Here is a 230,686-nt window from a genome sequence, read left to right on the forward strand (position 1 = left end):
GGCCAGACCGTCGACGCCGGACACGCCTCATCCAACCCGGGGGCAGAATCATGATCCACGTCAGCCTCGGCATCGCCCTGGTCCTGATCGTCATCGCGATGGGGCTTGCGACCTACCGCCTGTTCAAGGGCCCCGACCAGACCGATCGGGTACTGGCCCTGGACACGATGTCGATCAACGCCATCGCCCTGCTGATCGCCCTGGGCATCTGGTTCGAAACCTCGATCAACTTCGAGGCCGCATTGCTGATCGCCGTCCTGGGCTTCATCACCACGGTGGCGTTGAGCAAATACCTGATTCGCGGCGACATCGTCGAATAGCCCGGAGGCCATCATGCTTTTCGAACTCATCGTCAGTTTCCTGATCCTGTTCGGCGCTGCCTTCGTGCTGCTGGGCTCGCTGGGTCTGGCCAAGCTGCCGAGCTTCTTCATGCGCCTGCATGGCCCGACCAAGGCCTCCACCTTGGGCGTGGGCAGCATCCTGCTCGCCTCGGCGGTGTACTTCTCCAGCCGCGGCAGCCTCTCGGTCCACGAGATCCTGATCCTGGTCTTCCTGTTCCTGACCGCCCCGATCAGCGCCCTGCTGATGGCACGCGCCGGCATCCACCGCGAACTCTCCGGCGACAACCCCCGCCATGAATCGGCCGGCACGGTACCGAAAGACAACGAGCCGCCAAGCTCGTAGCGCCTGGCAACACTCGCCCCGAACGGCGAACGCCCCGTGCCGATCCAAATCGACACGGGGCGTTTTCCTTCTAGGGTGATGGCCCCGGGGGAGCCACGGACCGGATCAGTCGATCGCCGTGCAGACCTGGTGGAGTCGCTCGATCGCCTTGAACAGGCCGGGCGTAATCTCCCACCGGTCCTGGCTGATGTAGAGACGCACGGCGACCACGCCCGCCTCGCCGACCGGTTCGGGCAGCATCACCACGCTGTGCCCGACGGCGTTGATGATCGCGGCATTGCCGGCACCGACGACCTCGCCGCGCTCACCGGGATCACCGGGATCACCGGGATCGCCGGCGTCACTGTGCACCCAGCGCCCCTCGCCACTGACCAGGGCCCGACCCAGTTCGTCGGCCAGCGGGCGCAGCAACGCCTGGTGATGGCGCAGGCCCTCGGGGAGGTTGGCCTCCAGGTAGGCGATCAGCGCGGCGCGATCATGGATCTCGGCGGTTGCCAGGGAAATCGTGCGGACATCGAGGAACGGACTGGTTCGCTGCTCGGCCAGCGCCGCTCCCAGCACCTCGCGCTCGGTAGCGGGCAGGACCGCGCAACGGGCCGTCAGGTGATCGATCTGCGCCCGCAGCGCGGAGTCATCGGTCGCCCGTGCCGGGCGCAACATGCCGATCATCCGCTGCGGCTGCCCCTCGCCGTCACGCAGCACACGCAACTCCAGCCACATCGGCCCCACCGCCCCCTGTCCCGGCACCCGACCTTCGAGGGCAACCCGATCGACCGCGCCACGGGCGAAATACGCCGGCAGGGCGGTCTCCGGGTCGCCGGCCAGCGGCGAGCCGGGGTCGGTGGGTTGGAACAGCTCGAACAGCGGTGCACCCACCAGGGTCTCGCGGGCGCGACCGAACCAATCGGCGGCCTGCCGATTGGCGACGATTACCTGGAATCGGCGGGGATCGACTTCGATCAGGCCTAGCGCCGGCATGTCCAACCAGGCGTGGTGCCAGAAGTCACGCTCGCGCACGATGTGCGCGCTCCGGGCGCCGTAGCGCCCGCGCAGATAGCGCCACAGGAACAGCAGCGCGGCAAACAGGCCGAGCGTCGACAGCATGGCCGTCAGGCTCAGCCATTTTTCCAGCTGATCGACCGGCGCGAGCACCTTGCGACGGTCCTGCAACACGAGCAGACGGGAGGAAAGACGATCGAGGGCGACGGTCGCGTAGACACGATCGGCGCCCTCGATCCGGGTCACGCCCTCCCCGGTATCGCCCCCGGTATCGCCCCCGGTATCGTCCCCACCATCGCCCCCGGCATCCGAGGACACACCCGCTTCCGACAGGCCGACCCTGAGGCGGTCGACGATCGCCGCCGGTGTCTCGCTGACCGTCGAGGACTCGTCCCTGGGATCGAGCACCAGCATGGGCCAGAAACTCGAGCCGGTGGCGGGGTCGGCCGGGGCGTTGATCAGCAGGGTCCGCAGGCCCTCGCCGGCACGCACCTGCAACCCGTCATCCTCGGCGTCCGACAACAGGCTCTCGGTGTTGAGTCGGGTCCAGAACATCAGATACCACGGCCCGCGACTGACGGCCGTGCGGTCGTCGTAGACCGGGAGTATCCAGAACAGGTCGGCACCACCCCGGCCACGGGTGAATCGCGTCACGGTGTGGACTTCGCCCGTGACCGCCGCCTGGTCGAAATGGCGCATGTCCGGTGGCACGACGTTGGTGGCCCCCGTCTGCAGTTGCGGGGTGCGATCCGGATCCAGGAGGGTGATCGAGCGGAACCGGCTGACCAGGCTTCCCCGCCGCAGGTCATCCGGGAAGCCATCGGTCTCGCCCTCGTCGAGGCGGGCGACCCACCCCTTGAGCCAGTCGTGACGCTGCGCCACGGCATCGACCTGCTGGTCGCGCTCGTCGATCCAGTTATCCAGTTCGATGGCGCGAATGGCCGCCAGATTGGCGACTTCCCGCTGGGCCTTGTCCAGCAGCAGGGGCGCGTACTGCCGGGCCGCCACCGCGGCAATGAAGATCTGCATCACCGCGATCAGCACCAGCGCAACCAGCATGGCAACCAGCCAGCCCTGACGGGCGCGCGGCCGGCCCGGCCCGAAATCGACACCGCCCTGGCGGGCCGCGGTCAGGCGGTCGACCAGTACGTAGAGCACCGCGCCGGTCACCAGCACGAAGATCTCGCCGAAGACCAGCCCCGCCGTGGAGATCTCCCAATGGGCCCCGCCCAGCCGCCCGAGGAGCCATTGGGTAACCCAGATCCACAGGGAGGCGAGCAGCAGGTATGCGACCGTGATCGGCAACGCCGGTCGCATGGCCCCGAATTTCATATCAGGCGCCGATCCGGTCCCGGAAGGCGTTGAGCCGCTGATGGCTGCGCACGCGGCCCATCAACTCCAGAATCACGCCGAAGCTCGGTGACGAGGTATGCCCCAGCAGGGCCAGGCGCAACACCGGACCGACCTTGCCGAGCTTGAGGTCGAGCGTCTTGGCTACCCCCTTGACCGTCGATTCGAGCGTCTCGCTGCTCTCCCAGACCGACTCGTCCTCCAGCGCGACGATCAGCGCATCGACCACCATCGCCGCCGAGGCATCGAGCTTTTCCATCGCCTTGGGGTCGGGCTCGACGACATCCTGGTAGAACGGCTGGGCCTCTTCGGCCATCTCGACCAGCGTGTGTACGCGATCCACGTAGGCCGGCACGATCGCCGCCGGTTTCGGACCATCCTCGTCCGGGTCGATACCCAGATGACCCAGATGCCAGCGCAGTTCGGCGGCCACGTCGGCTACCGGCAGCTCGCGCATGTAGTGCTGATTGAGCCAGCGCAGCTTTTCCGGGTTGATACTCGAGGCCGAGTGATTGACGTCGACCAGATCGAACAACTGGACCAGCTCGGCCCGCGAGAAGATCTCCTCGTCGCCATGCGACCAGCCCAGCCGGACCAGGTAGTTGAGCAGCGCCTCGGGGAGGAAGCCATCATTGCGGTACTGCACGACGCTGACCGCGCCGTGGCGCTTGGAGAGCTTCGCCCCGTCCGGGCCGTGGATCATCGGCAGGTGCGCGAACGACGGGGGCTCGACACCCAGCGCGCGATAGAGATTGATCTGGCGCGGCGTGTTGTTGAGATGATCGTCACCACGCACGACATGCGTGATCTGCATGTCCATGTCGTCGACCACGACGGTGAGGTTGTAGGTGGGCGTGCCGTCGCCGCGCGCGATGATCAGGTCGTCGAGCTCGTCGTTGCGGAAGGTCACGCGACCGCGGATCGCGTCCTCGACCACCACCAGTCCATCCAGCGGGTTCTTGAAACGCACCACCGGCTTGATGCCCTCCGGCGGCGTGCCGGTGAAATCGCGATAGCGGCGGTCGTAGCGCGGCTTCTCGCCACGCTTCATCTGTGCCTCGCGCAGCGCGTCGAGCTCCTCGCGGGTGGCGTAGCAGTAATAGGCCTTGTCCTCGGCCAGCAACCGATCGATCACCTCGCGGTACCGATCCATCCGTTCGGTCTGGTAGAACGGCCCCTCGTCGTAGTCCAGCCCCAGCCAGGTCATGCCCTCGAGGATGGCGTTGACCGATTCGGGATTGGACCGTTCGCGGTCGGTGTCTTCCACGCGCAGCACGAACTCGCCGCCGTGACGGCGAGCGAACAGGTAACTGAACAGGGCCGTACGGGCGCCGCCGATGTGCAGGTAGCCGGTGGGCGACGGGGCGAAACGGGTGCGAACGGTCATCGATACCTCGGGAACAGCGGAAACGTGGTCGCGGATGGCGGGGCGCGGCTCGCCCCGGCCGGGACAAAGCGGACATTATAGAGGTTAAGGGGCTTGTTTCGCAGGCGCGAGAGCCGAACACGGCAGGGCCACGTCATGCTTGCTGCGAAACGGGGTCGAGACCAGCGCCTCGATCGGCACCGCCCCCCGCAGGCGTCGCACCACGATACCGTCGGGCGAGCCGGCGCAGAAACCCGTCACGGCCACCTCGCTGCCCAGCTCGACGATAGGTTGCCGCAGCCGACCGTAAAAGTTGTATTCGTCGCGATACTTGCCCACAAACGCGATCGGATGACCGTCGTGCTGCAGCTCGCCGACCCGCGTCGCGAACGACTTGAAGTCGAAGGCCGGACGCAAGGGCAGTAACGCCAGGTGAAGCAGGACCATCCCGACACCGGTGGCCAGCGCCACCGCCACCACCTGCCGCGGTCCACGTCGAGCGAGCCACAGCCAGGCGCCACCCAAGAGCAACGCCACGCCCACGGCACTCACCCAGCCCGGCAGCATGTCGATCAGCCCGTGACCCGTCGACCAGGGCAGCACGATCAGCACCACCCCCATCGCGAACCAGAAGACGGCCGCCGCCCGGCTGCGCAAGGCCTGCGGCGATTCGACCGGGCCGGCGAGCAAGGCGGCCGTGGCGAGTGACAGCGCCGGGATCATCGGCAGCAGATAGTGCGGCAACTTGCCCGAGGCGAGCGACAACAGACCGAACGGCACCAGTACCCAGGCCAGCATCAGTCGGCCAAACCGCGGGTCGGGCCAGACCGATTGCCCCGCCGCCCACTCCTTCCACGCCCGCCGCAGCAGCCCGGGCAGGAGCAGTGTCCACGGCAGAAACAGCAGCGGCAGCACCCACAGGTAGTAGTAGATGGGCTGGGCATGGTCGAAGGCGTCCACCGCCCGCCCGGCCATCTGCCCCCAGAGGATGGCCTCGGCGTAGGCGGGCCCACCCAGTTGCGCCGCCCAGAGCGCCCAACCGAGCGCCACGCAGGAGCCGAGAAACCCGACCGCGCCGGCCTGGACGAACCAGCGCCAGGATGGCCGCATGCCGGCCCACCACGGAGCAGCGACCGTCAGTGGCACCAGGTAGATCAGGGCAAACGGCCCCTTGGCAAGCACGCCCAGGGCCGTGCCCAGAAACAACCACAACCAGCCGCGACGGCGCCCCTGTCCCAGTTCAAGCAGGCCGAAAATGCCGAGCAGGACGAAGAACACCACCAGCTGGTCGAACATCGTCATGGTGGCGAAACCCAGCCAGTAGATCGTCCCGGCGAGAATCCAGGGCGCCAGGCCGGCAATGATCGGCCGAGCCGGGAACAACCGACGCGCAACCGCGCGGATCAGCAACAGGCTGCCCAGGGCGAAGGCCGGGCCAACCAGCCGCGGCGTGATCTCGTTGACGCCGAACAGCGCCCAACCCACGTGGATCAGCCAGAACAACAGCGGCGGCTTGTGACTGTAGGGCTCGCCGTTGAGCAACGGCACGATCCACGAGCCCGACTGCCACATCTCCCAGGCGACGCCGAGGTAGCGCGTCTCGTCGACCGGCATCAGCGGTCGCGTCAGCAGCGCGACGCTCACTACCAGCAGGAACAGTGGCAACCAGCCCCATTCGAAAACGCGATTCCAGACGCCATTCCCCGACATACCACCCTCCCGACTCGAGTCACCCCAACGGTACCCTGGGTATAGCCCGGGTATTGATCGCAGGCATTTCCCCGTCCTCTTCGTCCCCGATCAACTCAGGCAGCCAATCGACCGATTGCCCGACTGACCGGGACCGGGAAACGCGCAGATGGCACATCTCGTGCTTCGAGAGATACGCTGGACCGCCACGACCACTCAATACCATGCTCCCAATGCCGAGACCACCCATGACCGGATACCCCGTCACGCGCCGCACGACCTGGTTGGCAATCGCTGCCCTACTCCTGCCGATCCCGACAGTCGCCGCACCGGCAACCGACTCCGAACACTGCCAAGCCAATCACCGGCTGGTCATGACCGAGGCCCGGCTCACCCACGAGCCCGGCGACGTCAGGGGGCTCCCGGCCGCACTTGCCGATCGGCTAGCGAGTCGACTGGAAGCGGCCGGACAGCAGGTGGTCGACATCACCCGGCCGACCCGAAGCGAGGGGCTGGAGCCTGCGATGGACGCGTTCTCCCGGCATGGCGCGCCCTACTTCCTGCGACTGGTGGCGAGCGATCTTGGCACCGAGGGCCGCCCCTCGGGCATCGTTCTGCTGCCCGATCGTTACGAGCCTCGCGGCGGACAGCTTACCGCCACCCTCGACGATGGCGCCCGGGGCGCGCGACTGGATACCTGGCGGATCGATCTGTCCACCGCCGACGGCAAACCATTCTCGCCCGAGATCGCCGCGGACTCGACCCGTTTCTGGGAGAGCGATTGGGGTGAGTCGCTGGATGCCGCGATCGAGACGATGGCAAAAAGCGTGCTCGACACACTGGAATGCCGGCCGCTGGTCGGGCGGGTGCTGTCCACCGAAAGTCGCGGCGGCGGCACCGATCTGCGGATCGATCTTGGACGAGCCGACGGACTGGCCGCCGACGATCGCTTGATCGTCGTCGAACCGGGCGTACCGACCGACTCGCTTGGCGTCAATCTCTTGACTCGCCCTGTCATGGAAATCACCGCCGGCCCGGTACGCGAACCGATGAACCTGGGCGAGGCCCGGGTCACGTTCCTGGGCGAAAACGACGCCACGGTTCGCTATCAGGGAAATCGCGCGGTCGAACGCGGCGACCTGGTGCAGGTGAGGTAGAACCCGGGCCAGCACCCAGGCCAAAACTAGGGCCAAAACTAGAGCCATAACTCGGGCTCAACGTGGCCCCGGGATATCCCCTATCCCCCTATCCTCCTATCCCCGGGTCAATCGACGGCTTCGCCCAGCCCACGGGCCAGGTCGGCAATGATGTCCTGTGGGTCCTCGAGACCGACCGACAACCGCACCATCCCCTCGTCGATGCCCGCCTCGGCGCGCGCCTCCGGCGACAGTCGGCCATGGGTGGTGCTGGCCGGGTGGGTGATGGTGGTCTTGGTATCGCCGAGATTGGCGGTGATCGAGAGCATCCGCGTGCGGTTGATCACCTGCCACGCCGCCTCGCGCCCGCCCTCGACCACGAACGAGACGATCGCGCCCGGGCCGGTCTGCTGCGCGGCGATGATGGCCGCCTGCGGGTGGTCGGCAAGCCCCGGGAAATGGACCTTGGCGACCCGCTCGTGGGCCACCAGCCAATCGGCCACCTCGCGGGCGTGGCGACTGTGGGCCTCCATGCGCAGGTTCAGGGTCTCCAGTCCCTTGGCGAAGATCCAGGCATTGAACGGTGCCATGGTCGGCCCGCAGGTGCGCAGAAAGCCGCGCACTTCCTTGCCGACCCGCTCGGCATCCCCCACCACGGCCCCGCCGACGGCGCGACCCTGGCCGTCGAGGAACTTGGTCGCCGAGTGGATCACGATGTCCGCCCCGAGGCTCAAGGGCCGCTGCAACGCGGGGGTGCAGAAACAGTTGTCCACCACCAGCGCCGCATCATGGGCATGGGCCAGGTCCGCCAGTTGGCGGATGTCGGCGACCTCGGTCAGCGGATTCGACGGCGTCTCGATGAACAGCAGGCGCGTGCGCGCGTTGATGGCGGCCTCCCACTGCGACCAGTCGGTCAGGTCCACCCAGTGCACCACTAGGCCGAACTTGGCCAGGTACTTGTCGAACAGCACCTTGGTGGTGCCGAAGACCTGGCGCGCGATCACCACCTCGTCACCGGCCTCGCACAGCGCCATGAAGGTGGTCAGGATCGCGGCCATGCCCGAGGCGGTGGCGACACAGTCCTCACCGCCCTCCATCGCTGCCAGGCGTTCCTCGAAAATGCGCGTGGTGGGGTTGGTAAAGCGGGCGTAGATATTGCCCGGTTCGTCGCCGGCGAAGCGCGCGGCGGCCTGCTCGGCCGACTCGAAGGTAAAACTCGACGTGGTGAAGATCGGCTCGCCGTGCTCGCGCTCCGGTGTCGGATGGTGACCGACGCGGATGGCCTGGGTCGCGAGCGACCAGTCGGGATCGGGGCGGTGCGAATCGGTCATGGGATATCCGGTCTTGTCGATCGTGCCCGCCATCAGCGGGCGTTGAAGAAATGCCAGGCCAGGTTGTCGAACTCGGCGATCGCCGCCAGCAGGCGGTCGGTGTCTTCCTCGAGTTCGGCGAACTGGTGCTCGGCCAGCGGCGCCATCGAGCAGTTTTCCGGTGGCGTACCGAATCGGTCCAGCAGCTCGGCCATCTGCGGCAGGAACACCCACTGCAGCCACTCCTCGAACGCCAGGGTGTCAAAGCAGAACGGGTTGGGACTGGCCAGCGCCTGTTCGCTGGGTCGCTGATCCGACCAGAGCCCGGCCTGTTGCAGCTCGTGGGCAATCTGGTCAAGTTGGCGCAGCATCATATCGGTGCTGGGGCGAACGTGTTCCATCGGCTCCTCGCGACTTCTCGGCTGGTCTCAGTGCACCCGCGATGAGCCGGGTGGTTCGTCGTTCATGTCAACCCCACCCTCATCATCGGCCCAGAACAGCCGGTGGGGGATCAGCTGGCCGCGACCGATGGCCGCGGCGTGCATCAGGGTCTGGTGGGTGTATTCAAGCCCTTCATGGACGGCATTGACCGGGTCACTGCCCTGGGCGATCAGACCGGCAATCGCCGAGGACAGGGTGCAGCCCGAGCCATGGAACTGGCCGGCCAGTCGCTCGTAGACAAAGCGCCGTGGCGGCTCGACGCCATAGAGCCAGTTCTCCACTTTCTCGCCCGGCTCGTCACCGCCCTTGAGCAGGACATATTCCGCCCCCAGCGCCGAGAGCATCTGACCGCGCTGATCGAGGGTGCTCGCATCCGGCGCCAGCACACGGGCCTCGTGGGCATTGGGCGTCACGATGGTCGCTCGCGGGAACAGGTGCTCGACGATCGCCGCGGCAACGGCATTCTCGGCGAGCGATCCGCCGCCGCCGGCGACCAGCACCGGGTCGAGCACCACCGGAATGTCCGGGTAGCGCGCCAACACCGAGGCGACCGCCTCGACCAGTTCGACGGTGCCGAGCATGCCGATCTTGATCGCGCCGACCGGCATGTCCTTGAGCACCGCCAGGGACTGGTCGATCACCAGTTTCGGATCGCTGGCAACGAAACCGTGCACGTTGACCGTGTCCTGCACGGTCAGCGCGGTGATTGCCGTGGCCGGATGCACGCCCTGGCTGACAATCGCCTCGATGTCGGCATGGATGCCGGCCCCGCCACTGGGGTCATGTCCGGCAATGGCCAGGACAACGGGGACTTCGGGGGCATCGGTAAGCGTCGGTGTGGTTTCCATCTGGTGCTAAGCTCCCTCGCAGAAAAGGCCGTAGCGGCAACGGCGTCACGATGGCGCCGGGTCGAGCATGATAACGCAGCCAGTGCCACAAGCATTGATCCGGCACGCTCTGCCGCCACACGCACATGGCCCATGCCGTTGACGCGACCACCCGTCGCTCCACCAAGCCACGACAAGGACCCGGCTGATCGATGATCCCCTTCACGCCCCGCCAATGGCTCAACTCGGCCAAACGCTGGATCTGGCATCACCGACCGACCAGCCGCGTCGGCCGGACCGCGCAGCGCCTGACCCGCGCCATATTGAGCGTGCTGTCCTCGGCGTCGCGCGGGGACCTGCAGCTCAACGCGATGAGCCTGTCCTACACCACGCTGCTGTCGATGGTGCCACTGTTGGCGGTGGCGTTCTCGGTGCTCAAGGCCTTCGGCTCGGCCTCGGTGATCGAGCCGTTCCTGCTCTCGGTGATGGCGCCGCTGGGCGAGGCCGCGGACGAACTGACGCTGCGGTTGCTCGACTTCGTCGACAACATCCGGGTCGGCGTCCTGGGGGCGGTCGGTATCGCCCTGCTCTTCTTCACGGTCATCGCCCTGATGCAGAAGATCGAACGGGTCTTCAACCACATCTGGAACGTGCACCAACTGCGATCGATGTCGGCACGGTTCGCCAACTACCTGTCGGTACTGATGGTCGGCCCGGTGCTGGTGATCGCTGCCGGCAGCCTGACCGCCACCCTGCTTGCCGCCCCCGGCGTTCGCGAGTTTGCCGACCTGTCGGTGCTGGCCACCCTGCTCAAGTGGCTCGGGTATCTCGTCCCGCTGGCGATCTGGACCGGCGCGTTCGCCTTTCTCTACCTGTTCATCCCCAACACGCGGGTGCGGCCTGGCTCGGCGTTGGTCGGCGGGTTGGTGGCCGCGATTCTCTGGAATCTGTTGGGACTGTTGTTCGGCGGACTGGTCGCCGGATCGACCAGCTATACCGCCGTGTATTCGGCGTTCGCCTCACTGGTGCTGTTCCTGATCTGGCTGCAGATCGCCTGGATGATCGTGCTGGTGGGCGCAGGCATCAGCTATGCCTGGCAGCACAGCGACCGACTGACGTTGGGCAAGCCCGCACCGGTACACCCGGGGACGCGCCTGGCGGCGGCCATCGTGCTGCTCGACGAGATCGAGGGTCGCTTCGAGGCCGGCAAACTGCCGCCGGACCGTGACCAACTGGCCGAGCGAGTAGAGCACTACCGGGAACTGGCCCCGGTCTGGATCGATCCGCTGTTGGAAAAGCTGGTGGAGGCCGATCTGTTGCGCATCACCGAACCGGCCGACACCACCTGCTTTCTACCGGCCCGCCCGGGCGAGCGCATCACGCTGGCGGCGGTGGAGCAGGCGATCGAGGGCAGCGCACCCCACTTCCCCGGGCCGCTGGTGAAGGCCATCCCGGCCCTGGCACGCTTTGCCGAACACCGCCGGCAGTGGGAGGAGGACATGGGCGAGACGACGCTGGGCGCCACCCAGCCGGCATCCGACCGGGCGGACGATTCAACTCAACCCGAGACGTCCGTACCGCGCCAATAGACCGTGTACTGGCCGTCGCGATCGAGCAGCCGGGCGAACACGAACCAGGCATCTGACAGCCGGTTCAGGTAGGCGGCCAGTGCGCGGCGTTCGTCGGCCTGATCACCTTCCTGGTTACCCTCCTGGTTACCTTCTTGGCACCAGGACCAGGCCAGCCGTTCGGCACGACGGGTCGCGGTCCTTACCAGGTGTGCGCGCGCCATGGCCTCGGTACCGCCCGGCAGGATGAATTCCTTGAGCGGCGGCAGGTCGCGATTGCCGGCCTCGATCCAGGCGTCCAGGCGCTCGAGTGACGGCAACTGGCTCGCCGCGGCCATGTCCCCCATCGCGACGAACCCGCCCAGATCGAAGACCGCCTGCTGCTGCTCGCGGACGAATCCCAGCCCGTCGGGCTCGGCCGTCAGCGAAACGCTCAGGCTTCCCAGGCGGGCATTGAGCTCGTCGAGCTCGCCCAGCAGTTCGATCGTGAGCGCATCCTTGGCCAGACGCCGCCCGTCGGCCAGCCCGGTCTCGCCGCGGTCGCCCGTGCGGGTCACTACCCGCGAGAGTCGATTGCGCTCGTTGTCCGATCTCGCCATGCCGCTCGCCCTAGCCCGCCTGGGGCTCGCTCCCCGGAACGTCGGTGGGCCAGTCGAGCGGCCGGCCGACGAGCACCTTGAGGGCAAAGGCGAGAATCGCGATCACCCCGTAGGCAAGCCCGGCGACCACACCCAGATCCACGATGCCGTGCCAGGGCTGGGGCAGCAGGCCGACCACGAGCACGAGCACGACCACGCCGGCGGTCACCGACAGGGCCACGATGCGGCGTTTCTTCGTCGCGTGGATGTAGCCCATGCAGTACAGCGGCGCGAGCAGCACATGCCAGGCGACCGGGTGACGCGACAGGTGGACCGCCCGGGCGACCACCCGCGGCGAGAACCCCTTCTGAAATCCCTTGTAGCCCTCGCTGTACAGCATGAACACCATCCAGCCGGCAAAGAACGCCCAGTGCCACCAGGCCCAGGGCTCGGCCCAGGCCTCGATGGCATAGAAGGACAGGCGGTAGATCGCCCAGAGCAGCAGCGCGCACAGACCCAGCACGCCCCAAACGGCCCCGACGGTTCCCAATGGGCCGACTCCCGATGACTTCTCCACGTTTTCGACTCTCCCGGACGCCGATGCGTCTGACGGTTCATTGACGAGGGCGCGGAGTTTATCATGCAGCGCACCACCCGATTCCCGAGTGACCCGGACCGCATGAACCCCCGCACCCGACGCGAGATGTTCGCGCGCTTTAAGCGCCAACGTCCCGAGCCGACCACCGAGCTCGAGTACAACTCAGCCTTCGAACTGCTGGTCGCCGTGGTGTTGTCCGCCCAGGCGACCGATGCGGGCGTGAACAAGGCGACCCGGCCGCTATTCCAACGCGCCGACACGCCACAGGCGATTATCGACCTGGGGCTCGACCAATTGACCGAAGCGATTCGCACCATCGGCCTGTACAAGACCAAGGCCAGGAACGTCTACGCCCTTTGCCAACAACTGATCGACAAGCACGGCGGCGAGGTGCCCGCCGATCGCGATGCACTCGAGGCCCTGCCCGGCGTGGGCCGCAAGACGGCCAACGTCGTGCTCAACACCGTCTTTCGCCAGCCGACCATGGCCGTCGACACGCACATCTTTCGCGTCGCCAACCGCACCGGGCTGGCGAAGGGCAAGACCGTGCGCGCGGTCGAGGACCGGCTCTTGAAGGTGATCCCCCGGGAATACCGCCTCGATGCCCACCACTGGCTGATCCTGCATGGCCGCTACGTCTGCAAGGCCCGCAAGCCCGACTGCGGCGCCTGTATCGTCTGCGACCTGTGCGACTTCCGCGACAAGACCGAGGACTGCAGCCCCGAGCTGATCGCCCGCTACGCCACCGAAGAGATTTGAGCATGTATTCCAGCGACCGCCGCAAGATGCGCCAGCCCTTCATCGATGCCTGGAGCAAGGGCAAACAGAAAAAGCCGCTGGCGCCAATCGAGCAGATGATTTTCGAGGTGATCCGCGACCACCCCGAATACCACTCGCTGCTCGACCAGCCCGAGTTCGCCCTGGAGGCCGACTGGCCGCCGGAGATGGGCGTGACCAACCCGTTCCTGCACATGAGCATGCACCTGTCCCTGCGCGAGATGGTGCAGACCGACCGCCCGGCCGGCATCCGCTCGGTGCATTCGGAACTGGCCCTGAAGAAGGCCGATCCGCTCGAGGCCGAACACGAGATGATCGACTGCCTGGGCGAGGCCCTCTGGCAGGCCCAGCAGAATGGCGGGCCGCCGGACGAGGCCAAGCTCATGGAATGCCTCAGAGACAAGCTCAAGCGCTGAGACGGGCCGGTCGACGCGCCGGCCCGACACCGGCGCCGGCCGGGGTCTAGGCTCGATCGAGACAGCCGTCTCACATCCATTCGAGGTAGGCCCCGATGAGCGAGCAGCAAGACGAGCGCCGCGAATACGTCACCGACCCGGTCTGTGGCATGCAGGTCGATCCGGCGACCAGCGAACATCGCAGCGAGTACGACGGCGAGACGTACCACTTCTGCTCGGCCCACTGCCAGACCCGCTTCGACGACGATCCCGAACGCTACCTCTCCGACGATGACCCGTCGGACGATTCGGCGGCCGCCGAGGACCCGGAGGTCAGCGCAGGGGCGATCTATACCTGCCCGATGCACCCGGAGATCCGCCAGCAGGGCCCGGGGAGTTGTCCAATCTGCGGCATGGCACTGGAGCCGGAAACCGTCAGTCGCGATGACGGCCCCGACCCGGAGTTGCTCGACATGACCCGGCGTTTCTGGATCGGCGCGCTGTTGACCCTGCCGCTGTTCCTCCTGGCCATGGGCGGCCATTTCCTCGGCATCGATCGCTGGATCACCCCCCAGGCGAACCACTGGATCCAGCTGCTGCTGGCGACCCCGGTGGTCCTGTGGGCCGGCAAGCCGTTCTTCGTGCGGGGCTGGCGCTCCGTGGTCGACCGCCAGCTCAACATGTTCACCCTGATCGCGCTGGGTACCGGCGTGGCCTGGGCCTACAGCCTGATCGCCACCGCCGCGCCCGGCATCTTTCCGGCGGCGTTCCGGCAGGCCGACGGCTCGGTGGCCGTCTATTTCGAGGCCGCGGCGATGATCACGGTGCTGGTCCTGCTGGGCCAGGTCCTCGAATTGCGCGCCCGCGAGAAGACCTCCGGGGCCATCCGCGCCCTGCTCGACCTGGCCCCGACCACCGCCCGGCGAATCACCGACAGCGGCGAGCAGGACGTCTCGCTCGACGAGGTCGAGATTGGCGACCACCTGCGGGTGCGTCCCGGCGATCGTGTTCCGCTGGACGGCGAAATCCTCGAGGGGCGTTCCAATATCGACGAGTCGATGATCACCGGCGAGCCGATGGCGGTCACCCGCCAGACGGGCGACACGGTCATCGGCGGCAGCATCAACGGCCAGGGCAGCTTCGTGATGCGCGCCGACAAGGTCGGCCGCGACACCATGCTCTCGCGCATCGTGCAGATGGTCGCCAAGGCCCAACGCAGCCGCGCGCCCATCCAGGGGCTGGCCGACCGCGTGGCCGCCTGGTTCGTGCCCAGCGTCATCGCCGCGGCGGTGATTGCCTTCATCATCTGGTCGGCCGTCGGCCCCGAGCCGCCCATGGCCTACGCCCTGATCGCCGCGGTCAGCGTGTTGATCATCGCCTGCCCCTGCGCCCTGGGCCTGGCAACCCCGATGTCGATCATGGTCGGGGTGGGCCGCGGCGCGCGCGCCGGGGTACTGATTCGTGATGCCGAATCCCTGCAACGGCTCGAGCAGGTCGACACGGTGGTGATCGACAAGACCGGCACCCTGACCGAGGGCCGGCCACGCGTGACCCGCATTCAAGCGGCCGAGTCGACCGGGGAAGACGACCTGCTGCGCCTGGTGGCCGGGCTCGAGCAAGGCAGCGAGCACCCATTGGCCGAGGCGATCGTGACCGAGGCCCACAAACGGCAACTCGATCTGCCCGACGCCGAGGAGTTCGATGCCGAGAACGGCAAGGGCGTGACCGGCCAGATCGACGGTCGAACCGTGCTGGTGGGCAATCAGCACCTGATGAACGACCACGACGTGAGCATCGAGTCATTGGCGGACACGGCAGAGTCGTGGCGCAAGGAGGGAGCGACGGTGATCTTCGTGGGCATCGACGGCAAGGCCGCCGGCCTGCTGGCGATCGCCGACCCGATTCGCGAATCGAGCGCCGATGCCATTCACCGCCTGCAACAGGCCGGGCTCGAGGTGGTCATGCTCACCGGCGATTCGGAAGAGACCGCCCGCGCCGTCGCCCGGCAGCTCGACATCGACCAGGTGCGGGCCAATCTCCTGCCGGAGGGCAAGAGCGAGGTGATCGCGCAGATGCGCTCAGAAGGGCGCGTGGTCGCCATGGCCGGCGACGGGGTCAACGATGCCCCGGCACTGGCCGCCGCCGACGTCGGCATCGCGATGGGCAGCGGCACGGACGTGGCCATCGAGAGTGCCGGGATCACCCTGCTGCGCGGCGATCTCGACGGACTGGTTCAGGCCCATCGCCTGTCGAGGGCGACCATGCGCAACATTCGCCAGAACCTGTTCTTCGCCTTCGCCTACAACACGGCGGGCATTCCGATCGCCGCCGGCCTGCTCTACCCGTTCTTCGGCGTGCTGCTCTCACCGATCATCGCCGCGGCCGCGATGTCGTTTTCCTCGGTAAGCGTCATCGGCAACGCCCTGCGCCTGCGGGTGGTTCGCCTCGATTGAACCGGGCGAGGGAAACTCGGCACGAATCGGATATCGCTCTGCGCGGCTTGGCGAGCCGTCCGTGACCGGTATTGCGTCGCCTTGATCCCGAACGGCTCGTCAAGCCAGCGTGCTATCGGAGTCGCGCAGCGTTTGCCTAGTCACTCTCCTCGAGCGGCCAGTCGACCACGTGTGCCTCCCAGTCGATCGAGTCACGCTCGTCGTTCTCGGCGATCACCGCGCGACCGGCCACCGAGTAGCCGCTGGTCATGGTGCTGGCCGGATCCCCGGTGAGCAGCGGGTGCCACGGTGGCAGGTCTCGCCCCTCGGCAATACGCCGGTAGGCGCAGGTGGGCGGCAGCCAGTCGAATTCCTCGACGTCCTCGGGGCGCAGCCAGACGCAGCCGGGCACCCGGATCTGGCGGTTGAGGTAGTCGCTGCACTGGCAGGTGCCGGCGTCCAGCAGGTGACAGGCGACATCCGTGTAGTAGACATCGCCCTCCTCGTCCTCCACCTTCTCCAGACAGCACTTGGCACAACCATCGCAAAGCGATTCCCATTCGGTCGGGCTCATCTCGGTGAGGCGCTTGTGGCGCCAGAATGGCTGGTCTTCGCTCATGGACGGATCGGTTTCGTGCTGATAGACAAAGGGACCGCGGCAGCCTAACACGCCGGGAATCGGGGCCTGCGGATATGGCGGGCGGTATGCGATGATTCGCACATTACGGAAACTCTGCACGAATGCCATACCACTCTGGTCTGGTATTCGTGCTGAGCTTCCTTACGTAACGAGGACAAACGATGACGGAAACGGCCCAGGCCATGCCGGTAATGCGCATCGGCAGCGAGACGGACATCAACGAGGCACTGCATTCGGCGCGCAACGCGCGGGTCCAGCGCCTGGGCGAGGTCCTGGTGCAGCGCGGCGCGCTGAGTCGCGAGGCGCTGGAGAGCGCACTGGAGTCGTTGCGCCATCACCCGGCCACCCACCTGGGCGACTGGCTGGTCGAGCGCAAGATCATCTCACCCGAGCAGCTCGAACAGGCGCTCTGTTCGCAACTCGGCATCCCGCAGGTCAATCTCGGCGCCTTCGTGCCGCCACCGGAGGTCGCCGCGCAGATTCCCTACGAGATGGCATTGCGTCTCAATGCGCTGCCGCTGGCGCGCCGGAATTCCGTGCTGGTGGTGGCATCGGCCCGACCGACCGACCAGGAACTGCTGTCGATCCTGAGATTCTACACCGGGCTGGGCATCGAGCCGGTGCTGGCCACGGCCCACCAGATCGCCAGTGCGATCAACCGTGCCTACCGCGTGGAGTCGGTCGGGGCCGATCACGAGTCGTTCCTTCGCCACGACGACGAGAACGCAGCACCGACGCCGAACCCGGAACCGGAGATCGAGAACCAGGCGACCAGTGCGCCCGTGGTCAAGATGGTCAACACGCTGTTGATGCAGGCGATCAGCCGCGGCGCCTCGGACATCCATTTCCTGCCGCGGCGCGACAATGTGCTGGTGCGCTTTCGCCTCGACGGGGCCCTGCAGACGATCCGCTCGATCGAGAAGGCCCAACTGTTGGCCGTGGTGGCGCGCATCAAGATCCTCGGCCGCATGAACATCGCCGAGCACCGCCTGCCCCAGGATGGCCACGCCCGCGTGCACATGGGCAAGCAGGAAGTGGATCTGCGCATCTCGGTGATGCCCGCGTTCAACGGCGAGAGCGTGGTCATCCGCATCCTGAACAAGAACATGGGCCTCAAGCCGCTGGACGCGCTGGGCTTTTCCAAGAGCGACGAGCGCATCATCCGCAACCTGATCGCCCGCGCCCAGGGCATGATCCTGGTCACCGGACCGACCGGCTCGGGCAAGACCACCACGCTCTATTCGCTGCTCCAGGAAGTGAAGGCCGCCGATCCGCACATCATCACGGTCGAGGACCCGGTCGAGTACGACATGGACGGCATCGATCAGGTCCAGGTGCACAGCGGCATCGGGTATACCTTCGGCCGGGCGCTGCGCAACATCCTCCGTCATGATCCGGACGTGATCATGATCGGCGAGATGCGCGACCTGGAAACCGCCGAAAGCGGCGTCAAGGCCGCCCTCACCGGCCACTTGGTGTTCTCGACCCTGCATACCAACGATGCGCCCAGCGCGGTGACCCGCCTGGTCGACATGGGCGTCGCCCCGTACCTGGTCAGCTCGACAGTCATGGCCGTGCTGGCCCAGCGCCTGGTGCGCATCCTCTGCTCGCACTGCAAGAAGAAGCACCAGCCGGAGGCGCTTGTGTGCGAGACCATGGGCTGCGATTCCAACGAGACCTTCTGGCACTCGACCGGCTGCGATCATTGCGATCAGACCGGCTACGTCGGTCGCACCATGGCCTACGAGCTGATCGTGGTCGACCGGGACATGGGCAATCGCATCGCCCACGGCATCACCACCGAGGAGCTTCGTCAGCTGGCCGTGGACAAGGGCATGCGCACGCTGACGCGTCATGGTCTCGAGATGGCGCGTGCCGGGATTACCTCACTGGAAGAAGCCTACCGGGTGCGCCTCGAGGACCTCGGTGGCCCGGAAAACGGCAACGGGTCGTAGGCGGACATCATGGACCTTTTGCTGATCGTCCTGGTGGCTGTCGTCATGCTCCTGCTCGCGCTGCGTCGCCGGCGCAAACGCCCCGACGAGCGGCCGCCCTCGCCTCGACCGGCGACGCTGCCCCCGCGCCGGCAAGGCTGGTCGTTTTCCCGCCACCCGCGCGAGGACTGGCGTTACTGGCGCGACCTGGCGTTCGTCATCGGCCTGGTGTTGGCGCTGCTGGTCGCCATGGTGGTGATCGGCGCGCGCAATGGCTGAGGCCGCCGGGGCTACCCGGGCTACCCGGGCTACCCGGGCGAGGCTCACACCGGGCGGCGATAGCCGCCGCGGGCGCCGGTCGGCGACAGGACGAACTGCCACAACTGGATCTGGCGGGCGCGAAAGCCGCCGGCACAGGATTGCAGGTAGTATTTCCACATCCGACCGAACGTCTCGCCATACGCCTCGCGCCACTTGGGCCAGGCTTGCTCGAAGTTCTCGTACCACGCCATGAGGGTGTGATCGTAATCGGCGCCGAAATTGTGCATGTCCTCGACCACGAAGCGCCCCTCGCAGGCATCGATAACCTGCTGCATGGCCGGCAACTCGCCGTTGGGGAAGATGTACTTGCCGACCCAGGGGTCCGGCGGCGAGCCTTCGCGGTTCGTGCCGATCGTGTGCAGCAAAAAAAGCCCGTCGGGCTTGAGGCAGCGACGGGCGACTTGCATGTATTCGTCGTAGTTGTGACGGCCGACATGTTCGAACATGCCCACCGACACGACATGATCAAAGGGCTCGTCGACGTCGCGATAGTCCATTAGCCGGAATTCCACCGGCAGATCGCCCGCCAGATCCCGGCCCAGGGCGGCCTGTTCCTTCGAGATGGTCAGGCCCACGCACTCCACGCCGTAATGCTCGGCGGCGTAGATCATGAAACTGCCCCAGCCGCAGCCGATGTCGAGCAACCGCTGGCCGGGCTTGAGCTCGAGCTTGCGACAGATGATGTCGAGCTTGTGCTCCTGGGCCTCGGCCAGCGTCTCGGCCCCGTCGCCCCAGAACCCGCAGGTGTAGGTCATGCGGGGGTCGAGCATGTCGCGGTAAAAGTCGTTGCCGAGATCGTAGTGATACTCGCCCACTTCCCAGCAACGCGATCGTGTCTGGCAATTGAGCAGGCGCGCCTTGAGCGCGGGCCACCACAGGCGCGGGGATCGGCCGACCTCGCGGGTCAATTCGGCCCGCAATACGCGATCGACGAATTCGTCCACCCGGTCGATCTCCGCCCAGCCGGCCATGAACGCCTCGCCCAGACCGAGATTGCCCCAGCCCAGGATGCGTTCGACCGCCCGTGGATCACGGATACGAATGTCCCAGGGACGATCGCCGTCGATACGGATATCGGCCCGCGCCAACAGTTGCGCAAACCGGGAATCGGTCGCGACCGCGTGGTCTTCGGCCGGCTCCACCTCCATGGTCATTCGCCTGTTCATCGAGGACCTCCGTGACTGCCTGTCTGCACGCGACTTGCAAACGAGCATAGACGTTCCCGCCGCAAATCAACAAGCTAGCCTGCCGACCGGCGATTCTCAATACGCGCGACAAGTCCCCGAGGGAGCGCTGCACGGATCGTGCTGTTCGTGCAGAGTTTCCTTAACTGGCGTCGCCCCGGCGGCATGACCGGGGAGAGGATGGGTGCCGATCAGGCGGTGACCACGGGGATGTCCTTGAGCATCTGCAGCCCCTTGGTGGCCTCCTCCTGGTACTCCTCGATCTCGTTGAAATTGAGGTAGCGATAGATCTCGGCCGACATCGTCGCCAGGTGGGCGACGTGTTCCTGGTACTCCTCGACCGACGGCAGCTTGCCGAGAATCGCGGTCACCGCGGACAGCTCGGCCGAGCCCAGGTAGACGCGCGCGTCTTTGCCCATGCGGTTGGGGAAGTTGCGCGTCGAGGTCGACATCACCGTCGCCCCGTCGGCCACGCGCGCCTGGTTGCCCATGCACAGCGAGCACCCGGCCATCTCGATGCGGGCACCCGCGCGACCGAAGATGTTGTAGTAACCCTCCTCGGAAAGCTGGTGCTGGTCCATGCGGGTGGGCGGGGCAATCCACAGCCGGGTCGGCACCGACGCACCACTCGACTCGAGCACCTTGCCCGCGGCCCGGTAGTGGCCGATGTTGGTCATGCACGAGCCGATGAACACCTCCTGGACCGGATCGCCGGCGACCTCGGAAAGCGGCTTGATATCGTCCGGGTCGTTCGGGCAGGCGAGCAACGGTTCGGTGATCTCGTTGAGATCGATCTCGATGATCTCGGCGTACTCGGCATCGGCATCCGGCTCGAGCAGTTCCGGGTTATCGAGCCATCCCTGCATGGCCTCGATGCGACGGCCCAGGGTGCGCTTGTCCTCGTAGCCCTGGCTGATCATCCACTCGAGCAGCGTGATGTTGCTCTTGAGGAACTCTTGGATCGGCTCGCGACCGAGGCGCACGGTGCAGCCGTTGGCCGAGCGCTCGGCCGAGGCATCGGCGAACTCGAACGCCTGCTCGACCTTGAGGTCCGGCAGGCCCTCGATCTCGAGCACGCGGCCGTTGAAGACGTTCTGCTTGCCCTTCTTCTCGACGGTCAGCTGACCGCTCTGGATGGCCTTGTAGGGAATCGCGTTGACCAGATCACGCAGCGTGATACCCGGCTGCATCTCGCCCTTGAAGCGCACCAGCACGGATTCGGGCATGTCGAGCGGCATCACGCCCAGCGCGGCGGCGAAGGCCACCAGGCCGGAGCCGGCCGGGAAGGAGATCCCCAGCGGGAAACGGGTGTGCGAGTCGCCGCCGGTACCGACGGTATCCGGCAAGATCATGCGGTTGAGCCAGGAGTGAATCACGCCGTCACCGGCGCGCAGCGAGACACCGCCGCGGGTGGAGATGAACTCCGGCAGCTCGTGCTGCAGGGCGACGTCGACCGGCCGCGGGTAAGCCGCGGTGTGGCAGAACGACTGCATGACCAGATCGGCGGAGAAGCCCAGGCAGGCCAGTTCCTTCAATTCGTCGCGGGTCATCGCGCCGGTGGTGTCCTGACTGCCGACGGTGGTCATCTTCGGCTCGCAGTAGGTGCCCGGGCGCACGCCCTCGACACCGCAGGCGCGGCCGACCATCTTCTGCGCGAGCGTGAAGCCCTTGCCGGTGTCTTCCGGCTGCTCGGCGCGCAGGAATTCGTCGGACGGTTCCATCTTGAGCGACTCGCGCGCCTTGCCGGTCAGGCCCCGGCCGACGATCAGCGGGATACGGCCGCCGGCACGCACCTCGTCGGGCAGCGTGCTCGGACGCATATTGAAGGTGGTGATCACCTCGCCGTTCTTGAGGATCTCGCCCTTGAACGGACGGATGGTGAGCACGTCGCCGGTCTCCATCGCATCGACATCGCACTCGATCGGGAAGGCGCCGGAATCCTCGGCCGTGTTGAAGAAGATCGGCGCGATCTTGCCGCCGAGCACCACCCCGCCGGTGCGCTTGTTGGGCACATTCGGGATGTCGCGGCCGATGTGCCACTGCACCGAGTTGATCGCTGACTTGCGCGAGGAGCCGGTGCCGACCACGTCGCCCACGTAGGCGATCTTGTGGCCCGACTCTTTCAGCTCCTTGATGGTGTCGAGCGCCTCGGGCATCTTCGACTGGAGCATCGAGCAGGCATGCAGCGGGATGTCCGGGCGGCTCCAGGCCTCCTGGGCCGGGGAGAGGTCATCGGTGTTGGTCTCGCCCGGCACCTTGAGGACGATCACCTGGATCTCCTCCTCGAGCTTGGGCTTGGCCTTGAACCAGTCGGCGTTGGCCCAGGACTCGAGCACGCGACCGGCATTCTTGCTGCCCTCGCGGTACTTGTCCTCGACGTCGCGGAAGGCGTCGTAGACCATCACCAGCCGAGAGAGTGCCTTGACGGCATCGTCACCCACGACCTCGTCGTCGAGCACATCGATTAGCGGGTCGACGTTGTAGCCACCCATCATGGTGCCCAGGAGTTCCACCGCTTCGTGGCGGTCGATCAGCGGGGATTCGGCCTCGCCCTTGGCAAGATCTGCGAGGAAGGCCGCCTTGACGTAGGCGGCCTTGTCCACGCCCGGCGGCACGCGCTGGGAGAGCAGGTACTTGAGCTCGTCGTTGTCGACGTCGGCCGGCGGGTTCTTGATCAGCTCGATCAAGTCGGCGGTCTGCTCGGCAGTCAGTGCCAGCGGCGGAATGTCCTGTTCGGCACGTTCGGCCTTGTGTTCGCGATAGGCTTCAAGCATGGGTGACCCTCAACGGCTTGTGATCATGAATTCTGGGTAATGATGGTGTTCGCGCCGGCCCGGCCGGCCGATCGCAATAAATTCGAAAGAGGCGGGATTCTATCAAATCCGGCGCGCAGGGCCGCCGCTTACCGTCAAAGCTTGGCCTGCAGACGCAATCGGTCGAGCCACAACAGAGCGATGACCGGCGCGGCGGCCACGATGCGCCCGCCCTCGACATCGGCGAGTGCCTGCTCGATCGGCACCACGCGTACCCGGATGTCCTCGTGCTCGTGGTCGAGGCCGAACCGGCCATCGACCAGGCCATCACCGTCGCGGTCAATCTCTGCGGTATTCACGCGGGCGAGGAACAGGTAGATGCTTTCGGTCGTCCCGCCCGGGCTGACCCAGTAGCGGGTCAGCGGATAGAGCTCGTCGATGGCCAGCCCCGCCTCCTCGTCCGACTCGCGCCGGGCGACGTCCTCGGCCGACTCGCCCGGCTCGACCATCCCGGCAACAATCTCGGCCAGCCACGGGCCGGTCGGGGCATCCAGTGCGCCGGGACGAAACTGCTCGATCAGCACCACCTCGCCGCGCTCGGGGTCATAAGGCAGTACCGCCACGGCGTGGCCTCGCTCGAAGATCTCGCGCTCGATCGGCTCGGACCAGCTGCCGTCGAAATACTCGAAGCGCAGTCGATATCGCTGCAGGGAGAAAAACCCGCGATAGAGGGTCTCATTGGCCAAAAGGTCGAAACGCATTGGTGGTCGCTCCTGCTACCATCCCATGTTTGGTTGGACTCGGATTGATCAGCCGGCCGTGTCGAAAACCGGCCCGACCGACCTTTCAGAGTAGCCTACATTTTGGCGAGCACGCTTGCCCGGCCGACGGATGCCATGAACACGATTCTTACCCTGCTAGAGCCTCTGATCGGGCGCGAAATCCAGATCGGCGACCAGCGCGGCACGGTAATCGAGATCCACGACGAGCCGCCTGCCCTGATCATGCGCGCCGAGGGCGGCGCCGATGCCTTTCAGGTGGATTATCTCGGCCGGCCGCGCTCGATGACGCAGCCAACCTGGACCCAGCCGATCACCGGTGAATCCGGGCGCGGGCTGCACCCCGATCTGCAACGCCAATTGCCCCGGGAAACGGCCGTCGCCCTGGACGATTTCATCAGGTCGCAACAGAACTGATACGCAACCACTGATACGCAACCACTTACCCCTCGACAAGGAGTCACGTCTCATGGGAAGCCTTTTTCCTGCTCGCGGCGCTCGCGCCCTCGCCTTCGGCCTGGTCGCCGGTCTGCTCGTCCCGGCGGCGCAGGCCGCCCCCACCCCGCCGACCGACACGCATTGGCGACTGGCGAACGTCGCCGGTCTCGAAAGCATCGACCCGTCAATCACCGACCTGGTGGTCGACTCCGAGGGCAATCTCAGCGGGGTTGCCGGCTGCAACCAGTACCGGCGCCCGCTAGGCGATGACGGCTATGGCGAGATCGCCCTCACGCGCAAGAGCTGCGGGGAGTCGGCAATGGCCCAGGAGGCCGCCTTTGTCCAGGCTCTCGAGCACACCCGGGCGTGGGACACCGACGGCGAGCGTCTGTTGCTGCGCGACGCGCAGGGGCGCACCCTGGCCATGATGCTCGAGCCGATCACGCGAACCTACCATTTCGACTGCCAGGGCCAGTCGGTGGTCTTCGACGTCATTCGTCGTGACCAGATCCGGTTCAGCGTGGACGGCGAGACGGTCCTGATGCAGCGCCAACAGAGCGCGTCGGGCTCGCGCTACCAAGACGAAAACGGCGAGATGACGTTCTGGGGCAAGGGCACCGAGGGGCGCCTCACGCGTGATGGCGAGACCCGGGAATGCCAGCAGGTTCCGCCGCCCGACGCCTACTCGATCAACGACTGATCAGGCTCAGTCCAAGGCCTCGAAGGCCTTCCAGGCCTTGGGCAAGTCAATCGCCTGCTCGAACATCCGCGCCCAGGGATCGCCTTTCTGCCCCAGCCGGCGGAAGAGGTTCTCGAGGGTGTACCCGTCCGGCCGCAAGTCACCCTTGTCGAGCTCGACCCAGTCCAGTGGGGTGGCCACGGGCGCGCCCGGCCGGGCCCGAAGGGAATACGGCGCCACGGCGGTCTGGCCGAAGGCATTGCGCATCACATCGAGATACAAGCGCCCGTCGCGGGCCTCGATACGCTGCTCGGTGGTGAGCTCATCGGGATACTCGACCACCAGGCGTTCGGCCATGCGCGTGGCGAGACCGCGTACCGCGTCGAAATCCGAGCGGGGCTGCAACGGTGCGACCACGTGCAGACCGGCGGAACCGGTGGTCATCACGAACGGCGACAGCTGGCAGTCACGCATGAGGGCAGCGACCCGGCGCGCGGCACGTTTCAGCAACCCCATGTCGCCGTCGGGCGGGTCGAGATCGAAGATCATCAGATCCGGCCGGTCGATCGCCCCGCGTCGGGCCGCCCAGCGGTGGAAGGTCAGTGTCCCCTGGTCGACGAGAAAGGCCAGGCAGTCGACATCCTCGCAAAGCATGTGCTCGACCGATCCGGTCGGCTGGTCGTGACGAATTCGCAGGCTGCCGACCCGATCGGCGAAATGCCCGGCTCGTGCCTGCTGGAAGAATCCCTCGTGCTCGATGCCGTCGGGAAAACGGTGCAATGTCAGCGGTCGTCCCTCGAGGTGCGGCAGCATGTACTCGGCTACCCGACGGTAATAGCCCACGACGTCCGCCTTAGTCCATCCCGCATCGGGATACAGGATCTTGTCGGGGCGGGAGACGTCGCTCGGCGCGGTCATGCCGACGTCTCTTGCTGCCGGATCTCGTCCAGCGTCCGATCGCTCTTGACCGAGTGCGTCTCGGTGGACACCGGGTTGCGGCGCGCATCCGCCGCCTTGTCCCGCATCTTGATGAGCAGCCACTGTGGCTTGTCACCGCCCTGGATGCGCTTGAACGCGTAACCGCCACGGATCTTCTCGCCGTCGAGCCACACCTCGACCAGGCCCTGCTCCAGCCCGTCGGCTACCGACTGGTCGTCGTCGAGGTTTCGGTACGTGCCGCGATCCCAGACCATCACCGTCCCCGCACCGTATTCGCCCTCCGGGATCACGCCCTCGAAATCGGCGTAGTCGAGCGCGTGATCCTCGACCTCGATGGCCAGGCGCTTCTCGGACGGATCGGTCGAGGGCCCCTTGGGCACGGCCCAGGACTTGAGCACCCCGTCGACCTCCAGGCGCACATCGAAATGGCGCTGACTCGCGTCATGCCAATGGATGACGAAGTCGCGCGGCTTGTCTTCGGTTCGTGTGCCCATGGCATGGCACTCCTCTCGATGATGGACATTCGCATAGGCCGCATGGAGTAAAGCAGTCCTCATCGCCGGCTGCCGAGTCCATTTCACGCCCCGGCCATGAGCTGTACTTATGGAACGATTTATATTTCTATGAGTCGGAACACGCAGTCCGTTCGAGCACGGGCAGAAAACGACATCCAGACCGACGAGGTTTACCCATGCGATCCACCCTCCTTTTCACCCTGCTGGGCACTGTCCTGGTGACCGGCGCCGCCCATGCCGGCCATGCCAACCCCTGGGCCACCCCGGAAGACGACCTGTTGATGCAGTACCACGACGAGAACCTGGAACAGAGCGTGGACACGCCGGGCGAGGACGAAATGCTGGGCGTGATGGAACAAGGCGCCTATGGCAAGCTCGGTGGCTCGCCGACCACCGGTGGCCTGAGCGCCGGCACGGGCGGCGCCGGCATGAATGGCGGCCCCGGTGCCGGAATGGGTGCTGGTCCGCGCTAAGGCGGCACGCCCGACCGGGCGGGAGACATTCCCCACGCCCAAAAAGACGGCCCGCCAACGGGAAAGTTCGGCGGGCCGTTTTCGGTCTGGTTAATCGGTCTGGATAACCGGATCAGAAATCCCAGGGGAAGCCAGAGGCATTGGCTATTCGCCCAGACGGCCCCTACGGAAATACCGCCTGCAGAGAGACATCGCCGGCAGCCACCGGACGGCTGAACAGGTAACCCTGGGCCACCTCGCAGCCGAGCGACTGCAAGAAATGGCGTTGGGATTCGGTTTCCACCCCTTCGGCCAGCACATCCAGCCCCATGCTCCCTCCGAGTGCCACGATCGCCCGAACGATCGCCTGATCATCCCCCTCCTCGGACAGGCCGCGGACGAACGACTGGTCGATCTTGAGCTTGTCCACCGGCAGGTCCTTGAGTCGGGCCAGCGAGGAATGCCCGGTGCCGAAATCATCAATCGAAAGACGCACACCCAGGGCCTTGAGGTCGCTGAGGATCGGCACAATCGCGAGATCCTCCACCAGGAAGGTCTCGGTAATCTCGAGCTCCAGGGACTCCGGCGGCATGCCGGTCTCCTCGAGCACCGCCTTCACCAGCGCGACCAACGAGCCCGATCGCAGCTGCCGCCCCGAGACGTTCACGGCCATCCGCCCCGGGTTCGCCCCCTGGTCAAACCAGCGCATGTATTGACGACAGGCCTCCCGCAGCACATGTGCGCCCAGCGCAACGATCAGGCCGCTGGTCTCGGCTACCGGGATAAAGCGCCCCGGCGAGACCAATCCCATCTCGGGGGATTGCCAGCGCACCAGTGCCTCCAACCCCAGAATCCGTCCCGTGCTCAAACTCACCTGGGGCTGGTAATGACAAACCAGCTCGCCATTGTCGAGCGCCCGCTTGAGCGCGCCCTCGAGGATCAATTCATCGCGTCGCGACTCGGCCATGCCGGGCTCGAAAACCGTCACGGTACCGCGCCCCTCGCCCTTGGCATGATCAACCGCGGCATGCGCCTGACGGATAAGCTCAGACGCTTCAGCGCCAACGCGGGACGAGACCGCGATGCCGATCGAGGCCGTCAGGACCATTTCTATTTTGCCGACATCCACCGGGCTGGCTAGCCACGTCAGCAGCGACCGAGCAAACGCCTCGGCGGCCGCGCGGTCGGCCCCTGTCAGCAGGACCACGAACTCGTCGGCACTGAAACGGGCGACCAGGTTGGGAGGCTGTACCCGCTCGTCGAGCATCCCCGCAACGCGCATCAGCACCTGATCGCCCGTGGCATGGCCAAAGGTGTCATTAATCGACTTGAATCGATTCAGGTCCAGGTGCACGACTGCCGCCTCCCCTTCGTCGTGCAGCACCTCGCCCAACCGACGGGTGAAGTGCGACCAGTTGGGCAGATGGGTAAGGGGATCGAAATCGGTGAGAAAACGGATCGCCTCCTCCGACTGCCTTGCGCGCGTGATGTCGGAGAAAACGCTGATGTAGTTCACGATCCGGCCATTGGCGTCGCGCACCGCATTGATCGTCTGCCACTCCAGGAACAGCTCGCCATCCTTGCGGCGATTCCACACCTCGCCCTGCCAGCGCCCGCGAGTCAGCAGCGCATCCCACATGTCGTGGTAGAAGCTCGGGTCATGTCGTCCGGAAGACAGCAACTTCGGATTCCTGCCCATCACCTCGTCACGGCGGTATCCCGTGACCCGTTCGAAGGCGGGATTGACCGAGATGATCCGCGAGCGGGCATCCGTGACCACGATGCCTTCATCCGAACTGTCGAACACCACGGTGGATCGCAGCAGATCGGCCTCCCAGCGATGCCGGTCAGACACGTCCCGGGCGATCGCCAGGATCATGGCCTCACCGTCATAGTCGAGAAGCCGCAGGCTCACCTCGTAGGGCACATGGCGACCGTCGGCCAGCTCCAGGGTCGTCTCGATCCGATCGTGACCTCGTCACCGGAAACCCTCCCGCCAGGCCTCCTGATCGAAACGCCGCAACGTGTGCCGCGTAACCAGGTCACCCGGGCCTCGACGCAGCAATTCGTCGCGGCCGTAGCCAAGTTGCCGACAGGCCTCCTGGTTCACCTCGACGAACCCGCCGAACCCCGCTGCCTCGAACGGGAACACCACGGCGACATCGTTCATGGCATCAAACAGGGCGCGGTATTTGCGCTGACTGTCCAGACGCGCCTGTTCGCTGTGCTTGATCGCGGAGACATCCAGGTGCGTGCCGGCAAAGCGCAACGGTTTGCCGGCCATATCCCGGGCGCTTATCTTGCCCCGCGCCAGCAGCCAGACCCAGTGGCCCTGGGCATGCCGAATGCGAAACTCGACCTCGTAATAACGATCCTGACCGTCCAGGTAGCGCTGGATCTGGCGCTCGACCAGCGGCCAATCCTCGGGATGGACTCGCTCGCGCCAGTCCTTGCCGCACAACGTTTCGCTATCGGCGCGCTCAAGCCCCAGCAACTGGAGCCAGATGTCGTTGACCGTCAACGCGTCGCTTTCGAGGTCCCACTCCCAGGTGCCGGCGTTGGCACCCACGATCACGCTTTCCAGGCGCTCGTTGCGCTCCTGCAGCGCCCTGCGGGTCGCCAGACGTTCACTGATGTCGCGAAACACCCCCACCACGCCATCCAGGCGGCGGTCGAGTGTCTGGATCGGCGTGGCGTATACCTCGACTGGCACCGGCGTGCCGTCGGCGCGGAAATAGGTATCTTCCTGGGCGTCGAGCCGCTGGCCAGTGCGAAGAACGCGGTGGACCAGGCAATCCTCGATGGGATGCGCATGGCGGCCGGAGGGATCGGTGTGGATCAACTCATGACTCGGCCGCCCCAGCAGTTGGTCCTGGCTGGCATAGCCCAGCGTGGCCAGGGCCTGGGGATTGAGGAACGTGAAGCGACCTTCGCTATCGATGCCGAACACGCCCTCGCCGAGGCTCTTGAGCAGCGTGTCGGCAAAACTCTCCGCTCGGATCAGGTGCGTCAGGTCCTTCTGCACCGAAACGAAATAGCGGGGCTGTCCCGTGTCATCGGGAACCGGCACGGTCTTCCATTGCACCAGGTACGGGCTGCCATCGCGCCGATAATTGATGGTCGAGCCCTCGAACGGACGACCCTGCTCGAGACAGGCCCGTAGCTCGTCGAGTACGGATCGATCGGTCTCCGCCCCCTGGAATATCCTCGGGGTCCGACCGATCAAGTCCTCTGGCCGGTAGCCGGCCATCTGGCACAGAGATTCGTTGACGTAGACGATCCGCGGCCCGGGAAAAGCGACCTCCGCGTCGGTGATCAGCACCGCGTCGTAGGTGGCATCAGCCAAGCATCCAAAGACGTCGAGCTTATCGCCGGGGAGCGAGGCAATATCTGGGTTTCTCGACGGCGATGCATCCCGGGTCGGAGCATTGTCCGGCATTCGTTTAACAACCTGCTAACCCGTTCCCTGGGATGAAATGGTGAGGGCAGAAAAAGACCGCCGCGGCGCCCATGATGACACGGGCAACGCCTATATCCGATCACGCGCATAAAAAGCATGTCGCAGCAACGCACTGAGAAATGGCGAGGCCATACGAAGAAACCCTGCCAGCAAGCGTGCTGGCAGGGTTTCAGGCGTGGCAGCGGACTTTCCGCCGGCCGGACAAGTATGGCGTCCCCAAGGGGATTCGAACCCCTGTTACCGCCGTGAAAGGGCGGTGTCCTAGGCCTCTAGACGATGGGGACCTAGTTGAAAGGCCGGGAGCGACCCCGGCCGGGCCGGCCACGTTTCCACGTGACCAACAAGTAAGGCAGCACGCGTGACACGCACTGCCCGACTATATGGCGTCCCCAAGGGGATTCGAACCCCTGTTACCGCCGTGAAAGGGCGGTGTCCTAGGCCTCTAGACGATGGGGACTAAGATGGTGCGCCCGGGAGGATTCGAACCCCCGACCTCGCGGTTCGTAGCCGCACGCTCTATCCAACTGAGCTACGGGCGCTTTGGCTCCCCGAGCTGGACTCGAACCAGCGACCCAGTGATTAACAGTCACTTGCTCTACCAACTGAGCTATCGGGGAATACGTCTCTCGACGTGGGGCGGCATATTAATGATCCACCCGGGGTGCGTCAACACCCGGGACCATAAAAATGCGGTCATGAGCGCCCTGCCGGGCTAAGCCATTGAAACACGGCTTGGCCAGCGCCGACGCCACGGCCATGAAACTCTCACCGCCGACCGTCACGCCACTCGCCCCACAGGCCAAACGCAAAAGGCCCGGCGATGCCGGGCCAGCAGGACGCCACATCCACCCGATGGTGGCCTGGCCATCAACAACGTGGATCAGAGGAACTCGAGATCCATGGCGACGGCTTCGGCGCCCTTGCGCGCGCACATCTCGTCGGTCTCGCCGGACGGCGCACCCGAGACGCCGATCGCGCCATAGGTCTTGCCGCCGGCCTCGATGGTCACGCCACCGGCACCGAACATCAGGCCCGGCACGTGGCCCAAGGCACCGGCACCGCGATCCTCGATCGCCGAGGTGGCCGAGTTGAACGACATGGCGGTGTAGGCCTTGAGCTTGGAAATGCGCAGCGTCAGGTCCGGGGCAAGCACGTCACGCAGCACGACCTGCTCGTTACCGCCACGGTCGACCACGGTCACGCCCACCTGGATGCCCTCCTCACGGCAGGCCTCCATGGTGGCCTGCGCGGCCTTTAACGCCATCTCCATCGACAGGCGGTCGATGCTCACGGTCATGGGCTGATCGGACTGGGCCATGGCGGCATTGCCAGACAGGGCAAGACCGGCGGCGAGAACCGTATTGCGAATCGCGTTCTTGGTGAATTGCATGGAGCTTTCCTCTGGGGTTGGTTGGGTGGTTGTCGTCATCGTCGGGTTCTGTCGACCCGTTTCGGTACGGAGCCGGCTTACGCCGGGTCCAATGCGGGGTAATCGATGTACCCCTTCTCCCCTCCACCGTAGAAGGTCGAGGTATCGGGTTCATTGAGCGGCGCATCACGGCGGAAACGCTCGACGAGATCCGGGCTGGCGATAAACGGCACGCCGAACGCCACGGCCGTGGCGTGGCCCTGCTCGACGTCGCGCTCGGCGCGTGTCTGGTCGTACTGGAAGTTGCGGATCACCGCGCCGTCGAACAGGGGGACGAGATCGGTAAGATCGAAGGCGGGCCCCGCCTCACCCGGCGCGCCCTCGCCCATCCCGGCGATGTGGAGGTAGGCCAACCCGAAGGCATTGAGCTCGCGCACCACGTAGGAGAAGGTGCCCCAGGGATCGCTGTCGTACATGCCGTTGAACGGCTGCAGCGGCGAGATGCGCACGCCGGTCCGTTCGGCGCCAGCCACACGGATCACGGCCGCGAGCACCTCGCGCAACAGGCGCATGCGATTTTCCAGCGTGCCCCCGTAGCGGTCGGTCCGCTTGTTGGTGCCATCGCGCAGGAACTCGTCGATCAGGTACCCGTTGGCCGCGTGGACCTCCACCCCGTCGAAGCCGGCCGCCAGCGCACGCTCGGTGGCCCGCGCGTAGGCCTCGACCAGGTCGGGGATTTCCTCGGTTTCCAGCGCACGCGGCGTCTCGAAGGGTTTCTTCTCACCCGACGGCACGTAGCCCTCGCCGTCAATGGCGATCGCCGACGGCGCCACCGGCAGCTTGTTGCCGGGCTGGAAGTCCGAGTGCGAGACCCGCCCGACATGCCAGAGCTGCAGGACGATGCGCCCGCCGGCGTCATGCACCGCCCGGGTAATCATCTGCCAGCCGGCCTGCTGCTCGTCGCTGTGGATGCCGGGCGTGGCCGGATACCCCTGACCCTCCGGCACCACCTGGGTGGCCTCGCTGATGATCAGTCCGGCACCGGCGCGCTGCCGGTAGTAGGTGCGCATCATCTCGTTGGGCACGTTGCCCGGCACCGTGGCACGACAGCGGGTCAGGGGCGCCATGATGATGCGATTGGGCAGGGAGAGATCACCGAGGGTGACCGGGGTGAGCAACACGGAATCCTGACTCATGGAACCTCAAGCACGGTTGTTGACGACACCGGCTGGCGATCGGGTCTGGGCCGGCTAGGGAAACGCTGCGCGATTCGATGGCGCCTCTGGCTCTTGGGTTTGTTCGCCAACAAACCGGCAGCCGACGCCGAGCCCAGAGTGATCTCTCGGGCCGAGCCTGGCACGGCAACGCCGCCAATGGGCCCTTGGCGAACCGCCGCGGCGTGATCGAATCGGGTAGGGTTTCCCCGGAAAGTTTGGTTAGCCGGCTAACTTGTAGTCCACATGGCCGTCAAATGCCAATCCGCGCACGCCGGCGTGAGGGTCAGTGGCGGACGGGCGCCTCGTCCGACTCCTGAACCAGGATCCACGGCGGCGTGACCACCGCCCACAGGGTCGCCTCGCCGGCTGCCCAACGGCGCGCGGTATCGGTGTCCAACGCATCGATCTGACCGGCCTCCTGCCAGGCATTCACCGATTCGGCACGATCACGCACCACCGCCATCGCGACGTCGACCAGGTCCAGGGTTGGCGCGATCTTGAGGATCTGTCCCTTGGCGAAGAAGCGTTCGAGCTCCGCCCATTCGATCCGGGCCGTCTGTCCGACCAGTTCGGCGAAGAGGGTGTCGTCGTCGAGAGAGTCCGGCCCCGTCTCGGGAAGATTGGAGGAGATTTCTGTCATGATCTGCCCTTGTTCAATGTATTCGGAAAGGAGAGCCTGCAATGGCAAAACGCCGGCGTTCGGGGCCTGACCGCTCGAGCTACCTCAACCACCGCAGCGTCGTCGAGCCGATCACGGCCCCCGATGGCTCGGCCGTGCGCGAACTGTTGCATCCGTCCCGTCACGCCATCGACCGCCTGAGCGTGGCGGAGGCGACCGTGGAACCGGGGCGGTCGACCCGCCTGCACCGCCACCCCATCGCCGAGGAGGTCTATCAGATCCTCGACGGCGCCGGTGTGCTGGAGCTGGGCGACGAGCGTCTGGCTGTGGTGCCGGGTGATATCATCCGGATCGCCCCCGGTCAGCCGCACCGGCTCGAGACCAGAAGCGACGTCCCGCTGCGGCTGTTGTGTATTTGCCAACCGGCCTATTCCGACGAGGATACCGAATTCCTCGACACCCCCGACTCAAGCGACTGCACCACCTGAACGACATGGTCATCCAGCGCAGCACCCTCGAATTCCTGATTATCACCCTGGTCCTGGGCAGCATCATGGCCGCCACCCTCTGGCTGGGTCACGGCGCCGGCGTACTGTTCCTGATCGGCTGGGGCGTGGCCGGCTTCATCTATCTCAAGCGCAAGGGCAAACGCGACACCCCGCGGGACTAGCGCCCCGCTCTACTCAGTCGGCCGCCTCCTCGGCCAACAGCCGGCGCACCCGTTCCAGGTCTGCCTGGGTATCCACGCCCGGCGGTGGCGTGATCTCGGCGATCTCGATGGCGATGATCTCCCCCATCGACAGGGCGCGCAGCTGCTCGAGCTTTTCGAGTCGCTCGATCTCCGGGCTACCCGAGGCGACGAAGCGGCGCAGGAAGCCGGCGCGATAGGCGTACAAGCCCAGGTGACGGAAACCGAACAGGCCCGCCTTGCCCGATTCGGGCACCCCATCCCGGTGAAACGGGATCGGCGCACGCGAGAAGTACATCGCCTCGGCGCGCTCATTGGCGACCACCTTGACCGCATCGGAGGAGAGGAATTCGTCGCGCCCGGTGATCGGTACCATCAGGGTCGCCATCGCCGCCTCGGGCTTGGCGCGCAGCAAGTTGGCTACCTGGGCGAGCAGCACGGGAGGCATCATCGGTTCGTCACCCTGCAGGTTGACCACGACCGTGTCATCGGGGAGCTCGAGGAAGTCGATCACCTCGGCCAGCCGGTCGGTCCCGGACTCATGCCCCTCGCTGGTCAGTATCGCGCGCGCACCGATCTCGGCCGCCGCCTCCTGGATGCGTTCGTCATCGGTGGCGATGACCACGTGTTCCCCGCCGGCCGCCACGGCCCGCTCGTAGACCCAGTGGATCATCGGTCGACCACCAATGTCGGCCAGCGGCTTGCCCGGCAGGCGGCTGGAATCGTGCCGCGCCGGGATAATGATCCAGTCGTTCTCGGCCATCATGAGCCCGTCTCTCCATTGGCCGGATGTTTCTTGCGCCAGGCCTGGTATTCCTCATCGGACAGCCGGCGGGCCTCGTCCTCCAGCATCACGGGGATGCCGTCACGGACCGGATAGGCCAGATGGGCCGACAGCGAGATCAGCTCGCCGTTCGACTTGTCGTAGATCAGCGGCCCCTTGGTCACGGGACACACCAGGATATCGAGCAGCTTCTTGTCCATCGACGGTTTCACCTTGTGGAGTGGTCGGGGCGGGGCCGGCGTGCAGCCGGTCGCACCGAGGACATCATGATTGCAGCGTTTTCAGGGTGGTCTCGAGCAGCGCCGGCGGCAGGTCGACGCCACCCCTCACCACCAGCACCTGGCCGGCCTGCGTCGGCTTCTCGGGCCATTTGACCGCATCCTTCTCGGTCATGACAACCGGGCGGCCGTCGGCCAGCCACGCGCGGGCCTGGGACCGTGTCGGCGCGGCGTGATCGTCGAGCGGGTGGGCTTCGATCACCGCACCCTCGGCCTCGAGCATGCGGAAGAAACGCGCCGGGTTGCCGATGCCGGCCAGGGCAATGACCTTTTGTTCGGCCAGGTCTGTGATCGGCCGTTCCGTTCGATCGAACAGGTCGACCAGTCCCTGCGGGCGGAAATCGATCCGCCAGGCCGGCACCCCGCGTGCGCCCGCCCCGTGACGGGACGGCTCGTCCCCGTTGACCAGTACCGCGTCGACCTCGTCGAGCACCGCGGGCGATTCGCGCAACGGACCGGCCGGCAGGCACCAGCCGTTGCCGAGTCCGCGCTGGCCGTCGACCACGACCCACTCGATCGAGCGGGCGAGCCGATGGTGTTGCAGCCCATCATCGCTGACGATCACGTCGACCTCGGGGTAACGGGCCTTGAGCTGTCGGGCAGCCTCGCGCCGGTACGGGTGAACCACCACCGGCGCGCGGGTACGTCGATGAATCAGCCAGGGCTCGTCACCGCAACTCGACGGGTCGACCGCCTCGGCGAGATCGACCGGCTCGATGCCCACCGTCACCCCAAAGCCGCGGCTGATCACCCCGGGGGTATGACCCGCCGCCCGCAACGCCTCGACCAGCGCGATCACCACCGGCGTCTTGCCGGTGCCACCGACGGTGAGATTGCCCACCACGATCACCGGGCATTCCGGCTCGCGCCCGGCCGCCCGGCGCCGACGTCGGGCGGCCTCGGCGCAGACCAGCCGACCCAGGGGCCAGAGCGCCCGCGCCAGCAGGCCGCGTCGTTGCCAGAAGTCGGGGTAGCGCATCAGTCGGCCTGGTCGGCGAATTGCAGCCGGTACAGGCCGGCATAGGCACCATCGGCGGCCAGCAACTGCTGGTGACGACCCTGCTCGACGATACGACCGCCTTCCATGACCACGATGCGATCGGCGTGCTCGATGGTCGACAGGCGGTGGGCAATCACCAGCGTGGTCCGCCCGCGCGTGAGGTTCTCCAGCGCCCGCTGGATGAAGCCTTCCGACCGGGTATCCAGCGCCGAGGTGGCCTCGTCGAGCAACAGGATGGGGGCATCGCGGTACAGGGCCCGGGCGATCGCGATCCGTTGCCGCTGGCCGCCGGAGAGCAGCACGCCGTTCTCGCCGATGTTGGTCTCGAAACCCTCGGCCAGCTGGTCGATGAACTCCTCGGCGAACGCGGCCTTCGCCGCCTCGCGCACCCGGTCCATGTCGAACTCCGCCCCGTCGGCATAACCGATGTTCGCGGCGATGGTGGTGTTGAACAGCACGGTCTCCTGCGAGACATAGGCGAACTGGCGACGCAGGTCCGCCAGCGGTAGCTCGTCGTGACGGTAATCGTCCAGGCGGATCGCCCCCTGCTGGATCTCGACGAAGCGCGGCAAGGCACCCATCAGGCTCGACTTGCCCGCACCGGACTGGCCGACAAAGGCCACGGTCTCGCCCGCGGCGATCTCCAGCGACACGCCGCGCAGCACCCAGTCGGGGTCCTGCCGATCGGTCGGCGCCGGCTCCCGGTAACTCAACCAGACGTCCTCCATCGCGATCCGCCCCGTCACCCGGTCGACCGACCGCGTGCCCGACTCGGATTCCCGCGGCTCGTCCAGCAGGGCAAACAGGCTCTCGCCGGCGGCGATGCCCTTCTGGATGATGGCGTTGAGGTTGATCAGGCGCTTGGCCGGCGCCAGGGTCATGGCCAGCGCGGTGATGAACGAGACGAACGTGCCGACCGTGATGTCGTCCATGCGCTCGCCGCTGGTGGCGAACCAGACCACGCCGGCCACGCCGATGGCGAGCACGAACTGGGTCAGCGGCGAGGAGGCCGCCTGCACGGCCTGCATCTTCATGAAGGCGCGGAAGTTGTACTGGTTCTGGCGATCGAAGCGGGCGCTCTCGTAGTCCTCGCCGCCGTAGAGCTTGACCACGCGGTGGCCGCTGATGGTCTCCTCGGCGACATGCGAGACCTTGCCCATCGACTCCTGAATGCGTCGGGCGTAGCGCCGGAAGGCCCGCGAGATACCGGCCACCATGCCCACCAGGATGGGCAGCAGCACCAGGATGAACAAGGTGAGCTGCCAGGAGAGATACAGCATCCACACCAGCAGCCCGATCACGGTCACGCTGTCGCGGATCAGGATGGTGAGCGCCTTGGAGGCGGCCTCGGACACCTGCTCGCTCTGGTAGTTCAGCCGGGTGAGCACCTCGGTCGACGGCACCCGGTCGAAGTAGCGCGGCGGCAGGTGCAAAACCTGGGCGAAGGTATCGTGGCGCAGGTCGCGGATTACCGAGCGCCCTACCCAGGCCATGCCGTAATTCGAGGCGAACTCGCCGATTACCCGGAAGACGAACACGCCCAGCAGGGCCAGCGGCATCCAGGTGACCAGGGTCGGATCGCGCTCGACGAAGCTGCCATCGAGCAATGGCTTCATCAGGGCGGCGAAACCCACCTCGGAGAGCCCCGCGACCACCATGCCGATGATCGCGATCACCAGCACCCGCATGTAACGCCAGGTGTAGTTGAGCAGGCGCTGGTAGGTCTCCCAGCCGGCCGCGGCGTGAGCGCGTTGCTTGAGCGAATCGGGATTCATCGTGGCGGTGTCGTCCCCATGCCGATCCTCTCGATACCGGCGCGACGGGCCTGGTCGAGCACCGTCACCACCCGCTGATTGACCACCTGCGCATCCGCCCAGAGGACCACCGGGCGACCGTCATCGGCAATCTCGGCCAACACGCGCGGCAACTCCTGCTCGGAGACGCGTGTGCCGTCGACGGCGATCTCGCCGCGGGCATCGAGTTCGATGACGTGATTCTTCAGTTCGGCGCGCTCGCTGCTGCCCGATTCGGACACCGGCAGATCCACCTTGAGCGCACGGTCATGGACGAACGTCGTGGTCAGCATGAAGAAGATCAGCAGCATGAAGACCACGTCGATCAACGGAATCAGGTTGAGCTCGAGCGGCTCGCGCGGTCGCTGGCGGAAATTCATGCCGCCTGCCTCCGGCCCAGCCCCACCGGGTGAATCATGTCGACCAGGCGGATCGCCTCGGCCTCCATGTCGATGACCAACTCATCGATCAGGCCACGGAAGTAGCGGTGAAAGATGAACGCGGGCACCGCGACCATGATGCCGGCCGCGGTGGTGATCAGGGCCTTGGCGATCCCGCCGGCCAGCAACTCGGGGGCGACCGCCCCGGCCCCGCTGTGGGCGGTGATCGCCTGGAAGACGTCGATGATGCCGATCACCGTCCCCAGCAGGCCGAGCAGCGGGGCGATCAAGGCGATCGTGCCCAGCGTGTTGAGGTAACGCTCCATCTGGTGCGCCACGTGGCGGCCGGCATCCTCGATGCGCACCCGCATGCCCTCGGCCGAATGGCTTCCCGCCAGGCCCTCGGCGAGGATGCGCCCCAGCGGCGAGACCCGACCCAGCTCGTCGAGCCGCGCGGCCGTGATGCCGCCGTGGCCCTGCCAGGAACGCACCATCCCGACCGGGTCGCCGCCCATGATGCGCCCGCGACGTAGGGTGTAGAGACGCTCGAAGATGATCGCCAGGGCGATCACCGAGGCAATGATGATGGGCAGCATCATGCCGCCACCGGCCAGAACGAGATCAAGCATGTTCGTGGTGGGTCCTTGTCCGTGGATGGAGGTTTAGTCGGTAATGGCGCCCCGACCCGCTGTTGGGTCGGGTCGCGCCGGTCAGGCCGGGCACATCAGAACGGCGAGATCTGCTTGCCCTCGGGCCAACGCACCCGGTAGCCGAAGTCGATTTGCCAGGATTCGTCGGGCGCCATCTTGCGCTCATAGGCCCAGACACCCTTCTGGCCATCGAACTGGCGTTCGGCCGGTGTGTCGGTTTCCGCGAGCGCCTCGACCACGATATCGGCATCCAGCGGCGTCGGCATCCGCATCAGCACGACCACCGGCACGTCCGTCTGATGACGACTGGTCACGGTGACCTGGCGGCGGCGTTCGATCTGGTGGAACTTGCCGATCAGGCCATGACCCGCTCGCTCGTCCGGCGGGGCCTGGTAGTCGACGACCAGTCGGGGGTCGACCCCGAAGCTCAACTCGACCGGCTCGTCGGGCTGGAGCGCGGGTCGGGAGAGACCCGCCTGTTGCTGTCCGTCCCGATGGATTTCCCACCGTCCGGCCGGCAGCGGATTGACGATACTGGGGACAAAACGACCAACCACCACCGCATCGCGATCGGATTGCGGGGCGATCCGCAACGAGATCTCGGCGTCGAGCGGCTGTTCCAGCACCACCAGGTTCACCCCGCCCTCGCCGCTGGGAATCGCTGCCGGCTTGTTCACGGCGATGCGCGTGGCAAAACCGGTCTGATCCTCAACGCGCCCCGCCTCGGCAAGGCCGGCGGCATCGGCGCGCATCAGCGTGCTCTGGGCCATGGGGCGAACCGGTGCGCCCTTGTCCGGGTCGATAAAGCCGATGGTCAATGGCGAGAACTCCGGCACCGGGTAGAAACGGCGCTGATCGCTGGTGACCAGGGTCATCGGCACCGCGGGCCAATCCTCGCCGGTCTGCTGGTGCACCCGCGCGGTCATGCGCCAGTCGACCTGTCGTTCGGTGGTATCGAGCCGCGCCCGGTAGATCGGCTCCCAGCCGGCGTTCTCGACGCGATATTCCAGCCGCAGGGCCTCGGCGCCGGGCTCGAGATCGGCTTGGTTGAGCGCCACACCGACCCGCCAGCCGGGCGCCTGCCCGGCCAACTCGTCGAGCGCGGCGCGCAACGCGTCGATATCCTCATCCATTGACGTCTGGCGATCGAGCAGCGCGCGACGCTCGTCGGTCAATCGCGACATCAACTCGTCCACCGGGCCGTTGTCACGCCACAGCGAGGCAAGATCCTCGCCGGTGGGCGACAAGGCAGCCAGTTGATCGCGGGCAATTCGGCGACGCAACGTGTTCTCTTCCAATGCCACGGCCAATGCCCGGGCCTCGGCCTGCACTTCTGTCAGGCGATTGGACAGGCGCTGGTAGGCCGGGGTCTCACGGATGACCTCACGCTCGAGCCGCACGCCGGCCTCGCCATCGACCATCGCTCCAGCCACACGCAGGGAGTCGCCATCGAGGGTCGCCGGCAAGCCGCCTATCCAGAGCCGCCCGCCCGCTTCGGGCGCCGCTCGACGCAGGCGCGAGGAGTCGGACTGTTCGAGCTGAGTGAGCGATTCGACCGTCAGTGATCGGACCACCCAGGCCCCGGCAGGCGCCACGGTCAGTTGCTCGATGGCCATGGTCTGGTCGTCGACCGACTCGATCAGTGCCTCGATCTCGGGCGAGACGGCCGCCGGCGAGACGGTCGTCCAACCCAGCAACGGCAAGGCGCAACCCAGCACCACGCCGGCGCGTCGCCAGGTGCATCGCCAGGCGCGAACGGCGAGGCGAGGACTGATCGCCCGATCAGCCATGTTCCGGCAACTCGTCGAGCACCCCACCGCCGGCGCGACGGATCCGCACCGCCTCGGCGAGCCGGTGGATAACGGCCCGGCTGTCGTCCCAGCCGATGCAGGCATCCGTGATGCTCTGGCCGTAGGTCATCGGCTTGCCGGCGGCCACGTCCTGACGACCGGCAATCAGGTGGCTTTCGATCATCGCGCCGACGATGCCGGCATTCCCACCGGCGATCTGGCCGGCGACGTCCTCGGCCACCTGGATCTGCCGGGCATGCTGTTTCTGGCTGTTGGCGTGCGAGAAGTCGATCATCAACCGCTCGGGCATCTCGGTCTGGCGAAGCTGCTCGAGGGCCTCGCTGACACTGGCGGCGTCGTAGTTGGTGCTGCGTCCACCACGCAGGATGATGTGGCAGTCGGGGTTGCCGCTGGTGGCGAAGATCGCCGAGCGCCCGGCCTTGGTCACCGAGAGGAAGTGGTGCGGCCGGGCCGAGGCGCGGATGGCGTCGAGCGCCACACGCAGGCCGCCGTCGGTGCCGTTCTTGAAGCCGACCGGACAGGAAAGGCCCGAGGCCAGTTCGCGGTGGACCTGCGATTCGGTGGTCCGCGCGCCGATCGCGCCCCAGGAGATGGAATCGGAAATGTACTGCGGGCTGATCAGGTCGAGGTATTCGGTGGCCGTCGGCACGCCCATCTCGGCCAGGTCGACCAGCAGATGGCGGGCCACGCCCAACCCCTTGTTGATGTTGAAACTGCCGTCGAGATCCGGATCGTTGATCAACCCCTTCCAGCCCACGGTGGTGCGCGGCTTTTCGAAATAGACCCGCATCACCAGGAACACGTCGTCCTTGACCTCGTCGGCCAGCTCGCGCAGCCGAGCGGCGTACTCCCGCGCGGCGTCGACGTCGTGGATGGAGCATGGCCCCATGACCACCATCAGCCGATCGTCACGACGATCGAGAATGTTCTGGATGGTCCGGCGCGCATGGTCGACCGTCTCCGCCCCCTGTTCCGAGAGCACGTACTCGGCCCGGAAGACCTCGGGCGGGGTCAACTGGTGGATCTCCTCGATGCGCAGGTCGTCGGTCTGTACGGTCATCTTCACTCAACTATCCGGTTTGGGCGCCCGGGCGGCACGGCCGACCGGGCGGGGATTCAGTGGGACATGGTAAAGGCCAAGCGTGATTTGCGCCATGGGCGCAGGAGCAAGTCAGCCGCCGCTGGCAAAGAGGTCCGGTCGGTGCAATCGTCGCACGGGAAAACGTTCCCGCAGCCCGCTGAGCCAGGGGTAGTCCAGCCGGGCGCATCGAACGCAATCGACAGCGTCGCCGGCATCTTCCAGCACCCGCCCCCACGGGTCGACGATCAGGCTGTGGCCGTAGGTTTCGCGACCGTCGGCGTGGTGGCCGATCTGCGCGGGGGCGACCACCCAGGCGCTGTTCTCGATGGCTCGCGCCCTCAGCAGCACGTGCCAGTGCGCCTCGCCGGTCGGACGGGTGAATGCCGAGGGAAGGCAGAACCAGTCCGCACCCGCCTGGGCCAGATGAGCGAACAGCTCCGGGAAGCGCAGATCGAAGCAGGTCGCCAGGCCTAGCCGCCCGGCCGGCGTGTCGACGACCACCGACCGATCCCCGGCGACAAAGGTGTTCGATTCGCGATAGCTCTCGCCATTGGGCAGCACCACGTCGAACAGGTGAATCTTGTCGTAGTGCTCGACCACCTCGCCCTGGGCATCGATCACCAGGGTTCGCGCCGCGACCCGATCGCTGTCCGCCGGGTCGTCGGGGACAAACGGCAGGGTGCCGGCCACCAGCCAGACACGCCCCTGGGCTGCCCATGCCGACAGATCCCGCACCGCCCGCGGCGTGTCGGTCGCGGCCATCGCGATCAGCTCGCGCGGGTCGGACGGCATCGCGAGCAGGTTTTCCGGCAAGACCACCACGCTGGCGCCATCGTCCGCCGCCTGCGCGATCAATCGCCCGACGACGGGCCGATTGTCGTTCCAGTTGGCTCGGCCATTGATTTGCACGACGGCGACGGCCGGCTGCGGTTCGCTCATGGTGTGCCCCCTCGCGTGACCTCGGGCTGTTCGAACGTTCCCCCGATATGGTAGGTGACCGATGGCTCCGGGGCCTCGTCCAGCTGCCGGAAGGTTTCCTGCAGGGCCAGCACGGCCCCGCCGACCAGCGGACCACCGGCAACCGTGCCGATCAGCGGCAGGAGCATGCCGAAATCGGCATAGATCCGTGCCGTCAGGTCGAGGCGTCGATCGACCAGCTGCAGCTCGCCGTCGATCAGGGCGTTCAACGACGGGTTGGTCAATTCGAGCGGATCGACGATCAAGCGTCCCCGGTCCATGCGCCACTGCCCGGCCAGCGAGTCGAAATAAAGGCCTTCGCGGGTGACGTCGCGAAAATCCAGGCGCAAGCGGTCGGCGAGCGCCCCGAGACTCATCAAGCCGACCAATCGACCCGCACCCGGGTCGATACCCTTGAGCTGCCCCTCGGTGATGAGAAAGCGGCCATTGCCGGCCGCCCGCCCGGCATCGAAGCTGGTCGGGCTGCCCGGCCAGGCGATGGTGAGCTGCCCCTCGTCGACGTCACCACCCTGGATGGGTGATTCGCCGCTGATGGCCGCGATCGCCGCGCCCAGATCATCACCGTCCATGGCCAACGAAAGTCGGGTGCGCTGCCCCTGCGGGGCCTCACTGACCCCATCCTCGATCCGACCACTTCCCGAGACGCTCAGGCTCGGCGCCGGCTGCCAGGCGACCCGGTCGATCCGGTAATGGTTGTCCTCCGGCAGCGCCTCCACACTCAAGCGGCCCAGTTTCAGCTCGTTGACCGTCAACGCATCGACGGCCAGGCTGGTCACCGGCAGCGCAGCCAGGTCCCAGGCCTGCGGCGCGGGCCGCTGGGCGTCGTCGGAGTTCGGCTCGCGGTGCAGCCACAGCCGATCAAAACGCCCTTCCAGCCGGTCAGCGGCCGCGCCGGCACCGGCCGTGAACCGCAATTCACCGCGGTTCTCCTCGCCGGAGACACCCAGCCACCAGCCGTCGTCCCGGCTCGACCAGCCGGCCGTGACTCCATTGAGCCAGCCGTCTCCCAGGCTCAACCGGTCGATACGGGCATCCACCCACCATTGATCCCCCCGGTCGGCTCCCCCGCCCTGGGCAGCGGCACGGGGGGCGACGGCCGTCCACCAGTCCAGCCAGGGATCGAGCGCCAGCTCCGCAAGCGTCAGGCCCACTCGATGATCCGCCGAGCCCCCCTCGCCGGCGGGATCCGTGTCCAGTGAACGATTGCCCAACCGCGTGCGCGTGAGCGCACCATTCGGGTCAAAGCCCAGCTCGGCACGCCAGGTCTGCGTCCCCTCCAGACGAGCGCTCAGGGCGCGCAGCCCCCCGCTGCGCACGTCGAGGTCGATCGTCAGCGGCCAGCTGATAGGCGCGGGCTTTTCCAGCGGTGCCGGGAGTCGGCTGCGCCAGCCGATCAGGCCACTTTCCACCCGGATCCCCACCCCGCCCTCACCATGAGGGATGTCGACGCGCACGCCGACGTCCGTCTCGCCCTCGAGGCTGTCGATCAGCGCCCCCGCGACCGGCGTCTGGCCGGTCGGACCCAGCACCGTCGAGAGCCCCGCCGGCGTGAAGCGGGTATTGGCCTGGATCCGGGTGGCGGCCCGATCGGCAAGCGGATCGACCCGTGCACGGAACGACTCGCCCAGGAAACGTCCCGACAGCGCCTCGGCGCTAAAGCGCGTGTCCGTGAAGCGCAGCGGACCGGAGACGTCCTCGAATACGAAACGACCGTCGGCAACCGACAGCCGATGACCGGCAAACCGGTAGCCGCCGGATACCGACGGCGGCGGCGACCCCGACGTCAGGCCGATCAGCACATCCAGCGTGAACGGCCCCTCGCCACGCCCCGAGAAGCCGGCCAGCGCCCCGGCGTCGATCAGCGGGGTCTGCCCGAGCCCATCGAGGAGCGCGTCGATCGCCACCGGCCGGTCGACCGCGATCTGCAGCTTGGGTTGATCGAGGTCGAAGATGCTCACACGCGAATCGCCGACCGGCACCGGCCCGACCCGACCCTGCTCGACATCGACGTGGTACTGCTTGTTGACGAAGGCCATGCTGCCGCTGGCGTCGCTCAACGCCGGCCAGCCCGGTTGATAGGGCAAGGTCACGTCGTGGTAGTCGAACACGATCGAGAAGTAGCCGCCGCCGTCCGTGAACGGCGCGCGAGCCGGATCGCCATGGAAGATGAAGTGCCCCTCGTCGATGCGTCCCTGGGCGCCTTCACCCTCGAGCGCGGCATCCAACCAGTCAAGCGTCCGCGGACCGATCACGTGGCGCGGCAGATAGCCCGGCCCGCGGCGCGTGTCAGCAACGGCAAAACCGCTGTCGATCCCGAGGTACCCCGACTGGTCACCCGACTGATCACTCCGGCCTTGCCGGTAGAAGAAACGCCCGGCCACGTCGAGCCCGGGCGAGGCCAACACCAGATTGGGGCTGTAAAGCGAGAGCCCCGCGGATTGATCCTCCGCCTCGGCCGCACCGACCTGATCGAACCAGTAGAGGTCGCCGCGCACCCGGTCGATGCTCACCGGCTCGCGGAACATGCCCGGAACGGCAAGAACGAGATCCTGCTGGTCGATACGCGCGAGCCAGCCGCCAGGCTGACGGTAGAGGATCAGATCCGCGCCGCCCCGCCCCGCGCGGGTGCCGATGACCGGCCGCAGCGGCACGCCGGTGGTGTTGCCAAAGCCGCGCAGATCGAGAAAGCCCTCGACCAGTTCGCCCTGGGTGAAGTGCAAGCGCACGTCGCGTGCCTGACCGCGCGGGACATTCTGGTCGAGCAACTCGAGAAAATCGGTCGGCAGGGGCGCCGCGGCCAGCCACACGGCAAGGTGGCCAAGATCGGCATGATCGGTGGAAAAAAAGAGCTCATCGCCGATCGCGCGCATGCGCACGAACTCGGTGGGCAACGGCTCCTCGCGCGCCGGGCGGACCTTCACGTCCTCGGCATCGAGATGCCATCCCTCGGCATCGCGCCCCCAGGCGAGCGTCGCCGACACCCGATCCAGTGCGGCCTGACTGGCATCATCCTCGCCTAGCAAGTGCTCGCGGGTGACGGCGAGATTGCGCACGTCCGCCTGCACCGTGAGCTCGGTCAGCCGCGTCTGCTCCCAGTCAAGCCATAACTGGCCGTCGAGGCGACCGGAGTCGATGCGCGGCATGCCGACCTCACAGCGGGCGGGATTGCCGTCCCCGGGACAGCCGCCCAGCGTGCGCCGCACGGTCGGGCCGCCGTAGCGGTCCAGACGCCGCTGCACCTGGGGCAGGTTCCACTCGCTCACCTGCAGGAAGAGCGACACCCGGCTCTCCTCGCCGAAGCGCCCCTCGCCGGCAAACCGCATGGGCTCGTCACTGATGCCGGCAAGACGGGCATCCCCCGACCCTCGCCACTGATCGCGATCAAGCTCGGCGGCCAGGCTGAAGGTCAACCGATCGCCACGACCACTCGGATCGCGGAATTCAACCACCGCGTCCCGCACCGACAGGTGCCCCAGGCGCGCCAACTGATCTTCCACCTCGGCCCAGGAGACCCGCTGGGCGGTCACGCCGGCACGCCCCTCGAGGGAAAGATCGGCCACCGACCAGCCCTCGTGATCGCGGATCAGGGTAAAGCGGGGGGCATCGAGCGTGATCTTGTCCGCGACCAGTCGCCATTCGACCAGGCTGCGCCACCAGGAGAGCCCCAGGCTCAAGGCGTCGGCGCGCGGACCGGCATCGATGCGCACGTCGCGGAAGACCACCTGTGGCTGGTAGCCCCGCCAGCGCAGGTCCAGGCTGCCGAAACGCACCGGCACGTCGAGCGTCTCGCTGACGACGGCCTCGAAGTCGGGCTGGTAGCGCTCCACCCAGGGCAGGAGCGCGCGGGAGACGGCACTCAGGGCGGCAACCAGCACCAGCAGCACGGCAGCCGTCATCAGCAGGCGACGAAAGGCCTGCCGGAGACGTCGTTCGCGTTTTGCGCTGCTCTCAGTGTTCACCGGCCTCTCCCGCGTGCCCGATCACATCAGAACGATATCGTACTGCTCCGGCAGGTAATGCAGGTCAATCTGGAGCTTGAGGGGCACGCCGATGAACTCCTGCAATTCGGCCAGCGAGGTGGAATCCTCCTCGCGCAAGCGGTCGATCACCGAGGCGCTGGCGATCACCAGCATCGACTTGGGTTGGTACTGGCGGGCATCCCGGGTGACTTCGCGGAAGATCTCGTAGCAGACCGTCTCGGCGGTCTTGACCGAGCCGCGCCCGGCGCAGACCGGGCAGGTCTCGCAAAGCACGTGCTCGAGCGATTCGCGGGTGCGCTTTCTGGTCATCTCCACCAGGCCCAGCGTGGAGACATCGCAGACCTTGGTGCGGGCGTGGTCGCGCTCGAGCGCACGGTTGAGCGCCTGGTGCACCTGGACGCGGTGCTCGGGCTCGGCCATGTCGATGAAGTCGATGATGATGATCCCGCCGAGGTTGCGCAGGCGCAGCTGGCGCGCGATCGACGCGGCCGCCTCGAGGTTGGTCTTGAAGATGGTCTCCTCGAGCGTCTTGTGGCCGACGAAGGCGCCGGTGTTGACGTCGATGGTGGTCATCGCCTCGGTCTGGTCGATGACGATGTAGCCGCCGGACTTGAGCGCCACGCGCTTCTCCAGCGCGCGCTGGATCTCTTCCTCGATGTTGTGCAGCTCGAAGATCGGACGCTCGCCCGGGTAGTGCTCGACGATCGGCAGGATGTCCGGGACCATCTCCTCGGCGAAGGCGATGGCGCGGTGGTAGGTCTCGCGCGAGTCGATACGGATCTTCTCGACAAACTGGCCCAGCGTGTCGCGCAGCGTGCGCAGCGCCAGCGGCAGGTCCTCGTAGACCAGCCCCGGGTCGGTCATCTGTTGCCGACGCTCGGCGAGATTGCTCCACAACCGGCGCAGGAAACGGTAGTCGTGGCGGAGCTGCTCTTCCTCGACCCCCTCGGCGGCCGTGCGCAGGATCAGCCCGCCAACGCCCTCGAGCGCCCCCTCCTCCTCGACGATCAGCTCGGCCAGGCCGGTCTTGAGACGATCGCGTTCGGTCTTGTCCTCGATGCGGCTGGAAACACCGATATTGCGGCCGTTGGGCACGTAGACGAGGTAACGCGACGGTATTGTGATCTCGGTGGTCAGCCGCGCGCCCTTGGTGCCGATCGGGTCCTTGATCACCTGCACCAGGAGGTTCTGGCCGGTACGCAGCAGCGTCTCGATCGACGGCGTCGCCGATTCGAGTTCGGTTGCGGTCTCGGCCGCCAGGCTCAGCTCCACATCCGAGACATGCAGAAACGCGGCGCGCTCCTCGCCGATGTCGATGAAGGCCGCCTCCATGCCCGGCAGCACGCGGGTCACACGACCACGGTAGATGTTGCCCACCATCCCGCGCGAGCGTGAGCGCTCGATGTTGATCTCCTGGAGCACCCCGTTCTCGACCATCGCGATGCGGGTCTCCTGCGGGGTGATGTTGATCAGGACTTCTTCGCTCATGACTCAATTCTCGTTGTTATTCCGTGTCGCTCGGGTCCATGTCGCCGCGATCCATGTCGCCCCGTTCCATGTCACCGCGACCCATCCAGGCCGGCCGGATGCCAAACATCGCCAGCAGGCGGCACGTGGCCGACAAGGGCAACCCGATGACCGCACTGCAATCGCCGTCGATCGCCTCGACGAAGCCGCCGGCCCGACCCTGCAGACCATAGCCGCCCGCCTTGTCCAGCGGCTCCCCGGTCGCTACGTAGGCCCGGATCGTCTCGGGCGACAGCCGGGCGAATCGCAGCCGGGATTCGACCACGGCCTCGCGCTGGACCTGACCAGTCCCGACGGCCACCGCGGTGATCACCCGATGCCACTGTCCACTCAAGGTGGCGAGCATGGCCTCGGCGTCGGCCGCGTCAACGGGCTTGCCCATCGGTCGTCCGTCCGGCCCCGCGACCAGGGTATCGGCGGCCAGCAACACGGCGCCGGCCGGTAGCGATGAGGCTGCCAGCGCGGCCTCGAGCTTCGCCTGCGCAAGCCGAAGGACGGCCCAATCGGGCCTTTCGCCCGGCAGCAGCGACTCGTCCACCTCGCCGGACGGACGTGCCCGACCGGCAATGAGGAAACCGGCCTGTTCGAGCAGTTCCCGCCGGCGCGGCGAGCCGCTGGCCAGCCACAAGGCGGGACGCGAGTCGGAATCAGGTGTCATCGTTTCATTCTAACGATTCGACCCGATCCGTGGGGATCGCGTTCCCGCTCGTCACTCGCGGTGATAGGGGTGATTCTGGTGCAGTGACCAGGCACGGTAGAGCTGTTCGGCCACCAGCACGCGCACCAGCGGGTGCGGCAAGGTCAGTGCCGAGAGCCGCCAGGTCTCGTCGGCGCGCTGCCGCAGGGATTTCGCCACGCCGTCCGGCCCGCCGATGACCAGGGCAACGTCGCGCCCCTCGACCAGCCAATCGCCCAACGAGGCCGCCCATTGGCGAGTGTCGTGGTCGCGGCCGCGCTCGTCGAACAGGATGACGCGCGCGCCGCTCGGAATGGCGCGCTCGATGCGCTCCGCCTCCATCGTCTTGACGCGATCGATGTCGGCATTCTTGCCACGCGGAGCGGACGGGATTTCGGTCAGGCGTACCGGACAGCCCGCGGGCAATCGCTTGAGGTAGGTCCGCGTGCCCTCTTGGGCCCAGTCGGGCAACTTGTGCCCGACACTGATCAGCTCGATCCGCACCCCGACTTAGGAATTGGGGGCGGACGTATCGGCGGCCGGCGCCGACCAGAGCTTTTCCAGCTGATACAGCGCGCGGGTCTCGGGCATCATCAGGTGGACGATCACGTCGATGAAGTCGACCAGTACCCACTCGGTCTGCGGCGTGTCATCGCCCTCGACGTTCATCGGGCGCATGCCCTTCTCCTTGAGGGCCTTGACCACTTCCTGCGCCATCGCCTTGAGGTGGCGATCGGAGGTGCCGGAGGCAAACACCATGTAATCGGTGAAATTGCAGCGCTCGCGCACGTCGAGTGTCACGAGGTCGACGGCCTTGATGCCCTCGAGCGCCTCGACGGCATGCTTGAGGATCTCGTCGGCCGGCATCGCCGCGGTCTGGTCGACGGGCTCGGTGCGGGTGGATGGCGGTTGATTCGCGCTCATGAAGGAAACCTGTTGCATGGCGGCACCGGGCCACCAATGGAGTTGAAACGAAATGAAATCGGGGTGAAATCAGCGTTAAAAACGGGGCAATGGTCGACCCAACCGGGGATGCGGTCAACCACGGCTGAAATGACGGACCACCGGCTCGGGCACCAGGTAGCGCAGTGATCGGCCCTGATCGATGAACCCGCGCAAGGTGGTCGCCGAGATATCCAGGCGGGTAATGGCCACCGGCACGATCCGCCCGACCGGCGCATCGGCCGACGCATGGGCCAGCATGGCCGGATCGACTCGGCGCTCGGCCAGCCACTCGGCGGCCTTTCCCTCGGCCTGTGAACCCGGCCGGGTCGCGACCGCGATGTGCGCGAGATCAAGAATGCGTTCGACCTCGTGCCAGCCCGGCAGACCATTGAAGGCATCCATGCCCATCATCAGCACCAGCGGCTCGCCCGGAAACTCGGCGGCGAATTCGGCCAGCGTGTCGGCGGTGTAGGACGGCCCGACCCGTCGATGCTCGCGGTCATCGAGCACGAACCGCGGTTCATCGGCAATCGAACGGGCCACCAGGTCCAGTCGCGTGGTCGGGTCGAGCAGTGGCTCGCCCCGATGGGGCGGGATCGCCGCCGGCACCAGGTGAACCCGGGACAGACCCAGCGTCTCGGCCACCTCGGTCGCCAGACGCAGGTGACCGATGTGGACCGGGTCAAAGGTGCCGCCGAAGATGCCAATCATGATCCGCTCCTCAGACCTGCTGCGCGGCTCGATTGCGGCGTCGCGTGCTCGTTCGCTTCTCGCCTATCGACCGGATATGTCTCATCGCTCACTCCGCGGCTCCTTGCACTCAAGCCGCTCGCGACGGCCTGAGAAGCGGATCCATTACCAGTCTGATCAGTGACGCGTCTCGCCGTTGCCCAGCACGATGAACTTCTGCGAGGTCAGCCCCTCGAGCCCGACCGGGCCGCGGGCGTGGATCTTGTCGGTGGAGATGCCGATCTCCGCCCCCAGGCCGTATTCCATGCCGTCGGCAAAGCGGGTCGAGGCATTGACCATCACCGAGGCCGAGTCGACCTCGCGCAAAAAGCGCCGCGCACGGGTGTAGTTCTCGGTCACGATGCTGTCGGTGTGGTGCGACCCAAAGGTCTCGATGTGCTCGATCGCGGCATCCAGCCCGTCGACCACGGCCACGGCGAGGATCGGGCCGAGGTACTCCTCGCCCCAGTCCGCCTCGGTTGCCACGGTCATCGAGGGCACGATGGAACGGGCGCGCTCGCAACCGCGCAGCTCCACATCCAGCTCGTCGAAGCGCTTGGCCAGATCCGGCAGCACGGCCTCGGCCACCGCCTGGTCGACCAGCAGCGTCTCCATCGCGTTGCAGACGCCGTAGCGATGGGTCTTGGCGTTGACCGCGATCGCCTTGGCCTTGTCCAGATCCGCATCCGGATCGATGTAGACGTGGCAGACGCCATCGAGGTGCTTGATCACCGGCATGCGCGCCTCGCGGGAAACCAGTGCCACCAGGCCCTTGCCGCCACGCGGGATGATGACGTCGATCGCCTCGGGGCTGTGCAGCATGGCCGTGACCGCCTCGCGGTCAGTGGTCCCGACGATCTGCACGGTCTCGGTCGGCAGGCCGGCGGCCTCGAGCCCATCGCGGATGCAGGCGGCCAGCGCCTGGTTGCTGTGGATCGCCTCCGAACCGCCGCGCAGGATGGTGGCGTTACCCGACTTGAGGCACAGGGCGGCGGCATCGATGGTCACGTTGGGACGCGACTCGTAGATGATGCCGATCACGCCCAGCGGCACGCGCATGCGCCCGACCTGGATGCCCGAGGGACGGAATACCGTGTCGGTGATCTCGCCGACCGGGTCCGGCAGCGCGGCGATCTGGCGCACGCCCTCGGCCATCTTCTGGATGCCGGCGGCATCGAAGGCCAGCCGGTCGATCATCGCCTCGTCCAGCCCATTGGCACGCCCCGCCTCGAGGTCCTTTTTATTGGCCTCGATCAGCGTGCCGGTGTGCTCGACCAGCTGATCGGCGATCGCGAGCAGCGCCGAGTTCTTCGCGTTGGTGTCGACACGGGAGAGCGCCCGCGCCGCCCGCCGGGCCGCCTGGCCCATCGCCTGGATGGTTTCGGTGACGTTGTTCTCGTTGGCCATCGTCAAGAGTCTCCTGATCATTGCCGGGGCCGGCAGTGCCCGCCCGTCATCGTTGTCTGTCGTGTGGAGTGGCCGGGTCGTCGGGGTCAGCGCCCCGGCCGGCTGGCATGCAGCATCACCTGGTCGAGCAGCGCCCAGACGCGGGCGCCGCCGTCGGCGGCATTGCAGCCCTCGCCCAGCCCCTTGATGCAGCGATCGACCTCCGCGCAACCGGCCAGCAGGCGCTGCCAGTTACCCGGCGGCAACATGCGGGCGCGGGCCTGGTAGCGCCGGGCGAGAAAGGCCGGGATCCGGGTCTTCTTGAACCCGGCCTGGTCGTTGCCCGCCAGCGCCACCAGTGCCCGCAGGTCACGGGCGATCACCCAGAGGATCAGCAGCGGCTCGGTGCCCTCGGCGCGCAGGCGCGAGAGCAGGTACAGGCCACGCTCACGGTCGGCATCAAGCACCGCATCGCTCAATGCGAAGGTATCGACTCGTGACTGGTTGGCCAAGCCCTGGGCGACGCGGGCGGCATCCACCGGCCCCTCGAGGTCCATCAAGGCCAGTTTCTCGATCTCCTGGGCGGCGGCAAGCAGGTTTCCCTCCACGCGCCCGGCGATCAGCTCGGCCGCGTCCCGCTCGAGGCGCACGCCCTGCGCCGCGGCCCGCCGGGTGATCCAGACCGGCAGCTGCGCCAGCGGCACGTCGTTGAACCGCACCGCGAGCCCCGCGCCGGCCAGCGCCTTGAACCAGGCGCTTTTCTGCAACTGGTTGTCCAGGCGCGGCAGGCTCACGATCCAGACATCCGACTCACCGCCACCCTTGACCCGCTCGGCCAGCGTGCTCAGCGCCTTCGAGCCGACCCGTCCCGGCTTGCCACCCGGGATGCGCAAGTCGATGATCCGCTGGCTGGCGAACAGCGACAGGCTCGCGCCCTGGCTTTCCAGCGCGCCCCAGTCAAACTTGCCATCCACCTCGAAGCGCAGTCGCTCCTCGCAACCGGCCTCGCGGGCCTTGGCGACGATCGCATCCCGCGCCTCCTGGACCAGCAACGGCTGATCGCCGCCGATGACATAGAGGGATTCCAGGCCCCGGGCGAGACGCTGCTCGAATTCCTGCGGCTTGGCGAGCACGAGGGCTCAGCGACCGTCGCCGGGCGCGATCAGGGTGTCCGGGTCGATCGGCGCGAGCAGGCGGTAGAACAGCAGTTGCCCCACCAGTTCGCCCAGCTCGCGACGAATCTGCCCCTCGTTGCTCGACGAGGCGATCACACCCCTCGGATCGTAGTTGTAGTTGCGCGCCTGGCTGATCTTGCGACTGGGCGTACGCGCGCCATCGGGCAGCTCGATGTGATAACGCAGTTCGTGCAGCAACTCGTACTGGCGCACATTGGCGCTCGGATCGACCACCGAGGCACGCTCCTCGACCGAATCGCTCTCGACCACCAGTCGGGCCGTGGCGTCACGCCGGTCGTCGACCAGCACCGCCTTCGACTTGTCGATCTCGGCCGCCAGCGTGCGATAGACCGGGCTGGATTTCGACAGCCCCGAGACATGCACCCGCTCGAAGGTCGGGTCGACCTCGGCCACGCCACGCAACTGGTAGCCGCAGCCCGAGGTGACCAGCGTGGTCGCCGCCAACGCCATGGCCAGCCCCATGAAAAAGGCACGGGAAACGGCACGCATGCCGATGTGCGAGCGGGTCATCCTAGCCCGGGTCGTATCCATTACTTCGCCACCACGATATTGACCAGTTTGTTGGGGACCACGATCACACGCTTGATCTCGCCCTCATTGGTAAAGCGCTGCACGTCCTCGTTCTCCAGCGCCTGCGCCTCGATGGCCGCCTTGTCGGCGCTAGCCGGCACGTTGATCTTCGCGCGCAGCTTGCCATTGACCTGCACGACCATCTCGATCTCGTCGCGCACCAGGGCCGCCTCGTCCTGGGTCGGCCAGGCCGCATCGGCAATGGTGCCCTGCCCGCCGACTTCATGCCAGAGCGCATGGGTGATGTGCGGCACGATCGGCGCGAGCATGCGCAGCATGTCCTGGATGGTAGCCGCGACGACGGCCTGACCCACCGCATCGCTCGCCTCGAAACGGGCCAGCTCGTTGAACAGCTCCATGTTCGCCGCGATTACGGTGTTGAAGGTCTGGCGCTTGTCGATGTCGTCGGTGACCCGGCCGATGGTCTCGTGGAGCTTGCGGTACAGGTCCTTGGCCGCGCCATCGGCATCGGCCAGTTCGTCGGCCGATTCGATGCGACGGGTCAGGTCGATGCCGGCGCTCTTGCGCTCGGCCACCTGCCGCCACAGCCGCTTGAGGAAGCGGTGCGCGCCCTCGACGCCCGAGTCCGACCACTCCAGGCCCTGATCGGGCGGTGCGGCGAACATCATGAACAGGCGCACGGTGTCGGCGCCGTATTCCTCGATCAACTCTTGCGGGTCGACCGTGTTGCCCTTGGACTTGCTCATCTTCGCGCCGTCCTTGTTCACCATGCCCTGGGTGAGCAGGCGGGTGAACGGCTCGGCGCAGTCGGCCGGGATCAGGCCCTCGTCGCGCATCAGCTTGTGGAAGAAGCGCGCGTACAAGAGATGCAGCACGGCATGCTCGATGCCGCCCACGTACTGGTCGACCGGCAGCCAGTAGCCCGCCCGGTCGTCGAGCATCGCCTCATCCGAATCGGCACTGGCGAAACGCGCGTAGTACCAGCTCGACTCGAAGAAGGTGTCGAAGGTATCGGTCTCGCGCTCGGCCGCTCGGCCGCACTCGGGACAGGTGGTATCGATGAAGTCACGATCCGACTTGATCGGCGAGCCCGGACCATCCATCACCACGTCGGTGGGCAGCACCACCGGCAGATCCGTGTCGGGCACCGGCACCGGCCCGCAGTGCTCGCAGTTGATGATCGGGATCGGGCAACCCCAGTAGCGCTGGCGCGAGACGCCCCAGTCGCGCAGGCGGTAGTTGATGGTCTCCTGGCCCTGCCCGACCTCGGACAGTTTCGCGACGATCTTGTCGAAGGCCGCCTCGCTGGAAAGCCCGGTGAAATCGCCGGAGTCGATCAGAGTGCCCTTTTCCGTCATCGCCCCTGCGGCGTAGTCGTGATCAGGCTCACTGCCTTCGATCACCGGCTTGATGGCGAGATCGTGTTTGTGGGCAAACTCCCAGTCGCGTTCGTCGTGGGCGGGCACGGACATCACCGCGCCGGTGCCGTATTCCATCAGGACGAAGTTCGCCACCCAGACCGGCACCGACTCGCCGGTCAGCGGGTGCGTGGCGGTCACGCCTAGCGACAGGCCCTTCTTTTCCATGGTCGCCATGTCGGCCTCGGCGACCTTGGTATGACGGCACTCCTCGCGGAACGCAGCGACTTTTTCATCCTTCTCGGCGGCAGCCACAGCCAGCGGGTGATCGGCGGCCACGGCCAGGTAGGTCACGCCGAACAGGGTATCCGGGCGGGTGGTGAACACGGTTAGCGGTTCGCCGCCCTCGACGGCAAAGTCGAGCTGCACCCCGCGCGAGCGGCCGATCCAGTTGGCCTGCATGGTGCGCACCTGCTCGGGCCACTGCTCGAGCTTGTCCAGATCCTCGAGCAGCTGGTCGGCGTAGTCGGTGATGCGGATGAACCACTGCGGGATCTCGCGGCGCTCGACCGACGCGCCGGAGCGCCAGCCGCAGCCGTCGATCACCTGCTCGTTGGCGAGCACGGTCTGATCGACCGGATCCCAGTTGACCACCGCGGTCTTCTTGTAGGCCAGGCCCTTCTTCACCAGGCGGGTGAACAGCCACTGCTCCCAGCGGTAGTAGTCCGGGTCGCAGGTCGCCAGCTCGCGGTTCCAGTCGTAGGAAAAGCCCAGGCGCTGGAGCTGGCCACGCATGTAGTCGATGTTCTCGAAGGTCCAGCGCGCCGGGGCCGCCTTGTTCTTCAGCGCGGCGTTCTCCGCCGGCAGGCCGAAGGCGTCCCAGCCCATCGGCTGGAGGACGTTCTTGCCCAGCATGCGCTGGTAGCGGCTGATCACATCCCCGATGGTGTAGTTGCGCACGTGCCCCATGTGCAGGCGACCGGAAGGGTACGGGAACATCGACAGGCAGTAGAACTTCTCGCGGGTGGGATCTTCGCGGACGTGAAACGCCTGCGTCTTTTCCCAGAAGCGTTGCGCCTCGTCCTCGATCTTCGCGGGGTTGTATTGCTCGTGCATGTGGGACTGTTTCTACCTTGGTTTTGAGCGTCTGCCCGGGCGACGGGACCGCGATCCCCGGGAACACGTTGCGTTCGTGACCGAACTTCGGCCACGATGAAGTGAACGAATTCAATGGCAGCGCCCCCGGCGCGGCGTCGGGGCTCTCCACGACAGCGCTACCGGGGGCTGAATAGGGAAGATCTGCTCGAATCCGATGCCACTCTGGCTTGGCGAGTCGTTCGTGATCAAGACGCGGTGTCGCCGGCGTGCCGGTGGCCACGTCAAGACATCGCAACGCGGAGCACGGGCGACTCGCCAAGCCCCGCAGGGCGAGCCTTGAGCAGGGCATCTGCTGCGTTGTCGTCCTTGGAAAGGGAATCGCCCTTCCACGGCGGACGAGCGCCTTGCATCTGCCCGGCTCAAGGCACGCAGAGCGGTATCGGATTCGTGCAGACCTTCCCTAGCGCACTAGAATACCGAAAGGAGCCCCCCCCTGCACGACTCGGCAAGCATGACGCCGACCCGGGCGTGGCCCATCCAGCCGGCAAGACGGAGACCAGAGCGAATGACCCACAACCAGCACGAGCACAGCGAGACCTTTGATGCCCTGCGACACGGCTACTACCAGTTGCTCGAAAGGATCTATGCCCGCCTGCTCGACGAACCCGAGAACCGCCCCGCCGACCGGGCTCGCATCGCTCAGCTGGCCGAGGAGGAAGCGGCCGGGCTCGACACGCCCGATTTCCGCCACGAGATCGTCGAGGCGGTAAAAGACGACCTGGAACACACCCGCGAAAGCCTCGCCTCCGAGGGGGAGAGCATCCGTGACACCCTGCGTGACTGGGCCGGCGACATCGGCGCCAAACTGCTGTCGATTGCCGATCACACCGACGTGACCCTCGAGCAGATCCGCAACGAGGCGGAGCGCACCCGCCCGCGCGAGTGGGTGGCCGGCCACGCCACCAGCCCGAAGCGGCTCAAGTGCACCAGCTGCGGCGAGATCCTGCACCACGAGACCTTCGGCCCGGTGCCGAGCTGCCCCAACTGTGGCGGCAAGTCCTTCCGTCGCGCCTGACCACTACCCCGCCTGGGCCCCGCAATGGGGCTCAGCGTCGGCTGAACAACCGCGGGTTGGCGTCAAGAAACGCCGCGATCCACTGCTCGAGAAACGATTTCCCCGCCGCCACCCTGAGATAGCCGTAACCCAGCACGGTAATCACCGCGGCCCCGACCGTATCGACCACCAGATCCATCATCGTGTCCGTCAACCCCGACGGGTCGTCGAGCATCGCTTTCTGCATGTTGGTGCCCACGATCTGGTCCATGGCGAACTCGAATATTTCCCAGAGCGCCCCCACCCCGACGGCGAACATGAAAGCGAAAAACGCCACGAACCCGGGGGTCATGTGAAACCGAAGGTTCTTCTTCTCGTTCAGGATGTAGACCAGCAGGAAACCGAAGATCCCGAGCAGGAACCCGGAAGCCGTGTGCAGCACCAGATCCCACCACCAGAAACGGGTGTAGTAACCCTGCACTTCGCCCAGAAACAACGAGGCGAAGATGAACCCCGTGGCCAGCAGCTTGAACTCCGAGGGGATGAACACCTCGAAGCGCTTGAACATCAGCACCGGCGCCACGGTCAGCAGCAGGATGAGGACCGTCATGGCAGCGATCAGCCAAAGGCCTTCCCAGAGGGCAAAGGCCAGTTCGGCCAGCATGATCACCTGGATGATCAACGTGACGCGTTGGTGGATTCGTCGTCGCTGCATACGCTCCTTGGGACGTTATGACCGATCAGGCCGACGGAGCGATTCGATCCACCGATCCCGCACACCAGGCACCGTCACGATTGGAATCAAAGCCGTTTTCGGGCACGCAGGGGCGCCAATCGAACACACCCCGACGGTGGGGAGCGGCGAGGCGGCACCCGGATAAACCCCGCCTCACGCCGCCTGGATCGAGGCAATCTCGAGCCAAAACGGCCCGGCGCGACGATCCGCCAGCAGGAAGCCCAACCGATCGATCCGCTCGGGCGACAAGCGTGGCGCCTCGGGCACCGCATGTCCTCGTCGTACTGCCTCGAACGCCCGCCAAGCCAGGCGGACATCCAGCCATTGACCGGCAATCGTGTCGAACCCTGCCGCATAGGAAACCCCGGGTGCCGTCTCGTCCATACCGACCCGGCATTGATAGCGCCGGCCGTCGCCACGAACCCGAATGGCCATCCCGCCGCTGTCCGCCAGCACGCCCGGAGATACCGCTCGCCGCACGGAGGCAAACCCGCCACCATGCTCGAGCGACAGCTCGCCGCTGAACACGCCGTTCCCGGCGTCGAAATGAAACGCACCGGCAGACACGCCGCCCATCACCCCATCGTTGACGGCATGCCAGTGAGCCGATTCGGCAGGATCGAGGAAACTTGTCGTGGATGTCATTGGACTAACCTAGATCACCGATGGAACAGCCGCACACCGATCCGAACGGAAAAACGAGGAGGTGCACCATGCCGAGAACAACCGTTGCCTTGAGTCTCGCCCTGGCACTGCCACTGATCACACAGACCGCCTGGGCGGTCGATGACGAGCCGTGGAAGAAGCCCGGCTGGGAACCGATCACCGAACAGGAACGCCAACCGGCCAGCCCCGACGAGGTAGCAAGCAGCGCCGTCGACGTCCGTGAGCATGAGGGGATCCGTTACCTCACCGGTGGCCTGGGTGCCGGTGAGCGCGCCTGGCTCGAGCAGCACGGATCGTCCTATCCGGTGGCCCTGCAGTTCTCGAAGGGCGATCGTGGCGCGTTCGTCTCGTCGGTGGACGTGACCATCCGGGCCACCGACAGCGAGGCACGATTCGAGGCCACGACGGACGGGCCGATGATCTACATCGACCTGCCGCCGGGCCGTTACAATGCCTCGGCCAACTATCAGGGACACGACCGCGATTTCAGCCTGCAGGTTCCCGCCAGTGGTCAGACCCGCCACTCGGTCAATTTCCCCTGAGATTCCCGCCCCATGGCCGGCCCATGGGCGGCAAGTCAAGCCAAACGAAAAAATCCCGGGCCGCTGCCGCGAACCCGGGATTTTTCTGATATTTGGTGGAGCCAGGCGGGATCGAACCGCCGACCTCCTGCGTGCCACGCAGGCGCTCTCCCAGCTGAGCTATGGCCCCTCGTACCTGAGGAATGCGCGCATTGTACCGGCACAACGGAGCCTGTCAACACCCTGTCACCCGGATTTGCGCGGATCACGACAAGCCCCTGAATCCTCGTCGAGGCGAACGCAGAGGATCAGGGAAATGCCGCCCACGCCGAGCAAGGCGTCGGGATTTTGGTTACATTACGGCCAATCGATCGGGCAGCCCATTTCACCTGCCCGCCCCACCCCTTCTAACCGACGAGGTATCACATGACGTCGAGCAACACCCCGAGCGTCTTGTTCGTTTGCATGGGCAATATCTGCCGCTCGCCTACTGCCCACGCCGTGTTCGAGCGACTGGTCGAGCAGGCCGAGCTGGCCGAGCGCATCCGGATCGATTCGGCGGGCACCCACGCGTTCCACGTCGGCAACCCGCCAGACGAGCGCGCCATGCGTGCCGCGATCGCTCGCCAATATCGCATGGACCACCTGACCGCCCGTCAGGTCACTGCCGAGGACATCGCCGAACACGACTACGTGCTCGCCATGGATCTGGCCAACCTCGAGATCCTGCAGTCCCTCGCTGACGAGGCACTGCGTGAAAAGCCGCAGCTGTTCATGAGCTACGCCCCGGACTACGGCCTCGATGAGGTGCCGGATCCGTATTACGGCGGAGGCAACGGCTTCGAGCAGGTGCTCGACATGGTCGAGGCGGCCGCGGGCAACCTGCTCGAGGACGTCCGCCGCCGTCACCTGAATCAGACCTGACACGCCCCTCGCCGCGCCGCACGCGCTCCTCCCACTCGAGCAGGAGGGCGCCGCAAAAGAAAACGCCCCGCATCAAGCGGGGCGTTCTTGTTTCCGAGGCGACGACGAGTCGATCAGCGCTCGCGCTTTTCCTCGTCGCTCGACGAGGCGCCATCGGTCGGCTGCTCGGCCATCCCGGCCTCTTGGGCCTCTTGGGCCTTGGGCGTCTTGGCCTCGGCCACCGAGCTTTCCTCGCCTTGATCGGGCGCGGATTCCGCCTGCGTGGCCTCGGCGCCCTGGGACGGCTCGGCCGGCTTGGGCTCGGCCTTTGCCTCCGCAACGTCTGCCGATGAGGCCGGCTCGGCAGCCGCAGTCGGCTTGGCTTCGGCTTCAACCGACTCCTCGCGAGAGGGAGTCGACTCGGCGGCCTTCGGTGCCTCGACCGGGGTATCCGCTTGTGCCGGCGGCGTTTCCGAAACCGTTTCGTTGGCCATTTCCGGGGCCTTCGCTTCCGGCTGGCTCGCGGTGCCCGCGTCGGTCACGTTCTCGGCAGCCACGGCGGAGCCTGCATTGCTGGGCTCGGACTTGGATGCAGCGGCCTTGGCGGTCGCAGCGTCACTCGCCTTGACCAACCGATCGCTGGCCTCCAGTCGAACGGCGGCGTTGGGCGGCAATTCCTCGGCCACGCCCTTCTTCTTCGCGACGTCCAGCGGCAGGCTCTTGCCTTCGCTGATCGGGGCGGCCAGTTGCTGCTCGACCATCTGCCGTTCGCGCTCGCCCAGCGGCGGCGGGGTCCGCGGCTCGCTCTTCGGGCCACGGTCACCGCGACCCTTGTTACCGGAGCCACCCGAGCCACCCGGGCCACCCGGGCCACCCGGGCCACCACGGCCGGACTGGCCACCGTCCTTCTTGCGCTGGCCGTCGGTCGGCGGCTTGCCGCGGGTCGGCTCGGCCTTGGCCTCGGCCGGCTGCTGCTCGTTCTTCTGCTCGTTCTTCTGGCCAGTGTCCTGCGGCGCCGCGTTGCCACCGTTGCCGCGACGACCGCGACCGCGACGACGTCGGTTACCCGACTTGCCCTTGCCCTGACCCTTGTCCTTGTCCTGGGAGTCGTCACGGGCGGCAGACTTGGGCTTCTCGCCCCCTTGATCGCCGGACTGGCGGCGACCGCCGCCCTTGCGACCGGAGCGATCACCGGCTTTCTCGCTGCCCTTGCCAGCGCCCTTGCCCTTGTCCTTGTCCTTCCGTGAACCGGCCTCGGCTCCTTCGTCCTCGTCGGCACGGCTGCCGAAGAGCTGACCCACGACGCGACGCAGCAGGGAAACCGCCCCGTTCGCGATCGGGCGCGGCGGTGCACTTTCAGCAGCCGGGGTGGCCGCGGCAGCCGGCGCGGGCTCGGCCGCCTTTGCCGGCTTTTCCGCGGCCGGCTGGGCCGCCCGTGGAATGGTCTGGACCGCGGCCTTCTCGGCCTGGCGATGACGCGGCTCCGGCGACGGGGTCTCGACGGTCAGCGGCTCGATCATCTGCTGCACGTCGCGAGCGCGCGCCTCGTTGTCGTCGGCACGCACACGCTCGATTTCGTAGTGCGGCGTCTCGAGGTTGATGTTCGGGATCAGCAGCAGGTCGACGTTGTTCGACTGCTCGATCTCGTTGATCTGGTCACGCTTCTCGTTGAGGAGATAGGTGGCTACATCGATCGGCACCTGCGCGATCACGCGACCGGTGTTGTCCTTCATCGCCTCGTCGACCAGCAGGCGCAGGATGGCGAGCGACAGCGACTCGACCGAGCGGATCACGCCCTGGCCGTTGCAGCGCGGGCACATGTGCTGGCTGGATTCCTCCAGCGAGGCACGCAGGCGCTGGCGCGACATCTCCAGCAGGCCGAAGCGCGAAATGCGGCTGGTCTGCACGCGGGCGCGGTCGTACTTGAGCGAATCGCGCAGGCGGTTTTCCACCTCGCGCTGGTGCTTGGAAGAGCCCATGTCGATGAAATCGATCACGATCAAGCCGCCCAGATCCCGCAGCCGCAGCTGACGTGCGATCTCCTCGGCCGCCTCCAGGTTGGTGTTGAAGGCGGTGTCCTCGATGTCCTGGCCCTTGGTGTTGCGCCCGGAGTTGATGTCGACCGCGGTCATCGCCTCGGCGACGTCGAACACCAGCTCGCCACCCGAGGGCAGCGTGACGTTGCGCTGGTAGGCAGACTCGATCTGCGCCTCGATCTGATAGCGCGAGAACAGCGGGGTCGGGTCGTCGTAGAGCTTGATCTTCTCGGCGACCTTGGGCGTGACCATCTGGACGAAATCCATCGCCTGCTGGTAGATGGTCGGCTCGTCGATCAGGATCTCGCCGATGTCGTTGCGCATGTAGTCGCGCAGCGCCCGGATGATGAGATTGCTTTCCTGGTAGATCAGGAAGGGGGCCTGCCGGCTCTCGGCCGCCTCGTGGATCGCGCTCCAGACCTGGACGAGATAGTCGAGGTCCCACTGGAGTTCCTCGACGTCGCGACCGACACCGGCGGTGCGCACGATCAGGCCCATGCCCGCCGGCACGTTCAGCTGTGCCAGCGCGGCCTTGATCTCGGCGCGGTCATCGCCTTCGATGCGGCGCGAGACACCGCCGGCCTTGGGGTTGTTGGGCATGACCACCAGGTAGCGCCCGGCCAGGCTGACCAGCGTGGTCAGGGCCGCGCCCTTGTTGCCACGCTCTTCCTTTTCAACCTGGACGATCAGTTCCTGACCTTCCTTGAGCGCGTCCTTGATGATCGGACGACCCTTGTCGTCGACCGCCTTGGGGTCGAAATACTCGGGCGAGATCTCCTTGAAGGGCAGAAACCCGTGGCGATTGGCGCCGTAATTGACGAACACGGCCTCGAGGCTGGGCTCGATGCGCGTGATGGTGGCCTTGTAGATGTTGGCCTTCTTTTGCTCCCGGGACGGGGTCTCTATGTCAATGTCATAGAGGCGTTGCCCGTCTACGAGCGCAACGCGGATCTCCTCGGAGTGCGTTGCGTTGATCAGCATTCGTTTCATGGAAAAAATCTCGACGTTTCTGCACGAGTCGCGGCAGGCAACGGGCCGCGCGCGACAGGTGACTTGACTTCAGAGGGACGTCCCGACGCGCGCCCAAAGCCATTCCCACCAGACGTCGTGGCGCGCGACAACGCGACCACGACGTCTGCCGTCCGATCGCCACCAGGCGATACAGGACGGAGAGCGGCAGGAAGAGGAACCGGGAAAGGCGCATTGAGTACAGGACGTAAAACCGTTGATCGTTCTGGAAAACTGTGTGCGGGCGGCAACCCGAGGCGGGTCGTGCCCGTCGAGACCAGGCCAAGGATGTTGGCAGGGCCACGACGTCGGCAAGCGGGGTGGTCTGGCGCATGGCGCCGGCTTAACAAAAAAACCCGAGCGCTCGCTGGCTGCCGCGGGTGGTCGGCACATGCCGCACCACCTGACTTTCGCCACAGTGCGCTGATACTATCACAACCCCGCCAGCGCACGGTCTCAATTGCGCCGCCAGCAAACCCGAGCCGATGACAGCCCAGAATCACCAAGATCACCCGACTGCCTCCGCCCCGACGGCCACCGATCGCCCGCGTGTCCGACACGAGACCGTCGACGCGCGCAGCGACGGTCAGCGCCTCGACAACTTCCTGTTGCGCGAGCTGGGCGCCCAACACGACAAGCAGCCGCGGGCGCTGGTCTACCGCTTGATCCGCAAGGGCCAGGTGCGGGTGAACAAGAAGCGCGCCAAGCCGATGCAGCGCCTCCGCGACGGCGACATCGTGCGCATCCCGCCGGTCCGCGACCTGCGTGGAGACCCCGACACGGCACGCCCCGCCGCCCGGATTCCCGCCGGCTGGCTCGAGCGAGTCGACACCCTGGTTCGCCACGAGGACGAGGCGCTACTGGTGATCGACAAGCCGGCCGGGCTCGCCGCGCACGCCGGCAGTGGCTTCGATTTCGGCCTGATCGAACTGTTGCGCGCCGCGCGCCCGACCAACGACATGCTGGAACTGGCCCACCGCATCGACCGGGAAACCAGCGGTCTGATCGTGGTGGCCAAGTCACGCGCGACGCTGCTCGACCTCCAGGAGCAATTCCGCCCCGAGGGCGTGGCAAAAAAACGCTACCTGGCCCTTTGTCACGGTCACTGGCGTGACGCGCACCAGACCATCACCGCCCCGCTGCGCAAGGACCAGGGCGATGGCCGGGCCCACCGGGTGGTGGTCGATCCTCGGGCGGGCAAGTCCGCCCGCACCGATTTCGAACGCCTTGGCATCAGCCATCGCGGACCGGCGCTCAGCCTGATGGCGGCCACCCTGCATACCGGGCGCACGCATCAGATTCGCGTGCACTGCCGGCACGCGGGCCACCCCATCGTCGGTGACAGCAAGTACGGCGACCGCACCCTGGACCGGCCCCTCTCCCTTAACCAGGCACGCCGCCGGCCCGAGCTGATGCTGCATGCCTATCGACTCACCCTGACCCACCCGACCCACGGCGGCCGGCTGACCATCACCAGCAACCCGCCGGATACCTGGCAGCCACTGCTGGACGCGGCCGGGCTAACCTTGAAAAACCACCAACCACCCCGATAACCGCCGTCATGACCGACATCAGCAGACTCCTCAACCGCCCGGAACACCTGGCCATCCCGCCACGACTGGTCGTGTTCGACTGGGACGGCACGCTGGCCGACTCCACCGGGCGGATCGTCACCGCCTTCCAGGAGGCGCTGACCTCGGTGGACCACCCGCCGCTACCCGACGAGTCGATTCGCGGCATCATCGGACTCTCGCTGGCCAATGCGATTGCCGAACTTTTCCCCGAGGGGGAAGGGCACTTCCGCGAGGCGCTGGCCCAGGCCTACCACCGCTGCTACTTCGCCAACGAGGAGCCGGTGGCGCTCTACCCCGAAGCCGAAGCATTGCTCAAGGCGCTGGCGGAAACCGGCTGCCTGATCGCCGTGGCCACCGGCAAGTCGCGCCGTGGACTGGATCGCGCCCTTGCGCAGACGGGAACAGCGGACTACTTTCACCACACGCTCACCGCGGAAGAGACCCGTTCGAAGCCGCACCCGGAAATGCTCGAGGGTATTCTCGATTTCACCGGCAGCCAGCCGACCGAAACCTGGATGGTGGGCGATACCGACTTCGACCTCCTGATGGCGCGCAATGCCGGCACCCACGCGATCGGCATTACCCATGGCGCGCACCCACGCGAGCGACTCGCCGCGGCCCGTCCGGACTGGCTGATCGAACGGCTCGCCCAGCTGCACGACGGGGCATGGCAGCCGACGGAACCCAACCAGCGCGCGGCCGTCTGACAGGTCGTTCGTCGAACACGCCGCCGCACGCCGGAGGCCGCACCACACCGGACCGAGATCACCATGAGCCAGAACACCCCGCCAGACGACGTGCGCATTGAACCGCCCGGTGGCCCCGACTATCACCCCGGCGAACCCACCGGCGAGGAAAAACGACCACGGCGCGAGAAGACCGAGGCCTCCCCCGACTGGGCCCGCGACGCCCTGCTCGACATGGCGCGCCACGGGTTGGTCGAGCAACGTCGGACGCGACGCTGGAAGGTATTCTTCCGCTTTGTCTCCGTCGCGCTGGTGGTCTGGTCGCTGACCCTGATCACCCTGCTGTTCACCGCCGGCGATCGTAGCGCCCCGGGCCTTGCCAAGCCCGCCGCCGCGGTAATCGACATCAGCGGCCTGATTGCCGCGGGCGAGACCACCGAGGCCCGGCGCGTGATCCCGCAGCTGGAAAAGGCGTTCAAGCAAGAGAATGTCAAAGGCATCGTGCTGCGCCTGAACACGCCCGGTGGCAGCCCGGTCCAGTCCAGCGCGATCTTCAATGCCATCCGCGAGCTCAAGCAGGAATACCCGGACAAGCCGGTGTACGCGGTGGCCGAGGACATGGCGGCCTCGGGCGGCTACTTCATCGCCGCGGCGGCCGACGAGATCTATGCCAACCCCTCCTCGATCGTCGGATCGATCGGCGTGCGCATGGACAGCTTCGGTTTCGTCGATGCGATGGAGAAGCTCGGCATCGAGCGGCGCCTGCTCACCGCCGGCGAGAACAAGGCGATCGGCGACCCGTTCAGCCCCACGGATCCCCAGGAAACCGAATACCTCAAGGGCGTGCTCGGCGAGATCCACGAACAGTTCATCGCGGCGGTGAAGACCGGCCGCGGCGACCGACTGGACGACGACGAGGCAATCTTTTCCGGGCTCTTCTACACCGGCGAGACCGCGTTGGAGAAAGGCTTGATCGACGGCCTCGACAGCGTCCGCGGCGTGATCCGCGACCGCATCGGCGTCGAGCACCAGATCGACCTCACCCCGCGCAGCAATCGGCTCGAGAAACTGCTGGGTGCGACGGCCGAGGAATTCGGCTCGGCCCTGACCGGCATCAAGAGCGAGCCGGCGCGACCGATGATGCTGCCCTGAGCTCGGGTTAGACTGTGGGCATGACTGAGACTCGCCAGACCCGCATACCGTTTACTGCCGGCATCACCGCCGGCCCGCAGACCACCTACCGCCCACTCGAGACCGAGGAAGCCTCGGAGCAGGCGGTCAGTGACGAGCCCCCGATGTACCGGGTGCTCTTGTTGAACGACGACTTCACCCCCATGGATTTCGTGGTGCAGATCCTGATGCAACTGTTCGGCCTGACCTTCGATCAGGCCAACGCCGTCATGCTGGAAGTGCACCATTATGGGCGCGGGGTCTGCGGCGAATTCACCCGCGAGATCGCCGAGACGCGCGTCAGTCAGGTGAACCAGATTGCGCGTGAACACGAATACCCGTTGATGTGCGTGATGGAACGCGCCGAATAAGGTCGTCGAAACTGGAAATTCCTCACCCCGTTGGCAAGGCCGCAATCCGGCGTATCATCGGGACATGGGCAACGGCGCGGCTGTCAGCCGACGCCGGGCCATCTAAGGGAACCGCTGACCGGTTCCCTCACCAGACCGGAGGAGAGGATCGGTGCTGAGCAAATCCCTCGAAACCACCCTGAGCCGCGTGTTCGATCGCGCCCGGCGCCAGAACTACGAATTCGTTACCCTCGAGAGCCTGCTCCACACGCTGCTCGAGGACCCCGACGCGCGCATGGTGCTGGAGGGCTGCAACGCCAATATCTCGCAGCTCGCCATGGACCTCGAGGCGCACATCCGACGCACCACGCCGCGCATCCCGGAGAATGATCCGCGCGAGACCCAGCCGACGCTGGGCTTTCAGCGCGTCCTCCAGCGCGCCGTGATGCAGGTCCAGGCCGCCCAGCGCAGCGAGGTCTCCGGCGCCCACGTGCTCGCCGCGATCTTTGGCGAGCAGGACGCCCATGCCGTGCACCTGCTGCACAAGGCCGGCGTCACGCGCCTGGACGTGATCAACTTCATCTCGCACGGCCCCGAGGCCGATGACGAGGGCGTCGATGACGAGGAGCCGGAGATCAATCAGGCCGACGTCGAGGCCGCCGAGGAGCAGCCGGCCGACGAGAACGCCTTCGAGAACTTCGCGATCAACCTCAACAAGCAGGCGGCCGAGGGCAAGATCGACCCGTTGATCGGCCGTACCGCGGAGCTCGAACGCGTTCAGCAGGTGCTCTCCCGTCGGCGCAAGAACAACCCGCTGCTGGTGGGCGAGGCCGGCGTGGGCAAGACGGCCATCGCCGAGGGCCTGGCGCGCAAGATCGTCGACGGCGAGGTGCCCGAGGCCTTGTCCGAGGCGACCATCTACGCGCTCGACCTCGGCGCCCTGGTCGCCGGCACCAAGTACCGCGGCGACTTCGAGAAGCGCCTGAAGATCGTCTTGAAGAAGGTGCGCTCGGTACCCGACGCGATCCTGTTCATCGACGAGATCCACACCCTGATCGGCGCCGGCTCGGCCTCCGGCGGCTCGATGGATGCCTCGAACCTGATCAAGCCGGCACTGGCCTCGGGCGAACTGCGTTGCATCGGGTCGACCACGCACCAGGAATACCGCAGCATCTTCGAGAAGGATGCCGCGCTGACCCGTCGCTTCCAGAAGATCGACGTCCCCGAGCCGACCGAGGACGAGACGGTCGACATCATTCGCGGCCTGCGCGAGGGCTACGAGAAGCACCACCACGTCGTCTACACCGACGAGGCGATCGAGGCGGCGGTCAAGCTCTCCACCCGCCACATCAATGATCGTCACCTGCCGGACAAGGCGATCGACGTGATCGATGAGGTGGGCGCGCAGTATCGCCTGCTCCACCCGCGCCCCGAGGACAACCGCATCACCGCCAGCGACATCGAGCGCGTGGTGGCACGCATGGCGCGCATCCCGGAGCGCAGTGTCTCCACCTCCGACCGCGAGGTGCTGCGCCACCTCGACCGCAATCTCAAGATGGTGGTCTTCGGCCAGGACGAGGCGATCGCGCAGATCACCACCGCAATCCGCCTGGCCCGTTCCGGCCTGCGGCCGGACAACAAGCCGATCGGCTCGTACCTGTTCGCCGGTCCGACCGGCGTGGGCAAGACCGAGGTCTCCAAGCAGCTCGCCCGTCTGCTGGGTATCGAGCTGGTGCGCTTCGACATGTCCGAGTACATGGAACGCCACAGCGTCTCGCGCCTGATCGGCGCGCCGCCGGGCTACGTGGGCTTCGACGAGGGCGGCCTGCTGACCGAGAAGATCCACAAGAACCCGCACTGCGTGCTGCTGCTCGACGAGATCGAGAAGGCGCACCCGGACGTGTTCAACGTGCTGCTGCAGGTGATGGACAACGGCTCGCTGACCGATACCAACGGCCGCAGCATCGATTTCCGCCACGTCATCCTGATCATGACCTCGAACATGGGTGCCGAGGAGATGGCGAAGAACAGCATGGGCTTCGTCGCGCAGGACATCGGCTCGTCCGGTATGGAGGCGATCAAGCGTGGCTTCACGCCGGAGTTCCGCAACCGGCTGGACGCGATCATCCAGTTCCGCTCGCTGGGCTCGCGCCAGATCGCGAACGTGGTCGACAAGCTGTTGCTGGAGCTCGAGCAGCAACTCGAGGCCAACCACGTCACCCTGCAGGTCGACGACGAGGTGCGCCACTGGCTGGGCGAGAACGGCTACGACGTGGTGCTTGGCGCCCGGCCGATGGCCCGCCTGATCCAGGACAAGCTCAAGCGTCCGCTGGCCGAGCAGATGCTGTTCGGCGACCTGACCGACGGCGGCAAGGCACGCTTCACCATGGACGAGGACGAGCCCGCCCTGATCGCCACGCCCGCCGCCGAGTCGGTGGCGGAAGAATCCTCCACGGCCTGACCAGCCCGGGAAATGAACGGCATGCAAAACGGCGCCCTCTCAGGGGCGCCGTTTTTCTTGGCGGAATGTTTTCGACGGGCGCAGAAACGCGCTCGCCCGGCTCACGTGAGACGTGGCCGGGTGGACTCGTCCGTCGGGATCGATGGCGGCCGGCTCGTTAGAGCCGTCGCGGGATCAGCGGGAGCGGAAGGAGATGCGACCCTTAGTCAGGTCGTAGGGAGTCAGCTGCACCGTGACCTTGTCGCCGGTCAGGATGCGGATGTAGTTCTTGCGCATGCGCCCGGAAATGTGGGCGGTCACCACGTGGCCGTTTTCCAGCTCGACCCGGAACATGGTGTTCGGCAGGGTGTCGATCACCACGCCCTGCATCTCGATGTAATCTTCTTTTGCCATAAATCCTCTAGCAGGTTGAAATGGGGCGTGATTATCGACGAAAACCGAGCTCGCGCCAAGAAAACGCCCCCTTCGGGCCAAACGCTGTTACGAATAGTTCAACAGGCGCGGCCCATTCGATGACCAATCAGGTTGGTCGCAAGCCCGCCATTATGAACGAAAATCGTCCAACCTTATATCGAGACCAGCCGACATGACCGAACGCCAGGACCTGGTGGATGCCCTGATCCACCGCCACTCCACTCCAGCGACCAGCCTGACCGGACCCGCGCCGGACGACGTGACGCTACAGCGCATCCTGCAGGCCGCCGAAAGCGCCCCCGATCATGGCGGGCTTCACCCGTGGCGTTTCCTGGTGATCGACGGCCCCGCCCTCGATCGGCTCGGCGAGATCTTCGTCGAGGCGATGCGCCAGAAGGACCCCGACGCGACGGAGGAAACCCTCGAGCGTGAACGACTCCGTGCGCAGCGCGCGCCGATGATCATCGCCGCTATCGCCCGCGAGGAACCGGAGCACGCCAAGATACCCGAGATCGAACAGTTGCTATCCGCCGGCATTGCCACCCACCAGATGCTGCTTGCTGCGAGGGCGTTGGGTTTCGGTGCCATCTGGCTGACCGGTCTGCGGGTCTACGACGACAACGTCATGCGTCCGCTGGGCCTGGCCGATAACGAGCGACTGATCGGCCTGATCAATATCGGCACCGTCAAGGACGGCGCACCGACACGCGGCAAGCGCCGACGCGAGGCGGCGATCGAACGCTGGACTGGCTGAGTAGCGACCATCGCTGGCCCTGCCCCCGACCCGGATTCCAACACGCCCCCAGGCAATCGTGACTACGGGGGCAGCGAGCCTGCCGAATTTTCGTACAATGGCCGCTTCGCCATTGAACCCAACCACTCCGTCGAGGCCCATCGAGCAAGCATGTCCGAATCCAACGAGCCGATCAGTCACTTTATCCGCAACCGCATCGACGCCGACCAGGAGAAGGGCACCTACGGCGGCAAGGTGACCACGCGTTTCCCGCCGGAGCCCAACGGGTTCCTGCACTTCGGGCATGCCAAGAGCATCTTCCTCAACTTCGGCCTGGCGCGCGACTACGACGGCATCTGCCACCTGCGTTTCGATGACACCAACCCGGTCAAGGAAGAGCAGGCCTATGTCGACGCCATCCGCGAGGACATCGAGTGGCTGGGCTTTCGTGACCCGGCGCACGAACATTTCGCCTCGGACTACTTCGAGACGCTCTACCTGGGCGCGGTCGCCCTGGTGAAGGCGGGGCTGGCCTACGTCGATTCGCAGTCGGCCGAGGAAATGCGCGCCAACCGTGGCACGCTCAAGGAGCCCGGCACCAACAGCCCCTATCGCGACCGGAGCATCGAGGAGAACGTCGAGCTGTTCAGCCGCATGCGCAACGGCGAGTTCAAGGATGGCGAGCACATCCTGCGGGCGAAGATCGACATGGCCTCGCCGAACCTCAACATGCGCGACCCGGCCATCTACCGGATTCGCCACGCGCATCACCACCGCACCGGCGACGACTGGCCAATCTACCCGATGTACGACTACGCCCACTGCGTGTCGGATGCCATCGAGGGGGTCACCCACTCGCTGTGCACGCTGGAGTTCGAGGACCACCGGCCGCTGTACGACTGGTTCATCGACAAGCTCGCGGATCTCGGCTTCTTCGAACGTCCGCTGCCGCAGCAGATCGAGTTCTCGCGGCTGAATCTCACCTACATGCCGCTGTCCAAGCGCAAACTGATCCAGCTGGTCGAGGGCGGTCACGTGGACGGCTGGGACGACCCGCGCATGCCGACGCTCAAGGGCGCCCGCCGGCGCGGCTTCACCCCGGCCGGGTTCAAGCTGTTCACGGACCGCATCGGCGTGTCCAAGTCCGACAGCCTGATCGACTTCGGCGTGCTCGAGGACTGCATGCGCGAGACCTTGAACGAGTCGGCCGAGCGCCGCATCGGCGTGCTCGACCCGCTCAAATTGGTACTGGTGAACTTCCCCGAGGACCACGAGGAGACCTGCCATGCCCCGAACCATCCGCAAAAGCCGGACTGGGGCAAGCGCGAGGTGACACTCACCCGGGAGTTGTGGATCGAGCGCGGCGACTTTGCCCTCGACCCGCCCAAGAAGTACTTCCGCCTCAAGCCCGACGGCGAGGTGCGTCTACGCTACGGCTTTATCATCAAGCACGTCGGTCACGACCTGGACGAGGACGGCAACGTCACCTGCGTCTATGCCGAGTACGACCCGGACACCAAGTCCGGCACCCCGGGCGCGGACGCGCGCAAGGTCAAGGGCAACATCCACTGGCTGTCGGCGCGTGATGCCGTCGAGACCGAGATCCGCCAGTACGACCGCCTGTTCAACGTGCCTGCCCCGGGCGGGCGCCGCGAGGGTGACGAGCCGGAGGTGGAGCGCGACTTCCTCGACGATCTCAACCCCGACTCGATCCACACGTTGTCGGTCTATCTCGAGGCGCGCGCGGCAAACGCCGAACCCGAATCGATCTACCAGTTCGAGCGCCACGGCTACTTCGTCGCCGACCAGAAGGAACACGCGCCCGGTCAGCGTCCGGTGTTCAACCGCGCCGTGACCCTGCGCGACTCCTGGGGCAAGGCCACGTAGGCCGAAACAAACCGTAGGAGTGCCTTTAGGCGCGAAAGGCTGAACGGTAATGGCGGGGTTTTCGCGGCTAAAGCCGCTCCTACGAACTGTATCGGGACTAGTGCCTGGCGAACGAAGAGCCCGGTCAAGCACACAAAAAAACGGCCCGGGACTCCCGGGCCGTTTTCTCGTTGTGCGGCCAGATTAGACGATCCGCGCCGCCAGGTTCACCCTTTCCGGCTCACCCCTTCACGTAGGAACTGCACCAACCCGTACCCTTGACGGCCTTGCCGCGGAAGATGGAGCAACCGCCCCAGCCCTCGCCCGCGGCATCGGCCTTGTAGAGCGCGCAGTTGGCGCAGGTCTGACCGGCCTTGTACGACGCGTGCTCGACCTCGCTGGCATCGTGCTTGTAGTCCAGCGACTTTGCCATGGCGTCGTCCTCGGACAACTGCTCGAGTTCCTGCGCCTGCGCCGGGGCGATCGCCATCAGCGGGATCACGGCCGACGCCAGTGCCCCACCGACGAAACGCCGGCGCGATCGATCCATCGGCAGATCAAATTCCGACCGGCCGAATCGCGAAGTGTGCTTATCCGTCATGTTTCCTCTCCCTTGGATGGATTGACAGCCCCTCGACTGTAGCGCGCTTTCCACCGGCAGGAAAACCATTTAGATAACGCTAACTTGTTAATATACAAACGGTTCTCATTCGTTCGTCCATTCGTGTTCGTCTCACGACATTCCCCAGCTCACCAGCAACACGACCAGGGCGGCAATCACCAGCCACCAGGCCAGCCGTGACGACTCCTCGGGCTCGGGCGTCTCCTCCTCGCCGGCCCGCTCACGTTCAGGTGACGGGGCTGGCTCGCGCTGTTCGTAGTCGGCGATGACGCGCTCGGCACGAGCCTCGTCTCGCTCGTCGAGCAACAACACCCGCGCGAAATCCTGCGGAGCCAACTGCCCCACCGCGCCCTGCTGATAGAACCCGGCCACCTCGGCCTCGATGCCCTCGGCATTCAGCATGCCGCAGACGATATGCGCCTCGAGGATGTCCGCTGCCCGATAGATGGTCTTCATGTACGTTCCCGCCACTGCAATTTCGTCATTCCGGTACCCGGCAAGGAGGCGTCCGGGGCCGCGATTGATGTAGACTACGCGCCATTCCAATCCAAGCGTTCAGCCTACCGCCATGTCCCAGGAAATGTCCCCGGAAAACACCCCCCTCACCTACCGCGACGCGGGCGTCGACATCGATGCCGGCAACAGCCTGGTCGAACGCATCAAGCCCGCGGTCAAGCGCACCCAGCGCCCCGAGGTGATGGGCGGCCTGGGCGGCTTTGGCGGGCTGTTCGCGCTGGACACCTCCAAATTCAAGCAACCGGTACTGGTCTCGGGCACCGACGGGGTCGGCACCAAACTGCGCCTGGCGATCGACCTGGGCAAGCATGACGCCATCGGCATCGATCTCGTCGCCATGTGCGTCAACGACATCCTGGTCACCGGCGCCGAGCCGCTGTTCTTCCTCGACTACTACGCCACCGGCCGACTCGACGTCGACGTGGCCGCCCAGGTGGTCGAGGGCATCGCCAACGGCTGCGAGCAGGCCGGCTGCGCCCTGATCGGCGGCGAGACCGCCGAGATGCCCTCGATGTACGAGGACGGCGACTACGATCTGGCCGGCTTCGCCGTGGGCGCGGTGGAGAAGGACCAGTTGATCGACGGCAGCAAGGTGGCCGCCGGCGACAAGCTGATCGCCCTGCCCGCCTCCGGCCCGCATGCCAACGGCTACTCGCTGATCCGCAAGATCATCGAGCGCGCCCAGCCGGACTGGAACACCCCCGACGGCCAGCAACTAATCGAGCAACTGCTCGCCCCGACCCGCATCTACGCACGCGCCGTACAGGCACTGGGCGAGCAGGTCGACATCCACGCGATGAGCCACATCACCGGCGGCGGGCTGACCGAGAACCTGCCGCGCGTCTACCCGGATCATCTGGGCGCGGCCATCGACTGGTCGAGCTGGCAACGCCCGACCGTGTTCGACTGGCTGGCCGAGCAGGGCAACGTCGAGATCGCGGAGATGCGCCGCACCTTCAACAACGGCGTGGGGATGGTGGTCATCGTCGCCGCCGATCAGGCCGAGCAGGCCGTCTCGGCCATGCAGGCGGCCGGCGAAAATGCCTGGGTAATCGGCGAGATCGTCGAGCGGGGTAACGGCGAGCCCGTCACCTACCGCTGATGGCAGCGGCAGAGAAATCGCGCCTGGTCGTTCTCGCCTCCGGCAACGGCTCGAACTTCCAGGCGATCATCGATGCCTGCGAGACCGGTCGGCTGGATGCGGAGATCGTGCTGCTGGTGGTCAACCGCCCCGACGCCTACGCCCTCGAGCGCGCCGCCAGCCACGGCATCCCCAGCCGCCTGATCGACCACAAGACCTACGCCGACCGCGAGGCCTTCGACGCCGCCATGGCCGAGGCCATCGACGAGGCGCGACCCGACTGGATCATCATGGCCGGCTTCATGCGCATCCTCACCGATGGCTTCGTCGAGCATTTCCGCGGGAAACTAATCAATATCCACCCCTCTCTGTTGCCCAAATACCCGGGCATGAACACCCACGCCCGGGCACTGGAGGCCGGCGACCTGAAGCACGGCGCGACTGTCCACTTCGTCACCCCGACCGTGGATGCCGGCCCGCCGATCGTGCAGGGCCGTCTCGAGATCCTCGACAACGACGACGTCGAGTCGCTCAAGCAACGCATCCATGGCGTCGAGCACCGCATCTATCCACTGGCGATCGACTGGCTGGTGAAGGGCAAGATCGACTTCGACGGGGCGGCTACGCAGACCAGCCCGGCCGTGGTCGATGCCTCCGGCGCACTGATCGTCCCGCCGAGCCCGTAGGCGACACAGAAAACAGAAAACCACACCCCCTGTGGGAGCTTGCCTTGCAAGCGAATCGCGACGACAGGCGCGAGTCCCGGTTTAACGACACGATAGATATCCGCGGGCGCGGCCGCTAAAGCGGCCTTCGCGAGCGAGGCTCGCTCCCACAGTGTGGCATTCTCAGCGCCCTGCCCGGCCGACCAACCACGGCATCGCCGCCATCAGGAGCAAGCTGAGCGCGTAGGCCATGCCGGCCACCGGGTCACGTCCAGCCAGGTACTCCGCCAGCGTCAGTCCACGCAGCCCGAGCACGAGAGTGATCTCCGCCAGCAGCAGCCACCCCACGGCCAGGAACCCCACAACGACGCGCGGGGGCATCCTCGTCGGCAATGCAAAGCGACGCACCGTCCAGCGGGCGGCCAGCACGACCACCACCAGCATCAGAGGCATCTCGACCAGCTCTGCGACACGCGTACCCAGCCACGGGGTCAGCCACAGCTCCCGCAGTACACCGAGGAAAAATCCCGCGGCGAATACCCACAGGAAATACGCCGTCCCGGCACTGAGCACCTTCATCGCTCTTCTCCTGGGTTACCGACCTTCCCTAAGCAAAAGGGCCCGCCTGAACCAGGCGGGCCCTTATCGTGTGCCATCCGGCGGACCGATCAGCCCTTGAGCATGGCGTAGAGCTCATCCTTCAGCGCCAGGCGCTGCTTCTTGAGTTCTTCCATGTGTTCGTCGGTGACCGGCTCGTCCTGCTTTTCCAGCCGCTCGATTTCCTTGGTCAGCTCGTCGTAACGCTCGAACTGCTTGTGGAAATGATTGTCGCTGGTCTTGAGCTCATGGATGCGCTCCTTGAACTCCGGGAATTCATGCGCCAGATCGTGATGGTCTACCTGCATCGGTCACCTCTGTTTGGGGTAAAAAGACGGGCCGGAACGCCCGGCCGTCACAAGCCTAGATCATAGCGCTGAATGCGACAGGCGTCTTCCCAGCAGTTCGCTCGGGAATGGCCCCACGACCCCCGTCAGAACCTGGCATTGACCTGCAGGCCGAGGATATCGACCTCGCCTTCGTATTGACCCTGCAACGTGTCCGGGATGCTCGATTCCGTGGTGTTGTTGATGGTGCTGTCGTTCAGCCAGATATGCGTGTAACCGACATCCACCGACCACTGCTGGTTGATCGCGTAACCAAGCCCGATCGATCCCCAGGTGCGATCGGCATCCGGCAGGCGAGCGGTGCGAAATTCGGCGCTGGGCACCGGCGTCGGATCGTAGGCCGCGCCGGCACGCAGGGTCCAGCGCGGCGCGAACTGCCACTCACCGCCCAACGCCACCCGTAGGGTGTCGTCCCAGTTCTCGGTCGTGATGGATTCGCGACCACCGCTCTGTTCAACCTTGAGCTCTTCGAAGCTCGACCAACCGGTCCAGAGCAGGCCGAGCGAGCCGGTCACGGTATCCGTGAACTGATGGGTCACACTCGCCGACAGGCTGGCGGGCAAGTCCAAGCCGGCCGAGGCGGGGCTGTCGGCAAAGGCTGGATTGGCAGCAAGATCGGTGGGCATCGTGTAATCCGCGTCACCTTTGAGCTTGTGATCGATGCCGGAGTGATAACTCACGCCGAGCCGCGTGCGGTCGGTCGGCTGCCACAGGGCGCCGATGGTATAGCCGACGGACCAATCATCTCCCTCGATCTCAACACGACCATCGCTGGATGGCTGACCAGGAATTAACCCATCATTAGCGCAAGCGATGCCGGCAGTTGTCGCATCTAGCCCTTGAGCAATGCCTCCACCCACACAAGCCGCCCCGCCATCGATGGCGGAGGTCAGCTTCGCCTCGGCACGCTGGATATTGATCGCACCGCCAACGGTCCACTCGGGAGTGAGGTCAAAGCTGATCGACGGGCTGATATCGATCACCTCGATGTGGCTTTCAACACCGTGATAACGCCCCAGCCACTCCTTGTCATATTCCGTTGCCAGGCCGAACGGCACGGTCAGCGCCACCCCGACACGGGTCCGCTCGTTCAACTGATGAACCATCGAGGCATTCGGGATTGCGGCGGCGTCACCGGCATCCCCGCCGAGTCCGCCGACAGTCGGACCGAAGGCACTCCGTGAACTCGCCCCGGCCTGCAATTCGAACGACGGGCGAATGTAGGCGAGGCCACCCGAAACAGCGGTTCCCTCGATCTGCGTCATTGCCGCCGGGTTGCCGATCATGCCGCTGGCCTGGCCGTTGCCGGTGGCAAGGTTGGCGTAGGCTTGGCCCAGATCGGTGGCGTTCTTTTCCATCAACGCAAAGCCGGCGGCTTGCGCCTGGCCGGCCAGCGCGGCCATCGACAGCGACACGGCAGTCGCCAGGGTGGTCTTGTGGATGCGGTTCACGGTGGGACTCCTCTCTCTTTCCTTTGGTTTTTTCTATTTTGATTTGCGTGACTGACGGGTCGCTCCTAGCGAACCCCCGTCGAAGCGCTTTCAGGCGCGATGGCCAATTCTGCCCCGCTGTTGTCGCGGCAATCGCGGCTAAAGCCGCTCCTACTGTGTACGCCCGACGCCTTTCGCGCGGATCCCTGGTCACGCCGGGACGGCCGCTGACGCGGCCTTCGCGGGCAAGGCCCGCTCCCACAGGCTCTGGTGGTTTAGCGGGCGGTGAACAGAGCCTTGATGTCCTCGGCGTGTTCCTTCTCGATCAGCGGACGCTTGAGCTTCTGGGTCGGCGTCATCAGGCCGTCCTCGATGGTCCACGGCTCGGTAAGGATCTTCACGCGACGGATCTGCGCATAGCCCGGAAAGTCTTCCAGGCGGGCATTCACGCGCTTGAGCACCAGTCGCTCGACGAAGCGGTCGGTCAGCGTTTCCGGCTCCTCGGGGTCGAAGTCGAACTCGCGCATCAACCCGGTGAAGGTCTCCGGCTCGACCACCACCAGGGCGGCCAGTTGATGCTGCCCCTCGCCGAGTACCAGCACCTGGTCGACCAATGGGTCGAGAGCGATGGCGGATTCCATGGCCGCCGGCGGCACCTTCTCGCCGTTGGCCATCACGATGATGTCCTTGAGCCGACCGGTGATGCGGATGTGACCGTCCGCGTCGATCGCCGCCTGGTCGCCGGTATGCAGCCAGCCCTGCTCGTCGATCGCCGCGCCGGTGGCCTCCTGGTTCTTCCAGTAGCCCTGCATCACCCCGGCGCCCTTGACCAGCAGCTCGTCGTGCTCGCCCAGGCGCACCTCCACCCCGTCGAGCACCGTGCCGATGGTTTCGGGACGGTTGTCCTCGGGGCGATTGACCGACACCACCGGGCTGGCCTCGGTCAGGCCGTAGCCCTGCAGCACCGGCACGCCGATGCCGGTGAAGACCGTTGCCAACTCCGGCGACAGCGGCGCCCCGCCACAGATGGCGTAACGCAGCCGGCCACCCAGTCGCTCGCGCAGCTTCGCGGCCACCAACCGGTCGAACAGCGGCCAGAAGGCGGCCTTCAGGGCACTGCCGTCGCGGCCCTGTGCCCGCTCGAATCGGGCCGAGCCCACCGCAACGGTGCGCTCGAACAGTTTCTGCGCGAACGCGCCCTTCTTCTTCAGCGCCACACCGATGCGGTCGTAGACCCGCTCGTAGACGCGCGGCACCGAAATCAGCAGGGTCGGCTTGATGATGCCCAGATCCTCGCCCAGCTGCTGCGCCGAGCGGGCGAAGGCGACCGTCGAGCCGCAGATCATGGGCAGGTAATAGCCGCCGGTACGCTCAAGGGTGTGCGACAGCGGCAGGAAGGAGAGAAACAGGTCGTCGCCGGTGATCGAGGCGACCTTCGAGCAGGCGAAGGCGTTCTCCAGCATGTTGCTGTGCGTGAGCATCACGCCCTTGGCCCGCCCGGCCGTCCCGGAGGTATAGACGATCGAGGCGAGCGTCTGGCCGTCGGCCTCCAAACGCTCCGGCTCGCCACGCGCGCCGAAGGTCCAGTCGGCAAACGACTCCAGGTGCTTGTCCTTGGCGCCGTCCTCGGCATCCACCGGCGCCAGGGTAACGATGCGCTTGAGGGACTCGAAGCCATCAGTCACCGCCTCGAGCCCGCGCCACTGGCGCCGACCGTCGACCACCAGCAGCCGCGCCTCGGTCTCCTTGATAATCTTCGCCACGTTCTGTGGCCGGTCGTCCGTGTACAGCGGCACCGTCACCAGCCCCAGGCCGAGTGCCGCCTGATCGAACAACACCCACTCGCGAGCGTTCTTGAGCATCATCGCGATGCGATCGCCGGGCTTGAGATCGTCACGCTTCATCGCCGCCTGGATGCGCCCCACCTCATAGGCCATGTCGGCCCAGGTGGTATCGATCCAGTCCTGGCAACCGGGATCGTATTGCCGGTAGGCGATGGCATCGGGCGTGCGCTCGACGCGCTCGAAAAAAAGCCCGCTCAGGTTGACGGCCTGGGCAGGCGTGACGCGGTGATCCGCCAAGTGACTGGCGTGGGTCGGGTTGGGCGAGGACATCAATTTCCTCCGGGTGACATTCCTATGACTCGCCGGAGTGTATCAGTGACGATACACGAGGTAACGGCATAGAGTTTTATGGGGCATCAAGCCGCAAAAGCCTGTTGCAAGGCCATTTATCACCTAGCCCAAGGACTGGGAGACACGGTGGTGGTCTAACGCGGGAGGGGTTTCGCACGCCGGCCGTGAGACTAGCCGTAAGGGGGTGGAACCTTCGTTTTCCGCCATGCGGTGACCTAATGCTGAGGCCTTTAAGACGGCATCAGGTGGCGACCGGGACGATCTCCTGAGTCAGGCTGTCGCCACGCTCGATTTCGGCCCGACGTAATTCGTATTCCATCTGCAGGTTCAGCCAGAACCTCGCCGTCGTGCCGAAGTACTGCGCCAGACGCAATGCCGTGTCCGCCGTCACACCCCGGCGCTCCAGCACGATGTCGTTGATGCGGCTGGGCTGCACCTTCAGGGCCTTGGCCAGTGCATTGGCGCTCAGCTCCATCTGCTCGAGGTAGTCCTCGCGCAAGATCTCGCCCGGGTGGACCGGGCGCATGCCGTTCTTGATTGTCATCAGCTCACCCTCCTTCACGTTCAGTGATAATCCACCAGTTCGACGTCTTCCGGTCCGCGGTCCGTCCAGCGGAAGCACAGACGCCACTGGGCGTTGACCCGGATGCTGTGATGACCGGCCCGGTCGCCGCTAAGCGTTTCCAGCCGATTGCCCGGCGGCGAGGCCAGGTCCTCCAGTGCCTCCGCTGCGTGAAGCTGAGCCAGCTTGCGTTCGACGATCCGCCGGATATCCGACCAGCGGCGGGATCGGCCGGTCTCGAACAGCGTCTGCGTGTCCTTGCAGCGGAAGCTCCTGATCATGGTTTCGAGAATATACCGTTTATCGGTAAGCGGCAAACTACTCGTTTAAAACCTACGACCAGACCCAACCTGCCGTGGTACTGAACTCTGAGAAATGTCCAGACGTTGGGAGACGTGTTTCGCACGCAGGTTGCGTGTTGAGGCACAGATCAGACGCGGCGCGCTGCGTGCGAGGATTTTTCTTGCTTGTCCAAGAAAACACCCCAAAAGAAGGACACCCCACGGCTTAGCCCTTCGGGCCTTCGAGGCCGGACTTACGTCCGACCTCGAAGCCTCACGACCAGCGGCTGACTCGGGGCCGGCTCGACGCGACGTCGTGTCGCGCTGAGCCTCGGAGCGACATCCCTGTCGCTCCGACCCCGGCCACCCGCCGGCCGTGAGGCAAGCCGAAAGGGGAGAAACCTTCGTTGACCGCCGTGCGGCACGATTGCCACCGAAGCCTCTCCTGCCATTCGAACCCCAACAGCCCAAAGACAACTCGCCGATTGAGTGTGCCTAAAAATTTCAAACGAAGGGTGAGCCCCCTTACGCCTTGCCTCGCGAGCGGGGAATCGCAGGGTCGGGCCGCCAAGGACGGCGGCCCGAGGTTCGCCGCGACAGGACGTCGCGTCGAACCGACCCGTCCGCGATTGCCCGTTCGCGAGGCTGATCGCGGCAGCGATCAGGCCCGCAGGGCCAAGGCGTCGGGGTGTCCTTCTTTTCGTCGGTTTTCTTGGACAAGCAAGAAAACCGACTCGCGCGCCGGGCACCACGGGTGCATCGGTGCCCCTCACGCAAACAGCGCGTGAAATCAATCCACCAGCCGACCGACCAAAGGGCCCATCACGCTTACCTCCTACTACCCCGCCTCAAATAAAGCAGTCCAAGGCCGATACTGCAGCCCGTCAGCCAAAAAACTGCCAAAGAATGATCGGAACAACAAAGAGGATTAGATAAGGAAGCCAGAACAAAAATCTATTCACAGAAAAAAGGCTTCTTAGATCACTCATACGGGGGGCATCAAGATCTGTCCCCACACTATCTGGGAAGACAGGCCTGTCATCATGCGCAATGAAGCCATTAATCGTGCGCTCGATCTCAAGCGATTTGTTTATTATTTGATCTTGGAGACACCGGAACCCTGATTCCAGCATCAGAAAAATAAGAGACAAAAATGAAGCCACTAAAAAAACATAACTCTCTCCAGAAGTAAATCCATAGGAAATAATCCCAGCAGAGACCGTAAAACAAACCGACTTAATCTTCCATGCAGCGCCACCCATATCTCGTATGAGGTCCTGATAAACGCTCCAAGCCTTCAAGGCAATTTCAAGATCATCCTTCATGGCGACAAAGTGCCTAGGAAATTACCGATATAACAGGATGCAAAAGTGTCTATATCAAGGTTATGATCGCGGTAATCTTTTGACATCAGCATTTCTTCGTTTTTCAACATACCCAAAACGGCCTCAAGCTGAGGGGTTCTTTCGGACATCTCGTTTAAACGCTTGCGAAAATCAATATGGCTTTGGACTGGCTCATTAAACATACTCATGTGAACTTCACCGATCATGAGTTTATATGCGCCTTGCAATTTTTTCCTACCCTCGCCTGAGTCATAGTCAGCCGGATACTTAACCGCCTTTTCTAGATCAAGGAAGACCCATTCAGAAATCAAAACAACCTCCTTAAAACCTTCTCAGCCCTTTCCATTTTTGAGCCAAAGCTTCGAATTTTATCAAATCAGATTTTCCATATCGGCCAATTCTCTCGTAGCAATTATCAAGATGGATAAAATCCTTAGACATTTGCTCGGGAAGCCCAAATCCATACCTCAACGCAGACAGCTTATCAAACATGTAACATTTGCGTTGCGCAAGACTGAATATTCCTATATTTTTTATCGACCTAAAAACAATAGACAAATAAGGAACGACGTTCTCTTTATAAAAAGGATACGAGTCAGCATAATTCAGAACCGAAGCATACTCCGATATCTCGCGATCGAACGAAGAAGCCACATTAAAATTGGATCTAATGCGATCCCAAACCACGTCATCCCCTTCTAAAAGCATGCCCTCGGAAAAGACGTGGAAGAGAAACAAAGAACCGATTTCGCACAATCGAACGAACTCTTCGATCGTATAATCGATGTAAGAACGATAAGCCAAACCAGAAACCCAGGAAGGCAGCAAGGGCTGTCGCTCATGACCAACTCGAAGAATATCGACATCGCTCGTTTCACACGCGTCTCCTCGAGCATAGGACCCAATCAACACTGTAAACTCAATGTTATGAAGGCTTAGGTTACTCATTGTAAGTAAGAGAAATCACGCTCTTCCGGGATAGTAAGCCGCAGCCCGAATAACGGTATCCAACTCCCCCAACCGCTCCATCAAGGTAGCCTCCGGCGCCACCCGCCAGTCGTCGGCCAGCCGAAACGCCCCCCGCCCCAACTCACTCTGCACCTCGACAATCACCGGCAACCCCTCCGCCTCACGGAACGGCTCGATGATGTCGAGCATCCGCTCGGTGGCCTCGACGCCGCAGTCGGGGGTAAGCGCGATGGTGACGCACTGCGCGAACCGCGCCCGTGCCTCACCCAGCGTGTAAAGCCGCTTGTGACGAATCCGCAGATTGCCGTTGAAGGAATCGAAGGAGACGTCACCCTCGACGATTACCAACTGGTCGCGGCCGACGCGATCGGCCAGGGTCTCGATGTCGTCGCCCACCAAGCGCATCTCGCCTCGACCATGGCCATCATCCAGGGTGACGAACAGCTGCTTGTCGCCGCTCTGCGTACGCATGGTGCGCTCGGCGACGCACAGCCCCGCCACCACCGCGGGCGTGCCGCGGACGAAGCCGCCACCGGCAGCGGCCGCGGCGGCCTCGGCCTTGTCGGTCAGCTCGTCGAGCCGCCCGGTGATGAAGCACTTGATCTCGTCGATGTACTGGTTGATCGGGTGGCCGGTGAGGTACAGCCCGAGCATGTTCTTCTCGAGGCGCAGGCGCTCGTCGTCAGACCACTCAGGGAGTGGCTTAATCGGGCTGGCCACCGCCGTCTCCGGCTCGTCCATGCCGCCGAACAGGTCGCTCATGCCAGCCTCGGCGGCGTTGGCGACCTGGCTGGCCGCCTTCATCGCCTCGGGGATGTGGGCCTGCAGGGCCGCGCGTGACGGACCCAGCTCGTCGAGCGCACCGGCGCAGACCATGGCATCGAGCACGCGCTTGTTGAGCGCCTGCGCGCCGACGCGCTGGCAGAACTCGTTCATGTCCTTGAAGGGCCCGTGCTCGGCGCGCTCCTCGACGATCCGCTGGATGACGCCCTCGCCCACCCCGCGGATCGCGCCGAGGCCGTAGACGATCTCGCGCTCGCCGCCGGCGGTGAAGCGGTAGGCGCAGCGCTGTACCGAGGGCGGCACCACGTCGAGCTCCATGCGCCGGCATTCCTCGATCAGCCCCACCACCTTGTCGGTGTTGTCCATGTCCGCCGAGAGCACGGCGGCCATGAAGTACGCCGGGTAGTGGGCCTTGAGCCAGGCGGTCTGGTAGGCGACCAGCGCGTAGGCGGCCGAGTGCGACTTGTTGAAGCCGTAACCGGCGAACTTCTCCACCAGATCGAAGATGTAGCCGGCCTGATCGACGTCGACGCCCTTCGCCGATGCGCCATCGAGGAAGATCTGGCGCTGCTTGGCCATCTCCTCGGCCTTCTTCTTGCCCATCGCCCGGCGCAACAGGTCCGCGCCGCCCAGGGTGTAGCCGGCCAGGATCTGCGCGATCTGCATGACCTGCTCCTGGTAGACGATCACCCCGTAGGTGGGTTTGAGGACCTCCGTGAGCCAGGGGTGGAGGTACTCGACCTCCTGCTCGCCCTTCTTGCGCAAGATGAAGTCGTCGACCATGCCCGAATCGAGCGGGCCCGGACGGAACAGGGCCACCAGGGCGATGATTTCCTCGAAGTTGTCCGGCTGGAGCTTCTTGATCAGCCCCTTCATGCCCTTGGACTCGAGCTGGAACACCGCGGTGGTCTCGCAGCGCTTCAACAGCTCGAAGCTCTTTGGGTCGTCCATCGGGATGGCCGAGATGTCGATCGGCTCTTCACCGGACTGCGCGCGCGTGGCGTTGATGGCCTTGAGCGCCCAGTCGATGATGGTGAGGTTGCGCAGGCCCAGGAAGTCGAACTTCACGAGACCGACGGCCTCGACGTCGTCCTTGTCGAGCTGGGAGGCCGGCGAGGCGTGGTTGGCCTCGCAGAACATCGGCGTGAAGTCGGTCAGCTTGCTCGGGGCGATCAGCACGCCGCCGGCGTGCTTGCCCACCGAGCGCGGCAGGCCCTGCAGGGCGCCGCCCATGTCGATGACGGCTTGGACTTCCTCGTCGCGGTCGTAGAGCTCCTTCAGGTCGGCCGAATAGCGCTCGGGCTCCTTCTGGCTCTTCTCGGTCCGCCCGAGGGCATCGTCGAGCGAGACGTCCATGCCCGGCTTGAACGGGATCAGCTTGGCGATCCGGTCGACGAAGCCGTAGGGATAGCCCAGTACCCGGCCGACGTCGCGCACCACCGCCTTGGCGGCCATGGTGCCGTGGGTGGCGATCTGCGAGACGGCATCGCGACCGTACTGCTCGGCGACGTAGTCGATCACCCGGTCGCGACCTTCCATGCAGAAGTCGATATCGAAGTCGGGCATCGAGACCCGTTCGGGGTTGAGGAACCGCTCGAACAGCAGGTCGTAGGCCATCGGGTCGATGTCGGTGATCAACAAGGCCCAGGCGACGATCGAGCCGGCGCCCGAACCCCGCCCGGGGCCGACCGGGATGTCCTGTCGCTTGGCCCACTGGATAAAGTCCGCAACGATCAGGAAGTAGCCGGGGAAGCCCATCTGGATGATGACGTCCAGCTCGCGTTCCAGGCGCTCGCGGTAGATCTGGTGCTCGGACTCCGGGACACGCTCGAGACGGCCCTCCAGTCCCCGCGCGGATAACTCGCGCAGGTAGTCCGATTCGGTCTGCCCCGCCGGCGTCGGGAAGTTGGGCAGGAAGTTCTCGCCCAGCTTGAGCGTGACGTTGCAGCGCTCGGCGATGGCGAGGCTGTTGTCAATCGCCTCGGGGAGGTCCGCGAACAGCTCGCGCATCTCGGCGGCGGTGCGCAGGTATTGGCGGTCGGAGTAGTCGCGCGGGCGGCGCGGGTCCTCAAGCGTGCGGCCCTGGTTGATGCACACCCGCACCTCGTGGGCGTCGAAGTCCGCCTGGTCGAGAAAGCGCACGTCGTTGCTGGCGACGACCGGCAGGTCCTGCGTGATCGCCAGTTCCACCGCCCGCTCGATGAACGCGCCCTCGTTGACGCGGTTGGTGCGCGTGAGTTCGAGATACAGCCGGTCGGGAAAGCGCTGCGTCCAGAAGGCCAGCGCGTCGTCGACGATGTGATCGAGCCCGTGGACCAGCCCTCGGCCCAGATCGCTGTCCACCCCGATCAGGGCAATCAGCCCGTCGGTCTTCTCGGGGGTGAGCCAGTCACGGTTCAGGCAGGGCCGGTCGTCGTGCTGGCCCTCGCAGTAGGCCTGCGACAAGAGCTCGGTCAGATGCAGAAAGCCGATGTCGTTCTGTGCCAGCAGCACCACGCGCGACGGCGGGGTCTGGGCGTTCTCGTAGAGAAAGCAGTCCGCGCCGAAGATCGGCTTGATCCCGGCACCCAGCGCGGCCTTGTAGAACTTCACCATCGCGAACAGGTTGCCCTGGTCCGTCAGGGCGATGGCGGGCATGCCACGTTCCTTGGCCTGGGAAACGGCGTCCTTGACGCGCAAGGTGCCGTCGATCAGCGAGTATTCGCTGTGCACATGCAGGTGGACGAAGCTCATGCGACGGCCTCCACGCTGTGGGAGCGAGCCTCGCTCGCGAAGGCGGCGATAGCCGCCGTCCCGGCATAACGCCGGCGCCATGCGGAAAGCAGGACTCGCGCCGGTCGGCGCGATTCGCGAGCAGGGCTCGCTCCCACAGGGGCTTCGATCCGACTCCGGCGGTCGTCAACGCGGAACAGGCTCATTTGCCCTCCAGCATGGCGAGCGTCTCGGCCTCCATGTCCTTCAGGTCGGCCATCTCGCCGTCGGAGAAGCCGGCGGCCTTGCGACCGACCTCGTCGTAGGGGCCGCGGATGCGCCCGGCCATGTACTGCTGCAGCAGCTCGCGGAAGGTCGTGCGCGGATCGACGTCGCGCTGCTCGCAAGCGTAGCGGAACCAGCGCGTGCCGATATGCACGTGCTGGATTTCCTCGGTGTAGATGACATCGAGGATGTCGATCAGCGGCTGGTCGTCGTACTGGGCGAGCTTGCGCTGGATGCCGGGGGTGACATCCAGGCCGCGAGCCTCGAGCACGCGCGGGATCAAGGCCATGCGCACCAGCACGTCGTGCTCGGTGCCGTGCACCGTCTCCCAGAGGCTCGCATGCGCCGGGAAGGAGCCGTACTGGTAGCCGCGCTCGCGCAGGTAGGCATCCAGCAATTCGAAGTGCTTGGCCTCGTCGCGAGCCACCGACAGCCAGTCACGGTAGAAATCCGCGGGCATGGCATCGAAGCGGTAGCAGGCATCCAGGCCGATATTCATGGCGTTGAACTCGATATGCGCGAAGGAGTGCGCCATCGAGGCGCGGCCCTCGGCGCTGGCCGGACCGCGCTTGGGCACCCCCCGCGGGGCAACCAGCTCCGGGCGCTCGGGACGGCCCGGGTCGGGCACCGGTTCGATCGACGTGGGCGGGCGCGGCACCTCGGCGTCCGGCATGGCCATCGCCTCCTCAAAAAGCGCACGGACCGCATCGGCCTTGGTGGCCGGGTCGCGGTCGCGCAGGGCCCGGCCGGCGCGCTCACGCAGCGAGTCGGTCATGAGCGCCCTCCCCGCTTTCGGTCCCGCTTCTCGGCGCGCCGGGCGAGAAAGGCGCGCAGGTCGTCCTCGAGCTCGCGGTAGCGGGCGATCGCGGCGCGGCCGGTGTCGGTGACCGTGGCATGGCCGCCGCCGGCGCCGCCAACCTCCTTGGAGACATAGGGCTCGTCCTCGAGCTGGTTGACCTCCTGGATCAGCGACCAGGCACGCTTGTAGCTCATGCCGAGCGTACGGGCGGCGTGGCTGATCGAACCGAGCTCGTCGATCGCCTCCATCAGCCGCACCTTGCCCACGCCCAGATAGTGCTCGCCCGCCTCGTCGATCAGCCACAGCCGGGCGTGGATACCCGGGGCGTAGGCCTGTCCGGGAAGGCGATTCTGGCGGGATTTCTTGGGCATGCGCGATCGATCCGTGACGGGGCGGTTGGAGGACTGTCTCGACGCGCCATGATACCCGAGCGGGTCGGCCGGGTGGCAAGACAGACCGCAGGGATTTCGCCCCTTGCGAGGATGAAACCGGGACGGCTGCTCGGGCGGCCTTCGCGGGCCGGGCTCGCGTCACGATTCTGATTTCCGCAGGAGCGCCTTGAGGCGCGAAATCCGATCGCGGTCAGCCCTGCCTATCGCGGCTAAAGCCGCTCCTACGGCGAGACGGGTTAGCCGCGGCGGGTGTCGAGGGCGTCGCGGGTGGCCTCGCCGACGAAGATCAGCAGCACCAGCGTGCCGACCAGCACGAAGAAGGTCGATACCGACAGCCACCAGGCATCGATGTTGTTCTTGCCCTGCGAGAGCAGTTCGCCCAGCGACGGCGTGCTCGGCGGCACGCCCAGGCCGAGGAAGTCGAGGCTGGTCAGCGCCAGCACCGCCCCGGAGATGCGGAACGGCAGAAAGGTGATCACCGGGGTCATGGCGTTGGGCAACAGGTGGCGGAACATCAGCCGCGGGCCGGAGACCCCCAGCGCCCGCGCGGCGCGGACGTAGTCGAGATTGCGGCCCTTGAGGAACTCGGCACGGACGTAGTCCGACAGCCCCATCCAGCCGAATAGCGCCAGCAACGCCAGCAACAGCCCGATCGACGGCTCGAAGATCGAGGCGAAGATGATCAGCAGATACAGCTCCGGCAACGCCGCCCAGACCTCGATGAAGCGCTGGAAGACGAGATCCGTCTTGCCGCCCAGATACCCCTGCACCGCCCCGGCGAGCACGCCGATGGCCGTGCCGATTACCGTCAGCGCCAGCGCGAACAGCACCGAAATGCGAAAGCCGTAGATCAGCCGCGCGGCGACGTCGCGACCGCGATCGTCGGTGCCCAGCAAATGGCGACTGTTGGGCGCGGCCGGATTGGGCTCCTCGTTGTAGTAGTCGATGGTGTCGAAGGAGAACGGGATCGGGGCGCGAAGCACCCAGCCCTCGCGCTCGATCAGCTCGATCACGTGGGGGTCGGTGTAGTCCGCCGCCGAGGCGAAATCCCCACCAAAGCGCGTCTCGGGGTAATCGTTCCACAACGGGAACAGCATCTCGCCCTGGTACTGGACCAGCAGCGGCCGGTCGTTGGCGATCAATTCCGCGCCGAGACTCAGGACGAACAGCGCCAGGAACAGCCACAGGCTGACCCAGCCGCGCCGGTGGCGACGAAAGCGTTTCCAGGCACGCGCCGCCGTGGAAATCTGGCCTTCCGTGCCGCTGCCCTTGGCGACGGCGGTGTCCGCTCCGGCATCGACAATGGACATCTATCGAACTCCCTCGATCATCTACCGGACCGCCTCAAAGTGAATCCGCGGATCGACCCAGACATAGACCAGGTCGGAGAGCAGCTTGCCGAACAACCCGATCAGGCTGAAGACGTACAGCGTGCCCAGCACCACCGGGTAGTCGCGCTGCAGCACGGCGTTGTAGGAGAGAAGCCCCAGCCCGTCGAGCGAGAAGATGGTCTCGATCAGCAGGCTGCCGGTGAAGAACGCGCCGATGAACGCCGCCGGAAAGCCGGTAACGATCGGGATCAGGGCGTTGCGAAAGACGTGACGGTAGAGCACCGTGCGCTCGGCCAGCCCCTTGGCACGGGCGGTGAGCACGTACTGCTTTCTTATCTCCTCGAGAAAGCTGTTCTTGGTCAGCATGGTCATCACGGCGAAGTTGCCCACCACCATCGCGGTGATCGGCAGTACCAGGTGCCAGAGATAGTCGAGGATCTTTCCCATGAGAGAGAGCTGCTCGAAGTTGTCCGAGGTCAGCCCGCGCAACGGGAACCACTGCACGAAGCTGCCGCCGCCCAACAGCACCAGCAGCACCAGACCGAGCACGAAGCCGGGAATGGCGTAGCCGACCAGGATGACTGTCGAGGTGATCGAATCGAACTTGCTGCCGTCGCGCACCGCCTTGGCCACCCCGAGCGGGATGGAGACGAGATAGGTAAGCAGGAAGGTCCACACCCCGAGGCTGATCGAGACCGGCAGCTTCTCGACGATCAGCTCGCCGACGGACCGCTGGTAGAAGTACGACTCGCCCAGATCGAAGGTGAGGTAGTTGCCGAGCATGTCGCCAAAGCGCTGGTACGCCGGCTGGTCGAAGCCGTAGAACTCGCGGAACTGCTCGATCTGCTCTTCGCCCAGCCCCTGTTCGCCACGATACAGGCCGCCGCTGAACTGACCGCCGGCCTCGGCCGCCGCGCCCTGCGTGCCGCCTTTAAGCTGCATCATCAATTGCTCGACCGGCCCGCCGGGGACGAACTGGATCACGGCGAACGAGATCAAGAGGATCCCGAACAGGGTCGGGATCATCAGGGCCAGGCGCTTGGCAATATACGCGCCCATCTACTCGGCCCCGCCCCTGTCGTTGGGCGCCGTGTCTGGCCCGGCGTTGGGATTGGCCGGGATGCGCGAGGCCGGCGTTTCGCCATCGCAGTTCTCCACGCAGACCACACGGCGCTCCACCTGGCCGCCACAGCCGACATAGCACTGATCGAAGGCGCCCTGGCAGCCACAGTCGATGTTGCATTCGCGATCAATCACCGCGGCGCGAATCTCGTCGCGACTGGGTGCTGCCGGCGGCACCGGCGGGTCATCGTAGAAGCGGTCCGTGAACCAGAACGAGGCCGGATAGCCGTAGTAGAACGGGTCGCGATACAGGCCGAACTGCATGGCCCGGTCGAGCTGATAGTACTGGCGCTCACGCATGTAGACGCGCCGCTCGGCCTCGTACTGGCGCAGGGCCTGATCGAAGGCGGCGTCCACCTGCGGGCCGATGCCGGCGATACAGCTCTGGCGCTGTGACTGGCAATCGGCCTGGCAGGCCTGCATGTCGGTGTGGCAGCCCTGCAGGCAGGACAGGCCCGCCTCACTCGTCGGCGGCAGGTAGCGCACCTCGGTGGCATAGCGCGGACCGGCACAGCCGGCGATCATCACCGCGGCCGCCAAAACCAGCACCAGGGCACTCAGTCCGGTGCGTGACACCGGCCGGTCGTTTGCTTTCATGACGGGCTCCCTCCATTCAGGCTGCTCACGTCGTTGACCACCGGCCCCGGCTGGGGTTCGGCGTGTGTCTCCCACCAGGTCTGCATCACCCATTCCGCGCCGCTGAAATAACGCGGCAGTGGCTCGTCGTGGTAGTCAAAACGGTTCCACCATGCCAACCGATGCGACCCGATATACCAGTTGGGCACCAGGTACTCATGCCACATCAGTACCCGATCGAGTGCCCGGCAGGCGGTGACCAGCGCCTCGCGATCCTCGGCGTAGATCACCGCCTCGATCATCGCATCGACCACCGGGTCGTCAATACCACTGTAGTTGCGCGAGCCCTCGCGATGCGCCGATTCGCTGCCGAACATTTCGCGCAGTTCGTTCCCCGGCGACTGCGACTGGCCATAGGACACCACGGTCATGTCGAACTCGAAGCGGTTCATGCGTCGCTGGTAGAGGGCCACGTCGATGGTGCGGTAGGACACATCGATACCCAGGCGACGCAGGTTGTAGGCGAATGGCGCGACGATGCGCTCGAAGCCCCGTTGCGCCAGCATGATCTCGAAGGTGAACGGTTCACCGTCGGCGTTGCGCAACTTGCCGTCCTGCAATTCCCAGCCAGCCAGGGCCAGCAGTTGCTGGGCCTCGACCAGGTGCTGGCGCTGGATTGCCGGCGTCGGCGCGAACGGCACCACGTGCGCCTGCTCGAACAGCTCGGACGGCAGTTGCTCGCGGTACGGCTCCAGCAGCTCGAGCTCGACGCCTTCGGGGATGTCCTGGGCGGCCAGCTCACTGTTGGCGAAATAGCTCTCGCAACGACTGTACTGGCCGTAGAACAGGTGCACGTTCGACCAGTGGAAATCGAAGGCGAGGTTCAGCGCACGTCGGACGCGGCGATCCTGGAACAGCGACCGGCGCGTGTTCATGGCAAAGCCCTGCATGCCGGCATTGTTGTGGTGCGGGATCTCGCGGCGACGGATGCGCCCCTCGTCGAACGGCTTGCCGTGGTAGGCCCGTGCCCAGCGCTTGGAATTGCTCTCGTGAAACACGTCGAACTCGCCGGCCTTGAATGCCTCGAGCGCCACCGTCTCGTCCTTGTAGTACTTGAACCCCAGGGTGCGGAAGTTGTGCATGCCCTGGTTCACGCCCAGGTCCCGCGCCCAGTAGTCGTCGCGACGCCGATAACGGATGTCACGACCGAAGTTCACCGCCTCGATCTGGTAGGGGCCGCTGCCCGGCAAGGGCGTGCGTGAATGCTCGGCGAAGTCGACCTGGATCAGGGCATCGCGGGAGAATACCGGCAGCTCGCCGATGATCATGTGCAACTCGGGATTCGCGCGACGGAAATCGAATCGCACGTGCAATGGGTCCACCGCCGTGGCCCCGGCCACGTCGGCCCAGTAATAGCGATAGCGTGGGTGCGCGGCCTCGCCCACCAGGGTCTCGAAACTGAACACCACGTCACGGGCGGTGACCGGCCGGCCATCGACGAAACGCGCCGCGCTGTTGATGCGGAACGTCGCCGACAGGCCGTCATCGGCCAGCTCGAGACGATCGGCCAGCAGGCCATAGACGGAAAACGGCTCGTCCCAGGCCCGTACCACCAGCGTGTCGAACAGCAAGGTATTGGTCCCGGTGGCGGCCAGCCCCTTGAGCAGGAAGGGGTTGAGCGAATCGAAGGAGCCGAATACCGACAGCGTGAGCGCCCCCTCGCTAGGAGCGGCCGGATTGACGTAATCGAAATGCGGGAATTCCACCGGGTAGGCCGGCGCATAGCCCAGCCCCTCGGCAAAGCCGGCAGCCCGGGTCAGCGTCGGCAGGGTCGACATCGCCGCCAGGCCACCCAGCCCGGCCATGCGACGCAGGAAGGCACGCCGGTCGGGCAACAGGCGGTTTGTCCCGTCGAGGGGGGCGTCGGCCGCCTCGATACAATCGGCCGGCCGCGATCTGGCGGGTGTGGGATGCTTGTTGGTCATCAGGCGAATACAATACGGTGAAAATCGAACTCAGACCAAGCATCGTCCGACGGTTTTCGCCGCCCGGCCCCGGTGCGGCCGTCGCCACCCTTTGGAACACAGGAGAAACCCATGGGATTCCTATCCGGCAAGCGTGCCCTGATCACCGGCATTGCCAACAACCGCTCGATCGCCTACGGCATCGCCGAGGCCATGCACCGCGAAGGCGCCGAGCTGGCCTTCACCTACCTCAACGACCGCTTCAAGCCGAAGGTCGAGAAGGCGACCAAGGATCTGGGATCCTCCATCTACCTGCCGCTGGATGCCACCGATGACGCGCAGGTCGATGCCCTGTTCCCGGCACTGGCCGAGCATTGGCCCGAGGGCGTGGACATCGTGATCCACGCCATGGCCTTCGCCCCGCGCGAGGCACTCGACGGCGACTTCCTCGACGGCATGTCACGTGAGGCGTTCGCTCAGGCACACGACGTCTCGGCCTACTCGCTCGCCGCGCTGGCCAAGGCCGGCGAGCCGTACATGCGTGACGAGGGCGCGCTGCTCACCCTGAGCTACCTCGGCGCCGAGCGCGTGATGAAGAACTACAACGTGATGGGCGTGGCCAAGGCCTCGCTCGAGGCCACGGTCCGCTACCTGGCCGCCTCCAAGCTCGGCCAACGCGGCATCCGGGTCAACGCGATCTCGGCCGGTCCGATCAAGACGCTGGCCGCGTCGGGCATCGGCGACTTCAAGGGCTTCCTCGACTACGTCGCCACCAATGCCCCGCTGCGGCGCAACGTCACCATCGAGCAGGTCGGCAACACCGCCGCCTTCCTCTGTTCGGACCTGGCCTCGGGCGTGACCGGCGAGAACGTGCACGTCGATTCCGGCTACTTCATTACCGGCATGGGCCGCTGCGACGACTGACACGGCGGTTCGACCGTCGACGATCCGGGCGCCTTAGGGCGCCTTTTTTGTTTCAGGCCGCGGCGTTCCAACAAGACCGATAAAAACGCGAGGTCTTGCCGAGAAAACTTTGATTGGAAAAGGTCTTTCCCCGCCACCACCATCTCCGTACACGAATATCAGTGAATCAGGACATACTGGAGGAGACAGGGAACATGGATACCGGCATCCGCAAGGTCTTTCATTTTGGTGAACAAGTCGACGAATATCCCGTACGGGTAATCAACGAGCGCGAGGCCCGCGCCGCCGCCGGCCTGCTCGCCCTATTCGCTGGCTTTGCCTTCGCCCAGGGGTTCCTCACCGGCGATTTCATGTGGGAACGCCTGCTGATCCTCGCCTTCACGGTGGAGTTCGGCATCCGCGTGCTGGTCAACCCTCAGTACGCACCGTTCATGATCATGGGACGCCTGATTACGCGCAATCAGGAGGTCGAATACGTCGGGGCACCGCAGAAGCGGGTTGCATGGAGCATCGGCCTGCTCATCGCGGCGGTCATGATCTGGGTGGTGTTCATCGAGGCGAACACCGGCCTGATGAACCTGATCGGCTGTTCCGCCTGCCTGCTGTTCCTGGCCTTCGAATCGGCCTTCGGCATCTGTCTGGGCTGCGTGGCCTACAACGTGCTCACCGGCAAGCAGGCGCAACTCTGCCCGGGCGGCGCTTGCCGCATCAAGCAGCTCGAACCGATCCAGCGAATCAAGTGGTGGCAGGTCATCCTGGTGGTGGCCTTCCTCGCCGCGCTCTGGGCGATCCCGGAATACAACCTCTGGAACATTCAGGAGAGCGTCGAGGTCGACGACCGCAACTTCGATACCATCGACCTGGAAAGCCTGGAGTACTGACAGCGAGTCGGCTGACGAGCCTGTCGTCTCGAACGAAGAAAGCCCGCCATCACTGGCGGGCTTTTTGTTGGGACAAGCTTAGCCCCACCAAGGGACCGCTAGGGACGCGCGGCACGCCCTTGATTCAACCGGCGGCTTCAGCCCCGCTCGCCACTCACGGCAGGCTCTCCCGTCACGTCTCCCCCATCTGATCGCGTGTCCATCAGGATACGATCCTCGCCACGTAGCTTGGCGATGATCACTGCGCCGGTAGCGTCGCTGTAGACGTTGACCGAGGTGCGCAGCATGTCCAGCAGGCGATCGACCACCAGCAACAACCCCATCGCCTCCAGCGGCAGGCCGAGCACCCCGAGAATCAGGGCAATCGCGACCAGGCTGGCCGACGGCACGGCGGCAACGCCGATGGAGGTGACCAGCGCCAGCACCACGATCAGCACCTGCATCGACAAGGAGAGGTCCACGCCGTAGGCCTGGGCGATGAAGAGCACCGCGGCGCACTCGTAGAGCGCCGTGCCGTCCATGTTGATGGTCGCGCCCAACGGCAGCACGAACGAGGAGGTCTCGCGTGACACGCCGGCCCGTTGCGTCAGCGCCTGCAGGGTGACCGGCAGGGTGCCGGCCGACGAACTGGTCGAGAAGGCGACCAGCAGGGCCGGCCAGATCGCCCGGATGAACCGGATCGGCGATCGGCGGGTGACCAGCCACAGCACCAGTGGCAACACCACCAGGGCGTGAATCGCCAACCCCATGACCACGGCCAGGAAGAAGTCGATCAGTGGCAGGATTACCGACAGGCCGCTTTCGGCGATCACGCCGGCCACCAGCGCGAACACGCCGATTGGCGCGGTCTTCATCACCCAGTGGGTGATCTGGATCATCACGTCCTGCACGCCGGCCCAGAAATCCTTGACCGTCTGCATCCCCGGCGAGGTCGCGCGGGTCAGGGCGATGCCGAACAGCACCGAGAAGAAGATCAGGCCCAACATCTGGGCCTCGGCACCGGCCTGGACGATGTTGGACGGCACCATGTCGCGCAGGATGTTGAAGAACTCGGACAGCTCCTTGCCCTCCAGCCGGCCGCTGACCTCGTCACCGATCGGCGGCAGGGCAACGGTTTCCGACAGCGGCTGGCCGCCGGAAATCCCGGGCTGGAACAGGTTCATCACCATCAGGGCCGTGGTGACGGCCAGGGTGGTCGAGAACAGGTAGTAGATAACCGTGCGGCCCGCCATCATGCCGACCCCGCCGGCACTGCCGATGCTTGCCACGCCGGTGATGATCGAGGCGGTGATCAACGGCACGATCAGCATCTTGAGCGCGTCGAGGAACAGGCCGCCGACGAAATCGTAGACGGCCAGCAGCGGGAGGCCGGCCGCCTCGGTGCCGAACACGGCGCCGACCAGGAAGGCCGCCGCCAGCGCGGTCAGGATCTGCCAGTGCAAGGCCATGCAATCACTCCTGCTCGCCCATCACCCTGACGGCGGGCGTGGACGGTTGCCGTCAATCGAAGGCGTGGTCGCGAATCTCGACGTCTGCCTCAGCGCGCAACGAGCGCATGAAGGCATCGATCAGACGGTTGGCCTGATTGTTCTCCAACTGACCGGCCAGGAGGTTGCGGGTCTCGGCATCCAGTTCGGCCGGCTCACCGGCGCGGACGCTGCTGAGAACGACCACGGCGGTGTCACCATCGGCCAGGCGAGCCGTCGTGGTGGCCAACGCCTCGTCGCCCGGCCTGGTCAGACCAAAGGCGGCCGACAGGGCGTCGGCAGGCATCGCGTCGCTGGCATCGGCCCGGCCATACCATTGCGCCGGGGTCCAGCTGGCCGCATCGACCTCGTCCACACGCTCGGCCGGGCTCTTGCCCGCGGCGAGATCGGATTCGATCGACTCGGCCAGCTCGGCGATCGCCGTCTCTACCTGCTCGGCGCGCCATTGCGCGACCACCTGATCGCGAACCTCCTCGAACGGCAACGGCTGGGCGTCGCGATGTTCCTCGACACGCAGGACCACGGCGTGGCTGTTGTCCAGGTCAATCAGCTGGCTATTGAAACGCTCCTCGAGCACGGCCTCCCCGAACGCGGCCTCGCGCACGGCGCGACGCTCGCCGATGCCGTCTCCGGCCCCTCGGCTGATCCAGTCACTGGTCTCGATCTCCAGGCCAACGGCCTCGGCGGCCGGCACCAGGCTGTCGGGCTGCTCGTAGCTCACGCTCGCCAGTTGCTCGGCGGCGTCATAGTAGGCACGCTCGGCGGCGTCCTGCTTGAGTTGCTCGATCAACTCGCCCCGCGCCTCTTCCAGCGGCGGCACCTCGGCCTGACTGACCTCGTAGACCTGGATCAGGTGCCAGCCGAAGCGGGTGCGCACCGGCTCGCTGATTTCGCCCTCGCCCAGTTCGGCAACGGCGCGATCGAAGGATTCGGCGATATCGCCCTCGCCGACACGACCGAGATCGCCGCCGCTATCGCGGGTGCTGCCGTCATCCGACAGCTCGGCGGCCTTTTCCTCGAAGGTGGCCTCACCCGAGTCGATCGCCTCGCGAGCCGCTTCCAGACGCTCACGTGCCTTGTCGACCGTAGCGGCATCGGCATCGCCGGGCAGCTGGATCAGGATGTGACGGGCGCGGCGAACGGCCTCGGCGGCCTGACGGTCGCGATAGTCCTCGTAGGCGGACTGCAGGGCCGCCTCACTGACCTCCTGCGAGGCCGCAAGCTTCTCCGGCGTGATCTCGACATAGGCCAACTTGACCTGCTCGGGACGCTGGAAGGTGTCGACGCGCTCGTCGTAGTAAGCCTTGAGGGTCGACTCGTCGGGGTCATCGATGTTGGCAGCGACCGCCTCGCGATCGATACGCACCAGCCCGATCTCACGCGACTGGTCACGCAGGGCGACCAGCTGGCGCACTTCGGGTTCCGTGACGAAGGCACTGCCCACCAGCGCATTGTCGAGGGTGTTGAACAGCAGGTCGCGCCGCACGTCGTTCTCGAACTGGTCGACCGACATGCCCTGCTGGGCGAGGCGACGTTCGTAGGCCTCGCGATCGAATTGCCCGTCGCGCTGGAAGGCGGAGATACCGCGAATCGTGGCGGCCACCAGACCGTCGGGCACCGTGTAGCCCTGTTCACGGGTGAACTGAACCAGCAGGCGCTCGTTGATCATCTGGTCGAGCACCTGACGCTTGAGCCCCATCTGCTGGATCATCTCGGCGGTGATCTGCCGATCGCTGCGAGCGATCAACTGCTGACGACGCTCGCTGAAGGCCTGGTCCAGCTGACGGGCGGTGATCTCTTCGCCCTCGACCTCGGCGACCAGCGTGTCCTTGCCGCCACCCAGGTACTCGCCCACACCCCACAACGCGAACGGGATGCTGATCAAACCAACGATTACATAAGCCAGCCAGCCGCGAATCTTCTCGCGGATATCCATCAACATGTCTACGTCACTCCCGCTTCGGGTCTGTCTTGGTGGTGTGGGGCGCAGCCGTCACCGCGACGGCACGGTATTCGGCGCAAATCGAGCGGCATGATAGCAGGGCTGATGCCACCAACCCATGCCGGCAACCTGGTGCCGCCGGGATGTCGACCGGGGCACTGACCCCGCGTCGGCTCCCGCCCATGCGCCAGGCAAAAGAGAGAGGCAAAAAGAAAGGGGCGTTGCCGCCCCTCCTGATCGGGTGTCAGGCCGTCATGCCGGCCCGCATCCCGCAACTATTCCGTTCGGATCGATCAGTTGACCGCGTCTTTGAGGCCCTTGCCTGCCTTGAACGACGGCAGCTTGGAGGCCTTGATGTTGATCGTCTCGCCAGTGCGCGGGTTGCGGCCAGTCCGGGCCTCACGCTCGCGAACCAGGAAGGTGCCAAAGCCTACCAGCGTGACCTGGTCGTTCTTCTTCAGCGCGCCACCAACGGCATCGATGAAGCCATCCAGGGCACTCGCGGCCGCCGACTTGGAAATGCCAGCGTTATCGGCCATCGCATCGATCAGTTCAGATTTGTTCATACCTTGTCATCCCTTGGTGAAAAAAATGTCTGTTCGGGTCCCGGCTCACCGCGCGTCAGCGTCAGGACGCGGCGCAGCTGGCCACCGCACGGAAACAGCGAAAACAGTTATACAAGTGCGACCTTCGGCGTGTCAACACGCAAATCGCCCGCGCAATGGGCTTTCTGGCGCGAAATGTAGCGTCACGAACGATCGACACCCACTCAGTGCGCCAGGTTCTTGCCCTTGCCGCCGCGCTTTTTCTTCTCGATCAGGCCCACATCGCCGGACGGCGTGGTCTCGTTGGGCATCGGCATGCGCACGAGCGCCGCTTCGAGCACCTGGTCGATCCAGCGCACCGGACGAATGTCGAGCTTCTTCTTGATCTGGTCGGGAATTTCGGCGAGATCCTTGCGATTCTGCTCGGGGATCAGCACCGTCTCGATGCCGCCACGCTGCGCTGCCAGGAGCTTTTCCTTGAGGCCGCCGATGGGCAAGACCTCGCCGCGCAGGGTGATCTCGCCGGTCATGCCGACCGACGCCTTGACCGGGATACCGGTCAGGGCCGAGACAATCGCGGTGCACATCGCGCTGCCTGCCGATGGGCCATCCTTCGGGGTCGCGCCTTCCGGCACGTGCACGTGGATGTCGCTCTTCTGGTTGAAGTCCGGATCGATACCCAGGGTATCGGCACGGGCGCGCACGACCGTCAGCGCGGCCTGGATGGACTCCTGCATCACCTCGCCGAGCTTGCCGGTGTACTTGAGGTTGCCCTTGCCCGGCACCGTGGTCGCCTCGATGGTCAGCAGGTCGCCGCCCACCTCGGTCCACGCCAACCCCGTGACCTGACCCACCTGGTCGGTCTCCTCGGCGCGACCAAAGTCGAAACGCTGCACACCCAGGTACTTGTCGAGGTTCTTGGGCGTGACCGAGACCCCCTTCTTGTCCTTGGCAGTGATCAACTCGCGCACCACCTTGCGGCAGATCTTCGCCAGCTCGCGCTCGAGATTGCGCACGCCCGCCTCGCGGGTGTAATGACGAATAATGTCGCGGATGGCGTTGTCGCTGACCGTGAGCTCGCCGTCCTTCAGGCCGTTGGCCTTGATCTGCTTGGGCAGGAGATAACGCTTGGCGATCTCGGTCTTCTCGTCCTCGGTGTAGCCGGCGATGCGGATGGTCTCCATCCGGTCGAGCAGCGGGCCGGGGATGTTGTAGCTGTTCGCCGTGCAGACGAACATCACCTCGGACAGATCGATATCGACGTCCATGTAGTGATCGGCGAAGGCCTTGTTCTGCTCGGGGTCGAGCACCTCGAGCATGGCGGCGGCCGGATCGCCACGGAAGTCGGAGGCCATCTTGTCGATCTCGTCGAGCAGGATCAGCGGGTTCTTGGTGCCGACCTTGGACAGCGCCTGGACGATGCGCCCCGGCAGCGCGCCAACGTAGGTCCGGCGGTGACCACGGATCTCGGCATCGTCACGCACGCCACCCAGGGCGATGCGGCCGAACTTGCGGTTGGTCGCCTTGGCGATCGACTGACCCAGCGAGGTCTTGCCCACGCCCGGCGGGCCGACGAGACACAGGATCGGGCCGGCCATCTTGCGCACGCGGGTCTGGACCGCGAGGTATTCGATGATCCGCTCTTTGACCTTCTCCAGGCCGAAGTGATCGGCCTCGAGTACGGCCTCGGCGGCCTCGAGGTCGTGCTTGATGCGGGTGCGCTTCTTCCACGGCACCGAGACCATCCAGTCGAGGTAGCTGCGCACCACCGAGGCCTCCGCGGACATCGGCGACATCATCTTGAGCTTGTTGAGCTCGGATTTCGCCTTCTCGCGCGCCTCCTTGGTCATGCCGGCCTTCTCGATCTTGTTTTCGAGATCGTCGAGCTCGTTGCCGCCATCCTCAAGGTCGCCCAGTTCCTTCTGGATGGCCTTCATCTGCTCGTTGAGGTAGTACTCGCGCTGGCTCTTCTCCATCTGCTGCTTGACGCGACCACGGATACGACGCTCGACCTGCAGCGTGTCGATCTCGGATTCGATCAGCATCATCAGCCGCTCGATGCGCTGATGCAGGTCGATGGTCTCGAGAATCGCCTGCTTCTCTTCCAGGCCGAGGGCCATGTGCGCGGCGATCGTATCGGCCAGGCGCGAAACATCGTCGATACCCGACAGCGAGGTCAGCACCTCTGGCGGGGTCTTCTTGTTGAGCTTCACGTAGCTCTCGAACTGATTGAGCAGGGCCCGCGCCTCGAGTTCGACCTCGCGCTCGTCGGTCTCCGAGGTGGACTCGATCGCATGGACCTCGGCCGTCAGGTGCCCATCGAGCTCGTGCACGCGGTCGAGCTCGACCCGCTCGATGCCCTCGACCAGTACCTTGATGGTGCCGTCGGGGAGCTTGTGCAATTGCAGGATCGAGGCGAGCGTGCCGACCTGGTGCAGGTCACCGACGCTCGGGTCGTCGTTCTCGGCATCCCGCTGAGCGACCAGGAGCAACTGCTTGCTGCCCTTGACCGCCTCGTCGAGCGCGGCCACCGATTTCGGCCGGCCGACGAACAGCGGGATCACCATGTGGGGGTAGACGACCACATCGCGCAGCGGCAGCACGTCGACCTGACGCGGCGAACCCGGGATGACGGCAGACGTTTGTTCGTTGTGACTCATATAGGGGTATACCTGTAACGCCGTGATGGCGGTGTATTCGGATGATCGGCCGCACCGGAACGCGCGGATCGCTTGTCCCTGACGTATGACCGGAGAATAGCTTTTCAAGCGCACTCTGTCAGGAAACCGTCCTCTCGCGAGAACAATCCGGCGCGCACACGAAAACACCCCGGACCAGCCGGGGTGCAAAAGATCGCGGCCGGGCCAACCGACGGATCAGCGATCCGAGGAGGCCTTGTCGTGCTTGGTGGCCGTCTCGTCGGCATCCACGTCCGCCTTGCTGCCGGACTCTGCCTTGCCGTAGACGAGATAGGGCTCGGACTCGGCGCGGACCACCGCGCCGTCCACCACGACCTTCTCGACGTTGGACAGGGAGGGCACCTCGTACATCGTGTCGAGCAGGATGTGCTCCATGATCGTGCGCAGGCCGCGCGCCCCGGTGCGCCGGCGGATCGCCTTCTTGGCGATCTCGCGCAGGGCATCCTCGCGAAATTCGAGCTCGACGTCCTCCATCTCGAACAGACGTTCGTACTGCTTGGTCAGGGCGTTCTTCGGCTCGGTCAGGATGCGGATCAGCGCCTCCTCGTCGAGCTCGGTGAGCGTGGCAATGACAGGCAGGCGGCCGATGAACTCGGGGATCAGGCCGAAGCGGGTCAGGTCCTCCGATTCGATCTGGTTCATCAGCTCGTCGGTGGCCTTCTGGTCGAGTTCGGATTTCACCTCGGCGGAAAAGCCGATGCCGCCCCTCTCGACCCGCTGGCGGATGATCTGCTCCAGGCCGGCAAACGCCCCACCGACGATGAACAGCATGTTGCTGGTGTCGATCTGGACGAATTCCTGCTGCGGGTGCTTGCGCCCGCCCTGCGGCGGGACCGAGGCCGCGGTGCCCTCGATCATCTTGAGCAAGGCCTGTTGCACGCCCTCGCCGGACACATCACGCGTGATCGACGGGTTTTCCGACTTGCGGGTGATCTTGTCGATCTCGTCGATGTAGATGATGCCGTGCTGGGCCTTCTCGACGTCGTAGTCGCAACGCTGCAGGAGCTTCTGCAGGATGTTCTCGACGTCCTCGCCGACGTAGCCCGCCTCGGTCAGCGTGGTCGCATCGGCGATGGTGAACGGCACGTCCAGCACGCGAGCGAGCGTCTGCGCCAGCAGGGTCTTGCCCGAGCCGGTCGGGCCGATCAGCAGGATGTTCGACTTCGACAACTCGACGCCGTCATCCTCCGCGTCGCGGCGACGCTCGCCAAACAGGTTCAGGCGCTTGTAATGGTTGTAGACCGCGACCGCCAGTGCACGCTTGGCGGTCATCTGGCCGATCACGTACTCGTCAAGCGCAGCGACCAGCTCGTGCGGGGTCGGCAGTCGCTCCGGACCATTCTCGCCCTCGGCTTCCACTTCTTCACGCAGAATGTCGTTGCACAACTCGACGCATTCGTCGCAGATGTAGATGTTCGGACCAGCGATCAGTTTCTTGACCTCGTCCTGGCTCTTGCCGCAGAACGAGCAGATCAGATCCTGCGTGTCTTTCGTCTTCTCAGCCATGGCTGTTCTCGTCGAACCTCGTGGGTCGGTGCGGCCGAGCGTTATCCGGATCGGCCGATCGACTGAATGGGGTCGCCGCCGGTAAACGGTCGCAGACGGCCTGGATTAGTCGGGATCAGTCCGCCTTGCCGGCCTTCTGACGGCTGGTAAGCACCTTGTCGACCAGATTGTAGTCGCAAGCCTGGTCGGCCGTCATGAAGTTGTCCCGATCGGTATCGCGCTCGAGCTGTTCGAGGCTCTGGCCGGTGTGGTGCGACAGGATGCCGTTGAGACGCTCACGCAGCTTGATGATCTCCTCGGCGTGGATCTTGATGTCCGAGGCCTGACCCTGGAAGCCGCCCAGCGGCTGGTGGATCATGATGCGCGAGTTGGGCAGGGCGTAGCGCTTGCCTTCCGCCCCGCCGGCAAGCAGGAACGAGCCCATGCTGGCCGCCTGGCCGATGCACAGGGTCGAGACGTCCGGCTTGATGAACTGCATGGTGTCGTAGATCGCCATGCCGGCCGTCACCACGCCACCCGGCGAGTTGATGTAGAGATGGATGTCCTTGTCCGGGTTCTCCGACTCGAGGAACAGCAGCTGGGCAACGATCAGGTTGGCCATCTGGTCCTCGATCGGACCGACAACGAAGATCACCCGCTCCTTGAGCAGGCGCGAGTAGATGTCGTAGGCGCGCTCGCCCCGGGAGCTCTGCTCGACGACCATCGGTACCAGGGCATTCATTTCCGGTTGGCCGCCATGGTGGCTTTCAAACGCCTCTTTCATTCATCACCTCGGTATAAACGGTTCGGCCGCCTCGAGGGCGGCCAGATTCCTGTCAGCAATCAGATGGTGCCGCCGGGTCTCAGCCTTGCGGGTTCATCAGTTCCTTGAAGGGGACCTTCTTCTCGCTGACCTTGGCCTTGCCAAGGATATGCTCGACCGCCTGTTCTTCAAGGACCACGGTACGGGCATTGCTCATCATCTGATGGTCGCCCTTGTAGTGGGCCACCACCTGTTCCGGCTCGTCGTAGGCCGCGGCGATCTCGTTGATGAACGCATCGACGCGCTCGTCTTCCGGCTTGAGGTCGGCTTCCTTGACCACTTCCATGATCACCAGACCCATGCGCACGCGCTTCTCGGCCTGCTCATTGAACAACGAGGCGTCGAGCATGGCCGGGTCGGCATCCGGCATCTGGTTGCGGACGAACTGGTCGCGCATCGAGACCGACTCGTCGTCGATCAGCGAGGACGGCACGTCGAACTCGAGCGACTCGGTCAGCGCCTCGATGGTGCGGTCCTTGTTGCGACGGCGGATGGTCTGCTTGAGTTCGCGCTCCATGTTGTCGCGCACGTCGTCGCGCAGCTTGTCGGCCGAATCGGCGCCGAATTTCTTGGCGAACTCGTCGTCGACCTCGGGCAGCACCTGCTCTTCGACCTGGGTCGCCTCGATCTCGAACTCGGCGGTCTTGCCCGCCAGCTGTTCGGCCTGGTAGTCCTCAGGGAAGTTCACCTCGATGGTGACCGGCTCGCCCGGCTTGATGCCTTTCAGGCCCTTCTCGAAGTCCGGCAGCATCTGCCCTTCGCCCAGGATCACCTCGACGCCCTCGGCCGAGCCGCCCTCGAACGCTTCGCCATCGATCTTGCCGACGAAGTTGATGGTGACCTTCTCGCCCTTGCGTGCCTTGTGGCGGACCTTCTTCCAGTCGGCGTTCTGCTTGCGCAGGGTGTCGATCATCTCGTCGACATCCTCGTCGGCCACTTCACTGGTGACGGTCTCGACCTTGAGCTTGGACAGGTCACCCAGTTCGATCTCCGGGTAGACCTCGACCGCCGCGGTGAATTTCAGCGGCTCGCCGGACTTGTTGTTCTCGATCGACTCGATGCTCGGCTGGCCGGCAACGCGCAGGTCGTTTTCCTGAACGGCCTGCTGGAAGCTCTGGCCCATGACGTCGCCGATGACGTCATCGCGGACCCGGCCGGCATACTGCATCCGGATGACCGACAGCGGCGCCTTGCCGGGACGAAAGCCGTCGATGCGGGCGCGACCGCGCATGTCCTTGAGACGCTTCTCGACCTGCTCGTCGATCTCGTTGGCGGGGACCTCGATCGCCAGGCGACGGGTCAGGCCTTCGGCCGGTTGCAATTCAACCTGCATGGATGTCGTACCTCAAAAAAAGAATGTCTGAATGTTGCTCGTCCCGCCATCGGTGCGCGGAACGCCTATCGGGATATGGTGCGAGAGGAGAGACTCGAACTCTCACGCCGTCAGGCGCTGGTACCTAAAACCAGTGCGTCTACCAATTCCGCCACTCTCGCCGGATGTTCGCCCAAAGCGGGGCAGTATACCGAAGCGTCGAGCGCGCCCAAAGCGCACCCGGCGGTTCGATCGCCCGTCGTCAGAACGGCAGGCCCGGCATGCGCCCCTTCATGCCGCGCATCATCTTCTTCATGCCGCCGCCGGACAGCTTCTTCATCATGTCGCGCATGTCGCGATACTGCTTCAGGAGCCGGTTGACGTCCTGCACCTGCATGCCCGAACCGTTCGCGATCCGACGCTTGCGCGACCCCTTGATGATGTCGGGGCGCTGGCGTTCACCCGGCGTCATCGAGTCGATGATCGCCATCATGCGCTTGATGTCCTTGTCGTCGATGTGCTTCTGCGCATCGGCGCCCAGCTTGCCCATGCCCGGCAGCTTGTCCATCAGGCCGCCCATGCCGCCCATCTTGAGCATCTGGCCGAACTGGTCACGCATGTCCTCGAGCGTGAAGCCCTTGCCGGAGCGCACCTTGTCGGCCAGCGCCTTGGCCTTGTCGGCATCGACGGTCTCCTGCGCCTGTTCGACCAGGGAGACGACATCGCCCATGCCGAGGATGCGCGAGGCGATCCGGTCGGGATGGAACGGCTCGAGGGCGTCGAGCTTCTCGCCCACACCGAGGAACTTGATCGGCTTGCCGGTGACGTGACGCACCGACAGCGCCGCGCCACCGCGGGCATCACCATCGGCCTTGGTCAGGATCACGCCGGTCAACGGCAGCTGCTCGTGGAAGGCCTGGGCGGTGTTGGCCGCGTCCTGACCGGTCATCGAGTCGACGACGAACAGCGTCTCGATCGGGTCGATCGCGCCGTGGATACGGGCGACCTCGCCCATCATCTCCTCGTCGACGTGCAGGCGACCGGCCGTGTCGACGATCAGCACGTCGTAGAACTTGAGCTCGGCCTCCTTACGGGCGGCCTTGGCGATCTCGACCGGATCCTGGTCACTCGAGGACGGGAAGAAGTCGACGCCGACCTGCTTGGCCACCGTCTCGAGCTGGTCGATCGCCGCCGGACGGTAGACGTCCGCGGAGACGACCAGCACCTTTTTCTTCTGGTTGTTCTTGAGCCAGCGGCCGAGCTTGCCCGCGGTGGTGGTCTTGCCCGCGCCCTGCAGGCCCGCCATCAAGATCACCGCCGGCGGACGCGCAGCCAGGTCGAGCTCGGCGTTCTCCGAGCCCATCAGGCGCGTCAGTTCGTCGTTGACGATCTTGACGAACACCTGGCCCGGCTGGAGGCTCTTGGCCACCTCGGCGCCCACCGCCCGCTCGCGCACGTCCTTGATGAACTCGCGCACCACCGGCAGGGCCACGTCGGCCTCCAGCAGCGCCATGCGCACTTCGCGCAGGGCATCCTTGATGTTGTCCTCGGTCAGACGCCCCTGGCCCTTCAGGCCATCGAGCAGCCCACCGAGTCGCTTGGAAAGGTTGTCAAACATCGCTTGCCTCTCTCAATGCGGTGCACCCCGGCTCAATGCGGCGCACCCCGGGCTCAATGACGCGCCGCGTGGAACCGTGCCGGCCCGAGCCGGCACCCGCCATCAAATCCGCGATCAGGAGCCTCGGCCGGCGCGCTTGCGCTCGTTCTCGGTCAGGAACTTCTTGCGGATGCGAACCGACGCGGGGGTGACCTCGACCAACTCGTCATCGTCGATGAATTCCAGCGCCTGCTCAAGCGTGTAGCGAATCGGCGGGGTCAGGGTGAGCGCCTCGTCGGTACCGGCGGCACGGACGTTGGTCAGCTTCTTGCCCTTGAGCACGTTGACGGTCAGGTCGTTGTCGCGGGCGTGGATCCCCACGACCTGGCCTTCGTAGACCTCGTCGCTGTGACCGATCATCAGGCGGCCGCGGTCCTGCAGGTTGAAGAGCGCATAGGCCAGTGCCTTGCCGGTGTCCGAGGCGATCAGTACGCCGTTGTTGCGCTGGCCGACCATGCCCGGCTGGTACGGGCCGTAGTGATCGAACACCGAGAACAGCAGGCCGCTGCCCTGGGTGGCGGTCAAAAACTCGGTGCGGAAGCCGATCAGCCCGCGCGACGGGATGATGAACTCCAGGCGCACGCGGCCCTGGCCGTCCGGCTCCATGTTGCGCATCTCGCCACGGCGCTCGCCGATCTTTTCCATCACGCCGCCCTGGTGCTGCTCCTCGATGTCGACGACCAGCTGCTCGTAGGGCTCCTGCTTGGCGCCGTCGACCTCGCGGACGATGACCTCCGGACGCGAGACGCCCAGCTCGTAGCCCTCACGGCGCATGTTCTCGATCAGCACCGACAGGTGCAGCTCGCCGCGACCGGAGACACGGAACTTGTCCGGATCGTCGCCCTGCTCGACGCGCAGTGCCACGTTGTGCACCAGCTCACGCTCGAGGCGCTCGCGGATCTGGCGACTGGTGAGGTACTTGCCCTCACGGCCGGCGAACGGCGATGTGTTGACCTGGAAGGTCATGGAGACGGTCGGCTCGTCGACGGTGAGCGCCGGCAGTGCCTCGACGTTTTCCGGGTCGCAGAGCGTGTCGGAGATGTAGAGCGGATCGACGCCGGAGAAGGCGATGATGTCGCCGGCCTGGGCCGAATCGACCTCGACACGATCGAGGCCGTGGAAGCCCATGATCTGCAGGATACGGCCACTACGGACCTCGCCATCGCGCCCGACGATCTTGACCTGGGTGTTGGTCTTGACCCGGCCGCGCTTGATCCGGCCGACGCCGATCACGCCGACGTAGGAGTTGTAATCGAGGCTGGACACCTGCATCTGGAACGGACCGTCCGGATCGACGTCCGGTGCCGGAACGCGCTTGGTGATCGTCTCGAACAGCGGGGTCATGTCGCCGTCGCGGACATCGTCTTCGAGGCCGGCGTAGCCGTTAAGCGCCGAGGCGTAGACGATCGGGAAATCGAGCTGGTCGTCAGTCGCACCGAGGCGATCGAACAGGTCAAACACCTCGTTGATGACCCAGTCGGGACGCGCACCCGGACGGTCGATCTTGTTGATCACGACGATCGGCTTCAAGCCGTGCTCGAAGGCCTTCTGGGTGACAAAGCGCGTCTGCGGCATGGGGCCGTCGACGGCGTCGACCAGCAGCAGCACCGAGTCGACCATCGACATGACCCGCTCGACCTCACCACCGAAGTCGGCGTGTCCCGGCGTGTCGACGATGTTGATGCGCCAGTCCTCGCCCTCGGGGGACTGCCATTTGATCGCGGTGTTCTTGGCCAGGATCGTGATGCCCCGCTCCTTCTCGATCTGGTTGGAGTCCATGACCCGTTCACCGTGATCGGTGCGGGCATCGAGGGTGCCGGATTGCTGCAGCAGGCGGTCGACCAGCGTGGTCTTGCCGTGGTCAACGTGGGCGATAATGGCGATATTACGGAGATTGGCGATCACAAAAACGGGTCCAAGGGGTTGAAATAAGGCGCGCAGTATAAACACAAATGCCCTTCGGACCGAGCCAAATCGGCAAATCCGTCGCCCCTGCCGACACGGGGCCTTCAGGGTCGGCTCGTGCGAAACATCCTCGCCAGCAGGAGGCCGTGTACCTTGATCGTCACCGCCCCAAGCCTTTCCCGTCGATTTCCGCCTTCCGGGCCCGTCCCGCCACCTCGAACTCCCGCAACCTGGCGCGAAGCTTTTCGGCCATGGAAGCGACAGGTCGGACCTGGTCGCCAGCACATATCGCGTCGACCAGAACGCTAGCGCGCCACGAGAAGCGGGTAGCCGAACGCTGTCGGCACGGGGAAGGAAAGTAAGCAGAAACCCTCAACACCGACAGCGATGGATGATGATGCATCGCACGACGAAACCCTGGACGCGCAGCATCACACACCCTTCCTAGCGCATCATTTGCGGCGACGGGATCGACACTCTAAATGCGCTCAGCGCCAAGTTTTCCAAGCGAAAAACTCGCGAAGACAGCAGGTTAGCCAGGTCCGACCCCGTCACCGTTGCTCATCAGCGTTTCCTCCCTATGGTAAGTTCAAAATAGGGTTTGATGCCCGCAAGCGCACCAATACCGAGGAACAATGACTTGCGCCATTCCTCCTGCGATTCCCGGTACATCACGATGCGGAAACGCTCCTCGCGTCCACGCTGCTCGTAGAAATCCATGCACAGGTTCACGATTTCCAATACTGCCGGTTGAGGGATTTCGTCGGATTGGTATAGCCAAATGGTGTAACTGCCCGGAACTCCTGAAATTGCAAACCAAGGGCTTTCACGATCATGCGCCACGGGCACACCGTGTTTTTTAAGTATTTCCAAGGCCTCATAGTCAACCGTATCCTTGAATTCTGCATAGGGGTATTTGCCAGCCATTGCGGTCGGAACGATAACCAGTTGGACAAGCACAAAGAGCAACTGTGCGGCCCGCACGATGCGCGACAAACGGCTCAACGATGTTGATTCCCTTTTCATCACTGCCCCTTCCCGAATGACGACCTTGAAATTCGCCATGGCTGGCTCATGGCATCCCGGGCCTTGCTGGAGCAACGGATCACCGCGCTTTCCCAGACAGAGATTCGATGAACGTTCGCCTGCATGCCCTGCCCCCACGCCGAAGGTCCGATGCGATGTCCGGCCGCAGCCGGCCAACTGGTCCCGTACCTCGCTCACTCGCGAACGGAGCGTGGATGCAACCATGGTCAGCAGCTTGTCTTTCCGTGCGGCCGGGTACGCCTTCCTGCCAATCGATGAGCGCTTGGCTTATGCCCATGTCGAATCTCCGGTTAAATGTATGATCAAAAAGGAGCGCATGGGGATCGCCCGCCATGCGGTAGTGCGACCACAAACACACAGCCAGCGCGCACCGGAAGGCGGCAGGATTATCCTGGCCCGACCCCGCCACCTTGCTGATCGGGACCACGCCTGTGCTTAAACCAGACGTATACGATTGGCAGCAGCGCGAGAACAAAAAAAACAGTCATTTCTACGGGAATGGATTTGTAACTGCGAACTCGATGAGGCTTTATTTCGGACCAATCCTTGACCAAATTTTCGCCCACTTTGATTTGATTCAGGTAGTCAGTAGAGCCGTAAAAAAAATCAACATAAGGCTGGCTCCAAATCTTCACACGCTCGCCTAAAATAAGCGCCTGTTGCTCGTTTGTAAGACAACCATGGAATTTGACGATCTCCCCATCGTCCAGCGCCAAATGAATATTCGCGCCGCACCTCGTTTGCCACCGAAGATTGACTTCTTTCACAACACCCGTGGTTACATCCATCTCGTCCAGACCCGGAACAGCATTCAGAGCATCGATAGCCCAAATGACAGCCAAAAGAAGGAAAAAACCTGAAAACCAATACATAAGTATGGAAACACGGTTCCGGAGGGCGCGCTCCACAAAGACCAAGTGGAAATAATTAAGAATGTTTTTAACCATTACTATCAACCTGTAACTTGACTATGTGATATCCGAATAGGGACACCAAAATCTTCCCGGTCAGGGTCGGACGTATGATACGTGCTCGGATAAGTGGGGTCGGAACTGCTCTTCAGTTCATTGACAGGCTGAGATAAAGGACCAGAAAACACCAGTTATTCCTCTTTTAAGCGGCCAATTTCCAGGTTGGAATTGGGCATGTAGGTGCCGAACGAATCGCGTAACCATGTCGTCTCGCGGGCCGGCTCAACTCGCCTTGTGTGCGCTTCCGGGCCCATCTACCCCTGGACTTCTTCCATGAACGGCTTACTGCCCGCCGTCAGGTGCTCGGACCATCAAGAGTCCCTCTGCATACGATCCTCCGCCAGGGCCTGCTCGACCCATGCCGGACGCGCTGTGCGCAACTGGGCACTGCCATCAATACCCAACGTTTGTTGCAGTGTCTGTGAATCGATAACCCGATAGCGGCATGGCGGCGACAGAATCTTGAGGTAACCACAGGCTTCCCATTCCACGGGATGGGCAGCCTGGTCGGCACGGACCATGTTGAGATCGATATACAACAAGGTTCGCGAACCATCGGCTTGCATCACGTCGATGATCGGCGCGCGGCTTTGCTGAGATCCAACGCACACCGGGCGGCGAACGCGCCGCGCATGGCGACAATGCCACCCAGCCGAATGGCCGTCGGACAGCCATACCAAGAAGATAGAGATCAGAGAGATCCCACGGGAGGGCGCGAGTGCGCCCCGTGTGAGTGCGTCGTCCATCCGTGACAACCTCAACCATCAGTCCATTAGAATATGCTGGAGCTGACCACCCTTTTCTTGGCGAGTCAAACAATCCAACCACCAGGTAGCCAACAGCAGCCGGTCCATCTCAACCAATTGATATTACGATACAAACTCCATTCAAACCCGCCCACTTCCGCCTTAGAGTGCCAATCCCTTTGATGGAATAAGTGACCGAAGGAACTGTCAACGCAAGCTCGGACATGCCGCGCAAACGTGGATGCACCCTCCCACCTCGCCCCGGTGGCATCGGTGAGCGACGTGCCAGACTTGCCCTGGTATACGGAAACGGCGCACCCGACATCCCTCCCTAGGACGCCTTTGACGGGGGATAAACAGGCCCTCTCAGGACGTTCAGCACCCCGCGCCGGATCTATCAAAGACACTCTTATGTATACAGAACGCTAGCGAGGCACGACCCCGTCAAAACCCGGTAATCACAAAAGCCCAACCAACCGAGGCAGAAAAAACCAAAAGTCGGCACCGGCGCCGCCAAAACGGCCCGAACAAACGGCTCGTGGCCGTGAAGATCAGCAAAAACACGGTCTGGGTGATATACCTACGGGGTCCTGGTCGCCGAGTCCCCTACTCGGGCATTCCGCGACACCACGTATAAGAACGAACGAGAATGCAAGGAGCCTCCATGAGCACCACCCCCACTGCCGGCAAGCGCACGACGCTGCTGATGCCGGTCTTTCTGCCCGCGGTGATCGTTATCGCGCTGCTGGTCATCGGCACGGTGATCAACCCCGATCGCGCCGGGGACATCTTCGCCCGGGTCCTGGACTGGATCACCAGCGATTTCGGCTGGTTCTACATGCTGGCCGTGGCCATCTTCCTGGTCTTCTTCATCGCCGTGGCCGTCTCGCCCTGGGGGAATATCAAGCTCGGCCCGGACCACTCCGAGCCCGAATACAGTTTCCCGGCCTGGTTCGCCATGCTGTTCTCGGCCGGCTACGGCATTGCGCTCTTGTTCTTCGGCGTCGCCGAGCCGGTGCTCCACTTCGCCAGCCCACCCAACGGGTCGGCCGAGACCATCGATGCGGCCAAGCAGGCGCTGCAGATCGCGTTCTTCCACTGGGGCTTTCACATCTGGGCCATCTACGGCCTGGTCGGCCTGGTACTGGCCTACTTCGCCTTCCGTCACGGGCTGCCACTGTCGATGCGCTCGGCGCTCTACCCGCTGATCGGCGAACGCATCCACGGCCCGATCGGCCACACGGTGGACGTGTTCGCCATCCTCGGCACCATGTTCGGCATCGCCACCACGCTGGGCCTATCGGTGGCGCAGATCAACGCCGGCCTGAACTACCTGTGGCCGAACATCCCGGTCAACACCACGGTGCAGATCATCGCGATCGCCGTGATCACGGCCGCGGCGACCGTCTCGGTGGTCGCCGGCATGGACAAGGGGATCAAGCGCCTGTCGCAGCTGAACATGATCATGGCCATCGCCCTGGTGCTGTTCGTGTTCCTGATGGGGCCGACCGTCTTCCTGCTCGAGGCCTTCGTCGAGAATACCGGCTTCTATCTGTCGAATATCGTCGAGCGCACCTTCAGCCTGCAGGCCTACGAGTCGAGCGACTGGATCGGCAACTGGACCCTGTTCATCTTCGGCTGGACCATCGCCTGGGCGCCGTTCGTCGGGCTGTTCATCGCGAAGATCAGCCGCGGGCGGACCATCCGCCAGTTCGTGCTGGGCGTGATGTTCGTGCCGACCATCTTCACCTTCTTCTGGTTCACCGTCTTCGGTGACACCGCGCTCAACGCGATCATGCACGAGGGGGCCGAGGCCCTGATCGGCCAGGTGCAGACGGACAAGGCCATCGCCCTGTTCAAGCTGTTCGAGATGCTGCCGCTCACGCCGATCATCTCCTTCCTGACGATCGTGCTGATCATCACCTTCTTCGTGACCTCCTCGGACTCCGGCTCGCTGGTGATCGACTCGCTGGCCTCCGGTGGCGCGATCCAGACACCGGCCCTCCAGCGGGTGTTCTGGGCCGTGCTCGAGGGCGTGGTCGCCTCGGTGCTGCTGCTCGCCGGCGGGCTGGGTGCCCTGCAGACGGCCTCGATCACTGCCGCCCTGCCGTTCGCGATCATCATGCTGATCGCTGCGGTGGGCATGTGGCGCGCGTTGCAGATCGAGGGGCATCGCGAGGTCAGCCTGCAGCACCACATGAATGCCGGTCGTCACGGCAGCCTCGGCGGGGTCGACAACTGGCGCAAGCGCGTGACCAACATGGTCAGCTTCCCGAAGCGCGAGCCAGTCGCCGCGTTCATCCGCAACGACGTGGTCGAGGCGATGCAGCAGGTGAGTGAGGAACTGAAGACCCAGGGCTGGCCGGTCGGCTCCGACTTCGACGAGGAGCGCTGCCGCGCGCATATCAACGTCACCAAGCCCGGTACGATGGAGTTCATCTACGAGGTACGCCTGCGCGGCTATGCCAAGCCGGGCTTCGCCTTCCCGGAGCAGGACCGATCGCTCGACGGCGACAGCCACTACTACCGCGCCGAGGTCTACCTGCGTCGGGGTGGTCGCTCCTACAATATCTACGGCTACGACCGGGAGACCGTCATCAGCGACATCCTCGACCAGTTCGAGAAGTACATGCACTTCCTGCACACCTCCCCGGCCATCCTGCCGTGGAAGATGGAAGAGCATGACGATGACCTCCACACCCAGCGGATCCGTCAGCTGGGCAAGGACAAGGGCAGCCAGGCCGGGCCGGCCACCGACAGCTGACCTCCCGGCACGCCCCCACCCACCAACCCGCCACGATCGTGGCGGGTTTTTTTGCGCCTCACGCCCCCCGCAACCCACTCGAATCAGCCGGGTTTCACGCCCCGGCCGACGGCCTCGGGTGATAGAATTGGCACCAAACGACACCCAATCACGACGAGGGATTCCATGGCCCAACGGCTGGCTTTCACCAAGATGCACGGACTGGGCAACGACTTCATGGTGGTCGATGCCGTCAGCCGCCGCCTGCCGGTCGCCGACTGGCTGACCCCAACGCGCATTCAAGGCTGGGCCGATCGGCATTTCGGCATCGGCTTCGACCAGTTGCTGCTGATCGAACCGCCGAGCGGCAGGAAAGCCGATTTCGGCTACCGGGTCTTCAATGCCGATGGCGGCGAAGTGGAACAGTGCGGCAACGGCGCGCGCTGCTTCGCGCGGTACGTGGCCGAGCGCGGGTTGACCGACCGGCGCGACATCCGTGTCGAGACCGCCGGCGGGCCGATCGTGTTGCACCTGACCGAAGACGACCGCGTCCGGGTCGACATGGGCCGGCCCCGATTCGCCCCCGAGGCGATTCCGTTCAAGCCGCCGATCACGGCCAGCGAATCGCCCTACACCCTGATGCTCAGCGGAAAGCCCGGCGGCCTGGATCAGGTCACGCTGGAGGCCGTCTCGATGGGCAATCCGCACGCGGTCGTTCAGGTCGGGGATCTCGAGGGCTTCCCGATCGAAGCGGTCGGCTCGGCGCTCGAGTCGCACCCGGCCTTCCCGCGCCGCGTGAATGTCGGTTTCGTCGAGCAGCATCGTCCCGATCACATCGGCCTGCGGGTGTTCGAGCGCGGCGCCGGCGAGACGTTGGCCTGCGGCACCGGTGCCTGCGCCGCCGTCGCCGCCGGCATTCATGCCGGGCGACTGGAGTCGCCCTGTCGGGTCGACCTGCGCGGCGGGACGCTGTCGATCGAGTGGTCCGGCCGCGAGGACGACTCGCTGTTCATGACCGGGCCGGCCACCTTCGTCTTCGATGGCGAGGTCCCGATCGACCCGGCCGGATGACGGCGTCGCCGCTGCATTGCCGAGCCCGGCACGCGGGGGTAAGGTAGATGCTTGAAAGGTCTGCCGGAATCCGACCCGTTTGCGAGGCTTGCCCCAAGGTTTGCCCCCGACGGCATCGGATTCGCGCGGAAGCGCCCGGAGAGGCGCCTGCTGCCAATAACCATCAAGGGATTACGCATGAGCGAGAACGTGGCCTACGAACTTGCCGACTCGGATACCGAGGTCGACACCCAGCAGACACCCAGCGCCGAGGCGGTGCTCGCCTACCTGCGCACCCATCCGGACCTGTTCCTCGAGCACCCGGAAATCCTCGATCACATCGAACTGCCCGGCCCGCCCCAACCGGTGGTCTCCCTGCACCACTGGCAACTGCGACGCTGGCGCGGTCAGGCCCTGCGTCATCGTCATGCCCTGGATCAGCTCCACCAGGTGGCCGCCGACAACGCCGAGGCCGACCGCCTGTTGCACCGCTTCTGCGAAGGGCTGCTGAACACCACGGATCGCTCCCCGGCGACGCTGGAAACACAGATCCAGGCCGACTTCGAGATCGACACCTGTCGAGTCGTCCCGCTGGCCGATCTCGACGGCGATACCCGCAAGCTGCTGGCCGGCTGGCTGGACAACCCCACCCCGTTCTGCGGGCGCCCGCACGACACGGTGCGTGAAAGCCTGTTCGGTGATGCGTTGCCGCAGACCGGTTCGGTGGCGCTGATCGCCGTACCGACCCCGGTGGCTGGCCCCACCCGGCACATCATCGCGCTGGGCCGCCGCCTGCCGGATGGCTTCAATCCCGCCCAGGGCACGCACTTTCTCGAACAGATCGGCGAACTCGCCGGCGCATTTCTCGAGCAAGCCGCGAGCGACAACGACCGCCACTGATCCACCGTGCCCGCCGCCCCGCTGAAAACGGCCTTCGATCGGGCGACCGAGGCACTGGCCGCCGACCACCGACTCAATCCGCTCACCCGCAAGGCCTACCAGGCCTCGTGGGCGCGGCTGGCCGACCATCTCAACACCCTTGGCATCGACTCGAGTGCCGCGGTCGACGATCGGTCGCTACGCCGTTTTCTCGCCGAGCTGGCCCGCGCCGGCCAATCGCCCCGTTCGATCGCCCGCCACGTCAGCGCCGTCAAGCGTCTGCTGGGCTTCTGGCAACAGCTTGACCTCGACTGCCCGGCCGATCCGCTGTTGCTCAAGGCGCCCAAGGCAGCCAGACGCCTGCCGGATGCCCCCGATGTCGAAATACTGACCCGCCTGCTCGACGGCCCGAACGGGTCGACAGCCAGCCCCACGGACAAGCAGCACCAAACCGCGGCACGGCAGCGCGCGGTGCAGATCCGCGCCTTGCGGGATCGCTGCCTGTTCGAATGGCTTTACGGCAGTGGCCTGCGACTGGCCGAAGTGGTCGGCCTCGACCTGACCGACTTCGACCTGGCTGCCGGTCAGGCACGCGTGACCGGCAAACGCGACAAGACCCGCATCGTGCCGGTCGGTCGCCAGGCCCGCGCGGCGATGCAGGACTGGCTGACCGCCCGTCGCGAATGGGATCGGGCCGGCACCACGGCCGTGTTCATCAACGACCGCGGCCGGCGACTGTCGGCCCGCTCGGTGCAGCTGCGCCTCAACCGCGCCTCGCGCCAGGCCGGACTCGACGCCCCACTGCATCCCCACCAGTTGCGACACGCCTTTGCCACCCACGTGCTGGAATCCTCGGGTGACCTGCGCGCCGTCCAGGAGATGCTGGGACACGAGAGCCTCTCGACCACCCAGATCTATACCCACCTCGATTTCCAGCATCTGATGGGCGTTTACGAGCGCGCCCACCCGCGCGCCATGCGCCACGGCCGGGACAAAACCGGGGACGACACCCCGAGCGGCGACAAGCCGGGTTGAAAAGCCCAGCCATCGCCTACACTGTCCTCCCTTCAGAACGCCCTATCGGCCCACCCATCAACCGGACCCGATCGCTTCCATGGCTCACCACGAAGAAACCCTTTACGGCACCACCATCCTCTGCCTGCGCAAAAACGGCCAGACCGTCATCGGCGGCGACGGCCAAGTCACGCTCGGCCACACCGTGGTCAAGGGCAACGCCCGCAAGGTACGCACCCTGTACGACGGCAAGGTGATCGCCGGCTTCGCCGGTGCGACCGCCGATGCCTTCACCCTGTTCGAACGCTTCGAGGCCAAGCTGGAGAAATACAGCGGCAATCTGCTGCGCTCGGCCGTCGAACTGGCGAAGGACTGGCGCACCGACCGAATGATGCGCCGGCTGGAGGCGATGCTGGTGGTCGCCGACCGCAACGCCATGCTGACCATCAGCGGTAACGGCGACGTGATCGAACCCGAAGACGCGCTGATCGCGATCGGTTCGGGCGGCGCCTACGCCCAATCGGCCGCCACCGCCCTGATGCGCCACTCGGACCTCCCGGCGCGCGAAACGGTGGAAACCGCCCTGCACATTGCCGGGGATATCTGCATCTACACCAACCACAAGCTCACCATCGAAGAACTCGACTGATGAACCTGACACCTGCACAGATCGTCTCCGAACTCGACAAGCACATCGTCGGCCAGCACGCCGCCAAGAAGGCGGTGGCAATCGCCCTGCGCAATCGCTGGCGTCGCCAGCAGGTCGACGAACCGCTCAAGAGCGAGATCACGCCCAAGAACATCCTCATGATCGGCCCCACCGGCGTGGGCAAGACCGAGATCGCCCGCCGCCTGGCCCGGCTTGCCAACGCCCCGTTTTTGAAGATCGAGGCAACCAAGTTCACCGAGGTCGGCTACGTCGGCCGCGACGTCGAATCGATGATCCGTGATCTCGCCGAATACGCGCTGAAGATGGTGCGCCAGGAGGCCATGGTCGAGGTGCGGGACCGCGCCAAGGTGGCCGCCGAGGACCGCGTGCTAGACGCGCTGCTGCCGGCCCCGCGCGACCCGTGGCAGAGCGACGACAGCCACGGCCAGGAGGCCTACCGCAACACCCGCGAGAAGTTTCGCGACAAGATCCGCCGCGGCGAGATGGATGACCGCGAGGTCGAGATCGAACTGCGCCAGACCCCGGCCGGCATCGACGTGATGACCCCGCCGGGCATGGAGGAGATGGCCAGCCAGCTGCGCTCGGTGTTCCAGAACATGAGCCAGGACAAGACCCAGACCCGACGCATGACGGTCGCCGAGGCCCTGTCGGCCCTGACCGAGGAAGAGGCCGCGAATCTCGTTAACGAAGAGGAGATCCGGGCCGAGGCGGCCGAGCGCGTCGAGCAGAACGGCATCGTCTTCATCGACGAGATCGACAAGGTCGCCAAGCGCGCCGAACAGGGGGGCGGCGAGGTATCGCGCGAGGGCGTGCAGCGCGACATGCTGCCGCTGATCGAGGGCTCGACCGTCAACACCAAGGTGGGCATGGTGCGCACCGACCACATCCTGTTCATCGCCTCCGGCGCCTTCCACGTCGCCAGCCCCTCGGACCTGATCCCCGAACTGCAGGGCCGCCTGCCGATCCGGGTCGAGCTCGAAGCGCTTTCCAGCGACGATTTCGTCCGCATCCTCACCGAACCGGATGCCGCGCTGACGCGCCAGCACACCGCGCTGCTGGCCGCGGATGGCCTGTCGATCGAATTCACCGATGACGCGATCCGGCGCATCGCCGAGATCGCCTTCGAGGTGAATCACCGCACCGAGAACATCGGCGCCCGCCGCCTGCACACGGTCATGGAGCACCTGCTCGAGGAACTGAGCTTCGAAGCGAGCGGCGAGTCGAAGACCCTCTCGCTCGATGCCGACTTCGTCGAGGAACGCCTGGGCGAACTGGCGCGCGACGAGGACCTGAGCCGCTACATCCTGTAATCCGAGGTACCGCATGGCAGACAACCACCCCGCCCCGCGCCAGATCCGCCTGGCCAAGGACCGCCGTTCGCTGGGCCTGGTCTTCCCGGATGGGGCCAGCTTCGATCTCGCGGCCGAGTACCTGCGCGTATTCAGCCCGTCGGCGGAGGTGCGCGGCCACGGCGGTGGCGAGATGATGCTGGTGCTCGGCAAGGAGCGCGTGAAGATCACGGACGTGCAACCGGTGGGTCGTTACGCGGTCAAACTGGTGTTCGACGACGGCCATGACAGCGGGCTGTACGACTGGGGCCTGCTGCGCGAACTGGGCGACCGCCGCGATGAACACTGGAACTACTACCTGGAACGACTGGCCTCCGCGGGCGTCGAACGCGATCTGGAACGCGACCCCGGGCGCGCCGAACCGGCCGCGCCTTACGATGTATTATCGACACCCGGCTCGGCAGGCAAGCTCGACGACTGATCCGGGTCGTCGGCGCCGAGCCGAGCTGTCGACACCGCCCACCTGACGAGAGAACCGACCATGACCGAGAAGACGCACTTTGGCTACCGGGAAGTCCCGCGCGACGAGAAGTCCCGGCTGGTGGGTTCGGTCTTCGATTCCGTGGCCGCGCGCTACGACCTGATGAACGATGCGATGTCGCTGGGCATTCATCGGCTGTGGAAGCGCGTGGCGCTGGAGTACACCGGCCTCAGGCGCGGCGGCCAGGCCCTGGACCTGGCCTCGGGCACCGGCGATCTGGCCGCCCGCATGGCGCGCATCGTGGGTGACACGGGACTGGTCGTCCTGTCCGATATCAACGCCAGCATGCTGTCCATCGGCCGGGAGAAGCTCGACGAGCAAGGCATCTTCAACAATGTCGAATACAGCCTGGCCAACGCCGAGGACCTGCCGTTCGAAAGCAATCGTTTCGACTGCGTGACCATCGGCTTCGGCCTGCGCAACGTCACCGACAAGGCCCGCGCGCTGGCCGAAATGGCCCGGGTGGTCAAGCCCGGCGGTCGCGTCGTGATCCTGGAGTTCTCCAAGCCGACCAGCCCGCTGGTCGAACGGGTCTACGACGCCTACTCCTTCTCCGCCCTGCCGGTGATGGGCAAGCTGCTGGCCAATGACGCCGACAGCTATCGCTACCTGGCCGAGTCGATCCGCATGCACCCCGACCAGGAGACGCTCGAGCGCATGATGCTCGACAACGGTTTCGATCACGTCGACGTGCACAACCTCACCTTCGGCGTGGTTGCCATCCACGTGGGCTTCACGTTTTGACGATGCCCCCGCGGCAACGCGGGATCGGCCGCTGGCTGATCCCGCTGATTGGCGTGGGCGCCCTGTTCGCCGCCCCGCTTGGCTGGTGGATCCAGACCTGGACGCCCGCCGACCGACCGGCCCGACTGGCCGCCATCGATGTCGCCGAAAGCTTCAAGCGCAACCCGCAGCTCGAGCAGGTGCGTGACCGCGGTGTGCTTCGGGTCGCCACCCTGATCGAACCCACCCTCTACATCCCGGACAGCTACCGCCCCCAGGGGCTCGAATACGACCTGACCGGACGATTCGCCGAACGCCTCGGGGTGGACGTGGAATACGTGGTGGTACCGACCATCGAAGCGGCCTACGAGGCCGTCGCCGACAATCGGGTCGATCTCGCCGCGGCCGGGCTGGCCATCGATCCGGCGCGCATGCAGCGCTTTCGTTTCGGACCGCCCTACCTCACGGTCAGCCGCAAGCTCATTCATGCCACCGACCAGCCGTCTCCCACCGGGCTTGATGACATCGACGGGGCCAGCATCGCCCTGCCAACCGGCTCGGCGAGCCGGTTCTGGCTCGAGCGGGTCATCGCCCAGGACAACACCATTCGCCTCGACGTGGTGGAGGAGCAGGACAAGCTCGCGATTCTCGAGGGGATTCGTCACGGCGACATCGACTACGCATTGGCGCTCTCGCATATCGCCCTGCTGGCTCACAAGCTTTCCGACGAGGTGGCGATCGGGCCGATCGTCGGCCCGCCGGTGGCCTTGGCCTGGGTGTTCTCGCGCCACGCGGACGAGTCACTACTCCGGGTGGCACGACGGTTCTTCGCCGAAGCCCGCAGCGACCGGCAGCTCAAGATGCTGGTCGATCGCCACTACGCCCAGTTCGAACGACTCGACGAGTCACTCTCGCGACGCTTCCTGCAGGATCTAGACACGCATGCCCGCCCCTATCTGCCCACGTTTCGCCGGGCCGGCAAGCGCTACGAAATCGATTGGCGCCTGCTCGCCTCGGTAGGCTACCAGGAATCCAAGTGGCAACCGGACGCGGTGTCACACCAGGGCGCCTATGGGCTGATGCAAATCGTCCTGCCCACGGCACGGGATCTCGGCCTGACCAATCCCGCCAACCCGACGGCGAACATCATGGCGGGTGCCAAGTACATCGCCCAGCTGCGTGACCTCGTCCCCGAACAGGCCACCGAACCCGATCGCACCTACCTGGCGCTGGCCGCCTACAACGTCGGCATCGGCCATCTGCGCGACGCGCTCGAATTGACGAGCCGACAAGGCGGCGATCCCACCCAATGGGCGGACGTGCGCGAACGCCTGCCCCAGCTCTCCGATCCCGCGATCTACCGAGAGATGCGATATGGCTACGCCCACGGCAACGAGACCGTCAATTACGTCGAAAACATTCGTGCCTTCCACGACCTGATGATCTGGGTGGCCACCCGCAAGGACCTCCTCGCCGACCGACAACCACCCCAACCGCTGCCAGGCATGGCGATGAAAACCGGCTCACCATGAAAAACGCCCGTCTCGCCAAGCGACACGGGCGTCTCTCGTTTTGGCACAAGCCGCGTGGCTCGCGGATCAAAGCTCGGCGACAATCGCCTCCAGCGCCCTGCCCGGGTCACCCGCCGCCGTAATCGGTCGGCCGATCACCAGACTGGTCGCCCCGTTCGCCAGCGCCTCGCTGGGCGTGACCACCCGGCGTTGGTCGTCACGGGCACTGCCCGCGGGGCGCACCCCGGGGGTGACCACCAAGCCACCCTCACCGGGGAAGAGCGCCCGCATGGCCGACGCTTCGCGTGCCGAACACACCACCCCGTCGAGACCGGCCGCCGCGGTCAGTCGAGCAAGACGCTCCACCTGAGCCTCGGCCCCGTCGCTCACGCCCACCTCGGCCAGATCGGCATCCTCCATCGAGGTGAGTACCGTCACGGCGATCAGGGCCGGCGCGTCCTCGGCGCCCCCGATTGCCTCGCGGGCCGCCTCGAGCATCCGCCGGCCACCGCTGGCATGGACGTTCACCAAGGCGACGTCCAGATCGGCCGCGGCCCGGCAGGCCTGGGCCACCGTGTTGGGGATGTCGTGAAACTTCAGATCAAGGAACACCGGAAAGCCGCGTTGCCGGGCCCATTCGATTGCCTTCGGCCCAAGGGCCGTGAAGGCTTCCTTGCCGATCTTGATCCCACAGAGCGACGGGTCGAGCGCGCCGAGCAGCCCCCGCACACGCCCTTCGTGCGCGGCATCCAGGGCCACGTAGATACGTGGCTGGGGACGATGGCGAGCCACGCTCAGTCCTCCTGTTTCACGGCCGCATTGACCCGCTCGCGCAATTCCTTGCCGGGCTTGAAGTGCGGCACGTACTTCGCCCCCAGCGACACGGTCTCGCCGGTCTTGGGATTACGACCCAGGCGTGGGCGACGATAGTTGAGCGAGAAGCTGCCAAAACCACGAATCTCGATCCGGTCGCCACCACTCAACGCATCCATCATCTCGTCGAGCATCAGACGTACCGAGGTCTCGATATCGCGCATGGGCAGATACTGCTGGCGATCGGCCAGCCGTTCGATCAGCTCCGACTTGGTCATCGGTCTATCTCCGTTGCCGCCCCGAGGGGCGCACAGCTAATGTTTTGGTGAAACCCCCGGTGAACCGGGGATTCCAAGGGAATTCGCGGCTTCCCCGCGCTCCGCTGGGGCCGGAGTCGACCTCCGACACGGACTGGCGGGGATAGCCATAAAAAACGCCATCACAAAGGATGGCGTTTTTCGGACACGACGGTTCCGAGTTACTCGGAGCGGCCGAGCTGTTCCTTGAGCAGATCGCCCAGGGTCGGCGACGAGGTGCTCGGCGCCTTGCTCAGCTCGTCCATCGCCTCGGCTTCCTCGGCGTGATCCTTGGCGCGGATCGACAGGCTGATCATGCGGTTCTTGCGATCGATACCCATGAACTTGGCCTCGACTTCCTCACCTTCCTTCAGGACGGTGCGGGCATCGTCGATACGCTCGCGAGCGATGTCGGAGGCGCGGATGTAGCCTTCGATGCCTTCGGCCAGCTCGACCACGCCGCCGCGGGCGTCGACTTCACGCAGCGTGCCCTTAACGATGCTGCCCTTCGGGTTGTCGGCCGCCCAGTTGGACAACGGATCGTCCTCGAGCTGCTTGAGGCCCAGCGAGATGCGCTCGCGCTCCGGGTCGATGGCGATGACGACCGCCTCGAGCTCCTCGCCCTTCTTGAACTGGCGCACGGCGTCTTCGCCCGGCTCGCTCCAGGACAGGTCGGACAGGTGGACCAAGCCATCGATGCCGCCTTCGAGACCGATGAAGATACCGAAATCGGTGATCGACTTGATCTGGCCGGAAACCTTGTCGCCCTTGGTGTGCGATGCCGCGAAGGCGTCCCACGGGTTCGGCTGGCACTGCTTCATGCCCAGCGAGATCCGGCGGCGGTCCTCGTCGATGTCCAGGATCATCACCTCGACCTCGTCGCCGACGTTGACCAGCTTGCCCGGGTTGACGTTCTTGTTGGTCCAGTCCATCTCGGAGACGTGTACCAGACCTTCGACGCCATCCTCGATCTCGACGAAGCAGCCGTAATCGGTGATGTTGGTGACCTTGCCGAACAGGCGGGTGGAGGTCGGGTAGCGACGGGAGATGTCGCTCCACGGATCCTCGCCCAGCTGCTTGAGGCCGAGCGAAACACGGTTGCGCTCGCGGTCGAATTTGAGCACCTTGACGTCGATCTCGTCACCGATGTTGACCATCTCGGACGGATGCTTGACGCGCTTCCACGCCATGTCGGTGATGTGCAGCAGGCCATCGATGCCGCCGAGGTCCAGGAACGCACCGTAGTCGGTGAGGTTCTTGACGATACCGCGGAGGACCATGCCTTCCTGCAGCTGCTCGAGCAGAGCCTCGCGCTCGGCGCTGTACTCTTCCTCGACAACCGCGCGGCGCGAAACGACCACGTTGTTGCGGCGCTGATCGAGCTTGATGATCTTGAACTCGATGTCCTTGCCTTCGAGGTAGGTGGTGTCCCGGATCGGGCGCACGTCGACCAGCGAACCCGGCAGGAACGCACGGACGTCGCCGAGCTCGACGGTGAAACCACCCTTGACCTTCCCGGAAATGCGGCCGGTGACGATCTCGTCGTCGTCGAAAGCCTTCTCCAGCTTCTTCCACGCACGGGCACGCAAGGCCTTTTCACGCGACAGGCGCGTCTCGCCGAAACCGTCTTCGACGGCATCAAGGGCGACTTCGACCTCTTCACCGACGCTGATGTTCAGCTCACCGTTCTCGTCACGGAACTGGTCGGTGGGGATGATACCTTCCGACTTCAGGCCGGCGTCGACGGTGACGTAGTCATCGTTGATGTCCACGACCTTGCCGTAGACGATCGAGCCCGCCTGCATGACGGCGTTCTGGAGGCTTTCTTCAAAAAGCTGGGCAAAACTTTCAGACATTAATCCGCATTTCCAAAGGGTTGACGACTGGACGTTCCAAAAGCTGTCCGTCGTGGTAAAAAAACACTGGCGTATCCGGTCCCTGGGTTTGCCAGACAAACGGGTTGATGAGCGGGCGGAATTGCCCGTACAAAAACACGAGTCGATGGCCCCGCCGTATCGCTACTCGTCCCGATCGGTGAGCCGATCCTGGATGTAGCGCCACAGCGTGGCCTCCACCTCGTCGATGGAAAGATCGCTGGAATCAACGACTAACGCATCTTCCGCCGGCCTGAGCGGCGCGACCGAACGATTGCGATCCCGCTCATCCCGCTGACGAATCTCCTCGACGAGGGCGGTAAAACTAGCATCGAATCCATTCTCGATCAACTGCTTATAACGCCGGTCGGCGCGCACCTCCGCGCTCGCGTCGAGAAAAATCTTCGCCGGCGCCTCCGGGAAGACCACCGTGCCCATGTCACGGCCGTCGGCGACCAGCCCCGGGGCCCTGGCGAAATCACGCTGCCGCTGCAGCAACGCCTCGCGCACCTCGGGTCGGGCGGCAATCTGCGAGGCGATCGCCCCGGTGGTTTCGGTGCGCAGCTCCCGGCTGACATTCTCGTCATTGAGGAACACGTTGCCCTCTTCGTCGAAACGGCAAGCCAGGTGGCGCGCGATATCGACGATTTCGGGCGCCTGCGGGGCAAGGCCCGCGTTCTGGCTGGCCAGTGCGGTCAACCGGTAGAGCGCTCCGGAGTCGAGCATGCCGAAGCCCAACCGGGCGGCAAGCCGTCGGGCGATCGTGCCCTTACCCGAGCCACTGGGGCCGTCGATGGTGATGACAGGGACCATTGGGACCTCCTAAAGCGAAAATTCAGTGGCGCGACAGCTCAAGGCAACCGCCCAGCCGGTTGAACAACTCGGCAAACCCCGGGAACGACGTCTCGACGAACTGACAGTCGTGGATGGTCACCTCGCCACGGGCCTTGAGCCCGGCAACGGCAAATGCCATCGCGATCCGGTGGTCGCCCTGCGCATAAATCGTCGCCGAGCCGAACGGCGTCGGCTCGCCGCGACCCTCGATGATCATGCCGTCGGCCGTCGGGGTCGCATCGATACCGAGCTTGGCCAGGCCGTCGGCCATGACCGCGATCCGATCGGATTCCTTGACCCGCAGTTCCTCGGCCCCGGTCAGCACGGTGCGTCCGGTCGCACAGGCCGCGGCGACGAAAAGGACCGGGAACTCGTCGATCGCCAACGGCACCAGCGCCTCGTCGATCGCGATGCCGTGGAGCGGCGCACTCTTGACGCGCAGATCCGCGACCGGTTCGCCACCTACCTCGCGACGGTTCTCGATGCGGATATCGGCCCCCATCGCCTTGAGGATGTCGATCACCCCGGTACGGGTCGGGTTCAGTCCCACATGGGTGAGCAGGATCTCCGAGTCGGGGACGATGCTTGCCGCCACCAGAAAGAATGCCGCCGAGGAGATATCCGCCGGGACCTCCAGGCGACGCCCTTCCAGCCGACGTGTCGTGGGGTCGGCCTGCTCGATGCAGACCCGAGCGCCGTCACGCGCAACGCCCACGCCCAGGCCGGAGAGCATCCGCTCGGTGTGATCGCGCGTCGGGGCCGGTTCGGTCACACAGGTGCAGCCCTCGGCGTACAGGCCGGCGAGCAGTACGCAGGATTTCACCTGCGCACTGGCCATGGGCATCGCGTAGTCGATCGCCTTGAGCGACTGACCGCCATGGATTTTCAGCGGCGAGCGGCCCTCGGGGCCGGCGTCGATGCGCGCACCCATCGCGACAAGGGGGTCGATGACCCGCTTCATGGGCCGGCGCGACAGCGAGGCATCGCCCTCGAGCACCGAGTCGAAGGCTTGCCCGGCAAGGATGCCGGACATCAGCCGCATCGAAGTGCCCGAGTTGCCGACGTAGAGCGGCTTTTCCGGCTGTTTCAAGCCATGCAGGCCCACGCCCTCGATGGTTACCCGCCCGGCCTCGGGGTCGGTGATCGACACCCCCATGGCCCGGAAACAGCGCAGGGTATTGAGGCTGTCCTCGCCCTCGAGGAAACCACTGATCTCGGTGGTTCCGCTCGCCAGCGAGCCAAACATGATCGAACGATGCGAGATCGACTTGTCTCCCGGCACCCGCGCCTCGCCCTCGAGCGCTTGAGAGGCGGTACTGCGATAGATCAGGGAAGCGGAATCATGAACTGCGGTCATGGCGCGGTCATCCGGGGTTGGGCTGAAAAAGGATTGGTGCGGACAAGCCGGCCGGTCAGCGGCCGGTCTCGTCCGCCTCGCTTACAGGGTTGGCCCCGTTAGCTTGGGCCACGGGATACAGGGCATCGCGCACGGCCTTCGCCTCATGGAAATAATGCTCGATCTTCTCGCCGTCGGCGGATTCCAACATGTCCCGCAGGCAGTCGAGCTCGGCGCGATAATGATCGAGCATCACCAGGATCTCGTCGCGGTTATCGAGGCAGATATCCCGCCACATGACCGGATCGGAGCTGGCAATACGCGTGAAGTCACGAAAGCCACCCGCGGCGTAACGAAACACCTCGTAACGCTCGGCCAGCCGGGCGAGTGCCGAGACCATCGCGTAGGCCGCCGCGTGCGGCAAGTGGGAGGTGGCCGCGAGCACGTGATCGTGGTGGGCCACCTCGAGCCGTTCGATGCGGGCCCCGGTCGCCTGCCACATCGCCTCGATGCGGGCGACGTCCTCGGCGCGGTTCTCCTCGATCGGCGTGAGGATCACGCGATGACCGCGGTAGAGATCGGCGGTGGCGGCCTCCGGGCCACTGCGCTCGCGCCCGGCAATCGGGTGCCCCGGGACGAATCGGGCCAGTTGCCCGGCCGACAGATGCGCCCGCGCCCGCTCGACCACGGCCCCCTTGACGCTGCCACCGTCGGTAACCAACGCGTCGCCCGGCAGGCACGCAGCCAGCTCGCCGAGCACCGCATCCATCGCCTTCACCGGCGTGGCCACGAAGACCAGGTCCGCCCCCGCGACCGCCTCGGCAATCGAATCGGCCGGTCGGTCGATCAGGCCGAGCCGCTCGGCGGCCAGCCGGGTGTCGAGTCGACGCGAGTAACCGACCACCTCGCCCACCTCACCGCGCTCGCGCAGGGCTAGGGCCAGCGAACCGCCAATCAGGCCGGTGCCGATCAACGCCAGGCGTCGGAACATCATGCCGAGGCGTCCTCGTCGCCAAGCCTTGCCAACACCCGCTCGAGCGCCTCGATGACGCGCGCGTTCTGCTCGGCCGTGCCGATGGTGATGCGCAGCGCCTGCGACAACCCGCCGCAAGCCTCCATGCCACCGAGTGGCCGGACGATGACGCCCTCGCGCAAGAGGGTCTCGAACACCCGGCCGGCGGCGAACGGCGTGAGCACCGTGATGAAGTTGGCCCGGCTGGGCACGGTCGACCAGCCCTTCGCCTCGGCGGCCTGTTGCCACTGGACCAGTCCGGCCCGGTTGACCGTGCGGCTCTCGGCAATGAACTTGTCGTCGTCCAAGGCAGCCTCGGCGGCGCGCAGGGCGAGTGCGTTGACGTTGAACGGATGACGCACACGATCGAGCAGGCTCGCGATGGCCGGATCGCTCACCGCGAACCCGACCCGCAGGGCCGCCAGACCGAAGATCTTGGAGAAGGTGCGCGTCACCACCAGGTTCGGGTAGTGCGCGAGCAGTTCGATGCCGTTCGGGAAGGCCGGATCGTCGACGTACTCGGTATACGCCTCGTCGAGCACCACGACCACGTGCGGCGGCACGGCATCCAGCAGCGCGCGCAGTTCGGCGGCCTCGACCCAGGTCCCGGTCGGATTATTGGGGTTGGCGAGGAACAGCACACGGGTGCACTCGTCGACCGCGGCGGCCATCGCCTCGAGATCCGCACCGAAGGGCATCTCGGGGTCATCAGCCGGGCGTGCCGGGACCACCTTGGCCTCGGCGCCGGCGGCCTGGGTCGCCAGCGCGTAGACGGCGAAGGCGTGCTGAGAGAACACCGCGTTGACACCCGGCTCGAGGTAGGCGCGTGCCACCAGTTCGAGCACGTCGTTCGAGCCGTTGCCCAGCGTGACCTGTTCAGCATGCACGCCGAAGTGACTGCTGATCGCCCGCTTGAGATGAAACCCGCTGCCGTCCGGGTAGACGTGCAGGTCGGCCAGCCCGGCCTGGATCGCCTCGACGGCGCGCGGCGACGGACCGAGCGGGTTTTCGTTCGAGGCAAGCTTGAGCACCTCCTCGATACCGTATTCGCGCGCGACCTCCTCGGCCGGCTTGCCCGGGACGTAAGGCCGGATGGCCGCGACACAGTCGCGCACCCGCCCGAACGACAGCTCGGTCTCGTTCACGCCCATCAGTCGCCTCCCGGCTGGCTTATCACCGGCACCGGGTAGGACCCCAGCACCCGCAGTTGACCGCAATGGGGGCGCAACTGCTCGAGCGCCACCGCCACCGCCGGCTCGTCGCGATGGCCGGCGATATCGATAAAGAACACGTAATCCCAGACACGATCCCGGGCGGGACGTGACTCGATGCGCAGCACATCGATGCCCGCCTCGGACAGCGGCAGCAACAGACGTGTCAGTGCGCCCGGCTCGTTGGTCACCGACAGCAGCAAGGCCGTCTTGTCGTTGCCCGAGGGGGCGACCGGCTCGCGGCCGAGCACCGCGAAACGGGTGGTGTTCTGGACGTTGTCCTGAATGTTCGAGGCGCGCACCACCAACCCATGACGCTCGGCGGCGAACGTCGGGCCGATGGCGAACACCTCGGGGTCGGCAGACGCCTGCTGGGCGGCGGCGCTGTTGCTGGACACGGCCATGCGCTCGATGCCCGGGAAATGGGCGTCGAGCCATTCACGGCACTGGGCCAACGACTGGGCATGCGAGACGATCACGCGCGGCGTATTGCCGGCATCGGGATGCGCCATCAACTGCTGGTCGATGCGCAGCGCCACCTCGCCGCAGAGCAGCAGGTCGCTGCCGGCGAGCGAGTCGAGGGTGACCGAGACACTGCCCTCGGTGGAATTCTCCAACGGCACCACGCCGTAATCGACGCTGCCCGCGGCGACCGCCCGGAAGACCTCGGGGATGCCCGGCTCGAACTGCAGCCGGCCACCGTGGCCGAAGGCCGCCGTCGCGGCCAGCTCGGAGAAGGTGCCCGACGGCCCCAGTGTGGCGATCGCCAACGGCCGCTCGTGGGCGAGGCAGGCCGACATGATCTCGCGGAACAACCAGGCAACGGTGTCATCGTCCAGCGGACCGGGATTGAGCTCACGGATGCGGGAAAGCACCTGCGCCTCGCGCTCCGGTCGATAGAACGATTGTCCCGATTGATGCGCGGGGTCGCGCTCCTTGATGAGCGCGACCTGCTCGGCCAGGCGCGCACGCTGGCTGAGCAGGTCGAGAATCTGCCGATCGATCGAGTCGATCAGCACCCGCACCCCGTCCAGGCTCTCGAGCAGTGCCGCGTCAGCCGCGGACTTGGCGTTTGTGCCGCCCATGGGCCCGACGGGGGCTTAGAGCAGGCGCAGGCGCAGAACGCCGTCGATCGCCGCCAGCTCGTCGCGGGTCTCGGCCGGCACCTCGCGGTCGACGTCCAGCAGGGTGTAGGCCACCTTGTCACGCGACTCGTTGACCAGGTGCTCGATGTTCACGCCGGCCTTGCCGAGGATGTGCGAGATCTGACCGACCATGTCCGGACGGTTGAGGTTGGCGATCGCGATGCGCTGGGCGCCGGAACGGGCCATCTGCACGTGCGGCATGTTGACCGCGTTCTTGATGTTGCCGTTCTCGATGTAGTCACGCACCTGGTCGGCAACCATGATCGCGCAGTTGTCCTCGGCCTCGTCCGTGGACGCACCCAGGTGCGGCAGGGCCAGGCACTTGGGGTGGTTCTTGGTCAGGTTGGTCGGGAAGTCGCAGACGTAGGACAGGGCCTTGCCGTTGTCCAGCGCGTCGACCATGGCCTGTTCGTTGACGATACCGGCACGGGCGAAGTTCAGGACCACGACGTTGTCCTTCATGAACGCCAGGCGCTCGGCGTTGATCAAGTCACGGGTGGCGTCGATCAGCGGCACGTGCAGGGAAACGAAGTCGGCCTTGGCCAGCACTTCGTCGACGCTGCCCGCCTGGTGGACGTCCGGCGACAGCTCCCAGGCGCGCTCGACGCTAATGCCCGGGTCGAAGCCGATCACGCGCATGCCCAGCGCCTTGGCCGAGTTGGCCACGCGTACGCCGATCGCGCCCAGGCCGATGATGCCCAGGGTGCGACCCGGCAGCTCGAAGCCCTTGAAGTTCTTCTTGCCAGCCTCGGTCGCCTTGTTGATCTCCTCATCGGAACCCTCGAGCTTGCGCGAGAAGTCCCAGGCCGGCCCGATGTTGCGGATCGACATCAGCATGCCGGCGATGACCAGCTCCTTGACAGCGTTGGCGTTGGCGCCCGGGGCGTTGAAGACCACCACGCCCTGGTCGGTCATGCGGTCGACCGGGACGTTGTTGACGCCGGCACCGGCACGGCCGATCGCCAGCAGCGACTCCGGCAGGTCCATGTCGTGCATCTTGGCCGAGCGAACCAGGATGCCGTCCGCCTCGTTCAGTTCGGCACCGATGTCGTACTGGTCGGTCGGCAGGCGCTCGAGGCCCTTGTTGGAGATGGCGTTGAGGGTGTGAATCTTGTACATGACGGATTCCTTGAAAACAGTTGCTGGCAGCGAGGCGAGCGAGGCTCAGCCGTGGCGCTTGGCGAAGTCGTTCATGAAGTGGATCAGCGCATCGACGCCGGCCTCGGGCATGGCGTTGTAGATGCTGGCGCGCATGCCGCCGACCGAGCGGTGACCGTTGAGCGTGACCAGGCCCTGACGACCGGCCTCTTCGAGGAAGGTCTTGTCGAGCGAATCGTCGGCCAGCATGAACGGCACGTTCATCCAGGAGCGGTAGGCCGGCTCGACCGGGTTGCTATAGAAGTCGTTGCCTTCGATGGCGGCATACAGCTTTTCGGCCTTGCGCTGGTTGATCTTGCCCATCTCCTCGAGACCGCCCTTGGCGAGCAGGTGCTCGAACACCAGACCGGCCATGTACCAGGCGTAGGTCGGCGGGGTATTGAACATGGAGTCGGCCTCGGCCTGGGTCGCCCAGTCCAGCATCGCCGGGGTGTTCTCGCGCGACTTGCCGATCAGGTCATCGCGGACGATGACGATGGTCAGGCCGGCCGGGCCGATGTTCTTCTGCGCCCCAGCGTAGATGACGCCGAACTTGGAGACGTCGATCGGACGCGACAGGATGGTCGAGGACATGTCCGCAACCAGCGGTACGTCACCGGTGTCCGGGATGTAGGGAAACTCGACGCCGGCGATGGTCTCGTTCGGCGTGTAGTGGACGTAGTCGGCGTCCGGGGAGAACTTGATCTCGCCCTCGGCCGGCAGCGTGGTGAAGTTCGTCGGCTTGGTGTCGGCGACCACGTTGACGTCGACGAAGCGCTTGGCTTCCTTGATCGCCTTGACCGACCAGTGACCGGTGTTGAGGTAGTCGGCCTTGCCCGAGCCGTTGCCCAGGTTCAGCGGGATCGCGCCGAACTGGGTCGAGGCGCCGCCCTGCAGGAACAGCACCTTGTAGTTGTCCGGGATGTTCATCAGCTTGCGCAGGTTCGCTTCGGCCTGCTCGGCGATGCCGACGAAATGCTTGCCGCGATGGCTCATTTCCATGACCGACATGCCGGTCCCCTGGTAATCGACCATCTCGTCCCGTGCGCGGGTGAGGACCTCGGTGGGCAACATCGCCGGACCGGCGCTGAAGTTGTAAACGCGAGCCATGACTACTCCTGAACAGAAACGGAAAACAAGCGACCGGGCGATGTCTCGCCCGGTCTAAAAGGGAAGCTCTGCACGAAAACGATGCCACTCTGGCCCGGCGAGCCGGTCATGATCAAGGCGCGCAGAGCGGTATCGTTTTCGTGCAGACCTTCCCTATTCAATCGGAAACAGCCCGCAATAGGCGGGCTGATTGGGGTGGCGTGTCCTTCGCCACGGCGGGGATCACTCCTCCGCGTCTTGTGCCTCGATCTCCTCGTCGCCCTCGTCGCTCTCGTCGTCCATGGCGGCGACCGGCTCGATCTGGACCAGACGTTCGTCCTTGCCCAGACGAATGAGGGTCACGCCCTGGGTATTGCGCGACAGGGAGGAAATCTGAGACACCTCGGTGCGCACGAGTGTACCGCGGTTCGAGATCAGAATCACCTCGTCGGACTCGCGCACCAGGACCGCGCCGACCAGCTCGCCGTTGCGCTCGCTGGTGTTGATCGCGATGACGCCCTGCCCACCCCGGTTGTAGACCGGGAACTCGTCGGTCGGAGTGCGCTTGCCGTAGCCGTTCTCGGTGGCGGTAAGCACCTCGCCTTCGTCGACCACGATCAACGAGACGACGCACTGCTTGTCCTGCAGGCGGATACCGCGTACGCCCGCCGCGGTGCGACCCATCGACCGCACATCTTCCTCGGCGAAGCGGGTCGCCTTGCCGGCGTTGGAGAACAGCATGATCTCGCGCGAGCCGTCGGTAAGCGCCGCGCCGATCAGGCGGTCGCCCTCGCGCAGGTCGATGGCGATGATGCCGGCCTGACGCGGGCGGGAGAAGTCGACCAGCGGGGTCTTCTTCACCTGGCCATTGCGCGTGGCGAAGAAGATGTAGTGATCGTCGACGAACTCGCGGATCGGCAACATGGTGTTGATGTGCTCGCCATCCTGCAGTGGCAGGACGTTGACTACCGGACGGCCGCGCGCGCCACGGGCACCCTGCGGCAGCTGGTAGACCTTGCGCCAGTAGACCCGGCCGTAGTTGGTGAACATCAGCACCCAGGCGTGGGTGCTGGCCACCAGCAGTTGCTCAATGACGTCTTCGTCCTTCATCCGCGTCGAGGCCTTGCCGCGACCGCCTCGGCGCTGGCTGCGGTAGTCGGCCAGGGACTGGGTCTTGATGTAGCCCTCGCGGGAGAGCGTGACCACGCGGTCTTCCTCGGCGATCAGGTCCTCCATCGAGAGGTCTTCGTAATCGACGATAACCTCGGTGCGACGCGGATCGGCATACTCGTCGCGAATCCGCATCAGCTCGTCGCGGATGACCTGCATCAGGCGATCTTCCGAGCGCAGGATGTCGAGCAGATCGATGATCCGCTCGAGCAGATTGGCGTATTCCTCGACGATCTTGTCCTGCTCGAGGCCGGTCAGGCGGTTGAGGCGCATCTCGAGGATGGCCTGGGCCTGCTCGGTCGAGAGCCGATAGCTGCCGTCTTCCTGCAGACCGAACGCATCGCCCAGGCCCTCCGGACGCGAGGCGGCCGCATCGGCCTTCTCGAGCATGGTGCGGACTACGCCGGACTCCCAGGTGCCTTCGAGCAGTTTGGCCTTGGCCTCGGCCGGGGTGGGCGCGGCCTTGATCACAGCGATCATCGGATCGATGTTCGCCAGGGCCACGGCCAGACCCTCGAGGATGTGCGCGCGGTCGCGCGCCTTGCGGAGATCGAAGATGGTCCGCCGGGTGACGACTTCGCGGCGATGACGCAGGAAGACGTTGAGGATCTCGCGCAGCCCGACGGTGCGCGGCTGGCCATCGATCAACGCGACCATATTGATGCCGAACACGCTCTGCAGCTGGGTCTGCTGGTAGAGGTTGTTCAGGAGTACGTCGGGCATCTCGCCACGCTTGCATTCGACCACGACGCGCATGCCGTCCTTGTCGGATTCGTCACGCAGCTCGGCGATGCCCTCGATCTTCTTCTCGCGCACCAGCTCGGCGATACGCTCGATCAGGCGGGCCTTGTTGACCTGATAGGGCAGCTCGGTAATCACGATCGACGTGCGATCGGTCTTCTCGCTGTCCTCGAACTCGGCCCGGGCGCGCATCACACAGCGACCGCGACCGGTCAGGTAGGCATCCCGCAGACCGGCCGCACCATTGATGATGCCGGCGGTGGGGAAGTCCGGCGCCGGCACGTAGGCGAGCAGGTCGTCGTCGTTGATGGCCGGCTCGTCGATCAACGCGACCGTGGCGTCGAGCACCTCGCCCAGGTTGTGCGGCGGGATGTTGGTGGCCATGCCCACGGCAATACCGGATGAGCCGTTGACCAGCAGATTCGGGAACTGGGCGGGCAGCACCTGCGGCTCGGATTCCGAACCGTCGTAGTTGTCGATGAAGTCGACGGTTTCCTTGTCGATATCGGCAAGCAGCTCATGGGCGATCTTCGCCATGCGCACTTCGGTGTAACGCATGGCCGCCGGGGCGTCGCCGTCGACCGAACCGAAGTTGCCCTGCCCGTCGATCAGCATGTTGCGCATGGAGAAATCCTGCGCCATGCGCACCAGCGCGTCGTAGACGGCCGAGTCCCCGTGCGGGTGGTATTTACCGATCACGTCACCCACGACACGCGCGGATTTCTTGTAGGGCTTGTTCCACTCGTTGCCCAGCTCGCGCATGGCGTAGAGGACCCGACGGTGTACCGGCTTGAGGCCGTCACGGGCATCCGGCAGCGCGCGCCCCACGATCACGCTCATGGCGTAATCGAGATAGGACTGCCGCATCTCGTCTTCGAGATTGACCGGGAAGATTTCTTGAGCGAACTGAGTCATTCGAGTGTCCTGGTACCCACGAGTGTCCTGATTCAACGGCGCGGTCTTTCCGACCGATGCGGCGAGGCGCGAAGGCAACCACCTTCGACCATCACCCATGCCGGGCCACCGCGACCCCGCGAGACCGCCGCAGAGCCCTTATGGCCGCGGTCGGATGGGGGTGCCGGCAAACCGGGGCATCGTACCACAGAGCGCCTCTCGCCGCGCTGACCCGACTGGGTCGTCAATCGAACAGTCGCGCAATCCCGGCCCGATTCGGGTGACGTACCACTCCGGCCTCGGTAACCAGGGCATCGATGAGTCCGGCCGGCGTGACATCGAAGGCCGGGTTATAGACATCGGCGCCCTCGGGGGCCACCGGCTCTCCGGCGATTTCACTCACCTCGAAGGCCGAGCGCTGCTCGATCTCGATTGCCCCGCCATCGGCGCAGTCGCGATCGATCGTCGAACGCGGCGCGACCACCATGAATTTCACGCCGTGATGGCGTGCCAACACCGCCAGCGCGTAGGTGCCGATCTTGTTTGCCACGTCGCCATTCGCCGCGACTCGATCCGCGCCCACAATCACCCAGCCCACCCGACCGGTGGCCAGCACGCTCGCCGCCGCGCTGTCACAGATAAGCCGATAGGGGATCGCTTCCTGCTGCAACTCCCACGCCGTCAGCCGCGAGCCCTGCAGCCAGGGACGGGTTTCATCGACATACACGCCTTCCAGCCGCCCGGCGGCCCAGGCATCACGGACCACACCCAGCGCCGTGCCCTGCCCCGCGGTGGCCAGCGCACCGGTATTGCAATGGGTGAGCACCCAGTTGCGTTCCGAACCGGGCTCGAGCAGGCCCGCGCCCAGCTGGCTCATGGCAAGATTCGCCTCCACGTCGCGGGCCTCGATGGATTGCGCCTCGCCGATCAGGCGGCGCAGCCGTTGACCACCCTCCAGCGCCTCGGCCGACCGCAGACAGGCGACCATGCGATCCAAGGCCCAGACCAGGTTGACGGCCGTCGGGCGTGCCTCAGCTAGGTCGCGATACGCCGGCCCAAGCGTCGCCACGGTGAGGTCATCACCCCGAACCACTGCCGTGTGGGCGGCAAGCAGATACCCGTAAGCCGCCGCCACCCCGATGGCAGGCGCCCCGCGCACCGCCATCTCGCGTATCACTTTCGCCACGCACGTTGCATCCGTACAACACAGCCATTCGACCCGATGCGGCAAAAGCCGCTGATCGAGAACGAACAGCTCTTTATCCTTATATTTCAGCGCCTTAAGCAAACCCAACCCCCAAGCCATAATGCGTTAAAACCATGAACAAACACCCCCTCCATCCAGGGGCTTAACCACCCCTGCTCGATTTTGATGCCTAGTTACGCAATCGATCGGTTCTATTTTTGCACTTTGCGGGAATGGGCGACTACTATTCCGGTGAGATTCAACCAATGCCGGATCTGAATCGCGCTATTCCTAGCGACTCCAAAGTCATCTCTGACCTCATAAGAAACAAGGAGATTTCACAGATGAAGAAAATGACCGTGATCGCTGCCTCCGTTGCAGCCACGTTTGCCTTCTCTGGCCAAGCCTTCGCCGGGGGTCAGTCCCCGTACGTGTTCACCAGCAACGGTGAGCCGGTCAAGACTGGTCATGGCCCGTGCCTGTACAACAACCACGGGACGCTGAACAGCGAGACCGCGATCGAAGCGTGCAACCCGGAGCTGATCACCAAGGCCGAGCCGGCGCCGAAGCCGATCGTCGAGCCGCCCCCGGCACCGGAAGCCAAGACCATCACGCTCGAGGCTGACACCTATTTCGACTTCGACAAGTCGAACCTGAAGCCGGAAGGCAAGGACACCTTGAACGCGCTGGTTCGCGACATGGGTGACCTGAACGCCGTCGCGAACATCGAAGCCGTCGGCCACACCGACAGCATCGGCACCGACGAGTACAACCAAGGCCTGTCCGAGCGTCGCGCGGCGACCGTCAAGGACTACCTGGTCGACCAGGGCGTTCCGGGCGACAAGATCGAGACCCAGGGCATGGGCGAATCCAACCCGATCGCCACCAACCAGACCCGCGAAGGTCGTGCCCAGAACCGTCGCGTTGAGATCACCGTACAGGGCACTGCCCAGTAAAGCGTTTCCAACGTCTGACGTGAAAACACCGCCTCCGGGCGGTGTTTTTGTTTGTGGCTCACTCAGGCCCCACTCGAGCGAACGAGATGGCGCCTATACTGGTTGCGCACTCCGTTCCACTCATAACGCACAACGAATCGCCCACAAGAGGAACCGTCATGGAAGAAGCAGGCTTTTTCTCCCTGTATGTATTTCCCTGGATTATCAAGATCCTGATCGCCGCCGCGATCGCCGTCGGCGGCTACTTCATCGCCAAGGTCGGCAGCCCCTGGCTCACCAAGCTGCTGGGACGCACGGGCCTGGACCGGATGCTGGTGGGCTTTACCGTCGCCCTGGCGCGCACCGCATTCCTGCTGTTCGTGGCAATCGCGGCCCTGTCACAGCTGGGCCTGGATACGACCTCGCTGGTCGCCCTGGTCGCCGGCGCCGGCATTGCCGTGGGCCTGGCACTAAAGGACTCGCTGGGCAATTTCGCCGCCGGCGTCATGGTGCTGATCTTCCGTCCATTCAAGGCCGGCGACTTCATCATCGCCCAGGGCGTGATGGGCACCGTCAACGAGATCGGTATCTTCCATACCCGCATGAACACGCCTGACAACGTCGAACTGATCGTGCCCAACGGTCAGCTCTACGCCTCGGCGATCACCAACTACAGCGTGCGCGATACCCGTCGCCTGGATCTGGCGATCGGCATCGACTATGCCGACGACATCGCCAAGGCCAAGGAGTTGGTCATGCAGGTGTTCGAGAAAGAGGAACGCGTCCTCAAGGATCCGGCCCCGGCCGTGCTGGTCGACCAGTTCGGCGCCTCCAGCGTCGACCTACTGGTGCGCCCATGGATTCGCGCCGCCGACATGCCGACCATCAAGTCCGATCTTCAGCAGCAGATCAAGGAAGCCTTCGATGCCAACGGCATCACCATCCCGTTCCCGCAGATGGTGATCAGCTCGAGCAACAACGCCGACGAGAAGGCAACGACAGTCGGCTCCTGACCGCTCGTTCCCCGAAGCAAGGACGAAAAAAAGCCCCGCCATGCGGGGCTTATCTTTTGCATGCCAGGATCAAGTGTCCCGGCGTGGAGTTGGGGACTTATCGGCCGCCGGCGTAGCCGCCACCCATACCACCGGCACCGGCACCGGAGCTCATGCCACCGCCAGCAGAGACCGTGCTGTCATCGTCCAGGAAACGATTGGTGGAGTCGGCGCCACCACCGCCTTGGACAAACGCGACAAAGGTATCGCTGTCACCCAGTGTATCGACACGGGTGTTGTGGATGTCGTTGGGCATGCTGGCCGTCCCTTCGCCCGACGGGCTGTTATGGTCGGCCAAGGCCGCGCCGGATGACAGGAATACGGCGGAAGCCAGGAAAGCAGGGACGATGGTCTTCATCTTGGTCATGGCGTTTACCTCTCGTGCAGAAGCCTTGAATTGGCGCATCAGAATATAAGCATATTTTGTGCGCGCATTAACTCCGACCATGTCCACGTTGCAAAGTTCATGGAGGGACGTTCCGAGATGACGGAACCGATCTCAGCGCCCCCGGATCCGGAAGGCGACGCAACGGCATCTTTCGGCCAACAAAAAAGCCCGGGTGCGTCGCACCCGGGCCGTCCGTTCGTTTTCGGCAATGATGTTTGGCGGAGAGGCAGGGATTCGAACCCTGGGACCCCGCGAGGGGGTCAACGGTTTTCGAGACCGCCCCGTTCGACCGCTCCGGCACCTCTCCAAACGGGAAGGACGCGACCTCGGTCGCGTCCGCGCCCGGCTATCGAACCGGGCTACACAAAACTGGCGGAGAGGGAGGGATTCGAACCCTCGGTACGGGGTTACCGTACACGCGCTTTCCAGGCGCGCTCCTTCGACCGCTCGGACACCTCTCCGTTTCCTTCACGCCCATGACTGCCTGACGACAACGCCGTGGCTCGCGAAGGGCGCAGATTCTAACCAAACCGATCGCTCGTGACAATGCCATTCGCGCCAGACGGTAAGATACCGATCCGCTGCGCCAATCCCGGATACGATGAATATGCCGTGTGAACCCGACGTCACTCGCCTCCGCCACCAGCCCCTGCGACGCACCTTGATCGCGACCCGACCGACCTTTCTGCTGCTGGCGGTGGTCGCCGTCGGCATCGGGCTGGCAACAGCCCAAACGTCAGGATTGACGCTCGACCCGCTATGGGCCGCGCTGACGCTGGCCGGGGCCGTCAGCCTGCATGCTGCCGCGAATGTGCACAACGACCTTGCGGACGACCTCAACGGCAGTGACGCCGCCAACCAGGACCGCCAATTCCCGTTCACCGGCGGTAGCCGGATGATCCAGAGCGGTGTGACGACGCCCCAGGCGACGCAATGGCTCGCCCGGTGGCTCTACGCCCTGACCATCGGCATCGGACTGATCCTGCTGATCCCGGGCGGCTGGCCGCTGCTTGCCCTCGGCGCCCTCGGCCTGCTGATGGCCTGGGCGTATTCGGCACCAACCATCTCTCTGAATGCCAGGGGCCTTGGCGAGATTGCCGTTGGCATCGGATTCGGCATCTTGATGCCACTGGGCGCGGACGCAGTCCAACGCGGCGAGTTACACAACCTGCCGATGTTCGCCGGGGCCGGCTTTGCGCTGATGACATCGAGGGAAACGCTGCACGATTCGATGGCGCCTCTGGCTGGCGGGTTTGTTCGCAATCAAGGCGCCTTGCCGAAGGCGGGCTCATTGCCCGGCGAGGGACGGCAACGCCGAGTGCGGGCAAACCCGCCAGCCCCATTCGGGCGAACCGCCAAGGACCCATTTGCAGCGTTGCAGTCCTTGTGAAGGACCACCGCCATTCACGGCGGACTGCGCCTTGCAACTGGGCCCTTGGCGGTCCCGCAGAGGCACTATCGAATCGTGCAGCGTTTCCCTAGCCTGCTGCTGATCAACCAGTTCCCAGACTTCAAGGCCGACCGCCTCGCCGGCAAGCGTCACTGGGTGGTTCGCCTGGGCAGACGCCGGGCCCGTTATGCCTTTTTGACCACCACCGCAGCCGCCTACCTCGTGCCCGTGCTGTTCGTTGCCATTGGCAGCTTGCCGAATGCCGTCCTGGCAATCCTGGTGGCCTTGCCGCTGTCCCTGCTCGCCGGGCGGGACCTCTGGACGCATCATTCCACCCCGAACCGCCTGCGCCGAGCGCTGGCGGCAACCGTCGCCGCGACGCTGCTTTACGGCAGCCTGACGATTGCCGGACTCATTTTCGCTTGGTGACACCGGGCTCCAGGACGGCCATGGACTCGACATGTGCCGTATGGGGAAACATGTCCATCACGCCCGCAGCCAGCAATCGCCAGCCATAATCGTTCACCAACCGGCCGACGTCCCGGGCCAGTGACCCCGGGTGGCAGGAGACATAAACCACCCGAGCCGGCTTCATGCGCGCAATCACCGGCATCATGGCCTCGGCACCCGCCCGCGGTGGGTCGAGCAGGACACGATCGAACGACTGGTTCATCCAGCCGTGGCCGGCATCGGGCTCGAACAGGTTGCCGACCACGTGGCGCGTGTTCTCGATGCCATTGCTCGCCGCACAGGCGGCGCCGCGCTCGACCATCGCCTCATCCGCCTCCACGGCGGTAACCAGCCCAGTCGAACCAGTCTGGCGGGCCAGCGGCAGGCCGAAATTGCCCAGGCCGGCAAACAGGTCCAGCACCCGATCGCCCGGCTTGACCGCCAGCCACTCCAGCGCCTGGTGCACCATGCGCTGATTGATCTCGGCATTCACCTGAGCGAAGTCCAGCGGCGAGAAGCGGATCTCGACATCGCACTCCTCGAGTCGGTAGCTCGGGTAGACATCACGTGCGCCCTTCGCCAGCGGCTCGAGGCTGTCCGGGCCGCCGGGCTGCAGGAAGATGGCGAAGCCGTGCTCGTCGGCAAAGGCATCCAGGCGCGCCCGGTCGGCCTCCCCGAGCGGCACCATGTGGCGAAAGGCCAAGGCGCAGTGCGCATCGCCACAGCCCACCTCGATCTGGGGAATGTCTCGCCGGGCCTCCATCTCGCCGATCAGTTCGGCGATCGCCGGCAATCGCTCGCCCACCCGCGGATCGAGCACCGGACAGATGTCGATATCGGCGAGCAGCGGCGAACCGAGTTCGCGAAACCCGACCACCGCGCGCCCCTTCTTGCGCACGAAGCGCACGCCCAGCCGCGCCATGCGACGGTAGCCCCAGATCGGCCCCGTCAACGGCTCGAGCACCTGCTCCGGCGCCACCCGCCCGATGCGCGATAATTGATCCAGCAAGGCCTGCTGCTTGTGTCGGACCTGCGCCTCGGGGGCCAGATGCTGCATGGCGCAGCCGCCACAGTGGTGGAAATGCGGGCAGCCGGGTTCGATGCGCTCCGGACTGGCCCGATCCACCGCCACCGCATCGCCCAGGTCGAAATGCCGGCGCCGGTCGCGGTAGACGAAGCGCACGTCCTCGCCCGGCAGCGCCCGACCGATGAAGGTCGCCTTGCCATCGACGTGGGCCACTCCCCGTCCCTCGAGGGTCAGCGACTCGATGTGGGCGTCGAACTCGCCCGGCGGCAGCGGCCTGGCGTGCTTGTGCTTGTGGCGTTTTTTGCGATGAGCGGTGCGGGCCATCGATTTCTCGATCAGAGGAAAGACAAAGGCCCTGCCGCAGGGAATGCGTGGCAGGGCCGGCTCTGGGAGGTCTGCTCGCAGCCCCTCCCTCGGACAATCAGGGCAATCAGCCCGCCGGGAAGACCCCGGTGGACAAGTAGCGGTCACCACGGTCGCAGACGATGGTGACGATCACGGCACTCTCCACCTCGGCGGAGATCTTCAGCGCCGCGGCCATCGCGCCGCCCGAGGAAATCCCGGCCATGATGCCCTCCTCGCGCGCCAGCCGCCGGGTCATTTCCTCGGCCTCGTCCTGGTCGATGTCCAGCGTGCGGTCGACGCGAGCGGGCTCGAAGATGCTGGGCAGGTATTCGGTCGGCCAGCGTCGGATGCCCGGAATCTGCGCGCCCTCGCCCGGCTGAACGCCGACGATCTGCACGCCGGAATTCTGCTCCTTGAGGTAGTGCGAGGTGCCCATGATCGTGCCGGTGGTGCCCATCGCCGAAACGAAGTGCGTTACCCGGCCTTCGGTCGCCGCCCAGATCTCCGGGCCGGTCGTCAGGTAGTGGGCGCGCGGATTGTCCGGGTTGGCGAACTGATCGAGCACCACGCCCTCGCCCCGCGCGGCCATGGCGGCGGCGAGATCCCGCGCGCCCTCCATGCCCTCCTCGCGGGAGACGAGCCTGAGCTCGGCCCCGTAGGCGGCCATCGACTGGCGTCGCTCGATCGACATGTGCTCGGGCATGATCAGTGTCAGGCGCAGGCCCAGCGTGGCGGCCACCATCGCCAGGGCGATGCCGGTATTGCCGGAGGTCGCCTCGACCAATCGGTCACCGGGCTTGATCTCGCCGCGCTCCATGGCGCCTGCGATCATCGAATGGGCAGCGCGATCCTTCACCGACCCGGCCGGATTGTTGCCTTCGAGCTTGCCGAGAATCACGTTGCCGCGCGCCGCCCCCGTGGGGTCGAGGCGCTGGATACGCGCCAACGGCGTGTTGCCGATCAATTGATCAAGACGGTGACCTAACATACGCTTTGCCGGCTCGCTTCAGTTACCAAATGCTTACGGGGAAGGCGGGTTTGCCTCGCTCCTCGAGTATGCCACAAAGGCCTTCGGTGAACGCTCCGATCCGCACAACACAGACCGCCACACGACGGGGCTCCACCGGCCGCCTAGCCCTGCCGGGAGCGGCTCTGCCGTGGATCCTCGCCCTTGCCGCCCCACCCCTACTGCTGGCCGTGGAGGCGCTCGTTTCCCAGCGCGCCCTGCCCTCGCCCGGATTCTGGGCGATGACCATCGGCTGGACGGGGACCTGGCTCACACTCGCCGGTTTGTCGGCCGCCGTTTCGTGGCATCGGCGACGCTCACTCCCCGCCGACGTCGCGCCACCGGCCCAGTCGGCGCCACCCATCCACCGCCACGCACCGGAAAGCCAGCTTTCCGCCGCCTCGGTGCTCGAACTGGTCAACCAGCAATGGGTGACGCCACTGGGACACATTCGCTCGGCCGTCGACAGCCTCGCCACGCTGGAACGGCGCCTGAGCCGCTGCGCGCCGCCGGCCAAGGACGGCCAGCAGGAACCGGCCCGATCGCTCCAGCTGATGCGCCACGCCAGCCACCGCCTGCGCATCTCGATCGAGAACATCATCGACTACCACGAGATCACCGCCGGGCGCATGACGCGCACCGACGGGCGCGTCAATCTGCGCACCACCGGCGAGGACCTGGTCACCGACTGGCAGACCACCGCCCAGCGTGATGGCGAGGTCCTGCAGTTCATCGGCTACCAGGATCTGCCGCGCGAGATCGTGTTCGATCCGCAGATGCTGCGCCGCCTGCTCGACCGGTTGCTCAACGAGATCCTAGGCATTGCCCATCTGCGCGAGCCGGCCATCACGCTGGAACTCGAGGACGATTACGAGAACGATGGCGGCGACCGACTGGGACGCTTTCGCCTGACCGTCGATGGGCAGGCCCGTGACGGCTCTCTGGATCAGCAACAGCTGGCCGAGCGCCTGGCACAACCGCTACCGGAGCAGCTCGAGGGCCTGCTGGCCGACGACCTGATCGACCTCTGGATCCTGCGCTGTATCTCCCATCATCTCGATTCGGCACTCGAGGTGGTCGAAACCGGTGCCGAGCGCTTCGGCATGACCGCGACCTTCAGCGCCCCGATCCTGATCGGCGAACCCGACAGCAGCGACCGGCTGGCCGGACAACTGGCGGCCGTCGTCTGCGCCTCGGCGCAACATCGCCGTGCCTGGCAAGGCAACCTCGCCGCCCTGGGGGCGAACATCCAGGTCGAGCCGGATTTCGGCCAGCCGGTCGACCTGCTGTTCCTCGACGAGCGCATCGTCGAACGACACCACGAGGACCCGGCCTTCGGCCAGTGGGTCTCGCTGGCCGGGCGGGTCGTTGGCCTGTCCAGCCACCTGACCATTCGCGGTCGACCGGCCGCCCCGCTCCACTGGGCGGATTTCACCCTGCCGTTGTTCATTCGCGCCCGGGCGTTGGCCGCCTCACTCGAGCGGGTGCTGGGCGCACCGACACCGGGGCCGGGTCGCAGCCCAGCCCGCCTTACCCCGACCCGACAGCCCGACAGCGCGCCTACGGTCAGTAACAACGACAAACCACGGCAAGGCACGCCGAGTCGACATGCCTTGTATTCCTTCGCCGGCCGGACCGCGCTGGTAATCGACGACGACCCGGTCTACCTCGCCCACCTGGGGCAAACGCTGCGTGAACTGGGATTCCACGTGCTCGAGGCCCCCAACGGCAAGCAGGCATTGGCGCTGGCCGATCACGAAGACATCGACGTGGTGTTTACCGACATGCACATGCCGGACATCACCGGCGCCGGCGTCGCCCGCATCCTGAAAAAGCGCCCGCGCCACCTGGAAACCCCGATTATCGCCATCACGGCCAACCGGCAGGGCAACGTGCACCAGGATCTGCTGCACAGCGGTATCGAGCGGGTACTGACCAAACCGGTCACCGCCGGCGACCTGTTGAGTGCGATCGGCGAATTCTTTCCCCTCGAGACGCACGGGCGCAGCGCCCCGGAGACCAACCCGCCCGCCACAGGCGACCGCAAGGACGAACGCGACCCGTTCCTCACCCGGCTGCTCTGCGATGAACTGCCCGGCTATCGGCGGCTACTGACCGAACAGGCCGACGATCACGACACATTGCGCCACGCCGCGCACAAACTCCGGGGCGCAGCCGCCTGCTGTCGTGAAACCGAGTTGCAGACACTCGCCGGTGAGCTCGAGGATGCGCTAGACGCCAACGAATCGGCCGAAGGCATCGCGCCACGCATCGACGCCCTGATTCGCTGCATCGACGGCATCAACGCCCACCCGGCCTGCAATACGAGTGCCACCTGAATGCATCGTCTGGCGCGGTTGGTTATATAAGATCCCGCTGATTCAGATCGCGTCAATTCGCTGCTAGGATGCTTTCAAGGGCTTCACCCAGGGTCGGGTGACAGGAACGACGAGCAGGGAAGGAACAGGGACAATGCAACTCGACAACGCCACGGCGGACGGAGGGACCTTTTCGGGCATGGTCGTCTTTCTTTGCACTGCCGCCGGGCGCGTCCTCAGCGCCAGCCCTCGAGCGGACGAGCTGTTCCCGACCAACGGCGAGCAGACCCTTCGCGAACGCCTGGAACGTCGTCTGCGCATGAACCCTGGCCCGTCACTGGGGAGCGCGCTGATCGATGGCGAGGAAACCTCCCTGATCGGGCTGATGGACAACCGGGAGATCACGCTCGGCATCACCCCGCTCGACGAGCACCAGCGACTGGTCGTCCTGCTGGAAAGCCTCTGCCCGCACACCAGCCTGGATTCGCTTACCGGCCTGCCGGACCGCAGCGCCATGCTCGAGCGCATCCGCGACATCCAGTCCGATGGGGACGGTGGCCATCGCCTGATGCTGGTCGACATCGACCGGCTCAAGACCGTCAACGATTATCTGGGCTACCACGTCGGCGACCGGGTCATCCGCGATCTGGCCGGCGCCATGCAGGCAACCGTCCCCGACGACGTGATGGCCGCGCGCTGGAGCGGTCACGAGTTCATGCTCCTGATCCCGCCCCGCCAGGCCGAACGCACCAAACAGATCGCCGAAAGCATCCGCGCGTCTGCCGCGAATGTACGCTTCAACGGTGGCGACGACGCGCCGCCGCTGGGTTCCCTTACCGTCAGCATCGGTCACGGTGCGCTCGGCCCCGGCGAAACATCCCGCACCCAGCCTCGCGATCAACTCAGTGCGCTCAATGCCGCCGTCTACGAGGCCAAGCGCACCGGCCGCGACCGCGTCGTCAACGCCGACCGGCTGCTGCAGCCCTCCGTATACACGACCGGCGGCGCGCTCGATCGCGCCATCCACGAGGGACGTATCGTCGCCGCCAGCCAGCCGATCGTCGACCTCCGGAGCGGCGAGGTGGTCGCCGACGAGGCGCTGGCCCGCATGATCACCCCCGAAGGCGACGTCATCCCGGCGGGTCTGTTCATCGATGCCGCCTCGCGGTTGCAGATGGCCCACCGGATCGACTTCGAGATCATCAACCAGACCATCAACAACTGTGTCGCCTCGATCGATCATCGACCGATGGCGCATTTCGTCAACATTTCGGGCGACTTCCTGCAGCACCCCGAACTGATGGAGCGGGTGATCACCAACGCCCAGGCCGCCTGCGAGTGTATCGATGCGACGGGAAACCCAGGCCCCAAGCCCCTGGTCCTGGAAATGACGGAACGCGAGGTACTCGAAGACACGTCAGATGCCTTGAGCGCACTCAAGCCCCTGATCGATTTCGGCCTGCGACTTGCCCTGGACGACTTTGGCAGCGGCTACTCCTCCTACCGCTATCTGCTCGACATGCCGTTCACCTTCCTCAAGATCGAAGGTGCGCTGGTGCAGAACATGAGTGACAGCGTGCGGGCGCAGAAGATCGTCCAGCACATCCAGTCCATGGCCAAGGACATGGGACTGATCACGGTCGCCGAGTTCATCGGCGATGAGCGAACCGCCGACATGCTGCGCGAGATGGGGATCGACTGGGGCCAGGGCTTTTACTTCGGCCGACCGGAGATCATCCGTCCGCTGAAAAGCGAAAACCGCGAGGTCATTCACGACATCTAGACGGGACCGCGCCACGGCCTTCCTCGACGCGGCAAAGTGCGCTATCCTGCGCGCCCTGAATCGGAGTGTAGCGCAGCCTGGTAGCGCACCTGCCTGGGGGGCAGGTGGTCGGGGGTTCGAATCCCTCCACTCCGACCAATCGATTCAGACAGAAAGGCCGCCTCACGAGGGCGGCCTTTCTGCGTTGGGGCGCGCGGGAACGAGAGCGCGGGCAAAGATCACATCGATTCGACGGGTCGGGTGCCCCCGTTGGAAAGTCAAAAGAAGAGCATCTTCACCCCGACCGCCACCAACAAGACGGCGAAGGCGCGCCGCAACTTGCCCACGTCCAGCCGCTGGCACAACCGCACGCCCAGCGGGGCGAACAGCATCGTCATCGGCACCAGCAGGACAAAGGCCAACCAGTTCACATAGCCGGTCGATCCCAGTGGCAACCCGGGCTGGTCCCAGCCGGTCATCACGTAGCCAACGGTCCCGGGCACGGCGACCACCAGCCCGACCACCGCCGCCGAACCGACCGCCCGGTGCATGGGAAAGCGGAAGAAATTGAGAAATGGCACCACCAGCGTGCCGCCGCCGATTCCCAGCAACGAGGCGAGACTGCCGATACCGGTCGCCGCCCCGCGTTGGCCCCAGCGGCCGGGCAAGTGATCGGTCAGGGCGACGGGGCGGCCGGCGGTCAGCAGCATGTGGGTGGCAATCACCACCATGAAACCGCCGAAGATCACCCTCAGCACCGCGCCCGGCAGCACCGCCCCGAGCAAGGTGCCAATCACCACGCCGACCAGCACCGCCGGTATCCAGCGCTTGACCAACGGGGCATCGACGTTGCCTCGGGCCTGATGGCTGCGCGAGGACATGCTGGCCGTAACCACGATCGTGGCCAGCGAGGTGCCCACCGCCAGCGGCATCACCACCTCCGGCGTGACGCCGACATGAAGGAAGACGTGGTAGAGCATCGGCACGATGACGATACCGCCACCTACGCCCAGCAGGCCGGCAAGCAGGCCGGCAGCGGCACCGCAAACGAGCAGCAGCGGGATCAGGACAATCAAGTTTTCCATGGGAACCGTGGTCAGTGAGAAGGCTGGAGCGCGACTCGTCGCGCGTGCTGTCATCAAAAGCCGGCGACACTGCCGTTGCCGCGCGGGTCGACGCCGCCGGCAAGCACTCCCGGCGGTGAGCGCACGATCAGGCCGGCGTGGCCCATCATCTCGTCGTAGTCGGCAACGATCTCCACGTCATGGCCCATCTCGGCCAAGCGCGCGGCGATGCCCGGATCAAAGCGGGCTTCCAGCTTCAAGGAAGTAGAGGCATTGCCCCAGGTCCGGCCCAGCAGCCAGCGAGGGGCGGTGACGGCCGCCTGTGGCTCGATGTCCTGCCAGACGTGGCGGGCAAACAGCGCGGCCTGCGTCTGCGGTTGGCCGTCCCCGCCCATGGTGCCGTAAACGAGGAGGCGGCCGTCGTCGAGACACGCCAGCGGCGGATTGAGCGTGTGAAACGGTCGCCGCCCGCTCCTGAGCACGCGCGGCGAGTCCGGATCAAGGGAGAAGGCCAACCCGCGGTTCTGCCAGTTGATGCCGGTCTCGGGCAGCACCACGCCGCTGCCGTACTCGTGATAGATGCTCTGGATCACCGAGACGGCATTGCCCTGCCCGTCGACCACCCCGAACCAGGTCGTGTCGCCCGGCTCACCGGGTTGCCCCCAAGGTTGTGCCCGCTCCAGGTCGATCTCGTCGACCAGGTCGTCGAGAAAGCCCGGCTCGAGAAGTGACTCGGGCGGCGTCGTCATGTCGCGGGGATCGGTCAGCAGCTGATCGCGCACGCGGAAGGCCTGCTTGGTCGCCTCGACCAGACGGTGGATCGCCTCGGGGCTGTCCACCGGCCAATCGGCCACACCGAGGCGCTCGGCTAGGGCGAGGATGATCAGCGAGACCACGCCCTGGGTCGGCGGGCGACTGTTGTAGACCGTCGCCGAGCCGACCCGGCAAGCCAGCGGCTCACCCACCTCGATCTGGTGGGCCACCAGCGCCTCGAGCCCGATCGGGCTACCCACCCGCTCGAGGTCCCCGGCAATGGCGCGGGCCAGGTCGCCCCGGTAGAAATCCCCCAGTCCCTTGTCGACCAGCCGGCGCAGGGTTCGGGCCAGGCGGGGCTGGGTCTCGATCGCGCCCGCCGGTCGGTGCTCTCGATCGTCAAGAAAGGTCTCGGCAAAGCCGGGCACCGACGAGAGTTCGTCTCGGCGGGCCTCGGTCACGGTCGACTGACTGGCCGTGACCGGGTAACCCGCTTGGGCATGGTGGATGGCCTCCTCGAGCAGCCGCTCCAGCGGCAGCGCCCCGCCCCACTCCCGGGCGATCCCGAGCGCCGCCTGCCACGACGACACGGCACCGGCCACGGTCACGGCCGCGTCGGGCCCACGCGTGGGGATGGCCTCCAGGTCGCGGCGAACGTATTCATCCCGGTCGGCAGCCGCAGCGCCACAACCACCGATGTAGCGCACCGGCCCGTCGGCGGGCTTGACCAGCCAGAAGGCATCGCCGCCAATGCCGGTCATGTGCGGGTAGACCACCGCCAGGGTCGAGGCCACGGCGACGGCCGCCTCGATGGCGTTGCCACCGTCACGGAGGACCGCCAGACCCGCCTCGGAGGCGAGCGAGTGCGGAGCGACCACCATGCCGCGGCGGGCACGTGGGGTATTGATCATCGACATTCTCCGGTTGGTTACGGGGGGCGCTTCCCGCAGGAAAAACCTTACCAGCCCATGCTTTGCGGCAACCCCGTGGCCACGGCCGGGAAGATCAGCACGATGGCGAGCGTGACCAGTTGCAGGCCGATGAATGGCAGCACACCCAGATAGAGGTCCCGGGTGCGCACCTCTGGCGGTGCCACCCCCTTGAGAAAGAACAGTGCCCAGCCGAAGGGCGGCGTGAGAAACGAGGTCTGCAGCACCAGGGTCACCAGCATGGCCAGCCAGATCACGTCGACGTCGGCAGCCAGAAAGATCGGCAGCATCAGCGGCAGCACGATGTAGGAGATCTCGATCCACTCGAGGAAGAAACCCAGGATGAACAGGATCAGGAGCATGAACAGGATCGCGCCCATGGTCCCGCCCGGCACCCAGTCGAACAGGTCGCTGATGATCTCCTCGCCCCCGAGCAGGCGGAACGAGAGGGCGAAGGCCTGGGCGGCGATCAGCACGAACATGATCATGCCGGTGAGCTTCAAGGTGTCGCGCATGGTCTGCTTGAGGGTGACCATGTCCAGTCGCCCCATGGCTGCGACGATCGCCATCGCCCCGAGTGCGCCGATGGAGGCCGCTTCGGTGGGCGCGGCGACCCCGCCGATGATCGACCCGAGCACCGCGACGACCAGCAGCACCGGCGGGACCACCGTCTTGACCACCTTGAGCCAGAGCTCGCCCCGCCCCATCGCGTCCCGCTCGGCCTGGGGCAACGGCGGGGCGTGATGCGGCACCAGCCGACCGAGAACGATCAGGTAGATCACGTACAGCGCAGCCAGGAGCATCGACGGCACGATCGCCGCGGCGAACAGTTCACCCACCGATTCGCCCATGATGTCGGCGAGCAAGATGATCAACAGGCTCGGCGGGATGATCTGGCCAAGCGTGCCCGAGGCGCAGATGGTGCCGCTGGCCAACGAGGGGTGATACCCCCGGGCGAGCAGCTTGGGCAGCGTGATCAATCCGACCGCCACCACCGTCGCGCCGACGATCCCGGTCGAAGCGCCCATCAGCACCCCGATAACGATGATGGCGATCGCCATGCCGCCCGGCCGGTCGCCGGCGAGGTGGCCAACCACGTCGATCGCGCTCTCGGCGATACGGGATTTCTCCAGCAACACCCCCATGAACACGAACAGCGGGATGGCCAGCAGCGTGTAGTTGGTGATCACGCCGAAGATGCGTGCCGGCAGCAGGTTGAACATGAAGTCGCCCACGCCGATCAGCCCGAAGACAATGCCGACGGCAGCGATCGAGAAGGCGACCGGGACACCGGCGAAAATCAGCACCAGCAGTCCCGCGATCATCATCAACGCCAGGCTGTAGGAATCCATGGGTCCGTCTCCGAAGTCAGTGGGATGCCGCGGGCTGTTCCGGCGGAGCCGCGGGCGCAGGGGAGGATTTACCCGATACCAACACGGCATCCGGGTCGGGGGCGAAGACCGCCAGGCCGTCGCGCAGGGCCATGGCGACCCCCTGGATGGCGATCAGCGAGAACCCGACCGGGATCACGGCCTTGACCAGGTAACGGTGCGAGAGGCCGCCCGGATCAGGCGAGCCTTCGCCCATGCCATAGGACTTGGTGACGTAATCCACCGACAGCCAGCCGAGCCACAGTGCCATCGGCACAATGATCAGTGCCGCGATCAGTGCACCGAACGCGCGACGCAACCGGGGCGGGTACCGCTGCCAGAGGACATCGACACGAACGTGCTCGTCCTGCTGAAGCGTGTAGACCGAACCGAGCATCGCGATCAGCGCCAGCAGGTGCCATTCAAGCTCCTGCAACCCGACCGAGCTGACGTGAAAGACGTAGCGGAACAGGACGTTACCGGCCACTAGCAGCACCAATGCCAGCGTCAGCCAGGCGCTCAGCCGACCGATCAGCCCTACCCCCCGGTCGAGCGACCGGGCCAGTTCGTGGATTGCCGTCTTCATGGCTTAGCTCAGGTCGGTCTGCAGCACGGTCTCGCTGCGCCGCTGCCACAGATCGTGCTTCTTCTTGAAGGCGAAGTAGCTGTCATGGACCTTCTTGGCCATGGGGTCCTTGGCCGCCAGGTCGCTGAGCGCATCGCCCGTACCCTCCTTGAGGCGTGCGACGATTTCCGGTGACAGCGTGCCGAGCTTCACACCGTGATTCTCGACCAGGTCGGTGAGTGCATCGGCGTTGTTGGCCTCCGACCAGGTGTGGCTGGTCACGTTGCAGGCGCTGGCCGCGTGGCGAACGATGGCCTGCAGGTCGGCAGGCAGGCTGGCCCAGGCATCCTTGTTGACCAACAACTCGGTGACATTGCAGGGCTCGGCCCAGCCGGTGGTGTAGTAGTGCTTGGCGGCCATGTGCAGGCCGAGGCGACGATCCTGGTAGGGCCCGACGAACTCCGCGGCATCGATCACGCCGCGTTCCAGTGCCGGGAAGATCTCGCCGCCCGGCAGCAGCTTCACGCTCACCCCGAGCTGCTCATAGACCTTGCCGGCCAGGCCCGGGATCCGCATGCGCAGACCGTCGAAATCCTCGACCGACTCGATCGGATCGCGGAACCAGCCGGTCATCTGCACGCCGGTGTTACCCGCCGGCATGCCGATCACGTTGAACGGCTCGTAGACCTCGTCCCAGAGCTTCTGGCCTTCGCCGTGCTGGAGCCAGGCGGTCATGCCCTGGAAATTCATGCCGAACGGCACGGTGGTGAAGAACTGGGCCGCCGGGGTCTTGCCCGCCCAGTAATAGGCATTGGCCCAGTTCATCTCGACCACGCCGTTGGAGCAGGCATCGAACCCCTCCATCGCCGGCAGCAGCTCACCGGCGGCGAAGTGCTTGATCTTCAAGCGCCCGCCGGACATTTCCTCGACGATACGACAGAAATCCTCGGCACTGCCCGGGCCGGTGGAGTAGAACGGCGCCCCGGCCGGATAGGCGTTGGTCATCTTCCAGACAAAGGTCTTGTCCGAGGCGGCGCGGGAAATCATCGGCGCCGAGGCGGCAGCGGTCGCGCCGAGCGCGGCAATGCCGGATTTGATGAAGCTTCTGCGATTGATCGACATGCGGTCTTCCTCCGTGGGATGAAAGGCAGGCGTTTACATTCGTCTGCGACACCCCAGGGATTGCGAGCTTCGTGCCAGCACTGGGGAAAACCGGATTTCTACTTCTAATTCATCATCTTGAATCACGTTTCTAGGCAGGGGCCGCTACCGGGTCACGCACCACCCTGGCGCGTCGACCGAGCAGGCCGAGTATCGCTTTGTAAGGTATTCACGCCTCACGAGATCAGATGTCAGCCCTGGTTGGGCCATTCGCTCGTCTAACCCCCGCTTTTCCCACTCCACCGCCCCCGATTGTCACCTGATGCGGCGCCATGGTGCTCGTTTGCACCACGGCGGTGCCGACAATCCCACCGCGCGCCTCCTCTTCCCCACCACGACGATCCCGAAGCCACTGGTTGGCCACTGGCAGGAAACCTGCAGAGCGAATGCCGATATATAGCCGGGGGGGGGGGAGAGACTTGTGAACCGACTGGACACCGAGATCATCGGTCTGCTGATCAAGGACGGGCGATTGGCCTACGCCGAAATCGCCCGCCAGCTGGGCGTGACTCGGGCCCATGTGCGTGACCGGGTGCAGGCGCTGCTGGATGGCGGCTCGATCGAGCAATTCACCGCGGTGATCGACCCGGAGAAGCTGGGCAAATCCGTCTCGGCCTTCCTCGACATCAAGGCCTCGCCGAACGCCATCGAGGAAGTGGCCCAGGCGCTTGCCGACCAACCGGAGGTGATCAGCCTCTACATCATGAGTGACATGAAAAGCCTGCACGTCCACACCCTGACGGATTCGTCCGACTCGCTGTTGGACTTCGCGTCACGGCAGATTTACGGTCGCGCGGGCATCGTCAGCGTGGAGTGCCAGACGTTGCTCAAGCGGATCAAGAACCGGGTTGGAGGACCACGGCTCTGATTCGCGCCGACGGAACGAACAAGGCCGTGCCGCGTCGACGCAAATCACGCTGGCGACCGAGCGGCAGGATGCTCAGCCCGATCCTACGGGGCACCACGCCGAGCCACGCCAGCCCCTCAAACAAAAACGCCGCCTCACAAGGGCGGCGTTGCAGTGTCCTGAACTTGATGCACTCGCGCGTCCAACGCGCGGGAGCGCGTGCCTATTTCAGGCCCGGCCGGTCGATGAACTCGCGGCATTCGGCCGGCCCCATGTCCTTGGCGCAGCGTTCAGCGCGATCGATGTTGCGTTCCAGATAGTGGTTGTAGAAGGCCGGGGCCGCACCGGTGATCTCGCCGATCCGCTCGCCCTCGGGGGAGAAGAACAGCACGTAGGGCACGCCGCGCACGTCCAGCTTATCGGCAAACGCCGCCGGCTCCTTCCACTCGCCGTCGACGCCGATGAAGCGATCGTCGGAGTCGATCTGGACCCGGCGGATGATCAGGCGTCCCTGATAGTCCGGGTCGAGGCGCATCGGGATCAGGAACTCGTCGTCGATCTTCTGGCAGTAGCCGCAGTAGCTCGCGTGGAAGAACAGCATCATCGGCTTGTCGTGCTTTTGCATCCAGGCCAGGTCCGCCGGCAGGTCGGCGAGGTGATCGACAAAGCGCACCTCGTCGTAGATGTCCATCGCCGCGCCGCCGGTGTCGGCAGCAATCGCCGGGACAGAGGCACCGAGACCCAAGGCCACGATCAGGGCGCCAACCGGGCGACGCAGGGAGGACAGAAAGCGGGAATGCGGGCGACGGGATAGGGTCATGGAAACACTCGCTGGTTGTGATGGGGCGCATATGCCTGCCCCCACACGATACGACCACCGGGCCTCGCAATCCATCAAAGCGCAGGTTGAATTTACCCGGTGCCTTCTGGCGGACCAACGGAACGGCTTGAGCGTCGATGATTGGCCGGGCACACTTGCCCCCGCCAATCTTTCAGCACCAAGGCCTCGCCACGATAACCGCGCCTCCATCACCACGCCTTTGACCAACCCGTTCTCCCGTCACCCCTCGCTCGTGGTGCGCCACGCGCTGGCGATCGCGACCGAGGCGCACGATGGCCAGGTGCGCCGTTACACGCACGAACCCTTTGTCTCGCACCCGATCGCCGTCGCCAACACGGTCGCGCCGTTTCACGGCGATCCATTGGTGCTGGCCGCCGCCCTGCTCCACGACGTGGTCGAGGACACGCCGGTGACGGCCGCTGATCTGGCGCGCGAGATGCCGAGCTCGGTGGTGCGCATGGTGCTTTCACTGACCAATCCTTCCACCCCGGCCGACGGCGAGCGCGCCAGCCGCAAGCGTATCGATCACGACCATGTGGCCCGCGCCGAGCCGCGCGCCCAGACGATCAAGTACGCCGATGTGCTGCACAACGTGCAGTCGATCGCCCGGCACGACCCCGACTTCGCCCCCACCTACCTTGCCGAGAAGATCAGCCTGATCGGCCGACTCGACCGGGGCCATCCCGTGCTGCGCCGGCGCGTATGGCACTGCCTCGTCGAGCTGACGGCCGGACCTTTCTAGCCTCTCAGCCGATATCCGCCAGCATCCGCCGGAATCGCGCCAGCGAAAGCATGAAAAGAATGCCACCGATCGCGGCCAGCGCAGCGAATTGCGGCCAGACCACCTCGAACCCCGCCCCGCGAAAAAGCACGGCCTGCGCCATGGCGACGAAGTGCAACGTCGGCGCGGCCTGCATCAACAGGTGTATCCAGTCGGGGAGACTCTCGGCCGGGGTCATCCCGCCGGAAAGGATCTGCAGCGGCAGCAACACCATCAGGATCAGCAACCCGAACTGCGGCATCGAGCGGGCGATCGTCGCGAGAAAGATCCCCAGCGACGTGGTCGCGAACAGGTGCAACAGCGCGCCGGCCAGGAACAGCATCACCGATCCCTCGATCGGGATGGCGAGCAGGCCCTGCACGACAATGGTCAGGGAAAACGTCGCGGCCACCAGCACGACCACCGTCATCGACCATACCTTGCTGGCCATGATCTCGAAGGGTGTGACCGGCATGACCAGTAGGTGCTCGACCGTGCCGTGCTCACGTTCGCGCAGCAGCGCCGCGCCGGTGAGCACGATCGCGAGCATGGTGATGTTGTTGATCAGCTCCGTGACGGCACCAAACCACGATGCCTGCAACTCCGGGTTGAACCGGGCCCGCCAGACCAGCTCGACCGGCGGGGTGTTCACCTCGCGATCGGCGGCGAGAAAGGCCTCGATCTCCCCCTGCACGATCGCCTGGATATGCCCGCTGCCGACGAAAGCCTGGCTCATGCGGGTGGCATCGACGTTCAGCTGGATGGTCGGGCTACGCCCGGCCAGCACGTCGCGCTGAAAGCCCGCCGGAATATGCAGGGCGAAGGTATCCAGCCCGGCATCCATGCGCTCGTCCATCTCGACGGCGGAAATCAGGCGCGGCGGCAGGAAAGACGGCGGATAGAAGGCATCGGCAATGCGCATCGACAGCGGTGAGCGGTCCTCGTCGCCGATCGCGATCGGCGCCTTGTTGAGGGTTTCCGGCATCGCGGTGGCGGCGGTGTAGATCGCGAGCGAGAAGGCAAAGACGATCAGCACCAGCATGATCGTGTCGCGCCAGAGGCTGCGAAATTCCTTCAGGCCGAGATGCCAGATATTGCGCCACATTGCCTTAGGGAGCCTCTATACGGATGCCATGCCACTCTGGCCTAGCGAGTCGTTCGTGATCAAGGCGCGATGTCGCCGACGTGCCGGAGGCCACGTCAAGACATCGCAACGCGGAGCACGCGGGACTCGCCAGGCCCCGCAGGGCACGCCTTGAGCCGGGCATCTGCGGCGTTGCCGTCCTTGGAAAGAGAATAACTCTTCCGCGGCGGACGGTCGCCTTGCACCTGCCCGGCTCAAGGCGCGCAGAGCGGTATGGCATCCGTGTAGAGGTTCCCTAACGCTCCTGTTTTCTCAGCAAGAGGGCGGCGATCGCGATCATCACCGGGGCGGCCAGCAACAGCGGCAGAAACGAGCCGGACAGGTCCGCGAAGCCCAGCGTCTTTGAGAAGGTGCCGCGCGCGATGGTCACGAAGTGCGTCGCCGGGAACACCTGCCCGATCACCGCGCCCAGCCCCTCGAGCGCGGTGACCGGGTCGATCAGCCCCGAGTACTGCGTCGACGGAATCATGGTGAGGATCGCCGTGCCGAAGATGGCGGCCAGCTGGCTCTTTACGAAGGTCGAGATCAGCAGTCCCAGGGCCGTCGAGGCGAACACGTACAACAGCGCGGCCAGGCTCAGGGCAAGGAAGCTGCCGGTGATCGGCACGCCGAAGACGATCACCGCCAGCGCCACCAGCAGCAGGTAGTTGCCCATCGCCAGCACCACGTAGGGCAACTGCTTGCCGAGCAGGAACTCCAGGCGCGTAACCGGGGTGACGTAGAAGTTCACGATCGACCCCAGCTCTTTCTCGCGCACCACCGACAAGGCGCTCAGGATGGCGGGGATCAGCATCAGCAGCAGCGGGATCATCGCCGGCACCATCGCCGGCAGGCTTTTGACGTCCGGGTTGTAGCGAAAGCGCGGCTCGATCGAGGCCGGACCCACCAGGGCGGCCTCGCCCACCGCCTCGCGCGCCCGCCTAGCCAACCAGTGCTGGTGCATGCCCTGGGCGTAGCCGACCAGGGTCTCGGCGCGGGTGGGCATCGCGCCATCGACCCAGGCGCCCACCTCGACCGGCGACCCCCGCGCCAGGTCGCGGGCAAAGCCGGGCGGGATCTCGATCACCAACCCCAATTCGCCCGAGCGCATGCGGCGATCGAGCTCCGCGTAATCGCTGACCGGGGCGTGCTCGATGAAATACCGCGAGCCCGACAGGCCGGCGACGTAGTCGCGGCTGACCGTGGTGTTGTCGCGATCGAGCACCGCGAAGGTCAGGTCGTCGACGTCCATGTTCATGCCATAGCCGAGCACCAGCATCAGCAGCACCGTGCCCAGCGCGGCGAGCGTCAGGCGGATCGGGTCGCGCGTGAGCTCGCGCCCTTCGCGGTGCGCGTAGGCGGCCAGCCGCCGCGGGCTGAACGCGCGGCGGGCGGTTGCCGTCCGCCCCGCGCCGGTGTCGACCGTGCCACCGCCCGACCGGGGCGCAGCAGCCGGATCGCGCTCGGCGGCCGCCTCGAGGTAGTCAATGAACGCCTCCTCGAGATCCGCCGCGCCACAGGAGGCGACCACCTCCTCGGGCGTCCCGGTGACCAGCATCCGCCCGGCATGCATCAGTGAGAGCCGGTCGCAGCGCTCGGCCTCGTTCATGAAGTGCGTCGAGATGAAGATGGTCACCTGTTCCTCGCGCGCCAGCTCGATCAGGATGCGCCAGAAGGCATCGCGGGCGATCGGGTCGACGCCGGAGGTGGGCTCGTCGAGGATCAGGATCTCCGGCTCGTGCACCAGGGCCACGGCCAGCGACAGGCGCTGGCGCTCCCCCAGCGGCAACTCGCCGGGCAGCGCGTCCATCGCGCGGTCGAGACCGAAGCGGCTTGCCACGGCCGCCACCCGCTCGTCGACTGCCGCGCGCGGCAGGCCGAACAGCCGGGCATGCAGCTCGAGGTTCTGCCGGACGCTCAGCTCGCCGTAGAGCGAGAACCCCTGGGTCATGTAGCCAACCCGGTGGCGGGTGGCCAGGTCGTGCGGGTCGAACCGGTGACCGAGCAGGCGGGCCTCGCCGTCGCTGGCCGGCAGCAGGCCGGTCAGCATCTTCATGGTGGTGGTCTTGCCGCAGCCGTTCGAGCCGACGAAGCCGAAGATCTCGCCGCGGGGGATGGAAAAGCTGACGTCCTCGACCGCGGTGAAGTGACCGAATCGCTTGGTCAGCCCCTGCGCCTCGATCGCGACCGGGGCGGTTTCGCGGTCCGGGTGCGCCGAGTGATCGACCGGACGGTGCTCGTGGCGCTCGGCGGCCGGCAGCAGCGAGATGAAGGCCGACTCGAGCGTCTCTTGGCCCGTGCGCTCGAGCAGTGCCGCCGGCGTGCCGGTCGCCAGCAACCGCCCGGCGTTCATGGCCACCAGGCAATCGAAGCGCTCGGCCTCTTCGATGTAGGCGGTAGCGACCAGTACGCTCATGCCCTCGTGCTCGGCACGGATGCGCTCGATCAGGCGCCAGAACTGGCGGCGCGAGAGCGGGTCGACCCCGGTGGTGGGCTCGTCGAGGATCAGCAGATCGGGGGAATGGATCAGGGCACAACACAGCCCGAGCTTCTGCTTCATGCCCCCGGAGAGCTTGCCCACCGGCCGATCGGCGAACGGGGCCAGGCCGGTCGCCTCCAGCAGCTCGCCGATACGCCGACGGCGCTCGGCCGGGGCATGCCCGAACAGGCCACCGAAGAAATCGACGTTCTCGAACACCGACAGGGTCGGGTAGAGATTGCGACCCAGGCCCTGCGGCATGTAGGCGATGCGCGGGCTGACCCGGCCACGAAAACGCCCCCGGCCGATATCGCCACCGAGCACCTCGATCGAGCCGGACTGGATCATTCGGGCGCCGGCCACCAGCGCAAGCAGGCTGGACTTGCCCACCCCGTCCGGGCCGATCAGCCCGACCATCTGACCGGCAGGGATATCGAGGTCGATCCCGTCGAGCGCCACCGTCTCGCCGTAGCGCAACCCGACCCCGCGCAAACGGGCGACCGGTGCGGGGCTTACCATCAGTCGGGGACCCGTACCGCCAGATGCTCGGGCCAGGGCTGCTCGTTGTCATAGCGCACCCACGCCACGCCCGGCAGGCCGGTCTTGACCTGCACGATGTAGCGCTCGAGCAGGTCGACCGGCAGGCGGGCGCGCACGCGGAACATCAGCTTCTGGCGTTCCTCGCGGGTCTCGACCGTCTTGGGGGTGAACTGCGCCACGTCGCTGATGAACGAGATGCGCGCGGGAATGACGTATTGCGGCGCGGCGTCGATCACCAGCCTTGCCTCGGCACCGATGGCGATTCGTCCGACCACATCGGTAGGCAGGAAGAAGGTCATGAAGACGTCCTTGAGATCGATCATGTTCAACACCCGCCCGCCAGCGCCGACGACCTCGCCCGGCTGGGCGACCAGGTACTGGATGCGCCCGTCGCGCGGGGCGTACAGGGTGCTGTCGGCGATATCGGCCTCGATGCGCTCGATGGTCGCCCGGGCGGCTGCGACGGCCTCCTCGGTGCCGACCACCTGCGCCCGGGCGGTGGCGATCGCCGCCTCGGCCGCGGCAATCTGAGCGCGCGCCGCGCTGACCGCGGCGGCCGCCCCCTTCACTCGCGCCTCGTCGTTGTCCACCTCCTGCCGGGAAACCGACCCGCTAATCACCAGCCGCGAGGTGCGCGACAGACGCTTCTCGGCGATGTCGAGCTCGGCCTGGCGCTGGGCCAGCAGTGATTCGGCGGCCGCCTTTTCCGCCTCGCGCTGGGCAACCTGGCTGCGGGCCGTCACCACGTCGCTGCTCGCCTGGCGCAGCCGCGCCTCGGCCTGATGGAGCTCGGCCTCCAGCGTGCGAGTATCCATGCGGGCCACCGGCTGACCGGTAGTAACGAACTCGCCCTCATCGACCAGGATCGATTCCACCCGGCCAGGGACCTTGGCCGCGATGTCGATTTCCACCGCCTCGATTCGCCCGTTGCCACTTGCCAGCCCGGGATACTCGTCCACCACGGTCAACTGCTGCCAGGCCCACCAGCCAAGGAAGGCCGCCACCAGGGAAACGGCGATTAGTCGGATCAACCAGCGGCGACGAATCGGTGACATGCAACAGGCTCCTTGCCCTGAGGCGATTCAAGCAGTTCCTTCACGCACGGGGGATGTCGGGAAGCCCCCGCCTAACCGAGCCGGTTTCCGTTGATGTCCTGGCCCACCTGCCCCTTCCTCGACGTGGCTTACACGTCACGGCAACGCATGCCGGGAGACACCACTGCGCTAAGCGATAGTCGCACGTTTTCCAACCGGCGGGCACTACGATCCGAACACGAATGACCGGGATGGAAACGGCGTGGCCCCTTTCCGCAAAGGCAGCAAAAAACGCCCCGGAAGAGGGGCGTTATCGCTCTCGAGTCACGCCACCGCGGTGAGATGACGGGGCCGGCGCATCATGACGATTGGCCGATCTCAGAGCAGATCGTCCTGGATTGCCTCGATACCGGCCGCGGCGCACTCGTCATCGACGCTGCCGCTCGGCGAGCCGGACACCCCGATCCCGCCGACGATACGCCCCTCGGAGGTAATCTGCTTACCACCGCCGAGAATCGTCACGCCAGCGAGGTGCTGAATGCCGTAGCTCTCACCGCCGGGCTTGCTGGCTCCGTGCAGATCGATGGTGTCGGTGCGGAAGCTCACCGCCGTCCAGGCCTTGCTCTCAGCCGATTCCACCGAGTGCGGCCCGGCATACCGATCGCGCTTGAGCGCCTGAGGCGTGCCGTCGGGCCCCACGACCACGGCCGTGACCTGGTGGTTCTTGTCACGACAGGCCTCCACGGCCGCTGCAACGGCCTTGACGGCCACCTCGGGAACCACGGAAGGCGTGTCGAACGTGCCCTCGGCGGCGTGCAGTGGCGTGGCGGTGATGATCAGTGCCGTGCCGGCGAAAACCGTATTGCGTACCTTGCTCATCTCGGGACTCCTTTATGTGGGCATACCCAATATCTATAGCCGGGGTTATCGAGATTGCAAGCCGGCAAGGTCGCTATAAATCAACACCTTAACCACCGATGATTGATTAATGACGCGATTGGCAATCCCGCGCATGGCTGCCGATCCCAGTCCTTTCCCCACACCAATCCTTTTATACCAGTACCGCACTGGGTTAAATTGACTGTCCAGCTTGTTAGTCGAGCTATCGATGAACCGCAGGCGCGGTTTTCCGGGGACATGACATGGCGGAGTCGAGCGACTTCTATCGCAAGAGCTACGAGCGCATGCTCCGGGAATTCACCCGCCTGGAGGACCACGACCTACGGCTGGTCAAGCTGTTCAAGCTGACCGTCAGCCGCACCCTGATCGCAGTGGAAAAGGCCTACCCGAGCCTTGTGCCGCTGTGCAACCGCATCCGCAGCCACGCCAGCCGCCAGGCCGACGCCGACTTCCCGCTCGACCGACTGCAGGTCGACATCGAGCAGCTCTCGCAACGCCTGCGCGAACTGGAAAGCGGCCGCGACAATGCCGCCCCCGCCGACGAGAAACCCGACAATTCGCGCGCCGAGTACCAGCGCAAGCTGTTCGTGCGCGAGTTCATCCCGCAGATGCTCGAGGGCATCGCCTTCATTGCCCCGCTGGAAAGCCACCGCAAGCAGCTGCTCGAGTCAATCGGCGCCCACCAGTTCGATGCCCACCCGAGCCTCCTGATCGACCGCACCGTGGCGCTGATCAACGAAATGCGCCAGATGATCGAGCAGGAAAAGACCGAGCTCACGCTGTTTCTCGACGAGATCAAATCCTCGGTGCAGAAGATCGAGGAGGACGCGTTCAACCAGGGCAAGCAAGCCGAGGAGCGTCGCGGCAAGCTCCGGCGTTTCGACAACATGCTCGGGCGCACCGTCGGCAAGCTGAAAAAGGAGATCGAGCAGGCCGAGGACATCGACACCATCAAGCAAACGATGCGCGACCAGATCGAGCAACTGCACGACAAGGTGCGCGAGTTCCACGAGACCGAGGGCCGGCGACTGGCCGAGTTCGAGAGCCAGAACCTGCGCCTGCGTGGCTATCTCACCACGGTGATCAAGCGCGCGCAGCTACACGAGAACAAGCTCAAGGAGAAAGGCGCCGACCGCAATCGCTGCATGCTCACCGCCCTGCCCAACGCCTTTTGCCTTCGAGCGGCAGCTGCGTATGGAACTGGCGCGGTTGCGCCCTGGCCGGCCGCCGATCTCGATGCTGTTTGTCGACATCGATCGCCTCAAACAGATCGTCAAGAGCGACGGCCAACAGACCGCCGACAAGATCCTGATCGTGCTGGTGCAGACGATCTCCCGGATGATCCATTACAGCGACTTCTTCGCCCGCATCGGTGCGGACCAGTTCGCCATCCTGTTGAAGGAACAGGACGGTTACACGGCCATGGAACTGGCCGAGGCCATCCGGGCGCGCGTGATGCGCACGCGGTTGCGCCATGCCAACAAAAGCCTCTCGTTGACCCTGTCCTGCGGCTTGACCGAGCTGGAGGTCGGCCAGACCTCCGAGGAGGCCTATCGCCACGCCCTCGAGGCCCTCCAACACGCCAAGGCTCAAGGCGGCAACCGCTGCCAGCGGGTCGGTCCGCGATAGCAAAGATCTGCACTAATCCGATACCGCTCTGCGTGCCTTGAGCCGGGCAGAGTGTCCCTGAACTCCCCGGCCTCAGTCCCAGCCCTTGCGGATTGCTACCTCGGGGTTGAGCAGACAGATCTGCTGGATCAACGGGTCGGGGTGTTCGCGCTCAGGCTCAATCTGCATCAGGCGCAGCAGGTAGGGCAGCAGTGCTCGGCGCACGGTCACACGGCGCTCGCCGTCGACCATGCCGTAATCCGCGGCAGTCACCCCCTGCTGGGCCGCCGGCAGCTCCGGGTGCACCCCGACCCGCAGTGTCACCTCCTCGAACCAGTCGGCATCGGCCTCGCGCGGTGCGCCCGGTCGATTCGGCAGCGGCTCGGCGTTCGCCATGCGGGCGAGCACGAAGTCGCGGTATTCCTCGTGCTCGTGGCTGTACGCCCGCAGGTGCCAGCGAAAGCCGCTGAACACCAAGGTGTGCGGGGAGAGCTCGATCACGCGCGGTTCGGGACGGCGCATGGACTGGTATTCCACCCGCAACCGATGCCCGTTGCTGGCCGCGGCCGACACCGCCCGCAGGATATCGAGATCCAGTTCGCGCTCGAGCGGGCGCAGCAGTTCCACGTTCGGCCCGGCGGCCGCCAGCGCGACCACCGGCCGGTCCGCCCCCGGCAAGGCGCCCAACACGTCCAGCAGCTCCGAGGTCCGCCCGGACAACAGCCGCGCGGCAAAACACTCGCCCGGTTCGTAGTACTTCTGCGACCGGTTGTAGGTGAGATTTTCCGGGGCCAGTGCCTGGTAGACGGCAAAGTCCTTGGAGGCCTGCGCCCGGCTGATGCCGAAGGTCTCGGTCAGGGCCTGGGTGCGTACCCAGCCGTTGAGCAGCAGGGTGCACTCGAGCAGCTTGAGACGCTGGCGCAGGTCCCACTTGAGGTCGTCGAGGTCGGTGGTCGTCGCGGTAGTCATGGGGCCATTCTCCGCCCTCGCCACGGTGTGTCAATAAAAATGACGCGAGTTTGTTGACACGTCCAGATTGTGCGCATACTATCTGGACATGCCTAGTTTGTAGGCAGTCAACCAAAGGAGCACCGTCATGCAGACCTACCACGACGACGTGATCGATTTCTGGGCCAATATCTTCCGCGCCTGCCGGCTGTCGACCACCGGGCTGGACCTCGAGACCTTCCTGGAGGCTCCCAGCCAGCACCTCGAGCGACTGGGCCTGTCGGATGCCGTCGAGATGCTCGCCGGCGGCCACCTGCCGCTGCTGCCCGAACAGGCGGCAGTGCGCCGGGAGATCAACGCCCGTTTTCCGCAACCAGCGGCACCGCAACCGTCGGTGGCACCGGCCGCGCGCGCGTTCCTGCCGCCCCCGGCCTTTCTTGCCACCGCGAGCTGAACCCCGCCCTCGCCTCGCCAGCGGGCCCGCTCTGTCACGGGAGGACGCCCGCTCGTCGACCCGCCTCGCGTATAGTTGAGGGTCGACCACCCACGCCGGATTCGAGGCCATGGACGCGACCAACTCGTTTATCCTGCTCGGCGCCCTGCTGCTGTTCACCAGCATAATCGCCGGCATGGCCTCGTCGCGGTTCGGCTTCCCGCTGCTGCTGATCTTTCTCGGCGTGGGCATGCTCGCCGGCCAGGACGGCATCGGCGGCGTGCAGTTCGACGACTTCCAGACCGCCTTTCTGATCGGCAACCTCGCGCTGGCGATCATCCTGCTCGACGGCGGGCTGCGCACCCACATCCGCACCTTCCGCGTGGCCCTCAAACCGGCCCTGTCGCTGGCCACCATCGGCGTGATGATTACCGCCGGCGCCATGGGGGCGCTGGCCACCTGGCTGATGGGTTTCGACTGGTATTACGGGCTGCTGATGGGCGCGATCATCGGCTCGACCGATGCCGCGGCGGTGTTCTCGCTGTTGAAGGGCAGTGGCACCCGGCTGAACGAACGGGTCGGCTCGACGCTCGAGATCGAGTCGGGCATCAACGACCCGATGGCGATCTTTCTCACCATCACCTTGCTCGAGGTCATCTCGGCCGGCCAGTCGCTGCTCGACCCGTGGATACTGGTGTTCCTGGTCCAGCAGTTCGGTATTGGCGCGGTACTGGGCGTGGCCTTCGGCTTTGTGCTGCGTGAGGTACTGCGACGCATCGAGCTGGCCGAGGGTCTGTATGCGCTGTTGATCGCCTCGGGGGGCTTGCTGTCGTTCGCGCTGATCAACGAGCTGGGCGGCAGCGGCTTTCTGGGGGTCTACCTCACCGGCCTGGTGATCGGCACGGCGAGAAACCGCGGCACCTTCCACGTCCTGCGCATCATGGACGGGCTGGCCTGGCTGGCGCAGGCGGGCATGTTCCTGATCCTGGGGCTGCTGGTCACCCCGACCGCCGTGCTCGACCAGATCGTGCCGGCGCTGATCCTGGCATTCGCCCTGCTGCTGGTCGCCCGGCCGATCGCCATCTGGATCGGCCTGTGGCCGTTTCACTTCAACTGGCGCGAGACCACCTTCATCGCCTGGGTGGGGTTGCGCGGCGCGGTGCCGATCGTGCTCGCCCTGTTCCCGATGATCTACGGCATTCCCGATGCCGAGCGCTTCTTCGAGATCGCCTACGTGGTGGTGATCACCTCGCTGTTGATCCAGGGCAGCACCGTGCCGCTGGCCGCGCGCCTGCTCAAGGTCGAGGTGCCACCGCTGCCCGAGCCGCGCCAGCGGGCGGACCTGAACCTGCCGATCGAGCCCCGGCTGGAGATGGTGCAGTTCGTGGTGGGCGAGCATACCGATGCCGACGGGGCCGGGCCGGAGCGCATGCCCTTCGGCGAGTCGGTGACCATCGCGGGCGTGGTGCGCAACCTGGCGCTACGCAAGGTGGAGTCGGGCTTTCGCTTTCAGTCGGGCGACATCGTGCTGACCATCATCCCCGAGGACATGATCAACGACCTCAACCGCTTCTTCACCGGCGAGCGCCGCAAGAAGGCCGATCTGGCCGAGCAGACCTTCTTCGGCGCCTTCTCGCTGCGCGGCGGTGCGCGCATCACCGACCTGGCCCAGGTCTACGGCATCAGCCCACCGGAGGAGCTGCGGGATGCCACCCTCGACGAGGCAATCAAGTCGCTGTTGCGCAACCCTCCGGTCGTGGGCGATTCGGTCGATCTCGATCGCGTCAGTCTGACCGTGCGCGAGATGGACGGGGCGACGATCACCCAGGTGGGTCTGAAATTCCGCGACTGAGTTCGGCTCAGTCCGCGTCGAGCAACTGCGCCACCCGGCCCCTCAAGGCGGGCACCACCTCCTCCTCGAACCAGGGGTTGTTTCGAAGCCAGCGGTTGTTGCGCGGACTGGGATGCGGCAGTGGGAAGTGGGTCGGGGCCAGACGCCGCCAGTCGGCGACCAGGTCGGTCAGGCGCTGGCCGCCCTTGAGTCCCAGGTGCCAGCCCAGCGCGTAACGGCCGATGACCACCGTGGTCTCGACCTGCGGCATCGCCTCGAGCAACGGCCGACGCCACGTCGGGGCGCACTCGGGTCGCGGCGGCAGGTCCCCGCCCCGGCCCGTGCCGGGAAAGCAAAAGCCCATCGGCACGATGGCGATCGACGGGTGGTGATAGAAGGTCTCGCGGTCGATCCCCAGCCAGTCGCGCAAACGATCGCCGCTGGGATCGTTGAACGGCAGGCCGGTCTCGTGCACCCGCCGCCCCGGCGCCTGCGCAGCGATCAGCAGGCGGGCCTCGCGGCGGGCGATGAACACCGGTCGCGGCCCGAGCGGCAGCTCGGCCTCGCACAACCGGCAGGCGCGAATCTCGGCCTCGAGTTGCTCGAGTGCGATGGGCTCAGCCGGCATCCCCGTCCAGGGCCTTGAGGTGAGCGAGCACCGAACTCTCCAGTCCCTCCAGGTCGTAACCGCCCTCCAGCAAGGACACCACCGGCAGGTCGTCGCCACCCGCCGCGGCGATCACCTCGCGAGTGATCCAGGCAAAGTCCTCATCCTCGAGAATCCAGCCGCCCAGCGGGTCGTTCTTGTGGGCGTCGAAACCGGCGGAGAACAGCAGCAGTTGCGGGCGGAAATCGCGCAGCGTCTCGAACCAGACCGAGTCGCGAACCCCTTTACGAAACGCCTTGCCATCGGTCATGTTGGGCAGGCCGATCGGGAAGCAGTTGTCGGCAATCGGCGGGATGCCCGAGTACGGGTAGTACGGGTGCTGGAAGACCGAGAAAAAACGCACCGCGTCGCTGTTGGCGACGATTTCCTCGGTGCCGTCGCCGTGATGGACGTCGAAATCGACGATCGCCACCCGCTTCAGCCCGTGATGCCGGATGGCGTAGTAGGCCGCGATCGAGACATTGTTGAACACGCAGAACCCGCGCGGCTGGCAGGGCCCGGCATGGTGGCCGGGCGGACGGGTGGCGAGAAAGGCACGGCGCTCGGGCCCCGGCAGCACGGCATCGATCGCCGCCTTGGCCGCCCCCACCACCCGGCGGCTGGCCTCGATGGTGTACTCGTTGAGCGAGGTATCGCCGTCGACCCGCAACGCCTGAAAATCGTTGGGCCCCGGTGCCTGGCTGAAAATCGCCTCGACATAACGCGGGTCATGGGCAAGCTCATAGTCGCTCTTGTCGCCCAGCGGCGCTTCGACCCGAGTATAGCGCTCGGCCGGGAAGCGCTCGATCGCCGCCATCACCGCGTCCAGGCGCTCGGGGCGCTCCGGGTGCGGCAGCATGACGTCGTTCTCGTTCTCGTGCTTCCAGCACACCGGATGGCTGTAGATGAGCATGGGGCAATTCCTCTTGGGCAGGTCGGCTAGCGTCGATCAAATCAAGCACCCGACCGGCCCTTTGTAAAGAAAAGGGCGACTGGATCGAGTGCCCAACCTAGTAATGCGGCATGGTCGTCAGTCGCCGTGAGCACGCACCGTCAGCACGTCCCCCTTCGACTCGCGCAAGATGTGCTGGGCCACGCTGCCGAGCAGCAGGTGGCGCAAGCCGGTCTCACCCTGGGTGCCGCAGACGGTCAGATCGGCATGGGCCCTGGTCGCGGCCTCGATCACGGCGGTGCCGGGGTGGCCGGCAATAATGCGGTAGTCGGGTTCGTGATCGCTGCGCACGCCCATTTCGTGGGCGAACTCGCGCAATCGATCGTAGAGCGCGTCTTCCTGTTCCTGGCGCAGACGCTCGTAGGTCCCGGCATCGATGTAACTCTCGAACCAGGTCTCGTAGGCATGTACCAGAGTGAACTGCGCCCGCGGCGCCCAGTCGAGTGCCGCCCGAAGTGCCGCCCGACTTGAGTCGGAGAAATCGACCGCCACGGTCACGTTGTGATAGCTGTGCGTCGGTTCCACCCGGGCGACCAGCACCGGTACATTGCCGGCGCGGACCATCTTTTCGGCGGTCGTGCCGATGAACCAGTCACGCACCGCATGGCGCCCGTGAGCGCCCACCACGACCAGACGCGCGCCAATGGCCGCGGCCAGCTCACTGACCACGGCCGCCGGCTTGCCCAACCGCGCCTGCACATCCGACTCGGGCGGCTCGATCGCCAGCCGCCCCGCCGCCTCGTGCAGTTGCGATTTCAGACCGGCAAGCGCCTCACGCAGCAGTTCAGCCCGCAGATCGTCCGGGTCAAGATCGCGGCTCTTGACCACCCACCACAACGGTTCTTCCTGGATGACGTGCAGTGCGGTCAAAGGGCAGGAACGACGCGCGGCCAACTGTGTCGCTCGGGTCACCGCGATCTCGCTGGCATCGGAGAGGTCACTGGCAATCAGGATCGGGCAGGTTTCAGCCATCGGTCGCTCCAGGTATCGGCGTCATCACTGATTAGAAGTTACCATCAGACGAAGAATCTTCACCAGCGTGGCGACAAGGCCCCGGTGCCCGCACCGTAGCGCTCGCCTTCGCCAGGAGTACGACGGGGTTGCGCGAGCTCAAGGCCTTCTGGAACACCCTGCTGCATGCCGGTCGCAACCTGCTGCCGATCGTGCTGGTGGTCGCCGCGTTCCAGCTGTTCATCCTGCAGTCGGTGCCCGAGGGGCTGGCCGGCATCCTGATCGGTCTGGGCATCGTGGTCGTCGGCGTCGCCCTGTTCCTCCAGGGCCTGGAGATGGGGATCTTTCCGATCGGCAAGAGCCTGTCGAACGCCTTTGCCCGACGGGGATCGCTGCCACTGCTGCTGGCGTTCGGCTTTGCCTTCGGTTTTGCTGCGGTGATCGCCGAGCCGGCCTTGATCGCGGTCGCCGAACAGGCCCAGACCATCAGCCAGGGGCACATCGATGCGCTGACGTTGCGCCTGATCATCGCCACCTCCGTCGGGCTCGTGGTGGCCGTGGGTGTGCTGCGCACCCTGCTCGGCCTGCCGCTGCACTGGTTCATGATCGGCGGCTACATCGCCGTGGTCACCGTCACCTGGTTTGCACCGGCCGAGATCGTCGGCCTGGCCTACGATTCGGGCGGCGTGACCACCAATATCGTCACCGTCCCGTTGATCGCTGCCCTGGGGATGGGCCTGGCCGCCTCGATCAGTGGCCGCAACGTGCTTTCCGACGGTTTCGGCCTGGTGGCACTGGCCGTGATGGTGCCGATGATCACCGTGCAGGCCTACGGCATTTACGTGTTCGAGATCGTCGGTGTCGATCCCGGTAGCGACAGTCTCGATATCGCCGCGCCGGCAGGCGACCCGTCGGCCGACCTCGACCCCGCCGGGATCCTCACCGGCCTGCTGATCACGATTCGCGACGTGCTGCCGATCATCGCCGCCGTGCTGTTCTTCCAGCTGGTGATCCTGCGCCAGCGCATTCCGCATCTAAAGCGCGTGGTGATCGGCTTTCTGCTGGTGATCCTGGGACTGTACGCGTTCGTCGTCGGCCTCAAGCTGGGCCTGTTCCCGATCGGCGAGCGCATGGCGGACCAGCTGATCGCACGCGACAACGTCATCTTCCTGTATCTGTTCGCCTTCGCCATCGGGTTTGCCACCACCATGGCCGAACCGGCACTGATCGCCATCGGCGACCAGGCCGAGCACGCCGCCCAGGGCCAGATCCGCGCCAGCGTGATCCGGCTGCTGGTCGCCATGGGGGTGGCCATCGGCATCACGATCGGCGTGCACCGCATACTGGCCGGCGACTCGATCCACTATTACGTGATCGGCGGCTACGCGCTGGTGATCCTGCTGACGCTCCTGGCCCCGCGCTACATCATCGCCCTGGCCTATGATCTGGGCGGGGTGACCACCTCGGAGGTGACCGTGCCGCTGGTCACGGCACTGGGCATTGGGCTGGCCACCCAGATCGAGGGGCGTGATGCGCTGATGGACGGCTTTGGCCTGATCGCCTTCGCCTCGATCTTCCCGATCGTGACCGTGCTCGGTTACGCCACGATCGCCGAATTGGCCAACCGCTGGCGGGCAAGCCGGCCCTCGCGCCGACCACCGAACGACACATCGACTTAAAGAGGACGTACCGCGATGAGATTTTCCGTACTGGTCGCCATTCTCGCCGAGGACATGGAGGAGAAGGCCGTCGAGGTGGCCAAGGCCGCCGGCGCCGGCGGCGTCACCCTGCTCAATGGCCGCGGCATCGGTGCCGACGAGAAGAAGACCTTTTTCGGGCTGACCTACGAGGGCAGCCAGTCGGTGTTGCTGTTCGTGCTCGAACGATCCCTGTCACTCAAGGTGATGAAGGCGCTGACCCGGGAGCTCGAGTTGACCGAACACTCGCGCGGCGTGGTTTTCACCCTGCCGCTCGAGCATATCGCCGGCATCGAAAACCGCCAGGTAGAACGATTCCAGGAGAACGTGAAAGATGACCTCTGAAACCCGCCCCCGCCTGGTCGGCGACGCGATGGTCCGCGAAGTCGCCACCATCTCCCCGATGGCCACCCTGCGTGGGGCCCTGCGCGAGATGCGCCAGAAGCGCGTGAAATCACTGGTGGTCGAGAAGGCCCACCCGCATGACGCCTACGGGATACTGACCTACACGTCGATCCTGCGCACCATCGTCGCCGAGGAAGGCGACATCGATCTGGCCAACGTCTACGACGTGATGAGCAAGCCGGCGATCTCGGTGCCCGAAGGCATGGAGATCAAATACGCCGCCCGCCTGATGGTCTCCCAGTCGATTCGACGCGTGATCGTGCTCCGAAGCGACGAGCTGGTCGGCATCGTCACCATGAGCGACATCGTCGGATCGATTATGGAACTGGCCGAGCGCTGAGGCACGGACAGGCGAACGAAAAAGGCGGACCCGCTCGGGCCCGCCTTTCTGTCCCCCCGGCCGGATCAGGCCGGTGCAAACTCGGCTTACTGCCAACCGATGAACGCGGTAGCGGCATCGGCCGCGTCGTAGAGGAACAGGTCGCGGAACATGTGGTCCGCGCCGGAGACGGTGGTCATCTCGACGTGATCGTCCTCGACCCGCTCGGCCATCTTCTCCTCGAGATCGGTGACCGTGTCATCGGCACCGGCGACCACGACCAGGGTCTCGATCGAGGTCTCACCCAGCACGGTGGGCGTGTCCATGCGCGGGTCCTCGCGGTAGTAGCTGACCACGCTCGAGGCGGCAGCACGGGTATCCGGGCAGTAGATGAAGTCCATCTCCATCAGCGCGTCGCCCTTGCCCTCGGCGACCAGTGCCTCGGCCTTGTCCAGCAACGGGGCGAGCGCGGTGTCGTAGTTCGCCTGATAGTCCTTGGCCTCGTAGCCCTCGGACCAGGTCTGCGGCGCCAGCAGGACCGCCTTTTCGACCATCGGATCGGCCTGGTCGGCGAGATAACGGGCCACCTGGTTACCACCGCGCGAATGCCCCAGCACGGCGAGCCGCTCGGCCCCCTCGCCCTTGAGCCATTCGGCCCAGGCAGCGATCTCGTCGACCGCATCCTCGTGCTTGTGACGATGGGTGGAATCGCAGTCGTACATGCCTTCGCGGGCATCCTGGCCGAGACTCAGGTTGATGGCCAGCGAGTTGTAGCCGGCATCACGCAGCAGTTCCTGCATGCTGCTCATGATCTCCATCTGCCCGTGGGCGAGCGTGCCGTGGACCATCAGCACTACGCCGTCCTCGACCGAACTACCGGGCGCCATCTCCATGTACCCGACCAGGGTCATGTCGTCGTGCTCCAGTTCGACCCGGTCGGCGGCCTGCGCAACCGACTGGACCAGGCCGATCCCACCGATCAGCGGCAGACAGAGGGCCGCCATGGCAAGTCGTTTCAACGTGTTTTTCATTGTTATCTCCCCTTGGTGGACGAGTCATTAGACGTCGATGTGGGAGTGTAGCCCGCGCCGATCGGTCATGCCCATCCGTATATGCCGCCAAACGATTTTCTGGTCGCCAGCGCTTCCACTAACGCAAACCATCTCGGCAAAACCGGCCGAGGGGACGGGACGGCCATGCCTCTTTCGGACAGGCAAAAAAATGGGCAGGTCGCTCCCCGAGGGAACAGACCTGCCCGCAAACTCACCGCAGGAGGAGTCGATGAAAACGAAGAGGCATCTCAACGCGACTCACCGGCTATGACCGGAACGAGATTCAGGAGTTCCCCGAACGGGTGAATCGCGCCAATGCGCCGAGTGGAGTGGGATCTGGCTGACTCGATTGCCCCTTCGCCTTCGATTGACGCGGGCCAGTATAGCGGCCATTCATGCAAATGCAAACCCTTCGCATTGCCGTTTGCATGATGTGCCGGTGGCGGGCTAACTGCCCCGTCGTGGACGGCCCGCATCGGTATCTCAGTGGAAATCGCGCGAGCGCGTGGGCAACTCGCCCAACCAGTGGCTGTGATCGACCAGCATGCGCGCGACCAGGTGCGCGACGCCGTCACGGTGCTGCCACTGGCCGCGCACCTCCAGCAGACGCGCATTGACCACCACCTGCCGATATTCGGCGACGCGATCCGGCCAGACGATCACGTTGACCGTGCCGACCTCGTCTTCGAGCGTCAGGAACACCGTGCCCTTGGCCGTGCCGGGGCGCTGGCGCATGGTCACCAGGCCGCAGTAGCGCGTGTGTGCGCCGTCGTGGCGGGTGGCCAGTTCGTCGCTGCGCCGCAGCCGCAATCGTCGTAATCGGTCGCGCAGCAGGCCCAGCGGGTGGCCATTCAACGACAGCCCCAGCCGCTGGTAGTCGGCGACGATGGTCTCGGCCTGGTTCGGCACGGGCAGGTCGACGGCCGGTTCGGCCACCTTTCGATCGGCCGGCAAGCCGGCCTCGAGTGCCATGTCCGCGGGGATACCGCTCGCCGACCAGTGCGCCGCGTAGCGATTGCCCTCCAGCGCGGCGAAGGCCCCGGCATGGGCCAGCGCGCGGCGGTCACGGGCATCCAGGCGGGCCCGGCGCACGCAATCGGCCACGTCGCGAAAGGCCATCTCGTCGCGGGCGCTCAGTAGCCGGTCGATCCCGGCCGCGGACAACCCGTGGATGCGCCCCAGCCCCAGGCGCAGGGCATGGGTCTGGATGGCATCTCCCCTCCCATTGAGCGACTCGAGCGTGCTCTCGCCGTCACTGGCCAGCACGCAGGGCGGGCGCACCACCACGCCGTGACGGCGGGCGTCCTGCACCAGTTGCGACGGGCCGTAGAAACCCATGGGCTGGCTGTTGAGCAAGGCACAGTAGAAGGCGACCGGCTCGTGGCACTTGAGCCAGGCCGAGGCGTAGGCGATCACCGCGAAGCTGGCCGAGTGCGACTCGGGAAAACCGTACTCGCCGAAACCGAGGATCTGCCGGTAGACCCGGTCGGCGAATTCGGCGGCAAAGCCACGTGCGGTCATGCCGTCGTAAAGTTTCTTGCGAAAGTCCTCGAGCGTGCCGCGCTTGCGCCAGGCGCCCAAGGCACGCCGGAGCTGGTCGGCCTCGCCGGCGGTAAAGCCGGCCGCCACCATCGCCAGCTCGATCACCTGTTCCTGGAAGATGGGCACGCCCAGGGTGCGGCCCAGCACCCGCCGGATCTCCTCGTTGGGGTACTCCTCGGGCTCGAGTCCCTGGCGGCGCTTGAGGTAGGGGTGGACCATCTCGCCCTGGATCGGACCGGGGCGGACGATGGCGATCTCGATCACGAGATCGTAGAAGCAGCGGGGCCGAAGACGCGGCAGCATGCTCATCTGCGCCCGCGACTCGATCTGGAACACGCCGACAGTGTCCGCCCGACTGATCATCTCGAAGGTGGCCGCATCCTCGCGCGGGATCGACCACAGCGCCAGCTCGCGCTCACGCGGGCGGTGGTGATTGACCAGCTCGAAGGCGCGGCGCACCGCCGAGAGCATACCCAGGGCCAGCACGTCGATCTTCATCAAGCCCACGGCATCCAGATCGTCCTTGTCCCACTGGATGACCGTGCGGTCGGCCATCGAGGCATTCTCCACCGGCACCAGATCAGCCAGCTGGCCGCGCGCGATAACGAACCCGCCCACGTGCTGGGAGAGATGCCGCGGCATGCCGGTCAGTTGTCGGGCGATCGCCAGCCACCAGCGGATCTGGCGCAGGTTGCCGTCGATGCCGGCGGCCGCCAGCTTCTCCTCGCTGACCTCCTTGTCCCACCAGGCCAGTTGCTCGTTGACGCGCTCGGTCACGTCCTCGCCCACGCCCAGCGCCCGGGCGGCATCGCGCAGCGCGGACTTGCGCCGGTAGCGGATCACCGTCGCCGCCAACGCCGCCCGGTCGCGGCCGTAGCGGTGGTAAATGTACTGCATCACCTCCTCGCGGCGGTGATGCTCGAAATCGACGTCGATATCCGGCGGCTCGGCCCGTTCCTTGGAGATGAAGCGCTCGAACAGCATCGAGGATTCCGCCGGATTGACCGCGGTGATCCCGAGCGCGAAGCACACCGCCGAGTTGGCCGCCGAACCGCGACCCTGGCAGAGGATCCCGCGCGAGCGGGCAAAGCGCACGATGTCGTGCACGGTGAGAAAGTACGGCTCGAAGGCCATCTCCTGGATGATGCCGAGCTCGCGATCGATCTGGGCGGCCACGCGGTCGGGAATGCCATCGGGCCAGCGTGTTGCCGCCCCCTCGAAGGTCAGGCGACGCAGCTGCTCGCCCCCGGTCACCCCCGGCGGGATATCGTCGAGCGGGTACTCGTAGGAGAGCTCGTCCAGGGAGAACCGACACTGGGCGGCCAGGGCCACGGCCTCGGCCCGCCACTCGGTCGGAAACCGCTCGGCGAGCACCTCGATCGGGCGCAGGTGGCGCTCGGCATTGGACGGCAGGCGATCGGCCGCCTCCATCACGCTCATCCGATGTCGCAGGGCCGTGACCACGTCCAGTAGCGGCTTTTCTTGCCGATCGGCCATCAACGTGTCACCCAGGGCGGTAACAGGCAGACCATGGGCCGCCGCCAGCGCCCGGGCATGGGCCGCTCGGCGCCCGTCCAGCCCGTCGAGCCACGCCACCACGCCCAGCCAGGGGCGGATACCGCCGGCGAGCAGCCAGTCCGGCGAGGGCATGTCACGGGGCGGCACCTGCCAGATCACCCGCACCCCGGCATTCAGCCCAGCAAGCACGTCCGCCCGGCCAAGCCGGTACTCGCCCTTGACCGCCGCCCGACGCCCGCGGGTAACGAGCTGGCTGATCGCGGCATAACCGGCCCGGGTCGCCGCCAGCAACACCAGCTCGTCGCCCGCCTCGAGCACCAGCCGCGTACCGATGATCAGCTGCGGACGCCCGCCCTCCGGTAGCGCCCGCCAGCCTTGCTGGGCACGCACCACTCCGGCCAGCGAGCACTCGTCGCAGATGGCAATGGCGGCGTAACCGCGCGCAGCGGCCGTCTCCACCAATCGCTCCGGGCTGGGCGTGGCAGTCAGAAAGCTGAAATTGGAACGGGCGGACAGCTCGGCATGGGGGCTCATGCCGATACTGTATATTTATACACCTTTTTCGCAAGCCACCCCGTCTCGCTCACCCGGCCGGACTCACGCCGGCAGCGGGTCAGTCGTCGCGCTTCGACCAACCGAGCAAGGTGTCCTGAATGGCCTGCAGGGAGGTCGAGGCATCGCCCACCTCCTTGCAGGCCGGCTCGGGAACCGGTCGGGATGATCGGCGCCGGAGCGGCGGGTCGGCCTCGCTCAGGGCGTCGTCGATCGCCGCGATCAGCACCGAGCGGACCGACGATTGCAGTGCCTGAGCCTCATCGGCGCCGATCTCCGACAGACGCGCCTCCAGTGACTCGAAACGGGCCGCCAACTGACGCGTCGAGTCCCGTTCGCGCAGCAGCACCTGGCCGTGCAGATCGGCCGGCAGTCGGTCGATATCCGCGTGGGGGATGATGAGCGTAATGATCTCGCCCGCCGAGGCCCGCAGGGTGAGCGCTTGGCGCACGTCGAGAATCAGGATGTCGCCGGGACGCAGGGAAACCGCCCGGCCGGCGCATTCGCCGTGCAACGCGCCCCGGCAATAGAGCTGGATGAAGTAGTAGTCGAGTCCGTCATCGGAACGTCGCGCCTGGCGGCGGGCATAGGAGTGCGGGTTGAAGCGAATGCGACAGGTCGCCCAGTCACCCAGCAGATCGGCGCGGATCTCGCCGTCCATCGCCTTGTCCTCAAGCGGCACGACGTGATCGAAGAACGGGCCGGCAATCGCATTCCAGGCGGCATTGCGCTCATCCGGCGGCAGATCGGCCGTACGGAACACCCCTCGTTGTGGAGGATTGACGGGCTTGGGCTGGTCTGCTGCGGACACGCACTTGCCCCCTGGTCACGGTTCAAGACAAGCCAGCGATCATCTCGGCAAATGCCGGCGAATTCAACCGGTTGCTTTAAAAGGGTCGCTCAGCCGGCGTGCGCCTGCAGGATGCGCAGGAAGCCCTCGCCATATTTCTCCAGCTTGTGCTCACCGACCCCGGACACCGCGGCCATCTCGTCGAGCTGGGTCGGACGGATCTCGAGCATGTGCTTGAGCGTGGCATCGCTGAACACCATGTAGGGCGGAATGCCCTGCTCTTCGGACAAGCGCTTGCGGTGCGCACGCAGCGAGTCCCAGAGCGGCTCGTCTTCCGTCGGCACCGGCGCACTGCCCGGTTTAGCCCCGCGCCGGCCCGCCGTGCGCTTCTTCTCCGGCCGCAGATGCAGGGTTTCCTCGCCGTGCAGCACGGCGCGGGCACTCGGGTCGAGGTGCAACCCGCCATGGCCTTCGGCGTCGACGGCGATCAGGCCGCGGGCGATCAACTGGCGGAACAGGCCACGCCAGCCCGTTGCCGACAACTCGCCGCCGATACCGAAGGTGGAAATCTGGTCGTGGCCGAAGCGGCGCATGCGATCGTCCGCCTCGCCGCGCAGGACGGAAACCAGGTAGTTCACCCCGAACCGCTGCCCGGTGCGGTGGATGCAGGACAGCGCCTTCTGCGCCGCCTCGGTGGCATCCCAGGTCTCGGGCGGCTCGAGGCAGTTGTCGCAGTTGCCGCAGGGCTCGGCCAGCGTCTCGCCGAAGTAGCCCAGCAGCGACTGGCGACGGCAGCGGGTCTCCTCGGTCAACCCGAGCATGGCGTCGAGCTTGGCACGCTCGATGCGCTTGATGCGCTCGTCGGCCTCGGAACCGGCCATCATCTGGCGCAGGGTGAGCACGTCCTGCAGGCCGTAGTCCATCCAGGCATCCGCCGGCAGGCCGTCGCGCCCGGCCCGGCCGGTCTCCTGGTAGTAGGCCTCGATGCTCTTGGGCAGGTTGAGATGCGCGACGAAGCGCACGTCGGGCTTGTCGATGCCCATGCCGAAGGCGATGGTCGCCACCACGATCACGCCTTCCTCGGCGAGAAAGCGCTCCTGGACCGTGCGGCGATGCTCGGCCGACAGCCCGGCGTGATACGGCAGGGCCACCAGTCCCTGCTTCTCGAGCCAATCGGCGGTCTGCTCGACCTTCTTTCGCGACAGGCAATAGACGATACCCGCATCATTCGCATGCTCCTCACGAATGAAGCGCAACAACCGGTCGCGGCTGCCGCCACTGCCCTGGCTGATGCGATAGCGGATATTGGGCCGGTCGAAGCCGGAGACGAAGCGCCGCGCGTTGGTGAGTCGCAGCCGGTTGACGATCTCCTCGCGGGTCGCCTCGTCGGCCGTGGCCGTCAGGGCGATACGCGGTACGGTCGGGAAGTGATCGGCCAACTCGCCCAGGCGGATGTATTCGGGGCGGAAGTCATGGCCCCACTGCGAGACGCAGTGCGCCTCGTCGATCGCGATCAGGTTGATCGGCAGGCCCGCCAGTCGCTCCAGCGCGGCCGGGGTCATCAATCGCTCGGGGGCCAGGTAGAGCAGGTCGAGCTCGCCGGCGTGCAACTGCCGGATCACCTCCCGGGATTGTTCCGCCGAAAGGCTGGAGTTCAGGAACGCCGCGGCCACACCCAGCTGGCGCAGCGCGGCGACCTGGTCCTGCATCAGGGCGATCAGCGGCGAGACCACGATCGCCGTGCCGGGGCTCGACAAGGCCGGCACCTGGTAGCACAGCGACTTGCCGCCGCCGGTGGGCATCAGGACCAGGGCGTCGCGTCCCGAGGTGACCGTCTCGATCACCTCGCCCTGCGGCGGGCGGAAGTCCTGGTAACCGAAGACGCTGTTGAGTATCTCGTGGGGGCTTTTCGACATGGCGGGTATTGGGCCAGATTCGGCCTCGGAAGGGAACCGCGCCATCCCGGGTGACAGGCCCGCATGCCCGAGCACGGGGCTCGGGAAATGGACGAAGCCGCGTCGGTCCGCTAACGTGCCGTCTTTCGTGACATTGTGACAGGCATATTCGATATGGATCTCAACGAGATGGGCGCATTCGACAAGGTGGCTGAACCCGCCCGCCGGGAGCTGCTGCGTTTCGGCGTGGCATTGCTGTTCGTGATCGGGGTGGCACTGTTCACCTGGCTCACCCAGGGCCACGTCAGTCTCGTGATGGTCGTCGCCGCGGTGATCGGTGCCTACATGGCCATGAACATCGGGGCGAACGATGTCGCCAACAATGTCGGTCCGGCGGTCGGCTCGAAGGCCCTGACCCTGGGCGGGGCGATCGTGATTGCCGCCATCTTCGAGGCCGCCGGCGCGATCATCGCGGGCGGTGAGGTGGTCAGCACCATCAAGGGCGGCATCATCGACCCGGCGGCGATCGGCGACCCGATGACCTTCGTCTGGCTGATGATGGCCGCCCTGCTGGCCGCGGCGATCTGGCTCAACCTCGCCACCGCCTTCGGCGCGCCGGTCTCGACCACCCATTCGATCGTCGGCGGGGTCATGGGTGGCGGCATTGCCGCGGCCGGCTGGGGCATCGCCAACTGGGGCACGGTCGGCCAGATCGCGGCCAGCTGGGTAATCTCGCCGTTGCTGGGCGGCTTGCTCGCCGCCGGCTTGCTCTACCTGATCAAGCGCAGCATCACCTACCAGGGCGACCTGATCGCCGCGGCGAAAAAACGCGTCCCCTGGTTCCTCGCGCTAATGGCGTGGGCATTCGGCACCTATCTGGTGGTCAAGGGCCTGAAGAAGATCGTCGAGGTACCGTTTCTGGGGGCGGCACTGATCGGCGTGGTCATCGCCGCGATCGTGTTCTTCCTGGTCCGCCCGTTGGTGGCCCGCGCCGCCAACGGCATGAAGGAAAACAGCAAGGCAAGCGTCAACCGCCTGTTCACCCTGCCGCTGATTTTCGCCGCCGCCCTGCTGAGCTTCGCCCATGGCTCCAACGACGTGGCCAACGCCGTCGGGCCGCTCGCGGCCATCAACGATTCCCTCACCCAGGCGGGCACCGCGGCCAAGGCTGCCATTCCGCTGTGGGTCATGCTGATCGGCGCCCTGGGCCTGGCGGTGGGTCTGGCCCTTTACGGCCCGAAACTGATCCGCACCGTCGGTCACGAGATCACCGACATCGACCAGATGCGCGCCTACTGCATCGCCATGGCCGCCACGCTGACCGTCATCCTTGCCTCGCAGCTGGGCCTGCCGGTCTCGACCACCCATGTCACCATCGGCGCGGTATTCGGCGTGGGCTTTCTGCGCGAGTATCTCAAGTCCAATTACGACCGCCTCGAGCAGCAGGTACGCGACCTGCATCCGGACAGTGACGACGACGAGGTAATGCAGGAATACCTCGAGCGTTTCCGCGCCGCCCCGCTCAAGGTCAAGGAGCAGATGCTTCAGGAACTCAAGGACAAGAACACGCGGCGCGAGGCCCACATCAGCAAGCGCCAGCGCAAGGGCCTGAAGAAGATCTACAAGCGGGAACTGGTCAAGCGCTCGCTGGTACTCAAGGTCGTCGCTGCCTGGGTGATCACCGTACCGGCTGCCGCGCTGCTGGCCGCGATGTTCTTCTTTTTGATCCGCGGCATCTTCGCCGGCGGTTGATCGCACTCGCTGGCTACAATATCCCCCATGCCAGCGCGCCCGACCACCCCGACCCTCCGCGACACGCTCGACGCGTCCCTGCCCGCCTGGCAACGGGCCGGGCACCGACTGGCCGTGCTCATCAGCGGCACGTCCGACTGGGTGATGACCCAAGCCCGATCGCTGGTCGATGACGACAGCTTCTGGATCGGTCCGGATGCGCCCAGCGACACGAGATCGCTCGGGTTTCGCCGTGCGGGCGAGGCGCTGGGCGGCGAAAGCGCTCGGGTGTTCGTCAATGCCCTGACCGGCTTCGATCCCGATGCACTCGGCGCGGCGGCCGGACGGGTCCGCGGGGGCGGCTGCCTGGTGCTGTTGACCCCGCCGCTGGGGCGTTGGCCGTCGCAGACCGACGCCGACATGGCGCGACTGGTCCCGTACCCCTTCCAGGCAGGCGATGCCGGCCCGGCCTACCGCGAGCGACTGGTGCGTATCCTCGGCACCGCCCCCCGCCTCTGGCACCTTGCCCAAGGCCAGCCGGTTGCCCCGCCGCCATCGCCCGAACCGGTTCAGACCCGGACCGCCGATGCCCCCCCATCTTTTCCCTCTCGCACGGTTGATCAGGCGCACGCCATCGCGGCCATCCTCGCCGTCGCCCGCGGCCGTCCGCGTCGCCCGCTGGTCCTGCGATCACACCGTGGCCGCGGCAAGACCTCGGCACTGGGCCTGGCCGCCGCGCAGGTGCTGGAGCAAGGACTCGGCGATGTGCTGGTGACCGCCCCGCGACGCGAGGCGGTCGCGCCCCTGCTCGACCGCCTGCGTGAAAGGGCGGACGCGGCCGCGGACCACGACGGGGCGATCAGGCTGGGGAGCCAGCGACTGCGCTTCCTGCCGCCCGACGTGCTGATCGAACAACGCCCCGAGGCGCGATTGCTCCTGATCGACGAGGCCGCTGCCCTGCCGACCGCCGTGCTCGAGGCACTGTTCGACGCGTTCCCGCGCTGCGTGTTCGCCACGACCGAGCACGGTTACGAGGGCAGTGGTCGCGGTTTCACCCTGCGCTTTCTGCCCCGCCTCGAGGCCAGCGCCGTGTCCGTGCGCCATCACTGGCTGACCACGCCCATCCGATGGTCACCGGGCGACCCGCTCGAGCCATTGGTCGATCGACTGTTGCTGCTGGATGCCGACCCCGCCGAGACCCTGCCGATCGATGCACGCCAAACGACCTGTCCAGCGGCGCGCCTGGAGCCACGCGCACTCGCCGCCGACGAGCGCCGACTGGGCGAATGGTTCGGCCTGCTGGTGGCCGCGCATTACCGCACCACCCCGCGCGACCTGCGCCAGCTGCTCGACGGACCGGCCAGCCAGCTCTGGGCGATCGAAGCCGGCAAGGCCATCGACCAGGCGACCGATCGGGCGGTGATTGCCACCGCCGCCACCCAGGACGAGGGCGCCCTGCCGACCCAACTGGCCGAGGCCGTCTTCAACGGCGAGCGCCGCCTGCGTGGCCATCTGCTGCCCCAGACACTCGCCGCCCATGCGGGGATGCCCGACTGGCCACGGTTGCACGGGCGGCGCATCCAACGGATTGCCGTCCACCCGGCGGCCCGGCGGCAGGGCACGGGAGAACGCCTGGTACGCGCGATTGCCGCCACCGCCCGGCGCGAGGGCCAGGCATTCCTCGGCGTAAGCTTCGGCATGGAGGACGAACTGCTCGCCTTCTGGGCGGCCTGCGGCATGCAGGTATTGCACCTAGGGCAACACCGCGACCACGCCTCGGGCAGCGAGGCGGTGGTGATGGCGATGGGCCTGACGACGGCAGGCCGAGACGCGGTTGAACGCACCGCGAGGCGTTTCGTTCGCCAATTACCCACCCGCGCGGCCGGCCCGCTACGGCATATCGAGCCCGACCGGATTGCCATCCTGCTGGCCGCCGCCGGTCAACAACCACTGCCGACCCTGGATACCGACGAGCGAGATCAACTGATCGCCTGTGCCCGGCACCGCCACCACCTCGATGCCGCACTCGACCCGATCCGTCGCTGGCTGCCCCCCGCCCTGACGCAACCCGCGGCCATCGACGCCGTGTCGCTCGATCGCCGCGCACTGCTGATTGGTCGTATGCTGCAATTGCAGGACGAGACTCGGCTCGCCAAACGCTTTGGTCTCGATGGCCGGCGCGCGGTCGAGAACGCCTGTCGACAGGCACTCGCCGAGTTGCTCGACGCCCTTGGTGACGGTCACTGAGGGCGACGGTTGACGTCAACCCGCATTTCACCCACTGCCGACGAGGATCAGGGAAATGAAAGTCGCGCTGTTTTCCACCAAGCCCTACGACCGCGAGTCCTTCGAGGCGATCGATCACAGCCATGAAATCGATTTCTTTCCCCGACGGCTGACCGAGGACAGCGTCCACCTCGCCCGTGGCTACCCGGCAGTGTGCGCGTTCGCCAATGACGTCCTCGACGCCCCGGTGATCCATGCACTCCGCGAGGGCGGCACCGAGGTGCTCGCCCTGCGTTGTGCCGGCTGCAACCATGTCGACTTCGATGCGGTCGCCGAGACCGGCCTGCGCGTGGTCCACGTGCCGGCCTACTCGCCCAACGCGGTCGCCGAGCACGCCGTGGCCCTGATGATGGCCGTCAATCGACAGATCCCGCGGGCAACCGCCAGGGTGCGGATGGGCAACTACTCGTTGCATGGCCTCGCCGGCTTCGACGTGGTCGGCAAGACGGTGGGCGTGATCGGCACCGGCAAGATCGGCGCGGTGTTCGCCCGGATTCTGAAACAGGGCTTCGGCGCGCACGTGATCGCCCACGACCCCTTCCCCAATCCGAGCTGCAAGGCGATGGGCGTGGAATACGTCTCACGCGACACCCTGTTCGAGCAGGCGGACGTGATCAGCCTGCATTGCCCGCTGACCGAGGAAAGCCATCACCTGGTCGATTCGGGCGCGATCGGCCGGATGAAGCCGGGCGTGGTGATCGTCAACACCTCCCGCGGTGCGGTGATCGATACCGCCGCGGTGATCGACGGACTCAAGTCGGGCCGGATTGGCGGGCTGGGGATCGACGTCTACGAGCACGAAGGCCCGCTGTACTTCGAGGATCGCAGCGACGAGATCCTCACCGACGACCTGTTCGCCCGCCTGCTGGGCTTTCACAACGTGGTGATCACCGGCCACCAGGCCTTCCTCACCCACGAGGCGCTCGAGCAGATCGCGAGCCAGACCCTGCAGAACCTCACCTGCATCGAGACCGGCACTGCCTGCGAGCGCGAGATCATCCCGACCGACGAACAGGCCGACTGACCCCTCCAGGTCGTCGCGGTACAATCCCCGGCTTTGCCCCGAGCGCCCATGGACCTGATCACGCCACTGCAACTCTCTTCCCTCGAGCCGGTCGGCCAGGGGGCCCAGAAGCTGGTCTTCCGCCATCCGGACGACCCGCGCGTGCTGGTCAAGGTGGTCAACCCGCGCTTTATCGAACGACGGGACCGGAAGGATCGCTTCTACCAGAAGCGCCGCCGTATCGGTCATCACCGCGCGTTTGCCCGCGAGATGATCGAGCACCTCGCCTCGCGGGCGCTCACACCCGGACGACTGGCCCCCTGCCCGCACATTCAGAACATCCTGGGTGTGGTCGACACCGATCTGGGGGCGGCCCTGCTGGTCGAGGCGGTGCTCGACGAGGACGGCAATCTCGCACCGACGCTGCGCGACCTGGTGGAATCCGGGCGCCACGGCCATCGCTCTCGACAGGCCCTCGAGACCTTTCTCGACTGGGCGCTGACCTCCAACGTGCTGATCAACGACTTGTCGGCGGACAACCTTGCCTGGCACCCGGACGGGCATTTCGTGATGATCGACGGGCTGGGCGACCGGGCCGGCATACCGATCCGGGCGGTCAGTCCCTGGCTCAACCGACTCTACAAGCGCAAGAAGATCCGCCAGCTGCGCGAGGAGATCGGCATGGAGAAGGGACCGGGGCGCTCGCGAAAGGCCGTCGCGGTCGCCATCGCGATCATCCTGGCGTTGCTCGGCCTGATTGCCACCCAGTTGGAACTGCTGCTCGAGTAGAGGGAAGCCCTGTACGGATCCGATACCCCCCCCCTGCGTGCCAGAATCACGGACGACCAAGTCCGAGTGTCTCCGGATTTGTACCGAGATGCCCCTGCCTCTCCCACCGGAACAGACATCGAGCACGTTTGGGGCTACGCTTTCCGAAAAACCAAGGAGGAAGGCATGCGCCCAGAGACCATCGCCCTGCACACCGGCTACGAGCCGGACGACCAGCACGCCGTCGCCGTGCCGATCCACCAGACCACGTCGTACAGCTTCGACAGTGCCCAGCACGCCGCCGACCTGTTCGACCTCAAGGTCCAGGGGAATATCTATTCGCGGATCATGAATCCCACCTGCGGGGTGCTCGAGGCGCGCCTGGCCGCCCTTGACGGCGGGGTGGGCGCGCTGGCCACCGCCACCGGCATGGCCGCGATCACCTACGCCATCCAGACCATCGCCCAGGCCGGCGACAACATCATCTCGATCAGCGAGCTCTACGGCGGCACCTATAACCTGTTCGCCCACACCCTGCCGCGCCAGGACATCGAGGTGCGCATGCAGGACAAGGACGACTTCGCCGGCATCGAGGCCTCGATCGACGCGCGCACCCGGGCGATCTACTGCGAGTCGATCGGCAACCCGTCTGGTAGCATCGCCGACATCGAACGCCTGGCCGACATCGCGCACCGCCACGGCCTGCCGCTGATGGTCGACAACACCGTCGGCACGCCCTTTCTCCTCAAGCCGATCGACTACGGCGCCGACATCGTCATCCACTCGGCGACCAAGTACATCGGCGGCCATGGCACCACGCTCGGCGGCGTGATCGTCGATTCGGGCAACTTCGACTGGGCCGCCCACCCGGAGCGCTTCTCGCTGCTGATCGACCCGGACCCGTCCTACCACGGCGTGAGCTACACCAACGACGTCGGCGAGGCGGCCTTCATCACCCGCGCCCGCGTGGTGCCGCTGCGCAACACCGGCGCGGCCCTGTCGGCCCAATCGGCCTGGAACCTGCTGCAGGGACTGGAAACCCTCTCGCTGCGCATCGACCGCATCTGCGAGAACACCCAGGAAGTGGCCGAGTTCCTCGAAGGCCATCCGCAGGTAAGTTGGGTCCAGTACGCGGGCCTACCCGAACACAAGGACCATCGTCTGGCGCAGAAGTACATGGACGGCCGCGCCTCGGGCATCCTCAGCTTCGGCCTCAAGGGCGGCCGCGAGGCGGGCGTGAAATTCTACGACGCGCTCAACCTGATCCTGCGCCTGGTCAATATCGGCGATGCCAAGAGTTGCGCCGCGATCCCCGCCTCGACCACCCACCGTCAGCTCAACGACGAGGAACTGCGCGCCGCGGGGGTGCCGCCGGACATGGTGCGCCTGTCGATCGGTATCGAGCACGTGGAGGATCTGATCGAGGATCTCGACCAGGCGCTAAAGGCGGCACGCTGACGTAATCGAGGACGGACGCGAACACTCGCGCTGCCCAGCGAACGAGCGAAACCACTGTAGGTCGGGCTTCAGCCCGACAGCCGCCCAAGACGCCCCTCCCTGCTGAAACCGCATCACCTGTCATCCGGGTGGAATGTCGGGCTGAAGCCCGACCTACGGATGACGGTGATCATCTGGTAAGGGGCTTGGCCGCCTCAGGCCAACAGCACCGCGATGATGCCGGTGATGAAGATGCCGTCGAAGGTGCCCGCCCCGCCGATGGAGGCCACCGGCGAGCCCATCTTGCGGATGTCCTTCAGACGCAGCAGATCGGCCCCGATCAGTACGCCGAGCGTGCCGCCCACGTAGGCCAGGGCGGGACTGTGTGCCGGGTCGATCAGGATCCCGGCCATGGCGGCCGCCAGCGGCGCGATGATGATCGGCATGCCGATCCCGATCCCCGGCACGGGACGGCTGGCGTAGTACGACACCGCGGAGACCGTGATCACGGCCAGCAGGTAGTCGAACACGGCCGCCCCGGCATGAAGCATCAAGTAGGCGGAGAATGTCAGCGGCAGCAGGCAGCCACCCAGATTAACGGCCACCGTCGTGACGCCCTCGAAGGGGACCTGCCTGTGCTTGAGCAGGCTGCGAAACGGTTCGGGGGGCGGTTCGTCGGGCGCCTGGGCCTGCATGCGAAACAACGGCACATTGACGAGGCTGCCCATTAACGAAACGAACAGGAGCGTCATGCCCGCCTCCGGATCGAGCCCCAGCTTGTCGAAGGCGAGCTGCAACGCCCCGACCTGAACCAGGACGAAGAGCAGGAAGAGCCCGAACAGGGCGAACAGGAACGGACCGCCCGGCATCGGCATCACCCCTCGTTGATGGCCGAGACGACCACGAAGGCACATTGGCCGCACCCGGACCGCAGGGGCTCGATTTCCCGCATTCGCTCGGGTGAGTGGGACAGGGTCTGGCCCCAGGCATCCACGCGAAAGCCGCCGTCATCGAGCATCGCCGCCACCTCCTCGGCCGAGTGGAAGCTCGCCTCAAGGTAGAACACACTCTCGTGGCGGTGTGTGGCGTAGACCTGGCCAAGCGGGCTGTCGCGGTCGATGAAGCCGATTACCAGCCGCCCACCCGGCCTGAGCACGCGGCGGGCCTCGGCGACCATCGTCGCGGGCGAATCCAGGAAGCAGATCGTGGTGACCAGCAAGACGTGATCGAAACGGTCGGCCGCAAACGGGAGTGCCTCGCCAACGCCTTCGACCACCTCGATACCGCGCTTGGCCGCGTAGTGCAGCATGGCCGGTGACGGGTCGACGCCCACCTGCACGCCCAACGGCCCGGCAAAACGACCGCTGCCCACCCCGATCTCCAATCCGTCGCCCTCCCGGGGCACGAACGCCCGCAGGGCGAGCAGTTCGGAGACGTAGGCGGCCTCATGGCGCTCGAACCAGTCTTCATAGCGCCGATGATGGGCCTCGAAGGCGGCGTCTCTAGCCATGCCGATGGCCATGCAGTTGGGCCCCCCTCCTGCGGTGACAAATGCGTTTGCGAGCCATTCACCGCGCCCCGGCGACGACCGACGGCGTCCATTCTCGCTCCGCGAGGGTCCGCCCCAGGGTCACCAGTCGATCGACCGGCACGTAAGCGCGACCGGCGGCGCGTGGCAGACTGTCATCCCCGGGCGTCATCGCGACATGGCCCAGCGCACGCCAGACCAGTTCGGAGCAATACATGGCCGGATGCTGGTCGAGACGAAACCGGGTATCGAAGGCGGTCTCTCGCCTCAGGTGATCGACAAGCCAGTCGCCGACCCGCGTCCGCTGCCGGGAATCGAATGCGGGTCGCACCACCTGCACGTACCGAGCCTCCGCGGTGAACGCGGCGACCGACTCGCGTCGGATCTGCCCGCCCATCGGCGAGCCATCCATGTGGACCACGCTGGCATCCTCCCCGGCACGGATCACCATGCCGACATGGCTCCAGCGGCTGTCGGCATCGGCAAACCGGCGGGCGACAAAGCCCCAGGCACTGTCATTGCCCAACAGCACGATGTCGCCCGTCTGCAGCGGCAGCCGTGGGGATTGCGTGGGCGACTGGGCCTGGCCAAGCGGTGCCACCAGGAGGGCCATGAGCGCCGCCAGGCGGATGATCAGGGGCGCGTCTCGCACTGCTTCGCGGCGATCATCAGTTCCTGGAAGGTATTCTCATCGAGACGCGCCCCAACCTCCTCGAGCGGAGCGTCCTCGGCCAGCATCAGCTCGACCAGCTCACCGAACTGCTCCTCGCTCAGGTTCTTGTCCAGCCGCTCACTCATGCAGGCGCAGCCTTCGGCATCGCCGGAATTCTTCTCGCAAGCCGCCTCGAAATCGGCCTTGGGACTCGAACACCCTGCCAGCACCAAGGTCAAAGCCCCGGCCAATGCGGTCAGGCCAACGACCTTCCCTGTCTTCGATTGCTTCATATTCAGCTTTCCTTGGATCGATACGCTTTCTGCTGCCAGCCCCTGAACGGGACTGCGCCCAGTTTACCGTCGCAACCAGTCCGAAACGAGTCGTTAAAGACTGTGCAGGAAAGTCAGCATGGCATCGCGCTCAGCATCACTCATCCGGCGGAAGGCCTCGCGAGCGAGCCTGGCTTCCCCGCCGTGCCAAAGAATGGCCTCGGCCAGCCCGCGTGCGCGGCCGTCATGCAGGTAGAAGCGATGCCCGGTGACCAACTCGTTCAGGCCGATGCCCCACAGCGGCGGGGTGCGCCACTCGCGCCCGGTCGCCTCGAAGTCGCCGCGACCATCGGCCAGCCCTTCGCCCATGTCATGCAGCAGGAAGTCCGAGTACGGCGCGATCTCGCGGTTCGACAGCAACTCGATGCCGTCCGGGTGTTCGCCGGTGGTCAGCTTCGGCAGATGACAGGCGGCGCAGCCCGCCTGCTCAAAGAGCCCCTCGCCGCGTCGAACCTCGGGGTTGTCGACGAAGCGGCGCGAGGGGACGGCCAAGGTCTGGGTGTAAAAGACAACGTCACCCAGGATGCGTTCGCCCGCCTCGGGATCGGGTCGACCCGTTTCGCTGTTCCAGCCCAGTTCGGTGTCATCCCTGGCGTCATCCCGGTTGACGGCTGCGCCGGGGGCTTCCTCCGGAAACACGACGTTGGTCACGCCCATGTCCTGGTGATAGGCGCCCGCGTTCTGCTGGCGCAGCGAGGGGTTGTTGGCCTTCAGGCCGATCCGGCCGATGACCCGCTCGCCGGTCTGTGCGTCGAGCACCCGGTTGACCCGCCCGCTGATGCCGTCACCGTCGGCATCGTCCGGATCGGCCAAACCGCGCAGGGTCTCCGCTTCGATCGCCTCGATGTAGCCACGTCCGTGGATAGGTGGCGCGACCCGCGGCGAGGTCTGGATGTCCTCGACCGTGTAGCCGGCCTCGGCCAGCGCCTCGGGATCGGCCAGCCCGGTCAGTTCGAATACGGGCCAGCGCAGCTGGTAGGGGGTGCCGTCGGCGTACTCGTCCGTCCTCGTGCGCCAGCGCACGGTGACATTCGCCTCGGGTACGGCCCCGGCCACCGCCTGCTGCTGGAGCTGCGTACCCATGCCGGGCACCGGGATCGGCCCGATCTCGGGGTCGTTGCCGAGGCTCACGCGCAGGAACATCGACTCGGCATCCGCGAGATTGCTGCGACCGTCCGCCGGATGGGGTGGCGGCTCGCCCCGCGAGTCGCGCGGGTGACAGGCCTCGCAGCTCGAGGCGTTGAATACCGGCCCCAGACCGGGACGAATGGCGTTGCCGCTGGAGACGAACGGCGTCTCGAAGTCGGCATCGCCGCGGGTAAACCGGGCCACGTCTTCGTCGGAGAGGCCCGGCAGCGGATGCGAGAAGGCGTTGCTGGTGGCCGAATCGACTGTCACGGGCGGCCGTTCGTCAGCCAGGCACGGCAACGCGAACACCAGCAAGGATGGCAGCAACACCGAGCACAGGCCCGGGCGAACCGGGCCAACGCTCGAAATGCGCCCTGCTCCAATCAAACGGCTCATGTCGACCTTCCTCACTCAAGCGCACCCGCCAGGCGCGCCTGCAACTGGCGCACCGCGTCGACCGCCGCCCGGATCTGCGCCTTGTGACCCAGCTCGCCGTCGGCGACCACCTCGGCGAAGGCGAATCGTCCACTGGCGTCCGCGGTCTCGCCGATCGCGTCGATCCGCCCCAGAGCGAGGAGGAAGGCCCGATCGACCGCCTCGACATCCGCATCATTCGTCGCGACAAGCGCCCGCAGTCCGAGACCGGACTCGATGCCGTCAAGCGAGCCGAGCCAGAGGTTGCGGATGCCCACGACGTTGTGACGCATGTCGGCGCGAGTATTGCGCGCGTAGGGCGACTCGACTCCATACGGGTGGCCCGATTCGAGTGGCTCGCCCAGCTTGGCGGCCGCCAACTCGTCGGCGATGGCATCCATGCCCTCGGCGAGTTCCTGCAACGCCCCCCGTACCGCCGGGTACAACCGTGAGTCCGGCGTGCCCGCCGCGGCGAGCTGACGGGCATGGCCGTCATCACCCTGCCAGGCGTCGGCCATGGCGGTGGCGTGGTCGTCCAGATCTGCGCCCAGCGAGGCCAGCAAGGCCCGCTGACGCGGGGCGGCGCCCAGCCGTGCCGCGGCCGTCTCGGCGGATTCGCGACCCTCGGCGACCGGCTGCTGCCAGAGCAGGTATTCGATCGCGTGAAAACCCTTGACGTCACCGTCGAGCCCACCGACCGCCGCGGCGTCCAGCGGGGCGTCGCCGTCGATCAGCCCGGCGAGCTCGCGCAGGTCGATCGGCCAGGAATCCATGGCCGGGTCGTGACCATCGGTGTCCACCGGGCCGAATAGGTGCGCCTCGCCGGTCTCCCAGTCGGCGCGCGCTGCCCGCCAAGCGGCCCGGGCGGCGATCACGTTCTCGGCCCCGGGCCGCTCCTCGAGTGCGGCCAGCTGCACCGCGAGCCGCTCGGTGGCATCGGCCAGGCGGATATAGTTGCGGGCGATTACGTGCGTGGCGGTGTGTTCCAGCACGGTCTCGGCACCCAGGTTGCCCCAATCACCCGAATCGCCCCGATCACCCGGCGCGGCCTGCAGGCCCGGTGCGGCCAGCGCCAGCCCGCAGGCGAGTGTCAGGGTGGTGAGGCGGAGGGTCTTCGTATTGTGGATAAGAATGCTCATGGCTTGATCCTCGCAATGCGTTAGTGCCAGTCACGGAGACGCTCAGAAGGCGACTGCGAGCTGTGTGGTGAAGGTGTCGGCCGACTCGCCCGTGCCGCCGTCGGCCACGGAATAGTCCTCATCAAGGGCGTATTCGAAGGAAAGGGCTGTGTGGGGGAATATCTCGACTGAGAGCGCGGCGATCACGCGGCTCTCCGGCAGTTCGAGGGCCAGGGCTTCGTCGGTACCCTGGTAGCCGATGCCGGCGCGGGCAGGCCGGCCCATCAGGTCGAAGCCGTAGCTCGCTTCGACGTTCCAGGCAATCGGCTGGGCACCACCGCCGTCGAAGGCCAGTTCGGAGGCATGGAAGGAATCGCTGGCCGTCAGATACTCGCCCACCAGCAGCATCTCGTCGATACCAAGCGTGGCGCTGGCGGTCCAGGCACCGATCTCGTCGGTGTCCGCCCCGCCCGTATTTGCCTTGACGGCTTCCTCGAACCCATCGGATTCGCCCAGACTGTTCATGTAGCCGGCGGAAAGTGCCAAGTCGGCGGCAGCGATGCTCCCGATCAAGCCGGCGGTCGCGCCGAAGCCGTTGACCTGGTTCTCGTCCTCAAGATCCCCGTTGAAGGCATAGACCTCGGCGGAAAAGCCGCGCAGGCCGATACCTGCCGAGATCGCTGTCTCACGTGTTTCACCCAGCTCCAGGGTGAGCGGGTCGGAGACCATGGCGGTCTCGTACACGCCGAACGGTACGTAGAACTGACCGGCGCGCAGCGACCAGAGACTGTCCTCGGCACCGAGCATCACGCTGGCGGTGTCGATCTCTAGCGGGGTGTCGTTCTCCTCGTAGAGCGTCGATATCTCGGCGCTGAGCCAGTCGTTGATCGCCGCCTCGAGACCCAACGTCCCGATGGCCAGGACGATGTCGCTCTTGTCGCCGGCGGTGTAGGGGCTGGCGTGATAGGCCTCCACCTCGACGGCGCCACTGACGGTCATCTGCGGGTAGCGCTCGGGCTCTTGGTCCTTGTTGTCGGCCTCCCGGGCCATGGCTGCCTGCGAGGTCAGCGCAAAAAATACGGCGGCCGCCAGCCGGCTTTGATGGATGATTCGGCTCATGCCCATTCCTCGATGTATCGGGATCCTGGAAGGACCCGTTGTTTTCGAGGGCTGGCTGGCGGCGGCTGGCTTGCCCGTGATCTCGATCACCGGCACAGGCGGCGAATCGAAGGACGATTAAACTAAATGCGAATCATTACGAGGTCAAGTCCTTTTTGCATTCATGAGGAGAGGGATCAAGACAGGCGGAGAATCGACGGAGGGGTTGCGCCTGCCCCGGGAAGGAAGCTGAAGAAGCACGTGAGCACGGAAAGGATGTTGCCCGGAACTCGTAATCGGGGGTTTCAGGTGGCCCTCGAAGCACCGCTGGACTGGCGATGCGGGGCATAGAAGGCGGCCAGGGCCAACACCAGGCCGGCGACCGTGGCGATCATGCCGGCCGCGCTGACGGCGTCGTCGGCACCCAGCCACAACGGGCCGTAACCGGCCAGCACGTAGCCCATCACCGCCGAGAAGACGGCAAAGGCCACCGACCAGAGTACCTGGGCCTCGAGTCGGTTGGTCATCAGGCGGGCGGCGGCCGGCGGACAGATGAACATGGCGATCACGATGATCGAACCCACGGCATCGAAGGCGGCCACGGCCGCGATTGCCGCCATGATCACGAGACCGAGGCCGATCAGGTTAGTGCGCATGCCCAGCACCCGGGCAAAGCCCTCGTCGAAGGTGGCAATTTTCAGCGGCCGCCAGAACACCACGGTGAAGACCAGCATCAACAACGCCACGATCGCGATGCGTGTCAGCTCGGGAGGCAACCCCGCCAGCGCGACCGGGTCGAACAGCGACTCCCAGCCGCGGGCCTCCACCCAGATCAGGCTTTCGAGATTGCCGTACAGCGCGTGTTGCACGTCGAGGTGCACCGAGGAGGTGTCCGACTGCTCGAGCAGCAGTACACCGAAGGCGAACATGGCCGTGAAGGCGACCCCCATGGCCGCGCCCGGCTCGATCCGCCCCAGGCGACGGATCAACTCGATCAGCAGCACGGCCACCACCGCCGCGCCAGCCGCCCCGGCCATCATCGCCCAGGAATTGACCGTGCCGCTCAGCAGAAACCCGACCACGATCCCCGGCAGCACCACGTGACTGATGGCATCGCCGATCAGGGCCTGCCGGCGCAGCACCAGGAAGTTGCCCGGCAGGGCGCAGGCGATCGCGGCGAGCACGCCGATCAGGATCGGCACCAGAGAGAGCATCACGAATTCGGCACCCATCACGTGCAACCCTCCCCGACTTCGGCAAGCTGCCGGTCGATCTCGCGAATCTCGTCCTCGGTCAGCACCACCTCGATCGGGCGCAGGCCGTCGTAGCGCGACACGATCGCCTCGTGGGAATGCATCCGCCGGGCCACTGCCCAGCGTGACTCGTCGCGACAGGCCCTGGCCGCCCGCCAGCGACCCAGCTCGGTGGGCACCCCGTCGGGGCGAGCCAGCCCGGCCCTGACCAGCAGATTGAGCGTATAGCGCTCGTAGATGGGCAGATCCTGGGCGATCGCGAGCAGCCCCTGGCGCAGGTGGATGCGCCGCTGCTGGCGGCGGTGGCGCAGCCAGCCGACCAGCAGGCCGCGTCCCGGCGCGAACAGCATCGACAGGGCAAACAACGTGAATGCGGTCAAAACGATGATCGGCCCGGTGGGCAGCGCCGGTGCCGTGGCCGAGATGGCCGCACCGATAAAGCCCGACAGGCCGCCGAACACACCGGCGATGCCGAGCACCCGGTCGCTGCGGTCGCTCCAGAAGCGGGCGGCCACCGGCGGGATGATCAGCAACGCGACGATCAGCACCAGTCCGACCACCTTGAGCCCGATAATGGTCACCGCCATCACCAGCCCCATCATGGCGAGATCCACCCGGCGCACGTCGATGCCGGTCGCTGCAGCGAAACCGGCATCGAAGGCCACCAGGGTCATCGGTCGACGCATTGCCCATACCGCGAGCACCGCCAGAGCCCCGGCGACCGCGATCAACACGGCGTCACCGAAGAGCATCCCGGCGGTCGCGCCGAGGAGGAAGTCTGTCAACCCGGCCGGACGGCCGATCGAGACCGTCTGGATCACGGTCAGCAAGACCACGCCGAAACCGAAGAACACCGACAGCACCGCGCCGATGGCGGCATCCTCGGCCAGGCGCGTGCGCCGGGTGAGCCAGTGCATGCACAGCAACCCCGCCCCAGCGGTGAGCGCCGCGCCGAGCATCAGCCCGGCCAGGTGGCGGCCATCGCCCCCCAGGGAGGCCATGACCAGAAAGGCCAGCCCCACGCCGGGCAGGGTCGAGTGGCTGATGGCATCGGAGACCAGGGCGCGCTTGCGCAGGAACAGGAAGGTGCCGGCCGCCCCGGCGGCGATGCCGAGCAGGGCCGCGCCGATGGCCACCAGCGTGGCGTTATAGCCCAGCTGCAGGGTCAGTGCCTCAAGCAGCATCAATGACCACCGAGCTGCAGTTGATCCATCAGGTTGGCCGCCAGGCGCCCGCCGTAGGCCTGCTGCAGGTGATCCTCCGTGAAGGCCTCGGCCACGGGCCCCTCGGCGACCTTGTGGACGTTGATCATCATGACGTGATCGAAATAGTCACGCACCGTAGACAGATCGTGGTGGACCGCGACGACGGTGCGGCCCTCGGCCTTGAGCGTCTTGAGCACGTCGATAATGGCCCGCTCGGTGGCGGCGTCCACGCCGGCGAACGGCTCGTCGAGCAGGTACAAGTCGGCGCCCTGCGCCAGCGCCCGGGCAAGGAACACCCGCTGCTGCTGACCACCGGAGAGCTGGCCGATCTGCCGGTCGGCGAAGTCGCGCATGCCGACCCGGTCGAGACAGTCGAACGCGCGCTGGCGGTGACTGGCGTTCACCCGGCGCAACAGGCCGAGTTCGCGCGCCAGTCCCATCAGCACCACGTCGATCACCCGGGTGGGAAAGTCCCAATCGACCGACGCGCGTTGCGGTACGTAGGCGATCCGCCGGCGGCTCTTCGTCAGCGGCCGGCCGTAGACGGTCACCACGCCCGACAGGCGCGGCACGATGCCCAGCACGGCCTTGAGCGTGGTCGACTTGCCCGCGCCATTGGGACCGATGATCGCGGTCATCGAGCCATCCTCGATGGTCATGTCGAGCGAAAACACCGCCGGCTTCTGCCCGTAGGCCACCGTCAGGCCGCGCACGGCAAGCGGCTTGTCCGACAGCTCGGCAAGCGGGGCGGCAGCCTCGTCGCCCTGGCCGAACGGCATGCGCAGACTCATCGAGCCCCCTCGCCCAGTCGGCCCTGCATGCCGCCCGTCGGCGCCTCGCCGCCGAGGGCACGCACGATGGTGGTGACGTTGTGATCGATCATGCCGAGATAGGTACCCTCGTAGCTGCCCACCGTTCCCATGGCATCCGAGTACAGCGTGCCGGCGACGCGTACCTGGTGGCCACGGGCGCCAGCCCCCTCGACCAGCGCCCGCACGTTGCGCTCAGGCACCGAGCTCTCGACGAACACCGCGCCGATGTCGCGCTCGACCAGCAGGTCGACCAGGTCACGGATGCGGCGCAGGCCGGCCTCGGACTCGGTGGAGATGCCCTGGATGCCGATCACCTCGAAGTCGAAGGCACGACCGAAATAGGCGAAGGCGTCGTGGGCGGTCAAGAGTACGCGGCTGTCGGCGGGCACGCTGGCGGTCGTCTGCTCGGCATAGGCGGACAGTTGCTCGATCTCGGCCAGATAGGCCTCGGTGCGCTTGGCGAAATAGGCTTCCTGCGCGGGGCGGGCCTCGGCCATGGCATCCCGAATGGCGACCACCACATCGGCCCACAGGGTCGGGGCCATCCAGACGTGCGGATCGAACTTGTTCTCGTAGTCGGTGTGGCCGAGCAGACGATCCCGCGGCAGCACTTCGGCCACCGCAACCACCGTCTGACGACGCGAGAGGCGATGCAGGAACTCCTCCATCTGCGCCTCGAGGTACAGCCCGTGCGAGAGCACCAGATCGGCCTGCGCCAGCGCGACGATGTCGCTGCGGGTCTGACGATAGCTGTGCGGGTCGACGCCCGGGCCCATCAATCCCTTGACACGGACCGCCTCGCCGCCGATCTCGCGGGCCGCATCGGCGATCATGCCGGTGGTCGCAACGATCGACAGGCGCCCGTCCGCGTGGCCGGCAAGCGGCGCGGCCAACAGGACGAGCAGGGTCGAGAACACCAGCGCGCCTCGCCGTAAGTATCGCGTCACGGCGCTCGGGTGGATTGCTTGCCACAGCCCTGTCCATCCTGCCCTGTCATCTGCCTGCATCGCCCCCTCCTCACAAAAGTTAGTCAAGACTAACTTTCAACTTTATCCGCTCGGCCCGCACCCCGTCAATCTGGCCGATTGCACCATCACGGGGCAAGGGCGGTAGAATCCGCGCCCACCATTCGTTGCAGGTACCACCCGCATGACACAAGAGTCCCGGGTCAGGTGCGCCCTGACGCTTATCCAGAACTTCATCGGCCCCGGCACAACACGGATCGGTTGGCGCGAAGTGGTCATTGCCGGCATCGCCGCGCTGATCGGGATCTGGGCGGTCTACACCCTGACCAGCTGGGTCGCCGGCCCGTGGGTCGCCGTCCTGATGGTCGGCTCGATGGGGGCGGCGGCCGTGCTGCTGTTCGCCGTGCCGCACGGGGCCCTGTCCCAGCCGTGGCCGGTGTTCGGTGGCCAGATCGTCTCCGCGGTGGTCGGCGTGAGCGCGGCGATGTGGATTCCCGACCCGGCACTGGCCGCGGGTGTCGCCGTCGGCGGCGCGATTGCGGCCATGCAGCTGCTGCGTTGCGTCCATCCGCCGGGAGGGGCGACCGCCCTGATTGCCGTGATCGGCGGCGCGCCGGTGCATGAGCTGGGGTATCTCTATCTGGCCGCACCGGTGCTGGCGAACACCGCGATTCTTTTCCTGGTGGCGGTGATCGCGAACTACCCGTTCCCATGGCGACGCTATCCGATCGGTCTTGCCCGCTGGGACGAGCCGCCGGCTCCACCATTGACGTCCAAACACCTGCAGGCCGCGGTGCGTGATCTCAATGTGGTGGTCGACATCACGCCAGCCGAGCTGGACGCCATCGCCCGTAGCGCCATTGCGCACGCCACGCAGGACACCTCGCCGTTGCAGGTACCGATCGGCGAGCGCTATGTGCATGCCGAGGCGAGCGAATCGGCCGGGGAATCGGCCGGGGAATCGGTAACCATCCACAAACGTTTCGAAGGTGAGGAGGACAGCCATGGCCGCGGCCGGATCACGCTCAACGTGGTCCCGCGATCGCAGGCAGACTCCGCAGAGGAGACCGGGCGTCCTACTTGAGCGGTTCGCGTACGCGCAGGGCCGCCCGGCCGTTCTCGGTGGAGAGCCGGTTGGTGATGTGGCAGAACAGCTCGGCGGTCTTCTGCGCGTCGTAGAGCGCGCCGTGGGCCCGACTGTTGTCCCACTCGAAGCCGGCGGCCGTGCAGGCCTTGGCCAGCACCGTCTCACCGACGGCCACGGCGGCGGCCGTCACCGTGTCGAGCGTGGAGAACGGATGGAAGGGGTTGCGCTTGTAGCCGGTGCGCTCACAGGCGGCCTTGACCACGGACAGGTCGAACGGCGCGTTGTGACCCACCAGGATGGCACGACGGGCGTTGAGTGCTTTTACCTGGCGACGGATCGGGCGGAAGAAGGCATCCAGGGCGGCACGCTCTTCCACCGCCTCGCGTTCGGGATCCGACGGATCGATACCGTGGATCTTGATCGAGACCGGGTCGACCACCGTCAAGGCGCTGGGATGCACCGAGACGGCAATCTCCTCGGTGGGATAGAGCCGTCCGTGCTCGTCGACGTCCAGTAGCACGGCGGCCAGCTCCAGCAGGGCGTGTCCCTGCGGGTCCAGCCCCCCGGTCTCGACATCGACGACCACCGGCACGAAGCCACGAAAGCGGCGCGCGATGGTCCAGTCGGGCTGTTCGGCGGCCTCACTCATCGGGCACTCAATCCAGGCCCAGCCGACGCCGCCAGGAGGTGACGGTGTTGTGCATCAGCATGGCGATGGTCATCGGCCCCACCCCGCCGGGCACCGGGGTGATAAACCCGGCGTGTTCGGCCGCGGCGTCGAAATCGACGTCACCATGCAGCGTGCCGTCCTCGCGACGATGGATGCCGACGTCGATCACGATCGCCCCATCCTTGATCCACTCGCCCTTGACCAGTCCCGGCTTGCCGGCGGCAACGACCACCAGGTCGGCTCGCTCGACGTGGGCGGCCAGATCCTGCGTGAAACGATGGCAGACGGTGACGGTCGCGCCGCCCAGCAGCAATTCCAGCGCCATCGGCCGACCGACGATGTTCGAGGCGCCGACGACGACCGCCTCGAGTCCGTGCAGGTCGCGGCCGGTCTCCTCGAGCAGCCGCATCACCCCGTAAGGCGTGCAGGGACGCAGGCCGGGCTGGCGGATGGCGAGCCGACCGATGTTGGTGGGATGGAAGCCGTCGACGTCCTTGTCCGGGTCGATGCGCTCGATGATCGAATCGGCGCTCAGGTGCTCCGGCAGCGGCAGCTGCACCAGGATGCCGTCGATACGCGGATCGGCATTGAGCTCGTCCACCAGCGCATCGAGTTCGCCCTGGCTGATCGTCTCGTCCAGATCGTGCGAAAACGATTCGATACCGAGCTTGTCGCAGGCCTTGCGCTTGTTGGCGACGTAGACCGAGGAGGCCGGATCGCCGCCCACCTGCACCACCGCCAGACCGGGCGGGCGGTGACCGTTCTCGGTGAAGGCGGCGATCGTCTCGGCAAGCCCGGCGCGCACGGTGGCGCCGACGGCTCGCCCGTCGAGGATTCTTGCAGTCATGGGGCGTGTCACGTGCGGGGAAAGGCGCGATTGTCGCATGCGCCCCCAAGCGACTCAACGACCCGACTCAACGGCCCGACTCACCACGACAGGCGCGAGACGGCATGCACCGGGCTACTCGGCCGCTGCCGGCAGGTAACGCATCGGCGACGGAGCCGGTCGGCCGATCAAAAAGCCCTGCGCGTAGTCGATGCCGAGTGCGCGCACCTGCTCGAGCACCTCCTCGCTTTCGACGAACTCGGCGACCGTATGGATCTTGAGCTCGCGCGAGAGCTCGGCGATCAGGCGCACGAAAGCGCGGTCGCGCGAGTCCTCCAGCAGATTAAGGATGAAGTCGCCCTCGATCTTGAGGAAATCGATCGGGAAGTGCTTGAGGTAGTGGAACGAGGAGAAGCCCGAACCGAAATCGTCGATCGCGAACTTGAAGCCCTCCAGCCGCAGTTCCTGGACGAACTTCTCCAGCAACTGGATGTTCTTGACCGTGTCGCGCTCGGTCAGCTCGAAGACGATGCGCGGCTTTTCCACCCCGGCCTCTTCCACGATCCGCCGCACCGTCGGGATGAACTCGGAGAGCACCAGGGCCCGCGGCGAGAGGTTGATGAACACCATGCCGTCAAAGCCGCTGGCGCTCACCTCGGCCAGTGCCTTTTCGATCATGATGTAGTCGATGCGGTCGATCACGCCCATCTTCTCGGCGATCTCGATGAACTCCGAGGCGCCCATGATGGTGTCGCCCAGGTCGATGCGCGAGAGCACCTCGACCGCCTCGATGCGATCGGTCCCGGTGGCAAGGATCGGCTGGAAGTACGGAACGATCCGTTTTTCCTCGACCGCCCGCAGGATCGTCAGCCCCTTCTCGCTGATCGAGCGGAACACGTCCATGACGTCTTCCTCGCTCGGTACCGCGACGCGCGCCTTACCCTCGGCCTTGGCCTTGTACATCATGTTGTCGGCGAACAGGAACAGGTCCTTGGGCTCCTGGGCGTGGTCCGGGTAGACCGCGATGCCGATGGACACCGAGGCCGACACCGGGTCGCCATCCGGGGCGGTCAGCACGATGCCGTCGGTCTCGGCGAGCACGCGGTTGGCGGTCACGCAGGCCTTCTCGAGATCGGTCTCCGGCAGCACCACCACGAACTCGTCGCCGCCGTAGCGGGCGAAGATGTCGCCGCGCTTGAGCCCCTTGCCGATGGCATCGGCGAACGCCTTGAGGAAGGAATCGCCGAACGCGTGGCCGTAGCTGTCGTTGACCAGCTTGAAGTTGTCGAGATCGATCAACAGCAGCGCGAATCGCTGGTCGTGGCGCTGGGCGCGATCGATCTCGTAGCCGATCAGCTCCCAGAACACCCGCTGGTTGTAGAGGTTGGTTAGCGGGTCGCGGGTGGCGTAATACTCGAGGTCGCGGGTGTACTTGAAGATCGCCTTGACCGAACCGACCACGTTCAACAGCGTCGAGAGCACGCTCTCGATCACCAGCAGCCGGGTCTCGTCGTTGACCGTCTCCGCCTGCACGCCGATACCGACGATGCCGCCGATCTTGGGGGCATCGACCAGCAATGATTTCACCTGCACCCGCACGTCCGATTCGTCGAGCTCGATCGGTGGGCCGTCGTGATCGGCGACATGGTGATTGATGTGAACCAGGGCCGCATCGCTGAGACTGGGGTGACTGTCCATGTGCTCGCGCACCGCCCGCTCGAGCAACTCCCGGCTATCCACCGACGGTGGCGAGCGCCAGAACACGTCCAGGTCGAACAGCTCGTCGTCGACCTTGAAGATCGAGAACAGTGTGTAGGTCTCGATCACCTCGTTGATGTCGGTCATCAGCCGGCAGATGTAGTCGTGCCAGTCGCGGACGACCTCCGAGGTGATGATGAACTTCTCCAGCAGCTTGATCTCGAACTCGAGCAGGTCGCGATCGACCGCCACCGTCCGGAACTTGTCGACCAGTTCCTCGAAGCTCCTGAACACCCGGTTGAGTTCGTCGAAACCCAGATCGGTATCGCCCAGCGAGAGATTGCGCAGGTCGGCGACGCGGTTGACCTTGGCCGCGTTCTCCTCAAGCAACTCGACCGAACGGGTGATGCGTCGATTGACGAAGAAGGTGATCAACCCGGCCCCGATGACCGGCAGCGGTGCCAGCAGGATCAGCCAGAAGAAGAAGTTATCGCGCGCCTCGGCGATTGCCGCGGAGAAGTCCTGCTCGACATCGATCACGCCCAGCACGTCGCCCACCTCGGCGCTGGCGTGACAGGACAGGCACTTGGCCTCGGCCTTGAGCGGGAAGGTGTAGCGCACCGCGTGCTCCTCGACGTGTTCGAGGGTCTGTCTGGAATCGAACACCGCCGCGACCGATTCGTCGATGGGGGCCTGGTCGATCTGACCGTACTGCTCGGCGACGACCGGCCCGCGGAAGATCTGCAGATCGTAGCCACTGCCGGCGAGCGCCTGGCGGTTGGCCTCGACGAACCCCTCGAGCTGCTCGCGCGTCCAGCCGGAACTCATCAGCTGGTACATCGAGGCGAAGGTCGAGCGCGCCAGCAGGTCCGAGTCCTTGAGCGCACTCTGCTGCACGGACTGGTTGAAGATGCCGGAAACGATCAGGTAGGCCCCGCCGAAGAACAGCAACGAGACGAGCAGGGACATCGCGAGGATGAAGGACTTGATGGTGTGCATGCAGACGACATTGCAATGGCCGTGAACCAATCCGTTGAGGAACGGCCGCAGCGGGTTCCTCAAGCCTCCCTGGCTCGGACGAATGGCCTGATGGTATGAATACGGCACAAGTCGCGCAACGCAGCGGCACACTCAGTTAATGAAACACTGATGCACTCGTCACGCCGAGATGACGGCATCGAGGGGCGTCAAATCGTGTTTTTGCTGCTCTCGACCAGGGAGTCAGCCGGCGATTGCTTCGGGGGTTCGACCGGCCGACGCAACATGTCGCGCGCCACGCGACCGTCACGGGTGCGCCGCATCGGCGGCAGCGCATCGAGGATGGTGCGGCCGTAACCCTTGGACTGCAGGCGGGGATCGCAGAGCACCATCACGCCGGTATCGGCCGTGTCGCGGATCAGTCGGCCGACCCCCTGCTTGAGAGTGATGATCGCCTCGGGCAGTGCCATGTGCACGAACGGCACCAGCCCCTTGTCCTTGAGGCGCTGCTCGCGCGCCGCCCGCACCGGGTCACCGGGTGCGGCAAACGGGATGCGGTCGATCATCACCAGCGAGAGCGCCTCGCCACGCACGTCCACGCCCTCCCAGAAGCTCTGCGTACCCAGCAGGACGCCATTGCCCGCCTCGCGGAACGACTCCAGCAACGCGGACTTGGCCTGGGTGCCCTGTACGAACAGCGGCAGTTCGGTGAGGTGCTCGCCGAGCGTCTCGGCAGCGAGTTTCAACGCCCGGTGGGAGGTGAACAGCAGGAAGGCCCGACCACCGCTGGCCTTGAGCAACGGGTAGACCGCGCGCAGTGAGGCCAGCGTGTGCTCGCGCGCCCCACCCGGGCCGCTCGGCTCGGGCAGATTGGGCGGCAGGTAGAGCACGGCCTGCTCGGGGAAGTCGAAGGGCGACTCGACCTGCTCGCAACGGGCGTCATCGAGGTTCATGCGCCGAGTGAAGTGACTGAAGTCCTTGCCGGCGGCGAGCGTCGCCGAGGTCATGATCCAGGCGCGCGGCGCCGACTCGACATGCGACTTCAATTGCCCGGCCGCGTTGACCGGCGTGGTGTGCAGGGTGAACGAGCGAGTGCGGCGCTCGACCCAACGCACCGCGTGGCCCTGCGCCTCCGTCTTGCCTTCGCGAAAGGCGGTGAGCTCGTCGCGCAGGCCCTGCGCCCGACCCAGCAAGGCCTGCAGGCCCTTGCCTCGCGGGGCGGCGATCTCCAGTTCCTGCACCAGGCCGTCGAGGGCTTCGCCCAGGCGACCGAGCGACTCGGTGACGCTGGCCTCGTCGGCCAGATCGGCCCAGGGCACCCGTTCGTTCTCGATCCGTGTCAGCGCCTCGAGCACCGGATCGGTCGCCCCCTTGAGGGTGTCGGCTGCCTCGGCCAGGCCCGGCTGGTCGCGCGCCTCGTGCTTCTGTTCGGCGCGCGTATCGGCGGCGAGATCGCGCAGCTGGCGCGAACCGATCGCCTCGCCGAAGAACATCGAGGCGATCTCCGGCACCTGGTGGGCCTCGTCGAGCACCACCACGTCGGTCTCGGGCAACAGTTCGGCAAACCCGGTCTGGCGCAGGGCGAGATCGGCGCAGAACAGGTGATGGTTGATCACCACGATATCCGCCTTCTGTGCCCGCTCGCGCGCCTTGACCACAAAGCACTCGTCATAGAGCGGGCAGTCGCGACCCAGGCAGTTGTCGTTGGTCGAGGTCACCAGCGGCCAGATCTCGTGATCGTCGCCGACGCCGCTGCAGTCGGCGCGGTCGCCATCGATGGTGCGAGTCGCCCAATCCCGGATGCGGGCCAGTGCCCGGGCATCCTCGCGCCGCGGCAGGCGCGCCTGCTCGTCGGCCAGCTCGAGGCGATACTTGCACAGGTAGTTCGCCCGCCCCTTGAGCAGCGCCACCTTGGCCGTGACGCTCAGCAGGTCGCGCAGACGCGGCAGGTCGCGATCGAACAATTGATCCTGAAGATGCTTGGTGCCGGTGGAGATCAGGGCGCGCTTGCCCGACAGCAGCACCGGCGCGAGGTAACCGAAGGTCTTGCCCACGCCGGTACCCGCCTCGAGCACCAGCGTGTGCTGGTCATTGATCGAATCGCGGATCAGCTCGGCCATGCGCCGCTGGCCCGCGCGGGGTTGATAGCCCTCGAAGGCCCCGGCCAATCGCCCGTCGGGGCCGAAGACGTCCTCGAGCCCCAGCTGATTGTGGCGGCCCGCCTCGGTCATGCCGCGCGGGCACCCTCGGCGCGGCCGGCCGACTCGCTACCCGCGCGTTCCTCGGCCTCGCGCGCGCCGGCCTCGTCGCCCTGAGCACGGCGGGCCTTGGCGACCAGCTGCCAGGCGGCCGACAAGGTGCGGTTGTCCCGGGCGTGCTCGACCGCCCGCAGGGCCAGCTGCTCGGCCTGTTCGGGCTGATTCTGCGCCAGGCGCAATTGGGCAAGGTCCAACCACAAGCGAGCGTTGCCCGGTTCGATCTGCACCGCGCGCTCCAGCGTCGATTGCGCGCCGGCCAAGTCCCCCGATGCACGCCGCTGGTCGGCCTGGCGCACCAGGGCGAGCACGGCCGGCGAGGTGGCCGGCTCGCTCGATTGCTCCTGGCGATCCATCGGCAAGGCCTCTTCCTGAATATCCGGGGTGGACAGGGGGGTCGAGCGCACCGCGGGCTGCGGCTGGGGCGCCGGTTCGCTGCGCGGCTCGGAAGAGCCCGGCGGCGGGGTCATCGGGGCACAGGCAGCCAACAACAGGCCGGCGCAGCCTGCCACCAGGCCGCGAGCAGCGGACAGGGCCGGCAGGCGAGATGGTTCGGTCACGGGGCTGCTTTGCATGGGTCGCTACCTGATTAAGTCCGTAAAGGTTGGGTCATCGTAACCCGGCAAGGCCGGGCGCGGGGAGCCGCCCACTCACCCGACCCGGGGTGTGCCGCTCAGCGAAACCAGTCCCAGATCGTGCCGGCGCCCTCGCCGTCTTGACGCCCGCCATCGCAATCGGCGGCCGGTTCGGGCCGATGCGCGGCGATGAACGGCAGCGCTTCGCCCGGGCAACGGTCCGGCACCACGAATTGCCGCTCGGGGTCGACCCGGGCGAAACGCACCCCACGCGGCGGGGTCATGTCGCGTGGCTGGTTGTCGAGCCCGGCAAAGGTCGCCCCCCATAGCGGCAGGGCCGCGGTCGAGCCGGTCAGGTTGGCCGGCCGGTCGTCGTCCCGCCCGACCCAGATCACGCCGACCCGATTGCCGGTAAAGCCGGCGAACCAGGCGTCGCGACCATCGTTCGTGGTACCGGTCTTGCCGGCGACGCCCACCGACGGCGGGATCATCTGGTTCAACCGCGTCGAGGTCCCTTCCGCCACCACCGTCTGCAGGCCGTACTGCAGCAGGTAGAGCGGCTCACGGTCGGCGGCACGCCGCACGTCGAGGGAGTAGCGTGACAAGGGCTGCCCGTCGCGATCGACCACGCTGCGGATGGCGCGCAGCGGCGTCATGAAGCCGTCGGCCGAAAGCGTCTGGTACATCTGCGCGACCTCGAAGGGCGTCATGCCCATCGAGCCGAGCAGCATCGAGGGGTAGAACGGCGACGGCCGCGGCCCGCCAAGGCGCTCGATCGTCTCGGCGACCGACTCGAGCCCCACCGCCATCCCCAGGCGCACACTGGGCACGTTGCGCGAATGCGCCAGCGCCTCGATCAGCGGGGTGGGCCCGTGGAATTCGTTGCTGTAGTTGTTCGGCTGCCAGTCCTCCGAGCCCCGTTGCTCGACCGTGATGGGTTCGTCGGCCAACGGGGTGATCAGGTTGTAGTCGGCCGGCCGCGACAACGCGGTCAGGTAGATCGCCGGCTTGATCAACGAGCCGATCTGGCGGCGGGCGTCCAGGGCGCGATCGTAGCCCTCGTAATGGGTGTCACGCCCACCGATCATCGCCTCGATCTCGCCGGTGCTGACCGAGGCGATCACCCCGGCGGTCTCCAGCGTCCCGGCCTCGAGCCCTCGACTGGCCTCGACCTCGTCGAGACGGGCCGTGCTCTGCTCGAGCGCCTCCTGCACGCGTGGCCTCAGCGTGGTGAAGATGTTGAGCCCGCGCGTCTTCAGGTCGTCGGGGTCGTATTGCTCGGTCAGCTGACGGCGGACCAGGTCGACGAACGCCGGATGGCGCGCCCGCGAACCGGCCGTCTCGAGCACGCCCAGGGGCCGGCTCTGCCATTCGCCCCCCGTCGTTTGATCGACCAGCCCCAACTCGATCATCACGTCGATGACCACATTGCGCCGGGCGAGCGCCCGCTCGGGATTGCGGCGCGGGTTGTAGTAGTTGGCCCCCTTGACCATGCCCACCAGCAAGGCGACCTGCTCGGGCCGGAGTTCGTTGATCGGCCGGCCGAAGTAGAAGCTCGCCGCGAGACCGAAGCCGTGGATCGCCCGCCCGCCGTCCTGGCCGAGGTAGACCTCGTTGAGGTAGGCCTCGAGGATCTTCTCCTTGGGGTAGTGCCACTCCATCTCCAGCGCCATGATCATCTCGGCAAACTTGCGCCGGTAGGTGCGCTCGTGGGTGAGAAAGAGGTTCTTGGCCAGCTGCTGGGTGATGGTGCTGCCGCCCTGCACCCGCTCGCCCGAGACCAGGTTGGTCAGGAACGCGCGCAGGATGGCGGTGGGCACCACGCCATAGTGGTCATGGAAGGCACGATCCTCGACGGCCAGCAGGGTATCGAGCAGCAGGGGCGCCTCTTCCTGCACCTCCTCGATCGCCAGCAGCACCCGGTCCTCGGCGCGATTGGGATAGAGCGTACCGATCGAGCGCGGCTCGAGGCGGACGATGCCGAGCGATTCGCCGCCCGGCCCGTCAAGCTCGGTCACCTGCCCGCCGACCACGCGCACGTCGACACGACGGGACGGCTGCTCACCATCCGGGAAGGCAAACGAACGACGGTGAAACGAGACCTGGTTGCCGCGGCGGCGGAATGTGCCCGTCTCCTCGAGCGAATCGGCCGCCACGTAGTTGAGACGCTCCAGCGCCGCGGTCAGGCTGTCGATGTCCGTCGACTGGCCGACGTAGATCTCGTCCGGCGCGGCATAGACGGTCGCCGGCATGGTGAACAGCGCCCCTTCGAAGCGCTCGGTCACCCGCTCGTTGAGATACCACGCCCAGGCGCCCAGCAGGGGCAGGCCAATGGCAACCGCGATCAGCAGACCGCGCATGCCCCAGCCGAACAGTCGCGCGCGCCAGCCGCGACGAGACGCCCCGCTACCGCGTGAGGCACCCCGCCTCGTTCCCTGTCTTGCTCCTTGGCGTCGGGTCGGGCTGGACTTGCCGCTCGCCGTCCGGCGACTGCGTCCTCCCTTGGCGCCCCGCGCCGTCCCCTTGGTCTTCGTGTTGCCGCTGCCCTTGCTGGATGCCACGTTCAACCCACGCTGTTACACTTTTGAAAATGAATCCGACCGCAACATGGCGCGGTCGGGCCGCCAGTCTATCAGGCCCCGAGTGCGGGCGAGCGGCCGCCAACCGGCGTATCGCCACTCGTCCACCCGCTGGGCCGCATGCCCGATTCGACCTACCAAGGAGCGCCCATGGCCGAGCACCCGCAAGAGCGACTGATCGAACGGTTCAAGGAGAACCTCGCCGAGAGCGATTCCTCCCTCGAGCACCTGCAGACCCATATCTCGCACGTGTTCCTGACCGGCCCCTGGGCCTACAAGGTCAAGAAGCCGATGAACTTCGGCTTCCTGGATTTCTCCAGCCTCGACCGCCGTCGTCACTTCTGCGAGGAGGAGCTGCGCCTCAACGCCCGCCTGGCCCCCGAGCTCTACGACAAGGTGCTGGGCCTGGATGCCGATGGCAAGCTGATCGAGGCGGACGACGGTGCCGAGGAATTCGTCATCCGCATGCGCCGGTTCGACCAGGCGGATCGACTCGACCACGTCGCCCGTCGCATCGGACTCGACGAGGCCCTGGTCGAACAAATCGCCGACCAGATCGCTGCCTTCCACGCCAAGGCCGAGGTCGCCGCCGCCGAAACGCACTTTGGCGAGCCCGACACCGTCTGGGCCCCCATGCAGCAGAACCTCGAGCAGATCGCCCCGCTACTGGAGACCGATGCCGATCGCGATCGGCTCGCCGAGATGGAGCGCCTGTCGCGCGCGGCCTTCGAGTCCATCCGGCCGACCCTGCAGCAGCGCAAGCGCGAGGGACATATCCGCGAATGCCACGGCGACATGCACCTGGCCAACATGGCCCTGCAGGACGGGGCTGTGACCATCTTCGACGGCATCGAGTTCAATGACGATTTCCGCTGGACCGACACGGCCAACGATCTGGCCTTTGCGCTAATGGATCTGCACAAGCGCAAGCTGATCGGCCCGGCCCGCCAGCTGCTCAACCGGTATCTGGAGATCAGCGGGGACTACGAGGCCCTGCCGACCCTGCGCTTCTACCAGGGTTACCGCGCCGCGGTGCGCGCCAAGATCGCCCTGCTCGGGCTGCGCGACGGCATGCCCGATGAGGAACGCGAGGCGGCCTGGGCCGATTTCCGCGACTACACCGATCTCGCCAACGCCTTCTTCACCCCGGCCCAGGGGGAGTTGTTCATCACCATGGGCGTGAGCGGCAGCGGCAAGTCGCTGGCCAGCCGCGAGCTGGTGCTCGCCCGTGGCGCGATCCGGGTGCGCTCGGATGCCGAGCGCCAACGGATGTTCACCGATCCGGCCGAGCGCTACACCCAGATGGCGAGCGACAGTACCTACAATCGTCTGGCGGAGATTGCCCGGCTGGGGGCGCAGAGCGGTTGGCCGATGGCCATCGACGCGACCTTCCTCGAGCGCGTCCGTCGTCAGCAGTTCGAGACGCTCGCCGACGAGATCGGCGTGCCCTACACGATCCTGTTCATCGAGTGCGACAACGAGCAATTGCTCGAGTACCTGCGCGAGCGCCAGGCCCACGGCGGCGACATCTCGGAGGCCGACGAGCAGGTCCTGCAGCAGCAGCTGCAGAAGCTCGAATCCCTCGGCCCCGACGAGGCGCGCCACTGCGTGCGCCTGAAATGCGATACGCCCTTCGGGCCGCAGATCGCCGAGCGGCTGGGGTGATTGGCGGTAGGGCCTGCCACCCGCCGGCAAGCATCACGTGAGATTGGGGCGCCTGCAGAGGTTTCGCGGCTAAAACCGCTCCTACGGTTTCCCGTAAACTCGCGTAGGAGCGGCTTTAGCCGCCAATCGGGTCGGCTGGCACGTCGACCGCCACGATTCGCCCGCCCTACTCGACCGGCTCGACCACCGCCCCGCCGCGGATGGCATCCACCGCCAGGCGATACATGTCGATGTCGAGCGGGTGCTCGTCGCCATCGGCCAGCAACTCGGCCATTTCCGCCTCGGTGCGGGCCGTGCCGAGATAGCGCCAGTGGCGGAAGAGGTGGCGCTCTTCGCGCTCGTCGCGCGTCTCACGGATCGCCATCGCGCCGGCATAGGGCCAGGCCTCGAAGGCCAGCGGTCCGAGGGCCTGCTTCAAGCGCAGCCGGTGCGCGATCTCGGTCTCGCGCCCGGCGCACAGGCCGGCGCACTGCCCGATCTGGTAGGCAAAGCAGGCGCGCCCCGCCCTGTTCTCCAGCCCGAGAAACTGCGGGCACAGCCGGTATTCCTTGGCCAGCTCGCCCAGGCGTTCGCGTGCCTTCATCCGCGAGCGGAACACCCCGTGCACCCGCCCCAGGTCGGCGGGATCCAGCTCGTCGACCTGCACCAATCGCGGCGGCTCGCCGGACTCGTCGTCCCAGTACCAGGCCAACAGGCCACGGCGCGCGCGCAAGCGGCGGTTGAAGATCGGCTGCTCGCGCTTGATCAACCGGGCCTCGGTGAGCAGCGCCCCGATTTCCCCGGCCGTCTCGATCCAGTCGATCTCGTGCGTCTGCTGCGCCATGCGCATCTCGCGGTCGTTGCGATGATCGTCGGCGAAATGCGAGCGCACCCGCGCGCGCAGGTTGACGCTCTTGCCCACGTACAGCAATGCCCCCTCCTCACCGAAGAAACGGTAGACGCCCGGCACGGCGGGCACGGCATCGAGGCGCAACGGGTCGAGATTGGGTGGCGTGCTGGCACGGCGGATCTGGCGCCCGAGTGCCTCCAGCACCACCTCGACACCGTCACGCTCGACAAAGCGCGCCAGCAAAGCCGGCAGGGCCTGGCAATCGCCCATCGCCCGGTGACGATCGCCCACGGGCAGTGCGTGGCGGCTAATCAGGGAATCGAGGTTGTGGCGCCGCTCGCCGCGGTCGAGCAATCGCGACAGCTTGACCGTGCAGAGCTCGCGCAGCGCAACCACCTGTCCGGCGGCGCGAAAGGCATTGCGCAAAAAGCCGGCATCGAAGCGGGCGTTGTGGGCGACCAGCAGGCGACCGTCGAGCATCGAGCGCAGCTCGTCGGCCAGACGGGCGAATACCGGCGCCCCGGTCACCATGTCATCGCTGATGCCGGTCAGGCGGGTGATGGTCGGTGGAATCGGCACACCGGGATCGACCAGGCACTGGAACGGCTCGCCCACCACCCCGCCATCGACGGGGATGACGGCGATCTCGGTGATTCGGTCGCGCGTGGGGCGCGTACCGGTGGTTTCCAGATCGACGAAGGCCAGACGGTCAAAAGGCGCTGGCAACGATGCCAGCGCCTCCATGCGCATGCCGGGTTGGGGGAAGTCAGTCAACCGTCGAGCGACTCCACCCGCATGCGGACCACCGGGGCTCGAACCGTGTCGAGCGCCTCGATCTCGACCAGCGCATCGTCCATGTCCTTCTCGCGCACCTGGTGGGTGAGCATCACGATGGGGAGCGTGCGCTCGTCCTCGGTCATCTCCTTCTGCATCATCGCCTCGATGGAGATCTCGTGGTCGGCAAGGATCTGGGCGATGCGCGCCAGCACGCCGCGCTTGTCCTCGACGGCAAAGCGCAGGTAGTAGGCCGTGGCGATCGACGCCATCGGCACCACTGGCATGTCGCTGATCTGATCCGGCACCACGGCCAGATGCGGCACGCGGTGGGTCGGATCGGCGGTGAGCGTACGCACCACGTCGACCAGATCGGCGACCACCGCCGAGGCGGTGGGCTCGGCGCCGGCACCGGCGCCGTAGTACATGGTCGGGCCGACCGAATCGCCCCAGACCAGAATCGCGTTCTTCACGCCGTCGACGTTCGCCAGCAGCCGACTCTCGGGGATCAGGGTCGGATGCACGCGCAGCTCAACGCCGTCGTCGCGCTGGCGCGCGATCCCCAAGTGCTTGACCTGGTAGCCGAACTCGCCGGCGTAACGCACGTCATCGGTCTCGATGCCGCTAATGCCTTCCGTGTAGACCTCGTCGAACTTCAGCGGCATGCCGAACGCGATCGCCGCGAGGATGGTCAGCTTGTGCGCCGCGTCGATCCCCTCGACGTCGAAGGTGGGATCGGCCTCGGCGTAACCCAGGTATTGGGCCTCGGCGAGCACCTCGGCGAAGGCACGGCCCTCGTCGCGCATGGCGGTGAGGATATAGTTGCCGGTGCCGTTGATAATGCCCGCCAGCCATTCGATCCGGTTGCCCGCCAGCCCCTCGCGGATCGCCTTGATGATCGGTATGCCGCCGGCCACGGCCGCCTCGAAGGCGACCATGGTGTGATGCCGCTGGGCCAGCTCGAACAGCTCCATGCCCTCGTGGGCGACCAGGGCCTTGTTGGCGGTGACCACCGGCTTGCCCAGCTCGAGCGCGCGGCGCATCAGGTCGCCGGCCGGCTGCATGCCGCCGATCAGCTCGACCACCACGTCGACCTCGGGGTTCTCGACCACCTCCATCGGGTTGGTGGTCAGCAGGATGCCGTCCAGCGGGCAGATACGCGGCGCGTCGAGGTTGCGCGCCGAGGCGTGCACCACCTCGATGCGACGCCCGGCGCGGCGGGCGATCTCCTCGGCATTGCGGGCCAGGACATTGACCACGCCCCCACCGACGGTACCCAAACCCAGCAGGCCAACACGGACCGGCGGCAATTGTTCGTATTGATTCATCTGCATTTGGCTCATTGTCCTCCCTCCGACGGCACGGGCACTCCGTGGGCACGGAACATCGCCTTGATGCCACGGATCGCCTGCCGGGTGCGGTGTTCGTTCTCGATCAGGGAGAAACGCACGTGATCATCGCCGTAGTCGCCAAAGCCGATGCCCGGCGACACGGCCACCTTGGCTTCGGCGAGCAGCAACTTGGTGAATTCCAGCGAGCCCATGTGGGCAAAGGCCTCGGGGATCTTGGCCCAGACGAACATGGTCGCCTTGGGCGGTTCGACCGGCCAGCCGGCCGCGTTCAACCCCTCGCAGAGCACGTCGCGGCGACGCCGGTACATGTCGCAAATCTCGTCCACGCAGGTCTGATCGCCCTCGAGCGCAAGGATCGAGGCCACCTGGATAGGCGTGAAGGTGCCGTAATCGAAGTACGACTTGATCCGCGCCAACGCGTTGACCAACGTCGGGTTGCCCACCATGAAGCCCACGCGCCAACCCGGCATGTTGTAGCTCTTCGACAGCGTGAAGAACTCGACCGCCACGTCTTTGGCGCCCGGCACCTGCATGATCGACGGCGCCTTGTAGCCATCGAAGACGATGTCGGCGTAGGCGAGGTCATGCACCACCCAGATGCCCGCCTCGCGGCAGATCTCGACCACCTTCTCGAAGAACTCCAGGTCCACGCACTGCGTGGTCGGGTTGGCCGGGAAGTTGAGGATCAGCATCTTGGGCTTGGGCCAGGTCTCCTTGATCGCCCGGGTGAGCTCCTCGAAGAAATCCACCTCCGGCGTCAGGCGCACGTGGCGAATGTCGGCATCCGCGATCACCGAGCCGTAGGGGTGGATCGGGTAGGCCGGGTTGGGCACCAGCACGGTGTCGCCCGCCGACATGGTCGCCATCGCCAGGTGGCCGAGGCCCTCCTTGGAACCGATGGTGACGATCGCCTCGGACTCGGGGTCGATCTCCACCTCGTAGCGGTTCTTGTACCAGTTGGCGATCGCCCGACGCAGCCGCGGGATCCCCTTGGACTGCGAGTAGCGATGCGTGTCGCCGCGACGGGTGGCCTCGACCATCTTCTCGACGATATGCGGCGGTGTGGGCTGGTCGGGATTGCCCATGCCGAAATCGACGATGTCCTCGCCGGCGGCACGCGCCTTCGCCTTGAGCTCACCAATGATATTGAAGACGTAGGGCGGCAGTCGCTTGATGCGGGCGAAATGTTCGTTCACTTGGATTCTGATGCGTCTTGGAAAGGTGGACAAAACGACGCCGATTCGGCGGAAGGGCCGGGCGCAGGCAAAGGGTACAAACAGTAAGGAGCGGGGCCCATCCTGTCAATCCGCGTGCCCCTAGACACCGCCTCTTCCAGGGCCGAATCGGGCCGGGTGAGCGCGCCCTCCTCCGCCGGAGCATCAATCGAACACTGGAAGCAAAAAATTAGCTTATTGGCAGATAACGACAGGCTGAACTAAGTTGGCCGACGTCGATAAAAACCACACAAAACCAAGGGGTTTGGTCGGGTTTAGCGCGACGCCACGAGACACGATCCGCGGGTTCGTGGCCGTTCGCCCCCGGCCGATCCCTTTCCAGGGAGGAGCGCAACACCATGAAGGTCAATCTTCCGGTCACGCAGAAGGACGTCGACTACCCCGCGGACATGCAACTGATCTCGACCACGGACCTCAAGGGGCAGATCACCTACGTCAACCAGGACTTCATCAAGGTCAGCGGCTTCGCTTGGGACGAACTCATCGGCCGCCCGCACAACCTGATCCGCCACCCGGACATGCCGCCGGCGGCGTTCAAGGACCTCTGGCAGACCATCAAGGCCGGTCGCGTCTGGCACCAACTGGTCAAGAACCGCTGCAAGAACGGTGATCATTACTGGGTCGATGCCTATGTCACGCCGGTCTACGCCGGCGACGAGATCGTCGGCTACCAGTCGATTCGCACCAAGCCCAGCAAGGAGTCGATCGCCAAGGCCGAGAGCCTGTATCGATGGATGAACGAGAAGAAGGTCGAGAAGTTGCCAGCGAAAAGGCGACTCGCCGACCTGAGCCTGCTCCACGCCACCCTCGTCATGCTCGGCCTGCTGGGACTGGTCCAGCTCAACGAGCTGCTGGCCCCAGAGTGGATGCCCCCGTCGCTGGCCGCCATCCTTCCGGCAATCGAGCTACTGCTCACCGTTGGCCTGGGCCTGATGCTCTGGCGCGGCGTATTCCGACCGCTCGAACAGACGAGCCACATCCTGCGACGCATCGCCGGCGGCAAGCTCCGCCAACCGATCCAAGTCAGTGGCGAGAACGAGATCGGCCAGATCAACCAGTCGGCCAAGCTGTTGCAGGCCCGCCTGAGCACGGTGTTCGGCCAGTTCACCGAATCGGCGTTGTCGCTGACCGCCTCGGCCGACCAACTTTCGTCCACCGGCGCCGAGACCTCGCGTCGCATGGATCAGCAGACCCGCGAGGTCGAGCAGGTCGCCACCGCCATGAACGAGATGGCCCAGACGGTCGAAGAGGTCGCCCACAGTGCCGCGCGCACCGCCGAGACCGTCGACCGGGCGGATCGCGAGGCGCACGGTGGCAAGGAGCAGGTGCGGCGCACCCACGCGGCCGTCGGCGAGCTGGCCGGCCAGTTCGAGCAGACGGCCGGATCGATCGAATCCCTGCGGGCCCATGGCGACCGGATCGACAGCATCATCCAGGTGATCGGCGGCATTGCCGATCAGACCAACCTGCTCGCCCTCAATGCGGCCATCGAGGCCGCGCGGGCCGGGGAGCACGGTCGGGGCTTCGCGGTGGTCGCCGAAGAGGTCCGCTCGCTTGCCAGCAAGACGCAGGACTCGGCCGGCGAGATCCGCGAGATGATCGAGAGCCTGCGCCACGGCATTCAATCCGCGGTGGAGAGCGTCGAACAGGGACGCGGCCGCATGGATGACGTCGAACAGCAGGCGGACGCCACCGACCGCGCGCTCGACTCGATCACCGAGGCGGTCGACGAGATCAGCCAGATGAGCACCCAGATTGCCACCGCCACGGAGGAACAGAGCGCGGTGGCCGAGGAGATGAGCCGAAACATCACCTCGATCTCCGGCGAGACCGAGGAGACCACCGAGAACAGCCGCGACGTCGCCGAGGCTGGCCAGGCGCTTTCGACCATGGCCGCCGAGCTGCAGGCCCTGCTCGCCCAGTTCAACACCGACGCCAGCGCCAGCTTCGACTTCGCCTCGGCGCGCGCGGCGCACCTGGCGTGGAAGACCCGCCTGCGCGCGTATCTCGCCGGCGACCACGACGCCCTGGACGCCGACAACATCGCCTCCGACCACGATTGCCAGCTGGGGCGCTGGTACTTCGGGCAGGGTAAACGCAAGTACGATCAGCTGCCTGCCATGGCCGCGATCGAGGAGCCGCACCGCCAGCTACACCAGAAGGTCAAGCAGATCATCGACCTGCACCGAGACGGCGACCGGCAGCAGGCCGAGCGGGAACTACCGACGGTCGACGGGCTCTCCGATCGGATCGTCTCCCTGCTCGACGAGGTCGAGCGCGAAACGCAGGCGGCCTAGGCCCGGCGGCGACGCATCCACGCCCACGCATGCTAAGGTCGCGGGGATTTCCGCATAGTTGATCTGAATTCACCCGGTCACGGACGACCCGCCCCACGGGGAGTCCGTCGCCACGAGGGACTTCCCATGAGCCAGACCTCGCCTTCCCGCCCCAACAACGAGACGACCACCGAGACCGGCCTGGCCCGTTTTGGTGATCCGCTGGTCCTGATCCTGACCATCGGCTTCGTGATCGCCTTCATCGGCCTGTCGCTTTGGGACATGGACCGCGTGGCCGACGGGATCGGTGCCGGCTTTGCCTGGACCGCCCGCGTGCTGGGCTCCTACTTCCAGGTCTTCCTGCTGCTGACCTTCTTTATCGGCATCGGGGTCGCGCTCTCGCCGGCCGGCCGGGCGACGGTGGGTGACCTGGAACGCCCCGAGATGAGCACGTTCAAGTGGCTCTCGATCATCATGTGCACCCTGCTCGCCGGGGGCGGGGTGTTCTTCGCCGCGGGCGAGCCGGTTTACCACTTCCTGGTCACCCCGCCGGCCTTCGACACCGAGGCCGGCACGGCCGAGGCGGTCGCCGGCGCGCTGGCCCAATCGTTCATGCACTGGGGCTTTCTCGCCTGGGCGGTGCTGGGGTCGCTGACCGCCGTGGTGCTCGCCTACGCGCACTACATCAAGGGCCAGCCGCTGCGTCCGCGCACCCTGCTCTATCCGGTGTTCGGCGAGCGCATCATGCGCGGCTGGTTCGGCGGCGTGGTCGATGCGTTCTGCGTGATCGCGGTGGTCGCCGGCACGGTCGGGCCAATCGGCTTTCTCGCCACCCAGCTCTCGTTCGGCCTGTCCGAGCTATTTGGCCTGCCGGCGACCTTCGCCACCCAGCTGGGCATCCTCGCCTTTCTGGGCCTGATCTACATCACCTCGGCGGTCACCGGCGTGCATCGCGGCATCCAGTGGCTCAGCCGCTTCAACGTGCTGCTGGCAATCGCGATCGGCGCGGTGATCTTCGTCTTCGGCCCGACCCTGTTCCTGTTCAATGCCTACGTGCAGGGCATGGGCACCTACATCTCCTCGTTCTTCACCATGGCCACCATGACCGCCGAAACCGCTCCGGGCTGGTGGATGCAATGGTGGACGGTATTCTTCTTCGCCTGGTTCATCGGCTACGCGCCGCTGATGGCGGTGTTCGTCGCGCGCATTTCCCGCGGGCGTACCATTCGCCAGATGATCCTCGCCGTCGCCGTGATGGCACCCATCGCCACCACCATCTGGTTCACGCTGCTGGGCGGGTCGGGCATCTACTACCAGCTCAACGAGGTCTTCGACCTGGCCGAACCGCTGAACAACTTCCAGTTCGACGTGGCGACCCTCACCGTTGCCCAGGCCCTGCCGGGCGGCACCTGGATGGCCGCGGCGATCATGCTGCTCACGCTGATCTTCGTCGCCACCACCGGCGATTCGATGAGCTACTCCATCGCGATGGTCGGCTCGGGCCACGACGCGCCGCACCCGCTGATCCGCGCCTTCTGGGGCGGCGTGATGGCCATCATGGCCGCCATGCTGCTGTACATGGGCTCGGGGCAGATCAGCGTCCTGCAGCAGTTCATCGTCATCACCGCCATCCCGGTGTCGCTGATCCTGCTGCCCTCGCTGTGGACCGGGCCGAAGACGGCCTACGCCATGGCCCGCGCGCAGGGACTGCTGGCCAAGGACTGACGGTCGGCGGCATCGGCAAACGCTGCCTATACTTCCCACGGTTTCACCGTAAAGGAGCAGGACCATGCACAGTCAGCCACGCGCCCCAATCCCCCTGACCACCACGCTTCTCGCCGCGGCGCTCGCCTGGCACGCCCCGGCGGGTGCCATGGAGATGGACGGCAACTGGGAGCCGGATGGCGAGGACGTCGGCTACCAGGTCGACGGGGAAGCCTTTACCGGCTACCTCAGCCCCGCCGAGGGCAAGTCCCGCGGTACGGTGCTGATCGTCCACGACTGGGACGGCATCGATGACTACGAGCGCAAGCGCGCCGACATGGTGGCCGAAATGGGGTATGACGCCTTCGCCGTGGATCTCTACGGCAAGGGCAACCGCCCGCAGGAAACCGGTGCCAAGAAGGCGGAGACCGAGCGCCTCTACCAGGATCGCGAGCGCATGCAGACGCTCACCCGCGCCGGCCTCCAGTTCGCGCGCGACCAGGGCGTGGCCGAGAAGACCGTCGTCATGGGTTACTGCTTCGGCGGCGCGGTGGTGCTGGAGGCGGCTCGCAACGGGCTGGTCGATCAAGCCGCAGGCTACGCCACCTTCCACGGCGGCCTGGGCACGCCGGAAGGCCAGGGCTGGTCCGATCCCGGCGCCCCCATCCTGATCGCCCACGGCGGGGCCGACTCGATGATCTCGATGAACGACGTCGCCACGCTGTCAGGCGAACTCGAGGACGCCGGCGCGACCTACACCATCGAGGTCTACTCGGGCGCCCCGCATGCCTTCACGGTATTCGGCACCGACCGCTACCAGGCGCGCGCCGACGAGCAATCCTGGGCGGCCTTTACCGGGTTGCTCGACGAGGTCTTCTGAAGCCAGCCGGACGCTCAACGAGAAAGGCCCGACCTGATGTCGGGCCTTTTCTGTATCCGGTCTCGCAAGGAAGGTCTGTACGATTCGATAGTGCCTCTGCGGGACCGCCAAGGGCCCAGTTGCAAGGCGCAGTCCGCCGTGAATGGCGGGGTCCTTCACAAGGAGTGCAACGCCGAAAACGGGTCCTTGGCGGCTCGCCCGAAGGGGCTGGCGGGTTTGCCCGCACTCGGCGTTGCCGCCCCTCGCCGGGCAATGAGCCCGCCTTCGGCACGCCGCCTTGATTGCGAACAAACCCGCCAGCCAGAGGCGCCATCGAATCGTACAGACCTTCCTTGTCAGGTCTGCTGCCACCACGCGGTGCGCGACTTGAGCTTCTGGATGTGGTGGCGCACCGCCCGGGAGGCGGCCGTCTCGATTACCGCCTCGCGCTGGCGCCTCGGCACCCCCTGGGCGTGCCCCCAAACCTCCATCTGCGCGGCCAGGGCCGATTTCAACGGCTCGATCTCGACCCGGTTCTCCTCGAGCCAGTCGAGGGCGAACTTGATGGCATCACTGGTCAGTATCTCGCGGTTGGTCATGGGGCAGGGCAATCCGTCTGGTCGGGTGAATCAATCGATCCTTCGGGGTCGTTGGCGATCCCGGCCGAAAAACGGATCGCATCCTACCGAATTCATCGGTCGGACACACCCGTTCGGCCAGCGTTCCCCGGCGTTACGTGCCGGCAACCCGACTAGACTCATCGGGTAAGCCGCCACCCCACTCGGCCACGGAGTAAGATCGCTCAGCCATGTTCGGCCTGACCACTCACCTGCCCCGCCACGCGATCCCCTCGCGAGTCACCGCGCTGATCGGCGTGGCACTCCTGCTGCTCGGCCTGACGATAACGGGCAAACCGGCCATGGCCGATGACGCCTCATCGCCCAGCACCGAGCAGATGCGCGAATGGATCGAGGCGATGAAGGCCGCCCCGCGCGGGCCATTCGAGCGGATTCGCTGGTTCTGCGAGGACGGCACCGTCCTGCCACCGAAACCGTATGCCTGTGGCGATCACGGTGGCGGCATCCAGCACGGCGAGTGGAGCGAGCGCACCCAGGCCATCCGCGCCCAGGGCTATCCGCTGGCCACCCTGCTCGCGGAACTCGAACCCGACGACTATCTCGGACCCAATGGGCAACATCAGGCACTGCGCCTGATCCTGATCGAACGCTTCCTGATCCGGGCCGATGACGGCTGGGTCTTTCGCCGTGCCCGCTATTACCGTGGGGCGATCCAGATCGAGGACGAGGAGCGCCAGGCCCGCGCCCTGCTGCTCGGCCTGGCCGGTGATCCGTGGTGGCACGACCCGGATCGCTTCCTGCTGCTGCGCGAGACGACCCGCCTGCTGCCGGTCGATGGCGACCACCCGGCGGCCAGCCAGGCGCGGGATCTCGCCATCGAGATCGCCGAGGCCGCCCCGGACTTTCAGGACCTGCGCATCAAGCTGCACGGCATGCCGGATGCCGGTGACATCCAGCGGGTAACCGAGTACGCCCGAGGGAACGACGACCCGGCCCTGGACGTGCCCCTGCAGACGCTTGGCCGGGCACTCGAGGCCCTTTACGCACCCCAGGCCGCCGTGGACCGCCTGAGAGCGCTGGGCGGGCGCAGCGCCGATGGCGATCTGCGTCGCTCTCTGCTCGAGGCAGCCGACCGCCTCGAGCGAAGCCGGACACTCACCCATCGGCTGACCACGACCGGGCAGCTCGCACACCAAGTCCGCCAGCGCATCGAGGCGCCCACGACCTCGCCGGAACAAAGGCTACGCCTGCTGCAGGCCAGCCTGGCGCTGGAGCAGGAGGCCTTTGCGGTTGCCAGCCACCTGTTCGAACGCAACCAGACCGATCCGGCCACCCGCCGCGACCAGTTGACCTGGTTGCGTGCCCTGGGCGAGAGCCTGTACGGCACCGGCCTGTTGTCCGCCCGGCAATGGCAACACCTCTCGGCGAGCATCGACGGTCTCCTCGACGCGCCGTCCGTACCGGCGTCTCGCTTTGCCACCGAACTGGCCTACCTGGCGCGCACCGCCGGCTGGGCGCAGCGAGCGCTCGGGTTTCATTTCGATCTCGCCATCGACCGCTGGGCGGATCTCACCCCGGAGGTCGGGCACTTCATCCCCGACCGACTGCGCGACAGTCCGTTGCTGTTCTTCAGCCGCCTGCTCGACTGCCTGCGCGATGAGGCCGGGCAACTGACGGATACGCGCCACCGCCTGTTCGGCGAGCCCCTCGCGACCGGGCTTCGACCACTCAACCCCGGCCTGAGCCGTGGGGTGCTGCGCCCGGTACCGGCCGACGGGGAGCGCTTCGATCCCGAGGGCATCTACCTGCTGCCCGAGACCACCGCCTCGTTACCGCCGATGGCCGGCATCCTGACTCGCGGGGCGGGCAACTCGCTCTCGCACGTCCAACTGCTGGCCCGCAACCTGGGCATTCCCAACGTGGTGGTCGACGAGGCGCTGCTCACTCGCATCGGAACGCATCTCGGCGAGCGGGTCGTGCTGGCAGTGAGCCCGGGCGGGCGCGTTCAGCTGGCCGCCGACGGCCCGGAGTGGCAGGGGCTTCTCGACCGGCGGCAGGGCGAGCGGGAGCCACGGATCGAGGTGAACTGGGACAAGCTCGACCTGGAAAACACCGCGCTGCGCTCGCTCCACGGCTTGCGTGCCGACGATGCGGGTCGCCAGGTCGGGCCCAAGGCGGCCAACCTGGGTGAGCTCGCCCGTCACTACCCCGAACAGGTGAGTGCGGGGCTGGCGATTCCATTCGGCGTCTTCCGTGAACTGATCGACCAACCAATCCGCCCCGGCGGGCCGACGGCCTTCGAGTGGCTCGAACAGGAATACGAACGCCTGGGTCGCATCGAGGACAGCGAAACCCGCGACCAGGCCACTGCCGAGATGTTGACTCGGATGCGGCAATGGATCGCAACGGTCGACTTGCCCACCGGTTTTCGCGAGCGGTTGCGCGCCCGTCTGGTCGAGACCTTCGGTTCGGCCGACACCGCCGGGGTGTTCGTGCGCAGCGACACCAATGTCGAGGACCTGCCGGGATTCACCGGTGCCGGGCTCAATCGCACGGTCGCCAACGTGGTCGGCTTCGAGGCCATCATCGATGCCATGCGCGAGGTGTGGGCCTCGCCGTTCACCGAGCGCGCTTATGCCTGGCGCCAGGCACGCATGGATGCCCCGGCACACGTGTACCCGGCGGTCTTACTGCAGGCGACGGTGCCGGTGGACAAGTCGGGGGTGCTGGTCACCGCCGATCTGGATACCGGCGATCGACACTGGCTAAGCATCGCGACCAGCGAAGGGCTGGGCGGCGCGGTTGACGGGCAGGCGGCCGAGGAGTTGCGGGTGCATCGGGAAAGCGGAGCCGTGCGGCTGCTCAGCCAGGCCACGGCCCCCACCCGACTGGCCGTGCGACCCGTGGGCGGCGTTGAGCGGATCGCCGCCGAGGGGCCGACCACCCTGCTCTCGCCGGCGAACATCGACCGGCTGCGCCACCTGACCGACGACGTCGAAAACCGGGATCTGCTGCCGGTCGACGACGCCGGGGAGCGGCCGGTGGCCGACATCGAATTCGGCTTTGTCGGCGATCGGTTGGCCCTGTTCCAGATTCGCCCGCTGGTGGAAAACCGCCGGGCCCGGGCCAACCAATACCTGATCGCGCTCGACCGCCCGCTGCGTGACACCGACGCCCCGGCGGTCGACCTCTCCCGACCACCCGGCCAATAGGCGCGCCGGCTGTCGTTCCACCACCCACTGACCTATGCTCGACACATGAGCCCCATAAGCCGACATGCCCCTCCCCGTCCGGCATTGGCACCGGTGGTAGTGATCGCAGGACTGGCCGGCCTGATCGGCTTGCTGCTGCCCGCCACCCTGCCGGCCTATCCCCTGGATGCCGCCGAGGAGACCGGCATCGAACGCCTGGAGGGCTACCGCCTGGCCAACCAGGGGGAAATCGCCGGCAACCGGCTGCCGCCGGGGGCCCTGCTCGACCGCGACCAGATCCGCCTGCGCCTGACCGATCGGGCGACCTTCGAGCTCCCCGAGGCCGATCCGGCGTTCACGCGTCGTGTGGTCGACCTGCTGGGGGCCGAGGCGTCCCGGTACAGCGTCAGTGTGCTCGACATCAGCGACCCGGAACGTCCCCGCTACGCGGAGCACAACGGCGTGACCCGCCGCACGCCCGGGAGTGTCGGCAAGGTCATGCTGGCCACCGCCCTGCTGCAGCAAATCGCCGACCGCTACCCCGACGACATCGAGGCCCAGCAGCGACTGCTGCGCGAGACGCCGGTCACCGCGGACACATTCATCCAGTGGGACAGTCACACGGTGCCGTTCTGGGATGGCGAGAACCGGCGTTTCACGCGCCGCCCGCTGCGGGTGGGCGACACGGCCAATCTATGGACCTACCTCGACTGGGCCATGTCGGCCAGCTCGAACGCCGCGGCCAGCGCGGTGATGAAACAGCTGATGCTGTTGCACTACTTTGGCGACGACTATCCGGTGGCACCCGAGCGAGAGGCCGAGCTGTTCGACCGGCCACCCGCCGAACGGCGCGACATCCTGCTCGAGGCCCTGGTCGAGCCGATCGCCCGCAACGGACTGGATACCGACCAATTGCGCCAGGGGGCCTTTTTCACCAGCGGTGGCAAGGCGCGGGTCGCGGGCACCAACAGCCTGGGCACCACCCGCGAGCTGATGCGCCTGCTGGTCAAGATGGAGAAGGGGAAACTGGTCGACGAGTGGTCGAGCCGGGAATTGAAGCGACTGCTGTACATGACTCAGCGGCGCATCCGCTACGCCTCCTCGCCGGCACTGCGTGACGCGGCCGTGTTCTTCAAGTCCGGCTCACTCTACAAGTGCGACCGGGAGGCGAATCCGGACTGCGGCAAGTACCGCGGCAATGTCTACAACTACATGCACTCGGTCGCGATCGTCGAACACCCGGCCGGCGACCCGAAACAGGTCTACCTGGTGACGATGACCTCCAACGTGCTCAACAAGAACTCGGCGGTAGCGCACCAGAGTTTCGCGACGCAACTGCATCGCCTGATGGAGGCCGGCCAGGAATGACCGGTCAGCGCGCCGAGACCGCTCCGAGCCTGGCCGTGCGGATCGGCGCGTCCATGATCAACCCGTCGAGCTCGACGATCAGCCGCTTGAGCCATTCGCCGCCGCTGGGATTCTGCGCCAGGCCCACGGCGATGTAGGTGCGCCCGTCGTGCTCGACGATGGCGCTGTCGGCGTGCCAGTCGCGCCAAGTGCCCGACTTGCGGTAGATCTGCGCTTGAGGCACCTCGCCGAGCAGCCCGCCGACGAACTTGTGCGAGATGGCGGGCTCACCGAGGATGCGCTTCATCTCGCGGGAGGATTGCGGCGAGACCAGCTCGCCCTTCTCGAGCAGGTAGTAGAACCGGGCTACCTGGAAGGCCGTCGCCCCGTGAGACAGATGATGCAACGGGTCGCGCTGATAGGCCGAACCCCGGCCGTATTCCTTGCCGACCCACAGCCCGCCGTTGAGTGATTCGTCGTAGAGGCGATAGCGGGGCGAACGCAGCAACTCGTTGATGTAGTCGCGGCCCACCTTGCCGATCATGGCGGTAGCGGCGCTATTCGACGAGTTGCGGATCATGCGGGTCATCAGATCGCGTGTCTCGTCATCGAGGGTCAGTGCCCCCTCGTCGATTCGCTGGAAGGCGGCGAGCAGGATCGCGATCTTGGGCAGGCTGGCCGCGTAGAGCATGGCATCGCCATTGACCTCGGCCAGCCGGGGCTGGTCGGGATCGGTGACATCCACCAGCGCCACCGACAACTGGCCGGCCTCGACCGATCGGCCCAGTTGCAGGGCATCCAGGCGCTCTTCGAGCTGCGCCTGCAAGGCCGGATCGGTGGCCTCACGCAGCGCGACGGCATCCGCCGGCAGGGCGGCCTGCCCGAGGCCCGGTCCGACCGACCAGAATAGAAAAACCAACGCCAGCTGTCGCCACATGGCCACCTCCTGATCCGGGGCATCCGGATGGAAAACAAAATTGCCCTGAACACTACCCCATTAATGCCGTAAAGTCATGGAGATAGTCACGTTGAAGGAAGCACGGTGACCCCGCAGACCGACTCGAACCACCCCGGACCCAGCCGTCCCGGGCCCGGCAATCCCGAACCGGGCGGCTTCGGGGCCCGTCATCCGTGGCTGCTGCGGCGTGTCCTGCTGTTCACCAACTTCTTCCTGATCATCGCGGCGGTCTACCACCTCAAGCCGGCCAGCCGCTCGCTGTTCCTCAGCGCACTGGGTGCCGATGCCCTGCCCTATGTCTGGATTGCCACGGCCACGGCGCTGGCCCTGACCATCGGCCTGTATCACCGCCTGATCGCGCGCTATTCCCGCATCCACGTGGTCCTGGGCACCTGCGCGGTGGTGATCACGGTCCTGCTGGGGTTCTATCCGTTCCTCGACGGCAGCGGTTTCGCCGCGGCGTTCGCCTTTTACGTGTTCGTCGACATGGTCAGCGTGATCCTGGTCGAACAATTCTGGAGCCTGACCAACACGATCTTCTCCACCCGCGAGGGCAAGCGCTGGTACGGGTTCATCGCCACCGGCGGACTGGTGGGCGGGGTCGCCGGTGGCATGGCCTCCAGTGCGTGGATACGCGAGGCGGGCCTGGAAACCATGGACCTGCTGCCGATCGCGGCGGCCATCATCGGCCTGATCGTCGGCCTGACCCTGCTGATGGGCCGGACCGGCCTTTACCGCGAGAAACCCGGCGTGGCCAACCACCACAGCCAGTCTGCCGGCGACTGGCGGGCGATCCTGCGGCACCGCTACCTGTTGCTGATCGCGGGCATCCTGCTGCTGGCTCAGATCGCCGAACCGATCATCGAATACCAGTTCATGAAGGTGGTCGAGGCGACCGTCACCGATCGCGACGCGCGCACGGCCTACCTGGGCGCGTTCTTCGGCGTACTCAGCGCGGTGGCGATCGGCATCAACCTGCTGATCACGCCGCTGGTGCATCGCTGGCTCGGGGTGCTCGGTGGCCTGTTCGCCCAACCCATCGCGGTGGTGATCGGCAGCGTCGTGTACCTGTCGCAAGCCACCCTGCAGGCCGGGGCGTTTCTCAAGATCGCCGACCGCGGCCTGTCTTACTCGATCAACCGCGCCTCCAAGGAGCTCCTGTACGTGCCGATCGAGCCATTGCTGATGTTCCGGGCCAAGGCCTGGATCGACATGTTCGGCTACCGGCTGTTCAAGGTGGCCGGTTCACTGCTGATCCTGTTGCTGACCCAGTGGCTTCCGTGGCCACTGGAGGCCGCACAGCTCGCCTGGGTGGTCGTCGCCATCTGTCTGCTGTGGATGGCCGCCCTCACCCGACTGGGGAGCCGGTATCGCGGCATCCTTGACCGGGCCGAAGCCATCGCGGAAACCCGCTGAGGCTGACCACTCAGTAAAAAGCCCGACGACCAGAAAGCCGTCGGGCCAGTGGGAAATCCAGCCGCCCCCGCGAATCGACCGCGATCAGCCCTCGGGGCGTTTCTGCGAGAAGTGGCCGGTGAACTCCTGGAAGGCGTTGGTCAGCTCGATCGGCAAGGGGAAGAACACCGAGCTGGTCTTGCCGTTGGTGGACATGTCGGCCATGGTCTGCAGGTAACGCAACTGCAGCGCGGCGGGGCTGTCCTTCATCATGTCGGCGGCCTGCACCAGTTTCTCGGCGGCCTGCAACTCACCCTCGGCGTGGATGACCTTGGCCCGCCGTTCGCGCTCGGCCTCCGCCTGGCGAGCGATCGCGCGAATCATGGATTCGTCCAGGTCGACATGCTTGATCTCGACGTTGGCCACCTTGATGCCCCAGGCATCGGTCTGCTGATCGAGGATGCCCTGGATGTCATTGTTGAGCTTGTCGCGCTCGGAGAGCATCTCGTCGAGATCGTGCTTGCCGAGCACCGAGCGCAAGGTGGTCTGGGCCAACTGGCTGGTGGCCTGGTTGTAATTTTCCACCTGAATCACGGCGCGCTCGGGATCGACAACACGGAAGTAGAGCACCGCGTTGACCCGCACGGTGACGTTGTCCTGCGAGATCACATCCTGGCTGGGCACGTCCAGCGTGATGATGCGCAGGTCGACCTTGACCATCTGCTGGATCACCGGAATGACGATAATCAGGCCCGGGCCCTTGACCCGCTGGAACCGGCCCAGGAAGAACACCACGCCGCGCTCGTACTCGCGCAGCACGCGCAAGGACATGGCGATGATCGCGACCAGCACGATCAGCGGCACGACCAGAAATCCGAAATTACCGAGCATCGTCCTTCTCCTCCCGGGCCTGTAGGCCCTCCGTTTTCATCGTGGCGATTCGTCTCTATCCATCGGCTCGACACTCAGCATGAGCCCGTCGATGGCGACCACCCTTACCGCCTGACCCTCCCGGACCGGTGTGCGGGTCCGGGCATTCCACAACTCACTGTGAATGAACACTCGACCGCTGGTGTCGAAATCTTCCTTGGCGACGCCCTGCATGCCGATCATCTCTTCGTAACCGGTCGCCGGTTTCTTGCGGCGCACGTCGAGAAAGCGCCCCAGCACCCAGATCGAGAAGCCCGCGATGGCGATCGCGACGCCGATGATCAGGGGCAATGCCACGTTCAGATTGGGGTCGTCCCAGAGCATGATGGATCCTGCGGTGAAGGCGGCCAGACCACCGATGCCGAGCGCGCCGAAACTGGGCACGAACGCCTCGGCGACCATGAAGATGATACCGAGCAGGATCAGCGCCAGACCGGCGTAGTTCAGCGGCATGACCTGCAGGGCGAAGAAGGCCAGGATCAGGGCAATCGAGCCGATCGTCCCGGGGACGATCGCCCCGGGATTCGCCAGCTCAAAGATGATGCCGTAGATCCCGATCAGGAGCAGGATATACGCGATATTGGGATTGGTGATCACGGCCAGAAGCTTGGCGCGCCAGTCCGGGTCCTCGCGAACCACCTCGATGCCCTGCGTCGACAACGTCCGGCTCGTGCCGTTGACCATCACCTCGCGGCCGTCGATCTGCATGAGCAAATCGGAGACATCGTCGGCCACCACATCGATGACATTGCGTTCGAGTGCCTCGCGCGCGCCGAGGTTGAAACCCTCCCGCACGGCGGACTCGGCCCAGTCGGCATTGCGATCGAAACGTTCGGCCAGGCCGCGGATATAGGCCACCGCATCCTCGAGCACCTTGCGCTCCATGGCATCGCCACCGCGACGCGGGGACTCGTCAGCATCCTCTCCATCGTCAGACGGCTCGGTGGCCTTCTCGCCATCGCCATCCTCTGCCCCCTCCGGGGGCGTCATGCCGGGCAATCCGCCCCCGCCCATCTGCACCGGCGTGGCCGAGCCGAGGTTGGTCGAGGGGGTCATGGCCGCGATGTGCGAGCCGTAGAGGATATAGGTGCCGGCACTGGCCGCCCGCGCGCCGGCCGGGTGGACGTAGCTCGCCACCGGCACGTCGGCCTGCAGGATGGCCTGGATCATCGAGCGCATGCTGGAATCCAGACCGCCGGGGGTGTCGAGCTGCAGGATGACCAGTTCGGCACGGCGCCCCTCGGCCGACTCGATCCCGCGGATCACGTAGTCGGCGGTCGCCGGGGTAATCGCATCCTGCACCGTCAACAGCACGGCCTGCCGACGATCGTCCTGCGCCGCGGCGATGGCCAGCCAGATCAATCCGGCCAGGATCAACAACGGCCATGCCAACCGGCGCCAGAAAGCGCGAGACGGACGTTCTGGAAATGCAGCCTGCATGCGGGTTTCACCCTCCCTTTCGGTGACCGACGGCATTTGCCATCAGAACCCGGTAACAGCATAGGCCATTGACCTCACGAGGACAGGGTGACGCCATGGGTGGGGCCCCACGAAAAAGGCCGCCCCCTGGAATGACCCTGGGACGGCCTGGGACGGCCTGGGACGGCCTGGCCGGATGCTGCCGCGGCGAGCCGTGCTCAGCCGCCGGTCATCGACATGAAGCGGATCACCTTCTCGGGCTTTTCCGTGAACTCGTGACGCTCGGGCTTGAGCGCGATTGCCTGGATCAGCGCCTCCTTGAGCTCGTCGTCGGGAATACCCTTGCGGAGCAGCGGACGGAAGGAAAAGCTCTCCTCCTGACCCAGGCACATGTACATGGTGCCGTCGCAGGACAGTCGCACGCGGTTGCAGGTCTCGCAGAAATGCTCGGACATGGGGGTGATGAACCCGACCATGGTGTCGGTACCCGCCACCTGCAGGTAACGCGCCGGGCCGGCGCCGGTGACCGAATTGACCGCCGGGATCAGGTCGTACTTGGCCTTTAGGCGCTTCTTGACGTCCTGGAGGCTGACGTAATGGTCGATCGCATCCCGGCCGGTCTCGCCCATCGGCATGGTCTCGATCATCCGCAGGGTGAAGCCGTTGTCGATGCAGTAGTCGAGCAACCCCTCCATGTCGTGCTCGTTGAGGCCCTTCATTACCACGGCGTTGATCTTGATCGGGTCGAAGCCGGCGGCCTTGGCCGCGGCCAGCCCGTCGACGACCTTGTCGACCTTGCCCTTGGTGATCGACTTGAACCGCTCGGGATCGAGGGTATCGAGACTGACGTTGATGCGATCGGCGCCCGCCGCGCGCAGGGTTTCTGCCATCTTGTTCATGCGGGTGGCGTTGGTCGACAGCGAGACGTCCTGAATGCCGGGCATCGAGGCGACCCGGCCGACGATGTCCTCGATGCCCTTGCGCACCAGGGGCTCGCCACCGGTAATGCGGACATGGGACAGGCCCATGTCGGCCATCACACCCACCAGCCGCTCGATTTCGTCGGGCGTCAGCCAGTGCTCGGGCACCTCGAAGTCCTTGAAGCCCTCGGGCATGCAGTAGAAACAGCGCAGGTCGCAGCGGTCCGTTACGGACAGCCGCAGGTAGTTGATGGAGCGGCCAAACGGGTCGGTCAACTGCTGCATTTTCTGGTCAGCCCTTGCCTGGACCATGCCTCCATCCGGGTGGCATGGGTGTCTTCAACGTGCGCGGCCGGCGTGGCAGCCCGCCGCGCGGGAAATGGGGCCCGGCCGAGACCGAGGGGTCGGAATCGGCCTCGACCGGGACCTGCGATGCAGGAGCAAGTGAAACGTGCGTCATGTTCACTTGGACATAACGGTATCAGCCGCGCTCGAAAATGCAAGCGTTATGGCGGGAAAAACCGAACGCCTGCGCCGACACCCGCCTCCACCCCGGCGCCGGGCGTCAGGACACGGCGCCCGCCTGCCAGTGACCACTCTTGCCACCGCGTTTTTCCAGCAGGCGCGTCTGCTCGATCACCATGCCGCGATCGACCGCCTTGCACATGTCGTACAACGTCAACGCGGCCACCGAGGCCGCGGTGAGCGCCTCCATCTCCACGCCGGTCTGACCGGTGACGGCGCATTCGGCGGTGATGTGGACCGCGTGACGGTCGGGCTCGGGGGTGAGCTCGACCTTCACCTTGGTCAGCATCAGCGGGTGACACATCGGGATCAGATCGCCGGTGCGCTTGGCGGCCATGACCCCGGCAATACGCGCCGTGGCCAGCACGTCACCCTTCTTGTGACCGCCGGAGAGAATCAACTCCAGCGTCTCCGGCTGCATCACGATGCGTGACTCGGCCACGGCAACGCGCTGGGTGTGCGCCTTGTCGCCAACGTCGACCATGCGGGCCTCGCCCTTCTCGTCGAGGTGCGTGAGGGTGCGGCTCATAGGCCAATCTCCTTGAAGGCGGTGTATTCGACCGGGTCGCCCGCAGCGAGTCGGGCGTCCGGCGGGATCAGTGCGAGACCATCGGCCCAGGCAAGCGAACTGAGCAGCCCCGAGTTCTGGTCCGGGTAGGGTTCGAGCATCAATCGGCCCTCGCCCGCGATACGGCGCACCCGGATGTACTCGGGACGATCACCCCCCTGGCGGGCGGCGGCCAGCGGCAGCCACTGCGTCGGCCAGGCACCCGGCTCGGCCTCGCCGGCCAACCGGTCGATCGCCAGGCGCACGAATCGCAGGTAGGTAACGAAGGTGGAGACCGGATTGCCCGGCAGGCCGAGAAACGGTGTGCCCAGCACCTCGCCGATTGCCAGCGGCTTGCCCGGCTTGAGAAAGATGCGCCAGTGATCGATCCGCCCCAGCGCCTCGACGCCAGCGCGCACCAGATCGGCCTCGCCGACCGACACACCGCCGGAGGTAACGATCAGGTCGGCCCGTGCCGCCTCGCGCAACTGGGCATCGATCACCTCGCGGTCGTCCGGCAGGCAGGCACGCTGGACGATCTCGACGCCGGCGGCGCGCAGCAGCGCCTCGAGCATCGGCCCGTTGGCGTCATAGATCTTGCCTGGCGCAAATGGGTCACCGGGCGCCAGCAGTTCGTCACCGGTGGTCAGCAGCGCGACCCGCACCCGCCGACGCACCGCGACCGTGGCCTCGCCAGTACTGGCGATCAGCCCCATCTGCGCCACGCTGATGCGGGTGCCGGTTTCGAGCAGAACCTGCCCTTCACGCGTATCCGCCCCGGCGGCGCGCACCCCGGCACCGATCGACAGATCCTCTTGCCAATGCCCCCGCTGCGCATCGAGTTCGACCGACTCCTGGGCAATCACGGTGTCCGCCCCCTCGGGCAACAGGGCGCCGGTGAAGATACGCATGGCGGTGCCTGGGGCGAGCGTTGCCGGCGGGTCACCGGCAAACTGCTTGCCAACCACGGGCAACGACTCGCCCGCCACCAGGGGGCCGGCCACCGTGTAACCGTCGAACAGACTCAACGGCGC

At 65.9% G+C, this 230,686-nt stretch carries 199 protein-coding genes and 9 tRNA genes (2 of these 208 only partly in view); 66 read left to right on the forward strand and 142 right to left on the reverse strand.

Annotated elements, in window-relative coordinates:
- The 3 genes in view from SR882_RS08015 to SR882_RS08025 are tightly spaced (at most 13 nt apart) and all read left to right on the forward strand, a layout consistent with a single transcriptional unit that may run on beyond the window.
- Positions 1-54, forward strand: the final stretch of a protein-coding gene (locus SR882_RS08015) for a Na+/H+ antiporter subunit E (protein WP_322520735.1). 480 nt of this gene lie to the left of the window's left edge; only the last 54 of its 534 coding nucleotides appear in the window; the start codon falls outside the window, past its left edge; it ends in the stop codon at positions 52-54.
- The gene (locus SR882_RS08020; protein ID WP_136867695.1) at positions 51-320 is read left to right on the forward strand and encodes a K+/H+ antiporter subunit F; all 270 of its coding nucleotides are present in this window, start codon (positions 51-53) and stop codon (positions 318-320) included. Before SR882_RS08015 ends, SR882_RS08020 begins: the two co-directional genes overlap by 4 nt.
- A gap of 13 nt (positions 321-333) precedes the next feature.
- On the forward strand, positions 334-684 hold the full coding sequence (locus SR882_RS08025) for a Na+/H+ antiporter subunit G (RefSeq protein WP_322520736.1): 351 nt from the start codon (positions 334-336) through the stop codon (positions 682-684).
- Between the two features lie 105 nt (positions 685-789).
- Here the strand turns inward: SR882_RS08025 and SR882_RS08030 are convergent, their stop codons facing one another.
- From SR882_RS08030 to SR882_RS08040, 3 genes are all read right to left on the reverse strand, one after another.
- Positions 790-3,015 (reverse strand): PAS domain-containing protein, encoded by a 2,226-nt coding sequence (locus SR882_RS08030; RefSeq protein ID WP_322520737.1) that lies wholly within the window; start codon positions 3,013-3,015, stop codon positions 790-792.
- Position 3,016: 1 nt separating this feature from the next.
- On the reverse strand, positions 3,017-4,420 hold the full coding sequence (gltX, locus tag SR882_RS08035; protein WP_322520738.1) for a glutamate--tRNA ligase: 1,404 nt from the start codon (positions 4,418-4,420) through the stop codon (positions 3,017-3,019).
- 84 nt (positions 4,421-4,504) lie between these two features.
- Positions 4,505-6,109 carry an ArnT family glycosyltransferase gene (locus tag SR882_RS08040; protein ID WP_322520739.1) on the reverse strand — a complete coding sequence of 535 codons (1,605 nt, stop codon included), beginning with the start codon at positions 6,107-6,109 and terminating at the stop codon, positions 4,505-4,507.
- Between the two features lie 227 nt (positions 6,110-6,336).
- On the opposite strand from SR882_RS08040, the gene SR882_RS08045 reads away from it, so the two are divergent.
- Positions 6,337-7,245, forward strand: a complete 909-nt coding sequence (locus SR882_RS08045; RefSeq protein ID WP_322520740.1) for a hypothetical protein — start codon at positions 6,337-6,339, stop codon at positions 7,243-7,245.
- Positions 7,246-7,352: 107 nt separating this feature from the next.
- On the opposite strand, the gene SR882_RS08050 is transcribed toward SR882_RS08045, so the two are convergent.
- The 3 genes from SR882_RS08050 to thiD are packed head-to-tail and all read right to left on the reverse strand — an operon-like array spanning position 7,353 to position 9,823.
- Positions 7,353-8,555: an O-succinylhomoserine sulfhydrylase gene (locus SR882_RS08050; RefSeq protein WP_322520741.1), complete on the reverse strand. Its 1,203-nt coding sequence runs from the start codon at positions 8,553-8,555 to the stop codon at positions 7,353-7,355.
- Between the two features lie 32 nt (positions 8,556-8,587).
- Complete coding sequence (locus tag SR882_RS08055) at positions 8,588-8,935, reverse strand: YqcC family protein (RefSeq protein WP_322520742.1); 348 nt, start codon at positions 8,933-8,935, stop codon at positions 8,588-8,590.
- A gap of 27 nt (positions 8,936-8,962) precedes the next feature.
- Positions 8,963-9,823, reverse strand: coding sequence for a bifunctional hydroxymethylpyrimidine kinase/phosphomethylpyrimidine kinase (gene thiD / locus SR882_RS08060; protein ID WP_322520743.1), 861 nt, complete (start codon positions 9,821-9,823; stop codon positions 8,963-8,965).
- Positions 9,824-10,014: 191 nt separating this feature from the next.
- Between thiD and SR882_RS08065 the strand changes: the two genes are divergently transcribed.
- On the forward strand, positions 10,015-11,391 hold the full coding sequence (locus SR882_RS08065) for a YihY/virulence factor BrkB family protein (RefSeq protein ID WP_322520744.1): 1,377 nt from the start codon (positions 10,015-10,017) through the stop codon (positions 11,389-11,391).
- On the opposite strand, the gene SR882_RS08070 is transcribed toward SR882_RS08065, so the two are convergent.
- Complete coding sequence (locus SR882_RS08070; protein WP_322520745.1) at positions 11,361-11,969, reverse strand: cob(I)yrinic acid a,c-diamide adenosyltransferase; 609 nt, start codon at positions 11,967-11,969, stop codon at positions 11,361-11,363. The two genes, SR882_RS08065 and SR882_RS08070, sit on opposite strands and share 31 nt — an antisense overlap.
- Before the next feature lie 10 nt (positions 11,970-11,979).
- Positions 11,980-12,525 (reverse strand): hypothetical protein, encoded by a 546-nt coding sequence (locus tag SR882_RS08075; RefSeq protein ID WP_322520746.1) that lies wholly within the window; start codon positions 12,523-12,525, stop codon positions 11,980-11,982.
- A gap of 102 nt (positions 12,526-12,627) precedes the next feature.
- Here SR882_RS08075 and nth point away from each other — a divergent pair, with 102 nt between their 5' ends.
- The 3 genes from nth to SR882_RS08090 all read left to right on the forward strand — a co-directional run bounded on the left by nth (position 12,628) and on the right by SR882_RS08090 (position 16,171).
- A complete protein-coding gene (gene nth, locus SR882_RS08080) occupies positions 12,628-13,305 on the forward strand; it encodes an endonuclease III (RefSeq protein WP_322522404.1) in 678 nt (225 codons plus the stop codon).
- Between the two features lie 2 nt (positions 13,306-13,307).
- Positions 13,308-13,739: a DUF1841 family protein gene (locus tag SR882_RS08085; protein WP_322520747.1), complete on the forward strand. Its 432-nt coding sequence runs from the start codon at positions 13,308-13,310 to the stop codon at positions 13,737-13,739.
- 95 nt (positions 13,740-13,834) lie between these two features.
- Positions 13,835-16,171 (forward strand): heavy metal translocating P-type ATPase, encoded by a 2,337-nt coding sequence (locus tag SR882_RS08090; protein ID WP_322520748.1) that lies wholly within the window; start codon positions 13,835-13,837, stop codon positions 16,169-16,171.
- Between the two features lie 136 nt (positions 16,172-16,307).
- On the opposite strand, the gene SR882_RS08095 is transcribed toward SR882_RS08090, so the two are convergent.
- Entirely contained in the window at positions 16,308-16,769 is a 462-nt protein-coding gene (locus SR882_RS08095) for a YcgN family cysteine cluster protein (protein ID WP_322520749.1), read from the reverse strand.
- Between the two features lie 182 nt (positions 16,770-16,951).
- On the opposite strand from SR882_RS08095, the gene SR882_RS08100 reads away from it, so the two are divergent.
- A complete protein-coding gene (locus SR882_RS08100) occupies positions 16,952-18,745 on the forward strand; it encodes a GspE/PulE family protein (RefSeq protein ID WP_322520750.1) in 1,794 nt (597 codons plus the stop codon).
- 9 nt (positions 18,746-18,754) lie between these two features.
- A complete protein-coding gene (locus SR882_RS08105) occupies positions 18,755-19,003 on the forward strand; it encodes a hypothetical protein (RefSeq protein ID WP_322520751.1) in 249 nt (82 codons plus the stop codon).
- Positions 19,004-19,047: 44 nt separating this feature from the next.
- Here SR882_RS08105 and cfa read toward each other — a convergent pair whose 3' ends face one another.
- From cfa to SR882_RS08120, 3 genes are all read right to left on the reverse strand, one after another.
- Positions 19,048-20,211 (reverse strand): cyclopropane fatty acyl phospholipid synthase, encoded by a 1,164-nt coding sequence (gene cfa / locus SR882_RS08110; protein WP_322520752.1) that lies wholly within the window; start codon positions 20,209-20,211, stop codon positions 19,048-19,050.
- A gap of 209 nt (positions 20,212-20,420) precedes the next feature.
- On the reverse strand, positions 20,421-23,003 hold the full coding sequence (acnB, locus tag SR882_RS08115) for a bifunctional aconitate hydratase 2/2-methylisocitrate dehydratase (protein WP_322520753.1): 2,583 nt from the start codon (positions 23,001-23,003) through the stop codon (positions 20,421-20,423).
- 134 nt (positions 23,004-23,137) lie between these two features.
- Positions 23,138-23,743 (reverse strand): NUDIX domain-containing protein, encoded by a 606-nt coding sequence (locus SR882_RS08120; protein WP_322520754.1) that lies wholly within the window; start codon positions 23,741-23,743, stop codon positions 23,138-23,140.
- A gap of 135 nt (positions 23,744-23,878) precedes the next feature.
- On the opposite strand from SR882_RS08120, the gene SR882_RS08125 reads away from it, so the two are divergent.
- The gene (locus SR882_RS08125) at positions 23,879-24,178 is read left to right on the forward strand and encodes a hypothetical protein (protein WP_322520755.1); all 300 of its coding nucleotides are present in this window, start codon (positions 23,879-23,881) and stop codon (positions 24,176-24,178) included.
- 52 nt (positions 24,179-24,230) lie between these two features.
- The gene (locus SR882_RS08130) at positions 24,231-24,899 is read left to right on the forward strand and encodes an META domain-containing protein (protein WP_322520756.1); all 669 of its coding nucleotides are present in this window, start codon (positions 24,231-24,233) and stop codon (positions 24,897-24,899) included.
- Positions 24,900-24,905: 6 nt separating this feature from the next.
- Here the strand turns inward: SR882_RS08130 and ligD are convergent, their stop codons facing one another.
- Together ligD and SR882_RS08140 are read right to left on the reverse strand one after the other, a co-directional pair.
- Positions 24,906-25,796: a non-homologous end-joining DNA ligase gene (gene ligD / locus SR882_RS08135; RefSeq protein WP_322520757.1), complete on the reverse strand. Its 891-nt coding sequence runs from the start codon at positions 25,794-25,796 to the stop codon at positions 24,906-24,908.
- Complete coding sequence (locus SR882_RS08140) at positions 25,793-26,374, reverse strand: DNA polymerase ligase N-terminal domain-containing protein (protein ID WP_322520758.1); 582 nt, start codon at positions 26,372-26,374, stop codon at positions 25,793-25,795. The genes ligD and SR882_RS08140 overlap by 4 nt, the downstream gene beginning before the upstream one ends.
- Positions 26,375-26,508: 134 nt before the next feature.
- Here SR882_RS08140 and SR882_RS08145 point away from each other — a divergent pair, with 134 nt between their 5' ends.
- Complete coding sequence (locus tag SR882_RS08145) at positions 26,509-26,805, forward strand: hypothetical protein (RefSeq protein WP_322520759.1); 297 nt, start codon at positions 26,509-26,511, stop codon at positions 26,803-26,805.
- Between the two features lie 163 nt (positions 26,806-26,968).
- Here the strand turns inward: SR882_RS08145 and SR882_RS08150 are convergent, their stop codons facing one another.
- The 9 genes from SR882_RS08150 to SR882_RS08190 all read right to left on the reverse strand — a co-directional run bounded on the left by SR882_RS08150 (position 26,969) and on the right by SR882_RS08190 (position 33,470).
- Positions 26,969-28,699 carry a putative bifunctional diguanylate cyclase/phosphodiesterase gene (locus SR882_RS08150; RefSeq protein WP_322520760.1) on the reverse strand — a complete coding sequence of 577 codons (1,731 nt, stop codon included), beginning with the start codon at positions 28,697-28,699 and terminating at the stop codon, positions 26,969-26,971.
- A 63-nt stretch (positions 28,700-28,762) separates the two neighbouring features.
- Positions 28,763-30,130 (reverse strand): PAS domain-containing protein, encoded by a 1,368-nt coding sequence (locus SR882_RS08155; RefSeq protein ID WP_322520761.1) that lies wholly within the window; start codon positions 30,128-30,130, stop codon positions 28,763-28,765.
- Positions 30,131-30,452: 322 nt separating this feature from the next.
- Positions 30,453-30,528 (reverse strand) — tRNA-Glu (locus SR882_RS08160).
- Between the two features lie 97 nt (positions 30,529-30,625).
- A tRNA-Glu gene (locus tag SR882_RS08165) sits at positions 30,626-30,701 on the reverse strand.
- A gap of 5 nt (positions 30,702-30,706) precedes the next feature.
- Positions 30,707-30,783, reverse strand: a tRNA-Arg gene (locus tag SR882_RS08170).
- A 2-nt stretch (positions 30,784-30,785) separates the two neighbouring features.
- Positions 30,786-30,861, reverse strand: a tRNA-Asn gene (locus SR882_RS08175).
- A gap of 263 nt (positions 30,862-31,124) precedes the next feature.
- The gene (locus SR882_RS08180) at positions 31,125-31,634 is read right to left on the reverse strand and encodes a GlcG/HbpS family heme-binding protein (protein WP_407653311.1); all 510 of its coding nucleotides are present in this window, start codon (positions 31,632-31,634) and stop codon (positions 31,125-31,127) included.
- A gap of 77 nt (positions 31,635-31,711) precedes the next feature.
- The gene (locus tag SR882_RS08185) at positions 31,712-32,809 is read right to left on the reverse strand and encodes an alkene reductase (protein ID WP_322520762.1); all 1,098 of its coding nucleotides are present in this window, start codon (positions 32,807-32,809) and stop codon (positions 31,712-31,714) included.
- A 304-nt stretch (positions 32,810-33,113) separates the two neighbouring features.
- A complete protein-coding gene (locus SR882_RS08190; protein WP_322520763.1) occupies positions 33,114-33,470 on the reverse strand; it encodes a DUF2288 domain-containing protein in 357 nt (118 codons plus the stop codon).
- A 41-nt stretch (positions 33,471-33,511) separates the two neighbouring features.
- Between SR882_RS08190 and SR882_RS08195 the strand changes: the two genes are divergently transcribed.
- A complete protein-coding gene (locus tag SR882_RS08195; RefSeq protein WP_322520764.1) occupies positions 33,512-33,937 on the forward strand; it encodes a cupin domain-containing protein in 426 nt (141 codons plus the stop codon).
- Positions 33,938-33,942: 5 nt separating this feature from the next.
- The gene (locus SR882_RS08200; protein ID WP_322520765.1) at positions 33,943-34,119 is read left to right on the forward strand and encodes a hypothetical protein; all 177 of its coding nucleotides are present in this window, start codon (positions 33,943-33,945) and stop codon (positions 34,117-34,119) included.
- A gap of 13 nt (positions 34,120-34,132) precedes the next feature.
- On the opposite strand, the gene kdsB is transcribed toward SR882_RS08200, so the two are convergent.
- From kdsB to leuS, 19 genes are all read right to left on the reverse strand, one after another.
- A complete protein-coding gene (kdsB, locus tag SR882_RS08205; protein ID WP_322520766.1) occupies positions 34,133-34,903 on the reverse strand; it encodes a 3-deoxy-manno-octulosonate cytidylyltransferase in 771 nt (256 codons plus the stop codon).
- Positions 34,900-35,121 carry a Trm112 family protein gene (locus SR882_RS08210; RefSeq protein ID WP_322520767.1) on the reverse strand — a complete coding sequence of 74 codons (222 nt, stop codon included), beginning with the start codon at positions 35,119-35,121 and terminating at the stop codon, positions 34,900-34,902. Before SR882_RS08210 ends, kdsB begins: the two co-directional genes overlap by 4 nt.
- A 64-nt stretch (positions 35,122-35,185) precedes the next feature.
- Positions 35,186-36,178 (reverse strand): tetraacyldisaccharide 4'-kinase, encoded by a 993-nt coding sequence (lpxK, locus tag SR882_RS08215; protein WP_322520768.1) that lies wholly within the window; start codon positions 36,176-36,178, stop codon positions 35,186-35,188.
- Positions 36,178-37,974, reverse strand: coding sequence for a lipid A export permease/ATP-binding protein MsbA (gene msbA / locus SR882_RS08220; RefSeq protein ID WP_322520769.1), 1,797 nt, complete (start codon positions 37,972-37,974; stop codon positions 36,178-36,180). Before msbA ends, lpxK begins: the two co-directional genes overlap by 1 nt.
- A complete protein-coding gene (locus SR882_RS08225) occupies positions 37,971-38,372 on the reverse strand; it encodes an ExbD/TolR family protein (RefSeq protein WP_322520770.1) in 402 nt (133 codons plus the stop codon). Before SR882_RS08225 ends, msbA begins: the two co-directional genes overlap by 4 nt.
- Positions 38,369-39,001 carry a MotA/TolQ/ExbB proton channel family protein gene (locus tag SR882_RS08230; RefSeq protein ID WP_322520771.1) on the reverse strand — a complete coding sequence of 211 codons (633 nt, stop codon included), beginning with the start codon at positions 38,999-39,001 and terminating at the stop codon, positions 38,369-38,371. The genes SR882_RS08225 and SR882_RS08230 overlap by 4 nt, the downstream gene beginning before the upstream one ends.
- A gap of 95 nt (positions 39,002-39,096) precedes the next feature.
- Positions 39,097-40,812, reverse strand: coding sequence for a DUF4139 domain-containing protein (locus tag SR882_RS08235; RefSeq protein ID WP_322520772.1), 1,716 nt, complete (start codon positions 40,810-40,812; stop codon positions 39,097-39,099).
- Positions 40,805-41,893, reverse strand: a complete 1,089-nt coding sequence (locus SR882_RS08240) for a 3-deoxy-7-phosphoheptulonate synthase (protein ID WP_322520773.1) — start codon at positions 41,891-41,893, stop codon at positions 40,805-40,807. The genes SR882_RS08235 and SR882_RS08240 overlap by 8 nt, the downstream gene beginning before the upstream one ends.
- A gap of 111 nt (positions 41,894-42,004) precedes the next feature.
- Positions 42,005-42,853, reverse strand: coding sequence for a carbon-nitrogen hydrolase family protein (locus SR882_RS08245; RefSeq protein ID WP_322520774.1), 849 nt, complete (start codon positions 42,851-42,853; stop codon positions 42,005-42,007).
- Positions 42,850-46,851: a YhdP family phospholipid transporter gene (locus SR882_RS08250; protein WP_322520775.1), complete on the reverse strand. Its 4,002-nt coding sequence runs from the start codon at positions 46,849-46,851 to the stop codon at positions 42,850-42,852. The genes SR882_RS08245 and SR882_RS08250 overlap by 4 nt, the downstream gene beginning before the upstream one ends.
- A gap of 21 nt (positions 46,852-46,872) precedes the next feature.
- Positions 46,873-48,360: a ribonuclease G gene (gene rng, locus SR882_RS08255; RefSeq protein WP_322520776.1), complete on the reverse strand. Its 1,488-nt coding sequence runs from the start codon at positions 48,358-48,360 to the stop codon at positions 46,873-46,875.
- Between the two features lie 16 nt (positions 48,361-48,376).
- Positions 48,377-49,057, reverse strand: coding sequence for a Maf family protein (locus tag SR882_RS08260; protein WP_322520777.1), 681 nt, complete (start codon positions 49,055-49,057; stop codon positions 48,377-48,379).
- Positions 49,058-49,108: 51 nt separating this feature from the next.
- Positions 49,109-49,579 (reverse strand): 23S rRNA (pseudouridine(1915)-N(3))-methyltransferase RlmH, encoded by a 471-nt coding sequence (rlmH, locus tag SR882_RS08265; protein ID WP_322520778.1) that lies wholly within the window; start codon positions 49,577-49,579, stop codon positions 49,109-49,111.
- 6 nt (positions 49,580-49,585) lie between these two features.
- The gene (gene rsfS / locus SR882_RS08270) at positions 49,586-49,999 is read right to left on the reverse strand and encodes a ribosome silencing factor (RefSeq protein ID WP_322520779.1); all 414 of its coding nucleotides are present in this window, start codon (positions 49,997-49,999) and stop codon (positions 49,586-49,588) included.
- A 114-nt stretch (positions 50,000-50,113) separates the two neighbouring features.
- Entirely contained in the window at positions 50,114-50,731 is a 618-nt protein-coding gene (nadD, locus tag SR882_RS08275; protein WP_322520780.1) for a nicotinate-nucleotide adenylyltransferase, read from the reverse strand.
- A 156-nt stretch (positions 50,732-50,887) separates the two neighbouring features.
- The gene (locus tag SR882_RS08280) at positions 50,888-52,156 is read right to left on the reverse strand and encodes a glutamate-5-semialdehyde dehydrogenase (RefSeq protein WP_322520781.1); all 1,269 of its coding nucleotides are present in this window, start codon (positions 52,154-52,156) and stop codon (positions 50,888-50,890) included.
- A gap of 86 nt (positions 52,157-52,242) precedes the next feature.
- A complete protein-coding gene (gene holA / locus SR882_RS08285; protein ID WP_322520782.1) occupies positions 52,243-53,268 on the reverse strand; it encodes a DNA polymerase III subunit delta in 1,026 nt (341 codons plus the stop codon).
- A gap of 6 nt (positions 53,269-53,274) precedes the next feature.
- Positions 53,275-53,841 carry an LPS-assembly lipoprotein LptE gene (locus tag SR882_RS08290; RefSeq protein WP_322520783.1) on the reverse strand — a complete coding sequence of 189 codons (567 nt, stop codon included), beginning with the start codon at positions 53,839-53,841 and terminating at the stop codon, positions 53,275-53,277.
- A 20-nt stretch (positions 53,842-53,861) separates the two neighbouring features.
- A complete protein-coding gene (gene leuS / locus SR882_RS08295) occupies positions 53,862-56,336 on the reverse strand; it encodes a leucine--tRNA ligase (protein WP_322520784.1) in 2,475 nt (824 codons plus the stop codon).
- Between the two features lie 547 nt (positions 56,337-56,883).
- Here leuS and SR882_RS08300 point away from each other — a divergent pair.
- The gene (locus tag SR882_RS08300; RefSeq protein WP_322520785.1) at positions 56,884-57,393 is read left to right on the forward strand and encodes a zinc ribbon-containing protein; all 510 of its coding nucleotides are present in this window, start codon (positions 56,884-56,886) and stop codon (positions 57,391-57,393) included.
- A gap of 31 nt (positions 57,394-57,424) precedes the next feature.
- Here SR882_RS08300 and SR882_RS08305 read toward each other — a convergent pair whose 3' ends face one another.
- On the reverse strand, positions 57,425-58,087 hold the full coding sequence (locus SR882_RS08305) for a hypothetical protein (protein WP_322520786.1): 663 nt from the start codon (positions 58,085-58,087) through the stop codon (positions 57,425-57,427).
- A 174-nt stretch (positions 58,088-58,261) separates the two neighbouring features.
- Complete coding sequence (locus tag SR882_RS08310) at positions 58,262-58,753, reverse strand: CIA30 family protein (RefSeq protein WP_322520787.1); 492 nt, start codon at positions 58,751-58,753, stop codon at positions 58,262-58,264.
- Between the two features lie 68 nt (positions 58,754-58,821).
- On the opposite strand from SR882_RS08310, the gene SR882_RS08315 reads away from it, so the two are divergent.
- A complete protein-coding gene (locus SR882_RS08315) occupies positions 58,822-59,316 on the forward strand; it encodes a hypothetical protein (RefSeq protein WP_322520788.1) in 495 nt (164 codons plus the stop codon).
- A gap of 93 nt (positions 59,317-59,409) precedes the next feature.
- Here the strand turns inward: SR882_RS08315 and SR882_RS08320 are convergent.
- Positions 59,410-59,485, reverse strand: a tRNA-Ala gene (locus SR882_RS08320).
- 236 nt (positions 59,486-59,721) lie between these two features.
- On the opposite strand from SR882_RS08320, the gene SR882_RS08325 reads away from it, so the two are divergent.
- A complete protein-coding gene (locus SR882_RS08325; RefSeq protein WP_322520789.1) occupies positions 59,722-60,219 on the forward strand; it encodes a low molecular weight protein-tyrosine-phosphatase in 498 nt (165 codons plus the stop codon).
- Positions 60,220-60,332: 113 nt separating this feature from the next.
- Here the strand turns inward: SR882_RS08325 and SR882_RS08330 are convergent, their stop codons facing one another.
- On the reverse strand, positions 60,333-63,224 hold the full coding sequence (locus SR882_RS08330; RefSeq protein ID WP_322520790.1) for an Rne/Rng family ribonuclease: 2,892 nt from the start codon (positions 63,222-63,224) through the stop codon (positions 60,333-60,335).
- A 503-nt stretch (positions 63,225-63,727) separates the two neighbouring features.
- Here SR882_RS08330 and SR882_RS08335 point away from each other — a divergent pair.
- From SR882_RS08335 to clpA, 5 genes are all read left to right on the forward strand, one after another.
- Positions 63,728-64,795, forward strand: a complete 1,068-nt coding sequence (locus SR882_RS08335) for an RluA family pseudouridine synthase (RefSeq protein ID WP_322520791.1) — start codon at positions 63,728-63,730, stop codon at positions 64,793-64,795.
- 8 nt (positions 64,796-64,803) lie between these two features.
- A complete protein-coding gene (locus tag SR882_RS08340; RefSeq protein WP_322520792.1) occupies positions 64,804-65,523 on the forward strand; it encodes an HAD-IA family hydrolase in 720 nt (239 codons plus the stop codon).
- A gap of 63 nt (positions 65,524-65,586) precedes the next feature.
- Complete coding sequence (locus SR882_RS08345; RefSeq protein WP_322520793.1) at positions 65,587-66,654, forward strand: S49 family peptidase; 1,068 nt, start codon at positions 65,587-65,589, stop codon at positions 66,652-66,654.
- A 20-nt stretch (positions 66,655-66,674) separates the two neighbouring features.
- Positions 66,675-67,043 (forward strand): ATP-dependent Clp protease adapter ClpS, encoded by a 369-nt coding sequence (gene clpS / locus SR882_RS08350; RefSeq protein WP_322520794.1) that lies wholly within the window; start codon positions 66,675-66,677, stop codon positions 67,041-67,043.
- A 151-nt stretch (positions 67,044-67,194) separates the two neighbouring features.
- A complete protein-coding gene (gene clpA / locus SR882_RS08355; RefSeq protein WP_322520795.1) occupies positions 67,195-69,483 on the forward strand; it encodes an ATP-dependent Clp protease ATP-binding subunit ClpA in 2,289 nt (762 codons plus the stop codon).
- A 174-nt stretch (positions 69,484-69,657) separates the two neighbouring features.
- Here clpA and infA read toward each other — a convergent pair whose 3' ends face one another.
- A complete protein-coding gene (gene infA, locus SR882_RS08360; RefSeq protein WP_058574334.1) occupies positions 69,658-69,876 on the reverse strand; it encodes a translation initiation factor IF-1 in 219 nt (72 codons plus the stop codon).
- Between the two features lie 193 nt (positions 69,877-70,069).
- On the opposite strand from infA, the gene SR882_RS08365 reads away from it, so the two are divergent.
- Positions 70,070-70,651, forward strand: coding sequence for a nitroreductase family protein (locus SR882_RS08365; protein ID WP_322520796.1), 582 nt, complete (start codon positions 70,070-70,072; stop codon positions 70,649-70,651).
- A 150-nt stretch (positions 70,652-70,801) separates the two neighbouring features.
- A complete protein-coding gene (locus SR882_RS08370; protein WP_322520797.1) occupies positions 70,802-72,517 on the forward strand; it encodes a glutamine--tRNA ligase/YqeY domain fusion protein in 1,716 nt (571 codons plus the stop codon).
- A gap of 220 nt (positions 72,518-72,737) precedes the next feature.
- Here SR882_RS08370 and SR882_RS08375 read toward each other — a convergent pair whose 3' ends face one another.
- Together SR882_RS08375 and SR882_RS08380 are read right to left on the reverse strand one after the other, a co-directional pair.
- A complete protein-coding gene (locus tag SR882_RS08375; RefSeq protein WP_322520798.1) occupies positions 72,738-73,097 on the reverse strand; it encodes a high-potential iron-sulfur protein in 360 nt (119 codons plus the stop codon).
- Positions 73,098-73,229: 132 nt separating this feature from the next.
- A complete protein-coding gene (locus SR882_RS08380; RefSeq protein WP_322520799.1) occupies positions 73,230-73,574 on the reverse strand; it encodes a putative signal transducing protein in 345 nt (114 codons plus the stop codon).
- Between the two features lie 124 nt (positions 73,575-73,698).
- Here SR882_RS08380 and purM point away from each other — a divergent pair, with 124 nt between their 5' ends.
- A complete protein-coding gene (gene purM, locus SR882_RS08385; RefSeq protein ID WP_322522406.1) occupies positions 73,699-74,736 on the forward strand; it encodes a phosphoribosylformylglycinamidine cyclo-ligase in 1,038 nt (345 codons plus the stop codon).
- Positions 74,736-75,401: a phosphoribosylglycinamide formyltransferase gene (purN, locus tag SR882_RS08390; RefSeq protein ID WP_322520800.1), complete on the forward strand. Its 666-nt coding sequence runs from the start codon at positions 74,736-74,738 to the stop codon at positions 75,399-75,401. The genes purM and purN overlap by 1 nt, the downstream gene beginning before the upstream one ends.
- Positions 75,402-75,563: 162 nt before the next feature.
- Here purN and SR882_RS08395 read toward each other — a convergent pair whose 3' ends face one another.
- The 16 genes from SR882_RS08395 to SR882_RS08470 form a co-directional block, all read right to left on the reverse strand.
- Positions 75,564-75,959: a hypothetical protein gene (locus tag SR882_RS08395; RefSeq protein ID WP_322520801.1), complete on the reverse strand. Its 396-nt coding sequence runs from the start codon at positions 75,957-75,959 to the stop codon at positions 75,564-75,566.
- A gap of 89 nt (positions 75,960-76,048) precedes the next feature.
- Positions 76,049-76,285: a YdcH family protein gene (locus SR882_RS08400; RefSeq protein ID WP_322520802.1), complete on the reverse strand. Its 237-nt coding sequence runs from the start codon at positions 76,283-76,285 to the stop codon at positions 76,049-76,051.
- A 125-nt stretch (positions 76,286-76,410) separates the two neighbouring features.
- On the reverse strand, positions 76,411-77,775 hold the full coding sequence (locus tag SR882_RS08405) for an OmpP1/FadL family transporter (RefSeq protein ID WP_322520803.1): 1,365 nt from the start codon (positions 77,773-77,775) through the stop codon (positions 76,411-76,413).
- Between the two features lie 254 nt (positions 77,776-78,029).
- On the reverse strand, positions 78,030-79,835 hold the full coding sequence (locus SR882_RS08410) for an AMP-dependent synthetase/ligase (protein ID WP_322522407.1): 1,806 nt from the start codon (positions 79,833-79,835) through the stop codon (positions 78,030-78,032).
- Positions 79,836-80,130: 295 nt separating this feature from the next.
- Positions 80,131-80,415 (reverse strand): HigA family addiction module antitoxin, encoded by a 285-nt coding sequence (locus SR882_RS08415; protein ID WP_407653369.1) that lies wholly within the window; start codon positions 80,413-80,415, stop codon positions 80,131-80,133.
- A 38-nt stretch (positions 80,416-80,453) separates the two neighbouring features.
- Positions 80,454-80,732 (reverse strand): type II toxin-antitoxin system RelE/ParE family toxin, encoded by a 279-nt coding sequence (locus SR882_RS08420; RefSeq protein WP_322520805.1) that lies wholly within the window; start codon positions 80,730-80,732, stop codon positions 80,454-80,456.
- Between the two features lie 884 nt (positions 80,733-81,616).
- Positions 81,617-82,057, reverse strand: a complete 441-nt coding sequence (locus SR882_RS08425) for a hypothetical protein (RefSeq protein WP_322520806.1) — start codon at positions 82,055-82,057, stop codon at positions 81,617-81,619.
- Entirely contained in the window at positions 82,054-82,389 is a 336-nt protein-coding gene (locus SR882_RS08430) for a hypothetical protein (protein ID WP_322520807.1), read from the reverse strand. Before SR882_RS08430 ends, SR882_RS08425 begins: the two co-directional genes overlap by 4 nt.
- Positions 82,390-82,399: 10 nt before the next feature.
- Entirely contained in the window at positions 82,400-83,026 is a 627-nt protein-coding gene (locus SR882_RS08435; RefSeq protein ID WP_323132077.1) for a nucleotidyltransferase domain-containing protein, read from the reverse strand.
- A 15-nt stretch (positions 83,027-83,041) separates the two neighbouring features.
- Positions 83,042-86,563 (reverse strand): DNA polymerase III subunit alpha, encoded by a 3,522-nt coding sequence (gene dnaE, locus SR882_RS08440; protein WP_322520809.1) that lies wholly within the window; start codon positions 86,561-86,563, stop codon positions 83,042-83,044.
- A gap of 181 nt (positions 86,564-86,744) precedes the next feature.
- Positions 86,745-87,581 (reverse strand): ferritin-like domain-containing protein, encoded by an 837-nt coding sequence (locus tag SR882_RS08445; RefSeq protein WP_322520810.1) that lies wholly within the window; start codon positions 87,579-87,581, stop codon positions 86,745-86,747.
- Positions 87,578-87,976: a winged helix-turn-helix domain-containing protein gene (locus SR882_RS08450; protein ID WP_322520811.1), complete on the reverse strand. Its 399-nt coding sequence runs from the start codon at positions 87,974-87,976 to the stop codon at positions 87,578-87,580. The genes SR882_RS08445 and SR882_RS08450 overlap by 4 nt, the downstream gene beginning before the upstream one ends.
- 257 nt (positions 87,977-88,233) lie before the next feature.
- Positions 88,234-89,307 (reverse strand): ABC transporter permease, encoded by a 1,074-nt coding sequence (locus SR882_RS08455; RefSeq protein ID WP_322520812.1) that lies wholly within the window; start codon positions 89,305-89,307, stop codon positions 88,234-88,236.
- Between the two features lie 21 nt (positions 89,308-89,328).
- Positions 89,329-90,387: a microcin C ABC transporter permease YejB gene (locus SR882_RS08460; protein WP_322520813.1), complete on the reverse strand. Its 1,059-nt coding sequence runs from the start codon at positions 90,385-90,387 to the stop codon at positions 89,329-89,331.
- Entirely contained in the window at positions 90,388-91,047 is a 660-nt protein-coding gene (locus SR882_RS08465) for a hypothetical protein (RefSeq protein ID WP_322520814.1), read from the reverse strand. It lies immediately after the preceding gene.
- Entirely contained in the window at positions 91,044-93,011 is a 1,968-nt protein-coding gene (locus SR882_RS08470) for an extracellular solute-binding protein (RefSeq protein ID WP_322520815.1), read from the reverse strand. Before SR882_RS08470 ends, SR882_RS08465 begins: the two co-directional genes overlap by 4 nt.
- A 111-nt stretch (positions 93,012-93,122) precedes the next feature.
- Between SR882_RS08470 and SR882_RS08475 the strand changes: the two genes are divergently transcribed.
- Positions 93,123-93,914, forward strand: a complete 792-nt coding sequence (locus SR882_RS08475) for an enoyl-ACP reductase FabI (RefSeq protein ID WP_322520816.1) — start codon at positions 93,123-93,125, stop codon at positions 93,912-93,914.
- A gap of 161 nt (positions 93,915-94,075) precedes the next feature.
- On the forward strand, positions 94,076-94,795 hold the full coding sequence (locus SR882_RS08480) for a DUF4395 domain-containing protein (RefSeq protein ID WP_322520817.1): 720 nt from the start codon (positions 94,076-94,078) through the stop codon (positions 94,793-94,795).
- 137 nt (positions 94,796-94,932) lie between these two features.
- Here SR882_RS08480 and SR882_RS08485 read toward each other — a convergent pair whose 3' ends face one another.
- The 13 genes from SR882_RS08485 to SR882_RS08545 form a co-directional block, all read right to left on the reverse strand.
- Positions 94,933-96,243 (reverse strand): dicarboxylate/amino acid:cation symporter, encoded by a 1,311-nt coding sequence (locus tag SR882_RS08485; protein ID WP_322520818.1) that lies wholly within the window; start codon positions 96,241-96,243, stop codon positions 94,933-94,935.
- 52 nt (positions 96,244-96,295) lie between these two features.
- A complete protein-coding gene (locus tag SR882_RS08490) occupies positions 96,296-98,224 on the reverse strand; it encodes a SurA N-terminal domain-containing protein (RefSeq protein WP_322520819.1) in 1,929 nt (642 codons plus the stop codon).
- Positions 98,225-98,517: 293 nt separating this feature from the next.
- Complete coding sequence (locus tag SR882_RS08495) at positions 98,518-98,790, reverse strand: HU family DNA-binding protein (protein ID WP_322520820.1); 273 nt, start codon at positions 98,788-98,790, stop codon at positions 98,518-98,520.
- A 203-nt stretch (positions 98,791-98,993) separates the two neighbouring features.
- On the reverse strand, positions 98,994-101,429 hold the full coding sequence (gene lon / locus SR882_RS08500; RefSeq protein WP_322520821.1) for an endopeptidase La: 2,436 nt from the start codon (positions 101,427-101,429) through the stop codon (positions 98,994-98,996).
- Positions 101,430-101,645: 216 nt separating this feature from the next.
- The gene (gene clpX, locus SR882_RS08505; RefSeq protein ID WP_322520822.1) at positions 101,646-102,974 is read right to left on the reverse strand and encodes an ATP-dependent Clp protease ATP-binding subunit ClpX; all 1,329 of its coding nucleotides are present in this window, start codon (positions 102,972-102,974) and stop codon (positions 101,646-101,648) included.
- A 115-nt stretch (positions 102,975-103,089) separates the two neighbouring features.
- Positions 103,090-103,737, reverse strand: coding sequence for an ATP-dependent Clp endopeptidase proteolytic subunit ClpP (gene clpP, locus SR882_RS08510; RefSeq protein WP_322520823.1), 648 nt, complete (start codon positions 103,735-103,737; stop codon positions 103,090-103,092).
- A gap of 79 nt (positions 103,738-103,816) precedes the next feature.
- The gene (tig, locus tag SR882_RS08515) at positions 103,817-105,109 is read right to left on the reverse strand and encodes a trigger factor (RefSeq protein ID WP_322520824.1); all 1,293 of its coding nucleotides are present in this window, start codon (positions 105,107-105,109) and stop codon (positions 103,817-103,819) included.
- Positions 105,110-105,185: 76 nt separating this feature from the next.
- Positions 105,186-105,270 (reverse strand) — tRNA-Leu (locus SR882_RS08520).
- Between the two features lie 80 nt (positions 105,271-105,350).
- On the reverse strand, positions 105,351-106,706 hold the full coding sequence (gene ffh, locus SR882_RS08525; protein WP_322520825.1) for a signal recognition particle protein: 1,356 nt from the start codon (positions 106,704-106,706) through the stop codon (positions 105,351-105,353).
- A 114-nt stretch (positions 106,707-106,820) separates the two neighbouring features.
- Positions 106,821-108,650, reverse strand: a complete 1,830-nt coding sequence (gene typA / locus SR882_RS08530; protein ID WP_322520826.1) for a translational GTPase TypA — start codon at positions 108,648-108,650, stop codon at positions 106,821-106,823.
- Between the two features lie 564 nt (positions 108,651-109,214).
- Positions 109,215-109,715, reverse strand: coding sequence for a hypothetical protein (locus tag SR882_RS08535; protein ID WP_322520827.1), 501 nt, complete (start codon positions 109,713-109,715; stop codon positions 109,215-109,217).
- A gap of 368 nt (positions 109,716-110,083) precedes the next feature.
- A complete protein-coding gene (locus tag SR882_RS08540) occupies positions 110,084-110,644 on the reverse strand; it encodes a hypothetical protein (RefSeq protein ID WP_322520828.1) in 561 nt (186 codons plus the stop codon).
- A 335-nt stretch (positions 110,645-110,979) separates the two neighbouring features.
- Positions 110,980-111,414, reverse strand: coding sequence for a hypothetical protein (locus tag SR882_RS08545; RefSeq protein WP_322520829.1), 435 nt, complete (start codon positions 111,412-111,414; stop codon positions 110,980-110,982).
- 664 nt (positions 111,415-112,078) lie between these two features.
- Here SR882_RS08545 and SR882_RS08550 point away from each other — a divergent pair.
- From SR882_RS08550 to mltF, 9 genes are all read left to right on the forward strand, one after another.
- A complete protein-coding gene (locus tag SR882_RS08550; RefSeq protein WP_322520830.1) occupies positions 112,079-114,178 on the forward strand; it encodes a BCCT family transporter in 2,100 nt (699 codons plus the stop codon).
- Between the two features lie 165 nt (positions 114,179-114,343).
- Positions 114,344-115,228, forward strand: a complete 885-nt coding sequence (gene dapF, locus SR882_RS08555; RefSeq protein WP_322520831.1) for a diaminopimelate epimerase — start codon at positions 114,344-114,346, stop codon at positions 115,226-115,228.
- A gap of 177 nt (positions 115,229-115,405) precedes the next feature.
- Positions 115,406-116,107: a DUF484 family protein gene (locus SR882_RS08560; protein ID WP_322520832.1), complete on the forward strand. Its 702-nt coding sequence runs from the start codon at positions 115,406-115,408 to the stop codon at positions 116,105-116,107.
- 6 nt (positions 116,108-116,113) lie between these two features.
- Entirely contained in the window at positions 116,114-117,121 is a 1,008-nt protein-coding gene (locus tag SR882_RS08565; protein WP_322520833.1) for a tyrosine recombinase XerC, read from the forward strand.
- Positions 117,122-117,200: 79 nt separating this feature from the next.
- Entirely contained in the window at positions 117,201-117,749 is a 549-nt protein-coding gene (gene hslV / locus SR882_RS08570; protein ID WP_322520834.1) for an ATP-dependent protease subunit HslV, read from the forward strand.
- Positions 117,746-119,080, forward strand: coding sequence for an ATP-dependent protease ATPase subunit HslU (gene hslU / locus SR882_RS08575; protein WP_322522408.1), 1,335 nt, complete (start codon positions 117,746-117,748; stop codon positions 119,078-119,080). Before hslV ends, hslU begins: the two co-directional genes overlap by 4 nt.
- A gap of 13 nt (positions 119,081-119,093) precedes the next feature.
- Positions 119,094-119,540: a DUF971 domain-containing protein gene (locus SR882_RS08580; protein ID WP_322520835.1), complete on the forward strand. Its 447-nt coding sequence runs from the start codon at positions 119,094-119,096 to the stop codon at positions 119,538-119,540.
- Between the two features lie 60 nt (positions 119,541-119,600).
- Positions 119,601-120,344: a bifunctional demethylmenaquinone methyltransferase/2-methoxy-6-polyprenyl-1,4-benzoquinol methylase UbiE gene (gene ubiE, locus SR882_RS08585; RefSeq protein ID WP_322520836.1), complete on the forward strand. Its 744-nt coding sequence runs from the start codon at positions 119,601-119,603 to the stop codon at positions 120,342-120,344.
- A gap of 2 nt (positions 120,345-120,346) precedes the next feature.
- On the forward strand, positions 120,347-121,855 hold the full coding sequence (mltF, locus tag SR882_RS08590) for a membrane-bound lytic murein transglycosylase MltF (RefSeq protein WP_322520837.1): 1,509 nt from the start codon (positions 120,347-120,349) through the stop codon (positions 121,853-121,855).
- 66 nt (positions 121,856-121,921) lie between these two features.
- Here the strand turns inward: mltF and pyrF are convergent, their stop codons facing one another.
- From pyrF to mtnA, 12 genes are all read right to left on the reverse strand, one after another.
- The gene (pyrF, locus tag SR882_RS08595; RefSeq protein WP_322520838.1) at positions 121,922-122,626 is read right to left on the reverse strand and encodes an orotidine-5'-phosphate decarboxylase; all 705 of its coding nucleotides are present in this window, start codon (positions 122,624-122,626) and stop codon (positions 121,922-121,924) included.
- Positions 122,627-122,628: 2 nt separating this feature from the next.
- On the reverse strand, positions 122,629-122,925 hold the full coding sequence (locus tag SR882_RS08600) for an integration host factor subunit beta (protein ID WP_136866342.1): 297 nt from the start codon (positions 122,923-122,925) through the stop codon (positions 122,629-122,631).
- Between the two features lie 200 nt (positions 122,926-123,125).
- Positions 123,126-124,799, reverse strand: a complete 1,674-nt coding sequence (gene rpsA, locus SR882_RS08605) for a 30S ribosomal protein S1 (protein WP_322520839.1) — start codon at positions 124,797-124,799, stop codon at positions 123,126-123,128.
- Positions 124,800-124,961: 162 nt separating this feature from the next.
- Entirely contained in the window at positions 124,962-125,630 is a 669-nt protein-coding gene (cmk, locus tag SR882_RS08610) for a (d)CMP kinase (protein ID WP_322520840.1), read from the reverse strand.
- Between the two features lie 22 nt (positions 125,631-125,652).
- Positions 125,653-127,008 carry a 3-phosphoshikimate 1-carboxyvinyltransferase gene (gene aroA / locus SR882_RS08615; protein WP_322520841.1) on the reverse strand — a complete coding sequence of 452 codons (1,356 nt, stop codon included), beginning with the start codon at positions 127,006-127,008 and terminating at the stop codon, positions 125,653-125,655.
- Positions 127,009-127,063: 55 nt separating this feature from the next.
- Positions 127,064-127,978 (reverse strand): prephenate dehydrogenase, encoded by a 915-nt coding sequence (locus SR882_RS08620; RefSeq protein WP_407653370.1) that lies wholly within the window; start codon positions 127,976-127,978, stop codon positions 127,064-127,066.
- Entirely contained in the window at positions 127,978-129,150 is a 1,173-nt protein-coding gene (gene hisC, locus SR882_RS08625; protein WP_322520843.1) for a histidinol-phosphate transaminase, read from the reverse strand. The genes SR882_RS08620 and hisC overlap by 1 nt, the downstream gene beginning before the upstream one ends.
- Positions 129,150-130,295 carry a prephenate dehydratase gene (gene pheA / locus SR882_RS08630; protein WP_322520844.1) on the reverse strand — a complete coding sequence of 382 codons (1,146 nt, stop codon included), beginning with the start codon at positions 130,293-130,295 and terminating at the stop codon, positions 129,150-129,152. The genes hisC and pheA overlap by 1 nt, the downstream gene beginning before the upstream one ends.
- A gap of 15 nt (positions 130,296-130,310) precedes the next feature.
- Positions 130,311-131,474, reverse strand: coding sequence for a 3-phosphoglycerate dehydrogenase family protein (locus SR882_RS08635; protein ID WP_322520845.1), 1,164 nt, complete (start codon positions 131,472-131,474; stop codon positions 130,311-130,313).
- Positions 131,475-131,519: 45 nt separating this feature from the next.
- Entirely contained in the window at positions 131,520-132,602 is a 1,083-nt protein-coding gene (gene serC, locus SR882_RS08640) for a 3-phosphoserine/phosphohydroxythreonine transaminase (protein WP_322520846.1), read from the reverse strand.
- Between the two features lie 222 nt (positions 132,603-132,824).
- Positions 132,825-135,407: a DNA gyrase subunit A gene (gene gyrA, locus SR882_RS08645; RefSeq protein WP_322520847.1), complete on the reverse strand. Its 2,583-nt coding sequence runs from the start codon at positions 135,405-135,407 to the stop codon at positions 132,825-132,827.
- Between the two features lie 223 nt (positions 135,408-135,630).
- Positions 135,631-136,692, reverse strand: a complete 1,062-nt coding sequence (mtnA, locus tag SR882_RS08650; RefSeq protein ID WP_322520848.1) for an S-methyl-5-thioribose-1-phosphate isomerase — start codon at positions 136,690-136,692, stop codon at positions 135,631-135,633.
- A gap of 113 nt (positions 136,693-136,805) precedes the next feature.
- Between mtnA and SR882_RS08655 the strand changes: the two genes are divergently transcribed.
- The gene (locus tag SR882_RS08655) at positions 136,806-137,528 is read left to right on the forward strand and encodes an OmpA family protein (RefSeq protein WP_322520849.1); all 723 of its coding nucleotides are present in this window, start codon (positions 136,806-136,808) and stop codon (positions 137,526-137,528) included.
- 158 nt (positions 137,529-137,686) lie between these two features.
- Complete coding sequence (locus SR882_RS08660; protein ID WP_322520850.1) at positions 137,687-138,520, forward strand: mechanosensitive ion channel family protein; 834 nt, start codon at positions 137,687-137,689, stop codon at positions 138,518-138,520.
- Positions 138,521-138,617: 97 nt separating this feature from the next.
- Here SR882_RS08660 and SR882_RS08665 read toward each other — a convergent pair whose 3' ends face one another.
- From SR882_RS08665 to SR882_RS08675, 3 genes are all read right to left on the reverse strand, one after another.
- On the reverse strand, positions 138,618-139,013 hold the full coding sequence (locus SR882_RS08665; RefSeq protein WP_322520851.1) for a hypothetical protein: 396 nt from the start codon (positions 139,011-139,013) through the stop codon (positions 138,618-138,620).
- 150 nt (positions 139,014-139,163) lie between these two features.
- A tRNA-Ser gene (locus SR882_RS08670) sits at positions 139,164-139,254 on the reverse strand.
- Between the two features lie 63 nt (positions 139,255-139,317).
- Positions 139,318-139,408 (reverse strand) — tRNA-Ser (locus SR882_RS08675).
- A 200-nt stretch (positions 139,409-139,608) separates the two neighbouring features.
- Here SR882_RS08675 and SR882_RS08680 point away from each other — a divergent pair.
- Both SR882_RS08680 and SR882_RS08685 read left to right on the forward strand, forming a co-directional pair.
- The gene (locus SR882_RS08680) at positions 139,609-140,337 is read left to right on the forward strand and encodes a prenyltransferase (protein ID WP_322520852.1); all 729 of its coding nucleotides are present in this window, start codon (positions 139,609-139,611) and stop codon (positions 140,335-140,337) included.
- A 75-nt stretch (positions 140,338-140,412) separates the two neighbouring features.
- Entirely contained in the window at positions 140,413-140,766 is a 354-nt protein-coding gene (locus SR882_RS08685) for a prenyltransferase (RefSeq protein ID WP_322520853.1), read from the forward strand.
- On the opposite strand, the gene rlmD is transcribed toward SR882_RS08685, so the two are convergent.
- On the reverse strand, positions 140,750-142,138 hold the full coding sequence (gene rlmD, locus SR882_RS08690; RefSeq protein WP_322520854.1) for a 23S rRNA (uracil(1939)-C(5))-methyltransferase RlmD: 1,389 nt from the start codon (positions 142,136-142,138) through the stop codon (positions 140,750-140,752). The two genes, SR882_RS08685 and rlmD, sit on opposite strands and share 17 nt — an antisense overlap.
- 106 nt (positions 142,139-142,244) lie before the next feature.
- Entirely contained in the window at positions 142,245-143,147 is a 903-nt protein-coding gene (cysM, locus tag SR882_RS08695) for a cysteine synthase CysM (RefSeq protein ID WP_322520855.1), read from the reverse strand.
- 86 nt (positions 143,148-143,233) lie between these two features.
- Here cysM and SR882_RS08700 point away from each other — a divergent pair, with 86 nt between their 5' ends.
- The 3 genes from SR882_RS08700 (at position 143,234) to SR882_RS08710 (ending at position 147,404) form a co-directional block, all read left to right on the forward strand.
- Positions 143,234-145,504 (forward strand): response regulator, encoded by a 2,271-nt coding sequence (locus SR882_RS08700; RefSeq protein ID WP_322520856.1) that lies wholly within the window; start codon positions 143,234-143,236, stop codon positions 145,502-145,504.
- 133 nt (positions 145,505-145,637) lie between these two features.
- Positions 145,638-147,266 carry a bifunctional diguanylate cyclase/phosphodiesterase gene (locus tag SR882_RS08705; protein ID WP_322520857.1) on the forward strand — a complete coding sequence of 543 codons (1,629 nt, stop codon included), beginning with the start codon at positions 145,638-145,640 and terminating at the stop codon, positions 147,264-147,266.
- Between the two features lie 61 nt (positions 147,267-147,327).
- Positions 147,328-147,404, forward strand: a tRNA-Pro gene (locus SR882_RS08710).
- Positions 147,405-147,523: 119 nt separating this feature from the next.
- On the opposite strand, the gene SR882_RS08715 is transcribed toward SR882_RS08710, so the two are convergent.
- The 5 genes from SR882_RS08715 to SR882_RS08735 are packed head-to-tail and all read right to left on the reverse strand — an operon-like array spanning position 147,524 to position 153,048.
- A complete protein-coding gene (locus tag SR882_RS08715) occupies positions 147,524-148,330 on the reverse strand; it encodes a sulfite exporter TauE/SafE family protein (RefSeq protein WP_322520858.1) in 807 nt (268 codons plus the stop codon).
- Between the two features lie 53 nt (positions 148,331-148,383).
- Entirely contained in the window at positions 148,384-149,973 is a 1,590-nt protein-coding gene (locus tag SR882_RS08720) for a gamma-glutamyltransferase family protein (protein ID WP_322520859.1), read from the reverse strand.
- Between the two features lie 47 nt (positions 149,974-150,020).
- A complete protein-coding gene (locus tag SR882_RS08725) occupies positions 150,021-151,343 on the reverse strand; it encodes a TRAP transporter large permease (RefSeq protein WP_322520860.1) in 1,323 nt (440 codons plus the stop codon).
- Positions 151,344-151,359: 16 nt separating this feature from the next.
- Positions 151,360-151,947, reverse strand: a complete 588-nt coding sequence (locus tag SR882_RS08730) for a TRAP transporter small permease subunit (RefSeq protein WP_322520861.1) — start codon at positions 151,945-151,947, stop codon at positions 151,360-151,362.
- 3 nt (positions 151,948-151,950) lie between these two features.
- Positions 151,951-153,048: a TRAP transporter substrate-binding protein gene (locus SR882_RS08735; RefSeq protein WP_322520862.1), complete on the reverse strand. Its 1,098-nt coding sequence runs from the start codon at positions 153,046-153,048 to the stop codon at positions 151,951-151,953.
- 460 nt (positions 153,049-153,508) lie between these two features.
- Between SR882_RS08735 and SR882_RS08740 the strand changes: the two genes are divergently transcribed.
- Positions 153,509-153,955 (forward strand): Lrp/AsnC family transcriptional regulator, encoded by a 447-nt coding sequence (locus SR882_RS08740; RefSeq protein ID WP_322520863.1) that lies wholly within the window; start codon positions 153,509-153,511, stop codon positions 153,953-153,955.
- Positions 153,956-154,157: 202 nt separating this feature from the next.
- On the opposite strand, the gene SR882_RS08745 is transcribed toward SR882_RS08740, so the two are convergent.
- Positions 154,158-154,754: a thioredoxin family protein gene (locus SR882_RS08745; RefSeq protein WP_322520864.1), complete on the reverse strand. Its 597-nt coding sequence runs from the start codon at positions 154,752-154,754 to the stop codon at positions 154,158-154,160.
- A gap of 220 nt (positions 154,755-154,974) precedes the next feature.
- Here SR882_RS08745 and SR882_RS08750 point away from each other — a divergent pair, with 220 nt between their 5' ends.
- The gene (locus tag SR882_RS08750; protein ID WP_322520865.1) at positions 154,975-155,517 is read left to right on the forward strand and encodes an HD domain-containing protein; all 543 of its coding nucleotides are present in this window, start codon (positions 154,975-154,977) and stop codon (positions 155,515-155,517) included.
- A gap of 4 nt (positions 155,518-155,521) precedes the next feature.
- On the opposite strand, the gene SR882_RS08755 is transcribed toward SR882_RS08750, so the two are convergent.
- From SR882_RS08755 to SR882_RS08780, 6 genes are all read right to left on the reverse strand, one after another.
- Positions 155,522-156,640 (reverse strand): ABC transporter permease, encoded by a 1,119-nt coding sequence (locus tag SR882_RS08755; protein WP_322520866.1) that lies wholly within the window; start codon positions 156,638-156,640, stop codon positions 155,522-155,524.
- 274 nt (positions 156,641-156,914) lie between these two features.
- Positions 156,915-159,656, reverse strand: coding sequence for a ribosome-associated ATPase/putative transporter RbbA (rbbA, locus tag SR882_RS08760; protein WP_322520867.1), 2,742 nt, complete (start codon positions 159,654-159,656; stop codon positions 156,915-156,917).
- Complete coding sequence (locus SR882_RS08765) at positions 159,656-160,732, reverse strand: HlyD family secretion protein (protein ID WP_322520868.1); 1,077 nt, start codon at positions 160,730-160,732, stop codon at positions 159,656-159,658. The genes rbbA and SR882_RS08765 overlap by 1 nt, the downstream gene beginning before the upstream one ends.
- A 357-nt stretch (positions 160,733-161,089) precedes the next feature.
- A complete protein-coding gene (locus tag SR882_RS08770) occupies positions 161,090-161,590 on the reverse strand; it encodes a GlcG/HbpS family heme-binding protein (RefSeq protein ID WP_322520869.1) in 501 nt (166 codons plus the stop codon).
- Positions 161,591-161,931: 341 nt separating this feature from the next.
- Positions 161,932-162,261, reverse strand: a complete 330-nt coding sequence (locus tag SR882_RS08775; RefSeq protein WP_322520870.1) for a hypothetical protein — start codon at positions 162,259-162,261, stop codon at positions 161,932-161,934.
- A gap of 18 nt (positions 162,262-162,279) precedes the next feature.
- Positions 162,280-162,621, reverse strand: a complete 342-nt coding sequence (locus SR882_RS08780; protein WP_322520871.1) for a hypothetical protein — start codon at positions 162,619-162,621, stop codon at positions 162,280-162,282.
- A 127-nt stretch (positions 162,622-162,748) separates the two neighbouring features.
- On the opposite strand from SR882_RS08780, the gene SR882_RS08785 reads away from it, so the two are divergent.
- A complete protein-coding gene (locus SR882_RS08785; RefSeq protein WP_322522409.1) occupies positions 162,749-163,240 on the forward strand; it encodes a GGDEF domain-containing protein in 492 nt (163 codons plus the stop codon).
- A 72-nt stretch (positions 163,241-163,312) separates the two neighbouring features.
- Here the strand turns inward: SR882_RS08785 and SR882_RS08790 are convergent, their stop codons facing one another.
- Positions 163,313-164,188, reverse strand: a complete 876-nt coding sequence (locus SR882_RS08790) for a helix-turn-helix transcriptional regulator (RefSeq protein WP_322520872.1) — start codon at positions 164,186-164,188, stop codon at positions 163,313-163,315.
- Between the two features lie 127 nt (positions 164,189-164,315).
- On the opposite strand from SR882_RS08790, the gene SR882_RS08795 reads away from it, so the two are divergent.
- Both SR882_RS08795 and SR882_RS08800 read left to right on the forward strand, forming a co-directional pair.
- Positions 164,316-164,621, forward strand: a complete 306-nt coding sequence (locus SR882_RS08795) for a hypothetical protein (RefSeq protein WP_322520873.1) — start codon at positions 164,316-164,318, stop codon at positions 164,619-164,621.
- Between the two features lie 109 nt (positions 164,622-164,730).
- Positions 164,731-166,452 (forward strand): potassium/proton antiporter, encoded by a 1,722-nt coding sequence (locus SR882_RS08800; protein WP_322520874.1) that lies wholly within the window; start codon positions 164,731-164,733, stop codon positions 166,450-166,452.
- A gap of 7 nt (positions 166,453-166,459) precedes the next feature.
- Here the strand turns inward: SR882_RS08800 and SR882_RS08805 are convergent, their stop codons facing one another.
- The 3 genes from SR882_RS08805 to SR882_RS08815 form a co-directional block, all read right to left on the reverse strand.
- On the reverse strand, positions 166,460-167,059 hold the full coding sequence (locus SR882_RS08805; protein WP_322520875.1) for a uracil-DNA glycosylase family protein: 600 nt from the start codon (positions 167,057-167,059) through the stop codon (positions 166,460-166,462).
- Positions 167,049-167,990 (reverse strand): histone deacetylase family protein, encoded by a 942-nt coding sequence (locus SR882_RS08810; protein WP_322520876.1) that lies wholly within the window; start codon positions 167,988-167,990, stop codon positions 167,049-167,051. Before SR882_RS08810 ends, SR882_RS08805 begins: the two co-directional genes overlap by 11 nt.
- Positions 167,991-168,107: 117 nt before the next feature.
- A complete protein-coding gene (locus SR882_RS08815) occupies positions 168,108-169,001 on the reverse strand; it encodes a universal stress protein (protein ID WP_322520877.1) in 894 nt (297 codons plus the stop codon).
- A 128-nt stretch (positions 169,002-169,129) separates the two neighbouring features.
- On the opposite strand from SR882_RS08815, the gene SR882_RS08820 reads away from it, so the two are divergent.
- The 3 genes from SR882_RS08820 to SR882_RS08830 are packed head-to-tail and all read left to right on the forward strand — an operon-like array spanning position 169,130 to position 171,422.
- Entirely contained in the window at positions 169,130-170,659 is a 1,530-nt protein-coding gene (locus SR882_RS08820; RefSeq protein WP_322520878.1) for a DUF1538 domain-containing protein, read from the forward strand.
- 15 nt (positions 170,660-170,674) lie between these two features.
- Positions 170,675-171,022 (forward strand): P-II family nitrogen regulator, encoded by a 348-nt coding sequence (locus SR882_RS08825; RefSeq protein ID WP_322520879.1) that lies wholly within the window; start codon positions 170,675-170,677, stop codon positions 171,020-171,022.
- Entirely contained in the window at positions 171,012-171,422 is a 411-nt protein-coding gene (locus tag SR882_RS08830) for a CBS domain-containing protein (protein ID WP_322520880.1), read from the forward strand. Before SR882_RS08825 ends, SR882_RS08830 begins: the two co-directional genes overlap by 11 nt.
- An 86-nt stretch (positions 171,423-171,508) precedes the next feature.
- Here the strand turns inward: SR882_RS08830 and SR882_RS08835 are convergent, their stop codons facing one another.
- The 4 genes from SR882_RS08835 to recQ form a co-directional block, all read right to left on the reverse strand.
- Positions 171,509-172,432: an alpha/beta hydrolase gene (locus tag SR882_RS08835; RefSeq protein WP_322520881.1), complete on the reverse strand. Its 924-nt coding sequence runs from the start codon at positions 172,430-172,432 to the stop codon at positions 171,509-171,511.
- 504 nt (positions 172,433-172,936) lie between these two features.
- Entirely contained in the window at positions 172,937-176,047 is a 3,111-nt protein-coding gene (locus SR882_RS08840) for an error-prone DNA polymerase (RefSeq protein ID WP_322520882.1), read from the reverse strand.
- Positions 176,048-176,126: 79 nt separating this feature from the next.
- Positions 176,127-176,876, reverse strand: a complete 750-nt coding sequence (locus SR882_RS08845) for an AraC-like ligand-binding domain-containing protein (RefSeq protein ID WP_322520883.1) — start codon at positions 176,874-176,876, stop codon at positions 176,127-176,129.
- Positions 176,877-176,965: 89 nt separating this feature from the next.
- A complete protein-coding gene (gene recQ, locus SR882_RS08850; RefSeq protein ID WP_407653313.1) occupies positions 176,966-178,816 on the reverse strand; it encodes a DNA helicase RecQ in 1,851 nt (616 codons plus the stop codon).
- Positions 178,817-178,924: 108 nt separating this feature from the next.
- On the opposite strand from recQ, the gene SR882_RS08855 reads away from it, so the two are divergent.
- From SR882_RS08855 to SR882_RS08875, 5 genes are all read left to right on the forward strand, one after another.
- A complete protein-coding gene (locus SR882_RS08855; protein ID WP_322520885.1) occupies positions 178,925-180,502 on the forward strand; it encodes an inorganic phosphate transporter in 1,578 nt (525 codons plus the stop codon).
- A gap of 27 nt (positions 180,503-180,529) precedes the next feature.
- On the forward strand, positions 180,530-182,728 hold the full coding sequence (locus SR882_RS08860) for a tRNA(Met) cytidine acetyltransferase TmcA (RefSeq protein WP_322520886.1): 2,199 nt from the start codon (positions 180,530-180,532) through the stop codon (positions 182,726-182,728).
- Positions 182,729-182,783: 55 nt separating this feature from the next.
- Positions 182,784-183,791, forward strand: a complete 1,008-nt coding sequence (locus tag SR882_RS08865; protein WP_322520887.1) for a 2-hydroxyacid dehydrogenase — start codon at positions 182,784-182,786, stop codon at positions 183,789-183,791.
- A gap of 48 nt (positions 183,792-183,839) precedes the next feature.
- Positions 183,840-184,559, forward strand: coding sequence for a YrbL family protein (locus SR882_RS08870; protein WP_322520888.1), 720 nt, complete (start codon positions 183,840-183,842; stop codon positions 184,557-184,559).
- 165 nt (positions 184,560-184,724) lie between these two features.
- Complete coding sequence (locus SR882_RS08875) at positions 184,725-185,996, forward strand: O-acetylhomoserine aminocarboxypropyltransferase/cysteine synthase family protein (protein WP_322520889.1); 1,272 nt, start codon at positions 184,725-184,727, stop codon at positions 185,994-185,996.
- A gap of 194 nt (positions 185,997-186,190) precedes the next feature.
- On the opposite strand, the gene SR882_RS08880 is transcribed toward SR882_RS08875, so the two are convergent.
- The 11 genes from SR882_RS08880 to SR882_RS08930 all read right to left on the reverse strand — a co-directional run bounded on the left by SR882_RS08880 (position 186,191) and on the right by SR882_RS08930 (position 196,462).
- A complete protein-coding gene (locus SR882_RS08880) occupies positions 186,191-186,850 on the reverse strand; it encodes a DUF1614 domain-containing protein (RefSeq protein WP_322520890.1) in 660 nt (219 codons plus the stop codon).
- A complete protein-coding gene (locus tag SR882_RS08885) occupies positions 186,850-187,497 on the reverse strand; it encodes a class I SAM-dependent methyltransferase (protein ID WP_322520891.1) in 648 nt (215 codons plus the stop codon). The genes SR882_RS08880 and SR882_RS08885 overlap by 1 nt, the downstream gene beginning before the upstream one ends.
- Positions 187,498-187,543: 46 nt before the next feature.
- Positions 187,544-188,155, reverse strand: a complete 612-nt coding sequence (locus SR882_RS08890) for a YiiX/YebB-like N1pC/P60 family cysteine hydrolase (protein ID WP_322520892.1) — start codon at positions 188,153-188,155, stop codon at positions 187,544-187,546.
- Positions 188,137-188,448 carry a hypothetical protein gene (locus tag SR882_RS08895; RefSeq protein WP_322520893.1) on the reverse strand — a complete coding sequence of 104 codons (312 nt, stop codon included), beginning with the start codon at positions 188,446-188,448 and terminating at the stop codon, positions 188,137-188,139. Before SR882_RS08895 ends, SR882_RS08890 begins: the two co-directional genes overlap by 19 nt.
- Before the next feature lie 93 nt (positions 188,449-188,541).
- On the reverse strand, positions 188,542-190,011 hold the full coding sequence (locus tag SR882_RS08900) for a di-heme oxidoreductase family protein (protein ID WP_322520894.1): 1,470 nt from the start codon (positions 190,009-190,011) through the stop codon (positions 188,542-188,544).
- A gap of 11 nt (positions 190,012-190,022) precedes the next feature.
- A complete protein-coding gene (locus SR882_RS08905) occupies positions 190,023-191,168 on the reverse strand; it encodes an imelysin family protein (protein ID WP_322520895.1) in 1,146 nt (381 codons plus the stop codon).
- Between the two features lie 42 nt (positions 191,169-191,210).
- Positions 191,211-192,266, reverse strand: coding sequence for an LbtU family siderophore porin (locus SR882_RS08910; protein ID WP_322520896.1), 1,056 nt, complete (start codon positions 192,264-192,266; stop codon positions 191,211-191,213).
- Positions 192,267-192,550: 284 nt separating this feature from the next.
- Positions 192,551-193,477 (reverse strand): metal ABC transporter permease, encoded by a 927-nt coding sequence (locus SR882_RS08915; RefSeq protein ID WP_322520897.1) that lies wholly within the window; start codon positions 193,475-193,477, stop codon positions 192,551-192,553.
- Positions 193,477-194,682 (reverse strand): metal ABC transporter permease, encoded by a 1,206-nt coding sequence (locus tag SR882_RS08920; RefSeq protein WP_322520898.1) that lies wholly within the window; start codon positions 194,680-194,682, stop codon positions 193,477-193,479. The genes SR882_RS08915 and SR882_RS08920 overlap by 1 nt, the downstream gene beginning before the upstream one ends.
- On the reverse strand, positions 194,682-195,494 hold the full coding sequence (locus tag SR882_RS08925; protein WP_322520899.1) for a metal ABC transporter ATP-binding protein: 813 nt from the start codon (positions 195,492-195,494) through the stop codon (positions 194,682-194,684). The genes SR882_RS08920 and SR882_RS08925 overlap by 1 nt, the downstream gene beginning before the upstream one ends.
- Complete coding sequence (locus tag SR882_RS08930; RefSeq protein WP_322520900.1) at positions 195,491-196,462, reverse strand: metal ABC transporter solute-binding protein, Zn/Mn family; 972 nt, start codon at positions 196,460-196,462, stop codon at positions 195,491-195,493. The genes SR882_RS08925 and SR882_RS08930 overlap by 4 nt, the downstream gene beginning before the upstream one ends.
- Before the next feature lie 202 nt (positions 196,463-196,664).
- Between SR882_RS08930 and SR882_RS08935 the strand changes: the two genes are divergently transcribed.
- On the forward strand, positions 196,665-197,564 hold the full coding sequence (locus SR882_RS08935) for an HPP family protein (RefSeq protein ID WP_322520901.1): 900 nt from the start codon (positions 196,665-196,667) through the stop codon (positions 197,562-197,564).
- On the opposite strand, the gene rnt is transcribed toward SR882_RS08935, so the two are convergent.
- The 6 genes from rnt to mrcB all read right to left on the reverse strand — a co-directional run bounded on the left by rnt (position 197,557) and on the right by mrcB (position 207,130).
- Positions 197,557-198,216 (reverse strand): ribonuclease T, encoded by a 660-nt coding sequence (gene rnt, locus SR882_RS08940; protein WP_322520902.1) that lies wholly within the window; start codon positions 198,214-198,216, stop codon positions 197,557-197,559. The genes SR882_RS08935 and rnt overlap by 8 nt on opposite strands.
- Positions 198,217-198,223: 7 nt before the next feature.
- Positions 198,224-199,084: a bifunctional methylenetetrahydrofolate dehydrogenase/methenyltetrahydrofolate cyclohydrolase FolD gene (gene folD, locus SR882_RS08945; protein WP_322520903.1), complete on the reverse strand. Its 861-nt coding sequence runs from the start codon at positions 199,082-199,084 to the stop codon at positions 198,224-198,226.
- Positions 199,085-199,198: 114 nt separating this feature from the next.
- Entirely contained in the window at positions 199,199-201,760 is a 2,562-nt protein-coding gene (locus SR882_RS08950; protein ID WP_322520904.1) for a putative bifunctional diguanylate cyclase/phosphodiesterase, read from the reverse strand.
- A 188-nt stretch (positions 201,761-201,948) separates the two neighbouring features.
- Entirely contained in the window at positions 201,949-203,970 is a 2,022-nt protein-coding gene (locus SR882_RS08955; protein WP_322520905.1) for an ATP-dependent DNA helicase, read from the reverse strand.
- Complete coding sequence (locus tag SR882_RS08960; RefSeq protein WP_322520906.1) at positions 203,967-204,569, reverse strand: tetratricopeptide repeat protein; 603 nt, start codon at positions 204,567-204,569, stop codon at positions 203,967-203,969. Before SR882_RS08960 ends, SR882_RS08955 begins: the two co-directional genes overlap by 4 nt.
- 98 nt (positions 204,570-204,667) lie before the next feature.
- On the reverse strand, positions 204,668-207,130 hold the full coding sequence (mrcB, locus tag SR882_RS08965; RefSeq protein ID WP_322520907.1) for a penicillin-binding protein 1B: 2,463 nt from the start codon (positions 207,128-207,130) through the stop codon (positions 204,668-204,670).
- A 168-nt stretch (positions 207,131-207,298) separates the two neighbouring features.
- Between mrcB and SR882_RS08970 the strand changes: the two genes are divergently transcribed.
- Positions 207,299-208,813, forward strand: a complete 1,515-nt coding sequence (locus SR882_RS08970) for a bifunctional aminoglycoside phosphotransferase/ATP-binding protein (RefSeq protein ID WP_322520908.1) — start codon at positions 207,299-207,301, stop codon at positions 208,811-208,813.
- Positions 208,814-208,979: 166 nt separating this feature from the next.
- Here SR882_RS08970 and SR882_RS08975 read toward each other — a convergent pair whose 3' ends face one another.
- From SR882_RS08975 to alaC, 3 genes are read right to left on the reverse strand one after another with little or no spacing between them, the layout of a single operon-like run.
- Complete coding sequence (locus SR882_RS08975) at positions 208,980-210,416, reverse strand: exonuclease domain-containing protein (RefSeq protein WP_322520909.1); 1,437 nt, start codon at positions 210,414-210,416, stop codon at positions 208,980-208,982.
- The gene (locus tag SR882_RS08980; protein WP_322522410.1) at positions 210,413-211,726 is read right to left on the reverse strand and encodes a homoserine dehydrogenase; all 1,314 of its coding nucleotides are present in this window, start codon (positions 211,724-211,726) and stop codon (positions 210,413-210,415) included. Before SR882_RS08980 ends, SR882_RS08975 begins: the two co-directional genes overlap by 4 nt.
- Positions 211,727-211,755: 29 nt before the next feature.
- Positions 211,756-212,964 (reverse strand): alanine transaminase, encoded by a 1,209-nt coding sequence (gene alaC, locus SR882_RS08985; RefSeq protein WP_322520910.1) that lies wholly within the window; start codon positions 212,962-212,964, stop codon positions 211,756-211,758.
- A gap of 377 nt (positions 212,965-213,341) precedes the next feature.
- On the opposite strand from alaC, the gene SR882_RS08990 reads away from it, so the two are divergent.
- The 3 genes from SR882_RS08990 to SR882_RS09000 all read left to right on the forward strand — a co-directional run bounded on the left by SR882_RS08990 (position 213,342) and on the right by SR882_RS09000 (position 217,863).
- Positions 213,342-215,300: a methyl-accepting chemotaxis protein gene (locus SR882_RS08990; protein WP_322520911.1), complete on the forward strand. Its 1,959-nt coding sequence runs from the start codon at positions 213,342-213,344 to the stop codon at positions 215,298-215,300.
- A 126-nt stretch (positions 215,301-215,426) separates the two neighbouring features.
- Positions 215,427-217,004, forward strand: a complete 1,578-nt coding sequence (locus SR882_RS08995) for a BCCT family transporter (RefSeq protein ID WP_322520912.1) — start codon at positions 215,427-215,429, stop codon at positions 217,002-217,004.
- Positions 217,005-217,068: 64 nt separating this feature from the next.
- Positions 217,069-217,863, forward strand: coding sequence for a dienelactone hydrolase family protein (locus SR882_RS09000; RefSeq protein WP_322520913.1), 795 nt, complete (start codon positions 217,069-217,071; stop codon positions 217,861-217,863).
- 335 nt (positions 217,864-218,198) lie between these two features.
- Here the strand turns inward: SR882_RS09000 and SR882_RS09005 are convergent, their stop codons facing one another.
- A complete protein-coding gene (locus tag SR882_RS09005; RefSeq protein WP_322520914.1) occupies positions 218,199-218,441 on the reverse strand; it encodes a hypothetical protein in 243 nt (80 codons plus the stop codon).
- Positions 218,442-218,650: 209 nt separating this feature from the next.
- Here SR882_RS09005 and SR882_RS09010 point away from each other — a divergent pair, with 209 nt between their 5' ends.
- Both SR882_RS09010 and SR882_RS09015 read left to right on the forward strand, forming a co-directional pair.
- On the forward strand, positions 218,651-221,632 hold the full coding sequence (locus tag SR882_RS09010) for a PEP/pyruvate-binding domain-containing protein (RefSeq protein ID WP_322520915.1): 2,982 nt from the start codon (positions 218,651-218,653) through the stop codon (positions 221,630-221,632).
- A gap of 99 nt (positions 221,633-221,731) precedes the next feature.
- Positions 221,732-222,979, forward strand: coding sequence for a serine hydrolase (locus SR882_RS09015; protein WP_322520916.1), 1,248 nt, complete (start codon positions 221,732-221,734; stop codon positions 222,977-222,979).
- 4 nt (positions 222,980-222,983) lie between these two features.
- On the opposite strand, the gene SR882_RS09020 is transcribed toward SR882_RS09015, so the two are convergent.
- Positions 222,984-223,895, reverse strand: a complete 912-nt coding sequence (locus SR882_RS09020) for a serine hydrolase (RefSeq protein WP_322520917.1) — start codon at positions 223,893-223,895, stop codon at positions 222,984-222,986.
- Positions 223,896-224,000: 105 nt separating this feature from the next.
- Between SR882_RS09020 and SR882_RS09025 the strand changes: the two genes are divergently transcribed.
- Positions 224,001-225,332: an Npt1/Npt2 family nucleotide transporter gene (locus SR882_RS09025; protein WP_322520918.1), complete on the forward strand. Its 1,332-nt coding sequence runs from the start codon at positions 224,001-224,003 to the stop codon at positions 225,330-225,332.
- A gap of 84 nt (positions 225,333-225,416) precedes the next feature.
- Here the strand turns inward: SR882_RS09025 and SR882_RS09030 are convergent, their stop codons facing one another.
- From SR882_RS09030 to SR882_RS09050, 5 genes are all read right to left on the reverse strand, one after another.
- Positions 225,417-226,202, reverse strand: coding sequence for a slipin family protein (locus SR882_RS09030; RefSeq protein ID WP_322520919.1), 786 nt, complete (start codon positions 226,200-226,202; stop codon positions 225,417-225,419).
- A gap of 36 nt (positions 226,203-226,238) precedes the next feature.
- Positions 226,239-227,681 carry an NfeD family protein gene (locus SR882_RS09035; protein ID WP_322520920.1) on the reverse strand — a complete coding sequence of 481 codons (1,443 nt, stop codon included), beginning with the start codon at positions 227,679-227,681 and terminating at the stop codon, positions 226,239-226,241.
- 197 nt (positions 227,682-227,878) lie between these two features.
- On the reverse strand, positions 227,879-228,892 hold the full coding sequence (gene moaA / locus SR882_RS09040; protein WP_407653314.1) for a GTP 3',8-cyclase MoaA: 1,014 nt from the start codon (positions 228,890-228,892) through the stop codon (positions 227,879-227,881).
- 253 nt (positions 228,893-229,145) lie between these two features.
- The gene (gene moaC, locus SR882_RS09045) at positions 229,146-229,634 is read right to left on the reverse strand and encodes a cyclic pyranopterin monophosphate synthase MoaC (protein WP_322520922.1); all 489 of its coding nucleotides are present in this window, start codon (positions 229,632-229,634) and stop codon (positions 229,146-229,148) included.
- A protein-coding gene (locus SR882_RS09050; protein WP_322520923.1) for a molybdopterin molybdotransferase MoeA crosses the window boundary here: on the reverse strand, positions 229,631-230,686 show its 3' portion. It continues 138 nt past the right edge of the window; the window shows 1,056 of its 1,194 coding nt (coding positions 139-1,194); its start codon lies beyond the right edge, outside the window; its stop codon occupies positions 229,631-229,633. Before SR882_RS09050 ends, moaC begins: the two co-directional genes overlap by 4 nt.

Source organism: Guyparkeria halophila, assembly GCF_034479635.1.
GTDB classification, from domain to species: domain Bacteria; phylum Pseudomonadota; class Gammaproteobacteria; order Halothiobacillales; family Halothiobacillaceae; genus Guyparkeria; species Guyparkeria halophila.

Excerpts from the sequence above, each read along its gene's own strand:
- rpsA (WP_322520839.1), bottom strand. The coding sequence starts at position 124,799 with ATGTCTGAAAGTTTTGCCCAGCTTTTTGAAGAAAGCCTCCAGAACGCC.
- SR882_RS08070 (WP_322520745.1), bottom strand. The coding sequence starts at position 11,969 with ATGGCGAGATCGGACAACGAGCGCAATCGACTCTCGCGGGTAGTGACC.
- SR882_RS08435 (WP_323132077.1), bottom strand. The coding sequence starts at position 83,026 with ATGAGTAACCTAAGCCTTCATAACATTGAGTTTACAGTGTTGATTGGG.
- SR882_RS08915 (WP_322520897.1), bottom strand. The coding sequence starts at position 193,477 with ATGGGTGCCGAATTCGTGATGCTCTCTCTGGTGCCGATCCTGATCGGC.
- SR882_RS08130 (WP_322520756.1), top strand. The coding sequence starts at position 24,231 with ATGGGAAGCCTTTTTCCTGCTCGCGGCGCTCGCGCCCTCGCCTTCGGC.
- SR882_RS08120 (WP_322520754.1), bottom strand. The coding sequence starts at position 23,743 with ATGCGTTTCGACCTTTTGGCCAATGAGACCCTCTATCGCGGGTTTTTC.
- ffh (WP_322520825.1), bottom strand. The coding sequence starts at position 106,706 with ATGTTTGACAACCTTTCCAAGCGACTCGGTGGGCTGCTCGATGGCCTG.
- SR882_RS08465 (WP_322520814.1), bottom strand. The coding sequence starts at position 91,047 with ATGAAAGCAAACGACCGGCCGGTGTCACGCACCGGACTGAGTGCCCTG.
- SR882_RS08600 (WP_136866342.1), bottom strand. The coding sequence starts at position 122,925 with ATGACCAAGTCGGAGCTGATCGAACGGCTGGCCGATCGCCAGCAGTAT.
- SR882_RS08715 (WP_322520858.1), bottom strand. The coding sequence starts at position 148,330 with ATGGAAAACTTGATTGTCCTGATCCCGCTGCTGCTCGTTTGCGGTGCC.
- SR882_RS08800 (WP_322520874.1), top strand. The coding sequence starts at position 164,731 with ATGGACGCGACCAACTCGTTTATCCTGCTCGGCGCCCTGCTGCTGTTC.
- SR882_RS09035 (WP_322520920.1), bottom strand. The coding sequence starts at position 227,681 with ATGCAGGCTGCATTTCCAGAACGTCCGTCTCGCGCTTTCTGGCGCCGG.
- SR882_RS08865 (WP_322520887.1), top strand. The coding sequence starts at position 182,784 with ATGAAAGTCGCGCTGTTTTCCACCAAGCCCTACGACCGCGAGTCCTTC.
- SR882_RS08540 (WP_322520828.1), bottom strand. The coding sequence starts at position 110,644 with ATGGTTAAAAACATTCTTAATTATTTCCACTTGGTCTTTGTGGAGCGC.
- SR882_RS08020 (WP_136867695.1), top strand. The coding sequence starts at position 51 with ATGATCCACGTCAGCCTCGGCATCGCCCTGGTCCTGATCGTCATCGCG.
- infA (WP_058574334.1), bottom strand. The coding sequence starts at position 69,876 with ATGGCAAAAGAAGATTACATCGAGATGCAGGGCGTGGTGATCGACACC.
- ubiE (WP_322520836.1), top strand. The coding sequence starts at position 119,601 with ATGACCGAGAAGACGCACTTTGGCTACCGGGAAGTCCCGCGCGACGAG.
- serC (WP_322520846.1), bottom strand. The coding sequence starts at position 132,602 with ATGGCTCGCGTTTACAACTTCAGCGCCGGTCCGGCGATGTTGCCCACC.
- SR882_RS08765 (WP_322520868.1), bottom strand. The coding sequence starts at position 160,732 with ATGTCACCGATTCGTCGCCGCTGGTTGATCCGACTAATCGCCGTTTCC.
- hslV (WP_322520834.1), top strand. The coding sequence starts at position 117,201 with ATGGCTCACCACGAAGAAACCCTTTACGGCACCACCATCCTCTGCCTG.
- SR882_RS08225 (WP_322520770.1), bottom strand. The coding sequence starts at position 38,372 with ATGAATTTCCGCCAGCGACCGCGCGAGCCGCTCGAGCTCAACCTGATT.
- recQ (WP_407653313.1), bottom strand. The coding sequence starts at position 178,816 with ATGGCGCGGTTCCCTTCCGAGGCCGAATCTGGCCCAATACCCGCCATG.
- SR882_RS08560 (WP_322520832.1), top strand. The coding sequence starts at position 115,406 with ATGAGCGAGAACGTGGCCTACGAACTTGCCGACTCGGATACCGAGGTC.
- purM (WP_322522406.1), top strand. The coding sequence starts at position 73,699 with ATGTCCCCGGAAAACACCCCCCTCACCTACCGCGACGCGGGCGTCGAC.
- SR882_RS08880 (WP_322520890.1), bottom strand. The coding sequence starts at position 186,850 with ATGCCGATGCCGGGCGGTCCGTTCCTGTTCGCCCTGTTCGGGCTCTTC.
- SR882_RS08900 (WP_322520894.1), bottom strand. The coding sequence starts at position 190,011 with ATGAGCCGTTTGATTGGAGCAGGGCGCATTTCGAGCGTTGGCCCGGTT.
- cysM (WP_322520855.1), bottom strand. The coding sequence starts at position 143,147 with ATGTTAGGTCACCGTCTTGATCAATTGATCGGCAACACGCCGTTGGCG.
- rnt (WP_322520902.1), bottom strand. The coding sequence starts at position 198,216 with ATGAGTGAGGCCGCCGAACAGCCCGACTGGACCATCGCGCGCCGCTTT.
- SR882_RS08095 (WP_322520749.1), bottom strand. The coding sequence starts at position 16,769 with ATGAGCGAAGACCAGCCATTCTGGCGCCACAAGCGCCTCACCGAGATG.
- nth (WP_322522404.1), top strand. The coding sequence starts at position 12,628 with ATGAACCCCCGCACCCGACGCGAGATGTTCGCGCGCTTTAAGCGCCAA.
- purN (WP_322520800.1), top strand. The coding sequence starts at position 74,736 with ATGGCAGCGGCAGAGAAATCGCGCCTGGTCGTTCTCGCCTCCGGCAAC.
- SR882_RS08860 (WP_322520886.1), top strand. The coding sequence starts at position 180,530 with ATGCCAGCGCGCCCGACCACCCCGACCCTCCGCGACACGCTCGACGCG.
- SR882_RS08100 (WP_322520750.1), top strand. The coding sequence starts at position 16,952 with ATGACGGAAACGGCCCAGGCCATGCCGGTAATGCGCATCGGCAGCGAG.
- SR882_RS08550 (WP_322520830.1), top strand. The coding sequence starts at position 112,079 with ATGAGCACCACCCCCACTGCCGGCAAGCGCACGACGCTGCTGATGCCG.
- SR882_RS08545 (WP_322520829.1), bottom strand. The coding sequence starts at position 111,414 with ATGGACGACGCACTCACACGGGGCGCACTCGCGCCCTCCCGTGGGATC.
- SR882_RS08260 (WP_322520777.1), bottom strand. The coding sequence starts at position 49,057 with ATGACACCTGATTCCGACTCGCGTCCCGCCTTGTGGCTGGCCAGCGGC.
- SR882_RS08055 (WP_322520742.1), bottom strand. The coding sequence starts at position 8,935 with ATGGAACACGTTCGCCCCAGCACCGATATGATGCTGCGCCAACTTGAC.
- SR882_RS09000 (WP_322520913.1), top strand. The coding sequence starts at position 217,069 with ATGCACAGTCAGCCACGCGCCCCAATCCCCCTGACCACCACGCTTCTC.
- SR882_RS08290 (WP_322520783.1), bottom strand. The coding sequence starts at position 53,841 with ATGACCCGCTCGCACATCGGCATGCGTGCCGTTTCCCGTGCCTTTTTC.
- moaC (WP_322520922.1), bottom strand. The coding sequence starts at position 229,634 with ATGAGCCGCACCCTCACGCACCTCGACGAGAAGGGCGAGGCCCGCATG.
- SR882_RS08810 (WP_322520876.1), bottom strand. The coding sequence starts at position 167,990 with ATGCTCATCTACAGCCATCCGGTGTGCTGGAAGCACGAGAACGAGAAC.
- SR882_RS08990 (WP_322520911.1), top strand. The coding sequence starts at position 213,342 with ATGAAGGTCAATCTTCCGGTCACGCAGAAGGACGTCGACTACCCCGCG.
- SR882_RS08330 (WP_322520790.1), bottom strand. The coding sequence starts at position 63,224 with ATGAAACGAATGCTGATCAACGCAACGCACTCCGAGGAGATCCGCGTT.
- SR882_RS08105 (WP_322520751.1), top strand. The coding sequence starts at position 18,755 with ATGGACCTTTTGCTGATCGTCCTGGTGGCTGTCGTCATGCTCCTGCTC.
- SR882_RS08280 (WP_322520781.1), bottom strand. The coding sequence starts at position 52,156 with ATGGCCAACGAGAACAACGTCACCGAAACCATCCAGGCGATGGGCCAG.
- mtnA (WP_322520848.1), bottom strand. The coding sequence starts at position 136,692 with ATGGCTTGGGGGTTGGGTTTGCTTAAGGCGCTGAAATATAAGGATAAA.
- SR882_RS08365 (WP_322520796.1), top strand. The coding sequence starts at position 70,070 with ATGACCGAACGCCAGGACCTGGTGGATGCCCTGATCCACCGCCACTCC.
- SR882_RS08125 (WP_322520755.1), top strand. The coding sequence starts at position 23,879 with ATGAACACGATTCTTACCCTGCTAGAGCCTCTGATCGGGCGCGAAATC.
- rbbA (WP_322520867.1), bottom strand. The coding sequence starts at position 159,656 with ATGGTAAGCCCCGCACCGGTCGCCCGTTTGCGCGGGGTCGGGTTGCGC.
- cfa (WP_322520752.1), bottom strand. The coding sequence starts at position 20,211 with ATGAACAGGCGAATGACCATGGAGGTGGAGCCGGCCGAAGACCACGCG.
- folD (WP_322520903.1), bottom strand. The coding sequence starts at position 199,084 with ATGACTGCAAGAATCCTCGACGGGCGAGCCGTCGGCGCCACCGTGCGC.
- SR882_RS08145 (WP_322520759.1), top strand. The coding sequence starts at position 26,509 with ATGCGATCCACCCTCCTTTTCACCCTGCTGGGCACTGTCCTGGTGACC.
- SR882_RS08770 (WP_322520869.1), bottom strand. The coding sequence starts at position 161,590 with ATGAGCAAGGTACGCAATACGGTTTTCGCCGGCACGGCACTGATCATC.
- SR882_RS08450 (WP_322520811.1), bottom strand. The coding sequence starts at position 87,976 with ATGCCCAAGAAATCCCGCCAGAATCGCCTTCCCGGACAGGCCTACGCC.
- rlmD (WP_322520854.1), bottom strand. The coding sequence starts at position 142,138 with ATGGCCCGCACCGCTCATCGCAAAAAACGCCACAAGCACAAGCACGCC.
- SR882_RS08970 (WP_322520908.1), top strand. The coding sequence starts at position 207,299 with ATGGCCGAGCACCCGCAAGAGCGACTGATCGAACGGTTCAAGGAGAAC.
- SR882_RS08045 (WP_322520740.1), top strand. The coding sequence starts at position 6,337 with ATGACCGGATACCCCGTCACGCGCCGCACGACCTGGTTGGCAATCGCT.
- SR882_RS08025 (WP_322520736.1), top strand. The coding sequence starts at position 334 with ATGCTTTTCGAACTCATCGTCAGTTTCCTGATCCTGTTCGGCGCTGCC.
- SR882_RS09020 (WP_322520917.1), bottom strand. The coding sequence starts at position 223,895 with ATGTGGCGACAGCTGGCGTTGGTTTTTCTATTCTGGTCGGTCGGACCG.
- SR882_RS08085 (WP_322520747.1), top strand. The coding sequence starts at position 13,308 with ATGTATTCCAGCGACCGCCGCAAGATGCGCCAGCCCTTCATCGATGCC.
- SR882_RS08345 (WP_322520793.1), top strand. The coding sequence starts at position 65,587 with ATGAGCCAGAACACCCCGCCAGACGACGTGCGCATTGAACCGCCCGGT.
- SR882_RS08050 (WP_322520741.1), bottom strand. The coding sequence starts at position 8,555 with ATGACCGATTCGCACCGCCCCGATCCCGACTGGTCGCTCGCGACCCAG.
- dnaE (WP_322520809.1), bottom strand. The coding sequence starts at position 86,563 with ATGAGCTTCGTCCACCTGCATGTGCACAGCGAATACTCGCTGATCGAC.
- SR882_RS08375 (WP_322520798.1), bottom strand. The coding sequence starts at position 73,097 with ATGACGGATAAGCACACTTCGCGATTCGGCCGGTCGGAATTTGATCTG.
- SR882_RS08235 (WP_322520772.1), bottom strand. The coding sequence starts at position 40,812 with ATGGCTGATCGGGCGATCAGTCCTCGCCTCGCCGTTCGCGCCTGGCGA.
- SR882_RS09030 (WP_322520919.1), bottom strand. The coding sequence starts at position 226,202 with ATGCTCGGTAATTTCGGATTTCTGGTCGTGCCGCTGATCGTGCTGGTC.
- SR882_RS08475 (WP_322520816.1), top strand. The coding sequence starts at position 93,123 with ATGGGATTCCTATCCGGCAAGCGTGCCCTGATCACCGGCATTGCCAAC.
- SR882_RS08240 (WP_322520773.1), bottom strand. The coding sequence starts at position 41,893 with ATGACCGTACAGACCGACGACCTGCGCATCGAGGAGATCCACCAGTTG.
- moaA (WP_407653314.1), bottom strand. The coding sequence starts at position 228,892 with ATGGTCCAGGCAAGGGCTGACCAGAAAATGCAGCAGTTGACCGACCCG.
- SR882_RS08580 (WP_322520835.1), top strand. The coding sequence starts at position 119,094 with ATGGCAGACAACCACCCCGCCCCGCGCCAGATCCGCCTGGCCAAGGAC.
- dapF (WP_322520831.1), top strand. The coding sequence starts at position 114,344 with ATGGCCCAACGGCTGGCTTTCACCAAGATGCACGGACTGGGCAACGAC.
- SR882_RS08905 (WP_322520895.1), bottom strand. The coding sequence starts at position 191,168 with ATGAGCATTCTTATCCACAATACGAAGACCCTCCGCCTCACCACCCTG.
- SR882_RS08955 (WP_322520905.1), bottom strand. The coding sequence starts at position 203,970 with ATGACCGAGGCGGGCCGCCACAATCAGCTGGGGCTCGAGGACGTCTTC.
- gyrA (WP_322520847.1), bottom strand. The coding sequence starts at position 135,407 with ATGACTCAGTTCGCTCAAGAAATCTTCCCGGTCAATCTCGAAGACGAG.
- pheA (WP_322520844.1), bottom strand. The coding sequence starts at position 130,295 with ATGGGCGGCACAAACGCCAAGTCCGCGGCTGACGCGGCACTGCTCGAG.
- SR882_RS09005 (WP_322520914.1), bottom strand. The coding sequence starts at position 218,441 with ATGACCAACCGCGAGATACTGACCAGTGATGCCATCAAGTTCGCCCTC.
- SR882_RS08455 (WP_322520812.1), bottom strand. The coding sequence starts at position 89,307 with ATGTCCATTGTCGATGCCGGAGCGGACACCGCCGTCGCCAAGGGCAGC.
- SR882_RS08210 (WP_322520767.1), bottom strand. The coding sequence starts at position 35,121 with ATGGACAAGAAGCTGCTCGATATCCTGGTGTGTCCCGTGACCAAGGGG.
- SR882_RS08725 (WP_322520860.1), bottom strand. The coding sequence starts at position 151,343 with ATGGATTCCTACAGCCTGGCGTTGATGATGATCGCGGGACTGCTGGTG.
- leuS (WP_322520784.1), bottom strand. The coding sequence starts at position 56,336 with ATGCACGAGCAATACAACCCCGCGAAGATCGAGGACGAGGCGCAACGC.
- SR882_RS08090 (WP_322520748.1), top strand. The coding sequence starts at position 13,835 with ATGAGCGAGCAGCAAGACGAGCGCCGCGAATACGTCACCGACCCGGTC.
- SR882_RS08310 (WP_322520787.1), bottom strand. The coding sequence starts at position 58,753 with ATGACATCCACGACAAGTTTCCTCGATCCTGCCGAATCGGCTCACTGG.
- SR882_RS08445 (WP_322520810.1), bottom strand. The coding sequence starts at position 87,581 with ATGACCGACTCGCTGCGTGAGCGCGCCGGCCGGGCCCTGCGCGACCGC.
- SR882_RS08030 (WP_322520737.1), bottom strand. The coding sequence starts at position 3,015 with ATGAAATTCGGGGCCATGCGACCGGCGTTGCCGATCACGGTCGCATAC.
- tig (WP_322520824.1), bottom strand. The coding sequence starts at position 105,109 with ATGCAGGTTGAATTGCAACCGGCCGAAGGCCTGACCCGTCGCCTGGCG.
- SR882_RS08315 (WP_322520788.1), top strand. The coding sequence starts at position 58,822 with ATGCCGAGAACAACCGTTGCCTTGAGTCTCGCCCTGGCACTGCCACTG.
- SR882_RS08950 (WP_322520904.1), bottom strand. The coding sequence starts at position 201,760 with ATGCACACCATCAAGTCCTTCATCCTCGCGATGTCCCTGCTCGTCTCG.
- SR882_RS08305 (WP_322520786.1), bottom strand. The coding sequence starts at position 58,087 with ATGCAGCGACGACGAATCCACCAACGCGTCACGTTGATCATCCAGGTG.
- lpxK (WP_322520768.1), bottom strand. The coding sequence starts at position 36,178 with ATGCGCTACCCCGACTTCTGGCAACGACGCGGCCTGCTGGCGCGGGCG.
- SR882_RS08140 (WP_322520758.1), bottom strand. The coding sequence starts at position 26,374 with ATGAGGACTGCTTTACTCCATGCGGCCTATGCGAATGTCCATCATCGA.
- msbA (WP_322520769.1), bottom strand. The coding sequence starts at position 37,974 with ATGAATCCCGATTCGCTCAAGCAACGCGCTCACGCCGCGGCCGGCTGG.
- SR882_RS08660 (WP_322520850.1), top strand. The coding sequence starts at position 137,687 with ATGGAAGAAGCAGGCTTTTTCTCCCTGTATGTATTTCCCTGGATTATC.
- clpP (WP_322520823.1), bottom strand. The coding sequence starts at position 103,737 with ATGAAAGAGGCGTTTGAAAGCCACCATGGCGGCCAACCGGAAATGAAT.
- SR882_RS08920 (WP_322520898.1), bottom strand. The coding sequence starts at position 194,682 with ATGCTGCTTGAGGCACTGACCCTGCAGCTGGGCTATAACGCCACGCTG.
- SR882_RS08635 (WP_322520845.1), bottom strand. The coding sequence starts at position 131,474 with ATGTACAAGATTCACACCCTCAACGCCATCTCCAACAAGGGCCTCGAG.
- SR882_RS08200 (WP_322520765.1), top strand. The coding sequence starts at position 33,943 with ATGGTCATCCAGCGCAGCACCCTCGAATTCCTGATTATCACCCTGGTC.
- SR882_RS08895 (WP_322520893.1), bottom strand. The coding sequence starts at position 188,448 with ATGAAGCAATCGAAGACAGGGAAGGTCGTTGGCCTGACCGCATTGGCC.
- SR882_RS08730 (WP_322520861.1), bottom strand. The coding sequence starts at position 151,947 with ATGAAGACGGCAATCCACGAACTGGCCCGGTCGCTCGACCGGGGGGTA.
- SR882_RS08065 (WP_322520744.1), top strand. The coding sequence starts at position 10,015 with ATGATCCCCTTCACGCCCCGCCAATGGCTCAACTCGGCCAAACGCTGG.
- SR882_RS08790 (WP_322520872.1), bottom strand. The coding sequence starts at position 164,188 with ATGACTACCGCGACGACCACCGACCTCGACGACCTCAAGTGGGACCTG.
- SR882_RS08245 (WP_322520774.1), bottom strand. The coding sequence starts at position 42,853 with ATGAGCGAACCGCAGCCGGCCGTCGCCGTCGTGCAAATCAATGGCCGA.
- SR882_RS08935 (WP_322520901.1), top strand. The coding sequence starts at position 196,665 with ATGACACAAGAGTCCCGGGTCAGGTGCGCCCTGACGCTTATCCAGAAC.
- mltF (WP_322520837.1), top strand. The coding sequence starts at position 120,347 with ATGCCCCCGCGGCAACGCGGGATCGGCCGCTGGCTGATCCCGCTGATT.
- SR882_RS08495 (WP_322520820.1), bottom strand. The coding sequence starts at position 98,790 with ATGAACAAATCTGAACTGATCGATGCGATGGCCGATAACGCTGGCATT.
- SR882_RS08190 (WP_322520763.1), bottom strand. The coding sequence starts at position 33,470 with ATGACAGAAATCTCCTCCAATCTTCCCGAGACGGGGCCGGACTCTCTC.
- nadD (WP_322520780.1), bottom strand. The coding sequence starts at position 50,731 with ATGATTGGCATCTTCGGCGGCACCTTTGACCCGGTCCACATCGGTCAC.
- SR882_RS08425 (WP_322520806.1), bottom strand. The coding sequence starts at position 82,057 with ATGAAGGATGATCTTGAAATTGCCTTGAAGGCTTGGAGCGTTTATCAG.
- SR882_RS08535 (WP_322520827.1), bottom strand. The coding sequence starts at position 109,715 with ATGGCGAATTTCAAGGTCGTCATTCGGGAAGGGGCAGTGATGAAAAGG.
- SR882_RS08040 (WP_322520739.1), bottom strand. The coding sequence starts at position 6,109 with ATGTCGGGGAATGGCGTCTGGAATCGCGTTTTCGAATGGGGCTGGTTG.
- SR882_RS08380 (WP_322520799.1), bottom strand. The coding sequence starts at position 73,574 with ATGAAGACCATCTATCGGGCAGCGGACATCCTCGAGGCGCATATCGTC.
- lon (WP_322520821.1), bottom strand. The coding sequence starts at position 101,429 with ATGAGTCACAACGAACAAACGTCTGCCGTCATCCCGGGTTCGCCGCGT.
- SR882_RS09010 (WP_322520915.1), top strand. The coding sequence starts at position 218,651 with ATGTTCGGCCTGACCACTCACCTGCCCCGCCACGCGATCCCCTCGCGA.
- hisC (WP_322520843.1), bottom strand. The coding sequence starts at position 129,150 with ATGGGCGTGAACGAGACCGAGCTGTCGTTCGGGCGGGTGCGCGACTGT.
- SR882_RS08815 (WP_322520877.1), bottom strand. The coding sequence starts at position 169,001 with ATGGCTGAAACCTGCCCGATCCTGATTGCCAGTGACCTCTCCGATGCC.
- SR882_RS08620 (WP_407653370.1), bottom strand. The coding sequence starts at position 127,978 with ATGTTCCGACGCCTGGCGTTGATCGGCACCGGCCTGATTGGCGGTTCG.
- SR882_RS08705 (WP_322520857.1), top strand. The coding sequence starts at position 145,638 with ATGCAACTCGACAACGCCACGGCGGACGGAGGGACCTTTTCGGGCATG.
- SR882_RS08830 (WP_322520880.1), top strand. The coding sequence starts at position 171,012 with ATGACCTCTGAAACCCGCCCCCGCCTGGTCGGCGACGCGATGGTCCGC.
- rsfS (WP_322520779.1), bottom strand. The coding sequence starts at position 49,999 with ATGAGCGCGAATCAACCGCCATCCACCCGCACCGAGCCCGTCGACCAG.
- SR882_RS08735 (WP_322520862.1), bottom strand. The coding sequence starts at position 153,048 with ATGTCGATCAATCGCAGAAGCTTCATCAAATCCGGCATTGCCGCGCTC.
- SR882_RS08755 (WP_322520866.1), bottom strand. The coding sequence starts at position 156,640 with ATGTGGCGCAATATCTGGCATCTCGGCCTGAAGGAATTTCGCAGCCTC.
- rng (WP_322520776.1), bottom strand. The coding sequence starts at position 48,360 with ATGAGCGAAGAAGTCCTGATCAACATCACCCCGCAGGAGACCCGCATC.
- kdsB (WP_322520766.1), bottom strand. The coding sequence starts at position 34,903 with ATGATGGCCGAGAACGACTGGATCATTATCCCGGCGCGGCACGATTCC.
- SR882_RS08300 (WP_322520785.1), top strand. The coding sequence starts at position 56,884 with ATGACCCACAACCAGCACGAGCACAGCGAGACCTTTGATGCCCTGCGA.
- SR882_RS08855 (WP_322520885.1), top strand. The coding sequence starts at position 178,925 with ATGGATCTCAACGAGATGGGCGCATTCGACAAGGTGGCTGAACCCGCC.
- SR882_RS08825 (WP_322520879.1), top strand. The coding sequence starts at position 170,675 with ATGAGATTTTCCGTACTGGTCGCCATTCTCGCCGAGGACATGGAGGAG.
- SR882_RS08185 (WP_322520762.1), bottom strand. The coding sequence starts at position 32,809 with ATGAGTCAGGATTCCGTGTTGCTCACCCCGGTCACCCTCGGTGATCTC.
- SR882_RS08325 (WP_322520789.1), top strand. The coding sequence starts at position 59,722 with ATGACGTCGAGCAACACCCCGAGCGTCTTGTTCGTTTGCATGGGCAAT.
- SR882_RS08420 (WP_322520805.1), bottom strand. The coding sequence starts at position 80,732 with ATGATCAGGAGCTTCCGCTGCAAGGACACGCAGACGCTGTTCGAGACC.
- aroA (WP_322520841.1), bottom strand. The coding sequence starts at position 127,008 with ATGACCGCAGTTCATGATTCCGCTTCCCTGATCTATCGCAGTACCGCC.
- SR882_RS08490 (WP_322520819.1), bottom strand. The coding sequence starts at position 98,224 with ATGTTGATGGATATCCGCGAGAAGATTCGCGGCTGGCTGGCTTATGTA.
- SR882_RS08720 (WP_322520859.1), bottom strand. The coding sequence starts at position 149,973 with ATGATCAATACCCCACGTGCCCGCCGCGGCATGGTGGTCGCTCCGCAC.
- SR882_RS08335 (WP_322520791.1), top strand. The coding sequence starts at position 63,728 with ATGACAGCCCAGAATCACCAAGATCACCCGACTGCCTCCGCCCCGACG.
- SR882_RS08470 (WP_322520815.1), bottom strand. The coding sequence starts at position 93,011 with ATGACCAACAAGCATCCCACACCCGCCAGATCGCGGCCGGCCGATTGT.
- clpS (WP_322520794.1), top strand. The coding sequence starts at position 66,675 with ATGACTGAGACTCGCCAGACCCGCATACCGTTTACTGCCGGCATCACC.
- SR882_RS08995 (WP_322520912.1), top strand. The coding sequence starts at position 215,427 with ATGAGCCAGACCTCGCCTTCCCGCCCCAACAACGAGACGACCACCGAG.
- ligD (WP_322520757.1), bottom strand. The coding sequence starts at position 25,796 with ATGACCGCGCCGAGCGACGTCTCCCGCCCCGACAAGATCCTGTATCCC.
- SR882_RS08960 (WP_322520906.1), bottom strand. The coding sequence starts at position 204,569 with ATGCAAAGCAGCCCCGTGACCGAACCATCTCGCCTGCCGGCCCTGTCC.
- SR882_RS08400 (WP_322520802.1), bottom strand. The coding sequence starts at position 76,285 with ATGCAGGTAGACCATCACGATCTGGCGCATGAATTCCCGGAGTTCAAG.
- SR882_RS08885 (WP_322520891.1), bottom strand. The coding sequence starts at position 187,497 with ATGGCCATCGGCATGGCTAGAGACGCCGCCTTCGAGGCCCATCATCGG.
- SR882_RS08395 (WP_322520801.1), bottom strand. The coding sequence starts at position 75,959 with ATGAAGGTGCTCAGTGCCGGGACGGCGTATTTCCTGTGGGTATTCGCC.
- SR882_RS08910 (WP_322520896.1), bottom strand. The coding sequence starts at position 192,266 with ATGAGCCGAATCATCCATCAAAGCCGGCTGGCGGCCGCCGTATTTTTT.
- SR882_RS08485 (WP_322520818.1), bottom strand. The coding sequence starts at position 96,243 with ATGGCCTTGCACTGGCAGATCCTGACCGCGCTGGCGGCGGCCTTCCTG.
- SR882_RS08340 (WP_322520792.1), top strand. The coding sequence starts at position 64,804 with ATGACCGACATCAGCAGACTCCTCAACCGCCCGGAACACCTGGCCATC.
- thiD (WP_322520743.1), bottom strand. The coding sequence starts at position 9,823 with ATGGAAACCACACCGACGCTTACCGATGCCCCCGAAGTCCCCGTTGTC.
- SR882_RS08655 (WP_322520849.1), top strand. The coding sequence starts at position 136,806 with ATGGGCGACTACTATTCCGGTGAGATTCAACCAATGCCGGATCTGAAT.
- SR882_RS08415 (WP_407653369.1), bottom strand. The coding sequence starts at position 80,415 with ATGCGCCCGGTCCACCCGGGCGAGATCTTGCGCGAGGACTACCTCGAG.
- SR882_RS08460 (WP_322520813.1), bottom strand. The coding sequence starts at position 90,387 with ATGGGCGCGTATATTGCCAAGCGCCTGGCCCTGATGATCCCGACCCTG.
- SR882_RS08875 (WP_322520889.1), top strand. The coding sequence starts at position 184,725 with ATGCGCCCAGAGACCATCGCCCTGCACACCGGCTACGAGCCGGACGAC.
- SR882_RS08925 (WP_322520899.1), bottom strand. The coding sequence starts at position 195,494 with ATGAGTCTGCGCATGCCGTTCGGCCAGGGCGACGAGGCTGCCGCCCCG.
- SR882_RS08745 (WP_322520864.1), bottom strand. The coding sequence starts at position 154,754 with ATGACCCTATCCCGTCGCCCGCATTCCCGCTTTCTGTCCTCCCTGCGT.
- SR882_RS08370 (WP_322520797.1), top strand. The coding sequence starts at position 70,802 with ATGTCCGAATCCAACGAGCCGATCAGTCACTTTATCCGCAACCGCATC.
- SR882_RS08180 (WP_407653311.1), bottom strand. The coding sequence starts at position 31,634 with ATGCAATTCACCAAGAACGCGATTCGCAATACGGTTCTCGCCGCCGGT.
- cmk (WP_322520840.1), bottom strand. The coding sequence starts at position 125,630 with ATGGTCCCTGTCATCACCATCGACGGCCCCAGTGGCTCGGGTAAGGGC.
- gltX (WP_322520738.1), bottom strand. The coding sequence starts at position 4,420 with ATGACCGTTCGCACCCGTTTCGCCCCGTCGCCCACCGGCTACCTGCAC.
- acnB (WP_322520753.1), bottom strand. The coding sequence starts at position 23,003 with ATGCTTGAAGCCTATCGCGAACACAAGGCCGAACGTGCCGAACAGGAC.
- clpX (WP_322520822.1), bottom strand. The coding sequence starts at position 102,974 with ATGGCTGAGAAGACGAAAGACACGCAGGATCTGATCTGCTCGTTCTGC.
- SR882_RS08195 (WP_322520764.1), top strand. The coding sequence starts at position 33,512 with ATGGCAAAACGCCGGCGTTCGGGGCCTGACCGCTCGAGCTACCTCAAC.
- SR882_RS08870 (WP_322520888.1), top strand. The coding sequence starts at position 183,840 with ATGGACCTGATCACGCCACTGCAACTCTCTTCCCTCGAGCCGGTCGGC.
- SR882_RS08795 (WP_322520873.1), top strand. The coding sequence starts at position 164,316 with ATGCAGACCTACCACGACGACGTGATCGATTTCTGGGCCAATATCTTC.
- SR882_RS08840 (WP_322520882.1), bottom strand. The coding sequence starts at position 176,047 with ATGAGCCCCCATGCCGAGCTGTCCGCCCGTTCCAATTTCAGCTTTCTG.
- SR882_RS08805 (WP_322520875.1), bottom strand. The coding sequence starts at position 167,059 with ATGCCGGCTGAGCCCATCGCACTCGAGCAACTCGAGGCCGAGATTCGC.
- SR882_RS08230 (WP_322520771.1), bottom strand. The coding sequence starts at position 39,001 with ATGCTTGATCTCGTTCTGGCCGGTGGCGGCATGATGCTGCCCATCATC.
- SR882_RS08835 (WP_322520881.1), bottom strand. The coding sequence starts at position 172,432 with ATGAAAAACACGTTGAAACGACTTGCCATGGCGGCCCTCTGTCTGCCG.